This is a genomic window from Exiguobacterium sp. SH3S1, assembly GCF_004337105.1.
Lineage (GTDB): Bacteria > Bacillota > Bacilli > Exiguobacteriales > Exiguobacteriaceae > Exiguobacterium > Exiguobacterium aurantiacum_A.
Genome location: NZ_SJUW01000001.1, coordinates 171691 through 401558 on the forward strand (window position 1 = coordinate 171691; position 229868 = coordinate 401558).

The 229868-nt window shown below is 52.6% G+C and carries 231 protein-coding genes, 1 other RNA gene, 2 pseudogenes, 1 riboswitch and 3 other annotated features (2 of these 238 only partly in view); of the genes and pseudogenes, 40 read left to right on the forward strand and 194 right to left on the reverse strand.

Annotated elements, in window-relative coordinates; translation table 11 throughout:
* From fliG to smc, 27 genes are all read right to left on the reverse strand, one after another.
* A protein-coding gene (gene fliG, locus EVJ26_RS00890; RefSeq protein ID WP_083273965.1) for a flagellar motor switch protein FliG crosses the window boundary here: on the reverse strand, nucleotides 1-36 show its 5' portion. It extends 972 nt beyond the left edge of the window; the window shows 36 of its 1008 coding nt (coding positions 1-36); the start codon lies at nucleotides 34-36; its stop codon lies beyond the left edge, outside the window.
* Between the two features lie 5 nt (nucleotides 37-41).
* Entirely contained in the window at nucleotides 42-1610 is a 1569-nt protein-coding gene (gene fliF / locus EVJ26_RS00895; protein WP_131469608.1) for a flagellar basal-body MS-ring/collar protein FliF, read from the reverse strand.
* Between the two features lie 21 nt (nucleotides 1611-1631).
* Nucleotides 1632-1916 (reverse strand): flagellar hook-basal body complex protein FliE, encoded by a 285-nt coding sequence (gene fliE / locus EVJ26_RS00900; protein ID WP_070327497.1) that lies wholly within the window; start codon nucleotides 1914-1916, stop codon nucleotides 1632-1634.
* Between the two features lie 13 nt (nucleotides 1917-1929).
* A complete protein-coding gene (gene flgC / locus EVJ26_RS00905; RefSeq protein ID WP_131456202.1) occupies nucleotides 1930-2358 on the reverse strand; it encodes a flagellar basal body rod protein FlgC in 429 nt (142 codons plus the stop codon).
* 2 nt (nucleotides 2359-2360) lie between these two features.
* Nucleotides 2361-2732 carry a flagellar basal body rod protein FlgB gene (gene flgB, locus EVJ26_RS00910; protein ID WP_016508220.1) on the reverse strand — a complete coding sequence of 124 codons (372 nt, stop codon included), beginning with the start codon at nucleotides 2730-2732 and terminating at the stop codon, nucleotides 2361-2363.
* 275 nt (nucleotides 2733-3007) lie between these two features.
* The gene (gene codY, locus EVJ26_RS00915; RefSeq protein WP_016508279.1) at nucleotides 3008-3787 is read right to left on the reverse strand and encodes a GTP-sensing pleiotropic transcriptional regulator CodY; all 780 of its coding nucleotides are present in this window, start codon (nucleotides 3785-3787) and stop codon (nucleotides 3008-3010) included.
* A gap of 38 nt (nucleotides 3788-3825) precedes the next feature.
* Nucleotides 3826-5196 (reverse strand): ATP-dependent protease ATPase subunit HslU, encoded by a 1371-nt coding sequence (gene hslU, locus EVJ26_RS00920; RefSeq protein WP_131456206.1) that lies wholly within the window; start codon nucleotides 5194-5196, stop codon nucleotides 3826-3828.
* Nucleotides 5193-5741, reverse strand: coding sequence for an ATP-dependent protease subunit HslV (gene hslV / locus EVJ26_RS00925; RefSeq protein ID WP_131456208.1), 549 nt, complete (start codon nucleotides 5739-5741; stop codon nucleotides 5193-5195). Before hslV ends, hslU begins: the two co-directional genes overlap by 4 nt.
* Nucleotides 5742-5752: 11 nt before the next feature.
* Nucleotides 5753-6634, reverse strand: coding sequence for a tyrosine-type recombinase/integrase (locus EVJ26_RS00930; RefSeq protein ID WP_070327502.1), 882 nt, complete (start codon nucleotides 6632-6634; stop codon nucleotides 5753-5755).
* Between the two features lie 187 nt (nucleotides 6635-6821).
* Nucleotides 6822-8129 carry an FADH(2)-oxidizing methylenetetrahydrofolate--tRNA-(uracil(54)-C(5))-methyltransferase TrmFO gene (gene trmFO, locus EVJ26_RS00935; protein ID WP_370250772.1) on the reverse strand — a complete coding sequence of 436 codons (1308 nt, stop codon included), beginning with the start codon at nucleotides 8127-8129 and terminating at the stop codon, nucleotides 6822-6824.
* Nucleotides 8130-8131: 2 nt separating this feature from the next.
* The gene (gene topA, locus EVJ26_RS00940; protein WP_131469609.1) at nucleotides 8132-10228 is read right to left on the reverse strand and encodes a type I DNA topoisomerase; all 2097 of its coding nucleotides are present in this window, start codon (nucleotides 10226-10228) and stop codon (nucleotides 8132-8134) included.
* A 65-nt stretch (nucleotides 10229-10293) separates the two neighbouring features.
* A complete protein-coding gene (gene dprA / locus EVJ26_RS00945; RefSeq protein WP_236633997.1) occupies nucleotides 10294-11088 on the reverse strand; it encodes a DNA-processing protein DprA in 795 nt (264 codons plus the stop codon).
* A gap of 54 nt (nucleotides 11089-11142) precedes the next feature.
* Nucleotides 11143-12060, reverse strand: coding sequence for a succinate--CoA ligase subunit alpha (sucD, locus tag EVJ26_RS00950; RefSeq protein ID WP_070327506.1), 918 nt, complete (start codon nucleotides 12058-12060; stop codon nucleotides 11143-11145).
* A gap of 12 nt (nucleotides 12061-12072) precedes the next feature.
* On the reverse strand, nucleotides 12073-13233 hold the full coding sequence (gene sucC / locus EVJ26_RS00955; protein ID WP_131469610.1) for an ADP-forming succinate--CoA ligase subunit beta: 1161 nt from the start codon (nucleotides 13231-13233) through the stop codon (nucleotides 12073-12075).
* Nucleotides 13234-13344: 111 nt separating this feature from the next.
* A complete protein-coding gene (locus EVJ26_RS00960) occupies nucleotides 13345-13611 on the reverse strand; it encodes an EscU/YscU/HrcU family type III secretion system export apparatus switch protein (RefSeq protein ID WP_016508266.1) in 267 nt (88 codons plus the stop codon).
* Nucleotides 13611-14456, reverse strand: a complete 846-nt coding sequence (locus EVJ26_RS00965) for a hypothetical protein (RefSeq protein WP_131456215.1) — start codon at nucleotides 14454-14456, stop codon at nucleotides 13611-13613. The genes EVJ26_RS00960 and EVJ26_RS00965 overlap by 1 nt, the downstream gene beginning before the upstream one ends.
* Before the next feature lie 13 nt (nucleotides 14457-14469).
* Nucleotides 14470-15225: a ribonuclease HII gene (locus EVJ26_RS00970; protein WP_236633996.1), complete on the reverse strand. Its 756-nt coding sequence runs from the start codon at nucleotides 15223-15225 to the stop codon at nucleotides 14470-14472.
* A 41-nt stretch (nucleotides 15226-15266) separates the two neighbouring features.
* Complete coding sequence (gene ylqF / locus EVJ26_RS00975) at nucleotides 15267-16127, reverse strand: ribosome biogenesis GTPase YlqF (RefSeq protein ID WP_131456217.1); 861 nt, start codon at nucleotides 16125-16127, stop codon at nucleotides 15267-15269.
* Between the two features lie 12 nt (nucleotides 16128-16139).
* Nucleotides 16140-16682 (reverse strand): signal peptidase I, encoded by a 543-nt coding sequence (gene lepB, locus EVJ26_RS00980; RefSeq protein ID WP_016508241.1) that lies wholly within the window; start codon nucleotides 16680-16682, stop codon nucleotides 16140-16142.
* Nucleotides 16683-16762: 80 nt separating this feature from the next.
* Nucleotides 16763-17116, reverse strand: coding sequence for a 50S ribosomal protein L19 (rplS, locus tag EVJ26_RS00985; RefSeq protein ID WP_070327950.1), 354 nt, complete (start codon nucleotides 17114-17116; stop codon nucleotides 16763-16765).
* 110 nt (nucleotides 17117-17226) lie between these two features.
* Nucleotides 17227-17946 carry a tRNA (guanosine(37)-N1)-methyltransferase TrmD gene (trmD, locus tag EVJ26_RS00990; protein ID WP_131456219.1) on the reverse strand — a complete coding sequence of 240 codons (720 nt, stop codon included), beginning with the start codon at nucleotides 17944-17946 and terminating at the stop codon, nucleotides 17227-17229.
* Nucleotides 17936-18454: a ribosome maturation factor RimM gene (gene rimM / locus EVJ26_RS00995; RefSeq protein ID WP_070327511.1), complete on the reverse strand. Its 519-nt coding sequence runs from the start codon at nucleotides 18452-18454 to the stop codon at nucleotides 17936-17938. Before rimM ends, trmD begins: the two co-directional genes overlap by 11 nt.
* Before the next feature lie 53 nt (nucleotides 18455-18507).
* Nucleotides 18508-18783 carry a 30S ribosomal protein S16 gene (gene rpsP, locus EVJ26_RS01000; RefSeq protein WP_021067098.1) on the reverse strand — a complete coding sequence of 92 codons (276 nt, stop codon included), beginning with the start codon at nucleotides 18781-18783 and terminating at the stop codon, nucleotides 18508-18510.
* An 81-nt stretch (nucleotides 18784-18864) separates the two neighbouring features.
* On the reverse strand, nucleotides 18865-20205 hold the full coding sequence (gene ffh / locus EVJ26_RS01005; protein ID WP_070327512.1) for a signal recognition particle protein: 1341 nt from the start codon (nucleotides 20203-20205) through the stop codon (nucleotides 18865-18867).
* Nucleotides 20206-20216: 11 nt separating this feature from the next.
* On the reverse strand, nucleotides 20217-20540 hold the full coding sequence (locus EVJ26_RS01010) for a putative DNA-binding protein (protein WP_070327513.1): 324 nt from the start codon (nucleotides 20538-20540) through the stop codon (nucleotides 20217-20219).
* A 96-nt stretch (nucleotides 20541-20636) separates the two neighbouring features.
* Nucleotides 20637-21638: a signal recognition particle-docking protein FtsY gene (gene ftsY, locus EVJ26_RS01015; protein WP_070327514.1), complete on the reverse strand. Its 1002-nt coding sequence runs from the start codon at nucleotides 21636-21638 to the stop codon at nucleotides 20637-20639.
* On the reverse strand, nucleotides 21635-25192 hold the full coding sequence (gene smc, locus EVJ26_RS01020; protein WP_236635471.1) for a chromosome segregation protein SMC: 3558 nt from the start codon (nucleotides 25190-25192) through the stop codon (nucleotides 21635-21637). The genes ftsY and smc overlap by 4 nt, the downstream gene beginning before the upstream one ends.
* A gap of 115 nt (nucleotides 25193-25307) precedes the next feature.
* Here smc and EVJ26_RS01025 point away from each other — a divergent pair, with 115 nt between their 5' ends.
* Complete coding sequence (locus EVJ26_RS01025) at nucleotides 25308-25502, forward strand: DUF1128 family protein (protein WP_016509709.1); 195 nt, start codon at nucleotides 25308-25310, stop codon at nucleotides 25500-25502.
* A 37-nt stretch (nucleotides 25503-25539) separates the two neighbouring features.
* Here EVJ26_RS01025 and rnc read toward each other — a convergent pair whose 3' ends face one another.
* The 11 genes from rnc to EVJ26_RS01080 all read right to left on the reverse strand — a co-directional run bounded on the left by rnc (nucleotide 25540) and on the right by EVJ26_RS01080 (nucleotide 35691).
* Entirely contained in the window at nucleotides 25540-26256 is a 717-nt protein-coding gene (gene rnc, locus EVJ26_RS01030) for a ribonuclease III (RefSeq protein ID WP_370250773.1), read from the reverse strand.
* A 121-nt stretch (nucleotides 26257-26377) separates the two neighbouring features.
* Nucleotides 26378-26617: an acyl carrier protein gene (gene acpP, locus EVJ26_RS01035; protein ID WP_016509693.1), complete on the reverse strand. Its 240-nt coding sequence runs from the start codon at nucleotides 26615-26617 to the stop codon at nucleotides 26378-26380.
* A 59-nt stretch (nucleotides 26618-26676) separates the two neighbouring features.
* Entirely contained in the window at nucleotides 26677-27417 is a 741-nt protein-coding gene (fabG, locus tag EVJ26_RS01040) for a 3-oxoacyl-[acyl-carrier-protein] reductase (protein WP_070327516.1), read from the reverse strand.
* The gene (gene fabD / locus EVJ26_RS01045; RefSeq protein ID WP_070327517.1) at nucleotides 27410-28327 is read right to left on the reverse strand and encodes an ACP S-malonyltransferase; all 918 of its coding nucleotides are present in this window, start codon (nucleotides 28325-28327) and stop codon (nucleotides 27410-27412) included. The genes fabG and fabD overlap by 8 nt, the downstream gene beginning before the upstream one ends.
* Nucleotides 28328-28345: 18 nt before the next feature.
* A complete protein-coding gene (plsX, locus tag EVJ26_RS01050; RefSeq protein ID WP_131456228.1) occupies nucleotides 28346-29335 on the reverse strand; it encodes a phosphate acyltransferase PlsX in 990 nt (329 codons plus the stop codon).
* Entirely contained in the window at nucleotides 29332-29901 is a 570-nt protein-coding gene (gene fapR / locus EVJ26_RS01055) for a transcription factor FapR (protein ID WP_016509712.1), read from the reverse strand. The genes plsX and fapR overlap by 4 nt, the downstream gene beginning before the upstream one ends.
* An 85-nt stretch (nucleotides 29902-29986) precedes the next feature.
* On the reverse strand, nucleotides 29987-32017 hold the full coding sequence (gene recG / locus EVJ26_RS01060) for an ATP-dependent DNA helicase RecG (RefSeq protein ID WP_131456230.1): 2031 nt from the start codon (nucleotides 32015-32017) through the stop codon (nucleotides 29987-29989).
* Nucleotides 32004-32891, reverse strand: coding sequence for an L-serine ammonia-lyase, iron-sulfur-dependent, subunit alpha (sdaAA, locus tag EVJ26_RS01065; RefSeq protein WP_131456232.1), 888 nt, complete (start codon nucleotides 32889-32891; stop codon nucleotides 32004-32006). Before sdaAA ends, recG begins: the two co-directional genes overlap by 14 nt.
* 12 nt (nucleotides 32892-32903) lie before the next feature.
* The gene (sdaAB, locus tag EVJ26_RS01070) at nucleotides 32904-33566 is read right to left on the reverse strand and encodes an L-serine ammonia-lyase, iron-sulfur-dependent subunit beta (protein WP_035386362.1); all 663 of its coding nucleotides are present in this window, start codon (nucleotides 33564-33566) and stop codon (nucleotides 32904-32906) included.
* A 63-nt stretch (nucleotides 33567-33629) separates the two neighbouring features.
* Complete coding sequence (locus EVJ26_RS01075; protein ID WP_201738304.1) at nucleotides 33630-35306, reverse strand: DAK2 domain-containing protein; 1677 nt, start codon at nucleotides 35304-35306, stop codon at nucleotides 33630-33632.
* Nucleotides 35307-35328: 22 nt separating this feature from the next.
* Nucleotides 35329-35691 carry an Asp23/Gls24 family envelope stress response protein gene (locus tag EVJ26_RS01080; protein ID WP_016509701.1) on the reverse strand — a complete coding sequence of 121 codons (363 nt, stop codon included), beginning with the start codon at nucleotides 35689-35691 and terminating at the stop codon, nucleotides 35329-35331.
* A 252-nt stretch (nucleotides 35692-35943) separates the two neighbouring features.
* Here EVJ26_RS01080 and rpmB point away from each other — a divergent pair, with 252 nt between their 5' ends.
* Complete coding sequence (rpmB, locus tag EVJ26_RS01085) at nucleotides 35944-36132, forward strand: 50S ribosomal protein L28 (RefSeq protein WP_015881349.1); 189 nt, start codon at nucleotides 35944-35946, stop codon at nucleotides 36130-36132.
* A 57-nt stretch (nucleotides 36133-36189) separates the two neighbouring features.
* Here rpmB and EVJ26_RS01090 read toward each other — a convergent pair whose 3' ends face one another.
* The 14 genes and pseudogenes from EVJ26_RS01090 to gmk all read right to left on the reverse strand — a co-directional run bounded on the left by EVJ26_RS01090 (nucleotide 36190) and on the right by gmk (nucleotide 50057).
* The gene (locus tag EVJ26_RS01090; RefSeq protein ID WP_070327523.1) at nucleotides 36190-36777 is read right to left on the reverse strand and encodes a thiamine diphosphokinase; all 588 of its coding nucleotides are present in this window, start codon (nucleotides 36775-36777) and stop codon (nucleotides 36190-36192) included.
* Nucleotides 36777-37349, reverse strand: coding sequence for an energy-coupled thiamine transporter ThiT (thiT, locus tag EVJ26_RS01095; protein ID WP_236633994.1), 573 nt, complete (start codon nucleotides 37347-37349; stop codon nucleotides 36777-36779). Before thiT ends, EVJ26_RS01090 begins: the two co-directional genes overlap by 1 nt.
* A 74-nt stretch (nucleotides 37350-37423) precedes the next feature.
* Nucleotides 37424-37523, reverse strand: a riboswitch (TPP riboswitch).
* A 19-nt stretch (nucleotides 37524-37542) separates the two neighbouring features.
* Nucleotides 37543-38199, reverse strand: coding sequence for a ribulose-phosphate 3-epimerase (rpe, locus tag EVJ26_RS01100; RefSeq protein ID WP_070327525.1), 657 nt, complete (start codon nucleotides 38197-38199; stop codon nucleotides 37543-37545).
* 1 nt (nucleotide 38200) lies between these two features.
* Nucleotides 38201-39085 carry a ribosome small subunit-dependent GTPase A gene (gene rsgA / locus EVJ26_RS01105; RefSeq protein WP_070327526.1) on the reverse strand — a complete coding sequence of 295 codons (885 nt, stop codon included), beginning with the start codon at nucleotides 39083-39085 and terminating at the stop codon, nucleotides 38201-38203.
* Nucleotides 39086-39128: 43 nt separating this feature from the next.
* Nucleotides 39129-41066, reverse strand: a complete 1938-nt coding sequence (pknB, locus tag EVJ26_RS01110; RefSeq protein ID WP_131469612.1) for a Stk1 family PASTA domain-containing Ser/Thr kinase — start codon at nucleotides 41064-41066, stop codon at nucleotides 39129-39131.
* Between the two features lie 5 nt (nucleotides 41067-41071).
* Nucleotides 41072-41806: a Stp1/IreP family PP2C-type Ser/Thr phosphatase gene (locus EVJ26_RS01115; RefSeq protein ID WP_070327528.1), complete on the reverse strand. Its 735-nt coding sequence runs from the start codon at nucleotides 41804-41806 to the stop codon at nucleotides 41072-41074.
* An 8-nt stretch (nucleotides 41807-41814) separates the two neighbouring features.
* Nucleotides 41815-42900, reverse strand: a complete 1086-nt coding sequence (rlmN, locus tag EVJ26_RS01120; RefSeq protein ID WP_131469613.1) for a dual-specificity RNA methyltransferase RlmN — start codon at nucleotides 42898-42900, stop codon at nucleotides 41815-41817.
* A gap of 2 nt (nucleotides 42901-42902) precedes the next feature.
* On the reverse strand, nucleotides 42903-44231 hold the full coding sequence (rsmB, locus tag EVJ26_RS01125) for a 16S rRNA (cytosine(967)-C(5))-methyltransferase RsmB (protein WP_131456240.1): 1329 nt from the start codon (nucleotides 44229-44231) through the stop codon (nucleotides 42903-42905).
* A 1-nt stretch (nucleotide 44232) separates the two neighbouring features.
* Nucleotides 44233-45204, reverse strand: coding sequence for a methionyl-tRNA formyltransferase (fmt, locus tag EVJ26_RS01130; protein ID WP_255417542.1), 972 nt, complete (start codon nucleotides 45202-45204; stop codon nucleotides 44233-44235).
* Nucleotides 45190-45618 (reverse strand): annotated as a pseudogene (def, locus tag EVJ26_RS14505) (peptide deformylase); the annotation flags it as partial. The pseudogene def (EVJ26_RS14505) and the gene fmt, both read right to left, overlap by 15 nt.
* Before the next feature lie 11 nt (nucleotides 45619-45629).
* The gene (gene priA, locus EVJ26_RS01135) at nucleotides 45630-47954 is read right to left on the reverse strand and encodes a primosomal protein N' (RefSeq protein WP_070327531.1); all 2325 of its coding nucleotides are present in this window, start codon (nucleotides 47952-47954) and stop codon (nucleotides 45630-45632) included.
* Nucleotides 47951-49141 carry a bifunctional phosphopantothenoylcysteine decarboxylase/phosphopantothenate--cysteine ligase CoaBC gene (gene coaBC, locus EVJ26_RS01140; protein WP_131469614.1) on the reverse strand — a complete coding sequence of 397 codons (1191 nt, stop codon included), beginning with the start codon at nucleotides 49139-49141 and terminating at the stop codon, nucleotides 47951-47953. Before coaBC ends, priA begins: the two co-directional genes overlap by 4 nt.
* Nucleotides 49142-49200: 59 nt before the next feature.
* Entirely contained in the window at nucleotides 49201-49410 is a 210-nt protein-coding gene (rpoZ, locus tag EVJ26_RS01145; protein ID WP_070327533.1) for a DNA-directed RNA polymerase subunit omega, read from the reverse strand.
* Nucleotides 49410-50057, reverse strand: coding sequence for a guanylate kinase (gene gmk / locus EVJ26_RS01150; protein WP_070327534.1), 648 nt, complete (start codon nucleotides 50055-50057; stop codon nucleotides 49410-49412). Before gmk ends, rpoZ begins: the two co-directional genes overlap by 1 nt.
* 131 nt (nucleotides 50058-50188) lie before the next feature.
* On the opposite strand from gmk, the gene EVJ26_RS01155 reads away from it, so the two are divergent.
* On the forward strand, nucleotides 50189-51877 hold the full coding sequence (locus EVJ26_RS01155; protein WP_131456244.1) for an Rqc2 family fibronectin-binding protein: 1689 nt from the start codon (nucleotides 50189-50191) through the stop codon (nucleotides 51875-51877).
* Nucleotides 51878-52026: 149 nt separating this feature from the next.
* On the opposite strand, the gene EVJ26_RS01160 is transcribed toward EVJ26_RS01155, so the two are convergent.
* The 36 genes from EVJ26_RS01160 to EVJ26_RS01335 all read right to left on the reverse strand — a co-directional run bounded on the left by EVJ26_RS01160 (nucleotide 52027) and on the right by EVJ26_RS01335 (nucleotide 88989).
* Nucleotides 52027-52959, reverse strand: coding sequence for an FUSC family protein (locus EVJ26_RS01160; protein WP_131456246.1), 933 nt, complete (start codon nucleotides 52957-52959; stop codon nucleotides 52027-52029).
* On the reverse strand, nucleotides 52956-53786 hold the full coding sequence (locus EVJ26_RS01165; RefSeq protein ID WP_131456248.1) for a DUF4097 family beta strand repeat-containing protein: 831 nt from the start codon (nucleotides 53784-53786) through the stop codon (nucleotides 52956-52958). Before EVJ26_RS01165 ends, EVJ26_RS01160 begins: the two co-directional genes overlap by 4 nt.
* Nucleotides 53787-53889: 103 nt before the next feature.
* Nucleotides 53890-54516, reverse strand: coding sequence for an orotate phosphoribosyltransferase (pyrE, locus tag EVJ26_RS01170; RefSeq protein ID WP_131456251.1), 627 nt, complete (start codon nucleotides 54514-54516; stop codon nucleotides 53890-53892).
* A complete protein-coding gene (pyrF, locus tag EVJ26_RS01175; protein ID WP_131467784.1) occupies nucleotides 54500-55204 on the reverse strand; it encodes an orotidine-5'-phosphate decarboxylase in 705 nt (234 codons plus the stop codon). The genes pyrE and pyrF overlap by 17 nt, the downstream gene beginning before the upstream one ends.
* Nucleotides 55179-56105 carry a dihydroorotate dehydrogenase gene (locus EVJ26_RS01180; protein ID WP_131456256.1) on the reverse strand — a complete coding sequence of 309 codons (927 nt, stop codon included), beginning with the start codon at nucleotides 56103-56105 and terminating at the stop codon, nucleotides 55179-55181. Before EVJ26_RS01180 ends, pyrF begins: the two co-directional genes overlap by 26 nt.
* Nucleotides 56102-56821: a dihydroorotate dehydrogenase electron transfer subunit gene (locus EVJ26_RS01185; protein WP_131456258.1), complete on the reverse strand. Its 720-nt coding sequence runs from the start codon at nucleotides 56819-56821 to the stop codon at nucleotides 56102-56104. Before EVJ26_RS01185 ends, EVJ26_RS01180 begins: the two co-directional genes overlap by 4 nt.
* Nucleotides 56818-60021 carry a carbamoyl-phosphate synthase large subunit gene (gene carB / locus EVJ26_RS01190; protein ID WP_131469615.1) on the reverse strand — a complete coding sequence of 1068 codons (3204 nt, stop codon included), beginning with the start codon at nucleotides 60019-60021 and terminating at the stop codon, nucleotides 56818-56820. Before carB ends, EVJ26_RS01185 begins: the two co-directional genes overlap by 4 nt.
* Before the next feature lies 1 nt (nucleotide 60022).
* Nucleotides 60023-61105: a carbamoyl phosphate synthase small subunit gene (locus EVJ26_RS01195; protein WP_131469616.1), complete on the reverse strand. Its 1083-nt coding sequence runs from the start codon at nucleotides 61103-61105 to the stop codon at nucleotides 60023-60025.
* Nucleotides 61083-62363, reverse strand: a complete 1281-nt coding sequence (locus EVJ26_RS01200) for a dihydroorotase (protein ID WP_131456265.1) — start codon at nucleotides 62361-62363, stop codon at nucleotides 61083-61085. Before EVJ26_RS01200 ends, EVJ26_RS01195 begins: the two co-directional genes overlap by 23 nt.
* Nucleotides 62360-63265, reverse strand: coding sequence for an aspartate carbamoyltransferase catalytic subunit (locus EVJ26_RS01205; protein WP_131456267.1), 906 nt, complete (start codon nucleotides 63263-63265; stop codon nucleotides 62360-62362). The genes EVJ26_RS01200 and EVJ26_RS01205 overlap by 4 nt, the downstream gene beginning before the upstream one ends.
* Nucleotides 63266-63395: 130 nt before the next feature.
* Nucleotides 63396-64697, reverse strand: a complete 1302-nt coding sequence (locus EVJ26_RS01210; protein ID WP_070327546.1) for a uracil-xanthine permease family protein — start codon at nucleotides 64695-64697, stop codon at nucleotides 63396-63398.
* Nucleotides 64698-64746: 49 nt separating this feature from the next.
* Nucleotides 64747-65280: a bifunctional pyr operon transcriptional regulator/uracil phosphoribosyltransferase PyrR gene (pyrR, locus tag EVJ26_RS01215; RefSeq protein ID WP_070327547.1), complete on the reverse strand. Its 534-nt coding sequence runs from the start codon at nucleotides 65278-65280 to the stop codon at nucleotides 64747-64749.
* A 192-nt stretch (nucleotides 65281-65472) separates the two neighbouring features.
* On the reverse strand, nucleotides 65473-66384 hold the full coding sequence (locus tag EVJ26_RS01220; protein WP_131469617.1) for an RluA family pseudouridine synthase: 912 nt from the start codon (nucleotides 66382-66384) through the stop codon (nucleotides 65473-65475).
* On the reverse strand, nucleotides 66384-66857 hold the full coding sequence (lspA, locus tag EVJ26_RS01225; protein ID WP_070327549.1) for a signal peptidase II: 474 nt from the start codon (nucleotides 66855-66857) through the stop codon (nucleotides 66384-66386). Before lspA ends, EVJ26_RS01220 begins: the two co-directional genes overlap by 1 nt.
* A 59-nt stretch (nucleotides 66858-66916) precedes the next feature.
* A complete protein-coding gene (gene ileS / locus EVJ26_RS01230) occupies nucleotides 66917-69643 on the reverse strand; it encodes an isoleucine--tRNA ligase (RefSeq protein WP_131440331.1) in 2727 nt (908 codons plus the stop codon).
* Nucleotides 69644-69692: 49 nt separating this feature from the next.
* Nucleotides 69693-69913 (reverse strand) — a binding site (T-box leader).
* Nucleotides 69914-69915: 2 nt separating this feature from the next.
* Nucleotides 69916-70461, reverse strand: coding sequence for a DivIVA domain-containing protein (locus EVJ26_RS01235; protein WP_016509011.1), 546 nt, complete (start codon nucleotides 70459-70461; stop codon nucleotides 69916-69918).
* Nucleotides 70462-70479: 18 nt separating this feature from the next.
* Nucleotides 70480-71250: a YlmH family RNA-binding protein gene (locus EVJ26_RS01240; protein WP_070327551.1), complete on the reverse strand. Its 771-nt coding sequence runs from the start codon at nucleotides 71248-71250 to the stop codon at nucleotides 70480-70482.
* Complete coding sequence (locus EVJ26_RS01245; RefSeq protein WP_070327552.1) at nucleotides 71251-71523, reverse strand: YggT family protein; 273 nt, start codon at nucleotides 71521-71523, stop codon at nucleotides 71251-71253.
* A gap of 4 nt (nucleotides 71524-71527) precedes the next feature.
* Complete coding sequence (locus tag EVJ26_RS01250; protein ID WP_070327553.1) at nucleotides 71528-71995, reverse strand: cell division protein SepF; 468 nt, start codon at nucleotides 71993-71995, stop codon at nucleotides 71528-71530.
* Nucleotides 71996-72018: 23 nt separating this feature from the next.
* Nucleotides 72019-72672: a YggS family pyridoxal phosphate-dependent enzyme gene (locus tag EVJ26_RS01255; protein ID WP_070327554.1), complete on the reverse strand. Its 654-nt coding sequence runs from the start codon at nucleotides 72670-72672 to the stop codon at nucleotides 72019-72021.
* A complete protein-coding gene (pgeF, locus tag EVJ26_RS01260; protein WP_070327555.1) occupies nucleotides 72669-73430 on the reverse strand; it encodes a peptidoglycan editing factor PgeF in 762 nt (253 codons plus the stop codon). The genes EVJ26_RS01255 and pgeF overlap by 4 nt, the downstream gene beginning before the upstream one ends.
* Before the next feature lie 53 nt (nucleotides 73431-73483).
* On the reverse strand, nucleotides 73484-74629 hold the full coding sequence (gene ftsZ, locus EVJ26_RS01265; RefSeq protein WP_070327556.1) for a cell division protein FtsZ: 1146 nt from the start codon (nucleotides 74627-74629) through the stop codon (nucleotides 73484-73486).
* A gap of 47 nt (nucleotides 74630-74676) precedes the next feature.
* Nucleotides 74677-75966 carry a cell division protein FtsA gene (ftsA, locus tag EVJ26_RS01270; RefSeq protein ID WP_070327557.1) on the reverse strand — a complete coding sequence of 430 codons (1290 nt, stop codon included), beginning with the start codon at nucleotides 75964-75966 and terminating at the stop codon, nucleotides 74677-74679.
* A 228-nt stretch (nucleotides 75967-76194) separates the two neighbouring features.
* Nucleotides 76195-76965, reverse strand: a complete 771-nt coding sequence (locus tag EVJ26_RS01275; RefSeq protein ID WP_131456279.1) for a cell division protein FtsQ/DivIB — start codon at nucleotides 76963-76965, stop codon at nucleotides 76195-76197.
* Between the two features lie 13 nt (nucleotides 76966-76978).
* Nucleotides 76979-78055, reverse strand: coding sequence for an undecaprenyldiphospho-muramoylpentapeptide beta-N-acetylglucosaminyltransferase (murG, locus tag EVJ26_RS01280; protein WP_131469618.1), 1077 nt, complete (start codon nucleotides 78053-78055; stop codon nucleotides 76979-76981).
* Nucleotides 78052-79389: a UDP-N-acetylmuramoyl-L-alanine--D-glutamate ligase gene (murD, locus tag EVJ26_RS01285; protein ID WP_236635472.1), complete on the reverse strand. Its 1338-nt coding sequence runs from the start codon at nucleotides 79387-79389 to the stop codon at nucleotides 78052-78054. The genes murG and murD overlap by 4 nt, the downstream gene beginning before the upstream one ends.
* A 15-nt stretch (nucleotides 79390-79404) precedes the next feature.
* Entirely contained in the window at nucleotides 79405-80364 is a 960-nt protein-coding gene (gene mraY, locus EVJ26_RS01290) for a phospho-N-acetylmuramoyl-pentapeptide-transferase (protein ID WP_131456285.1), read from the reverse strand.
* Between the two features lie 21 nt (nucleotides 80365-80385).
* A complete protein-coding gene (locus EVJ26_RS01295; RefSeq protein ID WP_201738305.1) occupies nucleotides 80386-81690 on the reverse strand; it encodes a UDP-N-acetylmuramoyl-tripeptide--D-alanyl-D-alanine ligase in 1305 nt (434 codons plus the stop codon).
* A gap of 58 nt (nucleotides 81691-81748) precedes the next feature.
* The gene (locus tag EVJ26_RS01300; RefSeq protein ID WP_236633991.1) at nucleotides 81749-83857 is read right to left on the reverse strand and encodes a penicillin-binding transpeptidase domain-containing protein; all 2109 of its coding nucleotides are present in this window, start codon (nucleotides 83855-83857) and stop codon (nucleotides 81749-81751) included.
* A 38-nt stretch (nucleotides 83858-83895) separates the two neighbouring features.
* The gene (gene ftsL / locus EVJ26_RS01305; protein ID WP_083273972.1) at nucleotides 83896-84258 is read right to left on the reverse strand and encodes a cell division protein FtsL; all 363 of its coding nucleotides are present in this window, start codon (nucleotides 84256-84258) and stop codon (nucleotides 83896-83898) included.
* Between the two features lie 23 nt (nucleotides 84259-84281).
* Nucleotides 84282-85214 carry a 16S rRNA (cytosine(1402)-N(4))-methyltransferase RsmH gene (rsmH, locus tag EVJ26_RS01310; RefSeq protein WP_131469620.1) on the reverse strand — a complete coding sequence of 311 codons (933 nt, stop codon included), beginning with the start codon at nucleotides 85212-85214 and terminating at the stop codon, nucleotides 84282-84284.
* Nucleotides 85215-85382: 168 nt separating this feature from the next.
* Nucleotides 85383-86939, reverse strand: coding sequence for a bacillithiol biosynthesis cysteine-adding enzyme BshC (bshC, locus tag EVJ26_RS01315; RefSeq protein ID WP_236633990.1), 1557 nt, complete (start codon nucleotides 86937-86939; stop codon nucleotides 85383-85385).
* Nucleotides 86940-86963: 24 nt separating this feature from the next.
* On the reverse strand, nucleotides 86964-87323 hold the full coding sequence (locus tag EVJ26_RS01320) for a DUF3397 domain-containing protein (protein WP_131467788.1): 360 nt from the start codon (nucleotides 87321-87323) through the stop codon (nucleotides 86964-86966).
* Entirely contained in the window at nucleotides 87317-88156 is an 840-nt protein-coding gene (locus tag EVJ26_RS01325) for a ketopantoate reductase family protein (RefSeq protein ID WP_131469621.1), read from the reverse strand. Before EVJ26_RS01325 ends, EVJ26_RS01320 begins: the two co-directional genes overlap by 7 nt.
* Nucleotides 88157-88265: 109 nt before the next feature.
* A complete protein-coding gene (gene rpmF, locus EVJ26_RS01330) occupies nucleotides 88266-88439 on the reverse strand; it encodes a 50S ribosomal protein L32 (RefSeq protein WP_081338944.1) in 174 nt (57 codons plus the stop codon).
* Between the two features lie 22 nt (nucleotides 88440-88461).
* Nucleotides 88462-88989: a YceD family protein gene (locus tag EVJ26_RS01335; RefSeq protein WP_070327567.1), complete on the reverse strand. Its 528-nt coding sequence runs from the start codon at nucleotides 88987-88989 to the stop codon at nucleotides 88462-88464.
* Between the two features lie 157 nt (nucleotides 88990-89146).
* On the opposite strand from EVJ26_RS01335, the gene EVJ26_RS01340 reads away from it, so the two are divergent.
* Nucleotides 89147-90277: a tRNA(Met) cytidine acetate ligase gene (locus EVJ26_RS01340; protein ID WP_236633988.1), complete on the forward strand. Its 1131-nt coding sequence runs from the start codon at nucleotides 89147-89149 to the stop codon at nucleotides 90275-90277.
* Here the strand turns inward: EVJ26_RS01340 and EVJ26_RS01345 are convergent.
* Genes EVJ26_RS01345 through EVJ26_RS01365 form a run of 5 tightly spaced genes read right to left on the reverse strand, consistent with a single transcriptional unit; the run spans nucleotide 90256 to nucleotide 93063 of the window.
* Nucleotides 90256-91248 carry a SepM family pheromone-processing serine protease gene (locus tag EVJ26_RS01345; protein ID WP_131456297.1) on the reverse strand — a complete coding sequence of 331 codons (993 nt, stop codon included), beginning with the start codon at nucleotides 91246-91248 and terminating at the stop codon, nucleotides 90256-90258. The genes EVJ26_RS01340 and EVJ26_RS01345 overlap by 22 nt on opposite strands.
* Nucleotides 91245-91739, reverse strand: coding sequence for a pantetheine-phosphate adenylyltransferase (gene coaD, locus EVJ26_RS01350; RefSeq protein ID WP_016509015.1), 495 nt, complete (start codon nucleotides 91737-91739; stop codon nucleotides 91245-91247). Before coaD ends, EVJ26_RS01345 begins: the two co-directional genes overlap by 4 nt.
* A gap of 4 nt (nucleotides 91740-91743) precedes the next feature.
* Entirely contained in the window at nucleotides 91744-92310 is a 567-nt protein-coding gene (rsmD, locus tag EVJ26_RS01355) for a 16S rRNA (guanine(966)-N(2))-methyltransferase RsmD (RefSeq protein WP_131456299.1), read from the reverse strand.
* Between the two features lie 53 nt (nucleotides 92311-92363).
* A complete protein-coding gene (locus tag EVJ26_RS01360) occupies nucleotides 92364-92627 on the reverse strand; it encodes a YlbG family protein (protein ID WP_016508973.1) in 264 nt (87 codons plus the stop codon).
* Nucleotides 92611-93063, reverse strand: coding sequence for a YlbF/YmcA family competence regulator (locus tag EVJ26_RS01365; protein ID WP_131469622.1), 453 nt, complete (start codon nucleotides 93061-93063; stop codon nucleotides 92611-92613). Before EVJ26_RS01365 ends, EVJ26_RS01360 begins: the two co-directional genes overlap by 17 nt.
* Before the next feature lie 121 nt (nucleotides 93064-93184).
* Here EVJ26_RS01365 and EVJ26_RS01370 point away from each other — a divergent pair, with 121 nt between their 5' ends.
* Both EVJ26_RS01370 and EVJ26_RS01375 read left to right on the forward strand, forming a co-directional pair.
* Entirely contained in the window at nucleotides 93185-93940 is a 756-nt protein-coding gene (locus EVJ26_RS01370) for an ATP-grasp domain-containing protein (RefSeq protein ID WP_201738306.1), read from the forward strand.
* A 102-nt stretch (nucleotides 93941-94042) separates the two neighbouring features.
* Nucleotides 94043-94393 (forward strand): YugN family protein, encoded by a 351-nt coding sequence (locus EVJ26_RS01375; protein ID WP_131456303.1) that lies wholly within the window; start codon nucleotides 94043-94045, stop codon nucleotides 94391-94393.
* Between the two features lie 84 nt (nucleotides 94394-94477).
* Here EVJ26_RS01375 and EVJ26_RS01380 read toward each other — a convergent pair whose 3' ends face one another.
* From EVJ26_RS01380 to cyoE, 9 genes are all read right to left on the reverse strand, one after another.
* Nucleotides 94478-94753, reverse strand: a complete 276-nt coding sequence (locus tag EVJ26_RS01380) for a hypothetical protein (protein WP_131456305.1) — start codon at nucleotides 94751-94753, stop codon at nucleotides 94478-94480.
* A gap of 5 nt (nucleotides 94754-94758) precedes the next feature.
* Nucleotides 94759-95373: an SCO family protein gene (locus tag EVJ26_RS01385; protein WP_131456307.1), complete on the reverse strand. Its 615-nt coding sequence runs from the start codon at nucleotides 95371-95373 to the stop codon at nucleotides 94759-94761.
* Nucleotides 95374-95393: 20 nt separating this feature from the next.
* Nucleotides 95394-95855 (reverse strand): DUF420 domain-containing protein, encoded by a 462-nt coding sequence (locus EVJ26_RS01390; protein ID WP_016509532.1) that lies wholly within the window; start codon nucleotides 95853-95855, stop codon nucleotides 95394-95396.
* 23 nt (nucleotides 95856-95878) lie between these two features.
* Nucleotides 95879-96802 carry a cytochrome c oxidase assembly protein gene (locus EVJ26_RS01395; protein ID WP_131456309.1) on the reverse strand — a complete coding sequence of 308 codons (924 nt, stop codon included), beginning with the start codon at nucleotides 96800-96802 and terminating at the stop codon, nucleotides 95879-95881.
* Between the two features lie 136 nt (nucleotides 96803-96938).
* Nucleotides 96939-97253, reverse strand: coding sequence for a cytochrome C oxidase subunit IV family protein (locus EVJ26_RS01400; protein WP_070327955.1), 315 nt, complete (start codon nucleotides 97251-97253; stop codon nucleotides 96939-96941).
* A 16-nt stretch (nucleotides 97254-97269) separates the two neighbouring features.
* Entirely contained in the window at nucleotides 97270-97896 is a 627-nt protein-coding gene (locus EVJ26_RS01405; protein WP_131456311.1) for a cytochrome (ubi)quinol oxidase subunit III, read from the reverse strand.
* Nucleotides 97897-99765 (reverse strand): cytochrome c oxidase subunit I, encoded by a 1869-nt coding sequence (ctaD, locus tag EVJ26_RS01410; RefSeq protein ID WP_016509535.1) that lies wholly within the window; start codon nucleotides 99763-99765, stop codon nucleotides 97897-97899.
* Nucleotides 99766-99803: 38 nt separating this feature from the next.
* Nucleotides 99804-100781: a cytochrome c oxidase subunit II gene (coxB, locus tag EVJ26_RS01415; protein WP_131456349.1), complete on the reverse strand. Its 978-nt coding sequence runs from the start codon at nucleotides 100779-100781 to the stop codon at nucleotides 99804-99806.
* Between the two features lie 96 nt (nucleotides 100782-100877).
* Nucleotides 100878-101804, reverse strand: coding sequence for a heme o synthase (cyoE, locus tag EVJ26_RS01420; protein ID WP_071399537.1), 927 nt, complete (start codon nucleotides 101802-101804; stop codon nucleotides 100878-100880).
* Between the two features lie 333 nt (nucleotides 101805-102137).
* Here cyoE and EVJ26_RS01425 point away from each other — a divergent pair, with 333 nt between their 5' ends.
* The gene (locus tag EVJ26_RS01425; RefSeq protein ID WP_131456312.1) at nucleotides 102138-103040 is read left to right on the forward strand and encodes a COX15/CtaA family protein; all 903 of its coding nucleotides are present in this window, start codon (nucleotides 102138-102140) and stop codon (nucleotides 103038-103040) included.
* 66 nt (nucleotides 103041-103106) lie between these two features.
* On the opposite strand, the gene EVJ26_RS01430 is transcribed toward EVJ26_RS01425, so the two are convergent.
* The 4 genes from EVJ26_RS01430 to EVJ26_RS01445 form a co-directional block, all read right to left on the reverse strand.
* Nucleotides 103107-104462, reverse strand: a complete 1356-nt coding sequence (locus EVJ26_RS01430) for a cryptochrome/photolyase family protein (RefSeq protein WP_131469623.1) — start codon at nucleotides 104460-104462, stop codon at nucleotides 103107-103109.
* 53 nt (nucleotides 104463-104515) lie between these two features.
* Nucleotides 104516-107965, reverse strand: a complete 3450-nt coding sequence (locus tag EVJ26_RS01435) for a pyruvate carboxylase (RefSeq protein WP_070327582.1) — start codon at nucleotides 107963-107965, stop codon at nucleotides 104516-104518.
* Between the two features lie 26 nt (nucleotides 107966-107991).
* Entirely contained in the window at nucleotides 107992-109227 is a 1236-nt protein-coding gene (locus tag EVJ26_RS01440; protein ID WP_131456316.1) for an FtsW/RodA/SpoVE family cell cycle protein, read from the reverse strand.
* Nucleotides 109228-109313: 86 nt separating this feature from the next.
* Nucleotides 109314-109592, reverse strand: a complete 279-nt coding sequence (locus EVJ26_RS01445; protein WP_070327584.1) for an Fpa/YlaN family protein — start codon at nucleotides 109590-109592, stop codon at nucleotides 109314-109316.
* A gap of 172 nt (nucleotides 109593-109764) precedes the next feature.
* Here EVJ26_RS01445 and EVJ26_RS01450 point away from each other — a divergent pair, with 172 nt between their 5' ends.
* Nucleotides 109765-110232: a hypothetical protein gene (locus EVJ26_RS01450; RefSeq protein ID WP_070327585.1), complete on the forward strand. Its 468-nt coding sequence runs from the start codon at nucleotides 109765-109767 to the stop codon at nucleotides 110230-110232.
* Between the two features lie 147 nt (nucleotides 110233-110379).
* Complete coding sequence (locus EVJ26_RS01455) at nucleotides 110380-111579, forward strand: multidrug efflux MFS transporter (protein WP_131456351.1); 1200 nt, start codon at nucleotides 110380-110382, stop codon at nucleotides 111577-111579.
* A gap of 288 nt (nucleotides 111580-111867) precedes the next feature.
* Here EVJ26_RS01455 and EVJ26_RS01460 read toward each other — a convergent pair whose 3' ends face one another.
* On the reverse strand, nucleotides 111868-113184 hold the full coding sequence (locus tag EVJ26_RS01460; protein WP_016509526.1) for a PhoH family protein: 1317 nt from the start codon (nucleotides 113182-113184) through the stop codon (nucleotides 111868-111870).
* A gap of 32 nt (nucleotides 113185-113216) precedes the next feature.
* Nucleotides 113217-113666, reverse strand: a complete 450-nt coding sequence (locus tag EVJ26_RS01465) for a PNPOx family protein (protein ID WP_131469624.1) — start codon at nucleotides 113664-113666, stop codon at nucleotides 113217-113219.
* Between the two features lie 113 nt (nucleotides 113667-113779).
* On the opposite strand from EVJ26_RS01465, the gene EVJ26_RS01470 reads away from it, so the two are divergent.
* Entirely contained in the window at nucleotides 113780-113980 is a 201-nt protein-coding gene (locus EVJ26_RS01470; RefSeq protein ID WP_083273976.1) for a YlaI family protein, read from the forward strand.
* Nucleotides 113981-114016: 36 nt separating this feature from the next.
* Here the strand turns inward: EVJ26_RS01470 and EVJ26_RS01475 are convergent, their stop codons facing one another.
* Both EVJ26_RS01475 and typA read right to left on the reverse strand, forming a co-directional pair.
* Nucleotides 114017-114367, reverse strand: a complete 351-nt coding sequence (locus tag EVJ26_RS01475) for a YlaH-like family protein (protein WP_236633741.1) — start codon at nucleotides 114365-114367, stop codon at nucleotides 114017-114019.
* A gap of 84 nt (nucleotides 114368-114451) precedes the next feature.
* Nucleotides 114452-116296 (reverse strand): translational GTPase TypA, encoded by a 1845-nt coding sequence (typA, locus tag EVJ26_RS01480; RefSeq protein WP_070327588.1) that lies wholly within the window; start codon nucleotides 116294-116296, stop codon nucleotides 114452-114454.
* A 164-nt stretch (nucleotides 116297-116460) separates the two neighbouring features.
* Between typA and EVJ26_RS14425 the strand changes: the two genes are divergently transcribed.
* Nucleotides 116461-116637 carry a DUF5325 family protein gene (locus EVJ26_RS14425; RefSeq protein WP_167615659.1) on the forward strand — a complete coding sequence of 59 codons (177 nt, stop codon included), beginning with the start codon at nucleotides 116461-116463 and terminating at the stop codon, nucleotides 116635-116637.
* 35 nt (nucleotides 116638-116672) lie between these two features.
* Here EVJ26_RS14425 and EVJ26_RS01485 read toward each other — a convergent pair whose 3' ends face one another.
* The 3 genes from EVJ26_RS01485 to EVJ26_RS01495 all read right to left on the reverse strand — a co-directional run bounded on the left by EVJ26_RS01485 (nucleotide 116673) and on the right by EVJ26_RS01495 (nucleotide 118707).
* Nucleotides 116673-117926, reverse strand: a complete 1254-nt coding sequence (locus tag EVJ26_RS01485; protein ID WP_131467792.1) for an inositol monophosphatase family protein — start codon at nucleotides 117924-117926, stop codon at nucleotides 116673-116675.
* Between the two features lie 78 nt (nucleotides 117927-118004).
* The gene (locus EVJ26_RS01490) at nucleotides 118005-118193 is read right to left on the reverse strand and encodes a hypothetical protein (RefSeq protein ID WP_015881266.1); all 189 of its coding nucleotides are present in this window, start codon (nucleotides 118191-118193) and stop codon (nucleotides 118005-118007) included.
* Nucleotides 118194-118440: 247 nt separating this feature from the next.
* The gene (locus EVJ26_RS01495) at nucleotides 118441-118707 is read right to left on the reverse strand and encodes a UPF0223 family protein (RefSeq protein ID WP_070327590.1); all 267 of its coding nucleotides are present in this window, start codon (nucleotides 118705-118707) and stop codon (nucleotides 118441-118443) included.
* Between the two features lie 184 nt (nucleotides 118708-118891).
* Between EVJ26_RS01495 and EVJ26_RS01500 the strand changes: the two genes are divergently transcribed.
* Nucleotides 118892-120373 carry an aminotransferase class I/II-fold pyridoxal phosphate-dependent enzyme gene (locus EVJ26_RS01500; protein ID WP_131456320.1) on the forward strand — a complete coding sequence of 494 codons (1482 nt, stop codon included), beginning with the start codon at nucleotides 118892-118894 and terminating at the stop codon, nucleotides 120371-120373.
* 105 nt (nucleotides 120374-120478) lie between these two features.
* Here the strand turns inward: EVJ26_RS01500 and EVJ26_RS01505 are convergent, their stop codons facing one another.
* Nucleotides 120479-120799, reverse strand: coding sequence for a DUF3055 domain-containing protein (locus EVJ26_RS01505; RefSeq protein ID WP_070327592.1), 321 nt, complete (start codon nucleotides 120797-120799; stop codon nucleotides 120479-120481).
* Between the two features lie 75 nt (nucleotides 120800-120874).
* On the opposite strand from EVJ26_RS01505, the gene aac(6') reads away from it, so the two are divergent.
* Nucleotides 120875-121318 (forward strand): aminoglycoside 6'-N-acetyltransferase, encoded by a 444-nt coding sequence (aac(6'), locus tag EVJ26_RS01510; protein WP_070327593.1) that lies wholly within the window; start codon nucleotides 120875-120877, stop codon nucleotides 121316-121318.
* A 271-nt stretch (nucleotides 121319-121589) separates the two neighbouring features.
* Nucleotides 121590-122129 (forward strand): transposase, encoded by a 540-nt coding sequence (locus EVJ26_RS01515; RefSeq protein WP_131469625.1) that lies wholly within the window; start codon nucleotides 121590-121592, stop codon nucleotides 122127-122129.
* A 121-nt stretch (nucleotides 122130-122250) separates the two neighbouring features.
* Here the strand turns inward: EVJ26_RS01515 and lpdA are convergent, their stop codons facing one another.
* From lpdA to pdhA, 4 genes are all read right to left on the reverse strand, one after another.
* Entirely contained in the window at nucleotides 122251-123663 is a 1413-nt protein-coding gene (lpdA, locus tag EVJ26_RS01520; RefSeq protein WP_131469626.1) for a dihydrolipoyl dehydrogenase, read from the reverse strand.
* Between the two features lie 4 nt (nucleotides 123664-123667).
* Entirely contained in the window at nucleotides 123668-124972 is a 1305-nt protein-coding gene (locus EVJ26_RS01525; RefSeq protein ID WP_131457244.1) for a dihydrolipoamide acetyltransferase family protein, read from the reverse strand.
* A gap of 76 nt (nucleotides 124973-125048) precedes the next feature.
* Nucleotides 125049-126026, reverse strand: coding sequence for an alpha-ketoacid dehydrogenase subunit beta (locus tag EVJ26_RS01530; RefSeq protein ID WP_070327596.1), 978 nt, complete (start codon nucleotides 126024-126026; stop codon nucleotides 125049-125051).
* Between the two features lie 3 nt (nucleotides 126027-126029).
* Nucleotides 126030-127115 carry a pyruvate dehydrogenase (acetyl-transferring) E1 component subunit alpha gene (pdhA, locus tag EVJ26_RS01535; protein WP_131457246.1) on the reverse strand — a complete coding sequence of 362 codons (1086 nt, stop codon included), beginning with the start codon at nucleotides 127113-127115 and terminating at the stop codon, nucleotides 126030-126032.
* Nucleotides 127116-127447: 332 nt separating this feature from the next.
* Between pdhA and def (EVJ26_RS01540) the strand changes: the two genes are divergently transcribed.
* On the forward strand, nucleotides 127448-127987 hold the full coding sequence (def, locus tag EVJ26_RS01540; protein ID WP_131457248.1) for a peptide deformylase: 540 nt from the start codon (nucleotides 127448-127450) through the stop codon (nucleotides 127985-127987).
* Between the two features lies 1 nt (nucleotide 127988).
* Nucleotides 127989-129614 carry an alpha/beta hydrolase gene (locus tag EVJ26_RS01545; RefSeq protein WP_131469696.1) on the forward strand — a complete coding sequence of 542 codons (1626 nt, stop codon included), beginning with the start codon at nucleotides 127989-127991 and terminating at the stop codon, nucleotides 129612-129614.
* A gap of 402 nt (nucleotides 129615-130016) precedes the next feature.
* On the opposite strand, the gene EVJ26_RS01550 is transcribed toward EVJ26_RS01545, so the two are convergent.
* Complete coding sequence (locus tag EVJ26_RS01550; protein ID WP_131457250.1) at nucleotides 130017-131474, reverse strand: phospholipase D family protein; 1458 nt, start codon at nucleotides 131472-131474, stop codon at nucleotides 130017-130019.
* A 61-nt stretch (nucleotides 131475-131535) separates the two neighbouring features.
* Complete coding sequence (gene rnjA, locus EVJ26_RS01555; protein ID WP_070327600.1) at nucleotides 131536-133203, reverse strand: ribonuclease J1; 1668 nt, start codon at nucleotides 133201-133203, stop codon at nucleotides 131536-131538.
* 208 nt (nucleotides 133204-133411) lie between these two features.
* Here rnjA and EVJ26_RS01560 point away from each other — a divergent pair, with 208 nt between their 5' ends.
* Nucleotides 133412-134200 (forward strand): Cof-type HAD-IIB family hydrolase, encoded by a 789-nt coding sequence (locus tag EVJ26_RS01560; protein WP_201738307.1) that lies wholly within the window; start codon nucleotides 133412-133414, stop codon nucleotides 134198-134200.
* Nucleotides 134201-134229: 29 nt separating this feature from the next.
* On the opposite strand, the gene EVJ26_RS01565 is transcribed toward EVJ26_RS01560, so the two are convergent.
* The 5 genes from EVJ26_RS01565 to EVJ26_RS01585 all read right to left on the reverse strand — a co-directional run bounded on the left by EVJ26_RS01565 (nucleotide 134230) and on the right by EVJ26_RS01585 (nucleotide 139699).
* On the reverse strand, nucleotides 134230-134892 hold the full coding sequence (locus tag EVJ26_RS01565) for a potassium channel family protein (protein ID WP_131457251.1): 663 nt from the start codon (nucleotides 134890-134892) through the stop codon (nucleotides 134230-134232).
* Between the two features lie 108 nt (nucleotides 134893-135000).
* Nucleotides 135001-136032, reverse strand: coding sequence for a cytochrome d ubiquinol oxidase subunit II (locus tag EVJ26_RS01570; protein WP_131457253.1), 1032 nt, complete (start codon nucleotides 136030-136032; stop codon nucleotides 135001-135003).
* A gap of 14 nt (nucleotides 136033-136046) precedes the next feature.
* On the reverse strand, nucleotides 136047-137435 hold the full coding sequence (locus EVJ26_RS01575) for a cytochrome ubiquinol oxidase subunit I (RefSeq protein WP_131457255.1): 1389 nt from the start codon (nucleotides 137433-137435) through the stop codon (nucleotides 136047-136049).
* A gap of 267 nt (nucleotides 137436-137702) precedes the next feature.
* A complete protein-coding gene (locus tag EVJ26_RS01580) occupies nucleotides 137703-138824 on the reverse strand; it encodes an N-acetyldiaminopimelate deacetylase (RefSeq protein WP_070327605.1) in 1122 nt (373 codons plus the stop codon).
* Nucleotides 138821-139699: a transcriptional regulator CcpC gene (locus tag EVJ26_RS01585; RefSeq protein WP_070327606.1), complete on the reverse strand. Its 879-nt coding sequence runs from the start codon at nucleotides 139697-139699 to the stop codon at nucleotides 138821-138823. The genes EVJ26_RS01580 and EVJ26_RS01585 overlap by 4 nt, the downstream gene beginning before the upstream one ends.
* Nucleotides 139700-139809: 110 nt before the next feature.
* Between EVJ26_RS01585 and EVJ26_RS01590 the strand changes: the two genes are divergently transcribed.
* Nucleotides 139810-140199 (forward strand): disulfide bond formation protein B, encoded by a 390-nt coding sequence (locus tag EVJ26_RS01590; protein WP_131469627.1) that lies wholly within the window; start codon nucleotides 139810-139812, stop codon nucleotides 140197-140199.
* A gap of 460 nt (nucleotides 140200-140659) precedes the next feature.
* Here EVJ26_RS01590 and nadE read toward each other — a convergent pair whose 3' ends face one another.
* The 7 genes from nadE to EVJ26_RS01625 all read right to left on the reverse strand — a co-directional run bounded on the left by nadE (nucleotide 140660) and on the right by EVJ26_RS01625 (nucleotide 146235).
* Nucleotides 140660-141475 (reverse strand): ammonia-dependent NAD(+) synthetase, encoded by an 816-nt coding sequence (nadE, locus tag EVJ26_RS01595; protein ID WP_131457259.1) that lies wholly within the window; start codon nucleotides 141473-141475, stop codon nucleotides 140660-140662.
* Nucleotides 141476-141591: 116 nt separating this feature from the next.
* Nucleotides 141592-142389, reverse strand: a complete 798-nt coding sequence (locus tag EVJ26_RS01600) for a BsuPI-related putative proteinase inhibitor (protein WP_236635476.1) — start codon at nucleotides 142387-142389, stop codon at nucleotides 141592-141594.
* A 101-nt stretch (nucleotides 142390-142490) separates the two neighbouring features.
* Nucleotides 142491-142685, reverse strand: a complete 195-nt coding sequence (locus EVJ26_RS01605; protein ID WP_131457261.1) for a hypothetical protein — start codon at nucleotides 142683-142685, stop codon at nucleotides 142491-142493.
* Nucleotides 142686-142925: 240 nt separating this feature from the next.
* A complete protein-coding gene (locus tag EVJ26_RS01610) occupies nucleotides 142926-144017 on the reverse strand; it encodes a virulence factor (protein WP_201738308.1) in 1092 nt (363 codons plus the stop codon).
* A 70-nt stretch (nucleotides 144018-144087) separates the two neighbouring features.
* Nucleotides 144088-144327 (reverse strand): hypothetical protein, encoded by a 240-nt coding sequence (locus tag EVJ26_RS01615; protein ID WP_070327611.1) that lies wholly within the window; start codon nucleotides 144325-144327, stop codon nucleotides 144088-144090.
* A 67-nt stretch (nucleotides 144328-144394) separates the two neighbouring features.
* Nucleotides 144395-145666, reverse strand: coding sequence for an alpha/beta fold hydrolase (locus tag EVJ26_RS01620; RefSeq protein WP_161567597.1), 1272 nt, complete (start codon nucleotides 145664-145666; stop codon nucleotides 144395-144397).
* Between the two features lie 2 nt (nucleotides 145667-145668).
* Nucleotides 145669-146235 (reverse strand): GNAT family N-acetyltransferase, encoded by a 567-nt coding sequence (locus tag EVJ26_RS01625; RefSeq protein ID WP_131457267.1) that lies wholly within the window; start codon nucleotides 146233-146235, stop codon nucleotides 145669-145671.
* 151 nt (nucleotides 146236-146386) lie between these two features.
* Between EVJ26_RS01625 and EVJ26_RS01630 the strand changes: the two genes are divergently transcribed.
* Nucleotides 146387-147118, forward strand: a complete 732-nt coding sequence (locus EVJ26_RS01630; protein WP_070327614.1) for a hypothetical protein — start codon at nucleotides 146387-146389, stop codon at nucleotides 147116-147118.
* A gap of 272 nt (nucleotides 147119-147390) precedes the next feature.
* Entirely contained in the window at nucleotides 147391-147678 is a 288-nt protein-coding gene (locus tag EVJ26_RS01635; protein ID WP_070327615.1) for a hypothetical protein, read from the forward strand.
* A 13-nt stretch (nucleotides 147679-147691) separates the two neighbouring features.
* On the opposite strand, the gene EVJ26_RS01640 is transcribed toward EVJ26_RS01635, so the two are convergent.
* The 4 genes from EVJ26_RS01640 to EVJ26_RS01655 are packed head-to-tail and all read right to left on the reverse strand — an operon-like array spanning nucleotide 147692 to nucleotide 149542.
* Complete coding sequence (locus EVJ26_RS01640) at nucleotides 147692-147886, reverse strand: hypothetical protein (RefSeq protein ID WP_131457269.1); 195 nt, start codon at nucleotides 147884-147886, stop codon at nucleotides 147692-147694.
* On the reverse strand, nucleotides 147883-148416 hold the full coding sequence (locus EVJ26_RS01645) for a hypothetical protein (protein WP_131457271.1): 534 nt from the start codon (nucleotides 148414-148416) through the stop codon (nucleotides 147883-147885). The genes EVJ26_RS01640 and EVJ26_RS01645 overlap by 4 nt, the downstream gene beginning before the upstream one ends.
* Nucleotides 148413-148997 carry a phosphatase PAP2 family protein gene (locus EVJ26_RS01650; RefSeq protein ID WP_131457273.1) on the reverse strand — a complete coding sequence of 195 codons (585 nt, stop codon included), beginning with the start codon at nucleotides 148995-148997 and terminating at the stop codon, nucleotides 148413-148415. Before EVJ26_RS01650 ends, EVJ26_RS01645 begins: the two co-directional genes overlap by 4 nt.
* Nucleotides 148997-149542, reverse strand: a complete 546-nt coding sequence (locus tag EVJ26_RS01655) for a phosphatidylglycerophosphatase A family protein (protein ID WP_131457381.1) — start codon at nucleotides 149540-149542, stop codon at nucleotides 148997-148999. The genes EVJ26_RS01650 and EVJ26_RS01655 overlap by 1 nt, the downstream gene beginning before the upstream one ends.
* Nucleotides 149543-149716: 174 nt before the next feature.
* Here EVJ26_RS01655 and EVJ26_RS01660 point away from each other — a divergent pair, with 174 nt between their 5' ends.
* The gene (locus tag EVJ26_RS01660; protein WP_071399504.1) at nucleotides 149717-150226 is read left to right on the forward strand and encodes a YjcG family protein; all 510 of its coding nucleotides are present in this window, start codon (nucleotides 149717-149719) and stop codon (nucleotides 150224-150226) included.
* A gap of 2 nt (nucleotides 150227-150228) precedes the next feature.
* On the opposite strand, the gene EVJ26_RS01665 is transcribed toward EVJ26_RS01660, so the two are convergent.
* Both EVJ26_RS01665 and fabI read right to left on the reverse strand, forming a co-directional pair.
* Complete coding sequence (locus EVJ26_RS01665; RefSeq protein ID WP_016510315.1) at nucleotides 150229-150417, reverse strand: hypothetical protein; 189 nt, start codon at nucleotides 150415-150417, stop codon at nucleotides 150229-150231.
* 83 nt (nucleotides 150418-150500) lie between these two features.
* Nucleotides 150501-151274: an enoyl-ACP reductase FabI gene (gene fabI, locus EVJ26_RS01670; RefSeq protein WP_071399503.1), complete on the reverse strand. Its 774-nt coding sequence runs from the start codon at nucleotides 151272-151274 to the stop codon at nucleotides 150501-150503.
* A 149-nt stretch (nucleotides 151275-151423) separates the two neighbouring features.
* Here fabI and EVJ26_RS01675 point away from each other — a divergent pair, with 149 nt between their 5' ends.
* Nucleotides 151424-152590: an FtsW/RodA/SpoVE family cell cycle protein gene (locus EVJ26_RS01675; RefSeq protein WP_070327622.1), complete on the forward strand. Its 1167-nt coding sequence runs from the start codon at nucleotides 151424-151426 to the stop codon at nucleotides 152588-152590.
* Between the two features lie 41 nt (nucleotides 152591-152631).
* Here the strand turns inward: EVJ26_RS01675 and EVJ26_RS01680 are convergent, their stop codons facing one another.
* From EVJ26_RS01680 to yjbM, 3 genes are read right to left on the reverse strand one after another with little or no spacing between them, the layout of a single operon-like run.
* Nucleotides 152632-153501 (reverse strand): RluA family pseudouridine synthase, encoded by an 870-nt coding sequence (locus EVJ26_RS01680; RefSeq protein ID WP_131457275.1) that lies wholly within the window; start codon nucleotides 153499-153501, stop codon nucleotides 152632-152634.
* Between the two features lie 3 nt (nucleotides 153502-153504).
* The gene (locus EVJ26_RS01685; RefSeq protein ID WP_070327624.1) at nucleotides 153505-154302 is read right to left on the reverse strand and encodes an NAD kinase; all 798 of its coding nucleotides are present in this window, start codon (nucleotides 154300-154302) and stop codon (nucleotides 153505-153507) included.
* A 12-nt stretch (nucleotides 154303-154314) separates the two neighbouring features.
* Complete coding sequence (gene yjbM / locus EVJ26_RS01690; RefSeq protein WP_131457277.1) at nucleotides 154315-154959, reverse strand: GTP diphosphokinase; 645 nt, start codon at nucleotides 154957-154959, stop codon at nucleotides 154315-154317.
* 108 nt (nucleotides 154960-155067) lie between these two features.
* Here yjbM and EVJ26_RS01695 point away from each other — a divergent pair, with 108 nt between their 5' ends.
* A complete protein-coding gene (locus EVJ26_RS01695; protein ID WP_201738309.1) occupies nucleotides 155068-155649 on the forward strand; it encodes a CYTH domain-containing protein in 582 nt (193 codons plus the stop codon).
* A 333-nt stretch (nucleotides 155650-155982) separates the two neighbouring features.
* On the forward strand, nucleotides 155983-156507 hold the full coding sequence (locus EVJ26_RS01700) for a DsbA family protein (RefSeq protein WP_236633983.1): 525 nt from the start codon (nucleotides 155983-155985) through the stop codon (nucleotides 156505-156507).
* A gap of 226 nt (nucleotides 156508-156733) precedes the next feature.
* Here EVJ26_RS01700 and pepF read toward each other — a convergent pair whose 3' ends face one another.
* Genes pepF through cls form a run of 3 tightly spaced genes read right to left on the reverse strand, consistent with a single transcriptional unit; the run spans nucleotide 156734 to nucleotide 161139 of the window.
* Nucleotides 156734-158536, reverse strand: a complete 1803-nt coding sequence (pepF, locus tag EVJ26_RS01705; protein WP_131457279.1) for an oligoendopeptidase F — start codon at nucleotides 158534-158536, stop codon at nucleotides 156734-156736.
* Nucleotides 158537-158553: 17 nt separating this feature from the next.
* Nucleotides 158554-159615, reverse strand: coding sequence for a competence protein CoiA (locus EVJ26_RS01710; RefSeq protein ID WP_131457281.1), 1062 nt, complete (start codon nucleotides 159613-159615; stop codon nucleotides 158554-158556).
* Nucleotides 159616-159627: 12 nt separating this feature from the next.
* Nucleotides 159628-161139, reverse strand: coding sequence for a cardiolipin synthase (cls, locus tag EVJ26_RS01715; RefSeq protein ID WP_131457283.1), 1512 nt, complete (start codon nucleotides 161137-161139; stop codon nucleotides 159628-159630).
* 82 nt (nucleotides 161140-161221) lie between these two features.
* Here cls and EVJ26_RS01720 point away from each other — a divergent pair, with 82 nt between their 5' ends.
* Nucleotides 161222-161947 (forward strand): SDR family NAD(P)-dependent oxidoreductase, encoded by a 726-nt coding sequence (locus tag EVJ26_RS01720; RefSeq protein ID WP_131457286.1) that lies wholly within the window; start codon nucleotides 161222-161224, stop codon nucleotides 161945-161947.
* A gap of 63 nt (nucleotides 161948-162010) precedes the next feature.
* Here the strand turns inward: EVJ26_RS01720 and EVJ26_RS01725 are convergent, their stop codons facing one another.
* The 4 genes from EVJ26_RS01725 to EVJ26_RS14430 form a co-directional block, all read right to left on the reverse strand.
* A complete protein-coding gene (locus EVJ26_RS01725; protein ID WP_131457288.1) occupies nucleotides 162011-163246 on the reverse strand; it encodes a DUF2254 domain-containing protein in 1236 nt (411 codons plus the stop codon).
* 68 nt (nucleotides 163247-163314) lie between these two features.
* Nucleotides 163315-163971 (reverse strand): adaptor protein MecA, encoded by a 657-nt coding sequence (gene mecA / locus EVJ26_RS01730; RefSeq protein WP_131457290.1) that lies wholly within the window; start codon nucleotides 163969-163971, stop codon nucleotides 163315-163317.
* Nucleotides 163972-164146: 175 nt separating this feature from the next.
* Nucleotides 164147-164545 carry a transcriptional regulator SpxA gene (spxA, locus tag EVJ26_RS01735; RefSeq protein WP_015881217.1) on the reverse strand — a complete coding sequence of 133 codons (399 nt, stop codon included), beginning with the start codon at nucleotides 164543-164545 and terminating at the stop codon, nucleotides 164147-164149.
* Nucleotides 164546-164720: 175 nt separating this feature from the next.
* Nucleotides 164721-164858 carry a hypothetical protein gene (locus EVJ26_RS14430; protein WP_167331259.1) on the reverse strand — a complete coding sequence of 46 codons (138 nt, stop codon included), beginning with the start codon at nucleotides 164856-164858 and terminating at the stop codon, nucleotides 164721-164723.
* 223 nt (nucleotides 164859-165081) lie between these two features.
* Here EVJ26_RS14430 and EVJ26_RS01740 point away from each other — a divergent pair, with 223 nt between their 5' ends.
* Nucleotides 165082-165612 carry an HD domain-containing protein gene (locus EVJ26_RS01740; RefSeq protein ID WP_131457292.1) on the forward strand — a complete coding sequence of 177 codons (531 nt, stop codon included), beginning with the start codon at nucleotides 165082-165084 and terminating at the stop codon, nucleotides 165610-165612.
* A gap of 77 nt (nucleotides 165613-165689) precedes the next feature.
* Here the strand turns inward: EVJ26_RS01740 and EVJ26_RS01745 are convergent, their stop codons facing one another.
* From EVJ26_RS01745 to EVJ26_RS01765, 5 genes are all read right to left on the reverse strand, one after another.
* The gene (locus EVJ26_RS01745; protein WP_131457294.1) at nucleotides 165690-166640 is read right to left on the reverse strand and encodes an ABC transporter ATP-binding protein; all 951 of its coding nucleotides are present in this window, start codon (nucleotides 166638-166640) and stop codon (nucleotides 165690-165692) included.
* Nucleotides 166640-167713, reverse strand: coding sequence for an ABC transporter ATP-binding protein (locus EVJ26_RS01750; RefSeq protein WP_071399491.1), 1074 nt, complete (start codon nucleotides 167711-167713; stop codon nucleotides 166640-166642). Before EVJ26_RS01750 ends, EVJ26_RS01745 begins: the two co-directional genes overlap by 1 nt.
* Before the next feature lie 23 nt (nucleotides 167714-167736).
* Nucleotides 167737-168762, reverse strand: coding sequence for an oligopeptide ABC transporter permease (gene opp3C, locus EVJ26_RS01755; protein ID WP_131457296.1), 1026 nt, complete (start codon nucleotides 168760-168762; stop codon nucleotides 167737-167739).
* On the reverse strand, nucleotides 168762-169688 hold the full coding sequence (gene opp3b / locus EVJ26_RS01760) for an oligopeptide ABC transporter permease (protein ID WP_131469629.1): 927 nt from the start codon (nucleotides 169686-169688) through the stop codon (nucleotides 168762-168764). The genes opp3C and opp3b overlap by 1 nt, the downstream gene beginning before the upstream one ends.
* 303 nt (nucleotides 169689-169991) lie before the next feature.
* Entirely contained in the window at nucleotides 169992-171608 is a 1617-nt protein-coding gene (locus tag EVJ26_RS01765; protein ID WP_131457300.1) for a peptide ABC transporter substrate-binding protein, read from the reverse strand.
* Between the two features lie 272 nt (nucleotides 171609-171880).
* Between EVJ26_RS01765 and EVJ26_RS01770 the strand changes: the two genes are divergently transcribed.
* Nucleotides 171881-172258: a DUF3899 domain-containing protein gene (locus tag EVJ26_RS01770; RefSeq protein ID WP_131469630.1), complete on the forward strand. Its 378-nt coding sequence runs from the start codon at nucleotides 171881-171883 to the stop codon at nucleotides 172256-172258.
* 45 nt (nucleotides 172259-172303) lie between these two features.
* Nucleotides 172304-172511 (forward strand) — a binding site (T-box leader).
* 47 nt (nucleotides 172512-172558) lie between these two features.
* Nucleotides 172559-173560, forward strand: a complete 1002-nt coding sequence (gene trpS / locus EVJ26_RS01775) for a tryptophan--tRNA ligase (RefSeq protein ID WP_131469631.1) — start codon at nucleotides 172559-172561, stop codon at nucleotides 173558-173560.
* Between the two features lie 99 nt (nucleotides 173561-173659).
* Here trpS and EVJ26_RS01780 read toward each other — a convergent pair whose 3' ends face one another.
* From EVJ26_RS01780 to EVJ26_RS01850, 15 genes are all read right to left on the reverse strand, one after another.
* Nucleotides 173660-175324, reverse strand: a complete 1665-nt coding sequence (locus tag EVJ26_RS01780; protein ID WP_131469632.1) for a peptide ABC transporter substrate-binding protein — start codon at nucleotides 175322-175324, stop codon at nucleotides 173660-173662.
* Nucleotides 175325-175527: 203 nt separating this feature from the next.
* The gene (locus EVJ26_RS01785; protein ID WP_131457309.1) at nucleotides 175528-177060 is read right to left on the reverse strand and encodes a peptide ABC transporter substrate-binding protein; all 1533 of its coding nucleotides are present in this window, start codon (nucleotides 177058-177060) and stop codon (nucleotides 175528-175530) included.
* A gap of 66 nt (nucleotides 177061-177126) precedes the next feature.
* Nucleotides 177127-178359: a beta-ketoacyl-ACP synthase II gene (gene fabF / locus EVJ26_RS01790; RefSeq protein ID WP_131457312.1), complete on the reverse strand. Its 1233-nt coding sequence runs from the start codon at nucleotides 178357-178359 to the stop codon at nucleotides 177127-177129.
* The gene (locus EVJ26_RS01795) at nucleotides 178356-179315 is read right to left on the reverse strand and encodes a beta-ketoacyl-ACP synthase III (protein WP_131469633.1); all 960 of its coding nucleotides are present in this window, start codon (nucleotides 179313-179315) and stop codon (nucleotides 178356-178358) included. The genes fabF and EVJ26_RS01795 overlap by 4 nt, the downstream gene beginning before the upstream one ends.
* Nucleotides 179316-179391: 76 nt before the next feature.
* On the reverse strand, nucleotides 179392-180096 hold the full coding sequence (gene mtnN / locus EVJ26_RS01800; protein WP_070327645.1) for a 5'-methylthioadenosine/S-adenosylhomocysteine nucleosidase: 705 nt from the start codon (nucleotides 180094-180096) through the stop codon (nucleotides 179392-179394).
* A 56-nt stretch (nucleotides 180097-180152) separates the two neighbouring features.
* The gene (greA, locus tag EVJ26_RS01805; RefSeq protein ID WP_131457315.1) at nucleotides 180153-180626 is read right to left on the reverse strand and encodes a transcription elongation factor GreA; all 474 of its coding nucleotides are present in this window, start codon (nucleotides 180624-180626) and stop codon (nucleotides 180153-180155) included.
* A gap of 63 nt (nucleotides 180627-180689) precedes the next feature.
* Entirely contained in the window at nucleotides 180690-181328 is a 639-nt protein-coding gene (udk, locus tag EVJ26_RS01810) for a uridine kinase (protein WP_131457317.1), read from the reverse strand.
* A gap of 16 nt (nucleotides 181329-181344) precedes the next feature.
* The gene (locus EVJ26_RS01815; RefSeq protein WP_131457319.1) at nucleotides 181345-181986 is read right to left on the reverse strand and encodes an O-methyltransferase; all 642 of its coding nucleotides are present in this window, start codon (nucleotides 181984-181986) and stop codon (nucleotides 181345-181347) included.
* Between the two features lie 66 nt (nucleotides 181987-182052).
* Nucleotides 182053-183192, reverse strand: coding sequence for an endolytic transglycosylase MltG (gene mltG / locus EVJ26_RS01820; RefSeq protein WP_131457321.1), 1140 nt, complete (start codon nucleotides 183190-183192; stop codon nucleotides 182053-182055).
* 69 nt (nucleotides 183193-183261) lie between these two features.
* Nucleotides 183262-183558 (reverse strand): DUF1292 domain-containing protein, encoded by a 297-nt coding sequence (locus EVJ26_RS01825; protein ID WP_016508787.1) that lies wholly within the window; start codon nucleotides 183556-183558, stop codon nucleotides 183262-183264.
* Between the two features lie 13 nt (nucleotides 183559-183571).
* Nucleotides 183572-183994 (reverse strand): Holliday junction resolvase RuvX, encoded by a 423-nt coding sequence (ruvX, locus tag EVJ26_RS01830; RefSeq protein WP_070327649.1) that lies wholly within the window; start codon nucleotides 183992-183994, stop codon nucleotides 183572-183574.
* A 1-nt stretch (nucleotide 183995) separates the two neighbouring features.
* Nucleotides 183996-184262, reverse strand: coding sequence for an IreB family regulatory phosphoprotein (locus tag EVJ26_RS01835; RefSeq protein ID WP_035386073.1), 267 nt, complete (start codon nucleotides 184260-184262; stop codon nucleotides 183996-183998).
* A 37-nt stretch (nucleotides 184263-184299) separates the two neighbouring features.
* Nucleotides 184300-186942: an alanine--tRNA ligase gene (alaS, locus tag EVJ26_RS01840; protein WP_131457323.1), complete on the reverse strand. Its 2643-nt coding sequence runs from the start codon at nucleotides 186940-186942 to the stop codon at nucleotides 184300-184302.
* A gap of 310 nt (nucleotides 186943-187252) precedes the next feature.
* Nucleotides 187253-189463 (reverse strand): SF1B family DNA helicase RecD2, encoded by a 2211-nt coding sequence (recD2, locus tag EVJ26_RS01845; protein WP_201738310.1) that lies wholly within the window; start codon nucleotides 189461-189463, stop codon nucleotides 187253-187255.
* Between the two features lie 67 nt (nucleotides 189464-189530).
* Nucleotides 189531-190217: a magnesium and cobalt transport protein CorA gene (locus EVJ26_RS01850; RefSeq protein ID WP_131468661.1), complete on the reverse strand. Its 687-nt coding sequence runs from the start codon at nucleotides 190215-190217 to the stop codon at nucleotides 189531-189533.
* A 118-nt stretch (nucleotides 190218-190335) separates the two neighbouring features.
* Here EVJ26_RS01850 and EVJ26_RS01855 point away from each other — a divergent pair, with 118 nt between their 5' ends.
* Nucleotides 190336-190884, forward strand: coding sequence for a VOC family protein (locus EVJ26_RS01855; protein ID WP_236633982.1), 549 nt, complete (start codon nucleotides 190336-190338; stop codon nucleotides 190882-190884).
* Nucleotides 190885-190946: 62 nt separating this feature from the next.
* Nucleotides 190947-191222 carry a hypothetical protein gene (locus tag EVJ26_RS01860; RefSeq protein WP_131457329.1) on the forward strand — a complete coding sequence of 92 codons (276 nt, stop codon included), beginning with the start codon at nucleotides 190947-190949 and terminating at the stop codon, nucleotides 191220-191222.
* A 62-nt stretch (nucleotides 191223-191284) separates the two neighbouring features.
* Here EVJ26_RS01860 and EVJ26_RS01865 read toward each other — a convergent pair whose 3' ends face one another.
* From EVJ26_RS01865 to cymR, 4 genes are read right to left on the reverse strand one after another with little or no spacing between them, the layout of a single operon-like run.
* Nucleotides 191285-191950: a tetratricopeptide repeat protein gene (locus EVJ26_RS01865; protein ID WP_201738311.1), complete on the reverse strand. Its 666-nt coding sequence runs from the start codon at nucleotides 191948-191950 to the stop codon at nucleotides 191285-191287.
* Between the two features lie 4 nt (nucleotides 191951-191954).
* Nucleotides 191955-193076 (reverse strand): tRNA 2-thiouridine(34) synthase MnmA, encoded by a 1122-nt coding sequence (gene mnmA / locus EVJ26_RS01870; protein ID WP_131468654.1) that lies wholly within the window; start codon nucleotides 193074-193076, stop codon nucleotides 191955-191957.
* The gene (locus EVJ26_RS01875) at nucleotides 193077-194213 is read right to left on the reverse strand and encodes a cysteine desulfurase family protein (RefSeq protein ID WP_131457335.1); all 1137 of its coding nucleotides are present in this window, start codon (nucleotides 194211-194213) and stop codon (nucleotides 193077-193079) included.
* A 17-nt stretch (nucleotides 194214-194230) separates the two neighbouring features.
* Nucleotides 194231-194638 (reverse strand): cysteine metabolism transcriptional regulator CymR, encoded by a 408-nt coding sequence (gene cymR, locus EVJ26_RS01880; RefSeq protein WP_131468652.1) that lies wholly within the window; start codon nucleotides 194636-194638, stop codon nucleotides 194231-194233.
* A gap of 60 nt (nucleotides 194639-194698) precedes the next feature.
* Here cymR and EVJ26_RS01885 point away from each other — a divergent pair, with 60 nt between their 5' ends.
* Entirely contained in the window at nucleotides 194699-196006 is a 1308-nt protein-coding gene (locus EVJ26_RS01885; protein ID WP_131457337.1) for a replication-associated recombination protein A, read from the forward strand.
* Between the two features lie 25 nt (nucleotides 196007-196031).
* Here the strand turns inward: EVJ26_RS01885 and EVJ26_RS01890 are convergent, their stop codons facing one another.
* From EVJ26_RS01890 to EVJ26_RS01900, 3 genes are all read right to left on the reverse strand, one after another.
* Entirely contained in the window at nucleotides 196032-196799 is a 768-nt protein-coding gene (locus EVJ26_RS01890) for a tRNA threonylcarbamoyladenosine dehydratase (RefSeq protein WP_131468650.1), read from the reverse strand.
* Between the two features lie 95 nt (nucleotides 196800-196894).
* Nucleotides 196895-197081, reverse strand: a non-coding RNA gene (ssrS, locus tag EVJ26_RS01895) — 6S RNA.
* Between the two features lie 75 nt (nucleotides 197082-197156).
* Complete coding sequence (locus EVJ26_RS01900) at nucleotides 197157-198371, reverse strand: DASH family cryptochrome (RefSeq protein WP_131469635.1); 1215 nt, start codon at nucleotides 198369-198371, stop codon at nucleotides 197157-197159.
* Between the two features lie 344 nt (nucleotides 198372-198715).
* Here EVJ26_RS01900 and EVJ26_RS01905 point away from each other — a divergent pair, with 344 nt between their 5' ends.
* Nucleotides 198716-199363 carry a YczE/YyaS/YitT family protein gene (locus EVJ26_RS01905; protein WP_131469636.1) on the forward strand — a complete coding sequence of 216 codons (648 nt, stop codon included), beginning with the start codon at nucleotides 198716-198718 and terminating at the stop codon, nucleotides 199361-199363.
* A 51-nt stretch (nucleotides 199364-199414) separates the two neighbouring features.
* Here EVJ26_RS01905 and EVJ26_RS01910 read toward each other — a convergent pair whose 3' ends face one another.
* Together EVJ26_RS01910 and EVJ26_RS01915 are read right to left on the reverse strand one after the other, a co-directional pair.
* On the reverse strand, nucleotides 199415-200449 hold the full coding sequence (locus tag EVJ26_RS01910) for a zinc-binding dehydrogenase (RefSeq protein WP_131469637.1): 1035 nt from the start codon (nucleotides 200447-200449) through the stop codon (nucleotides 199415-199417).
* Nucleotides 200450-200547: 98 nt separating this feature from the next.
* Complete coding sequence (locus EVJ26_RS01915; RefSeq protein WP_131468644.1) at nucleotides 200548-202260, reverse strand: ABC transporter ATP-binding protein; 1713 nt, start codon at nucleotides 202258-202260, stop codon at nucleotides 200548-200550.
* 118 nt (nucleotides 202261-202378) lie between these two features.
* Here EVJ26_RS01915 and EVJ26_RS01920 point away from each other — a divergent pair, with 118 nt between their 5' ends.
* Nucleotides 202379-202729, forward strand: a complete 351-nt coding sequence (locus EVJ26_RS01920; RefSeq protein WP_131457351.1) for an iron-sulfur cluster biosynthesis family protein — start codon at nucleotides 202379-202381, stop codon at nucleotides 202727-202729.
* A complete protein-coding gene (locus EVJ26_RS01925) occupies nucleotides 202726-202917 on the forward strand; it encodes a hypothetical protein (protein WP_070327666.1) in 192 nt (63 codons plus the stop codon). The genes EVJ26_RS01920 and EVJ26_RS01925 overlap by 4 nt, the downstream gene beginning before the upstream one ends.
* Before the next feature lie 33 nt (nucleotides 202918-202950).
* Here EVJ26_RS01925 and aspS read toward each other — a convergent pair whose 3' ends face one another.
* The 7 genes and pseudogenes from aspS to secD form a co-directional block, all read right to left on the reverse strand.
* Nucleotides 202951-204729 carry an aspartate--tRNA ligase gene (gene aspS, locus EVJ26_RS01930; RefSeq protein ID WP_131469638.1) on the reverse strand — a complete coding sequence of 593 codons (1779 nt, stop codon included), beginning with the start codon at nucleotides 204727-204729 and terminating at the stop codon, nucleotides 202951-202953.
* A complete protein-coding gene (gene hisS, locus EVJ26_RS01935) occupies nucleotides 204726-206006 on the reverse strand; it encodes a histidine--tRNA ligase (RefSeq protein WP_131469639.1) in 1281 nt (426 codons plus the stop codon). Before hisS ends, aspS begins: the two co-directional genes overlap by 4 nt.
* 39 nt (nucleotides 206007-206045) lie before the next feature.
* Nucleotides 206046-206280: a binding site (T-box leader), on the reverse strand.
* 38 nt (nucleotides 206281-206318) lie between these two features.
* Nucleotides 206319-206762 (reverse strand): D-aminoacyl-tRNA deacylase, encoded by a 444-nt coding sequence (gene dtd, locus EVJ26_RS01940; RefSeq protein ID WP_131457355.1) that lies wholly within the window; start codon nucleotides 206760-206762, stop codon nucleotides 206319-206321.
* A gap of 17 nt (nucleotides 206763-206779) precedes the next feature.
* Nucleotides 206780-208969: a RelA/SpoT family protein gene (locus EVJ26_RS01945; RefSeq protein WP_131457357.1), complete on the reverse strand. Its 2190-nt coding sequence runs from the start codon at nucleotides 208967-208969 to the stop codon at nucleotides 206780-206782.
* Between the two features lie 187 nt (nucleotides 208970-209156).
* A complete protein-coding gene (locus EVJ26_RS01950; RefSeq protein WP_016508814.1) occupies nucleotides 209157-209675 on the reverse strand; it encodes an adenine phosphoribosyltransferase in 519 nt (172 codons plus the stop codon).
* A gap of 1 nt (nucleotide 209676) precedes the next feature.
* Nucleotides 209677-211974 (reverse strand): single-stranded-DNA-specific exonuclease RecJ, encoded by a 2298-nt coding sequence (gene recJ / locus EVJ26_RS01955; RefSeq protein WP_131469640.1) that lies wholly within the window; start codon nucleotides 211972-211974, stop codon nucleotides 209677-209679.
* A gap of 102 nt (nucleotides 211975-212076) precedes the next feature.
* Nucleotides 212077-214297, reverse strand: a pseudogene (gene secD, locus EVJ26_RS14510) (protein translocase subunit SecD).
* Between the two features lie 218 nt (nucleotides 214298-214515).
* Here secD and zupT point away from each other — a divergent pair.
* Nucleotides 214516-215376 (forward strand): zinc transporter ZupT, encoded by an 861-nt coding sequence (zupT, locus tag EVJ26_RS01965; RefSeq protein ID WP_131457361.1) that lies wholly within the window; start codon nucleotides 214516-214518, stop codon nucleotides 215374-215376.
* A 51-nt stretch (nucleotides 215377-215427) separates the two neighbouring features.
* Here the strand turns inward: zupT and EVJ26_RS01970 are convergent, their stop codons facing one another.
* Nucleotides 215428-217191 carry a methyl-accepting chemotaxis protein gene (locus EVJ26_RS01970; RefSeq protein ID WP_131469641.1) on the reverse strand — a complete coding sequence of 588 codons (1764 nt, stop codon included), beginning with the start codon at nucleotides 217189-217191 and terminating at the stop codon, nucleotides 215428-215430.
* A 176-nt stretch (nucleotides 217192-217367) separates the two neighbouring features.
* Between EVJ26_RS01970 and EVJ26_RS01975 the strand changes: the two genes are divergently transcribed.
* Nucleotides 217368-218522 carry an FAD-dependent oxidoreductase gene (locus EVJ26_RS01975; protein WP_131469642.1) on the forward strand — a complete coding sequence of 385 codons (1155 nt, stop codon included), beginning with the start codon at nucleotides 217368-217370 and terminating at the stop codon, nucleotides 218520-218522.
* A gap of 26 nt (nucleotides 218523-218548) precedes the next feature.
* On the opposite strand, the gene yajC is transcribed toward EVJ26_RS01975, so the two are convergent.
* From yajC to EVJ26_RS02015, 8 genes are all read right to left on the reverse strand, one after another.
* Complete coding sequence (yajC, locus tag EVJ26_RS01980; RefSeq protein WP_070327676.1) at nucleotides 218549-218827, reverse strand: preprotein translocase subunit YajC; 279 nt, start codon at nucleotides 218825-218827, stop codon at nucleotides 218549-218551.
* An 82-nt stretch (nucleotides 218828-218909) separates the two neighbouring features.
* Nucleotides 218910-220055 (reverse strand): tRNA guanosine(34) transglycosylase Tgt, encoded by a 1146-nt coding sequence (gene tgt, locus EVJ26_RS01985; protein ID WP_070327677.1) that lies wholly within the window; start codon nucleotides 220053-220055, stop codon nucleotides 218910-218912.
* Nucleotides 220052-221095: a tRNA preQ1(34) S-adenosylmethionine ribosyltransferase-isomerase QueA gene (gene queA / locus EVJ26_RS01990; protein ID WP_083274023.1), complete on the reverse strand. Its 1044-nt coding sequence runs from the start codon at nucleotides 221093-221095 to the stop codon at nucleotides 220052-220054. The genes tgt and queA overlap by 4 nt, the downstream gene beginning before the upstream one ends.
* A gap of 18 nt (nucleotides 221096-221113) precedes the next feature.
* Nucleotides 221114-222109, reverse strand: coding sequence for a Holliday junction branch migration DNA helicase RuvB (gene ruvB, locus EVJ26_RS01995; RefSeq protein WP_071399448.1), 996 nt, complete (start codon nucleotides 222107-222109; stop codon nucleotides 221114-221116).
* A 10-nt stretch (nucleotides 222110-222119) separates the two neighbouring features.
* Nucleotides 222120-222707, reverse strand: a complete 588-nt coding sequence (gene ruvA / locus EVJ26_RS02000; protein WP_070327680.1) for a Holliday junction branch migration protein RuvA — start codon at nucleotides 222705-222707, stop codon at nucleotides 222120-222122.
* Between the two features lie 84 nt (nucleotides 222708-222791).
* The gene (nadA, locus tag EVJ26_RS02005; protein WP_131465463.1) at nucleotides 222792-223871 is read right to left on the reverse strand and encodes a quinolinate synthase NadA; all 1080 of its coding nucleotides are present in this window, start codon (nucleotides 223869-223871) and stop codon (nucleotides 222792-222794) included.
* Nucleotides 223834-224703 carry a carboxylating nicotinate-nucleotide diphosphorylase gene (gene nadC, locus EVJ26_RS02010; RefSeq protein ID WP_131469643.1) on the reverse strand — a complete coding sequence of 290 codons (870 nt, stop codon included), beginning with the start codon at nucleotides 224701-224703 and terminating at the stop codon, nucleotides 223834-223836. Before nadC ends, nadA begins: the two co-directional genes overlap by 38 nt.
* Nucleotides 224657-226090 carry an L-aspartate oxidase gene (locus EVJ26_RS02015; protein WP_236635478.1) on the reverse strand — a complete coding sequence of 478 codons (1434 nt, stop codon included), beginning with the start codon at nucleotides 226088-226090 and terminating at the stop codon, nucleotides 224657-224659. Before EVJ26_RS02015 ends, nadC begins: the two co-directional genes overlap by 47 nt.
* Before the next feature lie 95 nt (nucleotides 226091-226185).
* On the opposite strand from EVJ26_RS02015, the gene EVJ26_RS02020 reads away from it, so the two are divergent.
* The 4 genes from EVJ26_RS02020 to EVJ26_RS02035 all read left to right on the forward strand — a co-directional run bounded on the left by EVJ26_RS02020 (nucleotide 226186) and on the right by EVJ26_RS02035 (nucleotide 229423).
* On the forward strand, nucleotides 226186-227316 hold the full coding sequence (locus EVJ26_RS02020; RefSeq protein ID WP_236633411.1) for a cysteine desulfurase family protein: 1131 nt from the start codon (nucleotides 226186-226188) through the stop codon (nucleotides 227314-227316).
* The gene (locus tag EVJ26_RS02025; RefSeq protein ID WP_070327684.1) at nucleotides 227294-227833 is read left to right on the forward strand and encodes a transcription repressor NadR; all 540 of its coding nucleotides are present in this window, start codon (nucleotides 227294-227296) and stop codon (nucleotides 227831-227833) included. The genes EVJ26_RS02020 and EVJ26_RS02025 overlap by 23 nt, the downstream gene beginning before the upstream one ends.
* Before the next feature lie 106 nt (nucleotides 227834-227939).
* Nucleotides 227940-228521, forward strand: coding sequence for a DedA family protein (locus EVJ26_RS02030; protein ID WP_071399444.1), 582 nt, complete (start codon nucleotides 227940-227942; stop codon nucleotides 228519-228521).
* Between the two features lie 125 nt (nucleotides 228522-228646).
* Entirely contained in the window at nucleotides 228647-229423 is a 777-nt protein-coding gene (locus EVJ26_RS02035) for an NUDIX domain-containing protein (protein WP_070327686.1), read from the forward strand.
* A gap of 36 nt (nucleotides 229424-229459) precedes the next feature.
* On the opposite strand, the gene EVJ26_RS02040 is transcribed toward EVJ26_RS02035, so the two are convergent.
* Nucleotides 229460-229868: the 3' end of a hemolysin family protein gene (locus EVJ26_RS02040; protein WP_328590997.1), read on the reverse strand. 878 nt of this gene lie beyond the right edge of the window; the window shows 409 of its 1287 coding nt (coding positions 879-1287); its start codon lies off the right edge, out of view — the gene reads right to left on this strand; the stop codon is at nucleotides 229460-229462.

Sequence of the window (229868 nt, forward strand, 5' to 3'; positions counted from 1 at the left end):
CGCTTTTTCTCGATTCGGTTGTTTTGCGTAGTTCACAGTACTCACTCCTCAGACATCCAAGTACGAAGAAGCTTGGCGAACTCTTCTGGATTACTCTCTGCCAATTTCTCCAACTGTTTCTTCTTGACGGCACCTTCGCCTCGCTCTTCCAAATCGAGATCGGGTACTTCGTCTTCATACGGTACTTCCCATTCATTCGTTCCCGAAACCGGTTGCTGATTCCGTCTTCGCATGGCGAAGAACAGAAGTGCGAGTAAGAGAACGGCACCAGCTGCGGCTGCATACATCCACCACGCTGTCGGCTGTTCTGCCACTACCATTTCTTCCGTTTCAGCGAACGGTCGTGACACGACGACGACTTTCTGTTCGAGTTCCGCTTCCGTCAACGCCTCGCCCGTTTTAGCGAGCGACGTCCGGATGATTGAATACATCATCGTCTCAAGGTCGCCCTCAAGTTGCGGGTCGATCGCTTGAGCGCCGTCTGGCGGCTCGACGATCAGTTGAACACCGAGGTCACGGATTGTGTAGGGGGCGTTCTGAATTTGTTTCGTGATGCGATTGACCTCATAGTTGATGATTTCATGGTTCTTTTCGCTTTCTTCTTCACCAGTTCCCATTGCGGCCGGGAAGTTGACGGTATCGTTTTCACCAGCTCCTGCTGCTGCCGCTGCTCCCGTACCACCTGTGTACGCTTCGGCGATCCGTTCAGCAGACGTCACAATCCCTTCCATCGTATCCTCGTTGACCGGGGTTACCAGGTTTTGCTCTTCTGCCGATTGGGTCGTGTCGATATCAGCCGTGACCGAGACGAGCACGCTGCGTTCTCCGAGTAAGACCGAGAGCATTTGTTGAATTTGTTGACGTACGTCTTTCTCGACTTGACGCTTCAGCGCTAACGGATCGGTCGAAGTCCCACCGGCCATCGTCGATTGATCCAAATCGTAATACGTGAAATATTGGTCCATGATCGAGATGTTCTCCGGTTTTAAGTTCGGGACACTCTTACTGATCAAATGATATAGTCCTTTGACCGTCGCCGGCTCAAGATTCGTACCTGCTCCTAAATTTAGGACGATCGAAGCTGTCGGCTCCCCTTGATCTTCGGCCAAGAACACCGATTTCTCCGGAAGCGAGATAATGACTTTTGCTTGGTTGATTCCTTCGATTTGTGTAATCAAACGTTCGAGTTCGGTTTGCATCGCGCTTCGTTCGATGACTGCCATTTCTCGGTCCGTCGTTCCAAATCCGGCGTTCTCACTGAAAAAGCTGTAATCGATCGCACCTGACTTTGGAATCCCGGCGGCTGCCAAGTTAACTTTCAATTGGTCGACTTGCTCACTCGGCACGTAGACGCTGACACCGTTCGATGTCGCTTTGATTTCTGACTTCACCCCATCAGCCGTCAGCTTTTCCGTCACTTCTCCAGCCTCTTGGGCCGAGAGGTTCGTGTAGAGAGGAGCCATGTTCGGGCGCGAGAGCCAAACCGTCAAGAGCACCGCGACGACAAGTACGCCGACGATGACGATGCCCCAAATGATTTTACGGTTTGTTTGCATCGCCTTCAGTGAGCCGGCCAGTGAGCTGAATTGTTCTTTTAACTTATCATTCATCGCAACTCGTCATCCTCTTCATTAAACTTGCATTCGCATCATTTCTTGATAGGCCTCAACCGCTTTATTTCGCACCTCAATGGCGAGTTGCATCGCAATCGACGACTCTTCGCTTTGGATCATGACTTGGTGAAGATCGGCTTTCCCGACGGCGAGGTCTTGACGCGCCGTACTCGTTGCCTGTTGAACTTTATTAAGCGACTGCATCGCTTCATTCAAATATGATCCAAACTGAGACGGTGTCTCTTTCACTGTCGGCAGAGCCGCGGTCTGGTTACCGATTAATTGAATTGGGTTAATTTGCATAGTCTGTCACTCCTTATCCTTTACCGATTTCGAGCGCTTTGACGAGCATTGCTTTTGACGCATTCATCGCGGCAATGTTCGCTTCATATGATCTTGTCGCACCTGTCAAATCAACCATTTCTTTTAACAGGTCGACGTTTGGCATCTGAACGTATCCCCGTTCATCCGCATCCGGGTGACTCGGATCATATGTGAGTTTGTAAGGACTTTCGTCTTCGACGATGCCTGAAACTTCGACGCCTCCGCTCACTGCCGACAGTTGTTGACGAAACGGCGCTTCTTGGAGCACCGTCAGTTTCCGTGTATACGGCTGCCATTCTCCATCGACAAGTTTGCCACGAGTCGTCTGGGCGTTCGCGATGTTCGCCGATACTGTATCCATCCGAAGGCGTTGAGACATGAGTGCCGAAGCGGATATATGAAAACTATCGAACATACCCATAATTAACGTCCTCCTCTAATAACGGTTTTAAGTCCACCGAGTCGACGGTTCAATTGTTCCATCATCGCCTCATACTGCAGTTGGTTACGGGCCAGTTCACTCATCTCATAATCGAGATCGACACTGTTCCCGTCACTTCGCATCGCCCCTCCGGCCCGGTCAACGATTTTCGTTGCACTACCGCGGTCACTCGGACGGCCACCAGCTAACTTTAGGCGCATTTCGTTGCTTAACGTCTGTTCGAACACAGCCTGTTTCGCTTTAAAGTTCGGCGTGTCGATGTTCGACAAGTTATGACTGATCACTTTTTGGTTCATGACCGAATGATTGATCGCTTGCTTCATTAATTGATAATCTGTGCCGATCCAATTCATGCGTCTCACTCACTTTCACTTAAAAGAATGCATGTATATACCTTATTTGGAAATTCCACTACTTCATTGAAACAAATCTGTAACAGTTCTGAAAGATATTTTTGTTAAAACAGGTAAATGGTATCGTCTGTTTTTGTCGAATTCACGACATATTCTGAAAATAATTACTTTTGTACTAAAAAAAGACGTTCCTTTTAACAAAGGAACGCCTTTTTGCAACTAAAGTCCTAATTGATAGGACTTTTAGCTATAATCTAACGGATATTCGCTCGATTTTAATTTGATTTCAGTTTCTGCAATTCAAACAAGAAGTTATCATTTAATATCTTGATATACGTTCCTTTCATTCCGAGCGAACGTGATTCGATGACGCCAGCGCTTTCAAGCTTGCGCAACGCGTTGACAATCACAGAGCGAGTAATTCCCACTCTATCGGCAATTTTGGAAGCAACTAACAGACCTTCGTTCCCCCCAAGTTCTTCAAATATATGCTCAATCGCTTCAAGCTCTGAATAAGACAACGAATTGATCGCCATTTGGACAACTGCTTTCTTGCGCGCCGACGCCTCTGCTTCCGCCGCCTTCTCACGGAGGATCTCCATCCCGACGACTGTCGCGCTATATTCTGCGAGAACGAGGTCGTCTTCAGTGAACTCGTTGTTCAGTCTGCCGAGAACGAGTGTGCCGAGTCGCTCCCCGCCACCGATGATCGGGACGATCGTCGTCATCGAATCAAGGAACAGCTCACGGTTCTCGACCGGGAACGCCGTATACTCGCTATCGATGCCGATATTTTCCGTCGTCTCTTTCACGTTGAACAAGTTCGATGCGTACGGTTCAGGGAACTGACGATCAACTAGGAACGCCTTCATCCGCTCGTTCTCAATCTGTTGTTTAATGGCGAAACCGAGCAAGCGACCGCGACGGCTCACGATGAACGTGTTCGCTTCGAGTACTTCACGCATCTTATCTGCCATCTCTTTAAAGTCGACGTGCGCGCTCGCCTCTTGTTGAAGCATCGTGTTCAATTGACGTGTTTTATCTAGTAAGTTCATAATTCTAATTTTCCTCCCTGTATGTGCATACAGAATTCTTATAATATAAATTGACTAAGGTCTCGATCTTCCGCGATCGATCCGACTTTTTCTTTCACATACGCTGGTGTGATCTCGACGTGTGTTTGTGGCATGTCGGCCGCCTCAAACGATAAGTCCTCGAGCACGCGCTCCATGATCGTATAGAGACGGCGCGCTCCGATATCATCAGTTTCTCGGTTGACGTGCGTTGCGATCTTCGCAATCTCTTCGATGGCCGAGTGGGTAAATTCGACGGTGATCTCCTCTGACTCGAGAAGGGCCTTATACTGCTTGATGAGCGCCTGTGACGGCTCCGTCAGAATTTTGACGAAATCTTCCTCGGTCAGGCTACTCAACTCGACACGGATCGGGAAACGACCTTGCAGTTCAGGAATCAGATCCGACGGCTTCGCCATATGGAAAGCACCTGCCGCGATGAATAACACGTGATCCGTTTTGACGGGTCCATATTTTGTGACGACGGTCGAACCCTCAACAATCGGTAAGATGTCTCGCTGCACACCTTCACGAGAGACGCCAGCATGGTCTTGTGACTTCGTCGCGATTTTATCGATTTCATCGACGAAGATGATGCCCATCTGTTCGCTGCGTCGTACCGCCTCGTCATGCACTTCATTCATGTCGAGCAAACTTTCCGCCTCTTCGGCAACGATGAGCGGGCGAGCCTCTCGAACCGGGAGCTTCCGCTTCTTCCGCTTTTTCGGGACGATTTGGCCGAGCATGTCCTGAAGATTCGATAAGCCTTCCATCCCTTGTCCTTGAAACAAATCAACTGTCTGTTTCTCTTCAAGGTTGACCTCGATCAATCGCTCTTCGAGTTCGCCAAGTTCAAGCAACTTCCGTAATTGAGACCGATCAGTCGATTGATCGTCCGTCGGTTCTTGCGTCTTCTGTCCTTGACCGCCAAACAGCGCTTCGAACGGGTTTGCGGCTGTCGGCTCAACTTTAGCCTTACCCTGAAGTGCATCGAGAATACGTTCGGTCGCAGCGGCTTCCGCTGGTTCCTTCACGTCTTCTTTCTTTTCTTCCTTCACGAGGCGAACCGAGTCTTCAACAAGGTCTCGGACCATCGATTCGACGTCCCGTCCGACGTATCCGACTTCGGTGAATTTTGTCGCTTCGACTTTCACGAACGGGGCACCGACGAGCTTGGCAAGACGTCTCGCGATTTCCGTCTTCCCGACACCGGTCGGACCGATCATCAAAATATTCTTCGGTGTGACCTCGTCGCGTAAGTCAGCGCTCAGCTTCTGACGACGGTAACGGTTGCGTAGTGCAATCGCGACCGCACGTTTGGCATCTTTTTGCCCGATGACGAACCGGTCTAACTCAGCTACGATTTGACGTGGTGTCAATTCACGTTTCATTCTGTATCGCCTCCGATCGTTTCTACGATAACTTGGTCGTTCGTATAGACGCATAATTCACCGGCAATCTCTAGGGCGGCGCGAGCAATCTCTTCTGCTGTTTTCTCCGGTGAGTGACGTACGAGAGCGCGTCCCGCTGCTAGCGCGTAATTCCCACCTGAACCGATCGCAAGGATGCCATCGTCCGGTTCGATCACTTCGCCGCTCCCGGACACGAGTAAGAGATGTTCCGCGTCCATGACGATAAGAAGCGCCTCGAGCTGACGAAGCATCTTGTCGCCGCGCCACTCTTTGGCGAGTTCGACTGCCGCTCGCGGTAAGTTCCCGTTATACATCTCGAGTTTTGATTCAAACTTTTCAAATAACGTGAACGCATCGGCCACGCTACCGGCAAAACCGGCCACGACTTTTCCGCCGTATAACCGCCTCACTTTTTTAGCCTTGTTTTTCATGATGACGGCGTTGCCAAACGTGACTTGCCCATCTCCGCTCATCGCACATTTTCCGTCGTGCCGGACTGCGAAAATAGTTGTTGCATGAAACATAGAATGACCCCCTACTTTCTCGGATGTGTGGCTTGATAGACCGCTCGCAAGCGTTCCGTCGATACGTGGGTGTAACGACCGGTCGTCGATAGTGACTCATGCCCGAGCAACTCTTGGACGGCACGTAAATCGGCCCCGCGTTCGAGCAGGTCGGTCGCAAAACTATGACGTAACGAATGCGGTGTTAACGGTTTTTGAAGTCCGCCGAGTTTCCGGAGCCGCTTCATCACGTAACGAATTTGGTCTGTTGTCACTCGATTCCCTTTTTGACTAACGAATAATGCCGTTTCGTGTGCCGCGGCGCAGTTTTGCCTTAACTCAAGGTAATGCTCCAACGCTTCGACGGCAAATTGCCCGAGCGGGATGTAACGTTCTTTCTTGCCTTTCCCGATGACATGAACGAATGAGAGCGCCGCATCATATGACGATATGTCCATGCCACAAAGTTCGGCGACACGCATCCCGGTCCCGTACAACACTTCGACAAGCGCGACATCACGTGCCCGCAGGAACGGGTCGTCTTGGCCGTTTGCCGTCATGAGCAAGTGTTCGACCTCGCTCGGTACGGCAAACGTCGGCAGTGTCTTGCGACGTTTCGGCGACGTCAAGTCATGAAACAGCGGTTCACTCCCGGTTTCTCGAGCCACAAATTTCCCGAACTGTTTGAGGCAGGAGATTTTTTGGGAAACGGTCGTCGTCGCCGCTTCATTCTCGTAAAGGACATATAAATAACGCCGCGCCGACTGCACATCAAATGGCTCTTGATGTGTCGATTGGCAATAAGCGGCGTACTGTTCGAGTGTTTGTTCGTAAGAGCGTTTCGTATGAGGCGACAGTCTTCGTTCGACTTGGCAATAGCGTAAAAATGATTGTTGATCCTCAGCGAATCCCATCCTCTCGCCCCCTTGCTTTCAGCTTAAAAACGCATGTTCCCGTCAAATCGAAATTAGCATAGCATACAGAATCAGAGGTGACAATAGAAACCCCTTCAATAATCTGAAAATTTTCAAAGTATTGTACAAATTACACAATTGAAATTTAAATTCACAAAAAAAGGAACCAAAAATTGGCTCCTTTCCCTTAAATCTCTTTATATTGCTGAATCGTCTCAAGGGCACGATTCGCATAGCGCTCATAGCGTTCTTGCTTTTTCATCTTCTTCGGCGCATCTTCGAGCGACGGCACGAGACCGAAGTTTGCATTCATCGGTTGGAAGTGCTTCCCGTCTGTCGTCGTGATGTAATGCGCCATCGAACCGAGCATCGTCTCGCGCGGGAGGACAAGCAGCTCTTCACCGGCAACCATCTTCGCCGCATTGATTCCGGCGAGTAGTCCTGACGCGGCTGACTCGACGTAGCCTTCGACACCGGTCATCTGACCGGCGAAAAATAGCGTATCGCGAGTACGGGCCTGATACGTCGGTTTCAACAGGCTCGGTGAATTGATGAACGTGTTCCGGTGCATGACACCGTAACGGACGATCTCCGCATTCTCGAGACCTGGGATCAATTGAATGATCCGTTTTTGCTCGCCCCACTTGAGGTGGGTTTGGAACCCGACCAAGTTATAGAGCGTTCCGGCCGAATTATCTTGGCGAAGTTGAACGACCGCAAACGGACGTTTACCCGTTTTCGGGTCTTCGAGTCCGACCGGTTTCATCGGTCCGAACAAGAGCGTCTTCTTCCCGCGTTGAGCGATCACTTCAAACGGCATGCAGCCTTCGAAGTAAATCTCTTTCTCAAACTCTTTGAGCGGTACGACTTCGGCTTTGACGAGTTCTTCGTAAAACAGATTAAATTCTTCTTCCGTCATCGGACAGTTGAGATAAGCCGCCTCGCCTTTGTCATAACGCGACTTCAAGTAGACCTTCTCTCGGTCGATCGTCTCTCCGTCTAATATCGGAGCGGCCGCATCGTAGAAGTATAAATAATCTTCACCGGTGAAAGCTTTCAATGAAGCAGACAAGTCAGGAGACGTGAGCGGTCCCGTCGCCATGATGACGACCCCGTCCGGAATCTGTTTAATCTCTTCGTTGTGTACCGTCACGAGCGGATGATTCTTGAGCGTGTCGGTGACGAAGCCGGCGAAGTCGTGACGGTCGACGGCGAGGGCGCCACCGGCCGGAACGCTTGCCGTATCCGCCGCTTTCAAGATGAGCGAGTCGAGTGTGCGCATCTCTTCTTTTAACACACCGACCGCATTTTGAAGTCCGTTCGCCCGAAGCGAGTTCGAGCAGACCAGTTCAGCAAACTGATCCGTATGGTGCGCCGGCGTCTGTCGGACTGGTCTCATTTCATACAAATCGACTTGAATCCCGCGTTTTGCGAGTTGCCAAGCCGCCTCGGAGCCGGCGAGGCCCGCTCCGATCACAGTTACACGTTGCTGCAAGGTTAATCCTCCTCTAACTGATGTACCTCGGTATGGGTACAGTTCGTGCATTGATATTTGACGCCATCTTTAATCTTTTTCTCAACCATCAACTTACCGCATTCAGGACACGGTTTCGCGACCGGTTTGTCCCATGAGACGAACTCACAGTCTGGATAGTTCGAGCAGCCATAGAACAGGCGACCTTTCTTACTGCGGCGCTCGACGACTTGTCCGTCTTTACAGTTCGGGCACGGGACGCCGATTTCGACTTGAACCGGCTTCGTGTTCGTACAGTTCGGGAATCCAGAACAAGCCATGAACTTGCCGTACCGTCCCATCTTGATGACCATCGGCGAACCGCAGATCTCACAATCGATACCGGCTGGCTCGTCTTTCACTTCAATCTTCTCAATTTCCGATTCGGCCCGTTTCAAACGTTTCTCGAATGACCGGTAAATCGGGGCAACGACTTCCGTCCACTCGACTTCTTCATTGGCAATCGAATCAAGAAGCGTCTCCATGTCGGCTGTGAACTGTACCGTGATGAAGTCGTTAAAGTACTCATCGATCATCTCGATGACAAGTTCTCCGAGCTCGGTCGGAATGAATTTTTTCTCTTCAAGCACGACGTAACCGCGCTTTTGGATCGTATCGAGTGTCGGCGCGTAAGTCGACGGACGACCGATGCCGAGCTCTTCCATCGCTCGGACGAGTCTCGCTTCACTGTAACGCGGTGGTGGCTGTGTGAAGTGTTGCTTCGGCTCGACCGTCTCGAATGCGACCTGGTCGTCGACTTCAAGCGGCGGAAGCAATCCTTCCCGCTCTAAGTTCGTGTCTTCGATATCATCGTCTTTTGACTCGATATACACTTTCATGAAACCTGGGAATTTGACGGTCGATCCGTTGGCACGGAAAATCATGCCGTTCGATTCGACGTCGATTTTCACCGTATCAAGAATCGCTGGCGCCATTTGACTCGCGACCAACCGTTCCCAGATGAGTTTATACAACCGGAGCTGATCCCGTGACAAGTACGCCTTCATCGAAGCCGGGTCACGTAACGCCGACGTCGGCCGGATCGCCTCGTGGGCATCCTGTGCGTTCGCCGCTTTTTTCTCTTTCTGCTTTTGAGAGGCGACGTACTCTGCACCAAACGTCGATTCGATATACGATTTCGCTTCGTCTTTCGCCAAGTCAGAAATTCGTGTCGAGTCGGTACGCATATACGTGATCAACCCGACAGTCCCTTCCTTCTTACCAAGGTCGATTCCTTCGTAAAGCTGTTGGGCGAGCATCATCGTCTTCTTGGCGCGGAAGTTCAGTTTCCGGGCCGCATCTTGTTGGAGTGAACTTGTCGTGAACGGTAGCGATGCGTTACGCTTCCGCTCTTTCTTCGTGACATCGATGACTTTGAACGACTCATCGATCGTCTTGAGGACGGCGTCGGCATCCGCTTCCGTCTTCAACTCCATCTTTTTCCCGTCTTTTCCGTAGAACGATGTCTCAAACGTCTCACCCTCATGGTTGAGCATCAGTTTAATCGTCCAGTACTCTTCCGGGTCAAAGGCGTTGATTTCACGTTCGCGGTCGATGATCATTTTGACAGCGACGGATTGAACACGACCGGCTGACAAACCTTTTTTGACTTTCTTCCATAACAACGGGCTCATCCCGTATCCGACAAGACGGTCGAGAATCCGTCGCGCCTGTTGGGCGTCGACGAGATCGTGATTGATCTTGCGCGGATGTTTAAATGATTCTTTAATCGCATCTTTTGTGATCTCGTTGAAGACGACACGACATTCTGTCGTTTCATCGACGCCGAGGGCACGGGCTAAGTGCCAGGCGATTGCTTCCCCTTCGCGATCCGGGTCAGCCGCGAGAAAAATTTTCGTCGCTTTTTTAGCGGCCGTCTTCAGTTCTTTTAACACTGGGCCTTTTCCACGGATCGTGATGTACTTCGGTTCAAAGTCATGTTCAACGTCGACACCGAGTTGACTTTTCGGTAAATCGATGACGTGACCCATGGACGCTTTGACCGTGTAGTTTGATCCTAAATAACGTTTAATTGTCTTTGCTTTCGCAGGTGATTCGACGATCACCAAATATTTTGCCATACATCTGCTCCCCTTTTGGAGGTCATTTAAATCCCTACCATAATATTCATGTTACCGACCGTTTGTCAACGTGCAATCATCGCACCATTCAAAATTTGGTCCGGATTCGTCAAAGGAATCGCTCCTTCTTCAATCAATTTATTCGGTCCTTCCGCTAACGGATCGAGCGGACTTCCCGGCACCGCAAACACCGTCTTGCCTTGCTCGAGCGCATGACTCACCGTATTCATCGTCCCGCTCTTTCGTCTCGCTTGGACGACGACGAGCCGGTCGCCTAATCCACTGACAATTCGATTCCGTTCTAAAAATTGAAATTTTTTGACAGGTGTTTCCGGAGTGTATTCACTGAGAAGCAATCCTTGTCTCGAGATCTGGTCGAACAGTTGATGATGAGCATGTGGATACATGTGCGAAAAGCCGGAACCGAGGACCGCAATCGTCGGTCGGTTCCGCCTGACTGCCAACTCATGAACGAGTCCGTCAATACCGAGCGCGCCGCCTGAAATCGATACAGTTTCTTCTATTAAAGGGTGTAAATATTCAACGAGCGGTCGACTGATCCGATTCAATTCACGACTCCCGACCAAAGCGGTCGTTTGTTCTTGTAGTACCTCTAAATCGCCCTGATAAAACAAACAGTACGGAGGGTTGGGGATATGTAAGAGCATTCGTGGGAACAATTCGTCCTCCCACGTCAAAAAACGGTCATACGTGACCGTTGAACGGAACGCCCGATTCGCTTTTTTCCATACGTTCGGATGGAACGAATTCCGTTCCGTCAGACCCGGATTTGATAAGTAATGATGGACGAACTCGACTGGCAAACGTTCTGCCGCAAAACGAGCTATTGTTTGATTCATCACAATCTCCTTTAAAAAAATGAGGGATGCGCGCACCCCTCATTCCGATTGGTCTTACGTCGTCGGTTGTCCCGTGACACAAGCATCATACAGACCTTCATTTTTAAGCACACGGATGAGTGTCTCACCGATGACAGCAGGTGTCTCGGCGACTTCGATCCCGTTTGCGTTTAACGTCTTGATTTTTTCAGCGGCCGTTCCTTTTCCACCCGAGATGATCGCTCCAGCGTGGCCCATCCGTTTGCCTTCAGGAGCCGTCTGACCACCGATGAAACCGATGACCGGTTTCGTCATGTTCGCCTTGACCCATTCAGCGGCTTCTTCTTCAGCCGTCCCACCGATCTCGCCGATCATGATGACCGCAAGCGTGTCTTCATCTTCGTTGAACGCTTGGAGCGTGTCGATGAAGTTCGTCCCGTTGACCGGGTCCCCACCGATCCCGACCGCAGTCGATTGGCCGATTCCGGCCGTCGTCAACTGATGGACCGCTTCATAAGTGAGCGTCCCTGAACGTGAGACGATGCCGACATGGCCTTTCGTGTGGATATAGCCTGGCATGATGCCAAGTTTCGCCTCACCCGGCGTGATGATCCCTGGGCAGTTCGGTCCGATCAAACGGGCCGGTTTGTCCTCGAGATAGCGGCTCACTTGGATCATGTCGATGACAGGAATCCCCTCCGTGATACAGATGATGAGTTCGATGCCGCTATCAGCCGCTTCCATGATCGAGTCGGCCGCGAAAGCTGGTGGCACGTAGATGATCGATGCGTTCGCACCTGTCGCCTCGACCGCGTCAGAGACAGTGTTAAACACAGGTACGTTGTCGAGTACGGTCGTACCACCTTTACCAGGTGTGACGCCGCCGACCAGTTTCGTATTATACGCTAACATCTGTTCGCCGTGGAACATACCTTGTTTCCCCGTGATCCCTTGAATGATCACTTTTGTATCTTGATTCACCCAAATACTCATGTCGTTTCCCCCTTATCGAACGAGTGCCGCGATTTTTTCTGCCCCATCATCCATCGAGGTCGCAGAAGTGATCGCAAGTCCAGATTCATCGAGAATGCGTCTTCCCGCATCCACGTTTGTTCCTTCTAAGCGGACGACGAGTGGTAAGTCGAGTCCGATTTCTTTTGTCGCCGCGACAATTCCTTCGGCGATGATGTCACACTTCATGATGCCACCGAAGATGTTGACGAAGATTCCTTTGACTTGGTCATCCGACAAAATCAATTTGAACGCTTCTGTGACTTTTTCTTTTGTCGCACCGCCGCCTACATCAAGGAAGTTAGCGGGTTCGGCGCCATAGTGCTTGATGATATCCATCGTCGCCATGGCGAGGCCGGCACCGTTTACGAGACAGCCGATATTGCCGTCAAGGGCGATATAGCTAAGGTCGTGTTTCGACGCCACGACTTCACGCGGATCTTCTTCCGTCGTGTCACGAAGATCGACGATGTCGGTATGACGATAAAGCGCGTTGCTGTCAAAGTTCAATTTCGCATCGAGCGCGACGACGTTACCGTCTTTCGTCGTGACGAGCGGGTTGATCTCCGCAATCGTGCAGTCCGTCTCGACGTACACTTTATAAAGCTTCATGACCATGTCGCTGAACTTGTTGACGAGTTTAGTCGGCACTTCCATCTTGAAAGCAAGACGGCGCGCCTGGAACGGACGGAGTCCGACGACCGGGTCGACGATTTCTTTATGAATCTTTTCAGGAGTATGTTCAGCGACTTCTTCGATGTCCATACCGCCTTCAGATGAACCCATGATGACAATTCGGCCGATCGAACGGTCAAGCACAAGTCCTAAGTAAAATTCTTGATCGATGGCAGAACCTTCTTCGATATAGAGGCGCTGCACGACTTTTCCTTCAGGTCCAGTCTGGTGCGTGACGAGCGTCTTACCAAGAATCTCTGTCGCATACTGTTTTACTTCCTCATCCGTTCTGGCAAGTTTGACGCCGCCGGCTTTCCCGCGACCACCTGCGTGGATCTGTGCTTTGACTACTTTCAATTCACCGTCTAGCTTGGCGGCTGCTGCAACTGCTTCTTCTACCGTGAAAGCCGGATAGCCCGTAGGTACGGCCACTCCAAACGTTCTAAGCAATTCTTTCGCCTGATACTCATGGATATTCATTTAGTTTCCCCCTTAGTCCCCTTTGATATCGGCATATCTATTGTAACGAAAAACTGAAAGCGCTGTCTATCGTTCTTGCTTTAAGTTTTCATCTTTTTTTCACATCTACCCCTAGACATTTTCGATTTTACCTTGTTCCATCTGATAGAGAAACACAAAAAGTTCAGCGATCACTTGATACAAGTCGTCCGGAATATGCTCTTCGATCTGTAACGCCGACAGGAGTGACAACAGCGCCGGGTCTTCATGGATCGGGATACCGTTCTCTTGTGCGAGGGCGAGCATCCGTTCGGCGACGAGGCCGCCGCCCTTCGCGACGACGCGCGGAGATTCCATCGATTGTTCGTAAGACAAGGCGATTGCTTTTTTACGGTCCATCATACATGAAAATCCACCTTTCCTAACGGGGCGAACGTCTCGGGGAGCGATTCTTGTCTCACTTCGAACGAGAATCGGGACAGTTCATAGCCGTTCGCTTTGAGCGCACTGCCGAGCAGCGGCTCGTACGCTTTGATGAACGGGGACAAGTCATGTTGTTCGTTGAATACTTTTACGGTGACGTGCCGCTTTTGAACGAGCAGGTCGATGCCCGTCTCGCCGAAGCGAGGCGTTTCTAGAAATAAGACGATACGGGCATGGTCTGCGTCGATCATCTCGCTTTTCGGGGCCTCAAGCCGAAACCTGACTTGTTCGAACGGTCCTAATTGCGGTATGTGAAATGCTTGGACGACGAACGGCGGCGTCTGGACCGCGTTGAACGTCTCTTGGGCCCGCACGAACTGTTCAAACTTCGGGTCGCCTTTCGCCTTGAAAAGTTCCCCGACGAGCTGTTTGACGTCAGTTCCCGCCCCGCTCTCGAGCAGTTGCCGTCCCATCGCTTTGACGGATTCCGGTGTCTGGATGGCCTCTTTTGAGAAGCGGCCGAGTTGTTCAAGGAGTAACGTCACCGGTGTCTTCCCGGTCTGGGCCGGTTCCGCCGTAGGCGGCATCACTTTCAGGACGAGTTTCGGCTCGAGCTCGGTGACGACCATCTTATACGTGACGTTCTCTTTAACGTCTGCGTTCACCCCGACCCGGAACAGTCCTTGCGGCAGTTGCATGACCGCTTCGTTCCCGGGCAAGAGCTGGAGCACCCTGCCGACGACCGTGTTGCCGACGAGCAGCTGACGCGACGTCTGTTCGGTGACTTTGAACGGCAGGACGCCTTGGTGATCGATCCGCATCGGGCTCCCCCTTTCATATCATATGTTTAATCGGTGCGAACGACTTGCGATGAATCGGTGTGATGCCGCGCTCGTTCAACGCGTTCAAATGAAGTTCCGTCCCGTAGCCGGCGTTGCGTTCGAAACCGTATCCCGGATACGTCGCGGCGAACTCTTCCATCATCTTGTCGCGGACGACTTTGGCGACGACGCTCGCCGCCGCGATCGAGACGCTCAACTCGTCCCCTTTGATGAGCGACGTCTGCGGCAAATCGAGCTCGAGTGTCATCGCGTCAATCAAGAGCGCGTCGGCCCCGTCAAGCTGTCGGACCGCCTCGGTCATCGCGAGCTTCGTCGCTTCATAAATATTGATTTGATCGATCACTTCCGCGTCGACGATTCCGACCCCGACGAATGCCTCGTCGAGGATCGTTGCGTACGCTCGTTCCCGCGCCGCTTTCGTCATCTTCTTTGAATCGTTCAGTCCCGGGCTGTAAAAATCGTCCGGCAAGACGACGGCCGCCGCGACGACAGGACCCGCGAGCGGTCCCCGCCCGACCTCGTCGATGCCAGCGACCAACTTGAAGCCTTGCTGTTTCAGCTCGGCCTCATACTGCAGGCGACGTGTATAGTCGTCCCGCTCGTCCCGTTCCGCGTCAAACCGTCTCTGACGTTGCTGCAGGAGCGCCTGGACGCCCGCGCGCGGGTCATCCTTCAGTTCGGCCCGGACATCGTCCCACTCTTCATATCGGACGGTTTTTAGCCGTTGTTTAATCTCTTGAATCGTCACGATCTGCCTCCTATCCAAAAAAGCCCTGTTTTCACAGGACTTCACGCCATATTATGATCTGCCGGCGTCTCAAGCGAGACACGTCCGATCTTCTCATGACGAAGCTCGTTCAATAATAGTTCGCTCGCTTTTTCGAAATCGACGTAGCCGCCGCTGAGAAGGCCACGTTTTTTTCCGATCAACTCGAGCAGTTCGACCGCGTCTTCCGGCAAGTCGTCGAGTTTAAACCGCTCTTTCAACTGTTCCGGGTAACGACTGCGTAGTTCACGCGCTGCATACATCGCGATGTCATCGAGGTTTAAAATGTCGTCTTTGATCGCACCCGTAGCAGCTAAGCGATATCCGACCATCTGATCCTCGAACTTCGGCCACAGAATACCAGGCGTGTCGAGCAGTTCCATCTCGCCGCCTTTCATCTTGATCCATTGCTGCCGTTTCGTCACACCAGGACGGTCCCCGGTGATGGCGATGTTGCGTCCGGCGAGCCGGTTGATCAGTGTCGACTTCCCGACGTTCGGGATGCCGATGATGAGGGCACGGATCGGGCCAGGATTACGGCCTTTCTCACGCATGCGGTCGTGCTTGTCTTTCATGAGCTTCTCTGCGCCCGTCATGAGCTGCTTTAAGCCTTTGCTATGCTTCGCATCGACGGCGACGACTTCGATGTCGTCACGCTTCAGGGCGCGCATCCAGGCGTCGGTGACGGCTTGATCGGCCATGTCAGCCTTGTTCAACACGATCAGCCGCGGTTTACCCGCCGTGATCTCATCGACCATCGGATTTCGGCTCGATTGCGGAACACGTGCATCGACGAGTTCGATGACGACGTCAATCAGTTTTAACTTTTCTGTTACTTGTCTTCGCGCCTTGGCCATGTGGCCAGGGAACCATTGAATTGCCAAAAAAACACCACCCTATTCTTCTACCGTCCCAAAGTCACCCATCGGCCAGAACACAAAGTTCGTTTTGCCGACGACGCTTTCTTTCGAGACAAAGCCAATTTCACGGCTGTCTTTCGAGTTTTGTCGGTTATCTCCCATAACGAAGTATGAGCCTTCCGGTACGACCGCTTCGCCTGTCACTTGTTCGAGCGTAAAGTTCTCGGTTAGAGGAAAGCCGTTCATTTGGGCTTGAAAATCCTCTAAATACGGTTCTTCGACTGCTTCTCCGTTCAAGTAGAGCGTATCGTCCCGATATTCGAGCGTATCGCCAGGAATGGCGATGACGCGTTTAATATAGTCCTTTGATTCAGTCGCATGAAAGACGATAATATCGCCCCGGTCGAGTTCACCGACGTAGTTAGAGATTTTGCTGACGATCATTCGATCGGCGTTTTGGAGCGTCGGCATCATCGACTCACCTTCGACGATGACAGGTACAAAGATGAACGTCCGGATCACGAACGCGATGACGAGCGCCACTACGATTGCTTTAAGCCAACTGAACACTTCTTTCAACTTGCCTCACTCCTCTGTCCGTTTGAACTTATTGTACTAGAAAAAAAGAAGCTTGTCGCAAGCGACAAGCTTTCCCCATCTTAACGACGGATTTCTTTAATACGTGCTGCTTTACCGCGAAGGTTGCGGAGGTAGTAAAGTTTCGCACGGCGAACTTTACCGTAACGAACGACTTCGATTTGCGCGACACGCGGTGAGTGAAGCGGGAATGCACGCTCAACACCTACGCCGTAAGAAATCTTACGGACTGTGAATGTTTCGCTGATGCCGCCACCTTTACGCTTGATGACTACGCCTTCGAAGATCTGGATACGCTCACGCGTTCCCTCTACGACTTTAACGTGGACACGTACTGTGTCACCAGGACGGAAAGCAGGGACGTCCGATTTGAATTGTTCTTCTGTGATTTCACGGAACAGTTTTTGTGCGTTCATGAATTGATCTCCTTTTTCTTCAATGTTCATATCTTCGTTTGCCTCGGCATCCAATAGCGGAACATCGGTAATCGGTGGGGCTAACCCACATGCTCAAACATAGCATATTTTTATGAATCGCGCAACGATTCGATGAAGTTTTTATCGGCCGGCGACAGAGCGATTTGGTCTAACAGTTCCGGTCGACGCCTGAACGTTCGTTCGAGCGAACGCTCGCGGCGCCACGACTCGATTTTGGCGTGATTGCCCGACAACAGGACGTCCGGGACTTTGAGGCCGCGGAAGTCAGCCGGTCTCGTATAATGCGGATACTCGAGGAGCCCGGTCGAAAACGAGTCATCCTCGTGGCTCGCTTGATCGCCGAGCACTTCCGGGATGAGGCGGACCGTCGCGTCGATCATGACCATCGCCGCGAGTTCCCCACCCGTCATCACGAAGTCTCCGATCGACACTTCGTCTGTCGCGAGTTCGTCGTGGATCCGTTGGTCGAATCCTTCGTAATGGCCGCATAAGAAAATCAAGTGCTCTTCGTTCGCCCACTCTTCGGCGACACGTTGAGTGAACGGTCGCCCCGTCGGCGTCGTCACGATGACGCGCGGCTTCGACTTCGCGAGCGAATCGAACGCATCAAACATCGGCTGCGGCGTGAGTAGCATCCCGGCGCCGCCTCCATACGGAGCATCATCGACTTTATGATGTTTGTTCGTCGAGAAGTCACGGAAGTTCGTGAACGTTACTTCGACTTGGCCGAGTGTCCGGGCACGCCCGACGATCGAATGATCGAGCGGGGCGAACATTTCCGGGAACAAGGTCAAGACATCAATTTTCATCGTCGATCATTCCAGGGATCGGCGTGATGATGACACGTTTCGCTTCGACGTCGATGTCTTTGACGACCGACTCGATGTACGGGATGAGCGCATCCGTCTTGCCGGGGCGCTTGATGACCCAGACGTCGTTCGCGCCATTGGTCTCAAAGATGTCCTCGACGACACCGATCACTTCTCCGTCGACGACGGCCTCGCATCCGATGATCTCGTGGTAGTAAAATTCATGCTCCGGAAGCTCGTGGACGTTTCCGGCATGGACGTAGAGCGACATCCCTTTGTACTTCTCGACGAGATTGATGTTGTCTAGCCCTTTGAACGTGACGAGATGGAACTGTTTGTGCGGACGATACGTCGTCACTTCGAGCGGCATCTTCTTCCCGTCGACGTCAAGGTAGAGCGTCTCACCAATTTTAAAGCGTTCTTCTGGAAAATCAGTCGCGGCGAGCAACTTCAATTCCCCTTTTAAACCGTGCGTGTTGGCGATTTTGCCTACGTTTAACCAATCCATCATAAAACCTCCTCAAAAAAATAGGCCGACCTCATAAAAGGTCGGCCACAGGGTTACTTCGCGTTTTTCGCGTTGTGGAATTTCTCCATGATCCCTGCTTTAGAGAACAAGTTGCGGACTGTGTCAGATGGCTTCGCGCCGTCTGCCAACCATTTGAGCGCGAGTTCTTCGTTGATGCGAACTTCTGCTTCTGGTTTTGCAACCGGGTTGTAGTGACCGAGTTGTTCGATGAAACGGCCATCACGTGGTGAACGTGAATCTGCTACAACGATCCGGTAAAAAGGTGATTTATTTGCGCCCATGCGCTTGAGACGAATTTTAACTGCCATGGTAATATACCTCCATTATGTGTTTAAGAATTGACAACTTTAATAGTATACTGCTTTTTTGCCTGACTGACAAAAGTTTTCTTAGAAGAACGGAAGGCCGAGACCTTTTTTCTTCCCTTTCATTTGTCCTGACATCTGCTTCATGAGCTTCTTCATGTCATCGAACTGTTTGATGAGACGGTTCACTTCCTGGATGGAACGACCGCTCCCTTTTGCGATCCGCTTGCGACGACTGGCGTTGAGCACTTCAGGATTCGTGCGCTCATGCTTCGTCATCGACCGGATGATTGCCTCGACATGATCGAGTTGCTTCTCGTCGATTTGGACGTTCTTCAACCCTTTCATCTTACCTGCACCAGGTAACATCGAGAGTAATTCATCAATCGGGCCCATGTTTTTCACTTGACCCAATTGCTCGATAAAATCATCGAACGTGAACGATGCATCACGAATTTTGCTTTCAAGCTCTTTCGCGGCATCTTGGTCCATTTGTGACTCCGCTTTTTCGATGAGCGTGAGCACGTCACCCATTCCAAGGATCCGTGACGCCATGCGCTCCGGATAGAAAGGTTCGAGGGCATCCAACTTTTCACCGAGACCGACGAACTTAATCGGCGCTCCCGTGACTGCCTTGATTGAAAGGGCTGCCCCACCACGTGTATCACCGTCGAGTTTTGTCAACACGACGCCGGTAATTCCGAGCAAATCATTAAAGCGATCGGCCACGTTGACCGCATCTTGACCCGTCATCGCATCGACGACGAGGAAGATTTCATTCGGTTTGGCGATCGTTTTCACATTTTCGAGTTCGCCCATGAGCGTCTCGTCGATATGAAGACGACCGGCCGTATCTATCAACACGAAATCGTGATGATTAACTTTGGCGTGCTCGAGCGCTTTTGTGACGATTTCTTCCGGCGTCACTTGATCGCCAAGTGAGAACACCGGTAAATCGAGTTGCTTGCCGAGAGTCTCGAGCTGTTTGATGGCCGCCGGCCGATAAATATCAGCAGCGACGAGAAGCGGACTCCGATTATGCTTTTTGCGAATCAAGTTCGCGAGCTTTCCGGTCGTCGTCGTCTTACCCGCACCTTGTAATCCGACCATCATGACGACTGTCGGTGGTTTTGAACTAAAGGTGATCGGGACGACATCACTCCCCATCAAGGTTGTTAATTCTTCATGAACGATCTTGACGACTTGTTGTCCAGGTGTCAACGATTTCATGACGTCTTGGCCGATTGACCGTTCTTTCACGTCGTTGACGAACTGTTTGACCACTTTGAAGTTAACGTCGGCCTCAAGGAGCGCGAGACGAACTTCTCTCATCATCTCTTTGACGTCTGCTTCGGAAATCTTACCTTTCCCCCGCATTTTCGCCAATGTCGATTGCAACCGTTCTGATAATCCTTCAAATGCCATGCTTCAGCCCCCTACTCTAAATTCTCAAGCGCCGAAACCGTCTCCGTCACGTCGGGCATTTGCTCGACTTGACGTCTGAGCGTTTGGAGAAGCAGTTGCCGTTGCTCGAATTTCTCGAACAGCTCCAGCTTTTCTTCATACTGCTCAAGCATTGCTTCGGTACGCTTTATGTTATCGTAGACCGCTTGACGGCTGACTTCAAACTCTTCCGCAATCTCTCCGAGCGAGTAGTCATCTAGGTAATAAAGAGACATGTAGTTGCGCTGTTTCGGCGTGAGAAGCGCTTGATAAAAATCGAATAAGTAGTTCATTCGATTCGTCTTTTCGAGCGACATACCTCTCACCTCCACATGTTAAGTGAAATCCCTTTACAACTAACAATAGTACAGCCGTCCTAACGTCTTGTCAAGTTTTTTTCTTAACAGTGAAAGTTAGGCGAGGTCATCGTTTGTCTGGTTTTTTTCTTCAAATACGTCACCGAATAGTCCGAGGACGAACTGCTCTGGGTCGAACGCCTGTAAATCATCAATTTTTTCACCGAGACCGACGTATTTGACCGGAATATCGAGCTCGTTTCTGATCGCGAGGACGATGCCGCCTTTGGCCGTCCCGTCTAACTTCGTGAGCACGATCCCGCTCACGTTCGTCGCTTCCTGAAACGCCTTCGCTTGAAGCATCGCGTTCTGTCCCGTCGTCGCGTCTAACGCGAGCAAGACTTCGTGCGGACCGTTTGGCACTTCGCGTTCGATGACCCGTTTCACTTTCTCGAGCTCTTTCATCAAGTTGACCTTGTTTTGGAGTCGTCCTGCCGTATCGCAAATCAAGACGTCGACCCCGCGTGACTTCGCGGCTTGGACAGCATCAAACACGACCGCGGCCGGATCTGACCCTTCCGCTTGGCGAATGACGGGGACACCGGCACGTTCACCCCATACTTGCAGCTGGTCGATCGCGCCGGCCCGGAACGTATCGCCCGCCGCAAGCATGACCGAACGACCTTCTGCTTTCAACTGATGGGCGAGTTTTCCGATTGTCGTCGTCTTGCCGACACCGTTCACACCGACGAACAAGATGACCGTCAACCCGTCCTGCATGTTCAACTCGCGGTCTGACTCGTCTTCTTGTAGACGTTTCGCCACGACTTCGACGAGGGCGTCGCGGACGGCGACCGGATCTTTCAAATTGCGACGCTTCACTTCTTCTTTTAAATCCTCGACGAGGTCCATCGTCGTCGTCACGCCGACGTCCGCCTGGATGAGCAAATCTTCAAGTTCATCGAAGAAGTCCTCATCGACTTCACGGAACCGATAGACGAGGTCGTTGACGGCGCTCGCGAACCCGTCACGTGTTTTCGTCAATCCGTCTGTAAATTTTTGCGACACCTCTTGGGTCGAGGTCGTCAATTTATCTTTTAATTTTTTGAAAAAACTCAAGTCAATTCCTCCATCTCTTCTTCTGTCTCGACGACACGTTTCGCTTCTGATAATTCGACCGAAAGTACCTCCGAGACACCGTTTTGTTGCATCGTCACGCCATAGAGCGTGTCGGCCGCCTCCATCGTCCCTTTACGGTGGGTGATGATGACGAACTGTGTATCGATTGACAACGTGCGGACGTATTCACCGAACCGGTGGACGTTCGCCTCGTCGAGCGCTGCTTCGACCTCGTCGAGCACGCAGAACGGGACAGGGCGCGTCTTTAAAATCGCAAATAAGAGCGCGATGGCGGTCAGTGCCCGTTCGCCACCAGACAACAGACTTAACGTCTGTAACTTTTTGCCGGGCGGTTTGGCGACGATGTCGATCCCTGTGTTTAATAAATCGGTCGCATCGACGAGTTTAAGGTCGGCCTCGCCGCCTCCGAACAGTTCTTTGAACGTCTGTTTGAAATGCGCACGGACGGTCGCATACGTCTCGTTGAACAACCGTGTCACTTCTCGGTCCATTTCGGAGATGACGTCGTACAGGTCCTGTTTCGCATTGACGAGATCGTCTCGCTGTTCAGACAAGAACGTGAACCGTTCATTGACGAGTTCAAACTCTTCGATCGCACTCAAGTTGACCGGTCCGATCTCCTCGATTTGACGGACGAGCAACTTGAACTCTTCTTTCGCCTCGTCGAGCGGGATCGATAATACCGGGAGCAGGTCGTAGACGAGTCCACGTTCTTCGAGGGCGTCTAGTTTCCACTGCTGTTTCAACTCGAGTTCATTCGCCTCAGTTTCAAGCTTACGGACGTCGGCCTCGAATTGGCGGCGAACGTCCGTCGCCTGCTGCTCACGCTGCCTGAGGATACGGTGTGACTCTTCCTCTGTTTTCAGCGTTTGCGACTGCGCTTCAATTCGCCCTTTCAACACTTTCATCCGCTCCGTCGCCTCGTCATGCTCGATTCGAAGTTCCGCGGATGAGACGATTCGTCCGCTTTCGAGCCGCTCGAGTTCGTGTTTGATTTGATCGAGTCGGGTCGTCTGTTTGTCGACTTCGGCAACGAGCCGTTCGACTTCCGTATTCACCCGATCCAGGTCAAGCGTATGACGTTGCAGGTCGAGCTCGTTTAGACGGATTGCCTCTTGCAATTGCCCCGTCGTCTCCGCGCCTTTCGCCTGCTCCGCACGCAACTGCTCGAGCTCTGTCCGCAGCGACGTCTGCAACACTTCCGTCGCCTCGAGTTCACTTGCGAGGCGCGTCAATTCTGCCGAAGATGTTTCAATCGTATGCGTATAGCGATTCATCTCGTGATCGAACAGTTCGAGTTGTGCTTTCGCGTCCTGGGTCGTCCGCTCTAATTCCCGGAACGAGGTCTCTAACGCCCGAAGCGTCTCTTCCTCTTGCCGTTTCCGTGTTCTGAGCGCGTGGAGCGACTGTTTGAGACGACTCGTCTCCGCTTCATACTCGGTCACACGAAGCTGCTGTTCGTGCAGCATGGCCAACCCTTGCGTCAATCCTTGTTTCAAATCATCGAGCTCTCTTGACTGGGTGAACAGGGCGACGCCTTGTTTCCGGCTCCCCCCTGTCATCGAACCACCGACATTGACGATATCGCCGTCGAGCGTGACGATCCGGTAGCGATAGCCCGTCGTCTGAGCGATCCGGTTCGCGACCTCGAGCGTCTTGGCCACGATGACGGCCCCGAGCAAGGACCGTTTCAATTTGTCAAACAAAGGTTCCGTCGTCACGAGATCGGATGCGATGCCGACGAAGCCATCCATCGCCTCGAGACGATGGGCGACCTCGCTCGGGATAAAGCGCTCTTTCACCGTCGTCATCGGGACGAACGTAGCCCGCCCGGCATTAGCCCGGCGCAACTTGTCGATCTCGCGGCGTCCGACCGCTTCATCTTCAACGACGACGTGTTGTTGCGTTTGACCGAGTGCCGTCTCGATGGCGGCCTCATATGATGGGAGCACTTGAATCAGCTCTGCAACCGCTCCGAGCACGCCGCTCGCACGGTCTTTCAATACGAATTTGACGGCATGGAAATACCCTTCATATGACTGCTTCATCCGCTCTAACATGTCGATCCGGTCTTCGGTCTTTTGACGGCGCCGGTCGAGGTCATGATACGATTGTTCGGCTCGCGACAACTTTTCTCGGAGCGCGACTTCCTTAGCGACCAATGCTTCTTCTTCGGCCAACAGTTCCTGCCAAGCCGTACGTACCGCTTCAAGACGATCTCGGTTTGCATCGAGCGAGGCGGTCTGTTCGGTTCGAACATCAAGCCGGTCCTTGTTCTCACGCAGGAGACGTGCTTTCGCTTCCTTTGCCTGCTCGATGTCACGTCGTTCCCGTTTCTGTTGGTTGCTGAGCGTGGCTCGTGTCGTTGCTAGTTCGAACGCTTCACTTTGAAGCTGTTCGATCTCCGCGTTGAAATCGCGAGTCGCCGCCGTAAGCTTCCGCGCGAGCTCGTCACGTGTCGCCTCAACGGTCTGCAACGCTTCTGACTTCAAAGCTTTGTCCGCTTGAGCGACCGACAATCGCGACTGCAACTGCTCTGTCTCTTCGACCAACTCCGCACGTTGGCGCTCGAGTCGTTCTTTCGTCTCTGCCCCATGCTCTTCTCGCGCTTTGGCGAGTTTAATATCTCCTGAGAGCCGTTCGAGCTCAGTCGCTTGAAGACGCTCATCCTGATGGAGCGTCTCGAGGACGGCACGATGCTCAGTCAATGTTCCCTCGAGCGCAGCCCGTTCGGTGACGAGCGCGTTCAGCGCCGCTTCTTGGTTGCGTAACTGTTCTTCTGCTGCCGTCTGTTGTGTTGTGGCGAAAGTGATCTTCGCCTTGAGCTCAGTGATCTCGGCACCGAGAATCCCGGTCTCGAGGTCGTCATGCCGTGCCTTGGCGACTTGGAACTCTCGAGCGAGTGCCGCTTGTTCACGAAGCGGTTCGACCCGGTCGGCAAGTTCGTATAAGATATCGTCGACGCGCGACAAGTTCAACTCGGTGTCTTGCAACTTTCGTTCCGCTTGTTTTTTGCGTTGGCGGTACTTCAGCACGCCGGCCGCTTCTTCAATGACGGCGCGACGATCTTCCGGTTTACCCGAGATGACTTGTTCGACCCGTCCTTGCCCGATGATCGCAAACGCGTCACGGGACAAACCCGTATCCATGAACAAGTCGATGACGTCTTTCAGGCGGCACGGCTTTTTATTCATGAAATAGTCGCTGTCGCCACTGCGCGTCACGCGTCTCGTCACGCTCACTTCTTCATATGGCAGGCGCAAGTGCGCATCGCTATTATCTAAAACGAGCGTCACTTCGGCGACGTTGCGGTGGTTCTCGCCTTCGCTACCGGCAAAGATGACATCTTCCATTTTCGCCCCACGGAGCGATTTGGCCGACTGTTCGCCGAGTACCCAGCGAACAGCGTCCGATATATTTGATTTCCCGCTCCCGTTCGGTCCAACCACGGCTGTCACGCCGGGACGGAAATCTAGTTCAATCCGCTTGGCAAACGATTTAAAGCCAGCGAGTTCGATTCGTTTTAAGTGCATCGTGACCATCCTATCCTAAGTAAGCATTCATTCGTTTATTTTACCACAGTTGCTAGTTCGTCAAAATGCTAGAATCATGCTATTCTAAAAAGAACTGTAGAAAGGGGTACTACACATGACGAATGAACAAATGATCGAGGAAATCCTCGATAAAATGAACATCATCAACCGCGGTGCGATCAAGGCGGAAGAATATAACAAAGCCGATGCATCGGCCGTGAAAGAGATTTACGACTACGTGATGAACCGGTCATCACTCTCGATCTCTGAAGTCGACGGTCTCGTCGAAGAACTTGGCCAATTGACGTAACCAAAAGGAGTGGACCCGCGCGGGTCCACTCCTTTTTTTATAGGCCGGCGTATCGCCGATTGAATTCGATCAACGCTTCTTTAGCCGCGATCTGCTCGGCTTCTTTCTTCGAACGACCGATCCCTTCGCCGACGATATCGTCACTGAGACGAGCGTGGGAGACGAATTCACGGCTATGGGCCGGACCGCGTTCTTCGATGATCGTATACGTGACCGGGCCGAGCCCTTCGCGCTGTACACTCTCTTGAAGTTGACTCTTATAATCGGTCTGCTCTTCAAACACACCGGCTAAGACTTTCGGAAAAACCGCTTCGGCGAGGAACTGTTCTACTGGTTCGATCCCTTGGTCAAGGTAGAGGGCGGCGATGTATGATTCGAACACATCGGCGAGTAACGCGGGACGTTTCCGTCCGCCCGTCAGCTCTTCCCCTTTTCCAAGCAAGATAAAATCAGAGAAAGCGTAGGCTTCGGCAAAGTTCACGAGCGACGGCTCACAAACGATGGCCGCCCGTAACTTCGTTAATTCCCCCTCGGAGCGCTCCGGATACGTCTCATATAAAAACCGGGACACTGTCAACTCGAGCACCGCGTCTCCTAAAAACTCTAACCGTTCATTGTCTTTTTTCAAGCCGCGTTGTTCATTGACATATGATGAATGGGTGAACGCCTGCATTAACAGTTCTTGGTTCGTAAACTTCACACCGAGCCGTTCCTCGAGTGCCGTGAACTTCTCCACGATGCGTGCTCGCTCCACTTCATTTCGTCGGCGTCTTTGCGCCGACCCTTGACGGTCGAACCGTCGCTTATCCTTTGTCATAAGTCCCTCCGTGTATAAGCACAAGCCCACCGCTCATTATGAGCGGTGGGAGGCTTGATTACAATTTTGTTTCGATGTAAGACACGACGTCGCCCACAGTTGCAAGCTTCTCGGCATCTTCGTCTTCGATAGTGATATCGAACTTGTCTTCAAGGTCCATGACCATTTCCATCACTTCGAGCGAGTCCGCACCGAGGTCGTCTTTAAATGATTTTTCGGCTGTGATTTCAGAAACGTCTTTCCCGAGTTTCTCTGCTACTGCTGCTTGTACGTCTACTAAGATTTGTTCTTTTGTCATGATAAAATCCCTCCAAAGTAAATTATATTAAATGTACTACAATTGGTAAAGTTCTGTTTTTACGCCATCGTCATGCCGCCGTCGACGGCGATCGTCTGCCCGGTCACATAAGCGGCCTCGCTTGACGCGAGAAACGAGACGATGCTCGCCACGTCTTCGACTTGGCCGAAGCGATTGAACGGAATTTGTCCGAGCGTCGCTTCGCGCTGCGCGTCTGTCAACGCACCCGTCATGTCGGTCTCGATAAAGCCCGGACAGACCGCGTTCACCGTCACGTGACGGGCCGCGAGCTCGCGCGCCACCGATTTCGTGAGTCCGATGAGTCCAGCTTTCGCTGCCGCATAGTTCGCTTGTCCGGCGTTCCCCGTGATTCCGACGACCGAGGCGATGTTGATGATGCGCCCTGATTTCGACTTGAGGAGCGGACGCGTCGCCGCTTGCGACGTCAAGAACGCGCCTTTCAAATTCGTTGCGAGCACATCGTCAAAGTCGGTCTCTTTCATGCGCATGAGCAGACCGTCTCGTGTGATCCCGGCGTTGTTGACGAGGCAATCCAAACGGCCGAACGTATCGACTGCCGTCTTGACGAGTGCTTTCACATCGTCAGCGTTCGAGACGTCCGCTTTGACGGCGATCGCCTCGCTGCCCGCTGCTTCAATGGCTGCAACGACTGCTTTTGCTTGCTCGACACTACCCGAGTAATTGACGACGACTCGAAAGCCGTCTTCCCCTAAACGCTTCGCGATGGCGGCCCCGATACCCCGGGACGCACCCGTCACGATTGCTACTTGGTCATGCACGCACTTCTCCCCCTAACGCTGCAACCTCTTCTAACGTCGTCACTTGTTTAAGTGTCACGTTTTTATCGATTCGTTTGATGAGCCCGGACAACGGTGACGTCGAACCGAACTCGATGAACGTATCGACCCCCTCAGCAATCGCTTTCCGGACACAGTCCTCAAACCGGACCGAGGCGTACAGTTGCTCGGTGAGAAGCGCCTTTAGTTTCTCGGCGTCAGTATGGACCGCCGCGTCGACGTTCGAAATGATCCCAATCGTCGCATCTTTGAACGGTGACGATGCGAGCACATCTTTAAACCGTGTCGCAGCAGGCATCATATACGAGCTATGAAACGCGCCTGACACGTCTAGCGGCAACACGCGTTTCGCCCCAGCCTGTTTTAAGTCTGTCTCTGCTTGTTTGACCGCGTCGACGTGACCCGAAATGACGAACTGGCCCGGACAGTTGTAATTGGCGATTTGTACAAGGTTTCCGCTGGCACTGATCTTCTCGGTCAAGTGGAACGCTTCTGCGACATCGGTCATGCCGATGACCGCTGCCATCGTTCCGTCCTTCACCTCGGACATGAGCTTACCGCGCTCACGTACGAGCACACACGCTTCTTCGAGATCGATGACGCCCGCGACGACGAGTGCCGCATACTCACCGACACTATGGCCAATCACGACGTCCGGTTTGGCACCGGTCTTCCCGTGTGCGAGCGCGAGCAGCGCCGCGTGCGCCACGATGGCAGGTTGTGCGACTTCCGTTTGTTGAAGCTCTTCTTTTGATCCGGCCGCCATGACGTCGAGCAAATCAAATCCGAGTCGACGATCGATCGCTTGCATCTGTTCAGGATCGTCTAAGAACGTTTGACCCATACCGACTGTTTGTGACCCTTGGCCGGGAAATATCCACGCTTCTCTCATGTACTCACCTTCTTTACGTTAGTCTGTTGCTTTCGCTTGTTTGATCTTCGCGACGACATCATGGTCAACCATGATTTTCGCCTGTTTGAGCGCACTCATGATGGCTAGTGCGTCACTCGACCCATGCGCTTTGATGACGGGGGCGTTGATTCCGAACAAGCCCGCACCACCTTGCTCACGATAATCTAATGTTTGTTTCAAGTTTTTCAGTTTCGGTTTTAAGACGAGAGCGGCAAGCTTCGAGACAATATCGCTCGTGAACTGTTCTTTCAACATTTTCATGAGCATTGACGAAGCACCCTCCACACCTTTCAACAAAATGTTTCCGGCAAATCCTTCTGTCACGATGACATCAACGTCACCTGACATCGCCTCGCGGGCCTCGACGTTTCCGACGAAGTGGACCGGAGCCTGTTCGAGGAGGGGGAACGCTTCTTTCGTCAGCGCGTTTCCTTTCCCAGCCTCCGTCCCAATGTTTAGGAGCGCGACACGTGGGCGCTTGATGCCGCGGACGTGCTCGGCGTAAAGCGAACCCATGATCGCGTAATCAACCAAATGTTCTGCCTTAGCGTCCGGATTGGCCCCGACGTCTAAGACGACGACACCGCTACCCGTATATGTAGGGAACGTTGGCGACAGTGCCGGACGTTCGATTCCAGGAATCCGACCGATGACAAAAAGCGAAACCGCCATGAGCGCCCCGGTGTTCCCGGCCGATACGAGTCCATCTGCTTTCCCGTCTTTGACGAGCTGAGCCGCTACGACGAGCGAGCTGTCTTTCTTCCGGCGAACCGCCCGGACCGGTTCATCTTCGCCTGTGATGACTTCGCTCGCAGGAACGATTGTAATCCGTGGGTCGGTCAACCCGTAGGACGCAAGCTTCACTCCATCACCGACTAGAAACAGTTCCATCTGCTCGTCCGGAAAACGTTCAGCAAATTGTTTTACGCCGTCCACGATTGCTTTTGGGGCATGATCCCCACCCATTGCATCAATTGCTAACTTCATACTTGTTCCTCCTCACCGCGACGATAAATCGTGAAGTCTCCGCTAAAGACACACTCTTCGCCGACATAACTATCCACTGAGACGTCCGTCCGTCCGTCTCGACGCAGTTTGACAACACGAGCCTTGGCAACGACTCGCTCTCCGAGATGAACTTGGCGACTAAACCGGATTTCCGCTTTAGTGGTCAACGCCAGTTCGTCGTCGATGAGCGCCACCGCTAACGAGTTGGCCTGAGCGAACAAAACGTGTCCACGGGCGATCTCGTTGCGGCTAAAGACGTGTTCTCTTTCCATGTCGAGAACCGAGATGGCCGATTCGTCGAGTTTCAAGTCAATCATATCACCGATGACCTCGCTCATTGCGAGCGACTTCACTTCATCGAGGTGCTCTGAAGCAACATGCTTGATCCGTTCCCGGACTTCAGGAATTTTAAGCTCCATCCGATCAAGACGGATCGTTTGAATGCTGACGGCGAACTGCTTCGACAGTTCGTCGTCTTTAATGAACGGGTTATGTTCAATCGTTTCTTGCAGTAAGCGTTGCCGCTCCTTCTTAGGTACCCGCATTCAGTTCCCTCCTAAACTCTTCCCTAAAGAACTTAATACCTGGTACTAATAGCAGTATATATTCTTTAGTTTTAATTTTCAAGTGTTATTCTAACCTTTCGCCGACAAGTAAGTCGAGTCGCTTCAAGTATTGACGCAGCGGTCTGTACGAGGACTCCTGCCAAAACGTCTCGCTGCCGAGCAAGCGGACGGCGTCTTGCATCGCCACTTCCATCACTTTGAGGTCGAGCACCGGGTCGGCGACACGGAAACTCGGCAACCCGCTTTGGGCTGTCCCAAAGAAGTCGCCGGCGCCGCGGAGTTCTAAATCTTTTTCCGCTAACACGAATCCGTCGTTCGTCTCCGTCATCGTCTTCAAGCGGAGCTTCCCGACATCAGACTTCGGGTCTCCTACTAATATACAATAAGATTGATGTGCGCCTCGACCGACGCGTCCCCGTAACTGATGGAGCTGGGCCAAACCGAACCGTTCCGCATCGTGGATCACGATGAGCGAGGCGTTCGGCACGTTCACCCCGACCTCGACGACCGTCGTCGACACGAGAATTTGCAGGGAGTTGTCAGCGAACGCCTTCATCACTTCATCTTTCTCGGCACTCGACAGTTTTCCGTGCATGAGTCCGACCGCATAGTTCGGGAATCGCTCATTGAGTAAATGATACAACTCGGTTGCGCTCTCGACTTCGAGCGTATCGGATTCCTCGATCAATGGCGCGATGACGTACGCTTGACGTCCGAGTGACAGTTCGCGCTCGACCATCACATGCACCCGGTCGATTTGATCCGTTTTCGCCCAATACGTCTCGATCGGCTTCCGGCCTGCCGGCATCTCATCGATTGTCGACACATCCATCTCCCCGAACGCGCTGATCGCGAGCGTCCGCGGAATCGGCGTCGCCGTCATATACAAGACGTCCGCAAGATCAGCCTTGTCTCGTAACATTTTCCGCTGCTCGACGCCGAACCGGTGTTGCTCATCCGTGATCGCCAAGTGCAGACGCGAAAACTCAACCGGCCCTTGAATCAAGGCGTGCGTGCCGACGATGATGTCGACGTCACCGGCTTTGATCGCTTCGAGCAACGTAGCGCGCGCCTTCCCTTTGACCGAACTCGTCAATAAGGCGACACGGATCCCGTACGGCTCGAACAGTTGTTCAAGCGAAGCGACATGCTGCTCGGCCAAAATTTCGGTCGGCACCATGAGCGCGCCTTGATAACCCGCGTTCACTGTCGCATACAAGGCGATCGCGGCAACGACTGTCTTCCCGCTCCCGACATCCCCTTGCAACAGGCGATTCATGCGTTCGGGCTTCTCGATATCACTCACGATCTCACGAATGACGCGCGTCTGTGCACCCGTCAACGGGAAAGCGAGCCGCTTGACGAACTCGTTGAGTTGCGTTTTTTCGAGCGTGAGCGCCCTCCCTTTCCCGGAACGTTCCATCTTTCGAAACGCCTGAAGCTTCAATTGATAAAGCAGGCATTCTTCGTACACATAACTGCGGCGCGCTTGTTTGTACATCTCGATCGAATCAGGGAAATGCATCCCTCTGAGCATCGACGCCCGGTTCTCCAAGCGGTAACGCAAGCGGATTGATTCCGGCAGCCGGTCCTCAAACGTCGTCGTCTGATCGAAGGCGAGTTTGACGATTCGACTGAAATTCTTTTGCGTCAATCCGGCACGAAGCGAATAGATCGGCTGTAATCCGTCCGCGAGCTCACCGAACTCGAGATCGGTCGCACTGATCGTCATCCGGTTCATATCCCATTTCCCTTTGACCGTCACCGTCGCACCAAGCGCCAGTTTGTCTTTATAGAAAGCGCGGTTGAACATCGTCACATGGACGACGTAGCGCTCTTCTAACAACAGCCGGAACTGAAGTCGATTTTTGCCTTTACTATAATAGCGGACGAGCGGTTCCGCTTGAACGGTCCCACTCCATTTGACCAGGTCCCCGTGGACTGCCGTCGTCACGGTGCCGCTGTTATAATTTTCATAACGAAACGGGACGTGCTCTAGCACGTCCTCGATTCGTTCGAGACCCATCGTCTCTAGTTTTTTGGCCATCTCTGGCCCGACCCCTCGGAGCGTCGTCAACGCGTCACTGTTTGGCATTTTCTTTCTCTCCAAAAATATTGCGTTCGATCCGACGTGCTGTCGGTGTATTGGCGAGTCCGCCCCGTGCCGTCTCTTTCAAGGCGGTCGGCATCATTTGACCGATCTCGTACATCGCTGAGATGACTTCATCGCACGGGATGCGGGACGTGATGCCCGCGAGCGCCATATCAGCCGCGACGACCGCGTTCGCCCCACCCATGGCGTTCCGTTTGACGCAAGGTACTTCGACAAGACCCGCTACCGGATCGCAGACGAGCCCGAGCATGTTTTTCAAGGCGATCGCAAACGCCGTCGCCGACTGTTCCGGCGTCCCGCCGGCCGCTTCGACGATGGCTGCTGCAGCCATACCGGTCGCGGAACCGACTTCGGCCTGACAGCCTCCGGCCGCACCCGAAATCGAGGCGTTGTTCGCGACGACGAATCCGAACGCGCCCGAGGTGAATAAATACCGAATCATCGCATCGCGGTCCATCTCGAGACGGTCCTTGACCGCAAATAGCGTCCCCGGTACGACCCCGGCGCTCCCCGCCGTCGGTGTCGCGCAAATCCGTCCCATCGCCGCATTCACTTCGTTCGTGCCAATCGCTTTGGCGACGGCATCTAAAATCAAGTCACCGGCAAGTGATTTGCCCGATCGGACATAGTCTTGCATGAGCACGGCGTCATTCCCAGTCAGCCCCGTCACAGACGTCACGCCTTGCATCGCCCGCTCGACCGCTTCTTCCATCACTTCAAGGTTACGTTCCATCATCGCCATGACCTCTTCTCGTGTCGAGCGTCTGACGTGGACTTCTTGCTCGATCATCACTTCAGAGATCGGGATGTCTCGTTCCGTTGCCGTCCGTACTAATTCTTCTACTGATTTAAACATAGTCGTTTCTCCTTATTCCCCAAAGATGGCTACCCGTTCGATTTGAGGTAACCGTTCCAGTTCCGCTAATACATCTTTTGGCATCGGTTCATCCATTTCAATCGCCATCAAGGCTTGCTTGCCTTTTTCATGACGGCTCACTTCCATATGCCCGATGTTCAGTTCGTGCTTGGCGAGTATGCCCGTCACGGCCGCGATCGCCCCGAAGCGATCGTGATGCAAGACGACAAGTGCCGGTCCACCGCCGGAAAGCTTGAGCGGGAATCCGTTCAATTCGGTGATTTCAATCGTGCCACCGCCAATCGAGATCCCAACGATCTCAAACGTCCCCTCCGCGTCCTCGAGATGAACCCGGGCCGTGTTCGGATGATCCGTGAGCGCGTCGCTCGTCTCAAAGACGACTTCGATCCCCCGCTCTTTCGCGATGTCGAGCGCTTGCGGGATGCGCAGATCGAACGTATCGAACCCCATGATGCCTCCGACGATGGCGACGTCCGTCCCATGACCTCGATACGTGTCGGCGAACGACCCGTAAAACGTGATCCGCGCGAGGTCCGGCGTTCGGCCGAACAGTTTGCCGGCCATAAGACCGATGCGTGCGGCTCCGGCCGTATGCGAACTCGATGGTCCGACCATGACCGGCCCGATAATATCAAACACACTGCGATATTTCATCGCATTTCCCCCTTTCAAAAAAACCCTACCTTCATTATACAGAAGGCAGGGCTGAGATACAGCTTATTCCACACTAAAAATGTAGGAGTAGAGCGGTTGTTTACCGTCGTGAACTTCGATTTCAATCTCATCGTTCTTCGATTCGATGTAAGCCGAGAGTGTTGCGACATCTTCCGCCGACGAACCTTCGCCCGTCAAGATCGTGACAATCTCATCATCCGCGTCCACAAGTGCATCTACGAGCGCTTTTGCCGCTTCTAGACTCGATTTTGATGATGCGACGATTTTCTTCTCAGCAATCGCCATATGATCATCTTTACGAATCTCGACACCGTCGATACTCGTGTCACGGACAGCGTATGTCACTTGTCCTGACTTGACCGTAGTTGCGGCCGTCTTCATGACCGACTCGTTCGTCTCGACATCCGCTTCAGGATTGAACGCGATGGCAGCCGCTAGTCCTTGTGGTACCGTCTTCGTCGGAATGACCGAGACGCCGCAAGGTGCGACCGATGCCGCTTGCTCAGCGGCCATGATGATGTTCGAGTTGTTCGGGAAGATGAAGACGTGCTCGGCGTTCGCCGCTTCAATCGCTTTGACGATGTCTTCCGTCGACGGGTTCATCGTCTGCCCGCCTTCGATGACATGTGCGGCACCGAGCGAACGGAACAGTTCACTGACACCTTCACCCATGGCGACGGTGACGATCGCGTAAGGCACTTTCGCTTTGACGGCAGTCGCTTGAACGCCGTGCTGGTTGGCACCGTGCTCTTCTTCAAGAATCGTCGAATGCTGTTGACGCATGTTCTCGATCTTGACTGCGACAAGCTCACCAAAACGTTGTCCTTTCGTGATGACGTCGCCCGGCGTCTCGACGTGAACGTGGACTTTGAGCAACTCTTCGTCGGCGACGACAAGGAGAGAGTCTCCGAGTTCAGACAGCTCGTTACGGAACACGTCCTCATCGAACGGAGTCTGTTTCAACTTTTCGTCTTGGAAACGGACCATGATCTCCGTGCAATATCCAAATTCGATATCTTCCGTCGACATGAAACCTTGCGCAGCATGGTGTTCTGCCTCAACGAGGGCATCCATGACCGGTGCGTGCGGCTTCTCGAGCTCTTTCCCTTCAAGGCTCGCGAGGAACCCTTCATAGATGACGAGGAGACCTTGACCGCCTGAGTCGACGACACCGACTTCTTTTAAGACCGGCAACAAATCAGGTGTCCGTTCGAGCGAAGCTTTCGCTTCCGTGATCACTTGCTCCATGAACTCATTGAAGTCGCTCGTCGACTCAGAGGCACGGAGCGCTTCGTCGGCCGCTTCACGAGCAACCGTCAAAATCGTTCCTTCAACCGGTTTCATAACCGCCTTGTATGCCGTGTCGACGCCACGTTTGAGTGCCTCGGCAAAGTCGAGTGTCGATAATTCTGTCTTTCCTTCGATTGATTTACCGAAACCACGGAATAATTGGCTTAAAATAACACCCGAATTCCCACGGGCCCCCATAAGTAGACCGCGGGCAAACTTTGATGACACGTCAGCGATATTCGCCGTGTTGAGTGCGGCCACTTCCTTCGCACCTGAAGTCATCGTCAAATTCATGTTCGTTCCCGTGTCGCCGTCTGGGACCGGGAAGACGTTAAGCGAATCCACGTAATCTGCATTTTGGCTCAAGTTGGCTGCACCGTTTGCGACCATCTGCGCAAACACCAATCCATCTAAACGTTTTAACCCCACACCAAATCCTCCTTCGTTCTCGTCAGTCATTCGTCAGACGAACGCCTTGTACGAATATATTTACCGACGAAACGTTTAATCCTAAAGTTTCACCGAGCGTGTATTTTACACGACTTTGCACGTTGTACGCGACTTCCGACACTTTCGTCCCGTAGCTCACGATGATGTGCATATCGATATGTACGTCTTCTCCATCTTGACGTACGACAACGCCACGCGCATAGTTCTCACGTTTGAGCAGTTCTGCGATCCCGTCTTTCAGTTGAGCTTGTGACGCCATTCCTACGACGCCGAAACATTCCATCGCCGCACCGCCCGCGAGTGTCGCGACCACGTCGTTCGTGATATCAATATTGCCATATGTTGTCTTCATTTCAATTGCCATATGGAGTAGCCTCCTTTATTCGGAATGATTCCTACAGTATATTCTACAATAAGTACCTAGTTATTAAAAGGACATGCCCCTAAACTCGGTCAATTGTAACCGCAACCCTCATTCATTATTAAAATCCTCATCCGTAATGTCAAGTTTTTTTCTTGTCATCCGGTTATTTTCTAGTTGCATCGTGAAAAAACCCATGCTAATATAAACGAGTGTCTATTAGGACGAACCCACATAAAAAAGGAGGGGAAACGCATGGCACGTAAATGCTACGTAACAGGTAAGTCACCTAAGTCAGGTAACAACCGTTCGCACGCACTCAACAAGACAAAACGTACTTGGGGTGTAAACGTACAAAAAGTTCGCATTCTCGTTGACGGTAAACCTAAACGAGTTTGGGTTTCAGCTCGCGCTCTTAAATCAGGTCTCGTTGAACGCGTATAATTACCATACACGAACGAAATAAATCCCAGCGGCATGCGCCGATGGGATTTTTTTTGTTTATTTCTTTATATACATAATCAAGACGTTGCCGCTATGAACGAGCAAGTCCGCCTCTTCCGCCGACCACTCGTTTGAGATCGTCAGCGCCTCATGGCTGACGACGTCATGGTTCTCGAGCGGGTACTTGACGCCACGAATCGAGACCGAGGCCCGTTTCCAAGGTACGAGCGACAAGTAATGGTCAGGACGACGCGGGAGACGATAGTCCCCTTTTCCGACGAGGCGGACTTCTTGCCCGTCTGCGAACAACCGCATCTCGGGGTACGCCTCGAGCAGACCGACGTTGCTGAGCGTCATATCGAGTCTGCCTCCGAGTGCACCGTACACGTCGATCACGTCCGCCCCTTTCCCTCGTGCCGCCTCGAGAGCGATCTCAAGGTCGGTCACGTCTTTTTCAGACGGATAACGGACAGCTTCCTCCGGCACGGTGCCTGTGAACGAATCAAAGTCACCGACGAGCAGGTCCGGCTTCATCCCACGGTCGAGCAGCGTATGATAGCCGCCGTCGACGCCGATGACGTAATCGGCGTTCCGAGGAAGCTCAGGGACCGCTTCCGGGCTCGCAGCCACAATCAAGACGCGCATTATCTGATGTCCCGTGTCGCGAGCGTCGCGAAGCGCGGCGCCGACGTGAACAAGATCACGATCACGACCGCCGAGACGAGGAACGACGGCAACATATACGTCAAGTTATAGCCGAGCGAGTACAAGACGACCGGTCCTTCCGCATACTCGGCGAAGAAGACGATGCCGGAGACGACGTGCGCAACATATCGGAGCGCCGAGCCGATCAACGCCCCGAGAATCAAATAGAACGTGAGCGTTTTCTTGGCGCCGTCTTTTGCCGACTGTTTGACTTGACCGGCGAAGATACCGGCGACTCCGACGAGGCCGTAGGCGACCGTGTAGTCGAGTAAAAACTGGACCGGTGTGAAGATATAGGCCCCAAATAACAGTTGTAGCGTCCCGACAAGCGCGCCTGTCGCGAGTCCGCCTCTCAATCCATGCCGATACGCCATCACGAGAATCGGCAGCATCGCCAGGCTGACTGCTCCGCCTTGCGGCAACCGATATGGGATGAGCATGTCAAAGATCAGTCCGAGCGAGGCGAACAGCGAGATTTCAATGAGCGCCTGTAGTTTTAAACGTTGTTTCATCTTATTCCCTCCTTGATATGAGTGAACGACAAAAAGCAGCATGACGTAAACGCCATGCTGCTATCGTGTAGCAACGTGCATTTTCGCCACATCCCTACGTCCGTGTGAACGGAACAGGTTCAAAGGGTTAGCTCATGCCTCTCAGCCACAGATGTGACACCCCTTGCGACAATATTTGTTGTTCTACAGACGATTATACACGAGACGCGTTGCGAATGCTATCGATTGCGTCTTTATAGCTCGGTTCGTTATAGATGGCCGAACCGGCAACGAGGACGTCAGCACCTGCGTCGATACAAAGTTTTGCCGTCGCAGGATTTACCCCGCCATCGATCTCGATTTCGAAGTCGAGACGACGCGCTTGGCGCATCTCGCTGAGCGCCGCGATCTTCGGGACGACCGCTTCGATGAACGCTTGGCCGCCAAAGCCAGGGTTCACGGTCATGAGCAACACCATATCGACATCACCGAGCACGTGCTCGATTGACGACAACGGTGTATGTGGGTTCAAGACGACACCACACTTAGCGCCGGCTCCTTTGATTTGTTGCAATACGCGATGCAAATGGTTTGTCGCCTCGACATGGACCGTGACGATATCGGCGCCTGCTTGAACGAAGTCCTCGACGAACCGTTCCGGCTGGTCGATCATCAAATGGACGTCTAATACCATGTCCGACTTGTCACGCAAACTTTTGAGTACCGGCAGTCCAATCGAGATGTTCGGCACGAACTGACCGTCCATGACGTCAAAATGAATGTAATCGGCCCCTGCTTCTTGGACCGCTTTGACCTCTGCCTCAAGGTTGGCAAAATCGGCCGACAGGATCGATGGTGCGATTTTAATCATGTTAGTACCTCCGTTGTCTATCTTTTAATTCCTCCATAAACGTAACATAGTTCGCATAGCGGGTGGAAGCGATTTCTCCGGCCTCGACCGCCGCTTTGACGGCACAACCTGGCTCGTTCAAATGGGCGCAACCACGGAATTTACAGTCATCGTGCCGCAAGACGAATTCAGGGAAACACCAACGCATCTCCTCGACTTCAAGTTCTTCCGGGAACTCAAGACTCGAGAATCCAGGTGTATCGGCGACGAACCCGTCCGCGAGTGTGATGAGCGTGACGTGACGCGTCGTATGCTTCCCGCGGCCAAGCGCTTTCGAAATCTTACCAGTCGCGAGTTCAAGCTCCGGTGCGACCGCGTTCAGCAACGAACTCTTCCCGACGCCGGTCTGTCCGGCGAATACGCTCGTCTTGTCTTTGAACGCACTGCGGATGAGCTCGATCCCAGCTCCGTCTTCGGTCGACGTCTCAATGACTTGATAGCCGATCGAACGGTATAGCGCTGCCGCCGCACTAATTTTTTCCTTTTCAGCTTCTAGCAACAAGTCCATCTTCGTCAACACGATGATCGGGTGAACTTGCTTCGATTCGATCAAAATGAGAAAGCGGTCAAGCAAATGAAACGAGAACGCCGGCTCTTTCACGGAAAAGAGCAGAAACGCCTGATCGATGTTGGCGATCGGCGGACGGACGAGATGGTTCGACCGCTCATCGACAGCCATGATGTAGCCGGTCCCGTCCCCTTGGTCTTGAATATCGACGTCGTCCCCGACGACGGGCGAAATGTTTCGGTTCCGGAAGTTTCCCCGGGCGCGACATCTGATTTCAACTTTCGTTTCGGTCATGACATCATAAAATCCACCTTGCAAGCGAATAATCGTTCCTTTCATCCTGTTTCCTCCTTAGAAAAGAGGTGACGCGCACGCCACCTCTTCATTGTGAATCTTTTGCTTGGGCGTATGTCACCGTATCGGTCCGAACGACTTCTCCCTCGACTTCAATCGTCGCGGTACCGACTTCGTCCGGAGCAATGACGAGCGTATAGGAATACGTCGTCGTTTCTGTGATCATATCACGCAACACTTCGATCTCACCACGGGCATCGACGGTACGGATGACGACTTCGACCGGCTCCGCCTCTTCACCTTCTGCCGGCGGTTCGATTTCGACGTCCACTTCTCGCTCGATCGAGATGTCGGTCGGCTCGACCCCTTGTGAGACGATGACCGTCAGTTCCGTTCCCGGATCGACCGCCGTCCCTGACGTCGGAAGTTGACGAATGATTTGATTCGCCGGGATGCTCGTCGAATACTCATCGCGTTTCACGATTTTCAAGTTGTTTTGCTCGGCGTAAGTTGACGCCTCTTCGAACGTATAGCCTGTCAAATTGGCGAGCTCGATTTTGTTGCTTCCGGTCGAGACGACGAGCGTGACCGTCTCTTCCGACGCGATAACTTCCTCACCTGGCGTGATCGACTGCGAAATCACATCTCCGCTGTCGACCGTTTCGGACGATTCGGATTGGATTTCAATATCTGTGAAATCAAGATCTTTCAACGTTCGTTCCGCTGCTGTTTGCGACAATCCCTCGACGTCAGGCATCTCGACCGTCTCTTTTCCAGCGGACACGACGATGGTGACGACCGTTCCGCGCTTCGGCTTCCGTCCAGGTTGCGGGTTTTGCGAAATCACGTCGCCTTCAGACACGTTGTCACTCACCCGGTCTGTCGTCTCAACGATGAATCCGGATGCTTCCAGTTCAGTCGTCGCATCACCGACGCTCATACCGACGACATCAGGCACGACGGCACGTGACATTTCATCTGCAACCACATACGCGGCAACCCCGCCACCAATTAATAAAAGAACGAGCACTAGCCAGAGCCACCACTTCTTTTTCTTTTGTTTCTTCGGTGTCGCCGATTCCGGTTCGACTGCAGCTGCCGGCTGCTTGACGACTTCTTTCGGTTCTTCCGGAACGACAGGTGCCATGACGAGCGTCTGATCAAATTCGTCTTGTTCTGTCGGCATCCGTTTCGGTTCGTCCGCGCGGTCTGAGCTGAGCGACGTCAAGCAGTCTTTTTTAAAAGCAGCAACCGAGGCATGTCGTGCCCCCGGCGATTTGGCGAGCGCCTGCATAATACAGTTCTCAAGCGCTTGTGGAATTTTAGGGTTCAAGTCGAGCGGTCGGATCGGATCATCTTGCAAATGTTGTAACGCGACCGCGACCGGCGTCTCACCGATGAACGGGACTCGTCCTGTCACAAGTTCGTATAGCACCGCACCGAGCGAATAAATGTCTGACTTCTCATCGGCAAACTTGCCACGCGCTTGTTCCGGAGAGAAGTAGTGGACCGACCCGAGGACTGACATCGTATGGGTCAGCGTCGCGTTCGACATGGCCACGGCAATCCCGAAATCGGTCACTTTGACGTTCCCGTTTTGGTCGATCATCATGTTTTGCGGTTTGATATCCCGATGAATGATGCGATGGGCATGGGCATGATCGATCGCATCACAGATCTGTCCCATGATCCGTAACGCTTCCTCGATTGATATGTACTCTTCCTGTAAATATTGTTTGAGCGTCATACCATCGACATGTTCCATGACGATGTAATAAATGTCTTGTTCATCTCCGACGTCATAAATGGCGACGATGTTTGGATGGTTCAGACTGGTTGCCGCATGGGCTTCTCGTTCGAACCGGCGTATAAATTGTTCGTTATGCGAGAATTCAGATCGTAACACCTTAATGGCGACGGTTCGGTTTAAAATCTCATCGTGAGCCCGGTAGACATTTGCCATGCCGCCGCTACCGATTTGTTGTTCGATCCGATAACGATCGTTGATTCGTTCTCCACTTCGCATCGGATTCATCCTCTCTTTCTATCTGTGAATTGGACGAGCGCCACAGTGATGTTGTCGCTCCCACCCAATCGGTTGGCTTGATCGATCAACATGTCCGCCTTAGCGTCCGCAGAGATGGGACGAGTTAAGGCGTGTTTGATGGCTTCATCTGTCAGGTGAGTCGTCAAGCCATCCGTACAGATTAAAATCGTGTCGAACTCGGGGTCGGCAAACACTTGCAGATCAGGTTCGACGTGCTCTTTTGAGCCGATCGCACGGGTGATAATATTTCGTTTCGGGTGGATCCGCATTTCTTCTTCCGTCAATTCCCCAAGTTGTTTTAGCACGTTGACGTAAGAATGGTCTTCCGTCAATTGTTGGAGTGTTCCGCCACGAAGGGCGTAGACGCGGCTATCGCCGATGTGCACGATGACAATCGTTTCGTCATGCCAACAGACGCCAGCGATGGTCGTCCCCATCATGACGAGATTAGACTGCTTCGCGAATTCAAGCACTTGCTCATTTGCCAGCTCCACGTTATCACGGAACCACGTCTCCATCGCTAACGGTGTGGCCGGAAGCGTCGGAAAGGCGCGACGAAACTGCTCGATGACGAGCCCGCTCGCGACCTCTCCTGCTTCATGCCCCCCCATGCCGTCGGCGACGAGGGCGATCCCGGCATGCTCGTCCCCTAAAATCAAGACGGCATCCTCGTTTTGAGCCCTCACCTGCCCACGGTCGGTTCGGTATGCTAATTCCATCTTCCTGATTACCTCGTTTCTTGTTCGCGCTCCTTCGCTCGAAGCTGCCCGCAAGCCGCATCGATGTCCGAACCTTGTTCGCGACGAATTGTCACGTTCACTTTTCGATCTTTGAGCACTTTTTCAAAGGCAAAAATTTGATTACGTGGCGTGCGCACATAGTCGCGCTCAAGCACATGGTTGACTGGAATCAAGTTGACGTGGCATTTGACGCCTTTCAACAAGTCGGCAAGCTTGTGGGCATCCTCTTCTGTATCGTTGACGCCACCGAACAAACCGTATTCAAACGTGATACGACGTCCACTCTTCTCCGTGTAATAGTTGACGGCTTCCATCAACTTGTCCAAGTTATAGGCACGGTTGATCGGCATGAGACGTGTCCGAACTTCCGTCGACGCCGCATGAAGCGAAATCGCAAAGTTAATGCGCATCCCTTCGTCGGCGAACTTGTAGATTTTCGGCACGATTCCGCTCGTTGAGACGGTGATGTGGCGTGAACCGATGTTCAAACCGTCATCGTGGTTGACCGTGCGCAAGAAACGCATCAATTCGTCATAGTTGTCAAACGGTTCGCCGATTCCCATGACGACGATCGAGTCGACACGTTCACCGCTCACGTCGAGCGCCCGTTGAACATCTAATACTTGAGCCGTGATTTCTCCGGCTTCAAGGTTACGTTTCAACCCGCCGAGCGTCGATGCACAGAACGTACAGCCGATGCGGCATCCGACTTGTGTCGTGACACAGACCGAGTTGCCGTATTCGTGGCGCATGAGTACCGTCTCGATCGAGTAACCGTCTTGGAGCTCGAACAAGAACTTGATCGTTCCGTCTTGTGATTCCTGGCGGACGAGTTCTTTTAACGTCGTCAACTGGAACGAAGCATCGAGTTTTTCACGAAGCGGTTTCGACAAGTTCGTCATATCATCGAATGACGTCACCCGTTTGACATACATCCAGTCATATAACTGTTTCGCGCGGAACGACTTTTCTCCTGCATCGATGAGCCATTGTTGGAGTTCAGGGTATGTGAGCGAATATAAAGACGGCTTGGCACCGACTAATGGGGTTTTTTCAACTGCTTTTGGATTCATGTTTATACCTCTTTCTTAAATGCGGCGATGTAGAAGCCGTCCGTTCCGAACGTCGTCGGAAGTAGTTTGAGTTCGGCGCGGTCCGATGACACCATCGGACGTAACACTTCAGGAAGACGATCTCGGAGTGTTTCATCCCACGTCAATCCGTTCGACAATATATAGTCGGCCTGCCGTTCATTTTCAGACGGGTCGATTGTACATGTCGAGTACACTAGCGTACCACCTTGCTTCAGTAGTGGCAAGACAGCGTCAATAATTTCACGTTGGATGATCGGCAGTCCAGAAAGGGATTCTTTGTCCTTCGTCCATTTAATATCTGGCTTGCGGCGAATGACACCTAGACCCGAGCACGGGACATCGAGCAAGATGCGGTCAAAGCTCTCGCGTTCGAACTCATCTCCGGCGTCTCGGGCATCGAGGGCTAGTGCGGTCACTCCATCGATTTGCAATCGCTTCACTTGTCGTTCGATCAGTTTTGCCTTATGAGGGTGAAGGTCGAGCGCCACGAGCGTCCCGCCGTCCATCCGTTCGGCGGTGTGCATCGCTTTTCCGCCTGGCGCGGCACACGCGTCGAGCACGCGTTCGGTCTTCTCGGCACTGAGCGCGTCGGCGACGATCATCGAGCTCTCATCTTGAATCGACAAAAGTCCTGCGTCGATAAACGGCGTCGTATGAACGTTTCCGGACTCGATAACGAGACCGTCTGACGATAGATCAGAACGTGACGCTTGTACGCCTGACTCGGCGAGGCGTTCGATCATCTCGTCGACCGTGATTTGTTTGCGGTTGACGCGAACTGTCACCGGGGCCGGCTCGTTGTTCAACTTGCACATCGCCTCTGTCGCCTCAATCCCGTACGTGTTGATCCAATCCGCGACGAGCCAGTCGGGATGACTGTGCTCGATCGCGATCCGTTCGGCGTCAGGAAGCCCGCTCAAATCTGGGAACCCGTCACGGGTGACGTTGCGCAACACGCCGTTGACGAACTTGCCGATGCCGGAGTGCCCACGTTTTTTGGCGATCTCGACCGCCTCGTGTAAGACGGCCCGGTCCGGCACTTTGTCCAAATAGAACAGTTGATACACGCTCATCCGAAGGAGCGGTAAGACGAAACTGTCCAGTTTTTTCGGGTTTTGGACACGCTTCTCCAATATATAATCAAGCGTCCGCTTCCGCCCGAGCGTTCCGTAGACGAGCTCTGTGTAAAGTCCCACGTCTTTTGAAGCTAGCTTTTTTTGGTTTAATAAATCGTTGACCGCGATCGTCGAATAGGCTCCGCCTTGTTCGATTTTGATCAGCGTATCAAGCGCTGCTTGTCTTACGTTCATGTCACCCTCCTAATTGGTCGCCCACTTGCAGCTTTTGTCCGGCACCGCGCATGAACGTGGCACCGTCCATCCGTTTTTTTCCGGCCGGCTGTAACTCTGTCACTTTGATGGCGACGTCATTTCCAGTCGCGACCACAAACCCATCCTCTTCAAGCCGGACGATTGTGCCCGCCTCACCGCTCCCGCTCGTCTTCTCGCTCGCGAACACTTTCACCCGCTCGCCCGCGATCAATGTATACGCCGTCGGGAACGGGTTCATGCCACGAATGTGGTTGAAGATCGATGCACCCGGCTGCGACCAGTCCAGCTGTTCGCGGTCCCGGCTAATGTTCGGTGCGAACGTGACGTCACGTTCGTCTTGCGGTACCGCTTCGATCCAGCCTTCTAAAAAGGCTGGCAACGTCTTGATCAACAGATCAGACCCTGCGACGGCAAGTTTGTCGAACAGCGTACCGACCGTGTCTGTCTCTTCGATCGGGACGATCGTGTTCGCGATCATGTCACCTGCATCCAATTTATCGACCATGTACATGATCGTGACGCCCGTTTCTGTCTCTCCGTCCAAAATCGCTTGATGGATCGGTGCGCCCCCCCGGTATTTTGGAAGGAGCGAGGCGTGCACGTTGATCGCGCCATATGTCGGAGCCTCTAACAGTTCACTCGGCACGATTTGCCCGTAAGCCGCCGTCACAATCAAATCGGGTTCAAGCGCCAAAATATCCTCGTAATCGGTGCGGACTTTGATCGGCTGCAATACCGGGATGTTATGACGGAGCGCACACTCTTTGACCGGTGTCGGTTTGAGCTCACGCTTGCGACCGACCGGTTTGTCCGGCTGCGAGACAACACCTACGACATTGTATCCTTCTTCGAGCAAGCGCTCAAGTACGGATACGGCGAACGCCGGTGTGCCCATGAAGACGATCCGCTTGTCGGTTCCGGGCTTAGGAACGGCGAGTTTATCGGTGAACAGGACGCCGTCTAAATGGTCGATCTCGTGTTGGATGGCGCGCGCGAAGAAGCCGCTTGCTTTCACTTCTTGAAAGCGCCCTTTCATGTCTTGCGTCTTGACGACGATCGACTCATGTCGTTCGACGAATCCGAACTCACCTGGGATGCTCAAGCAACCTTCTAATCCGACGGCTTTGCCTGCGGTCGAAATGATCTCTGGATTGATCAATACGAGCGGACCTGTTTCGTCGTCAGTATGGACGACGGCAAGGCGCTGGTTCAAATTGACTTGCGGCGCGGCCACACCGACGCCATCATACTCATACATCGTGTCAAACAGCCGGTCGACCGTCTGGCGCAACTTCTTGTCAAACTTTGTCACCGGGTCACAGTTGACCCGCAAAATCTCATTTGGAATTTCGACTACTTTATACATTTCGTTCCACCTCACATGAAGACGTATGGATTTACATCTATACTCAATTGATATTCTTTTTTGCTGATTGCTTTCGCCCGCGCTTGTTGCAGCATGGCGAGAACGGGATATAACGCTTCCGGTTGTTTCGTCTTGATGAACAGCTGGTAGCGATACAAGTTTTTTAGTTTCGATAACGGTGCCGGCATCGGTCCGTTCAGCCGGGACTGCTCGACGTGCGCTGCCGCAAAATCGGCGGCGAACAGGTCGGCCTCGGCTTGCGCGACGAGCGGATTCTCAGCCGCGAACGTGACGAGCGTCACGTACCAGTAAGGCGGATGGTTGCCGACTTGTCTGAGTTTCATCTCGCGCTCGAAAAACGACTCATAATCATGCCCACTCGCCGTCTCGATGACATAATGGTCCGGATTGTACGTCTGGACGTACGCCTCACCCGGTAAACTTCCACGTCCGGCTCGTCCGGCGACTTGGGTGACGAGTTGGAACGTGCGTTCGGTCGCCCGAAAGTCGGGCATACCGAGCGTCGCATCGGCCGCGAGCACGCCGACGAGCGTGACGTTCGGAAAATCGAGCCCTTTGGCAATCATCTGGGTACCGAGCAGGATGTCGGCCTCGCCGTCCTCAAACCGTTTCAACAGCTGTTCGTGCGACCCTTTACGCGACGTCGTATCCTGGTCCATGCGGATGATCCGTGCTTCCGGGATTCGGTTCAACAGCTCGGTCTCGATCTTTTGCGTGCCGGTGCCGAACTGTTTGATCTTTTTACTGTCGCACGTCGGGCATTTCGGCGGCATCCCGATCTCATAGCCACAATAGTGGCATTTGAGCCGGTCGCCGTGCTGATGATACGTCAAGTTGACGGCGCAATGTGGGCAGGTCAGCCCTTCCCCACAATCACGGCACATGACGAACGTCGTGAACCCGCGGCGATTGAGCAAGATGACACATTGTTCTTTCTTCGCAATCCGGTCATTGATGGCCAGAAATAAGTCTTCCGAGAACATCGTCGTGTTCCCTTTCGCGAGTTCGCGGCGCATATCGACAATATGGACGGGCGGCATCTTGCCGCCGTAGCGTTCACTCAAATGCAAATAGCGATAGACGCCTTTTTGGGCGCGGGCGTAAGACTCGAGCGACGGTGTCGCGCTTCCGAGCACGACCGGACAACCGTGATGACGGGCTCGCCAAATTGCGACGTCGCGCGCATGATAGCGTGGATTTTCTTCTTGTTTATACGTCGTCTCATGCTCTTCGTCTAGGATGAGCAGGCCGATGTGTTCGAGCGGAGCAAAAATGGCCGATCGGGCGCCGACGACGACGTCGACTTCCCGTCGCTTGATTTTCCGCCACTCATCATACTTCTCGCCTTGCGACAAGGCGCTATGGAGGACGGCGACGCGATCGCCAAAACGGCGTTTGAACCGTTTGACCATCATCGGTGTCAAGCTGATCTCCGGAACGAGCAGGACGGCTTGCTTCCCGTCATCGACGACTTGGCCGATCGACTCGAGATACACTTCGGTCTTTCCGCTTCCGGTCACGCCGTGGAGCAACAACGTCTCACCGGCTTCGGCCTCGCGAATCGCGCGCACCGCTTCCGTTTGACTGTCATTCAGTTGGACATCATCGATCACTTGTTCGATCGAAGCGTACGGGTCTCGATTCAATTCGACTTCGGTCACTTTGACGGCACCGAGCGTCTCGAGCTTTTGCAGCTGGGGGCGCGTCAATCCGATTTGACGGAGCGACGACCAGTACATACGAGGCACGTCTTCAAGCAGACGGACCGCCTCGAGCTGTTTTTTGGCACGCGCCGGGACGACGCTCGCATCCTTCAACTCGATCAACAAGTCGGTTTTGACCGTTCGTTTCTCTTTTAGCACCGGTGAAAGCGACAAGTCCCCTTTTTTGGCCATGGCCAAAATCAACGACTGGACTTCTTTTGGGTACTCCGACAAGTGTGTGCCGGCCCGAACACCCTCAGGAAGTGACTCCCCTTTGATCGCTTTATCGTAGCTGACTTTCAGCGCCGCCGGCAACATGGCGAGCAGTGCCGACGAGCGGAAGCAAAGCGTCGTCTGTTTCACGTGCGTCGACAGTTCGAGCAACTCTTCGGTCAAAGACGACTCTTCGTCAAGAAGCGCTTCGAGCGGTTTTAACCCTTCCCGTGTTCCGTCCGACACCCCTGTCACGATGCCGAGTAACCGTCTCGATCCGAACGGTACCGATACGCGCATACCTGGCTCGATCAACGACTCGAACTGGACCGGGACCTCATAGTCAAACGGTCGGTCGATCGTGATGACCGGAGCATCAACGTGGACGTGAGCAATCATCGTAAACCTTCCTTAAAGTAGGCGAGCAACTCGTGGGCGAGACGTTGTTTGCTCTGCCGCGGCAGACGGACAGATGAGCCATCCGCTCGGAATAAGACGACTTCGTTGTCGTCAGACCGGAAACCGATGTCTCGCTTCGACACGTCGTTCGCGACCAAGAAGTCGACGTTTTTACGCTCGAGTTTAGCCCGGGCATGGTCTTCAAGCTGCTCTGTCTCGGCAGCGAATCCGACGAGGAGCTGATGCGTCTTCTTCGTTCCGAGCTCTTTTAAAATATCGGTCGTCTCCTCGAGCTCGATCGTCAACGGGCCGTGGACTTTTTTATGTTTCTCGGTGTGGACCGTCTTCGGACGATAGTCAGCGACCGCCGCCGACTTGATGACGATGTCTTGCGTCGCAAATCGCTCGAGCACCGTCTCGAGCATCTGTTGTCCCGACTCGACCGCGATCGCGGTCACCCCGTCTGGGACCGGGACTTGGAGCGGGCCGTGGACGAGCGTCACGTTCGCGCCCATATCTCGCGCCGCCTCAGCAAGGGCGACTCCCATCTTCCCGGATGAATCGTTGGATAAAAACCGGACCGGGTCGATACGCTCGACCGTGGGACCAGCCGTGATCAAGACGTGCTTTTCAAGCAAGTGTTTCGGGACGAACTGGCTCGCGATGATGCGGACGAGATCTTCCGATTCAGGCAGACGTCCGCCGCCAATCCAGCCGCAGGCCAGATTGCCGACACCCGGCTCGATGATTTGATAGCCGTATGATTTGAGCGTCTCGATATTTCGGCGGGTCGCCGGATGTTCGAGCATGTTGACGTTCATCGCCGGAGACACGATGACGGGACATTTCGCTGCTAAGATCGAGGTCGTGATGAAGTCGTCGGCGATTCCGTTAGCAAGTTTAGCGATGATATTCGCCGTCGCCGGGGCGACGACGATCAAATCACTCGTATCAACGACATCGATGTGGGCGATCTTCGTCGGGTCGTGCTCTTCGAACACGTCCGAATAGATCGGATTGCGACTGAGTGCTTGAAACGTCGCCTTTCCGACGAACTGCTCAGCCGATGCTGTCATCGCCACGCGGACGTTCGCGCCTGCTTGAACGAGTTTTGACGTGAGTGCGCACGCCTTATATGCAGCGATACCGCCGCTCACACAAAGCAAGATGTTCCGGTCGTTCAACATTCACATTTCTCCCCTTTATAGACAATGAGACCCAAGTCGTATCCGACTTGGGTCACACTTCATCCGTTGTTCTTTTCGTTCACGATGATTGTCGTGTCACCCGAGAATATTTCTTCTAGCGCTTGACCGACCGGTTTATACGATTTTGGCGCAGCGATTTTTGGTGCTTTTCCGTCTTGGATCTGACGGGCACGCTTGGCGGCCACCGTCACGATTGTGTATTTCGACGGGATGATACGTTGTAAGGCATCAATCGAAGGGTATAACATTAAATGACCTCCATCATAGCTTTTTTATAGAGAGACGCGACACGTTCACGTTTACAATGCTCGGCCGTCACGATCGCTTTGATCCGGTCGATCGCTTTATCGACTTCGTCGTTTGTGACGACGTAATCGTAAGCATCCATCAACTCGATTTCTTCACGGGCGACGAGCAAGCGTTGCTTGATGACTTCTTCCGATTCAGTGCCTCGACCGACTAAACGGTTTCGAAGTTCTTGCAGGCTCGGCGGTGCGAGGAATAAAAAGACGGCTTCTGGGAAACGTTCCTTTACTTGGAAAGCTCCTTGGACTTCAATCTCTAAAATGACGTCCTTGCCACTTTCAAGCGTCTCGCGCACCCATTCGACCGGTGTCCCGTAATAGTTGCCGACGAATTCTGCATGTTCAAGCAGTTGATCGTGTTCAATCATGTCTTCAAATTGCTCTCTCGTCTTAAAGAAGTAATGCACTCCCTCAACTTCGCCTTCACGTGGTTTTCGAGTCGTTGCCGACACCGAATACTGAAGGTTGTTGTCCGCCTCTTCACGGAGCACTCGGCAAACAGTACCTTTGCCGACACCGCTTGGACCAGACAAGACGATTAATAATCCTCGTTCTTTAAAATTCAATGCAAGCCCTCCATCTTCTAACATCACATTACATTATAATAGCAGTCCTTTAATTGTTACGGCAAGAAGAAGTTCGGATTTCCTACTTCATCGTACCATATTTTCTGTGAATCTGATAACGTAGAGACAGAAAAAGGACAAAGGTGATGAGACTAATGGCATATGATGGATTAATGACATATCGTGTCGTAAAAGAACTACAACCGCTCGTTGGCGGTCGAATCAATAAAGTGCATCAACCGTATGCGCTCGACTTGATGATTCAAGTCAGATCGAACCGACAAAGCGTCTCGTTGCTCGTTTCAGCGAATGCGATGTATGCGCGACTTCAATTGACGGACACCCCGATCAAGAACCCGCAAGAGCCTCCGATGTTTTGTATGATGCTGCGGAAGCATATCGAGGGCGGCTTTATCACAGCGATCGAACAAGTCGGCCGCGACCGTGTCATCGTTTTCTCGGTCAGATCGCGTAACGAGCTCGGCGACGAAGAAAACAAACGCGTCTATATCGAACTGATGGGACGTCACTCGAACGTCGTCTTGACGAACGAGGACGGCAAGATTTTAGACGCAATCAAACACCTTCCCCCGTCTCAAAACACGTATCGGACGATCATGCCAGGCAGCGAGTACATCTTGCCGCCGGCGCAACAAAAATCCGATCCGTTGACGGAACGGGAAGCGGGATTGAAACGAATCGATTGGAACGCAGGTATGCTCGACAAGCAGCTCGTTGCCAGTTTCGCCGGGATGAGCCCGCAAATCGCTCAAGAGATCATGCATCGAGCCAAAACGCCGAACCGCTCGAACTTAGAGGCGGCGTTTGACAGCGTGATGGCAGACCTTGAAGGCGCTTATGTATTCCAACAGCTCGCCTCCGGGAAGGAACGGTTCAGTCCAATCGCGCTCACGTCGGGCGATATCGTCTCTGAAGAACGCTACGACTCGAGCCGGGAAGTGCTCGACCGCTTTTACTATGAGAAGGCGAACCGTGACCGGGTCAAGCAGCAAGCCCATGACGTCGAGCGTCTGCTCAAGTCAGAGCTCGAACGCAACCAATTAAAACGGAAACGCCTGCTCGAGGATATGAAAGCGACGGAACGATCGAACGAGCTCCAAAAATACGGTGAGCTGTTGACGACGTATTTGTTCCAACTCGAGAAAGGGATGAAAATCGCTCACGTCGTCGACTATTATGATGAGGACGGCGCTATGATCGATATCCCGCTCGATCCGCTTAAAACACCGAACGAGAACGCGCAACGTTACTATAAGAAATACAACAAACTAAAAGTTGCCAAAGTCGAGGTTCAAAAGCAAATTGAACTGAACGAGACCGAAATCAGCTATTTAGAGACGCTCGTCGCCCAACTCGACGTCGCCGCGCCGCGCGATATCGTCGAGATTCGCGAAGAGCTGGCCGAAGGCGGGTACATCCGACAAAAACGTCAGAAGAAGAAACAAACGGCCAAAGTCGCGCTCGAAGGCTACACATCTTCGACCGGTGTCGAGTTTTACGTCGGCAAAAACAATACGCAAAACGACCACTTGACGTTCAAGTTCGCGCGTCGCGACGAAGTTTGGCTTCACGTGAAAGATATCCCCGGTTCACACGTCATCATCCGGTCGACCGAACCGGACGAGACGACGCTCCTCGAAGCAGCGACCGTCGCCGCCTACTTCTCGAAGGCACGTGCCTCGAGCGGGGTGCCGGTCGACTATACGAAAGCCCGTTACGTGAAAAAACCGAGCGGCGCCAAGCCGGGATTCGTCATCTACACCGATCAGCAGACGGTATACGTGACTCCGGACGAGCAGCTCGTCAAATCATTACAACAATGAGACGTAACATGGGGTCAATAATGATGCCACTTTCTGATTTTCCCCTATGATGTAAAGGTGAGAGGTTGCTCGTCCGTGGCGCCGAAAGGACGGGCTACACCATTCCAACGAAATAAACGAAGGCCCCGTCGATCGACGGGGCCTCTTCGTTATGGATTATGTTTGAACGCCTCGAGCTGTTCATGATAGTCGAGCAGATGTCCGTGTAAAATTTCAGAAACAGATAAGTCTTCATGCGGCAATTGGAAGAGCGAGTACGGTTTGTCACACGTGTAGAGAATGTCGTGATGGTGGGCGAGCAGGAATAAAAACTCGGACTCGAACGCGTGGCGTTCGTCCTCGGTCATCATGAGTAACGCTTCCCGGTGCTCAGCGAGACTCTCGAGCAGCAAGACCAATTTATCCTCCAAATGAATCAATAACCGATATTGCTTGATCGTCAAATGCTTCAACTTAACCTTCGTCACTTGCATGTCTTCTTGCAGCATCATATGGAGCTCTTGGTGGCCGAGGATACGGGCGCGCGTCTCGAGCAATTCTGCCGGGGAGCCGATCAGCTCGCGCCAATGATGGAACATATACGCCGACGTCTTCCGAATCTCGCCGAGCAGACGCTCTTCATAACGCGGTGGCATGAACGCATAGTTGACGCCGAGCGAGACGAACACACCGACCGCCGTCAATAGCGAACGCGTCCACGCGTAGTGGAAAAAGTCGGTCGTCGGGTTTTCAAGCATGAGCACAATCGCGAACGCCGCATACGTCGACATGTGCGTCTTATCGAACGTCGTGTTGAGCGTGAGTGCGACGATGACGGCAAGACCGATCGAAATCGGGTTCACCCCGAACGCATAGACGATCAACAAGCCACACATGAGGCCGACGATCGTGCCGAATATACGGCTAAAGACGATTTTCGATGACCGTTTGACGGTCGGTTGCATCGCGACGACGGCGGCGATGGCACCCATCCCCGAATAAATGCCGAAGACATACCATGACAAGGCGATTGTGATGGCAACGGCGATCCCGGTCTTAAACGTTCGCAGTCCGACTTTAGGAATGTAGCGTTTGTTGATCATTTCAATTCGACCTTCCCTGTCTCAGAAATCAGTTCCACGTTCGGACGATTCGAGTTCGAAAGATGGTACACACCGTTGCTGATTTCTTTAAAGCGCTCAGCCGCCGCGATGTTTCCTGTTGTCGTGACGGTCACTTGTCCGGTCGCGTTTCGCGGCTCATACGTGAGCGTCCCGGCCTCTGTCTGGACGGTCAGCGCTTGGTTGACGACGACGTCACGGATTGTCGCGTCCCGATACGACCGGATGTCGCCCGTGACGACACGAACTGTCTCAAACGTGGCATCGCTTCTCGTCTCGACCCGAAGCCGGTCGCTTTCAAGTTTCTTCAGATTGACCGCGTTGGCATCGAGAACAATGGTTTTCGCGACCAACCCTTGTCCGGTCACTTGCTCAGCCGTCACTTCGATCGATGTCATCGAACTTGGCAACGCGACCCGGATTTTATAACGGGACGGCTCCGCGCTTGCCCGACTCCCGAACTGGCTCATCGGTCCATACCGTTCGACGACGGAAATCGTGTCCCCGACCGACTTCACTTTAATGCGACGTTCTTTCGAATTCGTCTGCAGTACTTCGATCTGAACTTTTTCGTTCGTGCTCCGGATAAATTCAACATTCCCATGCGCCGTCTCAAGCCGAAGCTTTTTCATCTGGTAACGGTCCTCATACTTGTCCCCTAGCGCCAACATGTGACTGAATACGAATAAATTCACGAAAAATAATAAAGGTAACACCGTGAGGACGAGACCGAATGCGATTTTGCGATGTTTAGGGATGTTTTGAAACCGTGCTTTCAATGACTGTCCTTTAATTCTAGAATACGCCATAGTTCTCTCCTTTTTCGACTGCTTTCCCTATTCTAACACGTTCAGTATCACATGTTGCCAAATGAAAAAGAATCCGCCCGGAGGTGGATTCTTCAAAAAATATTTATGAAGAAACTTGCTCACTCCAACCATGCGGATTAGTTCGCCATTCCTCCAACGAAGTAGCTTCTTGTTTAGTGATCATCCGTTTTTTGACAGCGACTTTAATCAACTCGTTGATCGTCGTCAACGCCGAATAGTGCAGCTCATATTCGAGTGAATTGATTGCCAGAACTGGGAGGTTATAAGAGAAAATTGCTTGAATCTTGACGACCTCTCCGCCCGCCGCTTGAATTGCTCGCGCCGCCTCCATGCTCGATTTCCCAGTCGAGAGCAGGTCTTCGATGACGACGACACGCGCTCCTTTGTCGAATCGACCTTCAATCTGGTTGCCTTTCCCATGTTTTTTCGCACCCGACCGGACGTAGATGAGTGGTAGACCGAGTCGGTCGGCTAAGAGCGTCGCATGGGGAATCCCGGCCGTCGCCGTTCCCGCGATGACGTCGGCGTCGAGCGGACGGACGGCGTCGACAAGTGCATCGATAATCTGTGAACGCACTTCTGGATAACTGAGCGTCAGTCGGTTATCACAATAAATCGGGCTTCTTAACCCGCTCGACCATGTGTACGGTTCATTCGGTGATAAGGTGACGGCTTCAATCGATAATAATGCCTCAGCGATTTGTCTCATACGTTTGGCTCCATTCCTTCATAAAGTATTCGTAAGCTGCGTTCGGATCGGCTGCCCGGGTGATCGGGCGCCCGACGACGATAGCTGATACACCGGCGTCAAAAGCGGCTTGCGGTGTCGCGACCCGGACTTGATCGTCTGTCGTTTCGTTGATTCGGATGCCGGGCGTCACCGTCAAAAACGGTGAACCGAGCGCTTGTCGAATCGCACGGGCTTCGTGAACGGACGCGACGACCCCATCGAGTCCTGCCCGTTTGGCAAGTCCCGCTTGTCGCAAGACGGCCTGCTCGAGACTTCCGCCAATTCCGAGTTGTTCTGACAGCATCCGCTCGTCGGTCGATGTCAGTTGGGTCACCCCGATCAATGTGGTCGTGTCGTTCACATCACGCAACCCATCCAATGCGTAGCGCATCATCGTCTCACCGCCGAGCGTATGAACGTTCGTCATTTCAACGCCGAGCCGGCCGATTTGGCGGAGCGTCCGCCTTGCCGTCTCCGGGATGTCATGAACTTTGACGTCTAGAAAGACCGGGTAACCGCTCGCGACGAGTTCTTCGACGAACCGTCCACCTTCACGGTAGAACAGTTCCATGCCGACTTTGACGGCCGGGCGTTGGTCAATTTTTTTTAAGAGTGAAAACGCTTCGTCACGTGTTTCGACATCAAGCGCGAGATACAACCTGTTCATACGCCTTCCCCCTAACGTCTAAAATATGATCGATGCCGAGTTCATCGAGCCGGCCTGGCAACGCCTCGATGATTTCCTGACATACGTATGGGTTTTCAAAATTGGCAGTCCCGACCGCGACCGCCGATGCACCCGCATAGATAAATTCGAGCACGTCGTCGACCGTCCGCACACCGCCCATGCCGATAATCGGGATATTGACCGCTTGGGCGACTTCGTACACCATCCGGATGGCGACCGGCTTGATGGCCGGACCGGATAATCCGCCAATTCGGTTCGCTAAGATCGGTTGACCGGTCGTAACGTCGATCCTCATGCCGACGAGCGTATTGATCATCGTGATGCCGTCGGCGCCGGCCGCTTCGACCGCACGTGCCATCTCCGTGATCGACGTGACGTTCGGGGATAGTTTGACGTATACCGGTTTTGTCGACGCCGCCTTGACGAGGCGCGTCAGTTCGGCCGCCATCAAAGGATCGGTCCCGAACTGCATGCCGCCACACTTCACGTTCGGGCACGAGATGTTCAGTTCGAGTGCTTTCACGCACGGGTCGGCGCTCATTTTCCGCGCGACATGGATGTATTCTTCTGGGGTCGAACCCGCCACGTTGGCAATAATTTCAGTGTCAAACTTGGCGAGGAATGCCAACTTGGCTTCAACAATCGCGTCGACACCCGGATTTTGTAATCCGATCGCATTCAACATCCCTTGCGCCGTCTCGGCGACACGCGGTGTCTCGTTCCCGAACCGCGCCTCCCCGGTCGCCGCTTTGATCATGATGCCCCCGAGGATCGACAAGTCATACAGCTTGGCGAACTCTTCGCCGAATCCAAAACAACCGGACGCCGGCATGATCGGATTTTTTAACGATAAGCCGGGTAGTTCGATGTGTAATCTCATAACGTCACCTCTTCTGCCCGAAATACCGGTCCGTCACTGCACACTTTCACGTAACCGTCCGGCGCTTTGCACACACAGGCGAAGCACGCCCCGATGCCGCAACCCATCCGGTTCTCGATCGAGATGTAGCGTTCATTAATATGCGACGCAGCGACCGCTTTTAACATCGGCTCCGGACCACAGCTGAACAAGACGTCGGCGTCGATTCTAGCGAGCGGTCCGGTCACGAACCCCGCCTCTCCATACGTTCCGTCGACCGTCGTGATGATCGTCTCGCCGAGTTCGCGGAACTCGTCTTCATAAAATACACTCGCTTCTGAATCAAACCCGAGAATCGCCACCGTTTCGATTCCGCGCGCGGCGAGCATCCGTCGCGTGTAATAGAGCGGCGGCACCCCGATCCCCCCGCCGACGAGAACGACGCGCTTGCCGTCTTTTGCGAGCGGGAACCCGTTACCGAGCGGACCGAGGACGTCAAGTTCGTCCCCGGCTCGTCTCGTCGCGAGTTCGGCCGTCCCGGTCCCGACCACTTTGTACAGAAACGTGACGACGTCTGCTTCGACGTTAGCAACCGACAGCGGCCGGCGCAACAGTTCGGACGTCTTCACATGGAAAAACGTGCCCGGTGCGATCGTTCCATCACCGATTCGCACTTTCATTTCCATCGTCGCTTTCGCGATCTCCCGGTTCGATAAGATGGTCGCCCGTTGTCTCATACAGTCACCCCGAATTCGGTGAACGCCGGCAGGCTCGTCGTCTGGAACGATAGGCTCTCGATGACTTGCAAGAGCGCCTTCACCGTGTCGAGCGACGTCAAGCAGAGCACACCTTGCTCGGCCGCGGCCCGGCGGATAATGAATCCGTCTTTTGTCGCTAAGGCGTCGCGTGTCGTCGTATTCAAAACGATGTCGACATCGCCCCGCTCGATGACGCTCAGCATCGTCTCACCCGCTTCATGGATCTTCCCGACTTGTCGGACCGGCAACTCGACTGCCGTAAGTGCCATCGCCGTGCCTGACGTCGCCATCAGGCGGAAGCCGAGGCGGTTGAAGCGACGGGCGATGTCGAGCGCTTCGTCTTTGTCTTGATCAGCGACCGTCAACAAGACGTTTCCTTTCAAGGCGATCGTCATCCCGGCAGCGACGAGTCCTTTATAGAGCGCTTTTTCAAGCGTTCGGTCCGTCGCCATGACTTCCCCCGTCGATTTCATCTCTGGCCCGAGTGACGGGTCGACTTCTTTTAATTTCGCGAAACTGAACACCGGCACTTTGACCGAGATAGCGTCAGATTCTGGGTGCAAGCCCGTTCCGAGTCCGAGCTGTTTCAACGTCGTCCCGAGAATCGTCTGCGTCGCGATGCGTGCGACCGGCAGTCCCGTCACTTTCGAGATGAACGGCACCGTCCGGCTCGCCCGTGGGTTGACTTCGATGACGTACAAGTCGTCCGCATAGACGAACTGAATGTTGAGCAACCCTTTGATGCGGAACGCTTTGGCGAGTTTGATCGTGTAATCGACGACTTTTTGTTTTAACGCCTCGCTCAGCCGTTGCGGCGGATAGACGGCGATCGAATCGCCAGAGTGGACCCCGGCCCGTTCGATATGTTCCATGATGCCCGGGATGTAGACGTCCGTCCCGTCGCAGATGGCGTCGACTTCGATCTCGATCCCTGTCAAGTAGCGGTCGATGAGGACGGGACGATCTTTCGAGGCGACGACGGCGTGGCGCATATACCGCTCGAGCTCCGAACGCTCATAGACGATCTCCATCGCCCGGCCGCCGAGGACGTACGATGGGCGGACGAGTACGGGATAGCCGAGCATGTCGGCACAAGCGACCGCTTCCTCGACCGTGACCGCGGTCTTGCCCGGTGGTTGGGCGAGCCGTTCTTTCGTGAGCGTCGCCTCGAACGCTTTCCGGTTTTCGGCCCGATCGATGTCTTCAAGTGACGTCCCGAGAATTTGGACGCCGTTCGCTTCGAGCGAGGCCGCCAAATTGATTGCCGTCTGCCCGCCGAACTGGACGATGACCCCGAGCGGTCGTTCATTGCGAACGACTTCTAATACGTCTTCTGTCGTGAGCGGTTCAAAGTAGAGACGGTCTGAGATCGAGAAGTCGGTCGATACCGTCTCCGGGTTGTTGTTGACGATGATCGCCTCATATCCGGCGTCACGGATCGTTTGGATCGAATGGACGGTCGCGTAGTCGAACTCGACGCCTTGACCGATTCGGATCGGGCCTGAACCGAGTACGAGGATGGACGGTTTATCCGTTTTCACCGCTTCGTTCTCGACTTCGTACGTCCCGTAAAAGTACGGCGTCTCCGAGGCGAATTCGGCGGCACACGTGTCGACCATCTTATACACCGGCCGAACGTTCCACTCATCGCGTAACGACGCGATCGTCTCGACGGCTTGGTCCGTGATCCGGGCGATCATGCGATCACTGAACCCACGTTGCTTCACTTCGCGCAACCGTTCCTCTGTCAACGGCTCGTCGCGCAACGCTTCTTCCTCACGCCAAATCCGATCGAGTTTTGATAAGAAGAACCGGTCGATTTTCGTCAAGCCGTGAAGCTGTTCTGTCGAGTAGCCGCGGCGAAGCGCCTCGTACAACATCCACAACCGTTCGTCGGTCGGTGTCGTCAGTTCTCGTTCCAGTTGTTCAGCCGTCAATTCGGAAAGGCGTGGTACGTACAAGTCTTCCGTACCGAGTTCGAGCGAACGGACGGCTTTCAATAGCGCTTCTTCTAAATTTCGACCGATGGCCATGACTTCGCCCGTCGCTTTCATTTGTGTGCCGAGACGACGGTCCGCGGTCTCGAACTTGTCGAACGGGAAGCGCGGGATTTTAGCGACGACGTAGTCGAGCGCCGGCTCGAACGAGGCGTAACTCGTCTCCGTCACCGGATTTTTTAGTTCCGACAACTTGTAGCCGACCGCGACTTTCGCGGCGAGCTTGGCGATCGGGTATCCCGTCGCTTTTGAGGCGAGAGCCGAACTCCGCGAGACGCGTGGGTTGACCTCGATCACGTAGTACGTGAAGCTGTCGGGGTCGAGCGCGAACTGGATGTTACATCCGCCTTCGATGCCGAGCGCCCGGATGATGTCGAGCGAGACGCTGCGGAGCATTTGGTAATCACGGTCAGACAACGTCTGGGTCGGGGCGAACACGATCGAGTCACCGGTATGGACACCGACCGGATCGAAGTTTTCCATGGCGCAGACGATGATGGCCTGGTCGCTCGAGTCGCGCATCACTTCATATTCGACTTCTTTCATGCCGGCAATCGACTCTTCAAGCAGCACTTGCGTCACCGGACTCGCCTTGAGTCCCGATTCGACGATCTGCTCGAACTGTTCCCAGTCGTGGGCGATTCCCCCACCGGTCCCGCCGAGCGTATAAGCCGGACGAATGATAATCGGATAGCCGATCCGGTCAGCGAAGCTCCAGGCGGCGTCGAGTGAATGGACGATATCGCTGTCTGGGACGCCATGACCGAGCTTGTACATGAGATCGCGGAACTGTTCCCGGTCTTCTGCCTGCTCGATCGCCGACAGTTTCGTTCCGAGCAGTTCGACGCCGCAGTCGCGGAGCACGCCGCGCTTATCGAGCTCGACCGCCAAGTTCAGTCCGGTCTGCCCCCCGAGTGTCGCGAGAAGCGCGTCCGGACGTTCTTGACGGATGATCCGCTCCACGAACTCCGGTTCGAGTGGTTCGATATAGACGCGGTCCGCCGTCGACGGGTCAGTCATAATCGTCGCCGGGTTCGAGTTGACGAGGATGACTTCGTAGCCCTCTTCTTTTAAGGCAAGACACGCCTGGGTACCAGCATAGTCAAATTCTGCCGCTTGTCCGATGACGATCGGGCCGGATCCGATCACAAGGATTTTCTGAATATCTGGTCGTTTTGGCATGTCACATTCCTACTTTCTGTCTGTTTTCGTTGACGAGTGTCATAAAGCGGTCGAATAAGTCGTTGGCGTCATATGGTCCTGGCGCCGCTTCCGGATGATATTGCACCGAGAACGTCGGATGATGTAAATGTTTGACGCCTTCGATCGTCCCGTCGTTGACGGCGCGATGCGTCACGATGAGCGGCGTCTCAAGGAGCGACGTCTCGTCGACGGCGTAGCCGTGGTTTTGTGACGTGATCGTCACAGCACCGGTCTCAAGCTCGAGGACAGGATGATTGGCACCACGATGCCCGAACGGAAGCTTGAACGTGTTGGCACCGCTCGCGAGCGCAATCAACTGATGGCCGAGACAGATCCCGAACATCGGGAGTTTTGGCATGAGTGCTTCGATCAGCGGGAGCGCCGTCGGTACGTCTTTCGGGTCGCCTGGTCCGTTCGAGAGCATGACCCCGTCCGGCTCATACCGCATCACTTCTTCAGCCGTCACGTCGTGCGGCAAGACGACGACTTCACAGTCGCGCTTCAACAATTCACGCATGATTCCGAGTTTGGTCCCGAAATCGATGAGGGCGATCCGGCGGCCGCTCCCGGTGCTGACGTAAGCCCGTTTCGTCGAGACACGTGCCACTTGATCGGTCGGGAAGCTCGCTTCAAAGCGCATCGAAACGTCTGCCCACGTCGACTCACCGTCGATCAACACGCCGCGCATGACGCCGCGTGAACGAAGGTGACGCGTCAACATGCGCGTATCGACAGCTTCTAGACCTGGTATCCCGAAGCGTTCGAGCGTCTCCGGCAACGTCGCCGTCGAGCGGAAGTTCGACGGCAAGTCACACGCCTCTTTGACGATGAGCGCTTTTGCCATCGGGACGGTCGTCTCAAAGTCTTCACGGTTGACGCCATAATTTCCGATGAGTGGATTCGTCAGCACGATGAGCTGGTCACAATAAGACGGGTCCGATAAAATCTCTTGGTAGCCGGTCATTCCCGTTTGAAAGACGACTTCCCCGATCGTCTCGGCGTTCGCACCGAACGCCTTGCCTACAAATGCTGTCCCGTCTTCAAGCCATAATGTTCGTTTCATCGAATCTCCCCTTATATACGATTTCTCCGGCCACGATCGTCACGACTGGCCAACCTGTGAGTCTTTTCCCAGCGAACGGTGTGTTCTTCCCTTTTGACGCGAACGTCGCCGGGTTGACCGGACGCAACGTCTCCGTATCGATCAGCGCGAGGTCCGCCGCCCGGCCGACCTCAATCAAGCCGTAAGGCAGACCGAACACCTCGCTCGGTCGTCTCGTCATCCAGTCGATGAGCGCCGCCTCTTCCATTTGTCCCGTTTTGACGAACGTCGTGTAAAGGAGCGGGAACGCCGTCTCGAATCCGGTGATTCCGAACGGGGCGCGCTCCATCCCTTGTGCTTTCTCTTCAGCCGTGTGCGGGGCGTGATCGGTCGCAATCAAATCGATCGTCCCGTCGAACAGCCCTTCGAGCAACGCCGCGCGGTCGTCTTGGCTCCGTAGCGGCGGATTCATCTTAAAGTTCGGATCTAACCCCGGGATGTCGTCTTCCGATAAGACGAGGTGGTGCGGTGTCACTTCCGCCGTGACGTGGATCCCGGCCCGTTTGGCGTCACGGATGACGCGGACCGATTGACGTGACGACACGTGACAGACGTGATAGTGGCAGCCTGTCTCTTCGGCGATCAACACGTCACGAGCGATATGGATGCTCTCGGCGAGACTCGGGATGCCTTGGATGCCGTGCGTCTCACTAAACTTCCCTTCATGGACCGAACCGGCCTTGAGCGTATTGTCTTCGCAATGGGCCACGACCGCTTTCCCAAGCCGTTTCGCTTCCCGCATCGCCTGACGCATCATCGCCGCCGACTGGACGCCGACCCCGTCGTCTGTGAACGCGAACGCGTCCGCAAGTGACGGCATATCGACTTGCTCGACCCCGAGCTGCCGTTTCGTGATCGCCGCGTACGGGAGCACGCGGACGCTGGCGTCACGCTCGATCCGTGCGAGCAAGTCATCGAGCGTCGCCCGGTCGTCTGGGACCGGGCGTGTGTTCGGCATCGCGCAAATCGTCGTGAACCCTCCGGCCGCAGCCGCAGCCGTCCCGGTCTTGATCGTCTCTTTCGCCTCGCCACCCGGCTCGCGCAAATGGACGTGGACGTCGACGAGACCTGGGATCAACAGCTTCCCGTTAGCGTCAATCACTTCGTGTCCTTCGGTCGTCCCGTCGTAATCGACCGAACGGATCGTACCGCCCTCGATCAACAGATTGCTCGTCCGTTTCGTCTTCCCGTCATACCACGTTGCGTGTTGAATAATCATTGTTGTCCCCCTAATGCTCGATTTAAGATGGCCATCCGTGCGTAAACACCGTTCGTCATCTGTGGAAAGATGCGCGATGACGGATGTTCGATCAAACTGCCGGCGATCTCGACGTCCCGGTTGACCGGGGCCGGATGCATGATGATGGCGCCTTGTTTCATCCGCTCGACCCGCTCGACCGTCAAGCCGTAGCGCGCATGATAGTCTTCTTTAGAAAAGATGTCGCCCATAATGTGGCGCTCGTGCTGAACGCGGAGCAACATGACGACGTCGCAGTCCGGTAAGATGTCATCAAGGTCGCGGTGCGAAAGCCCCATCGAACCATCCCACCACGATTCCGGGCTACAACCGACGACGTTCGCTCCGAGCCGTTTCAACACGCCTGCGTTCGAGCGGGCGACCCGGCTATGGACGAGATCGCCGCAGATAGCGATATTCAAGCCTTCGAACGTCTTGAACTCTTCATAAATCGTGACGAGGTCGAGCAGTGACTGTGACGGGTGTTCCCCGCTCCCGTCCCCGCCGTTTAAGACTGGGATCGTCAGCTTGCTGACGAGCTCATGGTAGTATCCCGCTTCAGGATGGCGGATGACGAGCGCGTCGACCCCGATCGCTTCAAGCGTCTTGCACGTGTCGTATAACGTCTCGCCTTTCGTCACCGACGACGTCGCCACGTCGAACGGGATCTCTTGGATGTTCAAGTGCCGCTCGGCCATTTGAAACGAGTTTTTCGTCCGCGTCGAGTTTTCGAAGAACAAGTTCGCGACCGTCTTCCCGTCAAACAGCGGCGGCATGTCCCCTTGTTTGTAGCGGAGCGACTCTTCGATCATCCCCATGATCTCTTCGAGGGTGAGCGTATCTAAGCTGACAAAATGGTTCGGTTGTTGTTTGATCAAATTCATGTTCGTCTCCTCCTTTTGTTTGAAGGCAAAGAGAAAAGGCGTCTCTTCACCTACGTGAAGGGACGCCTTCATTTGGGTAGACTGCACCCAAATAAACGAGCCTTCACTTTGCCGACCTCACGGGATCGAATTAAAAGTTACTTGCCTGTTTCGTTTCTTCAGTTGTATCGACCGAAGCCGGTTCGACTTCTTCTTTCGGCAACACCGCGTTCAAAAGAATACCGACGACCGTCGCGAGCGCCATCCCTTGGACCGGGAAGCTGCCGAGTTGGACCATCGCCCCGCCGAGGCCGACGACGAGAATGACCGAGGCGATGATGAGGTTGCGTTTCTCGGCGAGGTCGACGTTGCTGTCGACCATCGTCCGCAGTCCGTTCGAGGCGATGACACCGAACAAGAGGATCGAGATACCGCCTTTGACCGGATTCGGGATTGTCGAGATGAACGCCTCGACGTGACCGAGGAAGCCGAAGCTGATGGCCATGAGTGCTGCTCCCGCGATGACGTAGACGCTGTACACTCTCGTGATCGCCATGACCCCGTTGTTTTCACCGTACGTCGTACACGGCGGTCCACCGAGCGCTGAGGCGACGGCTTTGCCGACGCCGTCGCCGAGGAGCGTCCGGTGCAGGCCTGGATCTTTCATCGTCTCGCGTCCGATGATTTTCGACGTGACCATTTGGTCGCCGATGTGCTCCGTCATCGTGACGAGCGCGACCGGGACGATGGCAAGGAGTGCCCCGACTTGCCACATCGGCATGTAGTCGACGAACACCATCGTGAAGTCAGGCAGTTGGAACAGGCTCGCTTGACCGATGGCCGAGTAGTCGATGATGCCGAACATGGCGGCGATGGCGTATCCGCCGACGATGCCGAACAAGATCGGAACCGCGCCCCATACTCCTTTTAACTTTGTCATCGCGAGGATCGTGATGCCGAGCGTGAGCAGGGCGACCGTGATGAACGTGCCGTTATACGCTCCGTCGCGGTTCATCGACATGTCGATGGCGACCGGTGCGAGCGATAAGCCGATGACCATGATGACCGGGCCGACGACGACCGGCGGCAACAGTCGTAACAACCAACCGACGCCCGTCTTAAAGATGATGAGCGACACGACACCGTAGACCGAACCGGCGATAATACCGCCGAACAGTGCGGCTTCGACGCCCCATTGCTGGCTGACCGCGATGATCGGTGCGATGTAGGCAAAACTTGACCCGAGATACGTCGGGACTTTGAATTGGGTGATGACTAGGAATGAGAGCGTGGCCACACCGGAAGCGACGAGGGCGACGGACGTGTTCAGTCCGGTCAAAATCGGGACTAAGATCGTCGCTCCGAACATGGCGAAGACGTGTTGCAGGCTGAAGAGCAGCCATTGCGGCAAGTGAGCGGGACGCTCGTGGATGTTGAGGATGGGGTTTTTCATAAATAGTTCTCCTTCCTGGCCTCTCTGGACCACCTTAAAGGTTTTGGATTTATTGCTGTTGGATGTACACTTCGTCTGTCGTGTCGACTTCACTGAGTCGGACCACGACTTGTTCTGTTTTCGATGTCGGGACGTTTTTCCCGACAAAGTCTGGGCGAATCGGCAACTCGCGGTGTCCCCGGTCGATCAAGACGGCGAGTTGGATGTAGTCCGGCCGGCCGTGGTCGACGAGTGCGTCCATCGCGGCCCGGACCGTCCGTCCCGTGTACAGGACGTCATCGACGAGGACGACCGTCTTGCCATTGATGTCGTGCGGGAGTTCGGTCGCTTTCACTTCTGGGTCGAGCGACTTCTTCGATAGGTCGTCCCGGTAGAGCGTGATGTCTAAGTTACCGAGCGCGATCGGTTTTCCTTCGATTTCTTCGATGCGATGGGCGAGTCGGTCGCCGAGCGTCTCACCGCGCGTTTTGATCCCGACGAGGACGACGTTGTCCGTTCCTTTGTTGCGTTCAATGATTTCATGGGCGATTCGCGTCAAGGCGCGTCGGATCGCGGCTTCGTCTAGTATGGTCGAGCGTTTCATATGATTCCTCCTCTCGTAATCTATAAAAAAAGAAGACTTCCTCATCCGGCTGGAAAGGAAGTCTTCACGAAGGCAAACGAGTGCCGTATATGATAGACGGTTGTGGCCGCGGCCACGATCCTTTCACAGCCTCTCTGGACTGGGTTTAAAGGTGTTATGCTTTCTAGACTATAAATCTGAATCGGTTGAAAGTCAACGTGTTTTCTCGATTTTGTCCAATTTTGCGAGCTCTGCCTCAAAGTCGGTCGGGAGTGCCGCCTCGAACTCGAGCCATTCGTTCGTCCGCGGATGATGGAAGCCGAGCGTGGCTGCATGGAGCGCTTGCCCGTTCAAATCGATCGTCCGACGCGGTCCGTATTTCGGGTCTCCGGCAAGCGGGTGGCCGATATAGCGCATATGGACACGGATTTGATGCGTCCGTCCTGTCTCGAGCTTGCACTCGACGAGCGTGAAGTCTTTGTAGCGTTCGAGCAGACGGAAGTGTGTCACCGCTTCTTTCGCGTTCTTGTCTGTAACCGTCATGCGCTGACGATCGTTCGTGTCGCGCCCGATCGGCGCCTCGATCGATCCGAGCTCATGGACGAGCTCGCCGTGGACGAGTGCGACGTATTCACGTTTGATCGTTCTGTCTTTCAACTGTTGCGCGAGTGACTCGTGCGCCATATCGTTTTTCGCGACCATGAGCAGTCCCGTCGTATCTTTATCGATGCGATGGACGATACCCGGACGCTTCACCCCATTGATGCCTGAGAGGTCGTCACAGTGATACAACAGCGCGTTGACGAGCGTGCCAGACGTATGACCGGCCGCAGGGTGCACGACCATGCCACGTGCTTTGTTGACGACGATGACATCCTCGTCCTCGAACACGACGTCGAGCGGAATATTTTCGGCGAGGACTTGGAGTTCGACGGCTTCTGGCACCGTCACGACGACTTCGTCCCCTTCTTGCAGTTTATAGTTCGGCTTCACGACTTGACCGTTGACGAGCAGGTCCCCCGCCTTGATCCAGTCTTGGATTTGCGAACGTGACCAGTCACTTCGTTCGCTCATCCATTTATCGATCCGTGCCTTTTCTTCGGCGACAAATGTGTAAGTTTCCATTACGATTGTCCCCTTTCTTTGTTTAATTTTTCTTCGAACAAGACGCCGATGATCATAAAGATGACCCCGAACGTGAGTGCCATATCGGCGACGTTAAAGATTGGGAAGTTGTAGCCAAACGGGTACGTGTCGACGAAGTCGACGACCTCGCCCCGGAACAGACGATCGATAAAGTTGCCGATCGCTCCGGCGAGCAGTAAGCCGACACTGTAGCCGAGCAGTTTGAACCCGTTCACTTCTTTATGCAAGAAGTAGATCAGACCGACGACAACGACGGCGGTGACGACGAAGAAGAACACCATCTGTCCTTCGAGCATGCCCCAGGCCGCGCCTCTGTTGCGGTACGATGTCAAATAGAGCCATCCCGGGATCAATTCGATCGATTGACCGATCGTCATCGTCTGGACGACGATCCATTTCGTCACTTGGTCGAGCAAAATGAGAACGACTGCTAATCCGTAATAACGTTTCATCAAATTCTCCTTTCAAGTCATAAGAAACCGGAGTGGACTGTGCGCCACTCCGGTCCGGCTCATGCGATGACTTCTGTACAGCGCGGGCAAAGTTCTGGATGATCTGCGTTCTGACCAAGTTCGGTCGAGTACGTCCAGCAACGGGCACAAGCGGCACCGTCTGCTTTCGCGACGCTGATCTTCGCCGTCGCGTAGTCGACGTCGGCCGTATCGACGTAGTCGAGTTGTGACACTTGCAGGAGTTGACGAACGTTATCGATCGTGTCGAGCAGCGCTTTCGTCTCACCCTTCGGCGCGACCTGAAGTTTCGCTTCGAGCGGTTTCCCGATCAACTTCTCGCCGCGGGCGATCTCGATCGCTTTCAAGACGTCGTCGCGGAACGTGAGGAATTTCGACCATTTCGCGAGTAATTCCGTCTCTGCTTCCGTGAGCGGCGCCACTTCTTCAAGGTCCGACAAGAAGACGCTATCCGCCGTCTTGGCCGGGATTTCTTGCCAGACTTCGTCCGCCGTATGCGGGAGGACCGGGGCAAGCAGTTTCGTCAACGTGATGACTGCATCATACATGACCGTCTGAACGGCACGACGACGCGCATCGTTTTCACGTTCGATGTAGAGGATGTCTTTCGTGAAGTCGAGATAGAACGACGACAACTCGTTGACACAGAAGTTGTGGCTCATGTGGTAAACAGCCATAAAGTCGAACGTATCGTACGCTTTGACGACTTTCGTCTGAAGTTGTTTCAGCTTCGTCGCCATGAAGCGGTCGGCTTCCGGCATGTCTTCGAACGCGACGCGCATCGACGGATCGAACCCGTTCAAGTTACCGAGCAAGAAGCGTAACGTGTTACGGATCTTCCGGTATACTTCTGACACTTGTTTAAAGTTGTCATGCGAGGCGCGGACGTCTGACTGATAGTCGACAGACGCGACCCAAAGACGTACGATTTCAGCGCCGTACTGTTTAACGAGGTCGTTCGGTGCAATCGTGTTGCCGAGCGATTTCGACATCTTCCGGCCGTCGCCGTCAAGGACGAAGCCGTGACTGAGGACGTTGCGATACGGTGCTTTGCCGGTCGTCGCGACTGCAGTCGACAGTGACGAGTTGAACCAACCACGGTATTGGTCCGAACCTTCTAGGTACAGGTCGGCCGGACGGCGCAAGTTGTCGCGCTGTTCGAGCACGCCTGCGTGTGACGAACCTGAATCGAACCAGACGTCCATGATGTCGACTTCTTTACGGAACTCGCCGTTTGGACTGTTCGGATGTGTGAAGCCGGATGGCAACAAGTCTTTCGCTTCGCGCTCGTACCAGACGTTTGATCCGTGCTCATGGAACAAGTTGGCGATATGGTCGATCGTTTCGTTCGTGATGATTTCCGTTCCGTCTTCTGCGTAGAAGATTGGGATCGGCACACCCCATGCCCGCTGACGGCTGATGACCCAGTCGCCACGGTCACGGACCATGTTGAACAGGCGCGTCATGCCCCATTCCGGTACCCAGTTCACTTCTTCGATCTCACGCAACATGTCGCTGCGGAAGTCTTTGATCGAAGCGAACCATTGCGGTGTTGCCCGGAAGATGACCGGCTTTTTCGTACGCCAGTCGTGCGGGTACGAGTGCTTGATGAATTTGAGCTTCAACAAGTTGCCATTTGCTTCGAGCTTCATGCCGATCTCTTTGTTCGCATCTTCATAGAACAGTCCTTCAAAACCTGGTGCTTCGTCCGTCATATACCCACGGTCGTCGACCGGGCACAACACGTCAAGTCCGTACGCTTGGCCGACACGGTAGTCGTCTTCCCCGTGGCCAGGTGCGATATGGACGCAGCCTGTCGCTTCAGCCGTGACGTGGTCGCCAAGGATGAGGAGTGACGTCCGGTCGTAAAGCGGGTGCTGTACCGTCATGTGTTCGAACTCGCGTCCGTTCCAAGATCCGCTCACTGAGTACTCATCCCAGCCAAGTGCTGTCGTCACTTCTTCGACGAGCGTCTCGGCAACGATATACCCTTTGCCATCATGCTCGATCCGTGTGTATGTCAGCTCATCGCTGACAGCGATCCCGAGGTTGGCCGGAATCGTCCACGGTGTCGTCGTCCAGATGACGAAATGGTCGGTCGTCCCGAGGACGCCTTTGCCATCGACGACTTGGAACGCCACATAGATGGCTGGTGATTTTTTGTCATAGTACTCGATTTCCGCCTCAGCGAGTGCCGATTCAGAAGACGGTGACCAATAGACCGGTTTTTTCCCTTTATAGATGTATCCTTTTTCAGCCATCGTGCCGAACAGGCGGATTTGCGCCGCTTCATATTCAGGCTGGAGCGTGATGTATGGATTGTCAAAGTCAGCGAGCAGTCCGAGACGCTTGAACTGTTCACGTTGTGAGTTCACTTGCTCCATCGCGTAAGCGGCACATTTTTCGCGGAACTCGGCGACAGTCATCTCTTTACGGTTGACGCCTGCTTTTTGAAGCGCGTTCTCGATCGGAAGACCGTGTGTGTCCCAACCTGGGATCATCGGTGATTGATAGCCGTTCAACGACTTGAAACGGACGATGATGTCTTTTAACACTTTGTTGAGTGCATGGCCCATATGGATGTCACCGTTTGCGTACGGAGGTCCGTCATGTAGAATGTATTGCGGCTTTCCTGCATTCTTTTCTTGAACGCGGTTGTATAAGTCCATCTGCTCCCAAGCCTCGTGCATTGCTGGCTCGCGCTTCGGCAAATTTCCACGCATCGCGAATTCTGTATCAGGCATCAATAATGTGTCTTTGTAGTTCATTGAAACTCCTCCTGCATCTTTTTTGAAAAACAAAAAAAACCCGCCCCTAAATAGGGACGAGTTCATCGACTCGCGGTACCACCCTACTAATCTCAAGTAGACCTTGAGACCGCTCTCGGTAACCGATAACGAGGTCAAGCGGTCACGCTTACTCAATTCAGCATGACACTCATAGGGGATACCAAATAAAGTCTTTCTCTTAGGCTTGCACCTTCCCTAAGTCGCTTCGTAGGTGTGACTTTATTGACGTGTCCTAATCAACGTATTGTTTATTATCCGTGATGTTTGTTTGGTGTGACTTCGTCGTCATTATACGCAAGTTCACTCGTATCGTCAAGAACCGTCTGGACAGGCGGCTCTCCGACAATCGTGTCCCATTCGGTACTATTTAGAAGTTCCATCTGTGCGTCGACGAGAACACGGAACCGGGTCCGGTACAGTTCGACTTTTTTCAACATTTGAATGACTTCACGCTCTGCCATCTGCTCTTTACGCGACGCTTCCTCTTCTCGGGCGAGCGCTTCGCGTTCAGCCTGCTTCAAGATGAGGCTGGCTTCTTTGGCCGCATTGGTCTTGACTTCTTCTGCCGCCTCTTGTGCGACGATAATCGATTTATTCAATGTGTCTTCCATCGAGGAGAAGTAGTCAATACGGGCTTGCATATCGTTGACGAGTTCTTCGTACCTTCTATTTTCACGAATCAATAGCTCAAACTCTTTAATGATTTGATCTAAAAATTCATTGACCTCATCGATATCGTACCCGCGAAAACGAGTCGAGAACTCTTTGTTATGAATATCAATCGGTGTCAACGCCATTCGACTTTCCTCCTAAATTCAACGTATGATGCCATACTGGATTTTTATTTTCTCACGCTTTGTCGAGCCGAGGATTGCCGTCAATTTGACACGACCGTAACCCCGGATTGAAACCAAATCGTCTGGTTCGAGTAAAAAACTCGCGTCCGTGATCGCTTTATGATTGACTTTGCAGTCACCATGTTTGACGAGCGCCTGTGCTTTCTGGCGCGACAGACCGAGCACCTCGCTCACGACCGCATCAAAGCGGAGTGAGGAGACGATGCCAAACTCGTCGCTCCATTTGACTTCTGGGACGGTCAAAATCGATGCGGCCGGCACATCAGACAACCGCACCCGGGCTTTGCCGACGCGATCCACGTTCATTTCGATGAATCCAGCCGCATCAGCCGTCGTCGCGAACTGAGCGATCCCGTCAGCGAGGACAACGTCGCCAAACTTTTGCCGCTTCAGGCCCGCGTTAAGAAGCGTGCCTGTCACTTGGCGGTGGGTCAAGTCGACAAACTTCGTCGGATAATCGATTTGAAGAATCTTGACTTCAAAGTCGTTCACGTCGAGCTCATAGTAGTCGGGCGTCAATAAAAGCCGTTTCCGCTCAGCTCCAGGGAAACCGCCGTCCTCGTAGATGGCGAGCCGTTTGCCAACGAGTTGCCTGACGATTTGTTGCTCACGTGGGTCTAAAAAATCCGTCAATTTAAACAAGTAGTTGTCCTCGACTTGTCGCACCCAGTCGAGCACTTGCTCGACAAACGGGCGTTCATTCGGTCGATAATGATCGAAGACGCTCATTTACAGACCGAAAATCGCTCGCACTCCTGCTTGCGCCATACGAAGCACGAACAGGGCGACGATTGGAGAAATGTCGAGCATACCGCCGATTGGCGGGATGATCCGACGGAACGGGTTAAGAAACGGCTCACACAAGTATGTCAAAATTTGTCCGAATTTTGATTCTCTCGCATTCGGGAACCACGATAATAAAATATAGGCAATCAAGACCCAACTATAATATCCAAGAAGCGTAACAATCGTATTGCCTAATGCAGGGATCGCATTTTCCATTCATTTACCACCCTTTACTGTTTAGTTCGTCCTCCGAAATCAAATTCGAAATCGATCCAGTCAATTCGATATTGTTCGGAGCACATAGAATCGTGTTATGTCCAATCGACGTCATCGTTCCTTCTAGGGCGTAAACGACACCCGACAAGAAGTTTACAACTTGACGAGACTGCTCTTTCGACATGCGCTGAAGGTTGACGATGACGGCACGATTTTCTTTCAACTGGTCGCCAATATCTTGTGCCTCGGCAAAGACGCGCGGTTCAGCAAGAACGACTTTCGAACGTTCTTTCTTCTTCGTGTTTAGCGCGACGAGGTTGTTCGATGGTTTCGGACGCTCCTCGGTTTTGACGAGCGCATCAGTCGTCGGTTGAGTGTTCGTCTCTGCGACAGCATACTCTTCCCCTTCATACGCGTGATTCGGATCTTCCTCAAGTCCAAAGAAGTCTTTCATTTTGTTTTTGATTGACATAACGGATTCCTCCTTAGAATATATTATTGCACAAGTACGGTCCCAATACGAACAAACGATGCGCCTTCTTCGATTGCCAACTCGTAGTCGTTAGACATACCCATCGACAATTCGTTGCATGGTGCATGTTCGAAGCGATTTGCCGCGACGCGGTCGCGCAATTCGCGTAAAGCACGGAATGTTTCACGGATCACACCTTCATCTTCTGTGAACGGAGCCATCGTCATCAGTCCGATGACCCGAATATGGCGATACTGTCTACAGTTCTCGATGAACGGGATGACTTCCTCTTTTTCAAGCCCATGTTTTGACGTCTCGCCCGATACGTTCACTTGGACGAAACAATCGATGACACGGTCGGACCGTTTGTCAATCTCTTCGGCGAGCGATAATCGGTCGAGCGAATGGATTGCGGCAACATGATCGATGACTTGTCTCACTTTGCGCGTCTGTAGACTGCCGATAAAATGGAACTTGGCGTCCGACGGCATCGCATTGACTTTCTCGAGCAAGCCTTCCGGACGGTTCTCACCGAAATCACGGACACCTTCTGCGTAAAGCGCGTTCGCGACGTCGACACCGACCGACTTCGTGACCGCAATGAGCGTCACCGCTGTTTCCGATTGAAGGTTCTCAATATTCTGTCTCACTTGTTTGACGTTATCAGCTATGCTCACAATTTCTTCTCCTTGACGAGGACGGCGGCAAATCGACGCTTGGCGTCTCCGTTCCGATACGAGAAAAAGTCTCGATCGGAAGCGGTCGACAAGTTCGACTGCGTGACGTCCATGTTTCTTTCGACAGCGAGTGTCTCATTGACTCGTTGCAATGACAGATTCGCATGACGTTCTGATTCGTTATACACCGAGGCCGCATATGCTTCGGGCGAGACGGCATTGACGGCATCGAGGACACGGCGGTCGACTTCATAATGCTCGGCCGTGATGGCCGGTCCGACGTACATCTCGATGTCGTGTTCCGGAACCCCGAGCCGAGCGAATGCGTCCGCCATCGAAGACACGATGTTTCCGACCGTCCCTTTCCATCCGGCATGAGCCATGCCGATGATTCCGTGATCTTTCGCACAAAAGAACAACGGGACGCAATCGGCGAACACGAGAGCGAGTGGCAAATCGGTAGCGGTCGTGACGAGTCCGTCAGTCGCTTGAATCGCCTCATCGTATCGATAGGCGCCTTTGCCCTTGTCCGCTTCGTCGACGGTCGCGACACGCGTCCCGTGCACTTGATCGGCCCAAACCGAATCGATAAGCGACAAGTTTGCTTCGGTGAAGAAACGTTCCCGGTTGGCAATGACTTGTTCCGCGTCATCGCCGACGTGCAGACCGACATTGCCTTCATTGTGTCCATCCGTCCGCGTCGTCACATAAGCCAGATAGCGATACGCCTCGGTTTCCCATGTATGTATGAGTTGCATACCAGTCTCCTTTTTTAGAAAAAGGGGGTGCCGAGAACGGCCCCCCCTGTTGTTTAGTTACGGCGTTGTCTTACGAACGCTGGGATGTTGATCGTCTCGTCTGGGACGTCCCCACCATAGACTGGTCTATGGAAGTTCCCTTCTTCTTGTTGAGCAGGTTCAGTCGGTTTCGGTTGAACTTCTTTGTTCGCCTCAGGCTCCGCTTGTTTCTTCGGTTGCTGAAGGAACGGGTTCGTGCCTTGTGACTCTTCCGCAAACTCAGTCGCGATGACAGTGACGATGATCTCCTCGTTCAAGTTTTCGTTGATGACCGAACCAAAGATCAAGTTCACTTCTTCATCAGCGGCGCTTTGAACGATTTGAGCAGCCTCTGTTACTTCATACAAGCTGAGGCTGAGTCCACCTGTAATGTTCATCAAGACACCTTTCGCGCCTTCGATCGAAGACTCGAGCAGTGGAGATGAGATCGCCTTTTTCGCTGCTTCGATGGCACGGTTTTCACCAGTCGCCACACCGACACCCATGAGCGCCGATCCTTTTTCCGTCATGATCGTTTTCACGTCGGCGAAGTCAAGGTTGATCAAACCAGGGATGGCGATCAAGTCTGTGATCCCTTGGACACCTTGGCGAAGCACGTTATCCGCTTCGCGGAACGCTTCGATCATCGGCGTGTTCCGCTCGACGATTTCAAGCAACTTGTCGTTCGGGATGACGATGAGTGTATCGACTTTTTCTTTGAACGCTTGGATTCCGTGTTGCGCATGCTGCATCCGTTTGCGTCCTTCGAACATGAACGGTTTCGTGACGACACCGACTGTGAGCGCTCCGATTTCTTTTGAAATCTCAGCGATGACTGGTGCAGCGCCCGTACCTGTTCCCCCACCCATACCGGCAGTGACGAAGACCATATCGGCACCGTCAAGTGCTTCGATCAATTGCTCACGGCTTTCTTCAGCCGCTTTCTTACCGATGTCCGGGTTCGCACCGGCACCAAGGCCGCGTGTCAATTTAGCGCCAAGCTGAAGCTTGACGTCCGCTTTCGACATATTGAGTGCTTGTGCGTCTGTATTGACCGCGATGAACTCGACACCTTGCACTCCGTGCTCGATCATTCGGTTGACGGCGTTTGAACCACCACCACCGACTCCAATTACTTTAATTTTTGCTACGGCGTCAATCGCCTCATCAAAGTACATCATTTCAGGTATCCCCCTACGTAATTTCCAATTGTTAACACATCATCAGCTTACACGCCAAATAATTTTTCCATTAAACGCCCGAATCCATTTTTAGATTCGCGCTCTGTTGTTTCAGGCTCGTCATCACGATCGATGTCGCGTTCTGTCCCGCCAGTTGGTGTCGGAACAGTCACGCGCTCATCTGGCTTCTCAAGTTGCGACTTCGAGACATGATGGTCGCTCATGAGCACATACTTGAGAACGCCGACAGCCGTCGCGTATTTCGGATGTCTGACACCAATCGACGAAGGTTGGTAGAGTCTTGTCTTTTGACCCATGACGCGCGTCGCCAATTCCTGGATGCCAGGCAAGGCAGCCGCTCCGCCACAGAGGAGATAACCTCCGCTGAGCGGTGGAACACCTACCTTTTGCACTCTATTCAACACGAGTGTGAACATTTCCTCTATTCGCGCCTCTAAAACGTAACTAATTTCTGTTTGTGGCTCGAATGCCACTTCCCCATTAATATTCGTGAATGAGAATCCTTCAGAAGCGTCCGCCATTTCTTCGAGCGCGAGTCCGTATTCTTCTTTCGCCACTTTTGCGTCTTGGTACTTACAGTTGAGTTTATATACCAAGTCTCGCGTCATGTGGTCCCCGCCGACTGGGAGGATATACGAGTAGACGAGATCACCGCGATAAAATACAGAGACGGTCGTCTTTTCGTGTCCGATGTCGACGAGGCCGATCCCAAGGTCGATTTCATCGACGGAAGCAGCACTCATTCCGAGCGCCAAGTTACCGAGTACAAATCCTTCTAGCGTAAGGCCTGCCCGTTCAATCGAACGACGGATGCTATGTAGGACCGTTTTTGAACCCGTTACCATTTTTCCGTGCATCTCTAACCGGTAGCCGAGCATACCACGGGGATCGACGACCCCTGTCTGTTGGTCGACTGTGAACGACGTCGGGATGACATCGATGACGCTCATCTCATCCGGCAAACGCATCACTTGCGCCGAATTGATGACTTCGATGACGTCGACGTCCGTGATCTCTTGGTCTTCTCGTTTCACCGATGCGATCCCATGACACGGGGCAATTTGGATATGTTCCCCTTCGATGGCAACATATACCGAACGAACTTGATCACCGAGCGCCGCTTCGGCATGTTCGACGGCTTGCTTAATGGCTTGAACCGTTTTATCGATGTCGACGACGGCGCCACGTTTTACTCCTGCAGACGGGGCGCACCCCTCCGCCAAAATGTTAAGCGTTCCTCCGAGCAATTCGCCCACGACGAGCTTAATTTCTGACGTTCCTATATCCAATGCGGCAACATAACCGTTCGCTTCCAAAAGGGAAACACCTCCGCGCTTAAATTTCTGTTTCTGAATTTCCGTTACATTGTTACAGATATCCAAAAATATTGATAGGTCCGGCAAGATATCTCACGTCTAAGTTTACAACAAATAACATAGTGAGAAAAGGTAGAATCCTACAAATTAAGCGGTTTTGGGGTGTCAATTCGATTACAAACCATAAAAAAACAGTCCTTACGTGTCTAAGGACTGTAAAAAATCAGATTATTCTTTCGTTTTTTCGTAAGGGACGAAATAAAAGCCTCCGTCCATGACGACGGTTCCGCGTTGACCTTTTGGGATGTTTTCAAAGATATCCCCGTATTTTGAGACGGTTTGGCTCAGTTTGAACGTCGGTGTGAGCAACGTGTTTCCATCGTTCATATAAATCTCATACCGGACTGGTTCATCCTTTTTTTTCGAAAAGACGATTTCAGACATCCGGGCCCGCATCGCGTCATCGACTTGCTCGAGTTCACTTGCCACTTTCTCGAGCTCGGCGACGTCCGTGAACTCACGTAAGAGCGGACCATCCTGCAACTTCTCCGGATCATCGATTTGTCCGGTCGGGTGAAGTGATCCGTCTGCGAGCACGACGACTTCTTCTGAGTCGTTTCGCGAGTAGGCGATCATCTTCTCTTCCTCGATGTCCACGGTGACGATGTTATACCAAGACCGATCGACTTTGACGTCCCGCACTCCCGGGAGTGCGCGAATCGTCTGCTCGATGTCGTTCGGAGAGATGCGAACAATCTTTGAAGACGTGTCGAGATCCGTTCCCTCAAGGACGTAAGCTTCAGTCAACCAGTCGAGTCCGGACACATTCACTGCCTTCACGTCAGAAACCGACGTCTGCATATAGACGACGAGTGCGATGAGCACGGCAAACAAGAGTAGAATCGTCGCCAAGCGTCGATTCGCTTTTTTGCGCCGTTGGTCCTTCATATACGGAATACGATCTTCCAAACTGCGAACGGTATTCTGACGCGTCTCCATTAACTTCTCTCCTTTATCGGCTTACTTCTTCAACAAGATCGGCGAGTGATTCCGCGGCGTGCGGGAATCCTAATCGTTTCGACGCTGCGGCCATCTCGTCATGGTGATTCAAGACGTGACGGATCGACGCGACGAGCGTGGCGCCTGTCAATGCTTGCTCTTTAATCAGTTCAGCGGCACCGCTCTCGACGAGCGCCGACGCATTTTTCGTCTGATGATCCGCTGTCACGTAAGGGCTCGGGATTAAAATGCTCGGCAAACCGAGCGCAGTCAATTCCGAGATTGTCGAAGCACCGGCCCGTGAGACGACGAGACTCGCACAGGCGAGGAGTTCTGGCATATCGTAGACGTAGGGCAAGATTTGGACGTTATCTGAGCTCGGCGCTTTGGCGACGACATCGTCAAAATGCACTTTTCCGGTCACATATAAGACGTTCACAGGTTCAGTCGCGAGTTCCGGGATCGCCTCGATGACCGCTCGATTGATCGCTTCCGCCCCACGGCTGCCGCCATAGATGAGAACAATCGGTCGTTCGTCAATCCCGTACTCGGTGCGCAGTTTCATCTCGTCTGCCGTTGTCTTCAAGACCTCACTACCCCGTGGATTCCCGATGACTTGCACGTTCGCCCCTGGGAAATGTTGTTCAGAACCGGCGAACGACAGCGCGACACGATCCGCTTTTTTAGACAAAAACTTATTCGTCAGTCCCGGGATGCTGTTTTGTTCATGCAAAATCGTCGGAATACCGAGCAGTTGTGCGGTGAAGACGACAGGCCCGGACACGAAACCGCCCGTTCCGATGACGACGTCAGGTCGGAACGTTTTCATGTCTTTTCGTAATGCGAGAACCGATTGGACGAACCGATAACCCGTCTTGACGTTCTCAATCGAAAGCGACCGTTTCAAGCCACTGATTCGAATCGATTTGAACGGGATACTCGCTCGCGGTACGAGATCGGCTTCAAGCCCGTTCTCGGTCCCGATATAGAGCACCTCTAAATCGGTATGCCGCTCTTTCAACGTATCGAGCAGGGCGAGCGCCGGATAGATGTGACCACCCGTCCCTCCACCAGAAATGATAACTCTCATCGGTTTGCCTCCTCATATGCGTTCACGAGCTTGACGAAATGTTCGCCTCGTTCTTCAAACGTCTTATATTGATCCCAGCTCGCACAGGCCGGCGACAGCAAGATCACGTCGCCTGCAACGGACTGTTCAAACGCGAGCGGCACCGCCTCGTCGAGCGTGGCGACGGCTTGCGCCGGAATATTTTCTGATTCACTTAACGTTTTGAACCGTTCAGCCGTCTCGCCGTAAGCGATGACAGCTTTCACCCGTTTCATCGCCGGAACGAGTGATGTCAGGTCGGCTCCACGTTCGAGCCCGCCGCATAACCAAACGATTGGTGATTCGAAACCAGTGAGCGCCGCTTCGGCAGCGACGTTGTTCGTCGCTTTTGAATCGTTGTAGACACTTCGGCCAAGCACACGGCCGAGGCTCTCCGTCCGATGGGCGACGCCGCCGAACGTGCGCAAGACGTGCTCGATATGATCAGTCGGGATGTCAAACGGCTCGATCAACAAGAGCGCGGCCAATACGTTCTCGACGTTATGGGCGCCTCCAAGCGCAAGTTCTGACACCGGCATGATCCGTGCGCCATGCAAAGTGATCCATCCTGAATCGACATGCGCGTCACCGGCTTCATAGCCAAACGTTTGAGCTGAAAGTCCAGTCGGCACTCGCTTCATGACTTCTCGATCCTCACCTTTGACGACGACCCGGTCTGAAGGTGTCATGTTTTGGAACAGATTCGCTTTCGCGTCAGCGTATGATTCAAAGTCCCCGTGATAGTCAAGATGGGCTTCTGACAAGTTGAGCAGTGCTGCCGAGCGGGGATGGAACGCTTCCACTCCCATCAGCTGAAAGCTCGATAGTTCGATCACGATCAGGTCGCCCGGCGCGGCTTGCGTCGCGACTTCGATGGCCGGAAACCCGATGTTCCCCGCTACGTGGACGGGACGTTTGCCACCTTTTAACAGCTCATGGACGAGCGTCGTCGTCGTCGTTTTACCGTTCGACCCGGTGATGGCGACAAAATCTGCCTCTGTTGCCAAATAAGCGAGCTCGACTTCCGTATAAATCGGGATGTGACGCGCAATCGCTTCTTCTAGTAACGGGATCTGATAAGGGATACCCGGATTCTTGACGATCAGTTCAGCTTCGTCTAACAGTTCAAGCGGATGCGAGCCGAAGACAGTTTTTACGTTTAGCGCTTCAATCTTTTCCCGCTCTGCTTCTGTTGGCTCACTGCCCGTATTGATCACTACGTCTGCGCCGACCGCCTTTAAATAGGCGGCAGCTGCGATACCGCTCCGAGCCGCCCCGAGTACGAGGACTCGCTTACCATTCCACTGTTGATTCATGTCTTCCACCATCCATTACATGAGAAGTAACGACAATACTGCCGTGATCAAGCTAATTCCACTGAACGTCAATACGATGCGCCATTCTGACCAGCCGACCATCTCGAAATGGTGGTGGATCGGACTCATCTTAAAGATTCGTTTCCCCGTCGTTTTAAACGAGATGACCTGCAAGATGACACTGAGCGTCTCGATGACAAAAATAATACCGACGAAGACGAGTAATAATTCAAGTTTCAACATGAGGGCGAGACCAGCGACCGCTCCGCCTAAAGCGAGCGAACCCGTGTCACCCATGAAAATTTTCGCCGGGTATTTGTTAAAGACGAGGAACCCAAAGAGTGCTCCGACCGTACTAAACGCAAACCAGGCGATGCCGACTTCGTCTTGCCCTAACGCATAAATTCCAAAGAACGCAAACGTCGGGATGGCCGAGAACGAAACGAGACCGTCCAAACCGTCCGTCAAGTTGACGGCGTTCGAGAAGCCGACGAGCCAGAAGATGACGATGGCGATGTAGAACCAGCCCGTGTCAAACGCGATCGATGTGAACGGAATGCTGATTGTTGTGTCGAGCCCGCCGCCAAGCGATAAGAACCAAACGAACAACACCGAGACAATGATTTGGCCAATCAACTTTTGGAGCGATGTCAATCCAAGGTTACGTTTGTTGACGACTTTAATGTAGTCGTCGAGGAATCCAATGATCCCGAACGCGAGCGTGACGAACAAGAGCGTCCCGAATCCGGCGACCGCTTCTCCAAACACGATCGAAACGAGAAAGCCGACAAGAAGTGCGAGCAGGATGACGATCCCGCCCATCGTCGGTGTCCCTGATTTCTTTTGATGCCAATCCGGACCCTCGTCCCGGATCTCCTGACCAAACTTTAAGTTACGAAGTGCCGGGATGGCCCGCGGCATGACGACCAATACGGTCAATAATGAGCTGATTAAGACGATTAAACTGATTAACATATTCGTACCTCACTACTCTATTTATTGGACTAAGCGCTCAAGCGCAAGTCCTCGCGATGCTTTTAACAATATCACAGTCTGTGGCCGTTGATAACTGCTGAGGAGTGCTTTCGCTTCCTCTACCGTTGGGACCATCGTCACATTCACGCGCGGGTCACTGATCCCTTGTGCGATCCATTTCGCTTTGTCGCCGATCAGCACGCAATCGGTCACAGGCGCCGTGATGACGTGGCCGACACTCTCGTGCTGGGCCTGTTCATCTGTCCCGAGTTCGTACATATCCCCGAGGACGAGGACACGACGGCTAAAGCCTTCTAACGTTTTCACCGTCTCGATGGCGGCAATCATCGATGTCGGGCTCGCATTGTAGGCGTCATTGATCAAATGCGCGTCACCGAACATTTGCTTCTCCATCCGCATCGATGTCAATTGAACCCGATTCAGACCGCGTTGGATCGTCTCGTGATCAAGACCTAATTTGAGTCCGCACGCAATCGCATATGCCGCATTCCGGATTTGGTGGGCTCCGAGCACTTTTAACTCATAAAACTCGTGATTATAGCGGAAAATCGAGGCGTCAAACGTCGCTTCGACGACTTCAAGTTTCCCATCTGCCGTCGCGTCGTAACCGACTCGGTAACCTTCGTTGGCCAAAAGCGGCTCGTCGGCATCGACGATGAGCACCCCGTCCGGTTTGAGCCCGGCTTTAATCTCAAGTTTCGCTTTAGCGATCCCTGAGCGACCGCCGACTTGTTCGCCGTGCGACTCGCCGATGTTCGTCACGAACGCGACGTCAGGCTTGGCAAGCTTCGATAACAACTCGATTTGCCCAAATCCGTTCATCCCCATCTCGAGCACCGCGACTTCCGTATCACGAGGCATTCGCAGTACGGTCAGCGGCAGACCGACGTCCGAGTTGAAGTTTCCAGCCGTCTTGTGCGTTTTGAACTTTTCCCCGAGAACGACGGCAACCATGTCTTTCGTCGACGTCTTGCCGTTTGAACCGGTGATCGCGACCACGAACGGATCGATTTCAGCCAAGTATCGTGCCGCCGCTTCTTGCAGCGCCTTTAGCGGTGACTCGACCGGAATCGCCACAACCCCTTCCGGCAGCGGACGCCCCTGCTCCCAAAACGTCACGATTGCGCCTTTTTGGACGGCCGCATCGATGAAGTCGTGGCCATCGACGCGAGCCCCGATGATCGGCACGAACAATCCGTCCTCATTACCGTCCCTCGAGTCGGTCGCGACATGACGGACCTCACGTGTGTCGTCCGTCTCCATCCCAAACCAAGAAGCAAGTGTTTGTATCGTTAACTGTTCCATCCTTATTTCCTCCTGTGACAAAGGAAAAGAGAGCCGAGGCCCTCTTCATCCCTATGCGTTAGTTCGACGGTGATTGGAGCCTCACTTTGAGTGTCGCCCCGTTCTTGACCGGCTTGCCTTTCCCGATTGACTGGGAAGTGACAAAACCCGTTCCGTCTATTTCTAAATTCAATTGATAGAGCGTCGCCAATCGTTTCGCATCACGAAGCGACCAGCCTGATAGGTTCGGCATCGTGAACGAGTCCTCCGTCTTCAACAGGAGGCGCTCCCCGACGACGTACGATTGCCCTTCGACCGGGCTTTGAGCGACGACATCGTCCCCGCTACCGAGTAAGATCGGTTCGAACGAAGCGGCTTTCGCCTGCTTGACCGCCTCATCACGACCAAGCTCGACGTATGTTTCCGTCGTCTTCGTCGACGCATCGATTGTTTTTGTTTGTTTTTCCGGTTCGACGCTTCGATAGCGCAACGCCACGTCCATGACATCCTTGAACAGCGGCGCCATGATGCGCGGACCCGTCGTCGACGAGTCGCCGTTCGGTCGGTCGACCGCAATATACATGACGAGTTCCGGATCATCTTTCGGTGCCATTCCGACGAACGAGTGGATGTACTGACCGCTCAAGTACTTCCCATTTTCGGCAATTTGAGCCGTCCCGGTTTTTCCGATGACGCGATAATTATCGAGCGCATACAGTTGACCGGTTCCGAGATCACTATTGACGACACCGTCGAGTGCTTCGCGTGTCAGCTTGGCCGTTTCTTCCGTGACCGGTTGACCGACAGTTTTCGGATTGGTCGTCCGAATCGTCTCGCCCGTTTCACGGTTGACGACTTTTTTAATCACGTACGGTTGTTTCATCGTCCCATCGGTCGCAATCGCGGAAGTCGCTTGTAGGATTTGCATCGGTGTCATCGCCGTCGATTGTCCCCATGCTGTGATCAACACGTTCATCGGGCTATCGAAGTCGTATTGACTGTTCACTTCTCCCGGCAAATCGACGCCTGTTCGTTGGTCGAACTTGAACGCCTTGAAGTAATCTTCGTATCGGCCGAGTCCGAGTCGTTCATTCGCTAAAATCGAGAAGGCGACGTTCGAAGAGTGCCAGACGCCTTCCACCATAGGAATCGTACCCCATCCAGTGACGTTATAATCATTGAACACCGTCTTGCCATACTTGTAAGACCCGGATTTATACAGCTCGTTCGGGTTGTAAACACCTTCATTGATCGCTGCGGCGAGTGTGAAGATTTTCATCGTCGAACCCGGCTCAAAGCGAGATGAGACAGAGAAGTTGCTGTAAGACGTGATCTCACGGGTATTCGGATCAAAAGACGGACGATCGGACAAGGCGATGATCTCACCAGTCTTTGGATCCATGATGATCGCCGTCGCATTTTTCGGTTTATATTCTTTATACAGTTCATCCATTTTCGTATCAAGCAGTTGTTGGATGCGATGATCGAGCGTCAACTGGACGTCCGCCCCGTCTTCCGGGTCGATTTTTAGTTGTTCATCGCTCGACACGAGCTGTCGGCCTGCTAAATCTTTCTCGAAACGATATAAACCGTACGATTCACTCAGCACGTCATTGAGCGATTTTTCGATTCCAAGTTCTCCGACGAGTTCGATGCGCCCATTTTGATCAATCTTTTGGGCGTAGCCGACGACGGATGAAGCAAAGACTTTATTCGGGTAATAGCGTTTCGGTTCTTCCACGAACGTGATGCCCGGAATCTCAAACGCATCGATCGCTTCTTTTTGTTCGACCGTCAAATCCCGGCCCGGTACCCCGAACTCAATTTGACCGCGATCGACATTTTGTTCGAGCCGTTTCAAAATATCGGCTTCGGTCATCGGGATGACCGTCGCAAGCTCTTTAGACGCGTCCTTGAACTCGTCAGGCAAGAGCGTCTTGTTTTCGACCCGCTCTCCCCCTAACTTCAAGACCGCGACAATCCGGTAGGACGGGATATTGATCGCAATCGGTTGCCCGAACCGATCAAAAATCTCTCCACGCTCCGCCTTAAGTGTACTGACAGCCTTCCAGCGCTCTTCTTCAGCGAAAGCGAGCATGTTCTCCCCTTTGTACGTCTGAAAGACGGACAAGTAGAGGAACCAGCCAACAAAAAATAAAAAGAGTGGTGTGAAGCAAACGATCGCCACCCACGCCACTCTTTTTTTACTCTGTTGTAGAGAATTCATCAGTCGATCACCAAAACATTCTTTTCATTGAACTGCATGCCGAGCTTGTCAGCAATCGCATAAATTCTCTCAGGTGAGCTTAGTTGGGCAATCTCATACTTCAGTTCTTCATTCTCTTTCGAGATCGTGTTCATCTCTTGGTTGATGACAGCCGTATCTCGCATAATATTGTACGCTTCGTTATGTTTCGACACCGTGATGCCACCGAACAAGACGACCGAGAAAATCATCGTCGGGTACAGGATGGATTCGAACAAGGTCAACGTACGTCGTTTCGGAGCTGGTATTGGTCGTTCTTGCGGAATCGGATTTCGATTCGGTGAAATTTGAGGCTGCAGAGCCTTGCGGGCAGCTTCTGGCATCAGGTATCCCTCCTACGTACAATCTATTTTTGTTTTTCAGCGATCCGAAGTTTGGCCGACCGGGCCCGGCGGTTGTCTTCAAGTTCGTTATCTCCGGCAGTGATCGGCTTGCGTGTGATCAGCTTCAATTCCGGTTCGAACTCTTCTGGGATAATCGGCAATCCTTTTGGCAACTGTGGATACTGGCTCTTCTCTTTGAAAACCTGCTTACAGATGCGGTCTTCAAGTGAATGGAACGTGATCACACAAATCCGTCCACCGATGGCGAGCATGTCAATCGCGTCTTGGACGGCACGATCGAACACGTTCAATTCGTCGTTCACAGCGATGCGGATCGCTTGGAACGTCCGTTTCGCCGGATGGCCGCCTTTGCGTCGCGCCGGCGCCGGAATTGCGTCTTTAATCAATTCGACGAGTTCGAACGTCGTCTCAATCGGCTTGACGGCACGGGCTTGTTCGATTTTACGCGCAATCTGTTTCGAGAACTTCTCTTCCCCGTATGTAAAGAAAATGCGGGCGAGGTCCCCGAACGGCCATTCGTTGACGACGTGATACGCCGAAAAATCTCGTGACCGGTCCATTCGCATATCGAGCGGAGCATCAAAATTATAGCTAAAGCCGCGTTCTGCCTCATCTAACTGTGGTGAAGAGACACCGAGGTCAAATAATACTCCATCGACTTGTGTCACACCTCGTGCCGCTAACTCATCTTTCAGATGGACGAAGTTGCTCTTTATAAACGTAACCCGGTCCTCATATGGAGCCAAACGCTCAGCGGCGTGCGTGAGTGCGACATCGTCCTGGTCGAAGGCGTAAAGATGGCCCGTCGTCAGGCGTTTCACAATCTCTTCGCTATGACCGGCTCCCCCTAACGTACAATCGACGTAATTTCCGTCCGGTTTGATGTTCAGTCCATCAACAGACTCCATTTTTAAAACCGTTTCATGCTCAAACATACAAAAACCCTCTCAACCTACATTTTTCAACTAGTTTATTACATTTACTTTATCATAAAAATGTCAAGCTACGCATTGGTTTTTAGCGAAAATAGGAAACAAAAAGGTAACAAACAAAAAATGGTTCTCCAAACAAGTGGAGAACCTCGATCATTTACGATTTCACAATCAGATTTTGACTAAACAGCGCTCCCATTCCGCCTGTTCATAGGCGGCGCGTAACCGAACGAATAAATCGTCTCCGTGACGATTCATCAGTGGGACCATCGACCAGATCCGCTCTTGCGGTGCGTCCATCGGCAGCAAGCGTGTCGACAGATGGATCCGGCGTCGATTCAAACGATACTGCTCGCGCTTCGCCTCGGCCCGCATCTCGTCAGCGAGACGGTCAAGGATATGCCGCGCGTTCGTCTCAAAGCGATGCCCGCGCTTTCCTGCCTCATGCCCGATTGCTTCAGACAGCGTGCGGTAGGCATACAGACTTTGGTCAAACGACTCGTCATCGAACGAATGGTCCGGGAGCGGATTCGTCAAGTAATCGACGAGCGTGGTCCCTTCTTGAGCGAGTTTTTTCTCGTCGTTCGTCGACATGACAACAGCGCCAAGTCTCGGGATCAACAACGGCATCTTCCAACCGAATACATGAAACAACGGACGAAGTTGGAGCCAATAGGCGATTTCACCCGGACCGGCGACGTATGCGAGCGTCGGGAACAAGTAATCTTGCATGAGCGGCCGGGAGACGACGTTATTCGAGAACCGTTCGGGATGCTCGTCAATTTCGTGTAACAGTTCCGCCTCCGTGAAGCGGTGACCGCGTTTCGTCGTGAAGACATCTCGTTCTTTCGTCAACAATTCACGCGTCCCGTCATGATAAAACACGTGGGCCGCATCGCGGTTCAGTTCTACGGACGGCATGCCGTCCTCGAATGAGTCGCGGAGCACTTCGTGCATGCGGTCGTGTTGCACGATCAACTGTTTGAACGCCTCACGTTCGAGCCGACGTACGTCAGGCTGATGCGGGTCGAACAGGAGAAAATCGTTCCCGACGAAACGTCGCATCATCTTCCCAAAAAATTGTGCGAACGAATGACTCGCTTGGAGTAAGGCGACAAGCTCACGATAAAGCGTCGCCGTATGGACAGTCTCTGTCTCCGACACGAACAGACGTTGCAACATTTGGACGAGTTCGATTTTGAGACGGTCGAATTCGAGTTCTCCGACCGATGCTTTCCCTGCGAGCGGAACGGTCGATAACGCTTCTTTCCGCAGTTGCCGTGACAACGGCTGGGGGGCGTACACATGGTTGATCTCGGCGAAGTCATGATCCTCGGTCGCCATCCAAAAAATCGGGATGACCGGCTTACCGAGCACGGCCTCCGCCTGTTTCGCTCGTTTGAGCACGGTTAACAGCTTATACACCGCAAACAACGGGCCCCCGAAGACGCCGACTTGCTGTCCGGTCACAATCGTGAACGCCTCGCCTTTCGCGAGCGCGTCGAGTTTTGAGTCAAGCACGTCCGAGAGCGGACCGTGAACCGTCTGTTGCGCCCGAAGAATCTCTGCTAACGATTCCAGATGCGGGTATGAGCGTCCTTCAAGCTCGCTCGCTCGAGCTTCGAGCTCGTCCATTCCTTTATAGTCCAGCCACTTCGTATATCCCGCTTCGATTTGGATCATCGGGGAAGATGGACTGTACATGGCGTCTAGCGACTCTATCCTCACGTATAACGACTTCCTTTCAAACGGTCAATGAATCATTTCTTTTGCGACACCGAGCGTGAACAACACGGCGTGTAACGGGACGAGTAGTAAAAATAACAATCGCCAGCCGTGTACGAACATTTTTGTATATAAGACTTCTTCGTGTCGGACTCGCTGCCAAATCGCATTTGCCGGAAAAATAGCGCAGCAGACGGCTAAGAGCAACCAAAAGACGTCGTCCCCGACGAGTGTCTCTAATAGGACCGCACACGCATAAAACCAGAGGAACACTCCGGCATCGCAGACAAGTTTAAACGTATTGACCGATTTCGGCATGATTTTTCTAAGTATCATATACACCATAAACCATATGACAAGCGGAAATGAAACGATATACACTAACACGATGCGCTCGCTCCTATTATCAATTTTTGCATGAGTGGGATGACCGTCAGTTTTCGGCCTCTGTCCTCGGCCCGTTTCAAGAGCGGGGTCAAGATGGCATCGACCTCGGTCATACGTCCGGCCTCGATATCTCGAAGCATCGAAGAGCGGTTTTGAGCTGTCTTCTCGATGATCGTCTCAATATATGTATAAGGCACGAACTGATCGAACAGCGGTGTCAGCTCCTCATAGATCGCTTGCGCGACTTCGCGGCAAGGCGGCTCGGCGACGGCTCCGTTCGGGACGCGACAAAGTGCGGTGATCGGATTGATGATCGCGTTCGCAAACAACTTTTCAACGACGACTTGTTCGATATCCGCTTCCCACACGACTTGGAGCGGCGAGGCGATGAACGTGAGCGGCTGTAGAGCATGCAAGCTCCCGATCCGAACTCGGCCGAGACCGCTATGGTTAATTCGATTTTCGTCTCGCGTCACCCCGTGCTCGATGACGCCTAAGTGGAACCCTCGTTCCCGAGCGTACTCGAGATGAGCAATCCCGTTCGAGCAGATGAACACAGGGACGTCCCCGGTAAGCCGTTCTGTCGCCGCGCGCACTTGGTGCGCTTTCGTCGTCACGAAAAAAACGTCCGCTTCCGTCTCGCTGAGTGTATGTACCGGTTTGAGCGGGACAGCGACGGTCCCCTGCGTCATACCGGCTCGTTCGATTATGACGTCTCTCGTTTCTTCGCCTCGACCGTACAAGGTGACGCTATAGTCTTTCGCGAGTAACGACGCCATCAACATCCCGACAGCCCCGTTCCCGATAATCCCAATTCGTTTGATCGGCTTCATTCGCTATCCCTCCACAAACAGTGTGCACAAAGAATTTTACCACAATCTGTTTCCAGGACCACACAATTAAAAAAAGAAGCGATCTCCAAGGAGACCGCTTCTTTTCGCATTATTTGCTTGTTACTTCTTTACCGTTGTAATGTCCGCAAGATTTGCAAACACGGTGTGAAAGTTTCATGTCGCCACAGTTCGGGCACTCGTTCATACCAGGTACGTTAAGTTTGAAGTGAGTACGACGAAGACGTTTGCGAGTTTTCGACGTTCTACGGAATGGTACTGCCATCGTTGTCCACCTCCTTGAAAAGTTAGCCGTTCTCGTCCTCTTTTTTAGAGAACAAGTCAGCAAGGCCCGCGAGGCGCGGGTCAATTTTTGGTTGGTCGTCCGGCTGTTCGTCAATGAGAGACCAGCCTTCCCCTTCAACCTGAGTTTTGTCTGTTTCGTTCCCGAAAATTTGAATCGGGACTTCTAACATGATGAGCTCTTTTACGATCGGTCGCAGATCAATCGTATTTCCTTCTGGCAAATTGACATCATCGAATTGCTCCGTATAACGCCCATTCTCCAAAAAGAAAGGCTCGAGCGATTCAATATCAAATTCAAAGACGACATCCTCTAACGTACGCGCATCTGGCAACGTCAGGTCCCCTTGAACCTTCAAATTGAATGTAACTTGATTAGATGTGAACGACGCATCCCCGTGCACATGCACCGGGCGAATCGAACGGATATCCGGATGGAGCTGAGTAAGCTCTTCGAGTTCAACCATCTCATCGATGGAAAAACTGTCATCCTGGTTTCGTAGCTTAAGTAGCTGTGCAATAGACCACTTCATCCGAATCACCTCAATTGCAACAATATGAATTATAGATAGGCCAACTTGTTTTGTCAATGTTTTTTCTTTACACTAAAATCAGTTGGCGACGGCGCTTTGCCAAAGCGTACTTACCTATCTTACACCAATCCAATCGACAATGCAAAGGAGTAAATTTATGAAAAAGACGGCCATCATCGCGGAGTACAATCCGTTCCATAACGGACATCTCTATCAGGCAAAAACAGCTCGAATCGAAACGGGTGCCGACGCCATGATCGCCATCATGAGTGCCCAGTTCACACAGCGCGGTGAACCGGCTGCTTTTGACAAGTGGAGCCGGGCAGCGGCAGCAGTCAAAACAGGGGCGATCGACCTTGTGATCGAACTGCCGACTTGTTACGGCGTCCAACGCGCCGACCGGTTCGCGAGTGCGGCTGTCGCCATCGCGGAACAAATCGGATGCCAAACGCTGTCGTTCGGCAGTGAGAGCGGCGACGCCGATGCGATCCTGCGCGCGGCACACGCTGGCATCGAAGCGTCACCCGCCTATCACGACGCGCTCCAACACGCCTTAAAAGCAGGCAAGTCATCCGCCAAAGCATCGAGCGAGGCGTTTGCGGCCCTTTATCCAACTTTTGATTTGACGCTCCCAAACAACATTCTCGCCTATCATTACGCGAAAGCCGCTCGCACCATCTCACTCCATACCGTAAAGCGTCTTGGGGCCGGTTATCACGATACAGGCGTCTCGGACGTCATGTCGGCAACGGGCGTCCGGGCCCACTATCTCGAGACCGGGAGTGTCCGGGCTGTCCCAGAAGCGACACGGGCGTTATTCCAGCAGACGTCGATGGCCCACTGGTCGCTCTATTGGCCTGTCTTGCAATTCAAGTTACGGACGATCCCGAAGTCAGAGCTCGAACAACTCGTCGGCATTGACGCTTCGTTGTCCCCTCGCTTGATCGAAGCCGGTCTCGCACCGACGTTCGAACAAGCTATGGGCGGTCTGTTGACGCGACGCTATACACGTACCGCCATCCAGCGCGCTCTCGTCTCGGTCCTCATCCATTGGAAACGTGACGAACTTCCGGAACGATTTGACGAAGTCCCATACGTCCGTCCGCTCGCATTCAATGCGATTGGCCGTAGCGTCTTGAAAGACATAAAAAAAACGGTCCCGCTCGTCAGCAAGTACCAGTCTGATTTAGCGTTCGAAGCTCGTGTGACCGAGGCGTACCGGTTACCTCTCGGCAACCGGTCACTGCTCGAGCATATGCAAACCCCTCAATTCATCGACTCCAAATAATCGATGGCGTCCTCGACCGTTTCGACCGGAACGACTGCAATATCGCTCTCGATCCGGTCGAGTGATTCCAGCGCTTCATCATAATTCGAACCGGCCGGCACGAAGAACACCGAGGCACCGGCTCGGTCAGCCGCGACGATTTTTTGCCACGCTCCACCGATCGGACCGACGTTTCCTTCTTCATCGACCGTACCAGTACCGGCAATCGTCTCACCGCCCGCCAAGTCACCCGGCGTCAACTGATCATAAATCTCTAGCGTGAACATGAGCCCGGCCGATGGCCCCCCAACGTTCGTCAGTTCAAACGTGACGTCCGGTTCTGTGCGCACATCTTGCACCGGCAGCGGCTCATAAATCCCGAGACCGACACGGCTCCCGCTCCGGTCGAGCGGTTGAACGAGTGTCTTCACGACACGTTCCCGTCCATCCCGTTCGAGCGTGATCGTCACTTCATCGCCCGTCTCGAACGCCGAGACGCGATCGATGAAATCAAGACGTGACGCGAACGATTGGCCGTCAAGCGCTGTAATGACGTCACCTGGTTTAAGGACGTTCGCCGCGAGCGACCCGGTGATTGGAGCCGAGACGTACATGCCGTCAAACGTGACGGTCACGTCCTCTTCGGCTAGACCGTACGCGTATTGGATGGCTGCTTGCTGCGACGATGACATGAGCAGCTGCTGTCTTCGCTCGTAATCGTCTTCCCCTTCGCCGTCATACAAATAGCGACTAGACGGACTCGCTTCCGTGAACGGCGTGAACCAGCTCCCGACGAGCCAAAGCGGTGTCGCCCGTCGTTGCGAGATCGTGACCATCATCAGTTCACCCGCATCTTTCGTCCCGTCTTCAACCGTCATAAAGTTTTCGATGGTCGTCGCTTCGCCCGGATACGTGATGTAATAAGGTAACGGGGCAAATAGAAAGATGAGCACGGCGACGAGGATACCGAAGCCGATCTTCAGCGGCTTCATTGCTGTTGACTCACTTCATATTTTTTCCGAAGCGCCTGTTCGACTTGTTCGGGAACGAGTTCAGCGACCGAGGCGCCGTATTTGGCGACTTCTTTCACGATCGACGAACTAAGGAACGAGTATTTGCTATTCGTCATCATAAACAGCGTCTCGACGTCCTCGTTTAACTTCTTGTTGATCGAAGCGATCTGAAGTTCGTATTCGAAGTCAGAGACGGCCCGAAGACCGCGGACGATCGTCGCTGCTTCTCGTTTAGCGGCATACTCGACGAGCAGCCCGCCAAACGCGTCCGCTGACACGTTCGGTAAATGCGATGTCACTTCCCGAATGAGCGTGAGCCGCTCTTCGACGTTGAATAACGGTGCCTTGCTCGAGTTTTCGAGCACCGCGACGATCACTTCATCAAAGATGGCTGCCGCCCGCTCAATAATATCTAAATGTCCGTTCGTAATCGGGTCAAAGCTCCCCGGGCAAATCGCGATCCGTTTCATATGTTCACTCCTCGGTCGTTGCGTACTCGTAAAGGCTGATCGTAATAACAGACGAGTAGCGTTGAACCTTAATTTTTTCGAGCAGACCGACCCGATCCGGCAACGTCGTCTCGCTGCCATGTTCGCAGACGACGACGCCGTTGTCTGTCAACAGTCGGTTCGATTCAATGAGTTGTAAAAACGATTCATGTTCTTCCTCATGGTACGGCGGGTCCATGAAGATGAGTTTAAACGACCGCCCCGCCTCGGCGAGTTGGTCGAGGACGGCCCGCGCGTCTTGCCTTTGAACCGTCGCCTGTGCCTCGTAACGCGTTGCCCGTAGATTGTCCTGTATCGTTTGAATCGCCTTCCCATGACGATCGACGAAGACGGCACGGTCGCACCCCCGTGATAACGCCTCGATCCCGAGACCGCCACTCCCCGCGTAAAGGTCGAGGGCATCCCCCCCGGCGAAGTAAGGGCCGATGATATTAAACAATGATTCTTTTACTTTATCTGCCGTCGGTCGTGTCGTCGACCCTGGGACCGCCTTTAGGCGCGTCCCTTTTCGTTCTCCTGAAATGACTCGCATCGTTGATCCTCCATTAGAAAAGATGAAGGCGTCACCACCTTCATCTCGCCCGTTTATTTCTGCTTTGGCTCGTACGTCTCGGCAATGAAAGGCCGTTCGCTCCGAACGACCGCGTCGACGAATGGCAAGGCACTGATTTTCTCGATGATCGTCTCATGGTCTTCTAAGTCCGTATATAAAAAGGCGTACTTCTCACGCTTCGAGACGTAATATAAGTTTGCGTAGCGACGCAGTGCTTTCACTTGTTTGAGCGACTGCACGTAAACGACGAGTCCGATTCGACCTTTTAACTCGAATGATTCAGCCAGCACATCCACAACTTCCGCCTCCTCCGCCACAGCTTCCGCCACCGGAACAGCCACCCTCATCGAAGAACGGGTTGCCGGTAGGGACTTTGATTTTTGGAGATACCGAGAACGCCAACAGCGCACTCACTTCTCCGAGTAACTTATCCAAGTTACGTTCCGCCTTTTTGAAGGCGGCCACTTCCGGTTGCACGTCGAGACGACGCTTCACGAGATGCATCTCTTTTTTGATACGATCGTGATCCGGGTGATGTTTCCCGAACCGTTGCACGTACTCATAATCTTCTTTCATTCGTAAAAATTCCCGTTCGACTTCCTGGGCTTCTTTCGAGCGAGCGCGAGCTTGTTTTGTCGCGATATATGTTTGGAACGATTCGCTCGTCTCGATCAAGGCAGTCAATGCTTCTGTTTGATCGAGCAAATCAATCGTCTGTTCAGTAATAATCATGGCTTTCACCCTTTCTGACATGATTTTACCACAATTGATTCCCTCTGTGAGCAATCGGACTTATAATTGAACGTGACGTAAATGCAGAAAGGAAGTGAACCACCGCTTCGTGCGGTGTACAATGAAAAAAGTCTCGTTTAACATGATTCGCTCGGCCGGTATGAAAACCGACTATGCGAAACCAGAATATTATTATGATCAGCTCGATAAAGTCCGGGCGGCCGATCTCGTCCTCTTCCCGGAGTACTGGATGGTCAACTCGATCATTTACGGGTTGAACAAACCGATCTTCCCGTCTCCGGCGACGTACCACCTCGGGCACGATAAAATCGAGATGACACGCGCTTTCACAGCGACGTTCCCGCATCGCATCCCGAAGACGTTAATTTACGGGAAGAACCCGTACACGATCGAACGCGTCATTGAAGAGTTCGAATACCCGTTCGTCGCCAAGACCGCCAAGTCCTCGATGGGTCAAGGCGTCTGGCTCATTAAAAATGAACAAGAATGGCTCGAATACGTCGACAAACACGAGACGTTTTACGTCCAACAGTTCATCCCGAACGACCGCGACCTGCGCATCATCGTCATCGGCGAAGAAGTCGTCGGTTCTTATTGGCGCGTCAGTGAGGCCTTTTTAAACAACGTCGCCCAAGGTGCCCACTTCTCGTATGACGATATCCCAGGTCACGTCGTGGAAGAAGTGCTCTCGATCGCAAAGACACTTCACATCAATCACGCCGCGTTCGACGTCATCGTCTCAGGGGATAATTTTTACATTTTGGAATTCAACGTCTTCTTCGGTTCAGAAGGATTGATGCCGCTCGGCGTGAGACTTCCCGACAAGATTGCGGCGTATCTCGAAACGATGTCTTGACCGTTCATCTTTTTTTCACAATTTGAACACACGTTATTCCAAGAACGTTTTCGAATATGATATGATGACATATGAGGTTTATTAGGGAAAAGGGGGATTATGATGAAATTTGAGCAGTTCCACATCGAGGGAAAAGAGATCCGCTTCGGTTTGCTCGAGACGATCATGGATCATCATCATTTCATCCGTGAAGGCGCTTGGGACTATGAGCGTGCGACGTATGATATGAAGTACGAGAAGCAATCGACGGGCGAGACGTTTTACCTGCGCTTGCCGGTTTATGCGATTGAAGGCCAAATCGAGGACCGTCATGCGGTCGTTAAAATGGTGACACCGATTCTCGGGAAACATTACTACCCGCACGGCGTCGAGTACGACGAAGAGTTCCCAGAAGAAATCGTTCGCGACTGTGAGCGCCGATTGGCGGCACTCGCCGAGACGTTAGAAGTCTAACCCCTTTCATAACTGAAAGGGTTTTCTTATGGCCACTCAACAAAAATGGAGAACCCGCTGTGGGTTCTCCATTTTTACATACACTTAACGACTTGCAATGACGTTTAGCGTCACGTCGACTTGTCCGAGCAATAGATCGAACTGGTCGCGGACGTAGAGGTACAATCGCTCTGCCTCGCTGAGCGAGACGGGTGCGCTCAGTAGATAATCGTACCGCTCTTTCGAGAGCGACACGATTTTCACTTCACGCAATCCGAATTCGATCGCGCTGCACGCAATCAAATCCTCGATCGCCCGCTCTGCAATCGTCACATCTCCGTATGAATAATCGTTTCCGATGACAGCCATCGTATCGTTCATCTTCTTCACTCCTTTTCTGCAACGAGCACCAACACGTCCTCCATAATGGTTTCGATGTCGACTGGTTTTTCTCCTGTCGTCGCCATTTGCGCGACTGCACGAACATCGTGGTGACGGTCGATGATATACATCGTCGTCGCGTGGGTGACAAGTCCACTATTCGCTTTCGAATAATAGAACTGAAGCTGACGAGTGATCCGGTCGATGTCGGCTTTGTCACCGGTCAACATCTTCCATCCAGTTGGCTCAGCTTGGAACGCCGCTCCGTAGTTCTCAAGTACCGGGATCGTATCGACTTCCGGGTCGACCGTGATGGCGACGAGTTCGACGTCAGTACCGTACAAGTCGTTCGCCTTCAAGTCTTGCTCGAGTTTCATGAAGTCGCGTAGCGTGAGCGGACAAATGTCGGGACAGTTCGTATAAAAGAACGTGACGATTTTGACTTTGCCGTTATCTGAGTTATACGGTTGGCCATCGAGCGCGTTCGTCAACGTGAACGGGGTCGGCTCTTGGATGACCGGCAAATCATCTTCTTTGAAGAAGAGGAAATACGAAGCCGCTCCGATAGCGATCAAAATGACGACCGTCAACCCGACCGTCAAGTAACTATTCCGTTTCATGCTCATCCCCCTCTCTTCGGTCATCCTCCGATGATGGCCCGGAAGACGTTCGTCGTCTCACCCGGTTCAAACGCCACATAGAGAAGAACATAGACCATCACACCTGTAATGGCTGTGAAAAACCAGACGACTGATGCTTTCGGTCCGATTTTACGATGTTTCTCGATCTTGTTTTTATAGCCAAGATAGAGTGTGATCAATCCGAGGATACCACCTGTCGTCGCCAGGATGATGTGGAAAATCATGAAAGCGAGATAGTACGGCTTCACTGAGTCCGGACCTCCGAATGCGGTATTCCCAACAAAGATCGTCCGCGAGACGTAAAGGATAAAGAACGTCGTCGCCGCGACGGCAGCTGCTGTCATGACTTTCTTATGCTTTTCAATATTGCGGCGGTCGCGCGCGATAATCGTCCAGCCGATCGCGACCAAAATCGCACTGATTACAATGAATGTCACACTAATTAAGGCAAGATAGTTCATCGATGTTTCCCCTTTGACTTAGTTCATTTTTTCTCTTTCGGTTCGTTCGGTGTGAATGACATGCCTTCGTCAAGCGCGAGCGATTTCGTTCGGCGTACCCAACCGAAGAACGTCCAGCCGAAGAAGAAACCGTACACGACTTCCTGCCCAAGCTTCATCAATACCCCGCCGAAGCGCTGGTCTTCGAGAGCGCTGTTCGTCGCACCCATCAAGGCGTTTAAGTCAAGACCGGACACGTCACCGTTCGGCATACAGTATCCGAGCACCGTCGCGAACGTCTCAACGTCCGTATAGGCGTCATAGAGAATTCCTTGACTGAAGATGATGAACGCACAAGCAGGCGTCAATAGCACGCCGTTTGCGATGATGTACACCATCCGTTTCAAATCGGACATCCCCTCTTCTTCATCCGAGAGGAACGGGGCGATGACCGGATACCACATCGTCAAACTGAAGACGACGAGAGCCCCGTGAAAGATGCGATGCACCCCGTAGTTCGTTAACACGTAATCAAAGATGAATGGCATGTGGTAAAACGTAAATAACGCGTTGAACAACACGAGCGCGATCAGCGGTTTTGTCATAAACTTGAGCGCCGCCCCGATCACTTTATAACTAAATAATTTTTCAAATACCCAATACGGCAATCCGTAAATGACGAGCGCCGGAGCTAACACGTAGACGAGCACCATCTGCAACATATGCACCGAGAAGATGATGTGCGCGAGCACGTCGACTGGACTACCAAATCCGATGTAATAGAGCACGATCGCAAACAACATGCTGAACTTTTGTAGCAACGTGGTCGACTCGTACCCTCGTTTCGCCATTCTCTCTGTGACGAACGCATAGAGGACGTACAACCCTACCATCAACAATCCGAACAACGGACTCCAAAGCGTTGTCCATTCGAACTGTTTGAGTAGCTCTGATGTATTCCAGAGCATCCCTTCACCCCTTTTCTTTCTCTCCCAAACCGATGAAACCGTTCACTTCAAGATTACTATTCCTTTATTTTTGAAGTAAAGCAAAAAGGACTGAATCATCTATGTTTCCACAGATGTTCAATCCTTTGTCACATTTTTACCAAATGAGCAAACGGAGTGCCGCGACAGTGATGATGGCGACGAAAATACCAAGCCACATCATTCCGACAATCCACGTGTTGCCACGGTTGTTCATATGCATGAAGATATACAGCTGCAAGAACACTTGGATGATGGCGAGGATAATCAAGAAGCCACCCGCCGCCCATACCGGCATGAGCTCCGCGTAGACCGCGCCGAACGCGACAAACGTGAGCAAAATCATCATCGCGAAACTGATCAACTGAAGTTGATACTCGCGTCTCGACTCTGCCTTCACTTCAAGCTCTAACTGTTTGTGTGTTTCGTTCATTGGATTTTTTTCCATGTCAGCTCACCATCCCTAAGAGATAGACGATCGAGAAAATGAAGACCCAAACAACGTCGATGAAGTGCCAATATAAACTCGACACGTAGAACTTCGGTGCGTTGTAGACATCGATCGGACGGTTCCAGTTGCGGATCAACAGCGTCGTGATCCAAAGGAGACCGAACGTGACGTGAGCGCCGTGGAATCCGACGAGCGTATAGAACGCAGAACCGAACGCACTCGACGTGAACGTGTGACCGATATGGTAGTAGTGGATGAACTCGTAAATCTCGGCTCCTAAGAACCCTGCTCCGAGAAGAAGCGTCACGATCAACCAAAACTTCATGCGACCTGGATTGTTCGCTTTCATGTTCATCATCGCGAGCACGCTCGTGAGCGAGCTCGTGAGGAGGAGCATCGTCATCATGAAGACGAGCCCCATCTCAAAGATGTTGTACGAGCGAAGTTCCTCTGGCGCACCAGAATTTAGAAGCCCGACGTACGTTCCAAACAACGAGGCGAAGAGAACCGTCTCTCCTCCAAGGAAGAACCAGAAGGCCACATATTTATTTTTCCCTTCCAGCGTGGCTTTCTCTGGATTGGCCGGAATACCGGTCACTGGGTGTTTTTCGACTGCATGTGCCATTTATTGTTCTCCTTTCTCACGAATCGCTTTCAAATCCGCTTCGATTTGTGATTTTGGAATGTAGAATCCGTGGTCGTCGATCCATGAACGGAGGAACATCGACACGAACGTGATGAGTAAACCGATGACGATAAGTGACCAACCGACAACCGGGTTGTCCATTTGGAAAATCGCGCCAAGTCCAGCGATGAATAACCCGAGTGACATGAAGAACGGGATCAATGAGTTATTCGGCATGTGGATGTCTGACACTGGTTCAGCGACAGAAACCCGTTTGTTACCCGCCATCTTCTCGAGCCAGAACGTGTCCAACCCTTTGACGAGCGGTGTTTGTGCGAAGTTGTACTCTGGAGTCGGCACAGGAAGTGTCCACTCGAGCGTACGTCCGTCTTCCCAATGGTCCGGTTTGACGACGTCTTTCGACAAGAACGCCTTGACGACGGCGATGAGCAAGATGATCGTCGACACACCCATGAAGAAGGCACCGATCGTCGACAGCAAGTTCATCGTCTCAAACCCTTGATTCGGCAAGTATGTGAAGACGCGGCGTGGCATCCCGAACAATCCGAGGAAATGTTGCGGGAAGAACGTCAAGTGGAACCCGATGAAGAACAACCAGAACTGCCAGTAGCCAAGCTTCTCAGAGAGCGCTTTGCCGAACATGAGCGGGAACCAGTAGAACAGTCCTGCGAAAAGACCGAAGACGACCCCACCGACGATAACGTAGTGGAAGTGGGCGACAACGAAGTAACTATCGTGGTACTGATAGTCAGCCGGTGCGACCGAGAGCATAACCCCTGTCATCCCTCCGACGAGGAACGATGGGATGAACGCCACCGAGTAAAGCATCGCAACGTTGAACTTGATCTGCCCACCCCAAAGTGTGAACAGCCAGTTGAAGATTTTGACCCCTGTCGGAACGGCGATGGCCATCGTCGCGACGGCGAAGATCGAGTTCGCGACCGGTCCGAGACCGACGGTGAACATGTGGTGAACCCAAACCATGAAGCCAAGGAACCCGATGAGCATCGTAGCGAATACCATCGTCGTGTAACCGAACAAGCGTTTACGGGCAAACGTCGGAATGATTTCCGAGAAAATACCGAACGCCGGTAAGATCAAGATGTAAACTTCCGGGTGACCGAAGATCCAGAAGAGGTGTTCCCAAATGACGACGTTACCGCCCATTGCCGGATTGAAGTAAACGGCACCGAACAGACGCTCGAACATCAACATGAACAAGCCGACTGTAAGCGGTGGGAATGCGAAGACGATCAACGCCGAAGCGACGAACGTCGTCCACGTGAAGAGCGGCATCCGCATGAGTTTCATGCCTGGTGCCCGCATGTTCAAAATCGTGACGAGGAAGTTAATCCCGGCCATGAGTGAACCGAACCCTGAGATTTGAAGACCGAGGGCGTAGAAGTCGACCCCTGTCGCTTCCGGTTGCGTCGAGAGCGGCGCGTAAGCCGTCCAACCCGCGTTCGGTGCAGCGCCGAAGAACCAGCTAAGGTTCAACATGAGGCCACCGAAGAAGAACAACCAAAAACCGAGCGAGTTAATGAACGGGAACGCGACGTCGCGCGCCCCGATTTGAAGCGGCACGACGGCGTTCATAAAACCGAATAGCATCGGCATCGCCGCAAGGAAGATCATCGTCGTCCCGTGCATCGTGATCAACTGGTTGAACACTTCGCCACTGACGAAATCGTTCATCGGACGGACGAGTTGCCAACGAATAAGTAACGCTTCAATTCCACCGAGAAGGAGGAAGAAGATTCCTGAGAACAAATACAAAATACCGATTTTTTTGTGGTCAACCGTCGTAACCCAATCCATGATGCCATTGTATTTACGCGGTTGCTGCATAGCAGTGGTCTGTGCCACGTGAAATCCCCCTTTTCCCGTTAGTCAATCTTCTGATCGTACAAGAAGTCAACGAGTGCATCTAACTCTTCATCACTGATTTGGCCTTCGCTGAAGCCAGGCATGAGCGCGCCTTGTTTTAATTCTTGTGGATCACGAATCCATTCTTTCAACTTTTCTTCGTTGTTTTCGAGGTAACCCGCCAACCACTCGCGGTCACCGAAGTTCGTCAAGCTCGGCGCGACTTTACCGCCACCGTGGCAGCTCAAGCAACTTTCGACGTACACTTGCTCACCTGTCGTCAAGTTTTGATTGTCGGCGACAAGTTTTTCTGTGTTTTCGTCTTGCTTCGCTTTCATGTCTTCGAGCCACTGATCGTAATCAGCTTGCTCGAGGGCGATGACTTTGAAGTCCATGAGCGCGTGCGATGGTCCACAAAGCTCGGCACACTTACCGTAGAACGTACCAGCTTCGTTTGCATGCAACCACATCTCGTTATCTAACCCTGGGTTCGTATCCGTCTTACCAGACAAAGCCGGTACCCAGAACGAGTGAATGACGTCTTTTGATGTCAAGTTGATACCGACCCGTTTACCGACCGGGATGACAAGTTCTTGTCCTGTGACAACACCAGCGTTCGGATATTCGAACTCCCACCAGTACAGGTTGGCTGTAACGTTAATTTCTTCTTCTTTTTTCGCTTCTTTCGCTTTCGCGAGTTCGACAGTCGTTGTGATTGTCGGAACAGCGAGAATGATGAGCAAGATGATTGGAACGACTGTCCAAATCATTTCGAGCGTGCTGCTACCTTCCACTTGCTTCGGAATCGATTCATCTTTCCGACGGAATTTCATGAGCACGTACACGTAAATGACCGTTACGATGACAAGTACAAAGAGCATGATTGCCAAACTGATGAGAATGATCCGGAGCTGAATTTCAGCGCCTTCTCCCATCGGCTTCAATGCAGACAATCCCTCTACGCCGCACCCTGACAACAGCAGCGCGAACATCATCATCGGGACGATGCCAAACAGAAGCTTCTTAAATGATTTCACAACAATCCCCACTTTCTCCCAAAATGATGTGCAATGGTTTCTATATAGTGAGTGCGATTACCAAAGTGCCGTCAATACCAGCGCGACAATCCACACGACTAAATAAATTAATGAATAAAAGAACATTTTGTTAGCCCACTTGATCTCATCTTCGGCTTTAAACCCTTTCAAACCGAGATATAACCAGTAGCCCCCAAGACCGGCCGCAATGATCACGTAGACCGTACCGTAATGCATAAACAAGAGCGATGCTGGAATGAGCGTCGCAATCCACCAAATGATTTGCCGCTTGGTGATCGCGAAGCCGTTTACAACGGGCAGCATCGGAATGCCTGCCGCCCGGTATTCCTCGACGCGTCGCATCGCGAGCGCGAGGAAGTGTGGCGGTTGCCACAAGAACATGACGAGGAACATGAGCCAGGCGTCGATATGAAGCGCCGGGTCAATCGCGGCCCATCCGATCAGCGGTGGAACCGCTCCGGAGATACTGCCGACGACCGTGTTCAACGTATGTGTCCGTTTTAGCCACATCGTATAAATAACGACATAAAAAAATGCCCCGATTAAACCGAAGACTGCTGCTACGTACGACACGATCAATAAAAGTAATGTCCCGACCGCAAGTTGCGTAAGTCCGAGAAGTAAAATGCGCTCCCCTGAAATTTTACCGGTGACACTCGGTCGATTGTCTGTACGTCCCATCAAGTAGTCGATATCACGGTCCACGAAGTTGTTTAGGTAACAACTCCCGGAAATGACGAGTGCGCTTCCTAACATCGTTAATAAGAGCTGTGGCCAAACTTCAAACAAATAAAGCACTGGCGTGTCACTCTGGTATGTTGTTGCCACAAAGAAACCGGCGAACACTAACAAAAGGTTAGCGCGTACGATTCCCATTTTTGCCAAAGCAACATAGTCACGGAACGAGGCGGCGGATTCTGTATAGTCTACTTCTGCCACTGTTCCCGGGTTGACTTTTGTCATGCTGACCCCCCCACATAATCACGAAATACTCGTATTCTTTTCACAGAAAAAACACAATATGAACAAAGTACACCTAACTCATTACAAAGATACCATATTTCCAAAAAGAATACGTCGTTTATGCTTGTAAAATAGCGAGTTTTTTATGGCGGACGTGTGATAATTGTCACAGTAAAATTCCTGTACCAATACTAGGATAACGATTTTGATAGCGATTGCAAGCTTTTCCATTTCGTTTTTCCGGACTAAAGCCGTATAATAAGTATGGCGAAAAAAATAAAAACATACAAGGCACAATTCTAGTGATTTTTCTCAAAAAGCAGGTGGAAACGAATGCATAAAAAACTCGCACTATTCTCAAGCCTTGTCACCCTCGGTATGATGCTCGTCTTGATCATGGGCGGTACTGTTACGAAAACCGACTCAGGTGACGGCTGCGGGGCAGACTGGCCGCTCTGTCACGGGAAACTGATCCCGACGAACCCGAGCGTCGAGACGATGATCGAATACAGTCACCGTGTCGTTTCAGGGATTGAGGGACTCCTCATCATCGCCTTGACGATTTGGACGTTCACGGTCGTCAAAAATCGATTCGATGTCAAAGTGTTCGCGTTCCTCGCGTTTATTTTCATGTTGATCCAATCGATCATCGGCGCCGGAGCCGTCATCTGGCAACAGTCGGACGCGATTCTTGCGCTCCATTTCGGGATCTCGCTCGTCTCGTTCGCCTCGCTGCTCATCTTGACGATTCTTTTATTCGAAGGTGAACGGGTACACAAAGCCGTGTCCGAAAAATTAAAGATTCACTTGTACGGGTTGACGATTTACACGATGGTCGTCGTCTACACAGGAGCTTACGTCAGACACCTCGGTGCGACATACGCTTGTGTCGGTTGGCCGATCTGTGAGCAAAACGTGTGGACGTTCGAATCATACGTTCAAATGGGCCATCGCATCATGGCGGCACTTCTCGTCTTCTACACGCTCTACGTCCTCTATTTGGCCCGACGCGAAACGAACCGTCTCGTCGAACGGGGCATGTGGGCCTCACTATTCTTCATCATGCTTCAAGTCGGCACGGGTGCATGGATCGTCCTTGGCGGCCACGCCACATACGTACCGCTCTTGCACGCTTTCTTGATCACGTGCTACTTCGGAATCATCTCGTACTTGGCGTACCATGCGTATCGAAGCACCAATCGAGCGGTAGACGCAGCTCGAAAAGAAACGGTCTGACGAATCAAACCAAATCACGAATCACAAAAAGGAGCGGGCGACCGCTCCTTTTTGTATGCCTATCTGTCACTGCGCGTCCTTGAACCGCTCGAGCGCCCGTGCACGCGCCGCCTTATGATCGACGATCGGTTCGATATAACCGTCCCGATCTGACGGGTCAGGAAAGTGGATCGCTTTCCTGTCAACGTCAGCCAACTCGGTTACATATTTGCGGATAAACGTCCCGTCCGCGTCGAACTTCTCCGACTGGATCGTCGGATTAAAGATCCGGAAATACGGCACGGCGTCCGTTCCGACCGAAGCTGCCCATTGCCATCCGCCGATGTTCGAGGCCGCCTCGTAGTCGATCAACTTCCGTTCGAAGTAGCGCTCGCCTTTGCGCCAGTCGATCAACAGATGTTTCGTCAAAAACGAAGCGACGATCATCCGGAGCCGGTTGTGCATCCAGCCGGTCTCGTTCAATTGACGCATCGCCGCGTCGACGATCGGATACCCGGTCTCGCCACGGCACCATTTCTCAAACTGGTCGTCATTGTCTTCCCAGTCAAGGTGTTTATATTTGTCGTTGAACGGCCGGTCTTTCAGTCCCGGGAACTGGACCATGATCATATAGTAGAACTCGCGCCACAATAGCTCATCGTAATACGTGTCACGTCCTGTTGACTGCCGCGCCTCGAGGACGGCTGCTGCGACCGTACGAATCGACAACACACCGGTCCGTAAATACGGTGACAGCCGGCTCGTCCCGGCGATCGCCGGGATGTCACGGTCTTCGGCGTAACTCGTCACCCGGTGTTCCACAAAATCGCGTAACCGTTTCATGGCCGCTTCCTCTCCGAGCGCTTTCCACGAACGTTCACACCGGTCAAACTGCTGTTTCAATTCATCAGGTAGTTCATGTTTCTTCGTCGCGAGTTGTTTCAATCGAGCGACGTCGACGTCGTACGGTTGCGGCGGCGTCTCGGCGTACACCGCTTTTTTGAATGGCGTGTACACTTTATACGGAGTACCGTCTTTTTTCGTGAACGCGTTCGGGGCGAATAAATGACGGTCGAGCAAACGGATGACTAACACGTCTCCCCCCAGCGCTTCGATGACCGCATCGTCACGTTGTTTGAACGGCTCGACATACTCAGCGTTAAAATAAAGCGCGTCGAGTCGTCCGAGCTGCTCGACAAACGCTTCCGTTGAGTCGGCAACAATGGTGCGCAGCCCTATCTCTTGATCGGTGAGCTCCTGCATGAACTGCTTCATCGTCGCGAAAAAATAATCGTGTCTCGTCTCGAACGGCTCGCAGTATTTCGGATTGAGCCAAAAGACGAACTCGATGTCATCGTCATCGGCGGCGTCTTTCAAGACCCGGTGTAACATATGGTTGTCACTTAATCGAAAATCTGACCGGAACCAACATACTCGTCTCATCTTCCCCACTCCCTATCTAAAAAAGAAGCATAGCGTGGCTATGCTTCTTTTGATTATACAAATTCAATCAGTAAGTCGTCACTTTGGATTGTGTCGCCTTCTTTAATATGGATCGCTTTAATCTCACCGTCTTGCGCGGCTTGGATCGTCGTCTCCATCTTCATCGCCTCAGTGACGAGAAGTTGTTCCCCACGATGGACCCGGCTTCCTGGTTCGACGAGTACTTTCAAGACCGAACCTGGCATCGAGGCACCGACTTGTTTCGAATTCGAGCGTTCCACTTTCGGTCGGCTCGTCGTCGCCGACTTCACGTTGACGTCTTTAATCTCGATTTCACGCGGTACGCCGTTCATCTCATACGAGACGAGGCGGATCCCGTCTTCGTTCGCAGCGCTCACTTGAACGAGCTTGATGATGAGCGTCTTCCCTGTCTCGATTTCGACTTGGATCGTCTCGCCGACGTTCAATCCATAGAAGAACGTCAACGTGTCAAGCACCGAGACGTCACCGTACGTGTTCGTATGGGTCACGTAGTCCTCGAACACTTTCGGATAAAGCGCGTTCGCGAGCAGTTCAAAGTCCGTCACCGGACGTTCGAGCTTCTCAAACAACTTCGTTTGAGCCGCTTCAAAGTCGTACGGCTTGATCAGTTTACCTGGACGGACCTCGAGCGGCGTCTCACCTTTGAGAATCGCTTGTTGGACGTCTTTCGGGAACCCTCCTGGAGGCGACCCGAGCTCACCGCGCATCATCTCGACGACCGAGTCTGGGAAATCAAGTTGATTTCCTCGTTCGATAACGTCCTGTTCGCTCAAGTTATGTTGAACCATGAAGAGTGCCATGTCCCCTACGACTTTAGACGACGGGGTCACTTTGACGATATCGCCGAACAACATGTTGACGCGGGCGTACATCGACTTCACTTCACTCCAGCGGTCACCAAGACCGACCGCTTTCGCTTGTTGCTGCAAGTTCGAATACTGTCCGCCCGGCATCTCATGCTCATACACCGATGGATTCGATGCACGCATGTCACTTTCGAACGGTTCATAGTTATGACGCACGTCTTGCCAGTAGTCACTGATGACTTCGTAGTGCTTCGCATCGATCTTCGGCTGGCGTTCGTGATGGTCGAGTGCGTAAATCAAACTTCCACCTGAAGGCTGCGACGTCATACCCGACATCGAGCTCGCTGCGACGTCGACGATATCGACGCCCGCATCAGTCGCCCGTGCGTAAGTGAAGATCCCATTCCCCGAAGCGTCGTGCGTGTGCAAATGAATCGGCAAGTCGACGGCGTCTTTCAGTGCCGACACGAGCGCATACGCCGATTCAGGTTTTAAGAGGCCAGCCATATCTTTGATTGCAAGAATATGAGCTCCGCTCGCTTCGAGCTGCTTGGCGAGATCGACGTAGTACGGCAAGTGATACTTCGGACGGTTTCCGTCATACAAGTCACCGGTGTAACAGATTGCCGCTTCTGCGACTTTCCCTGTCGGCAGCGTCGCGTCGATCGCGAGTTTAATCGATTCGATGTTGTTCAAGCTGTCGAAGATACGGAAGATGTCGACACCGGCATAAGCCGCCTCGTGGACGAACTTCTCGATGACGTTGTCGGCATAGTTTTTATACCCGACGGCGTTGGCACCGCGAAGGAGCATTTGAATCAAGACGTTCGGCATTTTCTCACGAAGGCGCATGAGACGTACCCACGGGTCTTCCGAGAGGAAACGGTAGGCGACGTCAAACGTTGCCCCGCCCCACGCCTCGACCGAGAACAGTTCTGGCATGAGTTTACTCGTCGGCTCGGCGATATTCAAGATGTCTTGCGTCCGCATCCGTGTCGCGAGGAGCGACTGGTGGGCGTCTCGCATCGTCGTATCCGTCAAGAGTAGCTCTGGTTGACGTTTGATCCAGTCAGCCAAACCGTCTGGACCGAGTTCTGTCAGGATTTGTTTCGTCCCCGGCTTCGCTTCGGCCGGAAGGTTTTGCGGAATCCGGACCGAGCGGCTGATCGGCTTATCTTTCAAGCCGACACCCGGGAATCCGTTGACGGTGACGTCCCCGATATAGTTGAGGAGTTTCGTCCCCCGGTCTTTCCGTTTCGGGAAGACGAACAGTTCGGGTGTATCATCGATGAACGACGTACTATAGTCCCCGCTAATAAAGTTTTGGTGCTTCATGACGTTGATCAAAAACGGAATGTTCGTCTTGATGCCGCGAATCCGGAACTCGTTCAAGTTACGGACCATCTTCGCTGCCGCTTGTTCGAACGTCATCCCATGCGTCGACAGCTTGACGAGGAGCGAGTCGTAGTACGGCGAGATTTCAGACCCGACGTAGGCGTTCCCGCCGTCGAGACGAACCCCAAAACCGCCTGGCGAACGATAGGCCATGATTTTCCCTGTGTCCGGCATGAAGTTGTTAGCCGGGTCTTCCGACGTGACACGGGATTGGATCGCATAGCCGAGCAGTTTGATATCTTCTTGCTTCGGCATGTGAATCACGTCACCGTGAAGCGACTCGCCTTGGGCGATCATGAGCTGTGTTTGGACGATATCGAACCCGGTAACCATCTCAGTGATCGTATGTTCGACTTGGATCCGTGGGTTGACCTCGATGAAGTAGAACGACTCATCCTCAGTGACGAGGAACTCGACCGTCCCTGCGTTCACATAGCCGACGTGACGCATCACTTGAACCGCCGCGTCACAGATTGCTTGACGAGACGCCTCCGACAACGTCACACACGGTGCGACTTCGACGACTTTCTGGTGACGACGTTGAACCGAGCAGTCACGCTCAAACAAATGGATGATGTTCCCGTGATCATCCCCGAGAATTTGCACCTCGATATGCTTCGGACGTTCAACTAATTTTTCTATGTACACTTCGTCCGAGCCGAACGCTTGCTTCGCCTCTGACTTGGCACGTTCAATCAAATCTTTCATCTCGGCCTCGGTCCGGATGACGCGCATACCGCGTCCGCCGCCGCCCATTGAGGCTTTGACCATGAGCGGGAAACCATGCACGTTCGCAAAGTCGAGCGCGTCTTCGTACGAAGTCAATGGACCGTTCGAGCCTGGAATGACCGGTAGCCCGGCTGCGATCGCGTTTTGACGAGCCCGAACTTTATCTCCGAACGCGTGCAGGTGCGATTCGTCCGGTCCGACGAAGATGATGCCTTCTTCGCGGCAACGACGAGCTAGTTCAATGTTTTCCGATAAGAAACCGTAACCCGGGTGAATCGCGTCACTCCCCGATTGCTTCGCGATTCGAATGACGTCTTCGATGTCGAGATAGGCGTCGATCGGTTTCTTGTTGAGACCGATCAAATACGCTTCATCGGCTTTAAAACGATGTAACGACCCACTATCCTCTTGCGAATAGATGGCGACAGTACGCATTCCTAATTCTGAGGCTGCCCTAAATACACGAATGGCAATCTCTCCACGGTTGGCTACAAGCAATTTGCTAATTGATTTCAACCTAAATCCCCCCATTTTGGAAATCGTTTACATATACATCTTTACCTTACTACATGTAGTGATGCATTTTGAACGTTTTCTTCTGATTTTTCGCGAATTCCCGCGCGGCGTGTCGCCTCTCGGTGACGGTTACGCATCGAGATACTGCTGAGCACACCGAGAATTCCCATCGTCATGATCAGCGACGTGCCGCCGTAACTGACGAGTGGAAGCGTCACACCCGTACCCGGGAACCAGCCCGACATCGCCCCGATATTGATTCCGGTTTGGACCATGATTTGCGCGGCAATCCCGAACGAGACGAACATCGCAAAATGGCTGTCGGTATGGTTGGCGATATTTACTGCCCGGAACGCGATGAAAAAGAGCAACACCAAGACGACGAGGACGCCGATAAAGCCAAGTTCTTCGGCGATGATCGACATGATATAGTCCGTCTCCGGCTCCGGCAAATAGCCATACTTTTGATAACTATTCCCAAGTCCGACGCCGGTCAATCCCCCATGCACGATCGAGATGATCGACATGAGAAGTTGATGCCCGTAGCCTTCTGGGTCCATGAATGGATTGAAGACGACGTTAATCCGACTAACTTGGTTTTCTGTGAAAACAAACGTATACATAGCATAAACAAAACCAATTCCAGCAATAATCACCGGGATGATGATGCGAAGCGGGGCCCCGGCAGCTAACCACATCATGAACATAATTACCCCTAAGACGAACAATCCGCCATGGTCAGGCTGTCCATTTATGACGAAGGCATACGGGAAAAAGTAGAACAAACCCGGGATGATGAAGAAAGCCCCGATTTGGGCGCGTAGCTTTTTCCGTTCGATCGCCGCACGGCCGATTCGGCCCGGCCATCCTGTCAGTTCACGATTCCATAACTGATGGTAGTAGTTGGCGAGCAATAAAATTAACACAAACTTAGCGATCTCGATTGGTTGGATCGTGAAACCGCCGATGATGAGCCAAGCCCGGGCACCGTTCAGCGGAGGCATCGCCCAAGTGACAAACAGTAGAATGACCGAGAGCGCATACAGGCTTCGCAACACGTTCTTTTTGCGGAAGTTTTCATACCGGAACATCGTCGCGATCAAATAGACGACAATCCCGAACCCTGCATAGAACAGTTGACGATAAAACAAGCCGCTGTTCGCGTAATCCCCACGATTCCAAACACTGGCGCTGTAAATCATGATCGAGCTGATCCCAACGAGCAAGAGCACCGCAATGAACAGTGAGAAATCAAAGTACCGAAACCGAGTTTTCATGTTTTCACTTCCTTATGTACAGCAATCCGCAACCCGTTATAAAAAAATACTCAAACAGCGCCGCCTGCACAGTTTGAGTATAAGGTTCATAATTCTGAAGCTTCCGCGAGCGCGGATAACTTTTGTTCCAATGAATCGATCAGTTGCTTGCCTTCGACATCTGAAATAAGTCCAAGCCGGACCGCAAAATCGATTTGGCGCGACAGACCGAACATATGTGTATCAAGTACCTCTTCATAAAGCGGGCACTTCGGCATTTTCAAGTTTTCTAATTGTACCTCAATCAAGCAACGGATTTTTTCAGCATCTGCTTCAAGCAAGTGAAGCGCCTGTTCCCGTTGGACTGCAGCCAAATTTGTCGCCACTACGACCCCTCCTCCGTACAATGACAGACTGTTTGTCATAACTCAACTGTACATTATATTTCATCATAATTCAATGAACAGTCTAGATTCAAAGCGTGTTTCTCGCAGTTTTCCTTTTTGCACGGAAGAGCTGTATAATATACATTGTATCGCTAGTTAAGGGGGAGTATCAATGATTTTTCCGTTAGATGGAGCGGTCCGTCACGCGCTGACGATTGACCCGACCGTATGGATTTTTGACGAACGTAAACGCAAAGTCGACGAACTCGACCAAGCCGTCGAGAATGACTCAGACGCCTACTATGCCAAAATGGGGAAGGCATGGGACGACGGATTGACACTAGGGACGCGCGTCGACCACAATAAACCGATGTCGCGGGCCGACAAAGACGCTGCGCTTCGTGACTCGTTCGCGATGCCGTTCGCACCATTTCTCCAAAACGCCGAGCCGCTCAATACGGCGACGCACGTCAGCTTTTATGGGGAGACGGTATTGACGATCCCACTCGCCGAAGTCGGTTCGATTTATCTTCAGTTTTCACAAGATGGAAAAGTGTTGGCTGACGGACCGGTCTATGCACTCTACAACAACCAAATCATCCGTCAGGTCGACCATATCGTCGTCCGAACGGATGGCTGATGAGAAGGCACTCGCCGTCTCAGGCTGTTGACGAACGCGGTCGCTATAAGCGATCTCGTTCGTCTTTTTTTTGGACTTTTTACTTCACAAAGTGTAACATGTGTGATATCGAAATCTACTCTATGCAGAAAGGTCGTGACGCTTACGATACCTTTATGGAAAAAGAACTTGATCATCGTTTGGATCGGCAGCTTCTTGACGGCTGCCTCGATGAGCCTCGTCTTACCGTTCCTGCCCTTATTTATCGAAGAGCTCGGTGTGACCAACCCTGACCACGTCGTCACCTGGTCCGCCGTCGCTTTCGGCGCCACTTTCCTCGTGGCCGCCATTGTCTCCCCGCTTTGGGGCCGACTCGCTGACCAGAAAGGGCGCAAGCTCATGTTGATTCGGGCGAGCCTCGGAATGGCCGTCGTCATGTTCTTGATCGGCTTCGTGCAAGACGTTTATCAACTCGTCGGTTTACGACTCATCATGGGTGCCGTCTCCGGATTCATCTCGGCCGGCATCACTCTCGTCATCTCACAGACACCAAAAGAGAAAAGCGGCTGGGCGCTCGGCACGTTGTCGACCGGTGGTATCACCGGCGGACTCCTCGGTCCATTGATCGGTGGACTGCTCGCAGACTGGATTGGGCTTCGACCCGTCTTTCTCTTTACCGGTAGCGCACTCTTCGTCACGTTTTTAATCACACTCCTGTTCGTGAAAGAAGATTTCGTCCCGGTGGCGCGCGAGCGACTTGATTCGACAAAGTCGATCATCGCCTCGCTCCGTCATCCCCAACTCATCTTCAGCTTGTTTTTGACGACGTTTTTAATTCAGTTTTCAACGCAGTCAATCGGCCCACTGTTGACACTGTACGTCCGTGAACTGAACCCGTACACGACTTCCCTCGCGTTCATCGCGGGAATCGTCGCTTCAGCGCCGGGGGTGGCCGCCCTCCTGTCCGCACAACATCTCGGACGGCTGTCAGACCGCCACGGGCCGGAACGGATTTTGTTTTGGGCGCTCATCATTTATACCGCGTTCTTGATTCCTCAGGCGTTCGTGACGTCGACGACACAGCTCGTCATGTTGCGTTTCGGCCTTGGTTTCGCGACCGCGGCACTCATGCCGTCTGTGCAGTCACTGCTAAGGAAACATACACCGAGTCACGCGACCGGACGCATTTTTTCTTACAACCAGTCGGCCCAGTTCATGGGCAACCTGCTCGGACCGTTGTTCGGATCCCAAATCGTCGCCCACTTCGGATTCTCCGCTCTCTTCATCATAACCGGTTTGATCATGTTGACGAACGCGTTGCTTGAGAAGGCGAACGTCCAAGTTTTGCTCCACCCAAACACAAAATAGACGTCGAGCGCACGCTCCACGTCTCAGGCTGTTGACGAACCAGGTCGCTAATAGCGATCTGGTTCGTCTTTTTTATGTCTGAAGACCTCGAGGCGCTCTGCCCCACATAAACCGGGCTTTTTCTCTCGACTGTCGAGGCCTCAGAAAAAGACAAATGGCCGCCAGATGGCGACCGTTTGCGTTGCGGCTCCGGGATTGCCTGCAGAAAGCGTGGGCGCCGGAAGACGAGCAATATTATTCATGTTGGTCAACAAGCTGAGACGTCACGCTCACGCTCGACGTCTATTTCTATAGCAAGTCGGCCGCCAACCGGGCGAGCGACGAGCGTTCGCCTTTGATGAGTTGGACGTGACCGAATACGTTTTGCCCTTTGAACCGCTCGACGGCATACGAGAGCCCGTTCGAATATTCATCTAAATACGGATGATCGATCTGATACGGATCGCCGACGAGAACAATCTTCGAATTCTCCCCGACCCGGGTCAAAATCGTCTTGATCTCGTGCTTCGTCAAGTTCTGCGCTTCATCGATGATGATGAACTGGTCCGGCATACTTCGCCCCCGAATATATGTGAGCGCCTCGAGCTGAATCGATTTGATGCCGGCGAGGATATTTCCGAGCTCGTCTTTCGAGTTGGCATTAAACAAGAATTCAAGATTGTCATAGATCGGCTGCATCCATGGACGAAGCTTATCTTCCATCTCACCCGGCAAGTATCCGATGTCGTTGCCCATCGGCACGACCGGACGCGCCACGACGAGCTTGTTGAAGCGACGTTCGTCCTCGACGAGGGCAAGTCCCGCCGCGAGAGCGAGGAGCGTCTTCCCGGTCCCGGCCTTCCCGAGGAGCGTCACGAACGGAATATCGTCGCGAAGCAGTAAATCGAGCGCCATTCGTTGTTGGACGTTCCGCGGATGAATGCCCCAGACGTGCTCGGCGTCGAGCGATAACGGTCGAACGATCGGTTGTAACGGATCGACGACCGCGAGTGCGCTCGCTTTCGAAACGTTACTCTTTAAGATGACAAATGAGTTCGGGTACAGTTGGTTTTTTGAAAAAGCCGACGTCGGTAGCTGGCGAACTTGATAGAATTCATCAATTATCGCCTGATCGACCTCAATCTCGCGATAGCCGGCGTACAGATTCGTCGTGTCGACGATATGGTCTGTCAAATAATCTTCGGCTTCGATGCCGATTGCATCCGCTTTGACACGGACCAGTATATCTTTTGAGACGACCACGACTTTCCGGTTGTGATCATGCTCATACTGTTTCATCAAACCGAGTGCGACCGTCAAAATCCGGTTGTCATTCGTCATGACGTCGAACGGGAAGTCGACTGTATGTTCATGACCGATCTCAACGAAGAGATGGCCGCCATTCTCGAGCGGCACCCCGTCATGAAGTTTGCCGGTCGATCGGAGCTGGTCAAGCACACGCGCCGTTTCTCGGGCGTTACGGCCAAGCTCGTCCATGTTTCGTTTTTTTCCATCGAGTTCTTCTAGGACGATGGCCGGGATGACGACGTCATGCTCATCGAATTGAAAGAGTGAGAGTGGGTCGTGTAGAAGTACGTTCGTATCGAGCACATACGTTTTTTTCATAAGCTTTGCCGCCCCTCGAAAATTGTTGGTGATCAAGAGTTCAAGCTTTCCTTCACTTCTCGGTCCAATTTTTCCGCTGCTTCGATATCGTACGTCTTGACGATGTCCGGTTGCCCGAACGTCGCCCCGTAAAAGGAGATGTTGCGGACTTCTTCGACCGAACCTTTAAAAAAGCGAAGGTGCAGTCCCGGTTTCACAGCCGGTTCAAATTCATGGACGTGCGAGAGCGTCACACTGTAAGCGAGACCGTCCTCTAAAAAGATGAGCCCCGCCGTCTTTTCGCTTGTCAACAGCGTGATGAGATGCGAGTTTTTTGTCAGGGCAAATCGGACTGTCTGTTGATCGGTCGCCTGCACCCAACTGATGGCGTGGGTGATCGGCCACCGCTTCGCTTCATCGAACGCGACGAGAAACGTCAACGGCATCTCGTTTAACGTTTCTTGTTGCGCCCGGGAAAGTTCGAACATTGCTTTACTCGCCATGCACTCCCCTCCTTCTTAAACGGGTATACGAAATGGATTCGCCCTTAATGACTTCTTTCCCTGCTTTTCTATCTGGAAATCATGCTATAATCAACGAAGAGGAAGGTGAGACCATGCGCGTAAAGTGCTCTCTTTGTGATAAAGTCGATACGATTGATTCGTGGTCGTTCGAAGCGAAACGACTTCGCAATAAACCTGCTAAAACGTACATGTGCCAAGAGTGTCATGCACGCATTACGGAACGAACGGCTGAGCGTGCGGCAACAGGCCAATTCCACCTATATCCATCGTTTCGCCAAAAGCGAAGATGGTAACAAAAATGGACGTCCCTTTAACGGGACGTCCATTTTTTAGGTTGGTTCATTGACTTGGTCTTGACGGCGGTTCCACCAGAGCCGGCCCCGATAAATGGCTAGGACGACCGCCATGACGAGCAATACTTCCGGGATTGGCCACGTGAAGAAGACGAGCGCCATCGTCCCCGCTCCGAGCGCGAGAATGATGTAGACGATGAGCGCCTTCCACCACGCGAGTTGTTTGGCAAAACCTAATTTAAAGACGAGCAACGTCAATAAGATGACCGTGATGATCAAGGCGTTAAAGCCGACCGAAAAGTCGTTCGCGTCACTGCCGACACCTAATAGCGAGGCGATCCACGGAACGTCGATTTGGGTAATGTCCATCGTTTGAGAAGCTTTCAAGGCAAATAATCCCCCTTTGTTTCCTACACGTCTATTCTACACGAATCAAAATAAAAGGGAACGCCTCGGCGCTCCCTTTTCTACTTATTCTTTACCAAGTTTACGACGCTTGTCAGCTTTTTCACGTTCGTTCTTGTTCAAGACCTTTTTACGGAGTCGAATCGAGAGCGGTGTGATTTCGCAGTACTCGTCATCGTTCAAGAACGTAAGCGACTCTTCAAGCGAGAAGACGCGCGGACGTTTCAAGACTTGTGTCGAGTCTTTCGATGATGCACGCATGTTCGTCAACTGTTTCCCTTTGACGGCGTTGATCGCGAGATCGACGTCACGGTTACATTCACCGATGATCATGCCTTCGTATACATCTGTACCTGGTTCGATGAAGATCGTCCCACGGTCTTCGAGTGCACCGATTGAGTAAGCCGTTGACTTACCAGCTTCGATACAAACCATGACACCGCTACGGCGACCGCCGATATCAGCAGGAATGAACGGACGATACTCTTCGAACGTATGGTTCAAGATTCCGTATCCGCGTGTCGCCGACAAGAACTCGTTACGATATCCGATGAGACCACGTGAAGGAACGATAAATTCCATACGAGTTTGACCGTTATCGTTCGTGTTCATGTTCGCGAGTTCACCTTTACGGAGACCGATCGATTCCATGACTGAACCTGTGTACTCTTCCGGTACGTCGATGATGACGCGCTCGAAAGGCTCAATTTTCGTACCGTCTTCAGCTGTACGGATGATAACTTGTGGTTTCGAAACTTGGATCTCGTACCCTTCGCGACGCATGTTCTCGATCAAGATACCGAGGTGAAGTTCACCGCGTCCTGATACGACCCATTGGTCAGGCGAGTCTGTGTTTTCGACACGGAGCGAAACGTCCGTCTCAAGTTGTTTCATCAAACGCTCTTCGATTTTACGTGCTGTCACGAAATCGCCTTCGCGTCCTGCAAATGGAGAGTTGTTCGTCATGAAACGCATTTGAAGCGTTGGCTCATCGATGCGAAGAAGCGTAAGCGGCTCTTCTTTACCGACCGGTGTGACCGTTTCACCGACGTTGATGTCTTCCATCCCGGCGATGGCGATCAAGTCACCAGCTTTAGCTTCTTCGATTTCAACACGTTTGAGTCCGAAGTAACCGAATAGCTTCGTGACGCGAAGTTGTTTGATCGATCCGTCCGTTTTGCAAAGTGAGACTTGGTCTCCGACTTTGATTTTCCCACGGAAGACGCGACCGACGCCGATACGACCGAGGTAGTTATCGTAGTCGAGCATCGTGACTTGGAACTGAAGCGGCTCATCCGAGTTGTCGATTGGTGCCGGTGTGTTCTCAAGAATCGTATCGAGTACGTGCGTGATTGTATCTTCTTGCTTCTCAGGATCAGGATCGAACGAACTTGAACCGCTGACTGCAGACGTATAGACGACAGGGAATTCAAGTTGATCTTCATCTGCTCCGAGATCGATCAATAAGTCTACGACTTCATCGACGACGTCGAGCGGACGGACCATCGCTTTGTCGATTTTGTTGACGACAACGATTGGGCGAAGTCCTTGGTCAAGTGCTTTCTTCAATACGAAGCGTGTTTGTGGCATACAGCCTTCACGTGCATCGACAACAAGAATAACGCCATCAACCATACGCATGATCCGCTCAACTTCACCACCGAAGTCGGCGTGTCCTGGCGTATCTACGATGTTGATGCGAGTATCTTTATAATCGATTGCCGTGTTTTTAGCGAGGATCGTAATCCCGCGCTCACGTTCGATATCGTTCGAGTCCATGGCGCGCTCTGCTACCATTTCGTTTGTCCGGAAAGTACCAGACTGTTTCAATAGTTCATCGACTAACGTTGTTTTACCATGGTCAACGTGGGCGATGATGGCTACGTTACGGAGGTTAGTTCTTAAATTCATGTAGTTATTCCTCTCTTATTTGAAAAGTTTCAACTTTGTATTCAACTTAAAGAGTATAGCACAGGTTCTACCACCTTTGTCACGTTATATAGTCTGTTACCGTTTCCAATTACGCTGATTTTGCTTACAATGAGATAGAGCCAAGAAAAAAAGGGGGAATTTCGATGCAACTCATGTTCGTCTTGATCGCAATCGCCGTCGTCGCCGGTTTTGTCGGTATCGGCATCGGTGTCGCCGAAGCGAGTACCGCCATCATCGTTGGCAGTCTCGCGTTGAGCGCGGTCGCTACATTCTTCGGTATCAACTTGCGCCGCCGTGTCCTAGCAGACCGACGTCCATAACGAACAGGCCCGAGGCGAGCGCCTTGGGCCTTGTTTTATAGTTCTCGCGTCAAGCAGATGCGGTCTCGCAACACGAGGCCGTCTTCTTCGATTGCCTCGTAGCCATGGTTCGGAAAATAATCGCGTTCGACCGAAGCAAAACGGAATCCGGCTTGTTGATAGAAGCGCAACTGGACGATGCTTGAGTTGCCCGTGCAGACGAGCAGTTCGCTCGCACTTCCGCTCGCTGCCCGACGGATGGCGTCTTGGAGCATCCGTTGCCCGATTGTCTGGTTTTGACGGTCCGGTTTGACAGCGATGTTGACGAGTTCGACCGATTCCGCACTGCGACGGACGAGCATATACGCCCCGACGAGTTCTCCGCCGAGTAAAGCCTCAAACGTCGATCCCGTCTCGTATTGCGCTTGCACCATCGCCTCGTTCGGATTCGCCAAGACGAGCAAATCACGCACACGGTCGTACGTTTTGTTCGGTTCGATCGCAAGGTCTGGCCTCACTTCAGGCGCCACGTTTTTCGCGATGACGTAATGCTTGATGACGTCCTTGACGAACGTCTCACTCCCCGCGAGGACCGATGTCTTCCCTTTATAGCTGACGGGTTCACCGTATAAGGAGACGACGCGTCCCCCGACTTCTTCGACGAGAAGTTTTCCGGCCGCGTAATCCCAGGGCATATTGCGCATCGTGATATAGCCGTCGACCCGTCCGGCCGCAACCCAAGCCAGTTCGAGTGAGGCGGCCCCGTGCGCTCGTGTCCCGACAGAGTCGCGGACGATCGGTGCCAACACTTCTGGCGCAATCTGTTGGTTCGGGGTCACCCACGTCGCATTCATACTCAAAAATGCGTCACGGACGTGATGTTCATGAAGCTGCGGCAACTTCCGTCCGTTGAGCGTCGCCCCATAACCACGTCGTGCCACGAACAGCTCGTCAGCCATCACATCATAGACGAATCCATACTCGACGACCTCATCGACCATAATCGCGATCGAGATGGCGAACATCCGCTTTTGATGAATAAAATTGAGCGTCCCGTCAATCGGATCGACAAACCAAACCGTCCCTGTCAACTTGTCAGGCTGTGTCGAGATGCCTTCTTCTCCGACGATCTGATGCTCCGGATATGCCGCTCGGATGCGGTCGACGATCAGTTGTTCGACCGCTCGATCGATTTCAGTGACCAAGTCCCCTTTGCCCGTCTTCCGCTCGATCCGATAACTTTCATCGATTTGTTGGCGGATATATTCCCCTGCTTGTTTGATTAGATCAATCGCAAACCATTCCAACATATTTATCACCTCTCTATGTATTATAGCAAACAAAAACCAGTATTCGCGTGGAATACTGGTTGAATGAGCGGTTGTGGGTCAGGCTTCGAGACGCAAAAGTTCTTGGCGGTATTTCTCTAACCGATGCTTGCTAGCCTGGACAGTGGCATCGTCTTGTGACGCCATTGCATCGAAGAGTGTTGCCAATTCATAATCAATCTCTAGGCGCAGCACCGGAATCCGTTTTTCTGCGTCTTTTCTTTTGAATGCCTCAATCACTTGTTTCATGAGATGCCACACTCCTTTTGTTGGGCTACAAGTTACGGTTTAGTAAGTTGAATTGAGTATATCAGATGAGATTCAAAAAAGAAAGAGAATTGTCTGACTATTTTGAATTTTTTATCTTAGTGGATATATTCCCACTTCAACCGGTCCTAAACCTTAAATAACCGTTAGTGATATGTACCCTATTTCTTAAGGGATTAACTAAAAAAAGCAGGAACCGACAGATTCGTCGGTTCCTGCAATTCATTTGTTACAACCTGATAATCTTAGTATTTGATTTCAAGGCCGCTTGGACCGTACGATAGGTAGAGTATCCGGTCTGCTCATCGTGGACAGCGCTCAGTTGCTTCTCTTCTGATTTTGATGTCACGATTTGTTTGAACGACCGATACGTTGCTAAAAATTCTTCCCGATCGACGCCGCCTTCGTTGGCGAGTGCGACTTGATTATAGAACTCGACGACTTCGATCAGTTCTTCCGTCGTCCAGTCCGGATTGATTGGATAGTTGATTTGCATATTCTTCACCTCGACAACCATTGTATCAACAAAAAAAACTATTGCAAGTTGACTTGGAAATCTCTATAGTTTTTTTGTTGCATCGTTTTTCTGCATAGCAGACCAATCATTCACCGGGTAAAGAAACTTAGTATACGTAAACGACCGATCCCATACAAACGCTGATTTCAAGGAGGGCTTACTATTGAAAATTAAAGGGTCTACACAGCTCGACACGCCGCTATTTGAGACGTTGCTCAAACACGTCAATACAAATCCGATTGCGTTCCATATTCCCGGTCACAAAGGCGGAAAAGGAATGGATCCCGAATTTCGTGACTTCATCGGCGAAAATGCTTTAAAAATCGATTTGATCAACATCGCTCCACTTGATGACTTGCATCATCCGAAAGCGTCGATTGCTGAAGCCGAGCGTCTCGCTGCTGAAGCGTTCCGTGCTGACGAGACATTTTTCTCGGTCCAAGGTACATCGAGCGCCATCATGGCGATGATCATGGGCGTCGTCGGGCCGAACGAAAAAATTATCGTCCCGCGTAACGTGCATAAATCCGTCATGTCAGCGCTCGTCTTGACCGGAGCCCATCCTGTATTCATTCATCCTGAATACGATGAGACGTACGGGATCGCCCACGGCATCACGGCAAGCGCTGTCGAGCGCGCGCTCGAGCTGCATCCTGACACGAAAGCCGTCCTCGTCATCAACCCGACGTACTTCGGTGTCGCTGGTGACCTCGAACGCATCGTCGCCGTTGCTCACGCTCAGGACGTCCCTGTACTCGTTGACGAAGCGCACGGTGTCCACTTGCCATTCCACGACGAGCTCCCTCTGTCGGCGATGCAAGCGGGCGCAGACGTCGCTGCGACGAGCGTGCATAAGCTCGGTGGCTCGATGACAGGTAGCTCGATTTTGAACGTACGCCGCGGTCTCGTCTCGCCAGAGCGGATCCACGCGATGCTCTCGATGATTACGACGACGTCGACGTCCTACCTACTTCTCGCCTCGCTCGACGCAGCCCGGCGCCAATTGGCGACAAAAGGTGAGGCGATGAACGAACGCGCCCTCACGCTTGCCCGGTCGGCACGCGTCGCCATCAACAACATGCCGCATTTATCAGTCTACGGCCACTCTGAGCTCCATTCTGAGTCGACGTACGCCTTAGATGAGACGAAAGTACTCGTATCGGTTCGTGAGCTTGGAATTACCGGATTCGAAATCGAGAAATATTTGCGCGAACATCACCGCATCGAAGTCGAGATGTCCGATTTGTTGAACGTCCTCTTCATCGTGACGAGTGCCGACGATGAGTCGACGATTCAAGCACTTATCGATGCGATGCACGATGTCGTATCGGTGTATAAGCAGTCTGGGAACGATTCTTTATCGATCATGCTCCCGGAGATCCCACCACTCGCGCTCAGCCCACGAGACGCGTTCTACGAAGAGACGGAAACGATTCCGCTCGAGAACGCTGTCGGACGAATTTCGGCTGAGTTCATCATGGTGTATCCACCAGGGATTCCTATCATCATTCCTGGAGAATTGATCACGGCATCGACACTCGAGTACATCACGGCCAATATCGAAGCTGGTTTACCGGTTCAAGGACTTGAAGACGAGTCGCTTCAAATGATTAAAGTCATCCAACAAACGAAAGCAATCCGCTAAACGAAAGCGAGCCGGTCAAATTGACCGGCTCGCTTTGTGTCATCAGAAGAAAAGATGCTTATGATGATCGAATTGCTTCCCCTACTACCCATTATAAGAAAACGCTTACATTTTTTCAAGAGGTGATTCTGAAGTTTTTTCATCTTTCGTCCCTTCCTCGAGACAAAGACGCAAAAATTCAGCAACATGATCGGTGTCATACAGATTGATTCCGAGCATCGGATAAAGCTGTCTCGGTTCTTCGAGCGCATGCATATCGAGAAGGGCTGACTGTCCGGTCTGCATGCAGACGACGAGTACTTTCCCCATGAACTGGTGCGTATAGACAAATCCGAAATCATAACGAGACGTCTCGGTTTCGATGCCGGTAAACCGAACGCGGCTCGTCTCGGAAACGGTATATAATAGCTCCTCATCAAACGCCATGATCATTCCCTCCTTTCTGACTTCATATGTTATTTTCCTTTATACTGAACTTGTGAAACCTAGGGAGGATGACTCATGAACATTCGAAAAGCAAGCGCGCGCGACGAAGCCGCACTATTGACGCTCATGCAAGCGCTCTGGCCCGACGCCCCGTTGATCGAGTTGACGGCCGAGCTTCGTCTCGGATTGCGTTCCGGCAAGATGCATTATTTTTTGGCGACCGACAACACGGCAGTCGGATTTTGCCAGCTCAGTTTCAGACATGACTATGTTCCCGGCGCCGTCTCTTCTCCGACTGCGTTCTTAGAAGGGATATACGTTGACGAATCCGTACGCGGGCAGGATGTGGCGACCCGGCTCGTCGAAGCTGCCGCATCATACGCTCGGTCGAAAGGCTGTGACGAACTCGCTTCAGATACGGAGCTTGACAATGAGGGGAGCCAACGTTTTCATGCTCGAATCGGTTTCGATGAAGTCGAACGGACCGTCCACTACATCAAAAAACTCTCCCGCGAGTAGGAGGGCACTGAAAAACTTCAAATAATTTTGAGCAGAGGAGCGTCATCCCGGATGGGATGGCGCTCCTCTGCTTTCATTGCCCTTCAAGCCGCCCTGTCCGGCACGCCGCTTTCCTGGGGGCGGTCAGCGAGCCGCATCGCGACGATGTCGCTGCTGGGTCTCGCCTTGCCCGCTGTTCCCCCGGGAGTCGGCGTGCCCTCGGGGCGACGCTGTACGTCCTTGCCGTTTCGGACTAAACTGGCTATAACTACACATCCTGGAGGCGATCCCGATGATGCCAGACCTGCCGAACATGCCGCCGAGCCCGTATGCGGCGCTTTACGATCTGTTGATCCCTGCCGATGACGAGCTACGGCTCATCCACGATCTCGTATCGTTCGATTTCGTCACCGACCTGCTCGCGGACACGTATTGTCACGACAACGGGCGGATGGCCGTCCATCCTGTCCGGATGTTCAAATATCTGTTCCTCAAGGCGCACTCGAACCTATCGGATGTCGATCTCGTCAGACGGGCGAGGACCGACCTCACCTATAAGTATTTCCTGGATCTCGCGCCGGAGGACGGCGTCATCAACCCGTCCTCGCTCACGAAATTCCGCCGCCAACGCATGGACGACGACAAACTGCTCGACAAACTGCTCGCACACACGGTCGAGGTCGCGAAAGAGATGGGGCTGCTGAAGGGACGGACGCTGATCGTCGATTCGACCCATTCCCGGGCCCGGTACGGGCAGAAGCCGATTGGGCAGGCGATCATCGCGGTAAACCTGAAGCGGATCATCACCCTCTCAAAAGAAAAAACAGGATAAGGGCAAGGAAAAAGAGCGATTGTCCCGACTTGAGTCGGTCCAATCGCCCTTTTTTCTGTTCACGCTCGGATAGAGCGGAGGTTTTTCAGTGCCCTCCGCGAGTAGCGAGAGAGTTTTTGTATTACTTAACGACGTGGATTGGCATACCCATTGCGATTTCTGCCGCTTCCATTGCCATCTCACCGAGTGATGGGTGAGCGTGGATTGTGAGCGCGATATCTTCAGCTGTCATGCCTGCTTCGATGGCGAGACCAAGCTCGGCAATCATATCAGAAGCGCCTGTACCCGCGATTTGAGCACCGATCAAAAGACCGTCCTCTTTACGCGTGATGAGCTTCATGAAGCCGTCTGGCTCGTCGAGGGCGAGGGCACGACCGTTCGCTGCGAATGGGAATTTCGATACTGTGAAATCGAGTCCTTCTTCTTTAGCGAGCGGTTCTGTGTAACCGACTGTCGCAAGTTCAGGGTCAGTGAAGACGACCGCTGGGATTGCTGAGTAGTCGAGGTAAGCCGGCTTACCTGCAGCTGCCTCCGCTGCAACTTTTGCTTCGTAAGAAGCTTTGTGTGCGAGCGGTGGTCCTGGTACGATGTCGCCGATTGCATAAATGTTTTCGTTCGACGTCTTGCACTGGTCGTCGATCTCGATGATGCCGCGGTCGCTGATTTTAACTTCAGCATTCTCGAGGCCGATGTCGCCAGTGTTCGGACGGCGTCCGACTGTGACGAGGACGTAGTCCGCTTCAACAGTCTGTTCTTCGCCGTTCACTTCAAACTTCACGATAACGCCGTCTTCCGTTTCCTCGACGCCTTTTGCAAGAGCGTTCGTGTGGATCGTGACGTTGCCTTTTTGTTTGAGTTTCTTTTTGACGATTTGCGTCATTTGTGGCTCGAAGCCAGACAAGATGTCGCTTGCGCCTTCAACGACTACGACTTCAGTATCGAAGTTCGCATACGCTGTTCCAAGTTCCATTCCGATGTAGCCGCCACCGATGACGACGAGCTTTTTCGGAACTTCTGTAAGAGCCAATGCGCCAGTTGAAGAAAGAACGCGTTTTGACCATTTGAACGATGGGATCTCGATTGGTGTCGAACCAGTCGCGATGATCGCTTTCTTGAACTTGTAAGGAGTTGAGCTATCTTCTGTGATGACACGAACTGTGTCTTCAGCTGCGAAGAACGCTTCACCTTGAACGATCTCGATCTTGTTGCCTTTCAAAAGACCTTTGACGCCGCCAGTCAATTTGTTGACAACCGACTGTTTCCAGTCTTGGACTTTCGTGAAGTCAACTGACACGTTTTCAGATGTGATTCCCATTGTCGAGTGACCTTTAGCGTGCTGGAAGTTATGTCCAGCCGTAATCAACGCTTTAGATGGGATACAACCGACGTTCAAGCAGACACCGCCAAAGTTGCCTCTTTCAACGATTGTAACTTTGAGTCCGAGTTGTGCGCCGCGGATTGCTGCGACGTATCCACCAGGACCGGCGCCGATGACAAGTAAATCAGTTTCTTGTGCGAATTCTCCTACTACCATGTTCTTATCCCTCCATCATTAGAAGTGCTGGATCTTGAAGCAAGCGTTTGACCATGTTGAGCGCGTTTTGAGCAGTCGCACCGTCGATGAGACGGTGGTCAAAGCTGAACGAAAGTGCGAGCACTGGTGCTGCTACGATCTCGCCGTCTTTGACGACAGCTTTTTCAGCAATGCGGCCAATACCGAGAATTGCAACTTCCGGGTGGTTGATGACAGGTGTGAACCATTGTCCACCAGCTGAACCGATGTTCGTGATTGTGATCGATCCGCCTTTCATGTCGTCCCCAGCAAGTTTGCCTTCACGGGCTTTGCCGGCAAGCTCATTGATGTTGTTTGCAAGTGCGTAGACTGATTTACGGTCCGCATCTTTGACGACAGGAACGACGAGGCCGTTATCCGTGTCAGCTGCGATACCGATGTTGTAGTAGTTTTTGTAGACGATTTCTTCGTTTACATCGTCGATTGACGCGTTGATCGTTGGGTAAGCTTTCGCTGCCGCTGTCAATGCTTTGACAACGAATGGCAAGTACGTGAGTTTCACGCCTTGGTCAGCCGCGACTTGTTTGAACTCTTTACGGAGTGCGACAAGTTTCGTGACATCGACTTCGTCCATGAGTGTTACGTGCGGAGCCGTATGTTTCGAGTTGACCATCGCTTTCGAGATCGCTTTACGGATACCACGGATTTTCTCGCGCGTTTCGAGTTCAGGTGTAGCTGACTCGTAAGGCTTGATTTCCGTCTTCGCAGCCGAGGCCGTCGCTACAGATTCTGTTTTCTCTGTTGTAGCTTCCGCTGTCGGTGCTTCACCGTTTGCGAACGCGTCGATGTCTTCTTTAAGAATACGCCCGTTGTCGCCCGTTCCTTTGACTTCACGGATGTCGACGCCTTTTTCGCGAGCGTACTTGCGAATCGAAGGCATAGCGATGACACGCTCAGACTTGTGAAGTTGAACTTCACGTGGACCGTCTTCTTTCACGTCTTCTTTTACGTCTTCTTGAATCTCTTCTGTCTTCTCTTCAGCTTTTGGCTGTTCAGGAGCTGCTGCTTCTTCACCGGCTGGTGCATCACCTTCAATATCGAACGTGATGAGCACGTCGCCGACGATGGCAACTGTTCCTTCAGAGACTTTAACTTCCTTGACTGTTCCGTCAACCGGAGCAGGAATCTCAACGACGGCTTTGTCGTTTTGAACTTCGAGGAGGATGTCATCCTCTTTCACTGTATCCCCTGCTTTGACGAACCACTTGACGATCTCACCTTCGTGAATTCCTTCACCGATGTCTGGTAATTTAAATTCAAATACTGCCACTGGTTTTTCCTCCCATCAAATAATCATGTAAATACGACAAGGGAGACAATTCTCCCTCATCGTTAAATGAACACGATCAGAAGTTGATAACTTCTTTAACTTTTGCAACGACATCTTTATGGTCAGGTAACCATGCATCTTCACCTTGTGCGAAAGCGAAGACCGTGTCTGGTGCAGTTACACGAAGCACTGGTGCTTCGAGGTGAAGAATCGCGCGTTCTTGAATTTCAGTTACGACGTTCGCCGCAATCCCTGCTTGACGCTGTGCCTCTTGAACGACGATCGCGCGGCCAGTCTTTTTAACTGACTCGACGATTGTGTCGATATCAAGCGGGCTGATTGTCATGAGGTCGATTACTTCGACGTTGATGTTTTCTTTTTCAAGCTCTTCAGCTGCTTTGAGTGAAGTATGAACCATCGCACCGTATGTGATGATCGAAACGTCAGTACCTTCGCGTTTCACGTCTGCTTTTCCAAGCTCGATCGTGTAGTCGCCTTCTGGTACTTCGCCACGGAACGAACGGTAAAGTTTCATGTGCTCGAGGAATACGACTGGGTCGTTGTCACGGATTGACGCGATCAAAAGACCTTTTGCATCGTATGGTGTTGACGGGATGACGACTTTAAGACCAGGTGTCTGAGCCATCAATCCTTCAAGGCTGTCCGCATGCAGTTCTGGTGTTTTAACGCCGCCACCGAACGGTGAACGGATTGTAACCGGCTGGCTGTAAGCGCCGCCTGAACGGTAACGCATACGTGCCATTTGGGCAGCAACTGAGTCAAACACTTCGAATACGAATCCGAAGAATTGAACTTCCATGATTGGACGGAAGCCTGTGAGTGCAAGACCGATCGCGAGACCGCCGATACCAGACTCAGCGAGCGGTGTATCGAAGACGCGGTCTTCGCCTAACTCGTCTTGGAGACCTTCCGTTGCACGGAAGACCCCACCGTTTTTACCAACGTCTTCTCCGAAAAGAAGTACTTTCTCGTCGCGCTTCATTTCAACGCGCATCGCATCAGTAATCGCTTGGATCATTGTCATTTGAGCCATAACTTACTTCGACTCCTTTGCTGTATATTCTTCAAGCTGCTCTTTCAAGTTTGAAGGGAGTGTTTCGAACATGTTGTTGATGAAGTCCGAAACTTTTTGTTTTGGTTCTTTGTCCGCGAGGCTGATCGCTTCTTTCACGTCTGCTTTCGCTTGTTCGATCACTTCGTTCTCCATGTCTTCGCTCCAAAGCTTTTTGCCTTCGAGGAAAAGACGGAAACGTACGAGTGGATCTTTTTCTTGGTACTCTGAATCGAGTTCTTTCGTACGGTAACGTGTTGGGTCATCCCCAGCGAGCGTATGTGGTCCGTAACGGTATGTGAGTGCTTCGATGAGCGTCGGTGTCCCATCAAGTGCGTCTTTACGCGCTTGTTGTGTTGCGGCGAAGACAGCAAGTACGTCCATACCGTCAACTTGGATTCCGTTGATGCCCGCTGCTACAGCTTTTTGCGCGATCGTTTTAGCTGCCGTCTGCTTCTCAACAGGTGTCGAGATTGCGAAGCGGTTGTTTTGAACGACGAAGATAGCTGGTGATTTGAATGCACCTGCGAAGTTCATGCCTTCGTAGAAGTCACCTTGTGACGATCCACCGTCACCCGTGTAAGTAATGGCGACGTTCGTGTTGCCGTTGCGTTTGAGGCCCATAGCCACACCCGCTGCTTGAATGATTTGTGCGCCGATGATGATTTGCGGCATTAAGACGTTAACGTCTTCTGGGATGCGGTTTCCTGCCACGTGACCACGTGAGAACAAGAACGCTTGATAAAGCGGAAGTCCGTGGAATACGAGTTGTGGGATATCGCGGTAACCCGGAAGAATCCAGTCTTGCTTGTCGAGCGCGTATTGCGTCCCGATCATCGTTGCTTCTTGACCTGCCACTGGCGCATAGAAACCTAGGCGTCCTTGACGGTTAAGCGAGATGGCACGCTGATCCCAAATTCGAGTATAGACCATGCGGCGCATAAGCTCCTGAAGTTGCTCGTCCGTTACATCTGGCATTGCGTCTTGGTTGACGACCTCGCCCTTCTCGTCGAGAATACGGAACGTTTGGAAGTTTTCTTCCACGTTTTGAAGTACCTGAACGTTGTTCATTCGTTTCACCTCATCCTTTCAACTATGAGACAATTGTCTTTTTTTGTGATCAAACACTACCTCAAATCTTAAGTGTATCTGTCCAAAAAAGCAATCTGTATTAACGTGATTCAGGAAAGTATGACTTCTCCTGCCGTTTCCTAGTCAGTATAAAACGGGTTGTTACAATAACGCAAAAAATATGCTCACTCCATAAAAACGCTTACATGAACACATTTTTCGAATGTTTTACGCTCTGTATCATTTTCATTTCACCTTCTGTACCATCTGAGCGATTCGCTCATTAAATATGATATAATTGGACATATCGCAATTGGAAAGGAAGTTTACCCATGTTAACAATGAAAGACGTGATTCGTGAAGGAGATGAGCGGCTCCGTAACCGTTCAAGTGAAGTCTCGATTCCACCTACGGCAGAAGACCTCGCCCTGCTCGACGAGATGGAAACGTTCCTCGTCAACAGCCAAGACCCTGAGATCAGTGAAAAATATGAGCTTCGCGGCGGTGTCGGGATTGCCGCACCACAACTCGGTGTCAATCGCCGGTTCTTCACCGTCCTGCTAAAAGAGGAAGAAGAGACGTTCAAGCTGTCGATCTTCAATCCGAAAATCACGAGTCATTCGCTCGAACAGACGTATTTGAACGGCGGTGAAGGCTGCTTATCTGTCGACCGCATCGTCAAAGGCAACGTACCGCGTCACCGTCGCATCACCCTCGAAGGATTTGACCGTGACGGCAATCCGATCAAGTTACGTCTTCGCGGGATGCGAGCCATCGTCTGCCAACACGAACTCGACCACTTGGACGGCGTCCTGTTTTATGACCGCATTAATACGACCAATCCGCTAGAAACATACGGTGAACCGATCTGAGGTGACGAGCGTGAAAAAAAAGACACTGTTGTTCCTATTCCCATTCTTGTTTCTTTTAATCGGTGGATGCGTCCGGATCGAATATGACGCCACCGTCCACTATGATCAGTCTGTCACGCTCGAGACGACGTATGCATTCCGCGATCACCCGGTCATGAAGCTATTAAACTTACGGCTCGACTGGGAAACGTGGAAACAACAAGCGAACGATAACGGCTATGCGACTCGAGACTATTCGAGCGAAGACGATTACGAAGGTATGGTGTTAAAGAAGACGTTCAAAAACGCCGATGAACTGCGAAACATTAAACAGGAATGGAAGACCGGACCGGCCGGTGTCCTCGTTCCCCCCGACGTGAAATTTGACGTTCAAAAGGAAGACGGCATTTGGTTCGATTCATACGTATTGAAGACGAACTTGGATTTACGTCTCGATCGCGTTGACTTGCCTGGTGTCAACTTGAGCGGTTCCCCGAAAGAACTCGCCGAGCGTTACATCCGCCAAGCCGACATCCGTTTCAATTTGACGGTACCGACCGGTGTGTTCGTCGAGGATGGGACCGGTCTTGACCCTCGTTCAATGAAACAAGTCGAGTGGCAAGTGTACGGCGGACGCCAAAATAATCTGATGCTTGTTGCGCACGTACCGAACGTCAAAGCGTGGACCATCACGATCGTCGTTGCCATCATTGCTAGTGTGACTGCTTTCTTCTTTTGGCGGAGATCTCGGAAAAATGTCGGAAACCCCGACCGGACATCGATTCGTTCGCGCGTGCTCGGTATGTTGATCATCCTGTTAGCGTTAGCCATCATTATCGTGACCGTACGTGAAGAGCTGACGAACGATCGAAAAGTCGAAGCCATCCGTCAAGCCGCCCAAACCGATGAATTCATCCCGACGTTCGCCGTCCACGGCCTGCTTGGGACCGACCGGACGTTCCTCCGCTTCTCCCAATACATGGAGCAGCGCGGACTCGCCAAAGACGGTGCGCTTTGTACGGTGACAGCGAAAGGAGCGGTCGACTGCGTCATCAATGATTACAGTTCGAACCGCCCGATCGTCCGGATTGAATATGAGGATGCTGAAGCGTCCTTGAACAACCAGACGAAGTGGTTGAACCTCGCCATCGAAGAGTACAAATCGGAACGAAACCGTTCGTTCGACCGCATGTATGTGATCGGGCACAGTATGGGCGGTGTCGCCGCAGCCAACTATATTTTGAACCAAGACGAGTATATCGTCGATAAGCTCGTTACGTTCGATAGCCCGTTCGCCGGGACGCGCCTCGCCAACTTCGGTTTATCCGCCAGCAACTTCGGTGTGAACACGGGCAGTCCGGCCATCCGCGACTTGTCGCCGAGTTCTGATGGGCTCAAGTCGTTCCAGGCGAAGCTTGAGACGTGGCCCCGCTCCGTCCAAGTGTATTCGTTCTCAGGACGAGGCGGCGAGTTCAACTTGATCGAACCGTCGAGCTCGCTCTTGCTTGAGGAATACACGAACAATATCGGTACCGAGACCGTCCCATACGATCACTTCTCACTTCATCGGAAGACGGACGTGCTCCGTGAGACGGGCGAGTTCTTATACGAGTATTCAAATGAGTTCAATCCAGTCGAAACGCAATAAAACAAGCCCGTCCTCTGATGAGGACGGGCTTGGGCTGTTGACGAACCAATTCGCTTTTCGCGAATTGGTTCGTCTTTTTTATGTTCGATGACCTCGAGTCACTCTGCCCGACATAAAATTGAAAAACTGTTATGTATACGGTCTTTCTAGGCCAACAAATTGGCCAGTTCTTTCATAATTTATGCGGTGACCGCCGCCAGATGGCGACCGTGTGCGTTGCCCGTCCGATGGCGCCCCGTCCCCTGCAGGATAGCAATCCAACGGAGACCCAGCAGCGACGCGAGTCGCGATGCGGCTCCGGGATTGCCTGCGGAAAGCGTGGGCGCCGAAAGGACGAGCGATAGCAATCATGTTAGTCAACAAGTTGAAGCCCGCCCTCTGTTGAGGACGGGCTTGTTTAGGTCAGTAGGTCATCGTCCACGTCAACTTCTGTAACCAGTAGAGCAAGTACTTGCCAATCGGCAAGTCGGTCTGAATCTCATCATAAGCGACGGTGTACGTCCCGTCCTCGTTGTTCCAAAGCCGTTTGAAATAGCTATCGACTTCGCGCATGAACTCGGTCTCGGTCGCAGTCGTCACTTCGACGTCCGCCTCGAGGTTATAGTCGTTCATATTCCGGGTCGTATAGTTGCCAGACCCCATCACGACAACACGCTGCTCGCCTTCGACGTAGAGCATCTTCGGATGATATTGTTCTTTCCCGACTTCGTACCAGCGGACCTCTATCTGTTCCGGATTGACTTCGACGAGCTCAGCCGTGACCGGCAAGTTCGGGAGACCCGACTTATTACGCCCGAACGCGTTCGTGTTCGGGTCAAGGATGAGCTTGACGAACGCGCCGCGCTCGGCGGCGTCGTGGATCGACTGGATGATGTTCCGGTCGGCCAAATAGAACATGCCGATCCAAATCGTCTCGCCCGCTTTCGCCTCTTCCATCGCTTTCAGGACGGCTTCTTGAATTTTCGACTCGGTGACGTAACGAACCTGCATCGGTCCGTCCGAGTCCTCGTCACGTAAGGCGGCAAGTTTTTCTTCACTCGGGAAACGACTCGCATCCCCTTTCGAGAACCGGGCGATCGCCTCTTCCCCTTCAAGAATGTCAGCTAGGATCGGACCGTCGAGTCGGACACCGACATTTGAATGGTAACCGGACGCGTCATGCGGATTCGCCGAGAGGACGAACCCGTCGTTCTCCGTCACCATGACTTTGCGATGGTTCGCTTTCACGTTCAGTAACCGTAAATAAGAACGAATCGTGATGTCCGGTGCCGATTTCGCCATCGGGTTCGAAAGCCAACCGTTCTGGCTGTCCCCGAACCATTGGAAGCCGATGCGATACAACGTCGAGTACAAGATATTCGGGTCACGTAACGCGTCGAGGTTCGTGTAGACGACTTCAGCGCCCGCTTCCTTGAGCACGTCTAAATGGTCAGACGCGTGGCCGTTATACGTCGTGTTGATCTCGTCTGTGATCAACACGACGTTCAAGTCCGGATACAGCTCCATCTGTTCTAAGAGTGCTGACGACAGGCGGGCCGTGATGTCCGGGTACTGTCGATCTTCATTTGAATATGGATTGAATAAGAAAAAGTCCATGACGATATATTCGCTTGCTTCCCGAATCGATCGCTCGACATCTTGGAAGATTTCTTGCTCGGTCACTTCCGTATCTTCCCCTTGGTATGTCAAATCAGACAAAAAATCGATTTGGTCATCCGAGATGTTTACCGATTCGGATGCTCGAGACACCCCTTCTGGTAGCGGCTTTACTTGATGATAAATCATCGTGACTAAAAACAAGAGCGCAAATGCGGCAAGTCCCCATTTGAGCCATCCTGTCTTATGCTTCTGCCGTTCCATACGCACCGTCCCCTTTTTTATGCTCTAAAAAACGGGCTGTAGTCACCTACAGCCCGTTCGTTCATACTTCCATAATGATCGGAAGAACCATTGGGTGTCTTCGTGTTTTTTGAGCCAAGTATGGTGTGAGTGTATCCGAGACGAGTTGTTTCATCTCTGACCACTTCATCTGCTTATTCGACAATCCTTGTTCGACCGTCTTCTTGAGCAAGCGCTCACCGTCACGAATCAAGCTACCCGATTCGCGCATGTACACGAATCCGCGCGAGATGATGTCGGGTCCGGAGACGAGTTTTCGCGTCTTGCCGTCGATGCTGATGACGACGACGACAAGTCCATCTTCTGACAAGATGCGGCGGTCACGTAAGACGATATTGCCGATGTCACCGATGCCGTTTCCGTCAACATAGACGGCGTTCGCCGAAATTTTGCCTGTGATGGCAGCCGAATCGGCGTCGACGGCGAGCACTTCGCCGTTGTCCATTACGAACGTGTTCTCTTTCGGGATCCCGACCGACTGCGCGAGCTCGGCATGTTTCACTAACATGCGGTACTCTCCGTGAATCGGCATGAAGAATTTCGGGTTGAGCAACCGGATCATGAGCAGTTGCTCTTGTTGCGATCCGTGACCTGACGTATGGATGTTCGTGAGTTTACCGTAGACAACGTCAGCGCCCGCTTTGTATAGTTGGTTGATCGTTTTACCGACCGACACGGCGTTACCTGGAATCGGTGACGATGAGAAGATGACCGTGTCGCCAGGGATGATCGAAACTTGACGGTGTGTCCCGTTCGCAATCCGGCTGAGCGCAGCCATCGGTTCACCTTGTGATCCTGTACAGAGAATCGCCACTTCATGTGGTTGGAAGTTGCGCATCTGGTTCGTCTCGATAATCATTCCTTTTGGTACGTTGATGAAGCCGAGATCTTGTCCGATCGTCATGACTTTTTCCATCGAGCGACCGAAGATGAGCAAGTGGCGGCCCGTCTCAGCACAAGAGTCGATGACTTGTTGCAGACGATAGATGTTCGAGGCGAACGTCGCGAAGATGATGCGCCCTTCCGCTTTACGGAACGTCTCACTGATCGTCCCGCCGACGACTTTTTCACTCATCGTGAACCCTTCGATTTCTGCGTTCGTCGAGTCTGACAAGAGACAAAGGACGCCTTCTTTCCCGATCTCAGCCATTTTGGCGATATCAGCCGGCTCACCGACCGGTGTGAAGTCGAACTTAAAATCGCCGGTATGGACGATGTTGCCTTGTGGCGTCTTGACGACGACACCGAGCGAGTTCGGAATCGAGTGAGTCGTCCGGAAGAACGAGATACTCGTCTTTCTGAACTTAACGATCGTATCCTCATCGATTTCATGCAATTCGGCCTCGCGAAGCAAGCCATGCTCCTCAAGTTTCACTTTGATCAACCCGAGGGCGAGCTTTGTCGCATAGATCGGCAGTTTGACTTGTTTCAACAAGAACGGGATTCCACCGATATGGTCTTCGTGACCGTGGGTGATGAACACCCCTTTTACTTTTTCTTTGTTTTTGATCAAGTATGAGTAATCTGGAATGACGTAGTCGATCCCAAGCAAGTCATCCTCTGGGAACATAATCCCGGCGTCGATGACAATGATCTCATCTTGAAATTGAGCGACGTACGTATTCTTCCCGATTTCTCCGAGTCCGCCTAATGCGAACACAGCGGTTTGATGGTTCTTTACAAACTTCATTTAATCTCTCCTTACTTCTAGTTAGTTGATTTTCATCTATGTGATACATAAGTGATTCTCGTGATAAAGTTATGTCTCCGTAAGATTCTTTCTTCATTATAGCTCATATTGTGACAAAATTTCACTAATGACGTCAGATTGAGGGCTGTTTCTTGATTTCGTGGTATGCTTTTTTGTATAGACATACCCTAAACAAGACAGAGAAAGCATGGTGATTCGAATGGAAGATAAAAAAGTAGTCTTTTTTGACATTGACGGCACACTTCTCCACGAAGGGACGTATATTCCGCCTTCGACGATTGCGGCGATCGAACAACTTCGTGCGAACGGAGTCGAGACGTTCATCGCGACGGGACGAGGCCCGGCGATGCTCTCAGACATCCCGCAGCAACTTGGAATCGAGAGCATGGTGTGCTACAACGGCCAAATCGTCGTCCACCGTGGGGAAATCGTCTATCGGAACACGCTACCGACTCATGCGCTCAGCCGTTTGACGGACCATGCGGGTACGAACGACCACACACTCGTCTATCTCGGACAAGACCGTGGCGGCGCGACGAAACCGAACGACCACGTCGTCGAACAGTCGCTCGGTGAACTCGATATACCGATCCCGACGTACGCGCCAAACTTCCACATTGAACAGGACGTCTATCAGACGTTGCTCTACTGCACGCCTGAAGAAGAGCATCGTTATCTCGACGCTTACAGCGAATTCGATTTTATCCGCTGGCACCCGCATGCGATGGACGTCATCAATCGCGGGGCGAGCAAGGCGGACGGCATTCGCCACTTCATCGAGACGAACGGCTATCGCCTCGAGAACACATACGCCTTCGGTGACGCGTTGAACGACTTGGCGATGCTCCGATACGTCGGTACAGGCATCGCGATGGGCAACGGACGAGCCGAGGCAAAAGAAGCGGCCGACTTTGTGACGAAATCGATTCTTGAAGACGGTATCGAGTATGGACTAAGAAAAATGAAATTAATCTAAAAACAACGAGAGGCGCGCGCCTCTCGTTTTTATCTTGACCGAAGCGAGCGTTCGAGCCGGTCGAGGTCGGTATCTTTTCCGATGATGATCAAAATATCTTCCGGCAGGATCATCTCGTCGGCTTGAGGGGAAATCAAGACGTCGTCACCACGACGGATGGCGACGATGTTGACTCCGTATTTGGCACGAAGGTCCAAATCAATCAGTGATTTATTCGATAGTTTTTCAGAAGCCTTGATCTCGACAATCGAATGTTCATTTGAAAGTTCAAGGTAATCCAAAATACTTTGGCTCATCAATCCGTTGGCGATCCGGACGCCCATATCGCGTTCCGGGTGGACGATGTTATCCGCACCGATTCGACGTAGGACTTTTTCGTGGTAGTCGTTCGTCGCTTTCACCGTGATGATTTGGACACCGAGCTCTTTCAAAATCAACGTCGTCAAAATCGAGGCTTGAATGTTTTCTCCGATTGCCACGATCACATGTTCGAAGTTACGAATCCCAAGACTCTTTAAGACGTTCTCATCGGTCGTGTCGGCGATGACCGCGTGCGTGGCTAGACCCATGAACTCATTGACGCGTTCTTCATCCACGTCGATGGCGAGCACGTCATATCCGTTCGACGACAGCTCCCGCACGATCGACCCACCAAACCGACCTAAGCCGATGACTGCAAATTCACCTGTCATATTCAAAACATCCCTTTCCCTACAGCTGGTTCTGTTCCCGATTCTTCGTACAGTGTAACCGATTCGCCCTAAAAAAACTATACAAAAAAAGACCGGGAAATCCCGGTCTTATGCTTTACCGCTTGAACGTTTTCCACGCACATAGTCATTGTCGAACAAGAACAGACGAAGCAATAAATACAACGCCGGTACGAGTAAGAGCAATCCTAGAATGAACACGATGACGAGCGCGATCGCCATCGACTCGTTGACGACACTTCCGTTAATGTCGATATACGGATAGAGGATATACGGCAAATGCGTATAGCCATATCCGAACCACGCCATGAAGAACTGACCCATGACCATTAAGAAAGCGAGTCCGTAGTTGCGTTTCAAGTAGACGAACGATACGGCAATGATGAAGAAGACGAAACTCGCGGCGAACCACCACCAGTTACCCGCCAAAATGTTTTCATAATGCCATGCCGCCTGCGACTTTAAGCCGAAGAAGACGAGTCCCGAAGCGAGGATCGTCGGAACACTCCAGAAGAGCGCCCACTTACGCACGAGGCCGACTGCTTCGACATCACGTGCCTTGTCCGCATAGAACAAGAGGAACATCGCACTAATATAGAGCACCGACACGATCGCGAGGATCACGACTGTCCACGAGTAAAAGTTTGTGAACAACTTCAATCCGTTAAAGAACACACCCGACTCTGTCTCGTTAATGAATCCGCCTTGACTGACCGTGAGCACGGTCGACATCGCTGCCGGAATCAATAGACCTGTCGCACCATACAAGAACACGTAAAACGTACTCTCTTTCGAACCGTAGTTCGCGAACGCATAAAAACTTCCGCGAATCGCGAGCAAAATCAACACGACAGAGGCCGGTACTAACAAGGCCGTTCCATAATAGTAAGCCGTATCCGGGAAGAACCCGACGATTCCGACGAAGAAGAAGACGAAGAAGACGTTCGTCACTTCCCATGTCGGCGACAAATACCGTTGAATCAGGCGATTGATTTTTTGGTCTCGCTTCGTGTACTTACTATAGAAAGCGAAGAAGCCGGCACCGAAATCAATCGATGCAACGATGAGATAGCCGTATAAAAACGTCCATAATACGGCAATCCCTAATTCTTGAATTTGCATGTCATATCCTCCGATCACACTTCATCCGCAAACATCGCTTCGCCGCGATGTTCCGATTGTTTTAGTTCTTTCCCGACTGGGTTGTCCTTGAACAGACGTGTCAAGACGAGCACTGTGACCACGCCAAGAACCGCATATAGGATCGCGAAGGCGATGAGCATCCAACCTACGTTAGCCGACGTTGTCGCTGCCTCACTCGTGCGCATCAAATCATAGAGCGCCCATGGCTGACGGCCAAACTCGGCGAAGAACCACCCGAACTCGATTGCCATCATGGCGAGAGGGCCTCCCGCCGCAATCGCGATCAGCATCGGTTTGCTGAATTGAGGCAATCGCTTAATATAGCGTCCGAGGACGAACAGGAATGAGATAAGCGCAAGAAGCATCCCGATTCCGACCATTGCATCAAACAGATAGTGGATGAACAGTGGCGGTTGGTCCTCTTTCGCAAATTCATTAAGACCCGTCACTTCATAGTTTGGGACACCGCCCGCTAAGATTGACAACGCATAAGGGATTTTAATGGCCCCGCGTACTTCGTAACCACCTTCACCATCGTCTTCGAGCCATCCGCCCAAGATGAGTTCGGCTTCGGAGGAGGTGTCAAAATGCCACTCTGCCGCCGCCAACTTATCCGGCTGATACTTCGCCAAGTACTTACCTGAGAAGTCCCCGACGAGCGCAGTCGCAATCGCAAAGATGAGCGCGACGGTCATCGTTAAACGAAGACCTTTTTTGTGATACTCGACTGACAATTTGTCGAGCTGGTTACGACGTTGGCGCAATAACTGCACGGCCGCAATCGCCGCTAAGATGAACGCCGATGTCAAAATGGCAGACGTTAATACGTGCGCCATCTTCGTCGGCATCGCCGGGCTGAACATCGCATCGAGCGGACTCACGTTCGCAAGTTTTCCATCGACGATGTCAAATCCGACAGGTTGGTTCATAAAGCTGTTGACTGTCGTAATGAAGAAACCTGAGAACAGTGCACCAACGGCGACTGGAATCCCGATCAGCATATGGTGCCATGGGTTTTTAAAACGATCCCACGTGTACAAATAAATGCCGAGGAAGATCGCTTCAAAGAAGAACGCGAACGTTTCCATGAACAACGGCAGCGCGATCGTCTGACCGGCGACGCGCATCAAGTTTGGCCAAAGCAGTGATAACTGCAGCCCGATGGCTGTACCGGTGACGACACCGACCGCGACGGTCACGACATAGCCCCGCGACCACCGACGAGCCATCAAGATGTATTTCGGATCTTTCTTTTTAATACCTAAAAACTCTGCCAATAAAATTAAAAGTGGAACCCCGACGCCGATTGTGGCAAAAATCACATGAAAGCCTAACGTGAGTGCCGTTAACGCCCGACTCATCAGGACCGGATCTTGAAACATCTATTGATTACCTCCTATCTCTCTCTAGCGCTTCACACCGATGCGTGAAACGAAACATCACAGATGATTTCCTTTGGATAACCCTATCATAATGATTTTATATAGCGCTGTAATGTCTCAATGCTTGAGTTCGCAAAATGTTCACATTTGAACAAGCTTAACAATATCGACGCTTTACAATCATAATAATTTCCCTTTTTCCTCACATCGGAAGCACAATTCAACACATTCCAATAAAAAAAGCGAACCGCAACGCGTCCGCTTCGTTCACTTCACAATGACCGTTCTAAAGAAATGGTCGAACAGTTCGACCGCGACATCGATCGCCCGCTCATCCGGATTGAGCGTCGCTTGATGAAGACCTGAACCCATGTCGTTCACCCCAAGCCACACCATGAACCCCGGCACTTGTTTCAACATATAGCCGAAATCCTCACCGGTCATGGCCGGGACGCACGTCTTATACGAATAGCCGACGTCTTCGACCGCTTCCTCGAACTGGAACAAATACCGTTCGTCGTTCACTACTTCATGGTACCGGTTGCCGAACTCGAGGTCGATATGGACGTTATACGTCATCTCGACACCGGCGATGACTTGACGGATCCGGCGCTCAAGGACGACCATTTCTTTATCCGACAGGGCCCGGATCGTCCCATCGAGCTTGGCCGTCTCGGCGATGATGTTCTCTTTCGTGCCGGCAGCGACTTTACCGATACTGATCACGGCGCTCCCCATCGGGTCGATGTTGCGAGAGATGATCGTCTGCAGCTGCATGATCAGTGCCGCCTGAACGATGACAGCGTCAATCCCGGCATGCGGGAAAGCGCCGTGACCACCCTTGCCGTGAATCGTGAGGTGGAGCTCACGTGCACTCGCGAACAAGACGCCCGGCCGTGAGGCAATCGTGCCGACCGGATATTCCGGCGCCACGTGGAGACCGAACATCGCGTCAGGACGGAAATGATAGAACAACTCCGACATCGCCATCGGTTCCGCACCGCCCGGCCCTTCTTCGGCCGGTTGGAAGAAGACGACGAGATGATGATCGAGCGGCTCTTCGATCGCGCGTTTGATCAAGCCGAGCGCGATTGCCATATGGACATCATGGCCACAGGCATGCATCATGCCTTCATGGACCGAGGCGAACTCAAGTCCCGTCTCTTCCGTGATCGGCAATCCGTCCATATCGGCCCGATACCCGATCGTCTTGTCGCCGACAAGACCGTCGACACGCACGAACAGTCCGGTGCGCCAATGCGAGATATGGACCCGTGACGAGTTAAACGAACGAATCAACTCCTCAAGCGTCGCTTGTGTTTTAAACTCTTTGTAACCCGGTTCTGGAATCAAATGTAACTGTCTTCTAGCTTCTATGGCCCAACTCATTCCACACTCTCCTTTGTCACTTCTTCAACGATTTCCCAAAACGCTTTCACTTGCGCGAGCTCGAGCATCGAGTCGGTCGACAACATCCACGTGTCACGCACGAGCGGTGTCCCGTTCGACGACGTGAGCGGGATCTTATTGATCGCCTCGACATCGCGAATCGTCGACTCCGGCAAGATGGCAAAACCAATCCCATGCAGCGCCATCTGTTTGCACGTCTCGATTTGATCGACGACGAGCGTTGTGAGCGGAGGACTCGAGAACCGCTCTTGCCACCATTCAAGGATTTCTTGATAATAGGTCGAGTCACTTTTAAACTGAATGAACGAGCGCTCGTTATTTTTCAACTGCTTTAAATCGGTCATCCGCATATCAACGAGGTGAAGTGAATCTGAGAACAGTTTCATCTTTTCTCCGCGCCAGTCCGGATTACCGCGAATGATCCCGATATGGAAACTCTCTTCGAGCATATAGCGCATCATCTCGCTCGACCATCCTGTCACGAGCTTGACCCGGACGGACGGATACCGTTCCATGAATCGTTTCAAGACGCGGGGCAACCAATACTGTCCCATGATCGAGGCGACCGCGATTTTGAGCGTCCCATACACTTCGCCTTGCTTGGCCGTCAACTCTCCCCGAAGTTCTTGCTCTTCGCTATACATCTTTTTCGCGAAGTCGATGATTTTCTCACCGTCCGGGGTGAGGGCGAGGCCTCGCGTCGAGCGGACGAAAATCTTCTTGCCCCACTGATGCTCGATCGTGACGAGGCGTTGGCTTAAAGCCGGTTGGGAGACGAACAACCGCTCGGCGGCTTTTCTCATATTCAACTCTTCGGCGAGGACGATCAACACTTCCACTTCTGATACTTGCATGACGTCACCTGTTTCTATATCGTTTCTAAGACTGTATACTAAATTCATTGTTGCTAACCTGTATCATATCATGTTCATTCGCAATTTTTGAGTCGTCAGGAGGAAATCGTATGCAACGTCATCATTTTGCCTTTATTGTCGCGACCGTCGCGACGCTCGGAAGTTTGTACTTCTCCGAAGTCATGCTTTATCTGCCCTGCAAGCTGTGCTGGTTTCAGCGCATATTCATGTACCCGCTCGCGATTTATTACTTGACCATCATGTTGACGAACCGTGAGGTCAACCGTCTCTTCATCGGACTGATGGCCGGTGCCGGCTGGCTGATCAGCCTATACCACGTCGTGCTCGAACGGATTCCGAACGGGGACGCGTTTTGCAGCAACGACTGTCTCATCCGTTGGGTGAACTACTTCGGGTTCGTCACGATCCCGCTCTTGAGCTTCATCGCGTTCACGCTGATTTTAGTCATTCAATTCGTTCCAAAACGTACTGCTCGTTGAATGGAAAGAGGAGACATGGTCGAAATACGACCGCGTCTCCTCTTTATCAAAATTAGGCGAGAATACTCCCACTTCTAAACGACGCGGGCGAAGCCCTAGTGAAAGTGGGAGATGAATCGCCTTCGAACCAGGCGTGTCTTTCGATACATCAATGGTTCGACATCGTGTTTGAACTTCCTGAAATCAGGTAAAAAAATAAGTGTCACGTTCCTTGAAAACTGAAGATATAGGGTTGTGGCAGGAAGTTCGTCTGTCACGTAAAATCTTCAACGTTCACCTAGCGGATGACCGAATTAGCGAAAACCAAGCAAAGTAGGCATCCGCACTAAAGAAACGGACAAGATCAACTTTCAACCGTCGGGACGACGGGGTTAGCCTGATTAGGTTCCGGCTGATAGGTCGGATAACTCAGGAATCCTTCACCTCTAAGCAAAGCGTAGGTGGGGGTAGTTCAATTAGCTCATTGCCACCACTCGTCATAGAGCGACGCCGGCATATGGTGCTTATGGCGCGACCGTTTAAAGATCGTCTCGATCCGCTCGGCGATAGCCGGGTCGACGGCTTTCCCTTCTAAATAATCGTCGAGTTGGTCATACGTCATCCCCAGTGCGACTTCATCGGGAAGACCCGGTTTGTCGTCCTCGAGGTCAGCCGTCGGCACTTTATAAATCAGACTCTCGTGCGCTTCGAGCTCATGGAGCAACGCTTTCCCTTGTCGCTTGCTCAGTCCCGTAAGCGGCGTCAAATCGGCTGCCCCGTCCCCGTGCTTCGTATAAAATCCAGTTACATACTCTGCCGCATGATCAGTCCCGACGACAAGCGCCCCGAACGTCGCTGCGATGTCATATTGGACTTTCATCCGTTCACGCGCTTTCGTGTTTCCTTTATGGAAATCGCCGAGTTCGAGCGTCGTCGCTTGTTTGAACGCCTCGACCGAAGCATCGACGGCCGGCTTGATGTTGACGGTGAACGTCTTGTCAGGCCGGATGAAATCGAGTGACCGCTTGGCGTCGTCTTCATCATGTTGTTCGCCGTATGGGAGGCGGACCGCATAAAACGTATAGTCGCCGCCGGTCTCAGCCCGCAACTCTTCCATCGCATGTTGGCATAACTTGCCCGCGAGTGTCGAGTCTTGTCCACCTGAAATGCCGAGGACGAGTCCTTTCGCCCCCACACGTTTGACGTACGTTTTTAAAAAGTCGATTCGTCGGCGGACTTCTTGAACTGGATCGATGTGCGATTTCACATGAGTCGATTCGATGATGTGTTGTTGCATCTTTCGTTTCCTCCTTGTTTGTAAGTCGGTTTGCCTTATTGTCTGACAATCTGGTTTTGTCGTCAATACGTTTGATTACCAAAAAAAAGACGGAAACGTGAGTTTCCGTCTAACGCTTATTGAATGCGGAACGATGCGACGTCTCCGCCGATCGGTGTCATCTCTAGGAAGAGCGACTGCCCTGATGTCGGTTCCTCGTCTAATAACACGCCGAACGTGAAGCCGCCGGCCGTCGGTTGCGACGCCCCTTGCGCAAACACGTTGTGCCCGTCCGAGACACTCCATTCGAACTCCTCGACGTTCGTGTACCCAGCCACTTCAATCAAATTCCCGTTTCTCTTAATCGAGACATCGCTGAACGCACCGTCCGTCTGGGCCGGTTGCTCGCTCGACTCATCCGTTGGTTCTTCAGAAGACTCTTCCGCAGGCGGCGCCTCTACCGCTTCAACTGATAACGTCTTTTGATCGGTGGCCGCCATCTCTGGTGCACCTTCGACTTGAGCGAGGCTGACGAAATCAACCGTATACTCTCCGCTCTCGAGTGTGAGCGGGAACACTTCGTCAAACACTTTCGTCTCACCCGGTTCCCACGTCTCTTCGATAATTGATTCAGTGAACATATATTCGCTGCCATAATCAAAAACGGTCGTTTCTCCGTTCATGACCGTCAACTGAAAACGTTGCGATGAATTGAAGGTCACCTTGACCGGTCCTTCATTCGGGTTCGTCATCGAAACCGTCGCCGATAATTGTTTTAAATCGGCATTGTAGCTCGCGTCCGTCTCAAGCGTCAATAAAGCTGGAGCTGCCGACGAGTTCCCGTCCACATCGCTCGGAGTTGCTTCTTCTTTACCACACGCCGCCACCACGAGCATCATCGTAGCGACCACGACTAGCAACCAAGTTTTTTTCACGTATTCCACTCTCCTCAACAAAATAAAAAAAACGTCTATAGCACTAGTGTATACGTTCGTGCAGACGTTTGTAATGGATTTCCCTATATTATTTACCTTTTTTAAGAAACTTGTAGGTTTTCCACGTATTGCTGCCAACCGGTCACGAACAACGAGTCAGCGACGTCGATGTCAGAACGAACTTGTGCAGAGATTGAGAACGTCTCACTATGAATCGTCTCAAAAGTGACGGTGATCGTGCCATCGACCACTTCTTTGTAAGCTACGAGTTCAGTTGTTTCTGCAAAAAGAATCATGAGTGTGGCTCCTTTGTCCATATAAGATATATTCAGTGTACCAACGTTATTCAAATAAAAACGTCTTATCGTTCGACAGTCCCGCCCCGAGCTCGACATGTCTGTCGAATAACTGGCACCGATTGTTAACCGATTGGTTGAATTATGTAAGGACAAACGAAAAAGAGAGGCAATTCGCCAAGCGAACTCCTCTCACTTCCTATAACTGTAAATTTGAACAAACTTGGCTTGTCGAATGGTTTATTTCGAACGGTTCGAGATTTGTTGCCATACCGTTCCGAGTGCCGTTTCTCCGCTCGTAATTCGCTCTTTGGCGAGCCTTGCCTGAAGGGCGACTTCGAATTCACGGTCTTGTTCGGCGATTGTAAGTGCCGGCACCGATTGCTCGTCCCCACAGTCAAATAGGAAACGGGCGGCCCGCCAGCGGACAAGCTTACTTTTATCTTTGAGCGCCTCGATCATCGATGGCTGAGATTTTGACAACGCCCAATCAGAGACGGTGTCCCCCGCGGTCCGTCTCACAATCGGTGACGGATCGACGAGTGCCTGCTCGATATAGGTGACGTAATCCTCCCGATTTTCTTCAAACATACCAATCATGACGACTGCTTGACGACGGATCGCCATCACCTTGTCCTCGAGTGCCCGGCGGAAGTAATTCATGTTCTCCGGTTCGATTTGCAGTTCATCCAAGAATGCCATCCGCGCTTTCCAGTCTTCCGACTGGAGTTGCGACACGTTGGCCTCGTAATCCGCTTCGCGCCCGAAAGCACGGGCGACAATCCGAGCAACGCGATCTTCTGGATAGGCCGCTTCAAGTTCTTCTTGGGCGACGCCGCTCACGTCTTCAAGCTCTCCGTAGCGAGGCGCTTGTTCGACCCAGCGGCGATCTTGAATGACATTTTTCACTTGCTGCTGCACTTGCATCGCTGCGTCGACAAAACGTTTAGACAAACCGACCCGTTTCTCCTCGTCACCTTTGACGAGTTTCAACTGCATCGGGACGTCTAATACGAACTGGACTGATACGTGGACCGGCTCATAGTCTGCCGTCAACTGGCTCGCTTCTCCTTCAGCGACGTCTTCGCCGAACGCACGACGGATGTCGTTCATGACGTCGTGCCAATCGTGTTTCGGATGCCGTTCGACCGCTAAAAAATCAGAGACGGCGTATACCGATTTGACGCCTCGTAGTGCGATGATGTCTCGGATCGTCTCCGGGACGTCTTGACTCGCCTTGTCATATGTGATCCCGCGGCCAGAAAAAGCCGGTTCGACAATGATCTTTAAATTGTTCGGACTTGGCGTTGGTTCAATTGCCACAAGTTTCATCTTCATCACCTCACACCAATCGTGACGAAAACAACAAAAAAACGCAAGCGAGTCGCTTGCGTCGTGAACATCAAAATAGGGCGATGAACTGTTGGAGGGAATAGCGCTCTCCTTCGACGTCGAACGTGTCATCTCCAGCAATCGGTTCTAGGAAGAAGCGTTTCTCCCCGTCAGCTTTCACGTAACCGAAGATGTGGTTCGTCTGATAAAATAATTCCACAATCGTGACCCGGCCGAACGTCATCCCGTCATTGATGACTGCCTGGTCCCCTAACTCGCCGCCGTTGTACAGTTCGATATACGTTTCCATGTGTTGTCGCTCCCTTTGTGTTTGTTTTCACAATTCATTTCTATCAGACAAAGGTCGTGACTTCAAGTTATTTTTTTGCGTTACGCTTCCAAAAATCAATCCAATTATAATACTCAGATAACACTCTATCAATTTGTTGGATTGACGGTTCATGTTCAAGTCCTTTAGCACCAATCTTCTCTTTGCAATGCGTGATAAAGATTTCGTTTCCTGGTAAAACGTTTGCCCGATTTGTGGCAAATACTTGTCGGAGGTGGACTTGGCATCTTACCGTCCCGAGCATGCCTGGCGAGGCACCGGCAATCAAGACCGGTTTATCACGAAGCGGCGTTCCCGGTTCGAGTGATAGCCAGTCGATCGCATTCTTTAAGACGCCGGGTATGCTGTGATTGTATTCGGGGGTAACAACGAGCAGACCGTCCGCTTCTCTAACCACTTGCTTGAACGCGACAACGACGTCCGGTTCATCCGGGTCGATCAAGTCGTCATTATAGAGCGGCAATTCGATGGATGCGACCTCCACGTCAAACCGATCACGACCGAGTTCGATGATCGAATGAAGTAGCGCCGTATTGAACGATGCTTTACGCAAACTTCCTGATACGGCGATCAGCTTGAACTTATGCACCGAGCGCACTTCCGCGTCGAGCCAAGCGTTAATGAGTTGCGCTTCGGTTTCAGGCGCCTCCATCATCCCCATATGACTGGCTTGCACCGTCTGTTTTGTATGACGCTCCGCCCCTATGAAAGCTCGTTCCGCGTCCATGTTCGGGTCTTTCGAGCCGTAAATAAACAATCCGGGCAGGTTCGTCTCGCGCACCGTTCCTGTCTCGTCATTCCGGTCCCGAATCGCTTCTTGAGCTGAAATGATTCCTTCTTTCGACATCTTGAAGCCGATTCGTTTCGCACGTTCGATGAGTGTCTGATCAGAATCCGGGGCGAACACGCCTGGGATCATCTCGTCGATGAACGGATGGACACCTTCTTCGATCACTTTCTCAATCGCGGCGTTTCGTTTCGCCTTCGCTTGATCCGAATCCGCGCCGGCCGTCGAATGAATCAACCCGAAGCCCGATAATTCATCCGGATAGCGTCGAACAAGGTTCGTCGTGATGTATCCGCCGAACGAATGTCCCAGTACGACCGGACGATCGAGCTCGCGCAAACGAATCTCTTTGATCACCCAATCCGCGAATTGATCGATCGTCTCGGGACCCGATTCGGTGCCATCATGTCCCGGAAGCGTCAACGCGTACACATCCGCTTCAAGCATCGGGACGAGCTCGTCAAAATAATCCGGTGACCCACATAGGCCGTGAAGCAATACAACTTGTCTCATCGTCATCTCCCTCTCTGTGACCATTCGTCTTTTAGTAGACGGTACATCGTCAAGTCCATAAAACGGCCGTGACTGTAAGCGTAGTCGTGTAGCAAGCCTTCCTCGGTGAAGCCGAGCTTTCGCACCAACCGATTTGACCCATCGTTCTCTGGCGCGACGAGCGCCGAGATCCGGTGAAACTTGAACTCGTCGAACCCATACCCGATGACGGCTGTCGCCGCTTCAAAGGCGACACCTCTGCGCCAATAACTAGGCGCGACTTCAAATCCGATTTCAGCCCTGAAGTATTGAGGCGTCCAGTTATGAAAGCCGATCGTCCCGACGAGTTCATCGGTCACACGGTCACAAATCGCCCATCGAATCGCTTTCCCTTGTTGGAATTGATCTTTAAAATAGGCGATGACGTTCTTCGCCTCATATACGGCAAGCAACGGATCCGATCCGTAATAGCGCATGACTTCCTCGGTCGAGAGAATCACGTAGAGTGCCCGTGCGTCCCTAGGCTCGAGTTCTCTCAGGATAAAGCGATCTGTAGCGAGCTCTGGAAAACTCTTCTTCAACCCCCACATGCTGAACCCGCCTTTCTTCTACCTTTTCTCTAATTATACCTAGTTTTCCTCAAAAACCATCATCTCAATCATCTCGACCGCTCCAACATGGCACACTCGGGACGGATTTGCTAAAATCAAATTGTAGTGACTTCGAACTGAGGGGATTAATATGTCAAAACAGTTGTTCTACATTAAACAAGACCGGGAACTACAACGTTTTACCCTTCATGGGGTGACACTGACGGATGTCGTCGAAGCGTTATCACTCGCCCGACCGATGATCATCTGTCGAACAGACATTAAAGGGATGAGACAATCATCCCGGACGAGGTTTCGCTATATCGAGGCACACGAACTCTCAACGTTCTCGACGAAATATTTGAATAACCAGACGAGTTTCACCGCCATCGATTTTCCCGACTATAATTTACTCGAGTCATTATCAGACCATGAGATTGCGGAAATATTGTTTTTGAGCCACATGGAACGAGGGCTGAAAGCGCCGTTCCTCAACTCGATTCAAAATGAGATCGCTTATTTCAACGAGTCGAACGATCGTCACAGTAGCCTCTACATAAAAGACTGGTCGACGATCAATCAGTTCTTGCAAAGCGTGCTTCAAAGTAAACTCGATCGTGATATCCGTAATATCAGCTTCGTCCCGATCCCGCTGCCTGTCATCGATGAAATCGTGGCTTTATCCCCACAAGGGCTGATTATCGATTTCGACCACACGAAACGCAGTCTGTTCAATCGACAAGTCGCCATCTCGTTTTACGTCGCCGGACGATACGAGGACATGTCTGTGCTTGAAGAAGACTTTGACGCCAAAAAAGAATCGATCGCCTTAAAAGGGCAATTGACCTATCGCCGCCGAACATGGGAAATCGAACGATTTTAAGTTCATACGTGTATGAAAGTCAAAAGAGCCTGTACAATTCAGGCTCTTTTTTGCTATTGCGCTCGTCTTTATTTCGTTCCAAATCGCTTTGTCCAACGACTTTATCGTTATTTTTAAAAATTGATAACAAATTGTCTTAATTTTTCGTTAAATTAAGTCTTTTCTTTTAACGACAGGACGGTATACTAGGAATAACCTTCTGGAGGGACGGAAGGCAATATAGAGAAAGCGAGGTGAAAATCTATTCATCTGTCGATGGATAGATCTACGAAATGGAACAACTGAAAGTACAGGGAATCTCTTCGTTCACCAAGTTTGCGACGAATGGAAACATGCTGAAATTAAAAGACGCAATTGCCGGCGAGCAGCGGATTTCGCTTCAAGAAGCGACCGATATTCAAGTCTCGATGCTCGACGAGGACCATTCGCGCTTCACTATATTCGGTCAGTCGCGCCCACTCGTGGAACTGACCCTTCCTCACCATTCTTGTGAAGTGCTATATGCATGGCTACTCCACAAATTAAAACGACAAAAAATCAAATTGGCTTCAAACGCTTAATAAAAGCGCGTCCTCATGAGGAGGGCGCGCTTTGTTCATTTCTCCGATAGATGGTGACGCCCCCATGTTTGGCGGCGCCCACGACTTGGAACAACCACTCTTTCTCGATCAACAGTGACCGTACTGTCAAAAAGTCGTCTTTCGGTACGAGCAACTCATCGATTGAGCCGTCGAGTAACGCTTTGACCTTTTGTTCCCACTCGTTCATTTTGCTTCATTCCTTTCCTTCTGTGCTTCGTTCGCCCAGGCAAATAAGTACTCACCCGTTTGAATCGCGTCGCCCGGTACGAACAGTTCCATCGGCACGTGTGCATGCGACGGAATCTCTCGATTGATTGCGAGCACGACCGGTTCACCGAGTGCTGCTTCGATGTAGTCGGAAGCAAACGTGATCACTTCATCCGCAGACATTGTTCCCTCGTTCGCAAGAGCCGCTGCATAGGCCGCGTCCATCTCATTATCTTTCAACAGAACACGTCCGTGCTCGAGCAGCGCGAACGGTGGCTTCGCGTCGACATGAAACACCTCATAGGCGCGATAGCCCGTTTCATCACATGATAGGAGCGGAACGAAACGGCGTTGTCCCGTCCATTTCTTCAATTGAAACAACGTCCGCATCGACGCAAATGACTTCGCGCCAGTCGCATCTTTTTCGACCAATATCGTCGGCGAACTCGCCGCGTCCGCTTGATCCCTTCCCATAAACAACCAACTTTCAACTTCAGACACGAGTATCAACGATTCTTCCTCCCTATAATCCATTCTGATCCGGCAATCACCGTGAACGCGACGAGCCATCCGCCCATGACGTCACTGAAATAGTGAACGTTTAAAATGACCCGACTGAACGAGACGGCTACGAGTAGCACGACGAGCACCGCGACCCAAACGGGCGAGTACTTTCGCCGGTATAAACTAAAAGCGAGCAAACCGTACAAGGCGAGCGAACCCGAGGCGTGCCCGCTCGGAAAACTATACGTCGTCGCATCGAGAGCGGCATCGATGAGCGGCCGGTCGATCCCGTACACTCGCTTCAATAGTTGAGTCACAACTAACGTCCCGATGACGACGAGCGGTAACCGGAACGCTTCAAGTTTGTCCCCGCGCCATAACCAATAAAGCATGCCGACAAAGGCAAGGGCGATCAACACCTTCACGCTGCCGAGTTCCGTCACATAGACAAACAGCGGGCCAGACAACGGCGCGACAGTCCGATAGACGAACCCGTCGAGCGAAACCGCCCCACCTAAAATGACAATCACCGAGACGATGGCGAAGCCAAGCGTCCCGGCGATTGTCATTGCTTTTGCGCGATGCATCAATATAATCCTTTGCGTCCACGCATCTCGTCTTCACCGAAATCGTTCATGTCGCGCAACCGGTGCGCGAGACGGCCCGATGCGTTAGCCGCGATCGCACCGACAAGGTCGTCCATGAACGTATGAACTTGACCGTCGTCCATCTTCGTATCGAGCTGCTTGATGATCCCGATCTTCGCTTTATCTAAGTAACCGAACGTCGTGACGGCAATCGATCCGTACGTGTTGACGGCCCCGATCGCGATCGTCTCATCGACGCCGAATAAACCTTCATCTGAAGCGACGATTGAAAGGAGCGGTTCTGACAACTGCCCTTTTTCGGCTAACATATCGAGCTCTGAACCGACGAGAATCGCGTGTTGGAGTTCGCGTTTCTCAAGGACGGCCTCAACCGACTCGATGCAGTCTTTTAATGATAAGTGTGGTGAATAGGGCGCCTGCATTTGGTAAACGATCTCTGCGATCGATTCGATCGATACGCCCCGTTCAATCAAACGGGCCCGTGCAGCCTCTGTTACGTCTCGTGAGTGTGGTACTTGTTTCATAATTGTTGCGGGCAATTACCCGCGTCACATCCCTTCATCTCGAGAAAAGCATGTCTCGAAGTACTCATTCTCTATTATACTGAAAACTTGAAAAAAAACACTAAGCCCACTTTGACTTCATTCGATAAATCGGTCATCATAAACTAGTAGACCATTCATAAAGGGGGAACTGGAATGAAGATTGGGGTAGTCTTATTTCCATCAAAACAAGTTCAAGACTTCGCCAACTCGTATCGAAAACGTTACGATACGAAGTACGCTTTGATTTCGCCACACGTGACGATCAAAGAACGTACCGAAGTCGACGAAGCCGAGTTACCAAAAGTGCTCGAGTATTTACAACAAATCGCTGAAACGACGAAGCCGATTCAGTTGAAGATCGACGGTGCCCGCTCGTTCGCGCCGACGAACAACGTCCTTTACTTAAAAGTGTTACCGACGCGCGAACTCGAAGCGCTACAAACTCGCTTACACGAAGGTGCACTCGATCAGCCTCCGAAGTACGAGTTCCTCCCGCATATCACGATCGGACAAGATTTGACCGACGCCGAGCTGTTCGATGTGCTCGAACGGATGCGGATGGAACAAGTCCATTTTGAAGAGACAATCAACCGTATGGCCGTCATGTATGAGCTCGAAAACGAAACATGGAACGTCTATGAGACGTTCCGGTTCCGAGGTTAATATTATACGCTCCGGTCGACGAAACGACCGGGGCTTTTTTCTTGTTCAGCTTCTAACCATTCTTCTTGACGCGGAATAATCCGTTGGACCCGCTGGATGCGAGTGACCGGTTCGATGTTCGCCCGTTCTGTCGGTTGGACCTGGCGATTCCCATATTGGACGACCGTAAAATCAATCTGATAAGGACCCATGATCTTCCCTCCCTCACAAGTCCTTACCCCAAACGGTTACGCTATAATACAAAAAGAGCGCATTTACGCGCCCTTTCCCAAACTTATAAAATATGGTAGCCGCTGTCGACGTGGATGACTTCTCCCGTGATGCCACTCCCCATACCCGATAACAAGAACAGACCGGTCGAGGCCACTTCTTCGGCCGAGACGTTCCGGCGCAGTGGTGCCTTTTGCTCGAGTTCAGACAAGATGCTGTTAAAGTCGCCGACACCTTTCGCCGACAACGTCCGAATCGGTCCAGCCGAAATCGCGTTGACTTGCACGCCTTGCGGGCCGTATTCGTTCGCCAAATATTTGACGCTCGAATCGAGCGCGGCCTTAGCGACACCCATCAAGTTATAGTTCGGTACGACCCGTTCCCCTCCGAGATACGTGAGCGTGATGACCGAAGCGTTCTCTGCGAAGTAAGGTTTTGCCGCCTTGACGACCGCCGTCAAACTGTACGCCGAAATATCGAGCGCTTGTGCGAACTGACCGCGCGTCATCTCCGAGAATTCACCGCGCAACGCTTCTTTATCCGCGAAAGCGATTGAATGCGCAATCCCCTGAATCAGACCGACTTGCTCATGGATCGAACGGAACGTCGTGTCGATCGCTTCATCGTTCGTCACATCACACTCAAGCAACAGTGCTTCTTGGCTCAATTCAGCAGCGAGTGATTCGAGACCTGACTTGAAACGTTCAGACGCATAAGTGAGCACGAGCTTCGCTCCTGCCGCGTCGAGCGTTTTCGCGATCGCCCAAGCGATCGAGCGTTTATTGGCAATCCCCATGACGACGTACGTCTTGTTCGTTAACGTTGGATAAATTGACATTGTGAACTCCCCTTTTTAGTACCTGGTTATAACATCTGTTATCAGATTACAGAATGGTGTCTGTTTTGTCAACCGCCTCGTAACGTATTGCGATTTTTTATAGTTACGGTAAGATAAACTACGTATAGAAAGGGTGAGACGACTTCATCATGAACCACATTCAATCTTATTTAAAAAGTTTAGACACGACACTTCTGACAATCGTCTTTTTCTTGATGGTCATCAGCCTTGGTGCCATCTACACGGCACAACCGATGTTGCCAACTCGTTTACAACATATTAACTTCGCCTTCGATCAAGGAATCCGTTACATCATCGGATTCGTTGCCATGTTTGCCATCATGACAATCGAATACGAGCAGTTGCGAAAAATTCATTGGTATCTCTATTCCTTTGGTTTATTGCTTTTAGTTGGCTTAATTCCGCTCCGGGATACCACACTCGTTCCAAATATTAATGGGGCGTATGGATGGTACAATGTGCCTGGTTTCAGTTTTCAACCAGCTGAATTTATGAAGTTGTTTTTACTTATTTCCATGGCCACAATCGTCTACGACCACAATAAACGTTACGGTTCGTCTCAACAGGATGCGTGGCTGTTAATGAAACTAGTATTACTCGCCATCCCACCTCTTGGGCTGATTGTCACGCAACCAGACTTAGGGACCGGGCTTGTTTTAATCACGATGCTCGGTGCCATCATCATCGTGTCAGGGATCGGTTGGAAATGGTTGCTCGGCCTATTTAGCGCTGCCGCCGTGACAATCGGTGGGTTCATGTACTTGTTTTTCTCGCATTTCGAGGTGCTTCAAAGCTTCGTTCCGGGCCACGCCTTGAATCGTTTCCAAGCATGGATTTACCCATATGAGTACTCTGACGATTTAGCGTTCCAGTTGATCAAATCGCTTCAAGCCATCGGTTCTGGTCAAATGTTCGGAACTGGCTATGGTCAAGGTTTAGTCTATCTACCAGAGTCGCAGACCGATTTTATTTTCGCCGTCATCGCTGAGCATTATGGTTTTATCGGTGCAGCAATCGTGATTATCGTCTTCTTCTTGTTCTTGTACCGGATGATTCATATCGCGCTCGAAGCGAGCAGTCCGTTCGGAAGTTACATCGTGACCGCCGTCATCGCCATGTTCACGTTCCAGATCTTCCAAAATATCGGAATGACAATCGGTGTCCTCCCGATCACCGGCCTAACCTTGCCATTCATCAGTTACGGGGGTACCGGGATCATCATGAACATGATTGCCATCGGGCTCGTCATGAACGTCGCCTCAAAATCAAAAACGTATATGTTTGACGACGATTGAAAACAGCCCCGCACTCATTTGAGCGCGGGGCTATGTTTTGTTCACTCGTGTTCAAGTTGAAAGTCGTCGGGGTAAGCCGCTTCGATTACAATACTCTTCCCTGTCAACGGATGATCGAACGCGGCAGACGAGCTGTGAAGCGCGTGACGGGCGAGCACGGGACGTCCGCCATACATGGTATCCCCGAGTAACGGATGACCGATGTGGCGCATGTGGACGCGTATCTGATGGGTCCGTCCGGTCTCGAGTTGAATCGTCAACGCCGCATAGTCACCTTGCGACTCGACGTGACGGACGTGTGTGACGGCTCGTTGCCCGTCGTCTGTGACGACGCGTTCCATGATCGAGTGTTCGGCCCGACCAATCGGCGCATCAATCGTCTGTCGTTCGACCAATCCTTCGACGAGGGCGATATACGTCCGGGACAAACCACCTCGCTTTTGAAGTTCGCTGAAGCGATGGTGCACGTACGCATATTTAGCGAACAAGACGACACCAGACGTATCCCGGTCGAGCCGATTGATCACATGAATCGCCGAGTGCAATCCAATTCGTTCATAGTAACCGAGCACAGCGTTCGCAAGCGTGTCGTCAGGATGAAGCCGAGACGGGATCGTCGCGATGCCTGCCGGCTTATCGACGGCGAGCAAATAGTCGTCCTCGTAGATGACCGTGAGCGGACGCCGCGAACGGACCATCGTTTCCGCTGGCTGCTCAAGCGGAAAATGAACCGTCACTTCATCGCCGCTCGACACATCAAAGCGAACAGTCCGCGGCTCCCCGTTCACTAAGATGAGGCCACCGTGTTTGACTTGCGTCAACATCTTGCGTGAGATGCCACAATCCCCCATCAAAAAATCGCGCAGCGGGACGTTCGTCTCCGCGACACGACGTAATGTAAAACCGTACATATGTTACTTCCCTTCCTCGATGAACGATTCGCGCACCCGACGCCAAAATGGGAACGGGCGGAACCGGGCGAACGTCACTTTTTCTCTCGCGACCGCGCAACGGATCGACTGGACGTTCGACCACGACAGTGCTTCCTGATGGTCGAACGCGAGCTCAAACTCCGTTTTCGTGTGCGGTTTGATTTTGACTTGGTGGTGCTTCGGCAACAACAGTGGTGAGCCGATCGTCCGGTAGACGAGATTATTGATCGACGCCATCTCGGTCACTTGGATCGCCTCGATCGATGGATGGACGATCGCACCGCCGAGCGCTTTATTATAGGCGGTCGAGCCGGACGGTGTCGAGATGCAAAGCCCGTCTCCGCGGAACGTTTCAAAGTAATCGTCACGGATCGACAAGTCACACACGAGCGTGCGCTTGTAATTTTTAATCGTACACTCGTTCATCGCCAACTGCCGCTCCGTCGTCCCGTCCTCATAGTCGATCAACACTTCGACGAGCGGATAAGATACCGGTTCGAACGATTCGCTCGTGATCATCTCTGTCAATTCATCGAGCTCGTCCGGCTGCCAGTCCGCGTAAAAACCGAGATGGCCCGTATGGATGCCGACGAGAAGCGTGTCGTCTAGCCGGTCGACATATTCATGGAACGCCTGTAGCATCGTCCCGTCCCCACCGACCGAAACGACGATCCGAGGTTGTTCCGAGACGGAATGTCCCGCCTCGGTCAACTTGTCTGTCAACTCACGCGCGATTTCCGCGGAACGCGCATCTCCCCTTGACACAATCGCAAACTGCATACACTCACCCCCCTAGTCTTGGTCCGTTTGGACGTTCATTTCTTTATCACGAAACACTTGCTGCGCATCTTGAATCTCGACGCGGAGCTGACTCATCTCAGCATCGAGCAAAAACGCCGCCTCCGCGGCCCGGCGCAGCCGTTCTTGGACTTCTTGCGGCATGTCGCCATCGTATTTATAGTTCAACGAGTGCTCGATTGTCGCCCAAAAGTTCATCGCGAGCGTCCGGACTTGGACTTCGACGAGCGTCGGGAATTCCCCGTGGATCGTCTGGACCGGGTATTCGATGATGATGTGATACGATCGATAACCCGATTTTTTTTGATTCGTGATGTAGTTCCGTTCCTCTACGATTTTAAAGTCGGTCCGGTGGTGCAACAGCTCGAGGACCTGCACGATATCATCCACAAATTGACACATGATTCGAAGCCCGGCGATGTCTTGCATCTCGGTCGACAAGTGATCATAGGCGATCTGTTTTCGTTTCGCTTTCTCGAGGATGCTTCCGACCGGCTTGACCCTGCCGGTAACAAACTCGATTGGAGAATGATCATTTTGCGAGTTGTATTGCTTACGGATCGCTTTAAACTTCACTTTCAGTTCATCGACCGCAATTTGATACGGCACTAAAAATTGATCCCAGTCCACTGATTGCATATGCTGTCACCACTTTCGTTCGTTTCGGAAAACCTTGCATTTTTCCGTATGTATCCGATTGTATGGTATCATAAACGAACAATTGTTCATAGAATGGAGCGATGACGAATGACCCAAGAAGTGGAAATTGAGTTTAAATCGATGCTGACGAAAGATGAGTATGAGACGTTGCTCGAATCGTATCAGTTATCCGACCAAGTCAAATGGCAAGCCAACGATTATTTCGATACACCCACGTTTGAACTGCGCAACCAAGGCGCGGCCTTGCGCATCCGTGAGAAGAAGACCGGTCAAGTTTTGACGCTCAAACAACCGCACGATGTCGGACTGCTCGAGACGCATGCACCGATCAATGAAGAAGCGGCGGAAAATTTGTTCAAGTACGGCATCGTCCACGACGAACAGATGAAACAAGCCCTCGCCACGTTCAATTTGACCGGACCGCTCGAGCATTTGGGCCGGCTCGAGACGAAGCGTGCTGAAATCGAGACGGCAGACGGTCTGCTCGTGCTCGATGAAAGTCATTATTTGGAGATTTGTGATTACGAAATAGAATTCGAAGTGACGGACGAAACGGCAGGCCGAATCGCGTTTGAACAGCTGCTCTCGAGCCACAATATCCCGTTACGTCCGGCCAAAAATAAAATCGTCCGATTCATGGAAGAAAAGATGAGACGGAGTGAAGGTTGAGCAGATACGTTGCCAACCTTTTTTTTTCGTTGCTACAATGAGCATACGATATAGTTGATTTTGTTTACGAGAGGAGGCGACACAATGGAACTTGAACAATGTAATGAGTCATCCTGTTCACTGGAAGAATCTTCTATCCAAGTAACATATAAGCCATTAGAGTTATTCTATTTCATGGACATCTCTGATCCCGACGGTTTCCACGTGATGACACTCATTAAAAAACTCGAGCTCGAATACGGACACTTGATTCGTTTTCGGATGGTCTCGACAGTTCCTAGTTGTGTTGGCGGATGTCAGGAAGAGGTTCGCCTTCTCACGATGATCAAGGCTATGGAATTACAAGGAAAACGCCATGCGATGCGTTTTTTGCGTCACCTTCATATTAACGACGCCTTTACGAAGGACGCTTCTAACGATGCCGACCTGTGGGAGATTGCGCGCTCTTACGCCGGATACGGGCTCGATATCGATGAGTTGGCGGCAGATATGCAGTCGGATCAACTCTTGAGCGCCCTCGCTGTCGACCATCAAATATTAAAAGACTGGGAAATCGAATCACTTCCTGCCATGACGTTCGTCACCCGTGACGAGGCGCTCAAAATCGAAGGCGTCTATCCTTACGACGTGTACCAAGCCGTTATGAGTGAACTGCTCGGATACGTACCGAATCGGCAAACCGGTTGGAACGTTGAAAAAGTGTTACGTCACTACGACGCCTCGACAATCACTGAGCTCGCGTTCATCTTAGAGCTCGACAAGCCGATCATCGAACGGGAACTGAAAAAACTGTCGCTCCAGCAACGTTGCCGCCCTGTCCCCGGCTGCAGCGGTCAAGCATGGGCCACACAAAAATAAACGGATACAAAAAGAAACCCACGGCCGGGGAGCCGTGGGTTTTTGACGTCTCAAGCGGGGACAAGAGACGCCGATCTTAACACCCGGGGAAGGTGTCAAGACGGGAGAAAGTTTACGGTCAATAAAGGGGTTTGTGATTGATTTCACACTTATAATATAACCATAGGCTCGCCTGTTGACAAGCACTTTGTTCATATTGTCACATAATGTTCACGCACGTGCACGCTTACGAAAACAGGAGTGATTCCATTTCATCGAGGACGGATTCAAACTGATCGAGCGCTGCTAACACAGGTGCTTTCGTCGTCATGTCGACACCGGCTGCCTTCAACACCTCGATCGGGTAATCACTCGATCCGGCTTTTAAGAACTTATCGATATAACGTTTAACGGCAGGCTCGCCTTCGTCCATGATTTGTTGCGACAACGCCGCTGACGCCGAAATTCCTGTCGCATACTGATATACATAGTAGTTGTAGTAGAAGTGCGGGATACGGGCCCACTCGAACGCGATCTCTTCGTCGATGACGATGTCGTCGCCGAAGTAACGCTTGTTCAACTCAAGATACGTCTCGTTCAAGTATTCTGGTGTGAGCGAGATGCCATCTTGGGCCGCTTGATGGATCTTATGTTCGAACTCAGCGAACATCGTCTGACGGAACAGCGTCCCCCGGAACGTCTCGAGTTGATTGTTGAGCAAGTAAAGGCGCTCGGCTTTGTCCGTCCGTGTCTTCAACAAATAGTCGTTCAAGAGCGCCTCATTCGTCGTCGAGGCGACTTCTGCCACGAAAATCGAATAGTCCCCATACGGGTACGGTTGCGTGGCACGCGTGTAGTGACTGTGTACCGAATGACCGAACTCGTGGGCAAGCGTGAACAAGTTGTTCACGTTGTCTTGCCAGTTCATCAAGATGAACGGTTGCGTGTCGTACGCGCCAGACGAATAGGCACCGCTACGTTTGCCGCGTGTCTCCCGGACGTCGACCCAACGTGAATCGAGACCGTCTTTGACGATTTGGACGTACTCGTCCCCGAGTGGAGCCAGACCTTGGACCATGAGCTCTTTCGCTTCTTCATAAGGCACTTTCATCTCGACGTCTTTGACGAGTGGCGTGTATAGGTCATACATATGCACTTCGTCTACACCGAGCGCTCGTTTACGAAGCGCGACATAACGGTGCAACAGATCGAGCCGTTCATTCACCGCTTCAACGAGTCCATCGTATACCGATTCAGGAATCGAGTTGTTGTGGAGTGCCGATTGACGCGCGCTCTCAAACTTGCGAACCGTCGCATAAAAGTTGTCCTTCTTCACGCTTCCAGACAGAGTTGACGCGAACGTGTTCAAGTATTGTTTGTACGTCCCATACATCGCTTTGAAAGCCGTCTCACGCACGCTGCGGTCTGCCGACTCTAAAAACGTAATGTAACGTCCGTGTGTCAGTTCGACTTCTTCTCCTTGCTCATTCTTCACTTTAGGAAATTTCAAATCGGCGTTGTTGAGCATGCCGAACGTCGAGCTCGATTGTCCGAGCACGTCGCCGGCTTGGGCGAGGATCGCTTCTTCCGCTTCCGTCAAGACGTGGGGCCGCTCTTGCGCCAACTCATCGAACGCATGACGGTAGACGGTCAACCCTTCGTGGCCGTCCATGAACGCCGTGATCTCACTTTCATCGATGGCGAGCAGTTCTGGTGTCATGAAGGCGAGTTGAGCCGAAATTTGAGCGGCGAGTGACCCGGCACGGTCGTTCAGCGCCTGATAATGGCTGTTGGCCGTATCTTCGTCATAGCGCATATGGGCGTATGTATACAGCTTATGCAGTTGACGCGAGATCTCGTCACGGAGCTGCAGCGCCGCGTAAAGTGTCTCGGCCGATTCCCCGAGTTTCCCTTTGAATTCAACGAGTTCAGGGATTCGGGCTTTGAGTGTCTCAAAGTCTTGCTCCCACGCTTTGTCGTCTGCATAGATGGTTTCTAAGTTCCACGTCTCCTCGACGGGTACTTGTTGTCGTGTTAGTACTTCTGACATATGTCCACTTCCTTTTCTCAGTTTATATACGATTTCGCCATGAATCGCTGAAACCCTTGAAACAAACGAATATCGTCACGAAGTGCTGCTTCGAGCGTGACCGGGACTTGCCAGTCGATGACATACTCTGACAAGCCGAATACGTTCAAGAGTTGTCTCCATTGTAACTGAAACGAAGAAACAAAGTCGCTTGTCGGGGTCGCGTTGAACTGGCGGCATGTCTTCTCGATGCTCCAAGCGAGCGAATCCTCAGGAGCTTCCCGTCGATTTAAATACAAGACCGTTTGAAATTCGAACGGATGAACATGAACACCCCACAGCGCCGGGAGCGGCAAATAACAGACCGTCGGCAATAGCGACGGTAACATGCCGAGCGGATAGAGACGATTCAAGATCAGCCGTCTGAAGAGCGGCGTCGGATAAGGCGGCGTCATACGCTTACGCCGCACAAGTTGAATCCATCGGTGCGCATCAAATCGATAAAACGGCTCAAACGGCGAGACGTCAAAAGATGTCGCCGGCACCCACGTGCCTTGTGCCCGTCTGAGCGAGATCGGACACCCGACGAACCGGTACAACGCGTTCTTGACCGGAACGATCAGCGTACACCGCCGCGCGATCTCACACCTCATCCACGGTGAGAAGGACGGCACCGGTTCAAGACGTAATCCGCTCGCGATCCAGATGACGGCAAGACCGTTTCGCTCATAGTGTCTCGTCCGTTCTACGTAAGAATCGACTGCTAGCGGTGAGGACTGTATTTCGACGACGAACGACGCCCCGGCTTTTGTCGCGATTAAGTCAGCCCGTCTCCCGTTAAGGTCCACTTCTTGCTCGACATCATATCCGCCCGCCTGCAGCCATTGTCTGACGCCCCATTTATCGGTTCGGTGACCAGCCGACTCTCCGCTCCCACACGTTTGAACGTGAGAAAAATGGAGCCTCCGTTTCGCTCCTCGTTTTACAATGACCCGTTCTCCGCACTGCGGACATGAAAAAGGGGCAGCCGGTTCGATTTGCCTCCGACTCAACGTATGGGCATCCACGTACTCCCCTGTCTGATCGATTGCGAACCGCATCCCGCTTCCCCCTCATAATAATGGTGAAAACATTCGTGCCAAAGATTCAACGAGTTTGATGAAATAAGATCGTTCTGCGAACGCGCCCAACTCCAACTCGTGAGACCCTTCAAAATCTTTGTAGATGTCTTGCTTGAGCTGATGAACCGAGTTCGTGTTGTACAGCAGTGCGTTCACTTCAAAATTGAGATGAAAACTACGGAAGTCCATGTTCGCCGTCCCGATCGTCGCTAGACCGTCATCGATGACGATGACTTTCGAGTGCATGAATCCTTCCTCGTACAAATAAATCTTAACGCCAGCGCTGAGCAAATCCTCATAATAAGATCGGCTCGCATAGAAGACGATTTTATGGTCCGGGAAGCTCGGTAAGACGATGCGGACATCGATCCCCGACAAAGAAGCCGTCTTCAACGCACTCATAATATCCTCGTCAGGAATTAAGTACGGTGACGAGATGTATACCGATTTTTTTGCGGCGTTGATGAGCGCGAAATAAATCGACTTCATCGTCTCGTACGGCTCGTCCGGTCCGCTGGCGACGATTTGAACACCGCCGCTCGCGCTCCGCACCGTCTCGAGCGGCTCTAGGTAGAACGGTGTGAACAAGCGCTCACCCGTCATATAGTACCAGTCTTGCAGGAAAATCAGCTGCAGTTCCGATACCCCTTCCCCTCTGACGTATAGATGCGTGTCACGCCAAAATCCGAACTTCGTATGCTCTCCTAAATACTCGTCCCCGACGTTCAAACCGCCCGTGAACGCTTCTGTCCCGTCGATGACGACAATCTTCCGGTGGTTCCGATAATTCGTTTTACTCGAGACGAGCGGTAAGACGACGGGAAAGAACGCCTGCACGTGGACACCAGCTTGTCGCATCTCTTCGAAAAAAGAACTGCTCGTATGAATCGACCCGACCGCATCATACAAAAACCGGACCTCGACCCCAGACCGCGCTTTTTCGATCAAAATCCGTTGAATTTCCCGAGAAATACGATCTTCCCGGAAAATGTAGTACTCGAGGTGAATGTGACGCGTCGCCCCGTTCAAGGCTGGCAATAGTTTCGAAAACTTTTCTTTTCCGTTTGTGAGGATTTGTGTATACGTATTCGACGAGACGGGTAATTGATTCAATGAAGACGTTAAGTGGAGCAACTTCTCGTAATCATCGTGCGGAAACACGAGCGATGGCGAGAGTGTCATCGCTTTTTGCCGATAAGCGAGATACGTTTCTTCATCCAACATCGCCTTCTCATTGAACATGCGTCTCCGCCGATAGTTTTGACCGAAGACGAAGTATGCGAATAAACCGACGACCGGAAATCCGAGCATGACGATTGCCCAGATGAGCGTTCGTTGCGGATTACGGTTCTCGAGCAAGATGACGAGCAGGATGCTAAACGTCGTCAGAAAGACGAGGATCGAGAACAGCCCAATCACTTGCGAGCTCCAGTAATAAGATAATACGGCAATGAGCCCTGCGAGCAAAAGAAGGGATAATAGTACTTGTATGCGTCGCAACATATTATAAACTGACCCCGTTTCTGTCATGTATTATTATTAATTATACATCGGAACGATATCTTTTTGAGGGAGTGGAGAAAATATGGGAACTTTTCTAGTAACGGGGGCGACGAGCGGCATCGGTCGTGCGGTCTCCTTACGGTTGGCAGAAGAAGGACACGACGTCTTAGGCGTCGGACGTGATGAGACGAGAGGTGCGGCACTAGAACTCGAATCGGATAACACCATCACGTTCCTGAAATGTGATTTATCTCAAGCTGACGAGGTCGAGGCACTCATGGACCGCCTCGCAGCCGATCAAGTCGTCCTGCACGGATTATTCAATAACGCCGCGACGTTCGGTCGCCCCGGTACGCCTGAACGGTTGCCAGCCTCTGCTTTTGACGAAGTGTTCGAACTGAACGTGTTGGCGACAAACCGCCTCATTCAACGCGCAATCCCGCTCCTCGCGACCGGTTCTAGCGTGGTCAACAACGCAGCGATCGTCGGACACGTCAAATTCCCGCCGATGCTTGGTCCATACGCCGCTTCGAAAGCGGCCGTCATCGCCTTGACGAAGACGTTCGCCCACCGGATGAAAGGAAAGATTCGTTTCAACGCCGTCTGCTTCGGACCAGTCGATACGCCGCTCAGCCATAAGCTGTACGGCGGCGAGGCAAAATTCAAAGACGCGATGAGCCACCATTTCCGCGGGAACGCCGCTTCACCGGAAGAAGTCGCACCGGTCGTCACGTTCTTGCTAAGTGATGCGTCGAGCTATATTAACGGCCAAGCCATCACCATCGATGGTGGTTACAGCCTGTCTTGAACGCGAAAAGGGGTCGTCTACGAATTAGACGGCCCCTTTCGCTTTTGTGCGAACAGCTATATATTATGCCTTGATTTTCCTCGCTTGCATCATCTGGGTCGTCAAGAACGCCTTTTCGCGCGGATGCAAATCATCCCATGCGAGCACGTCTTCAATGTAATCGACGAATTCTTCAAACGTGTCGTGATGCGTTGGATGAGCGCGCAGGCGTCCGATCCGGATCGCCTCGAAAATCGACGCCATCACGAAAATGTCATGGCTCGCGTACGTTTTGATCGGCGCGAGCGCCTCGAATAACGTCGCTTCCATCGCTTTCCGTTTGATGTGCCAATCACTCTTACCGTTTGAGAAGACGAAATCCCCTTCCGGAAGTTCGCTCAATTCCCGTAAGATATCCCCGATATAGTGAATCGCATGAATCGCCGTGTTCGGGTCGTTAATCCCCGGTGATACTCCTTTAAGGGCGATCTCACTCAATTTTTCAATGACGAACGCCGGGTCTTGGATCGATGAACGGACCTCGCCGATTTGAAACACATCTTTGTCGAGAGCGTCATCCCCTAGCCAATATCCGAGAATATCTCCTTCCGCCACAAAGTCGCCGACCGCGACGACCGATTCGAAACTGATGTCGTGATCTTCTTGTTTCTCGCTCGAGAACAATTGAACATAGCCGGTCCGCGAGGCGTACACCGCTTGCCCTGTTTCGAACGTATGGACCGATCGTTTCAGCACGATGCTCACCTTTCCGTCTTCGACCGCTTGCTTCTGTTTTACGATGACGGATAATGCTTCTCGATGTAAGGACGATAACAGGCGTTCAGCTTGAATCGAGACGCTAATCGTCTGAATGAACTTGACGAACGCCCAGATCGAACTGACGACTAATACGACGCTGACACCTGAGGCGAGGACGGCGTCCTCTTCCGATGTCCGAATGAGAAATAAATTCGTGATCCCGTATACAGTCGTCATGATGAAAATACCGAGCGTATGTTTCGAAGCCGAGTTCGTTAAAAAGTTATTGATTGTACGGGGCGAGAATTGAGATGAATACGTCGTCAGCACGACTAAAATCGTCGAGAAACTGAACGTCATCATCGTCATGAGACTCGTGAACGACGACGAAAGGACGGAAGCGGCTGAATCCTGATCCAAATAAATGATTTTTGGCAACAGTTCGCGGAAAAAGCTACCGAAGTATTGCGTCAGAAACGTTAATACGATACCGCCTGTCCCATACAAAAACGGGACGAACCACGTACTGTCTGACAACATCAATTGTAAACGCTTGAACATCAAGTCACCTCTTCATATGTATCAATTAGTAAAAAAGTCGCCTGTCCGTTTGAACAGGCGATTCGAGTTTAAAAATAGTGGCGTACTTTCGAGAACACGTCGCCGTCGAGAATTGGTTTACCGTACTCCTCGAGCATAGCGAGGGTTTGCGTACTGAACGACAAATATTCGGCTAAAAGACTGAGGACGTTCTCTTCTTCTTCCGGCTCCATCTCGTCCGGGAAGTCAATCCACAAGTAGTAACGGTTTTCATAATGGAATAACTTGAGGGTGACGTTATCCAACGTATCACCGGCCCGTTTGCTCAGAGCGATAATGGCCTCAAAGTCATCCGTATCCATGGCTAACGGAGCCCACGCCTCCGGTTCAGTTTCGACTTCATCGAGTTCACTCAACTGGTCAAGGACAGACTGTTGATCACGCGCTTCGTCGATTGCGTTGCGCAAGAGCGAGCCGAGTTCTGCGTCGTCTTCTGTGTCGATCACATTTTTGGCGATCGTGACAGTCACTTCAAGCCCTTTTTCAAACGCTTGTACTTGTATCCATAGTGGACCATCGAACGAGATATCTTCCCGTTCGTGCGCTTCGTCCATCATCTGCCAGAACAGCTGCTCACCACGTTCTCGGTTGTACCAAATTTCATCCCGGGCGAATCCGCGTTTCTCGATATCGACATAAGTGATGAAAAACTTGACGGTATTGTCATTGATGCGCTCAATTTTCACGATTGTCCACTCCCTTCTGACCTCACTCCTACTTCTTAAGGAGGAGAGGGGAAATTGTCTTGTTATCATAGTACCCTTTTTTTCACCTGTCAATCTATTGATGATGGGGTGTGTATCACTATTTTATCGGAAAAACGAGATAATAAAAAGCACACTGCTTGGACAGTATGCTTCCTCACTCGTTGACGAGTCGTTGCGCTTCTTGAAGTTGGAACGTACGAACTTTACGAGGCAAGAACCGACGAATCTCATCTTCGTTATATCCGACTTGAAGGCGTTTTTCATCAATCAAAATCGGACGGCGAAGGAGGCCCGGATATTCTTGAATCAAATCGTACAACTGCTGAAGCGAAAGTGCGTCGACCGATACATCAATTTTCGAGAAAACTTTTGAGCGGGTTGAGATGATCTCATCTGTGCCGTCTTCTGTCATGCGTAAAATCTGTTTAATCTCATTGAGTGAGAGTGGTTCTGAGAATATGTTTCGTTCTGTAAATGGGATATCATGCTCTTCGAGCCAAGCCCGTGCTTTTCGGCACGATGTACAGCTCGGAGACGTATAAAGTGTGACCATGTTCGTTCCTCCCTGATCAAATGTTCGTCCATTTTTTCGTGACTCTTCTTGTATACCCAAAATCTCGTTCACGTAATTATAATAATTCTTATTTACTGAAACTTCAATGATATTCTTTCTCATCCGGGGAAGAAAAGAGGACGCATTCAGAAGAATGCGACCTTGATCGACCGTTCTACGAAGCTGGAATCCGAGAAACCGGTTGTGACACCGTTTCTTTCCCTGGCTTCACTTGCAAGTCTTTCAATTTCTTCTTGAGCACTTCTTTTAACAGTTTCTTTTTCTGTTGCAGTACTTTGTCACGCTCTTTCATGGTCTCTCACCCCCCATGGACGAAAGGAAAAACCAACCATTACTGTATCTGAAAATCTTAAAGTTGCACTAATCTATAGTTAAATTATAGCACATCCTATTGAAAAATGTTGAACAATCTCGTAAAAAATCATGATTTCACACGTTCCAAATTTGCATTTACTTATCCATTCCCGTATAGTTAATAGAAATAATCTTTGAAATCACCAAGGAGGAGAGCACGAATGAGAATCACGTTAGAAACGATCATGCAGCATCACGTCACCCAGAAATACTTGACACGATCTGGATTAAAACATGCCGTCGACGTCTGTGAACGCGCTCTCGAATTGGCGACACGACGAGGACTCGACACCGATCTAGCAACGAAGGCTGCACTGCTCCACGACATCGGTCATTACGAATGGTACACCGAAGGCAAGTGGAACTATGACTTGTATCGTCAAAACGATATCCACGCCATCAAAGGCGCGGAACGCGCGCATAAACTGTTGATCCGGCTCGGAGAAGACCCGGCTCGGGCCAAGGAAATTTCCGTCATGATCCTGCTTCATACGGATTCTTACCTTCCGCCTAGCCGCATCCAACGGACCCCGCTCCAACAACTCGTCCATGATGCCGACACGTTCGTCGAACAACCGGGCGGCCTTCACCATTATGAAACAATGGAGATTGAAGATGCGCTTGCTCGCGTCCGCTCCATCGATGCCGTCGTCGAGCGTCTCTCGAACTTGCCGCGCATCTCAAACGCTTAACACCGTCCGGGTCTCCCACGGTGTTAAGCGTTTGAGCAAAAAAGCCCCGAATCCAATTGGATTCGGGGCTTTTCGTATTAGACGAGCTGGGCTTTATACGCCTCATATTCTGCGTCTGTGAGCGAAACATAGTGACCTGGTTCGACTTCACGAAGCGCAGGGATACTCGAATCTTCATCCGATCGTCCGACAGCACCAAGTGAGCCAGACTCGTAGACGATCCGCTTACGTGTCCGTTCGTGTTCTGGGTCCGGAAGCGGGATCGCAGACAAGAGCGATTTCGTATAGGCGTGAATCGGGTTCTCGTACAGGCGCTCTGCCGATGCAAGCTCGACGAGATGACCTTGGTACATAACGCCGATCCGGTCTGAGATATACTTGACCATCGACAAATCATGGGCGATGAACAAGTACGTGAGATCGCGGTCCCGTTGCAACTCTTTCATCAAGTTGACGACTTGAGCTTGGATCGACACGTCGAGTGCCGAGATCGGCTCGTCGGCGATGATGAACTCCGGTTCAACAGCGAGTGCCCGGGCAATCCCGATCCGCTGACGCTGTCCGCCTGAGAATTCGTGTGGATAACGGCTCGCGTGCTCTTTCGTGAGGCCGACCGTCTCGAGGAGGTCGTATACACGGTTCATCCGTTCTTCATTCGTCTTGGCAAGGCTGTGGATATCGATGCCTTCGGCGATGATGTCAGCGACCGTCATCCTCGGGTTGAGCGACGCATACGGATCTTGGAAGATCATCTGCATAGCCCGGTTGAATTTCAACTTCTCAGCCTTATTCTTTTTCCCGTGGACGTTCTCACCTTTGAAAAGAACATCCCCGTCTGTTGCATCGTAAAGGCCGATGATCGTACGGCCTGTCGTCGATTTACCGCAACCCGACTCTCCAACGAGGCCGAGCACTTCACCTTTGTAAATATCGAACGAGATGCCGTCGACCGCTTTAACGACGCGGCCTCGACCAATGTTAAAGTGCTGCTTCAGGTCTCGTACTTCTAGTAATTTCTCACGTTCCATTATTCAGCACCACCTTTCAAAATCGATTTTGCGAACGCGCTGTCAGGACGATACTTGAGCGCGAGCTCACGAATCGCTCGCGGCGGCGTCACTTGCGGTGCTTGTGGATGTAAGAGCCAGCTCGCTGCATAGTGTGTATCGCTAATTTGGAACATCGGTGGTTCTTTCTCGAAATCAATCTTCATCGCATACGGATTACGCGGTGCGAACGCGTCGCCTTTCGGCGGGTCAAGCAAGTTAGGCGGAGTGCCTGGGATGGCCGGGAGCGCTTCGTTCGGATCGTCGGTCGGACGCGGCATCGATCCGAGCAGTCCCCAAGCGTACGGGTGACGCGGCTCATAGAAGATTTCATCAACCGTTCCTCTTTCGACGATTTTACCGGCGTACATGACGGCGACACGGTCAGCCATGTTCGCGACGACACCGAGGTCGTGCGTGATGAAGATGATAGCCGTACCCGTTTTTTGCTGAATGTCTTTCAACAATTCTAAAATCTGAGCTTGGATCGTCACGTCGAGTGCTGTCGTCGGCTCATCGGCAATCAACACTTTCGGGTTACATGCGAGCGCGATCGCGATGACGATCCGTTGGCGCATCCCGCCTGAAAGTTGGTGCGGATATTGTTTAAGACGTGCCTCTGGGTTCGGGATCCCAACGAGCGTGAGCAATTCGAGCGTACGCTTCTTCGCATCTTCACCTGTCAATCCCTGGTGTTGCTTCAATCCTTCGGCAATCTGTTTGAAGATTGTCATCGTCGGGTTGAGTGACGTCATCGGATCTTGGAAGATCATCGCGATGTCGCGGCCGCGGATTTTCAACATTTCTTTTTCTGACAACTTCGCCAAGTCTTTTCCTTCGAACAAAATTTCTCCGTTCGTGATCTCACCTGGCGGGTTCGGAATGAGACGCATGATCGCTTTCGATGTGACGGATTTACCAGAACCCGATTCACCAACGATTGCGAGTGTCTCGCCTTTTTTCAAATCAAACGATACGTTGCGGACGGCTTGTACCGTTCCGGCATACGTATGGAACGAGACTGCTAAGTCTCGGACAGATAAAATCGTTTCCATGCACGAGTCCCCCTCTGTTTAAATTATTTACGCATTTTCGGGTCGAACGCATCACGCAAGCCATCGGCGAGCAAGTTGAAGCTGACCATGAGCAAGACGATGATGATTGACGGGATGACGAGCAAGTACGGGAACGTCCGTAGCTCTTTGTATCCGTCGTTGATCAACGTACCAAGTGACGCTTGTGGCGGTTGAAGTCCGATCCCGATGAAGCTGAGGAACGCCTCGAAGAAGATGGCAGATGGAATCGTGAACATGAGTGTGATGATGATCGCACCGAGCGTGTTCGGGATCAAGTGTTTGAAAATCAAACGGTTACTTGACGCACCGAGCGTACGGGCAGCCAATACAAACTCTTGGTTTTTCAGTTTCAAAATTTGACCGCGGACGAGTCGACTCATCCCGATCCAGCCGGTGATGGCCATCGCCAAGATAATGGTGAAGACACCTGGGTCAAAGATCAAGATGAACAAGATGATCAAGATCAAGTTAGGAACACCAGTCAAAATCTCGACGATCCGTTGCATGATGTTGTCAATGCGGCCACCGAAGTAAGCCGAGACGCCGCCGTAAGCGACACCGATGACCGTATCGATGATTGCGGCCATCAAACCGATGAAGAGCGAGATACGAGTCCCTTCCCAAACACGCGACCAAAGATCACGCCCGAGGTAATCAGTACCAAACCAGAAATTCTCTTCGACGTTTTTTTGTTCATAGAAGTTGATGTCACGCCCACCGAGGTTGGCCATGCCGTCAAATCCGGCCCACTCAAGTCCTGTGACTTTAGGCGGTAGTTTCGCTTGTGAGATATTTTGTTCATAGGCGTCACGAGCTGAAAGCATCGGACCGAACAACGCGAGCAACACTAAAATCAAAATGATCGACAGCGAGACGATGGCCGCTTTGTTTTTCTTGAGACGAAGCCATGCATCTTGCCAGAAGTTCAAACTTTTCCCAGCAATTCGTTCACCGAGCTGTTCGTTCATCTCGACACGTTGGAACATGTCTTGGTCGAACTGCTCGAAATCTTTTTTATTTTCAATCATCAGTTATCCCCCCCAAGACGAATACGTGGGTCAACGACTCCGTAGAGCAAGTCAACAAGTAAAATAATTAGAATGAACAGAGCCGAGAAGAAGAGCGTCGTGCCCATGATGACCGAATAGTCATTCAACGTAATCGACGTTACGAACAATTCACCAAGTCCCGGAACGGCAAAGATTTTCTCGATAACGAACGTACCTGTGAGTAGCGCAGCCGTCATCGGTCCAAGGATTGTGATCGCTGGAATCATGGCGTTACGCACCATATGTTTCCACACGATTGCATTCCCGGTTAATCCTTTCGCTTTCGCGAGCGTGACATAGTCTTGTCCGGTCACTTCTAGCATCTCGGTCCGTACGAAACGGGCGATCGACGCGGTGACCCCGAGCGACAACGAGATGGTCGGAAGGATCGTATGTGCCGGCGAGTCCCAGAACGCGACAGGCAATACGCCCCATTTTACCCCAACGTAGTATTGAAGCAGGGCCGCAAAGACGAACGACGGGACAGAGATCCCGATTACCGACACGAACATTGAACCATAATCGATGTACGTGTTATGGCGAATCGCTGCAACGATCCCGAGCAATAGTCCTGTCAGCGTACCAAGCACTAATGCCTGAATACCTAACTGGGCCGATGGTCCGATTCGTTCCATGATCAACTCCGTCACTGGCCGGTTGGCCGTACGGAACGATACGCCGAGGTCGCCTTGGACAAGGTTCCCTAAGTAAGTCGCGTAACGAACTGGAAGCGGATCATTGAGTCCGTAACGATCGTTCAAGATCTGAATTTGCGTGTCCGTCAATTTTTCCTGGTTCTGATACGGCGAACCTGGAAGCAGGTCCATCAGGAAAAATGTGAACGTCGCAATCAAGAAGAACGTGATGAGGCCGTAAACCAGCCGCTGAAGAATATAACGTCCCATAATAAAAACCCCCTGTTTTTCTAATTGTGTCTATGCTTGCACCAACAGCGTCACTATGACATATTTCCCTTTTCTTGAATTCACAAAATGAAAGGAATTTTCTGAAAGAATAGGTCAAACGTCATCTCAAGGCTCTTAGCACAGCATATGAAAATCAAAAAACTCTCAGTTTCTGAAGTATTCTGAATTTTCACTGTTACTCCATTATACTTTACCAACAAAACATTTGAATAGTATTTTCTCTCAATTCGCTTTTTTTTTTTAGAAAAGTGGGGACATGCTTGCGCATGTCCCCTCGCCTATTTAGTTGATATCAACGTATTTGTACTGGTAATCAGCACCGAAAAGTTGACGGTTGAAGTTCTCGATGTTCGGACGGATCAAGTAAGCGACACCGGCCTGATAGATCGGCATGATCGCTTGGTCTTGTTCGATCAAGAGCGTTTCCGCTTCTTTGAATTTGTCGTAACGGGCATCGATCTCTGTTTCAGCCGAAGCTTCATCAATCAACTTGTCATATGCTGCCGACTTGTACTTGATGTCATTTTGACCGTTGTCTGACGTGAAGATGCCAAGGTTTGTGAGCGGGTCTTGATAGTCAGGTCCCCAAAGGGCGAATGACATCTGGTAGTCCCCGTTCGCTTCGCGTTCGAGCTTGTTGTTGAACGGTTGTTGCGAGATGTTAACCGTCACGTTCGGCAAGTTCGATTCGATTTGGCCTTTCATATACTCTGAGATTTGTTTTGAAACTTCACTGTCGAATGAAAGCAATTCGATTGTGATCGCTTCGCCGCCAGTTGCTTCTTCCCAAAGCGTTGCTGCTTCATCAGTGTTCGTCTCGAAGTGTTGTACGCCTTCTGTGTAATCCGTTCCGTCTTCATACTTGATGAATTCTTTCGGGATGAACGAAGTCGTTGCAATCGAACCGTTGTTCAACAGTTGGTCGACAATACCGGCTGGGTCAACGGCACGAGCGATTGCTTTACGTGCGTTCACATCAGCGAATACTTCATCTTCATGATTGAACTTGAAGTAACCGACCGCTGAACGAAGTCCTGTGTTGTAGTCTTCGTCTTCTTGGAAAGCAGCGACTTGCTCAGACGCGAGGCCTGCGTAATCAACATCGCCTGCTTCATACAAGTTGACGACCGTTGACGTATCTTTGACGACGCGAACGTCGACTTTGTTGAGGGCGACGTTGTCAGCATCCCAGTACGCATCGTTTTTCGTCAAGACATAACCTTGTTCACGGTCCCACTCTGACCATACGAACGGACCGTTGTAGAGAAGGTTCTCTGTGTTTGTTGCGAAGTCCGCTCCTTGCTCAGTTGCGAATGCTTCATTGATCGGTGTGAACGTACCGAACGATGTGAGTGAGACGAACGATGGGTCCGGACGCTCGAGTGTAACTTCTAGCGTTTTCTCATCGATTGCTTTCACGCCGAGTTCTTCTTTAGGAAGGTCACCCGTGTTGATGGCTTCGGCATTTTTTACCGTGTTCATGATATACGCATACTGTGAACCAGTTTCTGGGTCCACGGCACGTTGCCAAGCGTAAACGAAGTCGTTCGCTGTAACCGGCTCACCATTCGACCATTCGGCGTCACGAAGCGTGAACGTGTAGACGGTCTCGTCTTCGTTCAATTCCGGTTCTCCTTCGGCGATGGCTGGAACGGCTTGCCCTTCTTGATCAAGACGGTAAAGGCCTTCCATTGTGTTGGCGATCAAGTTGAACGCGACTGCGTCCGTTGCGAGCGCCGGGTCGGCTGTAGTAATGTCAGACGTGTCCGTCAAACGAAGTACTTTCTCTCCGTTCGAAGACGAACCGCCGTCAGAGTCTCCGCCAGTCGAGCAAGCGGCGAGCACTGAACCGAGCGCTAAGATGAGTGTCATCATTAGCAAAATCGATTTTTTCTTCATTGCGATGTCCCCTTTCTAATCTCGTGAAGCTTAGCATTCCGTCGGACTAACATCTTACTCTTTTTCTTTAATTTTCTGAATATTACATAAAGTATCCGACGAAAGAACGTTAGGGCTATTGTAAAAAATTTTTAATCAAACTGTCAACTGTGGAATAAACCGCTATCATCTTAAAAACTTCCTTCTCGCCATAATAGCGGGACTACGCGTATCATAGAACCATAAGCAAACGTGACAATTTGACGTCGTCACGTTGAAAGGAGTTTGTCACATTGAAAAATTTTAGAAGTATATTAATCGTTTGGGGAATTGTCACAATTGCCTATACGGTTTGGTCGTACGTATCGTATTACCGCGCGGAATCGTTCGCGTTTCATTTGAGCGGTGGCTTGTTCGTCGCCGGCATGATCGCCTTCGCGTTCGGGATGTTCTCACAGATGAGCGCTTCAGGATTGTTCGACGGGATTATGTATGGGTTTAGGCGGAACCGCCGCGCCAAACTAAAGGAAATTGATTCCGATTATGAGGAAGACGAAAAAGACGACGACGAGATGAAAGAAGAACGTTCCGTCCGTAAACAGTCGGCTTGGCGTTGGGTATACGTCGGGATTGGCAGTGTGATCCTGTCATACGTCATCACCCTCGTTTGACCTTTTTGTTTTTCCGCCAATATGCTAAACTAAATGCAGAATATAAGAAACACGAGGAAGAAGACAAGTACCTCGAACCCCCTCTCCCCCAGAGAGTCTACGTTGCTGCGAGTAGACGGAGAGCGTTCAAGCGAATGGACTTCAGAGTGGCTCACCTGAATGGTAGTACGGTGAGACGGTTACGCCCGTTAACGCGATCAAGTGGCATGACTTCATGCAAATTTGGGTGGCACCGCGGTTATTCGTCCCGATTTTTCGGGCGGAGAACTGCGGTTTTTTATATTTTATGGAGGTGTAGGCATGGCAACGATATTTTCAGGCATTAAACCGACCGGCGTCGTGACGCTCGGTAACTACTTAGGGGCGATGAAACAATTCGTCGATCTTCAAGAAGAACATGACGCGTACTATTGTATCGTCGATCTTCACTCGATCACGGTCCAACTCGACCGCGTCGAACTGATGGACAACACCCGCAAGCTGGCGGCGCTCTATCTCGCTTGTGGACTTGATCCTGAGAAGGCAACGATCTTCGTCCAGTCAGAAGTAAAAGCGCACGCTCAACTCGGATGGATGTTGACGTGTATCGCCGGGATGGGCGAACTCGGTCGGATGACGCAGTACAAAGACAAATCGCAAGGCAGCGATAACGTCGGTGCCGGGCTGTTCATCTATCCGACACTCATGGCGGCGGACATTCTACTTTACGGGACAGAGCTCGTGCCGGTCGGTGACGATCAAAAACAACATATCGAACTGACGCGCGACTTGGCCGAACGGTTCAACAAACGCTATTATGAGACGTTCAAGATTCCTGAGCCGCTCATTCAAAAAGAAGGGGCTCGGATCATGAGTTTGACGAACCCCGAGAAGAAGATGTCGAAGTCGGACGCGAACGTCAAAGGCTTCATCTCGATGCTTGACGAACCGAACGTCATCCGTAAAAAAATCAAGAGCGCCGTCACGGACTCGAGCGGCGTCATCAGCTTCGACCGGGAGAATAAGCCGGGCATCTCGAACTTGCTCGAGATTTACTCGTTATCGACGGGTACTTCGATAACAGATCTCGTGACTCAATACGAAGACTCGAACTACGGAACGTTCAAGCAAGACGTCGCCGAAGCGGTCGTCGCCATGCTCGAACCGATTCAAGCGCGCTATCACGAACTCGTCGACTCGTCAGAGCTCGATGCGATCCTTGACTCGGGACGCGAGAAAGCCGAAGCGGTCGCGAACAAAAACCTCGCCAAGATCGAGAAAGCGATGGGCTTAAGCCGGAAACGTGCCAAAGTGAAAAAATAAGACAGAGCCGCCCAACGCATGCGTTGGGCGGCTTCTTTATGGAAGAACACAAAAAAAAGAAAGAAACAGGCGTCCCTGTCTCTTTCTGGTGAATGTTGCTTATTGCTCTTTGCCTTCGATGAATGCCCACTTGTACGAGTAGTCAGCGCCGAATCCGTGTTCAACGATTCCTTTAACGTATGGCTTCGTGAGACGAGCTGATCCGCGTTGGTAAACTGGCGAGATCGCGTTCTCTTCAAGAACGATTTTCTCTGCATCTTGAAGTTCTTTCCAACGTGCTTCAGCATCTGTGTTCGATTTCGCAGATTCGATGAGTGCGTCGAATTCATCGTTCGACCACTTACCACGGTTGTATGGTCCGTCAGTAACGAAGAGGTCAACGAACGTCATTGGATCCTGGTAGTCAGGTCCCCAGCCTGCGAATGTAAGCTCAAAGTCACCTTTGTTCTCGAGGTCAAGTTTGTTGTTGAACGGTTGTTGCTTGATCGTAAGCGTCATGCCTGGAAGGTTCTTCTCAAGTTCACCTTTGATGAACTCACCGATTTGCTTCGCAGACTCTGAGTCGTAGTTGAGGAGTTCGATTTCGACAGAATCTGTCCCGAGCTCTTCAAGCCCTTTTTCCCAAAGTTCTTTCGCTTTATCAACGTCGTAGCCGCCGATGTCGCCGTTCGCTTCACGGAAGTCTGCACCGTCTGGACCTGTTACGAAGTCTTTCGGTACGAGATAGTTCGCAGGTACTGAACCGTTCGCGAGGAGCGTTTCAGAGATTGCTGCTTTATCGTAGGCCGCATCGATCGCGTTACGGATGTTTTGGTTGTCGAACGCTTCAACTTCAGTGTTGAACTGGAGGTAGAAGAGTGTCGGCTCAACGACAGTCGAGAAATCTTCGCTGTCTTGGTATTGAGCAACGAGTTCAGAAGTCAAACCAGTACGGTCAACGTCGCCGTTTTCGTACAAGTTGACGCCTGTTGAAACTTCTTTAACGACTTTAACGTCGATTTCGTCAAGTTTGACGGCTTCAGCATCCCAATAGTCGTCGTTTTTGACCATTTTCCAGCCTTGCTCGCGCTCCCAGCTTTCGAGTTTGAACGGTCCGTTGTAGAGCGTCGTCTCTGCAGACGTACCGAAGTTCTCGCCTTGTTCCGCGTCGAACGCTTCAAGTTTAGGCATAAATACGCCGAAGCTTGTGAGACCAAGGAAGTAATCAGCTGGTGCTGTCAATTTAACTTCAAGTGTCTGATCGTCAGTTGCTGTAACGCCGACCGCGTCACGCTCGCCTTCGCCAGTGTTGTAAGCTTCAGCGCCTTCGATGACAGACATGACGTAAGCATATTGTGATCCGTTGTCCGGATTAAGTACTTCTTTCCAAGCGTATTCGAAGTCGTTTGCCGTTACAGGCTCACCGTTAGACCAAGTTGCGCCTTCACGGATTTTGAACGTGTACGTTTTACCGTCTTCAGAAACTTCGTGTGATTCAGCCATCCCTGGTGTTGGGTTGTCTTCTTCGTCCATACGGTAGAGACCTTCGTTAACGTTGTTCAAGACGTTGAACGATACTGCGTCAGTCGCGAGAGTTGGGTTAAGTGAAGGAATGTCTGCACTGTCGAGCAAGTTGAGGACTTGCGCTTCATCTGCACTACCTTCTGAACCTCCATCTCCGTTTGTTGTCGTTGTTTCTTCTTCCCCACCCGAGCAAGCTGCTAGGAACGCGCTAGATAGAAGCGTTACCGACGTTGCTAATGCAAAACCTTTTTTCTTATTCAATACGATGACCCCCTGATTTTTTTCGTTTTAACGAAATGAACGATGGTAGAAAATTCTGAAAGTTAACTTTACAAAATTTGCTACCACAATCCCGTTGATGCAATAATACAATATTCTGATAATTTTGCAAAGTATTTATTTTGATTTTTCTAAAAAATTTTTATCATAGGCTAAAAGCCCGCCTAGGGAGACGGGCTTTTAGCTCATTTTTTATAAACTTTTGAAAAAGTTAGGACGTACGAAGGACCGATGACCGGAAATCCAATTTCCGCATAGGTGGAATCGACCGCGTAAGTTCTTCCAGCTTGGTAGATTGGAATAACGACTGCCTCTTCCAACAAGCGTTTTTCGGCTTGACGATACGCTTCGTTCCGCGCCTCGAGTACCTCAGTCGAGCGTGCCTCCTCCATCAACCGATCGAACGTCTCGTCTTTATAACCACTCGAATTCAAATAATTTCCTGTTTCAAATTGAGTCAAATAAGCACTGTACGCCGGATAATCCGGTTGCCAACCAGACAGCGACAGCGCATAGTCACCTGCGACTTCTTTCCTAACTTTGTCACCGAGCGGCAGTTCCGTGATGGAAACAGACAGCCCCGGAAGTTTTTCAAGTTCGGTTTCAATCGTCTCGGCGATTTGTCTCGCTTCTTCATCGACAAAGCTGAGTAATTCGATGTCAATCGTTTCTTCTTCGTAGCGCTCTTTGACCGACTCGAACAAACTAGACGCATCTTCTTCAAACGAGACGTCTTGCGCACTCTCGTCTGTGACGAGCAAGCGGTCCGTCGTTTGTTCGGCGCGGGCGAGTGCATCGGTGAACGCCTCTCGATCGAGCGCAATCGCGAGCGACCGGCGGAAGTCAGGGTCATCGAACGGATACTCATCGACGTTCGATTTCAAATAGAAGACACCGCTCCGAGGCACGTCAATCACTTCACTTTCAAGTGAATCGAACACACTTTCATCCGTCCCATAAGGAACCGGGTGAATGCCCGTCGCTTCCGTCCCGAGCGCGGCGTCCGCCCAAATGATGATGCGCTCGAGCGTAACGTTACCCGAGTCATGGTAAGATTCGTTTTTCGTCAGTGTCACTTGGGCTGCGTCAATCGATTCGATTTGAAACGGTCCGTTCGCATCGAGTTCTGGCCAAGCCCCGATGGCTGTTTGTGGAAGAAACGCCGGCATTGCCAAAATCTCCTCGAACCCTTCCATCGGTCGTTCGAGCGTCAATTCGAGTGTCTGCGCATCGACCGCCTTGACACCGAGCGTCTCCGGCTCGGCTGTTCCGAGACTGATTGCTTTTCCATTTTTAACATCTTCAAGTAAAAAACTAAACGGTGAGTTCGTATCGTCGTCCGCGAGTTTTCTAAAATGGTCGACGAACGTCTCGGCGGTTACCGCCTTGCCGCCCACCGTCTGACTCGGCTTTAGCGAGAATGTGTACGTCGCACCGTCCTCTGACCGGGTCAAGCTCTCGACGAGACCTGGCTCGATTTCTCCGTCCGCCCCGAAGCGATACAATCCCTCATAGACATGAGACAATATCGTCTGGGAACTCGGGTCGATGGCGAGTAACGTGTTCGGCTGCTCCGGTAACGTCTCCCCGTGGATCGTCACGACTTGTTCTTCTTGCGGTACTAGTTCACGTGCCTGCTCGCGTTGTCCGTTCCAAATGATCAAAAAAAGAATAAGGACTGAACCCAACAAGGCGGCACCGATGATAAAACGTTTCATTCGGCATTCTCCTTTCTGTTAGACCAACCCTTATACCCTACCCGTTTTTGACCTATTTTTCTACAATCAGTCTGTCACTTTTGCGAATGCGAGTGTCGCATTATGGCCCCCGAAGCCGAGTGAATTGCTCAGTGCGTACTGAATATCAAGTTCCCGCTTTCCTTCTCTAACATAATCAAGGTCACAGTTTTCTGCCGGTTCGTTACAGTTGATCGTCGGATGAATCTGGCCCTCATGAATCGACAACGCCGTGATGACCGCTTCGACGCCGCCCGCAGCCCCGAGCAAATGCCCGATCATCGATTTCGACGAATTGACGGCGAGCTGATCAGCATATTCCCCGAACACGTTGCGGATCGCTTTCGTTTCTAACATATCGTTGAGTGGTGTGCTCGTCCCGTGGGCGTTAATGTACTGGACGTCTTCCGGTGCGATTCCGGCGTCACGCATCGCTTCACTCATCGCTTTCGACCCACCTTCAGCTTCAGGTGACGGTGCCGTGATATGGTAGGCGTCCGAACTCATCCCGTATCCGACGACTTCGGCATACATTTTGGCACCGCGCGCTTTAGCGTGCTCATATTCTTCGAGAACGAGGACACCTGCGCCTTCGCCCATGATGAACCCGTCACGATTTGCATCGAACGGACGGCAGGCCGTCGCCGGATCCGGGTTCGTCGATAGCGCCTTATTGGCACAGAACCCTGAAAACGATAACGGTGTGATTGGTGCCTCGGCCCCGCCTGCGAACATCGCGAGCGCATCACCGCGTTGAATGACACGGAACGCTTCGCCGATCGAGTTCGTGCCCGACGCACAAGCCGTCACCGAGCAGTTGCTCGGTCCTTTCGCCCCAAGGTAGATCGAGACTTGGCCGCTCGCCATGTTCGGGATCATCATCGGAATGAAGAACGGGCTGACCCGGCGCGGTCCGCGTTCATGCAAGATGCTCGCTTGTTTATCGATCGTCTCGACGCCACCGATGCCGCTCCCAATCCACGTCCCGACTTTGTCCGCCATCGCTGTCACATCTAGACCGCTATCCCGATGTGCGGCGTCCGCTGCTAAAATTGAGTATTGGATGAACGAGTCCATCTTCCGAGCTTCTTTTGGCTCAACCAAATGCTCGATATTCCATTCTTTGACTTCAGCGCCGACTTTTGCCGGGTACTGGCTAATATCAATCTTCGTCAACGTATCGACCGCATTGTCCCCGTTCAATAGCCGACCCCACATTTCTGTGACATCATTGCCTAACGGTGATACGACACCTAACCCTGTAATGACTACTCGTTTCATGAACAAATCTCCTCCGTGATTTTAGCGTTATTCCATGTGAGACAGCTCGCTCCCCAAGTGAGCCCGGCACCAAAGCCGGCAATGACGACCGTTTGCCCGGCCGTGACCTTCCCAATTTTAACCGCTTCAGCAAGCGCGAGCGGAATCGAGGCGGCCGATGTGTTCGCATGGTCTTGAATCGTGACGACTACTTTGTCTTCAGCGAGCCCTAACCGCTCTATCGCCGCGTCAATGATGCGGCGGTTCGCTTGGTGCGGGACTAAGACGTCCATGTCGGCAATGTCTTTACCGGCTTGATGAAGCGCCTCTAACACGATGTCCGGCATTTTCCGGACCGCAAACTTGAACACTTCACGCCCGTTCATGACGATTTTACCATCTGCATTCTCATATAAGAACTTCCCACCCGTACCATCGCTCCCAAGAACGATCGAATCGATTGCCGCGACGTCATCTTCCCCCAATACGACTGCACCTGCGCCATCACCGAACAAGACGGCAGTCGAGCGGTCGTCCCAATCGATCAAATTACCCATCTTTTCGGCTCCGATGACGAGTGTACGTTTAAAGCCTTTCGACTGCATCAAGCTCTTCGCCGTATCCATCGCGAAGATGAAGCCGCTACAGGCGGCGCTGACGTCAAATGCGACGGCACGTTTCGCGCCTAAGTTCGCTTGGACGAGACAAGCTGTCGCCGGGAATGATGGTGCCGTCGCCGTCGCGCAGACGATCGCGTCGATGTCCTCGATCACAACCCCTGCGCTCGCAAGCGCCCGTTTAACGGCCCGAGTCGCCATGTCTGCTACCGACATGTCCGCATCGGCCAAATGACGCGCCTCGATCCCGGTCCGGGTCCGAATCCATTCGTCGCTCGTATCCATACGTTTTTCCAAATCGACGTTCGTGACCCGGTTATCCGGAAGGAATGAACCGATGCCGATGATTCCAATGTTCATAGCTATAACCCCTATTCTTAGTATCTGGTACTAATATAAGGGAATGAAAAAGGGATGTCAACGCATCCCTCTCGAATTATTCACTTTGTCCGAGCCGTTTCGTGACCGCCATGACCATTTTCGCCGAGTTGATCGATGCCGTCTCTAAAAATTCATCGAACGACAAGTTCGCCTCTTCGTCGGCGCTGTCTGAGATTGAACGTGTGACGACGAACGGTACTCCGAACTGGTGGCACGTCTGGGCGATCGGGGCCGCTTCCATTTCAACGGCTGCGACACCATCAAAATGTCCTAAAATTTCCGCGACTCGTTTTGAATCGTTGATGAATGAGTCACCTGTGACGATCAGCCCGGTGTGGACGTTCACATCGTGCAAGCTCTCAATGACTTCCTTACAGACGTCCATCAAGTGCGCGTCCGCTTTATAGGCAGCAGGCATGCCCGGAACTTGGCCGTACTCATAGCCGAACGCTGTCACGTCGACATCGTGGTGGCGGACTTCCGTCGAGACGACGACGTCGCCGACTTTCATCCCTTTCTTGAAGCCACCGGCAGAACCGGTGTTGATAACGACATCTGGTTTGAACTTGTCGAGCAAGAGCGTCGTCCCGATGGCCGCGTTCACTTTTCCAATCCCTGACTTTAAGATGACGACCTGGACGTTGCCAAGGTATCCTTCATAGAAGTGATAGTTCGCAATCTCTGTATCCGTCCGTTCTGTCAATTCGTTACGAAGCAAGTTCACTTCTTCTTCCATCGCCCCGATGATTCCGATTTTCATGTGATAGCCTCCTCAGAAAGAGAGCGACCTCCAATTGGATGCCGCTCTTTTAGTCATTATTTGATTTCTTTAATTTCGACGACCATGTCGCCACCAGGTGTTTGCACGTTCACGATGTCTCCGACGGTACGACCGAGAAGCGCTTTCGCGATCGGTGATTCGTTCGAGATTTTCCCTGTGAACGGGTCAGCCTCGGCACTACCGACGATTGTATATGTTTCGTCTTCATTGTCTGCTTGAATGAAGAACGTCACCGTCTTCCCGATTGCGACCATTGAATTGTCCGCGACATCACCTTTGATGATGACGGCGTTACGAAGCATCTCTTCAAGTTGTGCGATACGTCCTTCGACCATAGCCTGCTCTTCTTTCGCTGCATCGTACTCAGCGTTCTCAGACAAGTCTCCGAAGTCACGGGCAATCTTAATGCTTTCAACGACTTCTTTACGGCGTACCGTCTTCAGTTCATTCAATTCATGTTCAATCTTTTCTTGTCCTTCTAACGTCATGTAATGTTGCTTTTCAGCCATATCCGTCACTCCTTCATTGTCTCCTAGTATATTACAGCAAATCAGAATTGAAAACGATTTATTTTAGTAGGCCCGATTGCGTTCCGTAAGCACCCAGCGGATCTTCGTCACGAGCAGATCGATGGCGACAAAATTCTCGCCGCCTTCAGGGACGATGATGTCTGCGTAACGCTTCGTCGGCTCGCAAAATTGCAAGTGCATCGGACGGACAACGTTCGTATATTGGGCGACGACCGAATCAATCGAGCGTCCCCGCTCGTTAAGATCGCGTTGCATCCGGCGTAAAATCCGGACGTCGGCGTCTGTGTCGACGAACACTTTAATATCCATCAACTCACGAAGACGGTCGTCCTCGAGTGCTAAAATCCCTTCGACGATGACGACGTCGACCGGTTGGATCGAAATCGTCTCGTCCGAACGTGTATGGGCGGCATAATCGTAAACCGGCTTCTCGATCGCTTGATGATTTTGCAACTGCTTGATCTGTTCAATCAACAAATCGTTGTCGAATGCGAACGGGTGGTCATAGTTCGTCTTATACCGCTCTTCCATCGTCATTTCTGACTGATCTTTATAGTAGGCGTCTTGCTCGATCATGACGACCGATTGTCCTTTGAACGCATCCACGAGTGCACGGGCGACGGTCGTCTTTCCAGATCCAGTCCCACCGGCCACGCCGATAATGACGGGTTTATGTTGCATCAAAGTTAAATCCTCCTCATCGTAATTTACGACTGATTGCTAGGCCATCACCGAGAGGCAAAATCGCGGTGTGATAATCGGTCCGTGCCATCAATTGCTCAGTAAACTGTTTTACGAGACGGACGAGCCGGCGTCTCCGACGGTCAAGAACTGACACGTCTTCGAGCAGGACGTCTCCTCTCAAAAACAAATTATCGCTGTAAATAGTACCACCAATTGGTACTAAAGCGCCATACCCATCAAAGAATTTTTGATATTGGCCTTTGGCTGCATCGATGAAAACCGCATCAAACGATCCTTCAATCGATCCAATCAGTTCGACCGCATCGCCGTGAATGACGGTGATCCGGTCCGAGACGCCCGACCGTCCGATAAAGCCGAGCGCTTCCTCGTAACGACGTGCGTTGCGTTCGATTGTAACGATCTCGGCCTCTGGCAACAGCTCAGCCATGCGGATCGCACTGTATCCGATCGCCGTCCCGACTTCAAGTATACGCTGCGGCCGTTGCATCGCGAGCAACGATAATAACACCTCTGAGCCGGTCAAGTCCATGATCGGCACGTGATGAACGCGCGCGAACTCTTCCATCTCCGCTAAGAGCGGTGACCGGTTTAAAATCAAGTCCTCCACGTATCCTTCATAGGATGAATGTTCCACGTCTTACACCTCTTACTCTCTATTCATTCAAACGACCGGAAGCCAAGGCCTCCGGTCGCATATCTATCAGTTGTTTGCTTCTTCGAACGCTTCCCATTCGGGGCGATATTTGTTGACGTTCTGTTGATGTGCCTCATATGTCACTTCAAACAGAACTTCTCCGCTCGGGAAACCTTCGCGAGGCGGCCGTGCGTAGAAATAAACGTTGTCTGTATCGTTCGGGTTGAGCGTCGCTACGAACGCGTCACGACTGACCGAGGCAATCGGACCAATCGGGATCCCAGGGTAACGGTACGTGTTATACAGTGAATCGTTTTGCAAATCATTGAACGACGTGAAAATTGACGTCTCGCCCGTTCCGTACCAAACGGTCGGGTCGGATTGCAACTTCATCCCGTCTGCAAGCCGGTTCTCAAACACGCCGGCAATCTCTTGACGGTCTTCTGTCGATACTGCTTCTTTTTCGATGACGGAAGCGAGGGCGAGCGTCTCGTGGAACGTACGTCCTGACGCCTCGACAGTATCAGCATACTCGAGATAAAGCTGTTCGGTCGGCTTGAGCATCTCATCGATGATTTGTGTGAGCGTGACACCTTTGTCGAACTCATACGTGGCCGGGAACAAGTAGCCTTCGAGCGGGTGATAAATCCCTTCTGCTAACACTTCTTCGGTCAACATCTCGTGTTCGGCGACGAGTGAACGGATATATTCCTGATCGCTCAGCTGTGCCGAAATCTCTTCTTTCGGAATTTCAGCCACGTTGGCGAGCCGCGCGATGACTTGATCGATTGTGAATCCTTCTGGAATGACGAGTTTGATGTCAGGTACGACGATCACTTTACCCGTCTTCAGCGTGGCGATCAACTCGTCAAGTGACTGTGACGGAGACAGCGTATACGTCCCCGCTTGGAACGATGACTCATTTTTAAACCGTGTGTATAAACGGAAAATCGTGCTACTCCTCACAAGTCCATTCTCTTCGAGCAGTTCGCCAATATAACCTGAGCCTGCACCGAGCGGAACCTCGACTTCGACTGTTTCGGACGAAGCGGGATCGATCGGCTCAAGTGACCGCTTTACGAATGCATACGAGACAGCGGCGCCCGTGGCGATGACAAGAAGAAAGACAGCAAGAATAATAACCGTGATGCGGCGAACGATCCGGCTACGTGCACGCTTCTCATCAGGCATCGATGGATGGTTCATGCGTGTTCTCCCCTGTTCTTCTGTATGAAGATGGGCGACGAGGGTTCACCCTAGCCGCCCGTCCACTTATTAGTCTAATCCGACTTCGTCGTTGACGATGTCGAACGCTTCCATCACTTCTTCAAAGTCGTCATCATCTTCGACGAGTTTCAAGATGAACTCACCATCTTCAAGTTCTTCGATTTCAAACGCGTAAACTTCGATTGTATCTTCATCTTCCGATTCTGGGTTACCGACTGGTTCGAGGACGACAAACGTCTTTTTCGAACGGTCGCTCGTCATACGGAAAATTTCTGCAAATAAATGCTCGTCTCCATTTTCATCTGGAATACGGTACATTTCTTCTTCACGACGGATTTCTGCCATGCGTAGTTCCTCCTTATTTCCCTGGACGATCCAGGTAATTTTGTAAAATCATGACGGCTGCCATCTTATCGATGACGGCCTTTCTCTTTTTACGGCTGACGTCTGCTGAAATGAGCATCCGCTCCGCTTGCATCGTCGTTAAACGTTCGTCGACGAGAACTGTCGGCAAACCAGTCGCCTCGGTGAGGGCGGCGGCAAACGCCTGTGACGCCTCACCCCGAGGACCGATCGTTGCGTTCATATTCTTCGGAAGACCAACGACGACTTCTTTCACATCGTACTGCTCGATAATCGGTCGAAGCAAACGAACAGCCTGTTCAAAGTCGGGTTCCGTCCAATAGACCGTCTCCACACCTTGCGCCGTCCAACCCATGAGATCGCTCACTGCGACCCCAATCGTCTTCGAACCGACATCAAGCCCCATAACTCGCTTCATATTAGTCCTCTTTCCGATCGTTCAAATACGATTTGACCAACTCTTCGAGCAGTTCATCTCGCTCAATTTTGCGAATCAAGTTTCGCGCATCGTTATGACGCGGAATGTAGGCAGGGTCACCTGACAACAAGTATCCGACGATTTGATTGATCGGTTGGTAGCCTTTTTCCTCGAGTGCTTGATACACCGTGATCAGTGTCTCCCGAGTATTGGCTCGATTATCATCTTCTGGAAAATTGAATTGCATCGTGCGATCCATTTGGCTCACAAGAATCCACCTCTTTCCGTTTGCACTTCACATTCTATTATGCCAGTGATTGAACGTAATGTGAAGCAAACTTCAATGCTTCGTCCAGTTTTGTCGCATCACGACCTCCGGCTTGCGCCATATCAGGACGGCCGCCGCCGCCTCCACCGCAACGAGTCGCGACTTCTTTAATCAATTTCCCGGCGTGGAAACCGCGGTCGTTCAAGTCTTTTGTCACACCTGCGACGAGGTTGACCTTGTCGCCGTTCGCTGATCCGAGAATAATGACGGCTGATCCAAGTTTTCCTTTCAACTCGTCGACCATGCCCCGGAGCGCATCCATATCTTGCCCGTCGACACGTTTAGCGATCAATTGGACGTCGCCGTACGTCTCGATCGAATCTGTGAGCGTTGACGCCTCGATGTTCGCAAGTTTGGCTTTCAACGACTCGGTCGCCCGTTCCGTCTCTTTCATTTCAACTTGAAGCGCTTGGACGCGAGTAGGCACTTCGAACGGTTTCGTCTTCAACAGTTTCGCAGCCGCTTCAAGCGTCTCGATATGTTGGTTCATGACTTCATACGCGCCAGCGCCTGTGACTGCCTCGATCCGGCGAGTCCCGGCCCCGATACCTGACTCAGACAAAATTTTGAACAATCCGATTTCAGCCGTGTTGGCGACGTGGCAACCTCCGCATAGCTCGACCGAGTAATCACCGGCCGCGACGACGCGGACGACGTCCCCGTACTTCTCTCCGAACAGCGCCATCGCTCCCTTCGCTTTTGCGTCGGCGATGTTCATCTCTTCGATATCGACACTGATCGATGCCCAAATCTTCTCGTTCACTTGACGTTCGATCGACTGGAGTTCTTCCGCTGTCACTTGACCGAAGTGCGAGAAGTCGAAGCGGAGACGGTCCGGTGTCACGAGGGATCCGGCTTGATTGACGTGCTCACCGAGCGTGTCTTTCAAAGCGCGGTGCAACAAGTGCGTCGCCGTATGGTTCTTGATGATCGCTTGGCGCTCGTCTTTATCGACCGTAGCTGTCACCGCGACCTCAGCCTTGGCGATTCCTGAATCGACGACGACCGCATGCAAGTTTTGACCGTTCGGTGCTTTTGATACACCCGTGACGCGCAAGACGAAGTCCGTCCCGACGATTCGGCCTTTGTCACCGACTTGACCGCCGCTCTCGGCGTAGAACGGGGTGTGGTCAAGGATGACTTGCGCCTCTTCTCCTGCCGCGACGACGTCCGCAAGCTCGCCGTTATGAATCAAGCTGACGATTTTCGCTTCAGACTCAAGGTCCGTGTACCCGACGAATGATGACGGGAGCTTGATGTCAGCGAGGACACCGGATTGAATTTGCATCGACTCGACGTCAGCACGCGCCGTACGGGCCCGTTCACGTTGTGCGTTCATCGCTTGCTTAAATCCATCCTCATCGACCGTCAACTTGTGATCTTCTGCGTATTCGATCGTCAACTCGAGCGGGAAGCCGTACGTGTCGTATAGACGGAACGCGTCTTCTCCACTGATCACGTTCGATCCAGTTGCTTTTTGTGCTTTCGCGACTTCGTTCAAGATCGCAAGGCCGTCGTGAAGCGTCTCGTGGAAGCGCTCCTCTTCGTTCTTGATGACTTTTTTGATGAAGTCCTTTTTCTCACTCACTTCTGGATAGAAGTCGACCATGATGTCGCCGACGACGTCGACGAGTTCAAACATGAACGGACGTTCGATCCCAAGCATCTTCGCATAACGGACGGCACGACGGAGCAGACGGCGCAACACGTAGCCGCGGCCTTCGTTTGACGGGAGTGCCCCGTCCCCGATCGCGAACGATACGGTCCGGATATGGTCGGCGATGACTTTGAACGCCACGTCTTTACTGTTGTTAGCCCGGTACGTCTCACCGCTGATTTTTTCTGTCTCGCGAATGATCGGCATGAACAAGTCGGTGTCGAAGTTCGTCGGCACGTCTTGAAGCACACTCGCCATTCGCTCGAGTCCCATCCCTGTATCAATGTTTTTACGCGGCAGCTCGGTATAGTTACCGTGACCGTCATGGTTGAACTGGCTGAAGACGATGTTCCAAATTTCAAGGTAACGCTCGTTTTCGCCGCCTGGATAAAGTTCTGGGTCGGTCGGGTCGTCACCGAACGCCGGGCCGCGGTCGAAGAAGATCTCCGTATTCGGGCCAGACGGGCCTTCGCCGATCTCCCAGAAGTTTTCTTTGAGCGGGATGATCCGGTCAGCAGGAACACCTAACTCGAGCCAAATTTGTTTCGCTTCCTCGTCGTCCGGGTGAATCGTTACCGACAAAAAGTCCGGGTCAAGCCCGTACCAGTCGTCGCTCGTGAGTAGTTCCCAACCCCATTTGATGGCGTCTTCGCGGAAATATTCACCGACCGAGAAGTTCCCGAGCATCTCGAAGAACGTATGGTGACGCGCCGTCTTCCCGACGTTCTCGATATCGTTCGTCCGAATCGACTTCTGGGCGTTGACGATACGCGGGTTTGCCGGAATGACGCGGCCGTCAAAATATTTTTTAAGCGTCGCGACGCCTGAGTTGATCCAAAGAAGTGTCGGGTCCTCGACCGGTACGAGTGAGGCACTCGGCTCGACCGCGTGTCCTTTTGACTTAAAGAAATCTAAATACATTTGGCGAATCTCGGCGCCAGTTAATGGTTTGAGCGGTTTCATCAACAATTCCTCCTTATTCTGAACGAAACGAAAAAAAAGCGATGCCCATCCCTGTGGAAAGGGACGAAAGCATCGCTTCGTGGTACCACCCTCGTTCGCACGGATTTACCGTGCCTCGAAACATCCGATAACGCGGATGAGACGCCCAGGGTGAGTGGGGACTCCAGACTAGCTTCGGTCGACCGACCCCCATCTTCTCACAGCCTAGGAAGATGTCTCTGGTGAGGCGGTTACGACGTACTCATTTCCTTCATCGTCTTTAATCGTTTCAGTTTTCTATTGGTCATTATCACATGTCAGAAACCAGACGTCAAGACTTGCCGCCAAGCCGTTCGACGAGTTTTGTCCGCCGCACCGGCTCTTCTTCCCGCGTCGCCGCCTCGAGCGCCCGGACGTCGCCGAACAAGAGCAAACTCTTCTTCGCCCGCGTGACGGCCGTATAGATCAAGTTGCGCGACGAGCGGAAGCCGCCGTTGAAGAAGACGGGCATGAGTACGATCGGAAACTCGGAGCCTTGCGACTTATGGATCGTGATCGCATAGGCGTGGGTGAACTGGTCCCATTCGCTGCGGTTGTATTCGACCTCGGTCTGGTCGAAGCGGATGTAAATCTTATCGACTTTGTCGACGTTCTCTTTGGCGAAGAAGATGTTCGTGATCTCGCCGATGTCACCGTTATAGACGTTCTCTTCGGCGTTGTTGACGAGTTGGAGCACTTTGTCGCCGCTCCGGTACGTCCGATTGCCGTGTTTTACTTCCCTTGCCGCCGACTTCGGATTGAACACGTTTTGGAGCGCCTCGTTCAACCCATCGATGCCGCACACCCCCCGATACGTCGGGGCGAGCACTTGGATATCGAACGGCGAATAGCCTTTTCGCAGTGCGGCGCCGGCCATCTGACAGATCGCCTGCAGCGCCGTCTCTTGGTTCGCTGTATAGAAGCGGCGGTCCGGCAACGCCGCGAGCAAGTCGTCCGGCATTTGTTTCGCGTTGAGCGCGTGCGCCAGACGCAGGATGCTCGATTCGGACGCCTGGCGATGGACGACGTCGAGCCGGACGACAGGGATGCCGCCGGTCGCCATCAAGTCGGCGAGCACTTGGCCCGGTCCGACCGACGGGAGTTGATCACGGTCACCGACGAACAAGATTTTCATCCCGTTCGGCACGGCCCGCAATAGGCTGCGGAACAAGAAGATATCGATCATCGACGCCTCGTCGACGATCAACACTTTGCCGACGAGCGGGTTCGTGTCATCGACTTGGAACGAGCTACCGTCAAACTTGAGCAACCGATGAATCGTCGAGGCCGGCAGCCCGGTCGATTCACTGAGCCGCTTGGCAGCGCGTCCGGTCGGTGCGGCGAGGACGAACGGGAACGGTTGGTTCGGTACCGGCTCGAGTTTCCAATCGAACACGTCGCTGAGCGCGTGGATGATGCCGCGGACGACGGTCGTCTTCCCTGTTCCCGGTCCGCCGGTGAGCACCATGAGCGGGGACTTCAAGGCGAGCTCGATCGCTTCGCGCTGTTGTTTGGCGTACTCGATCGAGAACATCTCCTCGACCCGGCCGACCGCATCAAAGATCGTCGTCATATCGACGTCTTCCGTCGTCGATGTCGACATGATCCGGGCCAGTTCTTCGGCTGCTTTGCGTTCAGCCCGGTAGATGCGCGGATGATAGACGACGCCGTCCTCGACGATGATCCGTTCGTCCTTGACGAGCGTCTCGAGCGCGCCGTTGAGCGCCTCGCCCGGGTCGCCGCCGATGATGCGCGGCATCTCGTTCGCGAGTTGATCGGCCGTGACGAACAAGTGTCCGTTCCCTTGCTCGAGTTCGAGCACATACAATACCGCCGCCGCGATCCGCTCCGGATGGATGCCTTGAATCCCGAAGTGGGCGGCGATGGCGTCGGCCGTCTTGAAGCCGATGCCTTGCACGTCATACATGAGCGCGTATGGATTCTTTTCAATCGTCTCCATGGCCCGACCTTCATACTCTTTATGAATCTTCGAGGCGAGTCGCGGTGTCACGTCGAACGGGGCTAAAAACAGCAACAGCTGGTCGACCCCGTATAAGACGTTCAACCGCTCGGTGATGACGCGGGCTTGTTTTTCTTTCAACCCTTCGACTTTCGATAAGACATCGGGATGCTTGACGATCTGGTCGATACAATCGTCACCGAGCGTGTCCGCGATTTTTTGTGCCGTCTTTTGGCCAATCCCCGGAAACGATCCGTTCGTCAAAAAACGGACAGCGGCTCGCTTCGTCATCGGGACGACGCGGCGGATCCAATCCGCTTTCATCTGTTTGCCAAACCGTGGATGGTCGACGAGACGGCCGTGCGCTTTGTACGTCTCGCCTTTCTCAATGCCGACACCGACGCCGGCGATGACCATTTCGGTCTCGTCTGTCTCAAAATTTTTCTCTTTTATACGTACGAGCGCAATGGTATGCGCTTCTTCTTCCGATTGAAACAGGACGCGGATGACTTTTCCTGTCAACTCGTAAGGTGCTGCTATCATTCGAGCCACCTCCAGCTAGTTTTCCATTCCCCATTATAGCCCGAGTTCGAACGGTAGAACAAATCGACTAACTGAATAGATTCAAGATTTGCTCGAGTTGATCGAGATTGAGCCGCTCGAGCAGCCGAATCAATTGGTCGATATCGACCCGATTTAAGATGCGTTCGAGTTGCTCCAAGTCGACGGTCTCTAGCAACCGCTCGAACCGTTCGAGTTCACCTGAGTTGACGTATCCTTCAAGCCGGTCGAATAGCTCGGTCCGCTCGATGCGGAACAGCTGCTCGAGTGACGGCCGTTGAATGAAGAAGACGAGCCCGGCGGCCGCTACGTGGACACCCCAGTTGAGAACGACGTGACCGAGCCGTACCGTCTGTCCGACGAACGGGATGAGCGGGATGAACGAGAGTTGCAAGACGATGATGACGAGTTGAACATACGGGTTCGGGATGAACCAGGCGGTGAGCGCGAGCAGTGCTGGGACGACCCACGCCACACCGACCGTCCCGAGCGTCTTGGTCCACGACCGGTTTGATGACAACAGCCAATGCATGAGGATCCCGATGACGAGGAACGTCACAAATAATAACAAGAGCGTCGACGTCGCCCGCTCTGACTCGACGACGACCCGGTACAACAGATTGTTCGTCCATTCTCCCGTGGCAAGCCGTTCATCGACCGCTGTAAATAAACGTCCGAGCATGAACCATTCGACAATGAAAAATACGACGACACTAAATAAACTAAGTATGCGCATGATGTCTCCCCTTTCTAGCGTTCCCCTTCTTTTCCCCGAACCTGAAACAAGCTATGCACGTTTTTCGGTGAATCAAAGCGGGAACTGTCGAAGTGAAACCATGAAGGAGGAAACAATGATGACGAAACGGCTACCAATCAGTGGACTATGTGAACTCGTCTTAGAAGTGACCGACATGACGGAGGCCGTCGATTTTTGGCACGGAAAGCTCGGTCTGCCGGTCGTCGAGCAATGGGTCGGCGATGACGCCGAACCGAGTGCGTCGCAAGAAGGGGCGAACGAACCATGGGCGACATGGCTGTACGTCGGCGGCAATACGCGGCTCGGTCTATGGCTGAAGCGTGACTTTACGACAGACGAGGAAGAAAATCGCCAGCAGCAAGTGACCGAATGGGACACACTGTATGACGAAGGCGGCACCCACGTCCATTGCGCCTTTTTCGTGCCGATGAACTCGTTCGATCAAGCGCTCGAGGTGCTCGAGGCGTCAGCGATCCCGACGAAGCTGCGGACGTGGGACGAGGACGAGACGGTCAACGGCAAAGAGCGCTCGGCCTACTTTAAAGACCCGAGCAAGAACGTCATCGAATTGTATACGAAAAATATGGACGAGGCGTACGGCGAGTTTGCCGGCGAGCCGGTGAAGATCACGACGAAACAGCTATGATTCAAATTAAGTTGAAGTAAACCACGTGATAAGATGAGAGAAACTGGAAAAGGACGTGACTTATGAAAGCTGTCTCGCTTCTTACTGCGGCTTGCCTCGGCTTGTTGACGTATTTGCTTTACTTTGTGATTGATGCGTTTCCCACGCTCGATCGACCGACCTCTTTTTTCACACTTACCTTGTTATCATTCGTGGCGATATTCGTGATCTTGATCGACGGTGTGCGTAAGTCTAAATCGGGTGGCCCGGTCATGTGGAGCTATATCGCTCTCGCCTGCACACTCCTGCTCGCGGCTGGGAATCTTTTCATCTGGTTCATCGGACGATTGGCCATCTAGACAATTCGTACGTCAAAAAAGTGCCTTCGCATGTCGCGAAGGCACTTTTGTTTAGTGTCGATTCAATTCCCGAGCAACGCATCCATCTTCGCTTTCGCGTCACGCGCGAGCTCATGGTCCGGTTGCAGTTCGAGTACGCGTTCAAGTTCGGCGTACGTCTTGTCCTGCTCTCCGAGGAACGCATAGGCGATCGCCAAATTGTAGCGGGCGTCGGTATGCGACGCATCCAAGTCGAGCGTGTCTTCGAGTGCTTCGACCGCCATGTCGAGCTGCTCGTTTTGCGCGAGCGCGAGACCGTATTGGAACGTGATCTCGACGTCTTCCGGCGCTTGCGCTTTCGCTTCACGAAGTCGCGGCAACGCGCGGACGAAGTCGCCCATCGCCTTGTACGTCAAGCCGAGCATAAAGTGCAAGTCTGCATCATTCATGCCGGAAAGGAGCGCTTGTCGAAGCGACGCTTCGGCCAAGTCGACTTGTTCGAGCTCATAGGCGAGCGCGCCTTTCGCGTAATGGGCCGCACCGAACGCATTGTCGAGTTCGAGCGCCTTGTCGTAAAAGACGACCGCCCGTTCATGGTCACCGATCGCTTGAAGCAGTGTGCCCATGTTGACGTAACCGGTCGGGTCCGTCGGGTTCGCCTCGATGGCGTCGTTGAAATGTTTGGCCGCTTGTTCAAATTCACCTTGCTGCATCGCTTGGATGCCTTGTTCGTTTGCGTTCACTGTCATCACCTCATCCGATATAGTCGAGTTGTTTCCCGTTAATATACGCTTTGTCGATCGTCGCCCCGCCTAGACAGATATCGCCGTCATAAAAGACGACGGCTTGTCCTGGCGTGATGGCACGTTGTGGCTCATCAAATTTGACGAGTACTTCGCCACCTTCGAGCGGCGCGATCGTTACCGGCACGTCTTGTTGACGATAGCGGAACTTCGCCGTCGCCCGGAATTCCGCCTCAGGAGCCGAGCCGGTCCACGATAATTGTGACGCGAAGAGCGCGTCTGAATAGAGCGCGTCGTGATGGAAGCCTTGGCCGACGTAGAGGATGTTCTTCTCGACGTCTTTCCCGACGACGAACCACGGCTCTCCGTCTCCACCGATGCCGAGACCATGCCGCTGACCGAGCGTGTAATACATGAGCCCGTCGTGGCGTCCTTTCACAACCCCGTCGAGCGTCTGCATCTCACCTGGTTGTGACGGCAAATATTGACCGAGGAACTCTTTGAAGTTCCGTTCACCGATGAAGCAGATGCCGGTCGAATCTTTCTTCTTCGCCGTCGCGAGTCCAGCAGTCTCGGCGATGACACGGACGTCTTTTTTGTCCATGTGCCCGATCGGGAACATCGTCCGCGCGAGTTGGTCTTGCGACAATTGGTTCAAGAAGTACGTTTGATCCTTGTTGTCATCTTTCCCACGCAACAGGCGGTGCTCGCCGTCGACGAACTCGACGCGGGCGTAATGCCCTGTCGCGACGAAGTCGGCCCCGAGTCGGAGCGCATGATCAAGGAACGCCTTAAACTTGATCTCTTTGTTACACATGACGTCCGGGTTTGGCGTCCGCCCGAGGCGATACTCGGCTAAGAAATATTCAAAGACGCGGTCCCAATATTCTTTCTCGAAGTTGACCGCGTAGTACGGGATCCCGATTTGGTTGGCGACCGCGATGACGTCCTCATAGTCTTCTGTCGCCGTGCAGAATCCAGACTCATCCGTATCATCCCAGTTTTTCATAAAGATCCCGATGACGTTATACCCTTGCTCTTTTAACAGATGGGCCGTCACCGAAGAATCGACGCCGCCTGACATCCCGACGACGACCGTCGTGTCTCCAGGGGCTTTTGTTCGTAAGTTCATCTATCTCACTCCGTTCATAAATGTCGAGACGACCTCATGTAGTCGTTCGGCGAGCCGTGTCACGTCATCGACCGTGTTGCCCAGTCCAAAACTGATGCGGACCGATTGTTTCGTCCGGTCAGATTGACCGTACATGGCCGTCAGCACGTGCGACGGCTCAATCGTTCCAGCCGTGCAGGCACTGCCGCTCGAAATGGCATAACCACGCATATCCATCATGATCAGGAACGGCTCAAGCTCGATGCCCGGCAGGTACAAGTTGACGATGTGCGGCAAGCGGTTCGCCCCGTTCACTTCGTACTCGACGCCAAGTTCATCAAGCGTGTGTAGCAACGTGTCAGCCATCTCTCGGTAAGCTGTCACCCGCTCGTTCCGTTCGGCCATGACCAGTTCGGCCGCTCGGCTAAATCCGACGGCACCCGGAACGTTTTCCGTGCCGGCTCGACGTTTCCGTTCTTGTTGTCCTCCAAAAGAACGCGTCGCTAATTTTACACCTGTTTTTATAAAAAGAAAACCGATACCTTTCGGACCGTTCACTTTATGTGCCGACGCCGACAACAAGTCGACGCCGAGCGCGTGCACGTCGATCGTTTCTGTGCCGAGCGCCTGGACCGCGTCCGTATGGAACAACGTATCCCGGTCGGCTAGCAAGCCCCCGATGTCAGCAATCGGTTGGATTGTCCCGACCTCGTTATTGCCGTACATGACCGAGACGAGGATCGTATCGTCACGGAGCGCGTCTTTGAGCGCAGCGACCGATACGGCACCGGACTCGTCGACGTCTAAGTACGTCACGTCGAACCCTTCACGCTCGAGTTGCTCCATCGCATGCAAGACGGCGTGGTGCTCGACTTTCGTCGTGATCACATGCTTCCCTTTGTGTTGGTTCGCATAAGCCGCGCCGAACAAGGCGTAATTGTCTGACTCGGTCCCGCCCGACGTGAAGACGATCTCGTTTGGCGTCGCACCGATCCATGTCGCGAGCGTCCGGCGTGACGCGTCGAGTGCCGCCCGAGCTTTCCGGCCGACACCATGTATGCTCGACGGATTGCCGTACTGCTCTAAAAAATAGGGAGTCATCGTCTCGAGCACCTCAGGACGCATCGGCGTCGTGGCCGCGTGGTCAAAATAGTTCATATCCGTTCACCTCATCATTAAATATAGAACATGTAGCCTTCTGAATCTTCTTCCGCGAGATCGGCGAGTGTCGTTTCTTCTAACACCGTCTCGATCGCCGCTTTGATCTTGTCCCAAAGTTTTCGCTTCACGGCGTCGTCCGTCTCCGAGTCTTCGACGATCGTCAGCGGGCCTTCGAGCAATCGAATGATCTCACCGGCCGTGATATCGCGCGGTGATTTGACGAGCTGATAACCGCCGTAGGCACCGCGGACACTTTTGACGAGACCGCCGTTACGGAGCGGGCCGATCAATTGTTCCAAGTAATGTTCTGGCAGTTCATGGCGCGCCGCGATTTTCTTCAAACTGAGCGGTTTGCTGTCCGTCTCACGGGCAAGCGCGATCATGATCGTTAAACCATAACGGCCTTTAGTAGATATTTTCATATTGGTTTCTCCTTCTGTTATACTGTTCGAACAAACGTTTGTCGAAAGGAACGTGTCCGTATGAGTGATTTATTTCAACAATCGAATAGCGGGCCGCTCGCCAACCGGATGCGCCCGGAGACATTAGACGAAGTCATCGGTCAACGCCACATCATCGGTGAAGGCAAGCTGTTGCGCCGCGCCATCGAGGCCGACCGGCTCGGCACCATTATTCTTTATGGTCCGCCCGGCACTGGCAAGACGACGCTCGCTCGCGTCATTTCAAACTATACGAAAGCGACGTTTGTTCAATTGAACGCCGTCACGGCAAAACTAGATGAGCTGCGGAGCGTCATCCGTGCAGCCGAATCTCGTTTTGATTTCGAGCAAGAGCGGACGATTTTATTTTTAGACGAGATCCATCGTTTCAATAAACTGCAACAAGATGCGTTGCTCCCGGCGCTAGAGGCCGGCAAGCTCGTCTTGATCGGGGCGACGACCGAAAATCCAAGTTTCGAGGTCAATGCGGCGCTATTGTCGCGCGCGACCGTGTTTCGGCTCGAGCCGCCTGGACAAGACGAGCTCCGGGTCGTGCTTGAGCGTGCGCTCGCCGACAAGAAAGGGCTCGGCAACTACCCGGTTGAAATCGAAGACGCGGCCGTTGACCATTATATCAAAATGGCGGACGGTGACTACCGTGTCTTGTTGAACGCGCTCGAACTGGCCGTCTTGACGACGCCGGAAGTCGACGGCAAGATCCAAATCACGCTCGACGTCGCCGAAGAGTCGATCCAACAAAAAGCCATCAAATACGATAAGACGGGCGACCGACACTATGACGTCATCTCGGCGTTCATCAAGTCGATCCGCGGCTCGGACCCGGACGCCGCCCTGTACTGGCTCGCCGTCATGATCGAGGCGGGCGAATCGCCGCGCTTTATCATGCGTCGCCTGTACGTTCACGCGGCCGAAGATATCGGTCTCAGCGACCCGAACGCGCTCGTCATCGTCGACGCGGCCGCACGGGCGAGCGAACATATCGGGTTCCCGGAGGCACGCATCCCGATGGCCGAGGCCGTCCTCTATCTGGCGACGGCACCGAAGTCGAACGCCGTCATCACCGCGATCGACAAGGCGATCCATCACGTCCGGACGGTCGAAGGTGGTCCCGTCCCGGTCCATCTCCGTGACGCGCATAGCCCTGGGGCACGCGAGCTCGGTAATGGCGCCGGCTACAAATATCCACATGACGAGAAAGACGGGTACGTCCCGCAAAACTACTGGCCGGAAAACTTGGCCCGGAAACGTCCTAAATATTATACACCGACGAGCCGTGGCTTCGAGCAACAACTCCAAAAACGGCTCGACTATTGGGAAAAACGACGCTGACTCTTCGAGAGTCGGCGTCGTTTTCTTAGTTCTGGATGCGATTGATCTCGACACCAGCCGTCTCGAGCATTTGATTGATGACGTACCCGGCGGCGACGAGTCCTGCGACCGACGGCACGAACGCGTTCGAGCTCGGTGGCATCTTCGCTTTACGGATCGGGGCGTCTTTCTTACCGACGACCTCGTTCACGTCCTCGCGCGTCACGATCGGTGACTCGTCCGAGAACACGACCGGCACGCCTTTATAGATGTTATGTTTACGCAAACGCGTCCGCACCATCTTCGCGATCGGATCGTATGACGTGTCTTTAATGTCGATGACTTGAATCCGGGTCGGGTCCATCTTGTTGGCCATCCCCATGCTCGAGATGACCGGGATACCGCGACGTTTACACTCGACGATCAAATGGATCTTATAGATGATCGTATCTGACGCGTCGATGACGAAATCGACGTTTTGAGCGAAGAACTCTTCGAACGTCTCTTCGGTATAAAACATCTTCAACTGGACGAGTTCGACGTCCGGATTGATGTCGAGCAGACGCGCCCCCATCGCCTCGACTTTCGGTTGTCCGACTGTCGACAAGAGCGCGTGGATTTGACGATTGACGTTCGTGATGTCAATATCGTCCTTATCGACGAGCACGATCCGACCGACCCCGCTCCGGGCAAGCGCTTCGGCCGCGAACGAGCCGACACCGCCGACGCCAAGAATGGCGACCGTCTTCCCTTTCAACGTTTCAATACCTTCTTGACCGATAGCCAACTCATTACGTGAAAACTGGTGTAACATAAGCTTCCTCCAAATTAATACTATTTTTTCACACTATTTTACTCGGAATTATAATCAAAAAAAAGACGTCTAGCGACGTTTTTACAATAAAATCGATGGGGCCCGGAGTGCCGTGACGATGCCCTGCTTTTGAACCTGCTTAAGCAGGTGGGTGATCTAGCGTCCCCTTCACAAGTCCTCCTGCACGTGATGAGGCAGTTGATCCGGCTGGCAGTTCGATCTCCCGTATTCAAAGTGTTGGCTCAAAATAACGAAGGCGGCTCTCGTACACCTCAGGTATCCCATCTGTTGTCCTTACTATAGCACTACCTGTAAAAAGAAGTCAATCAGAAACCACGATTTCTAGTGACGGTTTCGTCACATCCACGTGTCACGAAACGCACGCGTCGGGTCATACGTATCTTGTTGGCGTGAGACGTTGAAACGCCGGTCGCGTGAATCGTTGCCGACACCGGCCTGATACGCCCAATTGCCATAATTGCTGGCGACGTCATAGTCGATGAGCATCGCTTCGAAGTAGGCCGCACCATAGCGCCAATCTTGTCCGAGCTCTTTGGCGAAATAGCTCGCGACGATTTGCCGGCCCCGGTTCGACATCCATCCCGTCGTGTTCAATTCGCGCATGAACGCGTCGACGAACGCGACGCCCGTCTCGCCTTGCTGCCACCGATGAATCACGTCCTCGTCCATTTTCCACGCCTTGTCCTTCGAACGTATCCCTTGGCGACGGAACAACCGCTTCCCTTGCTCGAGCGCGACCCATTGGAAAAACTCGCGCCACAACAGTTCAAAATAGAGCCAATATGTCGACTCGTTCGCCCCGTGCTGTCGTTCATGAAGCTCTAGTTCATGGAGCACACGCCGCGGCGAGAGCGAACCATTGGCAAGAAAAGCCGACAACTTGGATGAGTCGTCGACCCCAAAGCCGTTCCGTGTCTCTTTATACGTGCGGACGGGACCTGCCAAATAGTCGCTCAGACGTTTCCGCCCCGACGTCTCGCCGCCTTGAAACGGGAATGCGGACCGGGCGTCAAGCATCGGACGCTCGAACGGGACAGGAAACGGGAGCGGACGCGACTGACCTGAGCTCGTCCGCTCGATCAGCTGTTCAGGACGGGCATCGTCCTCGACCGCTTTTCGGAACTCGGTGAACAAAAACGGCATCTTTTTAAACGGGATTTCGGTGCGTGGGTACAGTGTGAACCCGTCGAACGATTGCCACTCCCCTTGCCAACGCGCGATGACGTCTTTTTCAAGCAATCGTTCGTTCAATCCGATCGACCGTTGAAACAACAGCCGGTCTGTCGGGTCGAGGATGTCGAGCGGATGACCGACATGGACATGGAGCGGGATCCCGAGCGCGTCGAGCGATCCGGCCAAGTCTTCTAGCGACTCTTTTAAAAATTGAAGCCGTCTGTCCCCGAGCGGGATGACGCCGAAACGATTTTCGTTCAGCTCGTCCTCCCTTATAAAGTAATGCCCCTCGATCGCTTCATCATGTTTTTGCGCCTCTTCGAGTGGCCGATGGTCATCGATCCGTAAATCGTTCTGATACCAAATAATCGTCTTCATATTCTTCGCCTCCTGGCTCTATTATGCGTGATGCATCTGCCATCAATCGTGTCGAACCTGTTCGAAATATGTTTTCATTTCCGCAACGTGTGGAATATAACTCTTTAGAGAAGAGAAAGGGGTGCAACAACATGGCTAGAAAAGGAAAATTCGGTACACTCATCAAAGTCGCGACGGCGGTCGCTCCGTTCGTCTACAATTATTATAAAAAGAACAAAGCAAAAAAAGCAGAAACACCTAAAAAATAATCAATGGCGTCTCAGCCAAGCTGAGGCGTTTTTTTCTTGCCTTGAAACCAATTATGATATGATGATGGAACATTTTAGGGGATCGAGGCGACCAATATGCAGGCGGTATGGATACAATCTTTACGAATCAGTTTGAAGTGGGCGTTGTTCATGGGCGGTTTGTTCCTGCTCGCCCTCGGATCGTCGATGATGATCACGGCCGACCTCGGCGTCTCGACGTGGGACGTGCTCCATCTCGGGCTCGCCCGACACACGCCGCTCTCGGTCGGGACGATCATCCTCCTCGTCGGCCTGTTGCTCGTCTTATGCAAATACATATTGGACCGCATCCGACCCCAGTTCGGGACGCTCGTCAACGCCGTCTTCGTCGGCGTGTTCATGAACTTGATCCTTGACCACCACTTGTTGCCGACGCTCGACGGCACCGCACTCAATATCGCCTGGCTCGTCCTCGGAATCTTCGTCATCGGCATGGGCGCCGGGCTGTATGTCGCCATCGGTTACGGCGCCGGCCCGCGTGACGGACTGACGCTCGCCTTGGCCGACCGTTTCAATACGTCGGTCCGCATGATGCGGACGTGGATGGAGCTTTCCGCTTGCTTGATCGGCTGGGCGCTCGGCGGTCCCGTCTTTTTCGGGACGGTGCTGTCGATTTTCTTGATCGGTCCGTTCTTCCAGTTTTGGCTCGAACAGTTCCGCCGGCTCGTCTCGGTCATCGACCGGGCGAAAGCCGATATCGCCTGAAATTAAGAGAGGAAATCGGACTCCAAGGGGTCCGATTTCCTCTCTTTGCTGTTACGGGACGAGGACGATCTTACCGACCTTGCCTTGCTGTTTGAAATACGTTTGCGCCGCCCGGGCCTCTTCTAACGGGAATGTGCGGTCGACGACAGGCTTGATTTGACCGCTCGAAATCGCTTGGAGCATCGCTTTGAATTCCGCTCGCGTCCCGAGCACCGATCCATACATCGTAATGTGCTTCAAGTAGAGCGTACGGAAATCGAGATCGGTCCGTTGTCCCCCGGCCGATCCGGATATGCAAAACTTACCGCCATTCTTCAATACATCGAGCGACGTTGCGAACAACGCATCCCCGACGACGTCGAGCACGGCATCGACCGGTCCACCGTTCGCTGCTAAAATCTCGTCCGCGAGCGTCTCCGACCGATAGGAAACGACGTGGCTCGCCCCGAGCGCTTTCAGTTTCGGCGCGTCTTTCAAATCGCCGATGATGGCGATGACGTTCGCTCCGAACACGTGCGCTGCAATCTGCACGTTCAACGAGCCGACACCGCCGCTCGCACCGGTGACGACGACCGTCTCACCAGGACGGATTTGAATTTGCTCGTTCATGTGCCACGCCGTCAACCCGCTCACCGAGAAGACGGCGCTATCGACGAAACTGTCGAGCGGCATGTCATAACAAAGCTCGGCCGGCCAGACGACATATTCCGCATAACCACCGTCATATTCCGAGCCGATGAACGACATGTCGGGAGCGATATGCTCCGCACCGTCCGCCCCACTCGACGTGAACGGGAACAAGACGACACGCCGGCCGATCATCCCTTCATCCACTTGATTCCCGACCCCGACAATTTCTCCGGTAATATCTGATCCTGGAATCCGGGGAAACTGGACTCCCTCCGGACGCCAGCCCGACTCCTGATCCGTCCCGTACGCCCCTTCTCGCATCCATATCTCCGTATTGTTGATGCCGCACGCCTGTACGCGAACGAGCACCTCATCGTCTTTCGGTGTCGGGACCGGAACGTCGACGACCTGTAATTGATCGACGTCACCGTATCCGATAACTTGAACTGCTTTCATCAATTCATTTCCTCCTCACACATACACTGATGCTTGTTTATACCCATTTTACGCAAAACAGCCACCAAGACTTGAATCACTGGTGGCTGCCCGACTAGTTAGAGCTGCTGCCGTCTGAGCAGCCCGGCGAAGACGCCGCCTTTGGCACTCAACTCGTCGTGCGTGCCGTCCTCGACGATGCCGTCGGCGGTGACGACGAGGATGCGGTCGGCATTCTTCACGGTCGCAAGACGGTGCGCGATGATGAGCGTCGTCCGGTCGGCCGCGAGTTCCGTAAGCGACTCTTGGATGATCGCTTCCGTCTCGGTGTCGAGGGCGGACGTCGCTTCATCTAAGATCAAGACCGGCGGGTTTTTCAAGAACATGCGGGCGATGGCGATCCGTTGTTTCTGTCCGCCCGACAGTTTCAGTCCCCGCTCTCCGATCTGCGTGTCGAGCCCGTGCTCGAGTTCGTCGACGAGCGAATTCAAATGTGCCTTCTCGACCGCGTGCATGACTTCCGCGTCGCTCGCCTCGAGCTTGCCGTAGGCGATGTTCTCGCGAAGTGTCCCGGCGAACAAGAACACGTCCTGCTGCACGATCCCGATCTGGCGACGCAGACTCTCTTTCGTCATGTCACGGATGTCGATCCCGTCGATCGTGATGGCCCCAGCCGTCACGTCATAAAAGCGTGGGATGAGCGAGCAGATCGTCGTCTTGCCGGCACCGCTCGTCCCGACGAGGGCGACCGTCGACCCGGTCGTGATGTCGAGGTCGATATGCGTCAACACTTCTCGGTAGTCCGAGTAGCCGAACGAGACATCGTGGAAAGCGATGTTCCCTTTCAGTGAACTGACCTCGACCGCATCCGGACGGTTCTCGATGTCCGGTGCCTCATCGATCAGTTCTGTGAACCGTTTGAAGCCGGCCATCCCTTTCGGATACATCTCGAGGAGCGCCGTGATCTTCTCGACCGGTTTGATGAGCAAGTTCATATACAAGATGAAACCGACGAGCTCACCGTATGTCAATTCGTTTTCATACGTCAAGTACGCCCCGTAGACGAGGACGAGCAACGTCATGAGCCGTGTCGTGATATAGATCCCGGCGAGCGACTTACTCATGACCCGATACGCTTCGATCTTCGAACCGCGATAGAAGTTGTTGTCTTGTTGGAACCGGTTGATCTCGAACGTCTCGTTCGTGAACGACTGGACGACACGCGCGCCAGAGACGCTGTCTTCGACGCGGGCGTTCACTTCACTGATGTTGCCGTACATCTTTTGCCACGCCTTGTTCATGTTTTTATTGGCGTACGTGATCATGATGACGAGGAACGGAACGGCGATGACCGTCACGAGCGCAAGTTGCGGATTGATCGAGAACATGATCCCGAACGCGCCGAGCAACGTCATGATGGCGATGAAGAAGTCTTCCGGGCCGTGGTGTGCCACTTCGCCGATGTCGAACAAGTCGTTCGTGACCCGGCTCATCAAGTGACCGGTCTTATGGTTGTCGAAGAAGCGGAACGATTGCTTATGGATGTGCGTGAACAGTTCTTCGCGCATATCAGTCTCGATATTGATCCCGAGCTTATGTCCCCAATAGTTGACGACGTACTGCATCATCATGGCGAGTATGTACAGAATAAGCAAACCGATACTGATGATAATGATCCAGTTCCATTCCCCGCCTGGTAACAGAACGTCGATGAACCATTTCACTGCGAGCGGGAACCCGAGCTCGAGCAGGCCGACGAGGATGGCGAACGTGAAATCAAGGATGAATAACTTCTTATGTGGACGGTAATAACTAAAAAAACGTGAGATCATTTCCTTTCCCCCTTCTAAACAAATAGTTTACGCTTTTTTGCAGGAAGTGGAAAATGGGAAGCACGTCTTTTTCAATCTTTTTTCAGACGATGTATAATGGACGTAAGGAGTGATAACAATGAACGTACAGATTACAGACCGCGCGAACGAGCGCATTAACGCCTTAAAAGGCGACCGTGACGGACAGATGCATTTGTTTTATGAGACGGAAGGCTGCGGTTGCGGCAATAGCGGCATCTTCGAGATCCGTTACGTGACCGAGACGACACCGGAAGACGTCGAAATCGACTCGAACGTCGGGCCAATCCTCATCAAGAACTGGACGAAAGTGTTTCTCGATGAGGACATGATCATCGACTTTCGCGACGACAAACGGTCGCTCGTCTTGAAGAGCAACGGCCAAGTGTTCAACTCGAACCTGCTCGTGACCGACGGGACCGGTTGCCAGCTGAACGTGCCGAGCGCATGAAACAAGCGCTCCAGGAGCACCCGAAGTTGATGCTTTGGTTCCTCCTCAGCTTCGGCCTCGGTTTGTTCGGCATCTATCTCGCTTTCACGGACTCCGTCTATACGATGACGGCCGTGATCGCATCGCTGTTCGCGTTCGGGTTCGCGCTTCAACGGACCGCAAAGAAGATGGAACAGCAGAATGACTAAAAAGGAGGTTCGCCGCGGCGAACCTCCTTTTGTTTATCCTTGTTTCTTCTCTTTCACCGCTGTCCGGATTGACAACTCTTCGAGTTGCGCGTCCGCGACCGGGCTTGGTGCTTGCGTCAATAGACAGCTCGCCGACGCCGTTTTCGGGAAGGCGATCGTGTCACGGAGGTTCGAACGACCCGCGAGGATCATGACGAGGCGGTCGAGACCGAGCGCGATACCCGCGTGCGGCGGTGTGCCGTATTCGAACGCTTCGAGCAAGAAACCGAACTGGGCGACCGACTCTTCGACCGTGAAGCCGAGCAGTTTGAACATGCGCTCTTGAATGTCACGTTCATAAATCCGCTGCGATCCGCCACCGAGCTCATAACCGTTCAAGACGAGGTCATACGCGAGCGCGCGCACGCTTGCTGGGTCAGTCTCGAGCAAGTGGAGGTCGTCACGGTTTGGCATCGTGAACGGGTGGTGGTTGGCGTAGAAGCGGCCGTCTTCTTCTTCGAACGTGACGAGCGGGAAGTCCGTCACCCAAAGGAAGTTGAACTTCGACTCGTCGATGAGTCCGAGCTCATGACCGAGCTTGACACGAAGGGCGCCGAGGCTGTCGGCGACGACAGTTGGTTTTGCCGCCACGAACAAGAGCAGATCGCCCGCTTCCGCGTTCGTCGCTTCAATCAACTTCTGTGCGTACGTCTCGTCGAAGAACTTCGCGATCGGTCCATTCAAGCCTTCAGCCGTCACTTTAAGCCAAGCGAGGCCTTTCGCGCCGTAGACGGCCGTGAACTCTTGAAGTTTGTCGATGTCTTTACGCGAGAACTTGTCGGCCTCGCCTTTCACGTTGATCGCTTTGACGTGTCCGTTTGACTCGAGCGCCATATCGAACACTTTGAAGCCTGCGCCTGTGACGGCGTCGGCGACGTCGATGAGTTCGAGACCGAAACGTGTGTCCGGCTTATCCGAACCGAAGCGACGCATCGCTTCCTCGTGCGTCATGCGCTCGAATTTGGCCGGTGTGTCGGTGCGACCGAGCGTCGCTTCCATCACTTGCCCCATCATCGCTTCCATCATCGCCATCAAGTCTTCGACGTCCATAAAGCTCGTCTCGATGTCGACTTGTGTGAATTCCGGTTGACGGTCGGCCCGGAGGTCTTCGTCACGGAAACAACGGGCGATTTGGAAGTAACGGTCGAACCCAGCAACCATGAGCAACTGTTTGAACAGCTGCGGTGATTGTGGGAGCGCGTAGAACTCGCCACCGTGGACACGGCTCGGGACGAGGTAGTCACGGGCGCCTTCCGGTGTCGACTTCGTCAAGATCGGCGTCTCGACTTCGAGGAACTCTTCTTCTGTCAAGAAGTTACGGATCGTGTTCGACGCCTTCGAGCGGAGACGGAACGTCTCTTGGAGTGCCGGACGACGCAGGTCGAGGTAACGGTATTTGAGGCGAAGGTCTTCTGAGACGTTTTCCGCTTCGTCGCCGATCGGGATCGGTGTCATCTTCGCCGCGTTCAAGATGTTGATCTCTGAAGCGATGACTTCGATGTTCCCTGTCGGCATGTTCGGGTTTTTGTTCTCACGCTCGAGTACCGTGCCCGTCACGTCGAGGACGTATTCGCTACGGATCGATTCCGCGAGTTTGTGCACCGCTTCGTTCTCAGGGCGCACGACGACTTGGACGATGCCCGTGCGGTCACGAAGGTCGATGAAGATGAGTCCTCCGAGGTCGCGTCGTTTTTGAACCCAACCTTTCAATTGTACTTCTTGGCCGATCAGTGACTCTGTCACGCGGCCGTTCATATGTGTGCGTCCGATCATTGTCCTGCTCCTTCCGATAGTTCACGAATTTTGTCTGCGACGGCCGAGAGCGGCACGTCGACTTGTTCTCCAGTTGCCATGACTTTGAGCGAGGCCGAGCCGCGTTCGACTTCATCGTCTCCGAGGATGACGGTGAATGCCGCATTTAAGCGGTCGGCTTGTTTGAATTGACCTTTGAACTTACGTCCGAGGTAATCGCGGTCGGCTTTGAACCCTTCCATGCGGAGGAGTTGCAACAGGCGCGTCGCCGTCGTCTCGACGTCTTTTCCGCCTTGGGCGACGACAAAGACATCAAGTCCGGTCGCAAGCTCAGGGAGCACGTTCTCGTTCTCGAGCGCGAGGATGAGCCGTTCAAGCCCGATCCCGAAGCCGATACCTGGCATATCCGGTCCACCGATATCTTGGACGAGGCCGTTATAGCGTCCACCGCCGCAAAGCGTCGTGATAGCGCCGAAACCTTCTGCTTCCGACATGATCTCAAACGCCGTGTGCGTATAGTAATCGAGGCCACGGACGAGTGTCGGGTCGACAACGTATGCGACACCGAGCGCGTCCAAGTGCTCGAGCACTTTGTCGAAATACGCTTTCGACTCTTCGTTCAAAAAGTCGAGGATCGACGGTGCCGACTTCATCGCCGGGTGATCGCGATCGACTTTACAGTCGAGGACGCGGAGCGGGTTTTGGTGCAAGCGCGTCTGACAGTCCTGGCACAATTCGTGTGCGACCGGCTCGAAGTGACGGATGAGCGCTTCGCGGTGAGCGTTGCGGCTCTCGGCGTCACCGAGCGAGTTGACGACGACTTTGATTTTCTGTAGACCGAACGACTTGTAGATCGTGTAGGCGAGGCTGATTACTTCGGCGTCGACGGCCGGGTCACTGCTGCCGATCGCCTCGACACCGTACTGGTGCAACTGGCGGAAACGGCCTTTTTGCGGACGCTCGTAACGGAACATCGGTCCCATGTAGTACAGCTTTGTCGGTTGATCGGGACTGCCGAACAGTTTGTTCGTGACGAAAGCGCGAACGACCGAGGCCGTCCCTTCCGGACGGAGCGTGTACTCGTCCTTGCCTTTTTTGACGAGCGTGAACATCTCTTTTTGGACGATGTCCGTCGTCTCGCCGACGCTGCGTGTGAACAGGTCCGTCGTTTCAAAAATCGGTGTGCGAATCTCTTTATAGTTGTAGCGGGCACTAATGTCGCGTAACTTGTCTTCGACATACTGCCACGTCTCGACCGTGCCTGGGAGCAGGTCTTGTGTACCGCGTGGTGCTTTCATCAAAATTCCCTCCTTAGAATACAAAAAGGCCCTCGTCCGCAAAGGGACGAGAGCCTGTTAAAGTTTCCCGTGGTACCACCCTCGTTGCAGAGCCAAAATCGATACTCTGCCACTCGAAATCGGTTAACGCCCGATGAAACGGCTTCCCCTACTAAACGTTCAAGGAAGCACCTCCAAAGTGTCGTTCGGGTCATCATCCAGTCGATGCTTTCAGCCTCGGCATCGCTCTCTTTGCTGGTGGGGTGACCGTACTTCTCTTTATCATAGGTGTTAGGTTATATGGTTCATGATGCCGAATTTTGGCGCCTTCTGTCAAGCGTTTTTTTCGAGCATGAGCGTGACCGGACCGTCGTTGACGAGCCCGACGTCCATCATCGCCCCGAACTTTCCGGTCTCGACGACGAGTCCGTGCGTCCGCAAACGGTCGTTGAACTGTTCGTAAAGACGTTCGGCGATGTCGGGTTTTGCCGCCTGCGTGAACGCAGGACGGCGGCCTTTCGACGTATCGCCGTACAGCGTGAACTGCGACACTGACAACACTTTGCCGGCGACGTCTTGAATCGACAAGTTCATCTTCTCGTCCGCGTCTTCGAACACACGGAGCCCCGCCACTTTATCGGCGAGCCAGTTCACTTCCTGCTCGGTATCCTCATGGGTCACCCCGACGAGAAGCAGATAGCCGGCGTCGATTTGTCCGACCGTCTGTTCATCGACTTTGACAGATGCTTCCTTCACTCGTTGCAACAATACACGCACTTAAAATCTTCCTTTCGTCACGTCATCATGACTCGGCTGACCGAGTATACGTCCGAGATCTGTTTGATCCGGTCGACGACTTTTTGCAAATGGTTCACGTTCGGAATCGAGATCGTCATCGAGATGCGGGCTTGTTTGTTTTGGTCCCCACGCCCGCTGACGGCGATGATGTTCGTGTTCGTCGCTGAGACGGCTTGGAGCACGTCGTTCAACAGTCCCGACCGGTCATAACCGGTGATCTCGATATCGACGTTGTAGTTCTTCTCTTTCGCCTGGCCCGCTTCCCACTCGACGGTCAAGAGGCGTTCCGGGTGTTGCTCGTTGATGATGTTCAAGCAGTCTTTCCGGTGGATCGAGACGCCGCGACCGCGGGTGATATATCCGACGATTTCGTCGCCCGGCACCGGGTTACAGCACCGGCTCATCCGGATGAGCATATTGTCGATCCCTTTGACCGAGACGCCGGCCTCGGCCGTCTTCTTCTTCGGTGACTGGCTGACTTTTAGTTCGTTGATCGCGTCAGACAGTTCGAGTTTCGGCTCTTTCCGTTGCTTCTCCGTCAACTTGTGCGCGACTTGGGCCGCGGTGATGCCGTGATAGCCGACGGCGGCGTACATCTCTTCTTCGTTCCCGAAGTTGAACTTCTCGACGACGATGCTGATCGACTGGTCATCGATGACTTCTTTCGGTTCGAAGCCGAGCTTCTTGATCTCGACATCGACGAGTTCTTTGCCTTTCTCGACGTTCTCTTCACGTTGTTGGCGTTTGAACCATTGGCGGATCTTATTCTTCGCCTGACTCGAGACGGCGAGTTTGAGCCAGTCCTTGCTCGGTCCATAACTATGTTTCGACGTGATGATCTCGATGATGTCACCCGTCTCGAGTTTATGGTCGAGCGGCACCATGCGTCCGTTCACTTTCGCACCGGTCATCCGATGGCCGATCTCGGTATGGATGCGGTACGCATAGTCGATCGGGACCGAGCCTTTCGGCAACTCAAACACGTCACCTTTCGGCGTAAAGACGTACAACATGTCGCTGAAGAAGTCGACTTTGAGCGACTCCATGAACTCTTCGGCGTCGGTCGTATCTTTTTGCAGCTCTAAAATTTCACGAAGATGGGCGATCTTTTCATCGAACCCGTTCGTCGCGACGTTTTTACCTTCTTTATAAGCCCAGTGCGCGGCAATCCCGAACTCGGCGATGAAGTGCATGTCCTTCGTCCGGATCTGCACCTCGAGCGGCTCACCCTTCGGTCCGATCACCGTCGTGTGAAGCGATTGATACATGTTCGGTTTCGGCATGGCGATATAGTCCTTGAAACGACCCGGCATCGGCTTGTACTGCGTATGAATGATCCCGAGGACAGCGTAGCAATCACGGATCGAATCGACGATGATCCGGACCGCCATCAAGTCGTAAATTTCATTGAACTCTTTATTATGTTTCACGATCTTATTGTAAATCGAGTAAATATGTTTCGGTCGACCGTTGACATCGGCTTCAATACTCACTTCATCGAGCACGGCGTTCACTTCAGTGATGACCGACGTGACGAGCGCTTCACGCTCTGTCCGTTTCTGTTTCATCATCGAGACGATCTTATAGTATTGCTGCGGGTTGATATAGCGTAACGAAATATCTTCGAGCTCCCACTTGATCGTCGAGATCCCCATTCGGTGCGCGAGCGGCGCAAAGATTTCAAGCGTCTCCTCGGCTTTTTGGACTTGCTTCTCTTTCGGCATATGCTGCAACGTCCGCATGTTGTGCAAGCGGTCGGCGAGTTTGATCAAGATGACGCGCACGTCTTCAGCCATCGCGATAATCATCTTACGGTGATTCTCCGCGAGTTCTTCTTTCTTCGACTTATACTTGATCTTCCCAAGCTTCGTCACACCATCGACAAGCATGGCGACTTCAACCCCAAATTCGTCAGTCAGTTCTTTGAGCGTGACATCCGTGTCCTCGACAACGTCGTGCAACAAGGCACCGACAATCGTCGTCGCATCTAAGCCGATGTCGACGAGAATACCGGCCACTTGCACCGGGTGCAGGATGTAGGGTTCACCTGAACGTCGGAACTGACCGGTATGATGAAGTTTTGCGTATTCGTAAGCGCGTTTCACTTCGGCAACATCATGCTCATCCATATACTTCCCGAGCGCGTCGAGAAGATCCTCAATACTTACGATTTGTTTTTTGGTCATAACATTCGACACCCTTTTTCTTACCGCTCCCAACGTCTCGGATTCGTCGCAGCATGGTAGTAGTTTGCGTTCAAGTTGTTCTATTTTTTATTACCATTATCAAAAAAATCTGACGACCTGTCAAAGGTTGTAGGTTGTTTTCCTCAAAAACTATTCAAAAAACGGGAAGCATGAGCTTCCCGTTTCCTCAGTCTTCGTAGCGGATGAGTGAGAACACGTCGTATCCTTCGAGACGTTCGCGTCCACCGAGGCCGTCGAGTTCGATTAAGAACCCGATTCCAGCAACGACACCACCGAGTTGTTCGATCATTTTGATCGTCGCTTCGATCGTGCCACCCGTCGCCAGTAAATCGTCGAGGATGACGACTTGCTGACCTGGCTTGATTGAATCTTTGTGCATCGTCAAAATGTCCGTGCCGTATTCAAGACCGTACGATACGCGAACCGTCTCGCGCGGTAACTTGCCTTCTTTACGTACCGGGACGAAGCCGAGTTCGAGGGCGTAAGCCGCCGGGCATCCGACGACGAATCCGCGTGCTTCTGGTCCGGCGATGAGTTCAGCGCCACGTTCCTGCGCGTAGACGATCAATTCGTCGACCGCTTTCTTATAGGCAGGTCCGTCTTGCATAAGCGACGTGATGTCTTTAAAGCTGATCCCTTCTTTCGGGTAATCCGCTACTTCTTTAATATGCTGTTTGAAATCCATTTTATGTGTAAGCCTCCTGCATCTTGTTCGATCGCAATGATTGTAACCGCTCTTTCAGCTCTGCCAACGACGCATAGACGAAACGTTCTTCGAGTTGTTCTCGTCCGACGCGACGTTTGTAACAAGGCGCTTCGGTCAAATCACGTTTCGGTGCTTCTGGATTCACTCCAGGCAGTCCGTCTTCCATTGTAACAAGAAATTCGAGTTCAGAGAATACTTGATGCATAAATTGAATCGTATTTTTTGTCCATTTTCGTTCGATTGACAAACGAATCAAGTTTTCACGCAGGTGTTTCCGTTCGCACGTGGCCATATGGACGTAATACGTTCGGAAATCTTCCCGGCTCGGCAATTTCTCGAAAAACGAATTACCCGCTTGGCCGAACGCGCAATAGACGCGCTCGACGTCTTCGTTGAGCAGGTCGGACAGCGCCGTCTCGTCGTCCGGTAAATCGAGCAAGACGACGAACCGTTTGACCGGCGTTTTGAAATCGTGGAGGGAAAACTCGTTCGACTCGCCTCTGAACGACACGTACGATGTCGCGTCACTCGGAAGCTGTCTCAATTCATCAATCGAGTTTTTCTTGCCTCGATAATCGAACACTTGGAACCCATCGACACGGATGTCTTGAATCATGAGTTGCGGCTTGCGCATCCCGTTCCATTCGTTCACTTGGAGACTCCCCATGACCGAGATGTGTGCCATCTTCGAGATTTCCGAGACGACGTGACCGAACCCGAAGCCGATGCCGTCGAGTTCGCGCTTGTCTCCAGCAAGCTGGACTTTAAGGTGCGTGTTGTCGCGCCCGATTTGACGGATATCGCGCAGTTTCGCGTCCGCGACGACGACCCGCGGTGACGGGTTGCCCATCCCAAACGGGGCGAGCTTGCCGATTTCTGCGATCAAGTCGAGCGATACGTCACTGACGTCGAGCTTCAAATCGACGTTCACGCGGGCGACGAACGTCTCGTCCGGAATCGATTCCGCTTGCTCGTTCAAGCGTCGTCTCAGCTCAGCCACATTCTCTGACATGAGCGTCATCCCGGCCGCTGCCGGGTGTCCTCCGAAGTGCGGGAGAATATCTTCGTTTTTAGAAAGCTCTTTAAATAAGTCAAAACCATCGATCGAGCGGCCCGAACCCTTAGCTTTCCCCGTCTTCGGATCGTGGCAGAGCAGGATGACCGGTCGATAGTACGCCTCGACGAGACGTGAGGCGACGATTCCGACGACGCCCGGATTCCAACGTTCGCTCGCGACGACGAGGACACGGTCGTCCGTCATCGATGCTTCGACGAGTTCGGTCGCTTCTTTCGCGATCGTCTTGACGATGTCTTGACGCTCTTTGTTTTGTTTATCGAGTTGATTCGCTAAGACGAGTGCTTCTTCGACACTTTCGGCGAGCAGCATCTGGAGGGCTGGCATCGCCGAGTCAAGTCGTCCGGCCGCATTGATGCGGGGACCGAACGCGAACCCGACCGACTCTTCGTTGAGCGTGCTGTCCGTCAAGGCACACACTTCGCGCAGCGCTAAAATCCCGGGCCGCTTCGACTCATCGAGCGCCTTGAGACCCAGCTTCGCGAGCAGACGGTTTTCTCCGTCGAGCGGGACGAGATCGGCGATCGTCCCGAGGACAGCCAAGTCGAGCAGCTCGTCAGGCATCCGACCGAGCACGGCGTGTGCCACTTTAAGGGCGACCCCGGCTCCGGCGAGCTTGTCGTATGGATACGACGGATCGATGTGTGGATGAATGATCGCAAACGCGTCAGGTAGCGTCGCTTTTGGCTCGTGGTGGTCGGTGATGATCAAGTCGACGTTCAGTTCTTTCAACAACGTCGCTTCTTCGATCCCCGAGATCCCGCAGTCGACCGTGATGACGAGCGTGAACCCTTCACTTGCCGCCCAACTGAACGCTTCTTTGTTCGGCCCGTATCCTTCCGTGAACCGGTTCGGGATATAGCACTCGGCCATGACCCCGATCTCAGTCAACGCATGCCACATGACGGCCGAGGCACTGACCCCATCGACGTCGTAATCCCCGTAGATGAGCACCATCTCGCCTTCGTCAGCCGCTCGCTTCAGGCGTTCGACGACTTTCGGCATCTGCTCGAACAAGTTCGGGTCGTGGAACTCGAGTTCGTCCTCGATCTGGAGGAACGCCTTCGCTGCGTCAGGCTCTCGATGGCCCCGTTGCGTGAGCAACGTCGCGAGTTGTTCCGATATATTTAGTTCTGTCTGTAGTTGTTCGATCGCGGTCGCATCCGTCTCCGGATACACCCACCGTTTCTTTGCATGATACATATCCTTCACTCCAATCAACTGTTGATTATATCAGAACAGAGACGTGTTTTGCCGTCTTGACATATGAAAAAGGTCCTCCGAACGAATCGGAAGACCTTGTCATCACGCCTCAGGGGCGGGTGTGGCTTGTTTCTTTTTATTGATCGTTAATTTTTTGAGCATGAGCCAGAGGTATGACGCGATGAAGAGCGACGAGTACATCCCCATGACAAGTCCGATGAGAAGTGCGACCGCGAAGCCGCGAATCGATTCGGCTCCGAAGATGTACAAAGCGAGCGCCGTCACGAGCACGGTGATGACGGTGTTGACCGAACGGACGATCGTCTCTTGAATCGACGTGTTGACGATGTCGCGGTATACGTCCATCGACTTGATCTTCCGCTCTTTTTCGTACGCTTGAATATTCTCGCGCAATCGGTCGAACGTGACGATCGTATCGTTGACCGAGTACCCGATGATCGTCAAGATCGCAGCGACGAAGTACAAGTTGACTTCGATCCCAAAAATCGAGAACGCGACGATCATGAAGAACGCATCATGCAACATCGCGACGACGGTCGCGACCGCATACGAGAATTGGAACCGGAACGTGATGTAGAGAATGATCCCGAGCGACGCGAGAGCGACCGCATAGATGGCGTTACGGGCGATGTCGCGGCCGACTTCGGCTGAAACGGTACTAATATTCGGATCACTTCCAAACGTTTCCGTGAATACAGTCTTGACTGAAGCGACTTCATCCTGGCCGAGCTGACCGACGAACGTCACGTTCGCGAGCGCCCCTCCATCGGCGTACTGAATCGAAGAAATCGACTCGTCGACGCCCGCTTCGGTAAAGGCGGCTTCAAGTTCTTGTTGTGACACTTGTGTCTCCGTCTGCACTTCGACACGCGTCCCTGACGCGAAGTCGATTCCAAGGTTTAACCCTCGGAAGAACAAAATACCGAGACCGATGATAACGACGGCACACGAGATGATGAACAGCGTGCGCATATGTTTCACATAGTTTAATTCAGTGAGCTTAAAGTTCACGGATTTCACTCTCCTTCACACCAAACCAGCCTTTACGTTTGTCGAACAAGCGACTAGCGACGAGGAGGTGCATCAAATAACGTGAGATGAAGACGTTCGAGATGAACGTCATCGCAATTGAGATCATGAGCATGATGGCGAACCCTCGGACCGAGCTTGTCCCGAAGTAGAACAACACAGCGGCTGAGATGAGCGTCGTCAAGTTGGCATCGATGATCGTACTGAGCGAACGGCGGTTACCGGCGCGGAACGCCGACAGTACCGACTTGCCTGAACGAAGCTCGTCTTTAATCCGCTCGGCCGTGATGATGTTCGCGTCAACTGCCATACCAACCCCGAGGACGAGAGCGGCAATCCCTGGCAACGTCAAGACGGCGTTGATTCCATTAAAGAATAACATGATCAAATTGATATACAAGACGAGCGTAATGATCGAGACAAGTCCAGGTAAACGATAGAAGAACAGCATGAACAATAAGACAGCTGCAATCCCGATGAGCGAAGCAAAGACGGTCTTATCAAGCGCGTCTTGTCCGAACTGGGCCGATACCGACGTCGAGTAAATCTCTTCAAGCTTGACTGGAAGCGCCCCGGCGTTCAAAATGTCGGCTAAGCGTTGTCCGCTCTCGGCATCGATGTCACCGCCCGAGATGATCGCTTTGTCAGATAGAATTGGTCCAGTGACCGAAGCATCTGAGACGATTTTCGAGTTCTCTTTTTGAATCTCTTCTTCATATGAATCGCCTTCTTCAAAGTCTAACCAGATGACGAGACGGTTCTCTGGCGCCGGACGCTCTGCGATTTGCGACGTCACTTCGCCGAACTTATCGGCTGACTGAAGCGTCAACTCGACGACCGGGTTTCCTTGTGGGTCATAACTGATGGCAGCGCCTCGCGGTGCGAGGTCTTTCCCATCGAGCAAGACGTTGTCATCGATATCACGGAACGTGAGTTGTGCTGTCGATGACAGCACTTCCCGCGCATCGTTCTGGTTCGAGACGCCAGCTAACTGGACGCGGATGCGATTCTCGTCTTCAATCCGGATATCCGGTTCAGAGACACCTAAGACGTTGACACGGTTGTTGATAGCGCGAACCGTTGCATTCATCGCTGATTGGTCGATGACATCGCCGTCCTCGAGCGGCTGGACTTCGTACAGCACTTCAAACCCGCCTTTTAAGTCGAGTCCAAGGTTCGTGTTCTTGACGACCCATGGCGTCGTGAAGACGGCGAGCAAGATCGTCGCGATCATGATGACCGCAAAAATCGCGATATTCCCTTTTTTGTACATACGGCTATTTCCTTTCTAGATACGTGTTCTATATAAAACTTCTCCCGTTAACATTACAAATATTCTAAACATTTATCAATCATTTTCCTAAAATTGTAACACCACCCTCGATATTTTCTGGTTTTTTTGCCCGAACGACTAAAAGTTGCGTTAGGGCAAAACTTACGTTATGCTATGATTATCGAAAATATATTACGTTTGCAAAGGAGTCCTCTACAATGGATAGTACAATTATTTTCGCCTTTTTGTTGACACTATTCGCTGGGCTCGCGACCGGGATTGGAAGCATGATCGCCTTCTTCGCGAAGCGGACCAACACAGCCTTTCTGTCAATCTCGCTCGGCTTCTCGGCTGGGGTCATGATTTACGTCTCGTTCATTGAGATCTTCCCGAAAGCGCTTGTCGAACTCGTCGGTGCCCACGGGGAAAAGGCCGGCACAATTTATACCGTGCTCGCATTTTTTGGGGGGATGCTCCTGATCGCGTTAATCGATAAGTTGATCCCTTCCCCTGAAAACCCGCATGAAGTCAAGTTCGTCGAGACGATGCAAAACGACCCATCGTCTCAAGAACTAGCCACGACCGCAACTAAGGATGAGCCCGCTCCGCTAAATCAGGAGACGAAGCAACGGCTTCACAAAATGGGTCTGTTCATGGCGCTCGCCATCACGATTCATAACTTCCCTGAAGGACTGGCCACGTTCATCTCCGCGCTCGATGATCCGGCCGTCGGTATCGCCATCGCGATTGCCATCGCCTTGCACAATATTCCGGAAGGGATTGCCGTGTCGGTGCCGATTTACTACGCGACCGGCTCGCGGAAGAAAGCGTTAAAACTCTCGTTCCTGTCAGGTCTAGCGGAACCGGTCGGTGCCATCGTCGGCTTCTTGATTTTGATGCCATTCTTGAACGATACGATCTTCGGTTTGTTGTTCGCAGCCGTCGGCGGAATCATGGTATTCATCTCGCTCGACGAACTGTTACCGGCCGCCCGTGAATACGGCCGGGCCCATCACTCGATTTACGGCATGGTCGCCGGAATGATGGTCATGGCAGCGAGCCTCGTCCTTTTAATGTGACTGCACTTAAAAATGTCCCTCCGACTCGAGTCGGAGGGACATTTTTGTCGTTCATGTTGTTTTGAACAAATGGACGAGATCTTTCAACTCAACCGACATATGGCTCATCGTCTCGGCGATGCCATTGATTTCTTGAATCGCGGCGAGCTGTTCTTCCACGTTCGCCCCCGCTTCTTCGACACTGCGTTGCGTCGAAACCGCGTTCGTCGACATGTCCTCGACCGAGACCGCGACTTCGGTCGTATTCGCACTGACTTCCTCTGTCGCTGCGGCAATTTCACTCATCTGACGCGATGTCTCTTGAATGACCGACACGATTTCACGGAACGCCCCGGCGACTTCACCCATTTGGGCGACGCCGTTCGTCACATGCCCGCTCGTCACGTCAAACGCCGCCTCAACTTGTTTCGTGTCCCGTTGGATATCGACGACGACCGCTTGAATCTTCTTAGCCGATTGTTTCGACTCTTCGGCGAGTTTTCGGACTTCGGCGGCGACGACCGCGAATCCTTTTCCATGCTCGCCGGCCCGCGCTGCCTCGATGGCGGCGTTCAAAGCGAGCAAGTTCGTCTGTTCGGTGATGGCCGTGATCGACCGGGTGATCTTTTCAATCTCAAGCGATTGGTTCGAAAGACGTTCGACCATCTGTTGGGTCAGATCGTTGGCCCGTTGAATTTCTTGCATCTGACTCTCGGCCAACTGAATCGTCTCAAGTCCGCCGCTCGCCGCTTCAAGTGTATGAATCGTCTGTTCATTCACACCTTGGGAGGCGGCAGCGATTTGATTCAAGCCGGTGACGGCCTGATTGACGCCAGACGTCCCTTCCTCGGCGCGCTTGGCCGACACTTGGGCCGCGATATTCATGTCTTCGAACAGTCCAGCCACGCCTTGGGTCGTCGTCGCGACGTGGTCCGTGCTCGCGTAGAGCTCTTCCGAATACGCCGTCACTTTATCCGAGGCCGCGCCGACCTGGCGGATCAACCCGACGAGGTTGCGTTTCATCTCGTTAAAGGCCGTCACGAGATCACCGAGCTCATCATTCGATTCGACGACGATATCTTCCCCGGTCAAATCCCCTTCCGCGACGACTCGTGCTTCACGGACGAGACGGTTGATCGGTGTTAAGAACAATTTTTGGAGCGCATAGAGCGACAACAGCCCGATGGCGACACCGATGATACTGATGATGATCATCCAGACGATCGAGGTGCCGGCGTTTGCTTGTACCGCTGCCGTCTCTTCGTCCAACATTTCCGCTTGATGGGCGACGAGATCGGTGACCGTCATCCGGACCCGATCGGTCGTCGGGGTCACGCTCGTGTTGAGTACCGTCTTGTACCCGACCTCATCTTGTTGTTGGCGCAGTTCGATGGCACGTGCCATCTCGGTGTCGAGCAGTTGATTAAACTTCTCTAGATCCCCAAGCCAGCTGAGCACTTTGTCGTCAGATGAAGACTTTTTAAGTGCATCCATCAATTCGTCGCGCTTTTGTTGCGACGCTTCTAAACTGATCAGCGTCTTCGGGTTCGAGACGAGTAAATAATAATTCAAGTAGCGCTCGGCATCAGTGACGGTCAACGCCAAATCTTCGGCGATCAACATGTCACGGAGACCTTCGTTCAACACCCGATCGTACTCAGCAGTGGCCTTTTGCAATTGATAAGAACCGAGCGCACCGACGAGGAGCAAGGCAATGATTGTCGGCACGAGCGCGATCGCCATCTTCCGTCGCATCGATGAACGGCCTTTCGTTTGTTTGACGCGAGCCCAACCTTGCCAATTTTTGATTGGTTGTAATAATCGTTTAACGTCCATGTCCGTTTCCTCATTTCCAATTTCTTCTCAACTTGACATTAATGCAAACGTTTTCACTAATCAATTTGATTTTTGGAAATGAGGTCGATGATTCGACGGATTGATGAAGTTTGACAAAAAGCAGACATTTACTCTATGATACAAATCGTAACTATTACTATTTAAGAGGTGGAAGCATGACTGATCTGTCAACACGGGTATTAATCATCGGCGCCGGCGTTCACGGTATGACCCTCGCTGTATCTTATTTAGAACAAGGCGGTGCGTTAGAAGAGCTTCTGCTAATTGACGCTCACGATCAACTACTCAAGAACTGGAAGTCCCAAACCGCTCATATTGAAATGTCACATTTGCGCTCGACGCGCGTCCATCATATATCGTCTAATCCATACGCGTTGAAACAGTTCGCGGCGGCGAACGACTATGGCTCTTATCATTTCAAGGATACGTTCGGCCGACCGTCTTTAGCGTTGTTCAACGATCACTGTGATCAAGTGATTGCGGACTTTAATCTTCATTCTCGTTTTTTAGGCAATCAACCCGTCTCCTCGATTAAACGGTCCGGCAACGTCTACGAAGTGACGACATCGACTCGACGGATTACCGCCGAGACGGTCATCGTTTCGACCGGTCAATCGAGCTCGATGCATCTACCGGGCTTTGCGGACATCCCGACATGCCGACACGTCTTTTCAGCTAACGATCAGCCGGAACAATCGAACGTTACCGTCGTCGGCGGCGGGATCACGGCGTTACATTATACGGTATCGCGTCATAGTAAAGGCCATGACGTCACGCTCGTCACGAAGCGCCCGCTCGAGGTGAGCCAGTTCGACGCCGACCGTAGTTTCATGGGTCCAAAGGGGTTACGCGCTTTTCATCAGTTGGAAGAAAATTGGATTGAGAAACGTGACTTCGTCAAGCAAGAACGAAAGCCTGGGACGTCCCCGAACGACCTCGTCTTGAAAGTGAAGCGGCTCGTGCAACTTGGTAAAATTCGACACATCATTGGAGAAGCGGTCCGTGACGGTGACCAGTTATTCGTCGACGGGATTGCATTGCCGTCTGACGAGATCGTCTGCTGCACGGGGATCCGCCCGCTCCATCCGAAAGAGACGTTTTTACGGCCGCTCATGGAGCAGCTCGACTTACCGCTCACCCCATGCGGCACACCGGTACTCGATGCCTCACTCGCTTGGACAGACAACTTCTACATGACTGGCGCTTACGCCGACTTGATCGTCGGCCCGTTCGCTCGTGCCATTTACGGCGGGCAAGAAGGAGCTCGTCGTATCATTCCTCGCCTATTACCCGCACGAAAAAACGCCTGACCATATACTGGTCAGGCGTCATTTGCTTACTCAGCGAATGAAGAGTTTCCTTTTTTCGTCACTTCAGCAATCGCACTGCGATTGAACTTGAGAAGTGCTTGGTCGCATTTCAATGTGACTTCTGTGTCTTCGATCTGATGGACGACACCGTGAAGGCCGCCAATCGTCACGACATGATCGCCACGCTCAAGCGCATTTTGCATCGTTTGTACTTGCTTTTGTCGCTTCGTCTGTGGACGGATCAACAAGAAGTAGAACACGACGAAAATAAGGATCATCGGTAATAGTGCTACGAGAGTTTCCATTTGTAGAATTCACCCTTTCCTTCAATATCAGGTTCATTATACCGTGAAACCGATTCGTTGTCACATAATCGCTGTCAGAGAATTAGAAATTCTTGGCGTTCGGTTTGTTATATCCATATTCTTCGAAGTACTCTTCTTTGAAATCGAGCAGACGGTCTTCGCGGATCGCTTGACGGACTTGTTCCATCAAATTTACGAGGAAATGAAGGTTATGCGTCGAGCAAAGGTGGAGACCGAACATCTCATCGGCACGGATCAAATGGTGCACGTATGCCCGTGAATAGTTCTTACACGTATAGCAATCGCACTTCTCATCGATTGGGCCAAAGTCCGTCTTATGTTTGGCGTGTTTGATCGTCACGCGACCTTTAGACGTCATGAGCGTGCCGTTACGGGCGATCCGTGTCGGCAAGACGCAGTCGAACATGTCGATCCCGCGAATCGAACCTTCGATCAACGCATCCGGTGATCCGACGCCCATCAAGTAGCGCGGCTTATCTTCCGGCATGAACGGTGTCGTGAACTCGAGCGCCCGATACATGACGTCTTTCGGTTCGCCGACCGACAAACCGCCGACCGCATAACCCGGGAAATCGAGTGAGACGAGGTCTTCGGCGCTCTGACGGCGAAGGTCTTCGTACTCGCCACCTTGGATGATGCCGAACAGCGCCTGGTCCTCCGGACGTTCGTGCGCTGCGAGGCAACGTTCGGCCCAACGGCTCGTCCGCTCGACCGACTTCTTCATGTATTCATGCGTCGCCGGGAACGGCGGGCACTCATCGAACGCCATCATGATGTCCGCACCGAGCGCGTTTTGGATTTCCATCGCCTTCTCTGGTGACAAGAACAACTTGTCCCCGTTCAAATGGTTACGGAAATGGACGCCTTCTTCTTGAATGTTACGCAGGTCAGCGAGTGAGAACACTTGGAAGCCGCCTGAGTCCGTCAAGATCGCGCCGTCCCAGTTCATGAACTTGTGAAGTCCGCCCGCTTGCTTGACGACCTCGTGTCCGGGACGAATCCATAGGTGGTACGTGTTCGACAAGATGATGTTCGCACCCATCGCTTTCACTTGTTCAGGTGCCATCGTCTTGACGCTCGCCTGCGTGCCGACCGGCATGAAGACAGGCGTCTCGAACGAGCCGTGCGGCGTATGGACGATCCCGTGCCGCGCTCCTGATTGTTTACACGTATGGATGTGTTCGTATGTGACTGCATGTTTGGTCATTTGTTTTCTTCCTTCCTCGTAATGAGCATCGCGTCTCCAAAGCTGAAGAAGCGGTATTCGTTTTCCACCGCGGTCCGGTAGGCGTGTAAGATGATGTCGCGTGACGCGAACGCCGAGACGAGCATGACGAGCGTTGACTTCGGCAGATGGAAGTTCGTGATCAGTCCATCGATCGCCTTCAACTCGACGCCCGGGTAAATAAAGATGTCCGTCCAGCCCGATGACTCGACGAAATCCCCGTGATCGCGCATGATCGTCTCGAGCGTCCGTGTCGACGTTGTCCCGACCGCGAAGACGCGGCCGCCGCTCGCGCGGACGTCTCGGAGCGCCCGTGCCGATTGCTCGGACAGTTCAAAGTACTCGCTATGCATCGTATGCTCTTCGATCGTATCGGCCGTGACCGGGCGGAACGTCCCGAGCCCGACGTGAAGCGTGAGCGGGATCAAGTTGACCCCTTTCGCCTGCGCAGCCTCGAGCAATTCTTCTGTGAAATGAAGACCTGCCGTCGGTGCGGCCGCACTGCCGCGTTCGCGGGCGTAGACGGTCTGGTAGCGGTCTTGATCGTCAAGCTGTTCGCGGATGTAAGGCGGGAGCGGCATCGTGCCGAGCTCGTCTAAAATCTCATAGAAGATCCCGTCATACTCGAACTTGAAGCGGCGTCCGCCTTCCGGGAGCTCTTCGACGCATTCGGCCCGGAGCAATCCGTTCCCGAATTCGACGATGGCGCCGACGCGGACTTTCTTCGCCGGTTTGACGAGCGCTTCCCAGACGTCATCTTCGGTCTGCTTCAAGAGCAGCAGCTCGACTTTGCCGCCCGTCTCTTGCTTCGCCCCGAACAGACGGGCCGGCAAGACACGCGAATCGTTGACGACGAGCGCGTCGCCTGCTTGTAAATAGTCGAGCACGTCACGGAAGTGGCGGTGCTCGATGTCACCTGTGTCCCGGTCGAGGACGAGCAAACGTGAGCTCGTCCGATCAAGGAGCGGGACTTGGGCGATCAGTTCTTCTGGCAAGTCAAAATCATAGTCGTTTACGTTCAATTGAATATCTTGCATCATTTACTCCTCTTCGTATCCAAAATGCGTCTTAGCGTATTGTGTGATCATGCGTCCTCGCGGTGTCCGCTGGAGGAAGCCTTGTTGTAACAAGTATGGTTCGTAAACGTCCTCGATCGTCTGGGCGTCTTCACCGATTGTCGCGGCGAGCGTCTCGAGCCCGACCGGACCACCGCCGAACCGTTCGACCATGGCCCGCAAGAGCCGATGGTCGACCTCGTCGAGCCCGAGGGCGTCGACGTGCAGGCGATCGAGCGCACTCGATGCCATGGCTGGATCGATTTCTTTCGTCCCTTCCACTTGCGCGAAGTCGCGGACCCGACGCAACAGCCGGTTGGCGATCCGTGGCGTCCCGCGCGCGCGTTTGGCGATCGCGCCGCTCGCTTCCGGTGAGATCGACAGTCGGAACAGTTGGGCCGTCCGGCTGACGATGGCCGCGAGTTCGTGCGCTTCGTAATACTCGAGCTTGAGCGTCACCCCGAAACGGTCACGGAGCGGGGCCGACAACATGCCGGCCCGTGTCGTCGCGCCGACGAGCGTGAACGGTGGCAAGTCGATGCGGACGCTGCGCGCCATCTCGCCTTGTCCGTAGACGATATCAAGGCAATAGTCTTCCATCGCCGGATACAGGATCTCTTCAATCGTCCGGCTGAGCCGATGGATCTCGTCAATAAACAGGACGTCCCCCGGCTCGAGCGTCGACAGGATCGCTGCTAAGTCACCTGGGCGTTCGATGGCGGGACCGGCTGTCGTCTTGATGCCGACACCCATCTCGTTGGCGATAATTTGTGCGAGCGTCGTCTTCCCTAGACCAGGTGGCCCGTAAAGGAGGACGTGGTCGAGCGTCTCGCTTCGCATTTTTGCCGCTTGGATAAAGACGGATAAGTTCCCTTTCGCCTTCTCTTGTCCGATATACTGCTCGAACCGTTGCGGACGCAGGCTCCACTCTTCAGAGTCTTCATACTGTTGGTGGGATTGTGACAACAATCGTTCGTCCATAGGTTCCTCCTTATTTCAACAACAATTGCAGGGCGCGCTTTATGTAAGCGTCTGTCGTCAATATTTCTGAATTCAGTTCTTTGCGGACACGTGTGATCTCACGTTCCGAATAACCGAGGGCGGCGAGCGCTTCACACGCTTCGTCAAGTTCTGACGAGCCTTGTGCGAACAGGCCTGTGTTCGGCACATAGTCCGGTGCGAGCTCTGACAACTTCCCTTTTAAATCGAGCGCCATTTGTTTGGCCGTCTTCTTGCCGACGCCCGGGAACTTCATCAAGTACTTCTCGTTCTCGGTCTCGATCGCGTCAATCAACGCGTCCATGTCGCCCGAGGCGACGATGGCGAGCGCGCCTTTCGGTCCGATGCCGTTGACGCCGAGCAGTTTATTGAACAGTTCGCGCTCCCGGCGTGACCGGAAACCGTACAGCGTCTGTTGATCTTCTCTGACGTAATGGTGCGTAAACACGATTACATGTTCGTCTTGTTCACGATAAAAAAACGGGTTAGGCACATGTACTTTGTAGCCGACGCCCGAAACATCCAACGTTATATATTCCGCACACACGTAGGCGACGGATCCTTTTACGAATTCAATCACTTTGTTATCTCCTCTTCATAGGAAAACTGCATTCATTGTACCATAGAAAACGCCGTGAAAAAAGGACAGGCGATCGCCTGTCCGTTATCTCGCTAACATCCGCTCGAGGGCGAGCGTTGCCCATTTCGTCGTTTCCTCATCGACACGAATGATGTTGACCGGATCCGTCTCGAGCGACTCGAGCGCCCACAACAGATGCGGCAAATCGATGCGGTTCATCGTCAGACACGGACACATGTACGGGTTGAGGGAGACGATGTCTTGCTCGGGATGCGTCATTGCTAGTCGATTGACCAAGTTCATCTCCGTCCCGACGGCCCACTTCGTCCCCGGAGCACTCGCCTCGATCTGGTCGATGATGTAGGATGTCGATCCGGCCTCGTCCGCCGCCTGCACGACGTCAAACGTACACTCGGGATGGACGATGATGCGTCGTTCCGGGTCATGCTTCCGCAACGCCTCGATTTGGGCGACATTGAACTTCTCGTGGACCGAACAATGCCCTTTCCAGAGGATGACCCGTACGTCTTCGATGTCGCCCTTGTAGTCGAGACGCTCACGAAGCGGGTCCCAGACAGCCATCGCCGCCAGCGGTACACCGAGATCAAACGCCGTGTTGCGCCCTAAGTGTTGATCTGGTAAGAACATAATCCGTTCGCCAGTCTCGAGCGCCCAACGGACGATGTCGTGTGCGTTTGACGACGTGACGGTCGCACCGCCGTTCTTTCCGACGAACGCCTTGATGGCTGCCGTCGAATTGACATACGTGATCGGGATGATGTCGTCACCGAACAAGTCGGTCAATTCCTCCCAAGCAATTTCGGTCTGGTCGATATCGGCCATATCCGCCATCGAACAACCGGCCCGCATGTCCGGCAAGATGACGAGTTGGTCGTCGCGTGTCAGCATGTCGGCCGTCTCGGCCATGAAATGGACGCCGCAAAAGACGATAAACTCGGCCCCATTCATTTGTTCGGCGAGTCGTGCGAGCTGGAGCGAATCTCCGGTCGCGTCCGCGAACTGGACGACCTCATCCTTTTGATAGTGATGTGCCGGTAGAAACAGCCGGCTGCCGAGCCGTGCTTTAATGGCTTCGATCCGTGCTTCCATCTGTTCGATCGTCATATTAGCGTATTGTGCTGGCATCGTTCCGAGTAACTGCATATTTGACCCCTCCTTTAAGATTTAAGCTGCAATCGAGAGCCGTCACCGAATTCGTCAACTGTCCGACCGAGATGACGTCGACGCCCGTACCGCGGTAGGCGGCGATTGTGTCGACAGTGATCCCACCCGACGCTTCCGTCGTGATGTGGGACGGCACGAGCGCAACCCACGCCTTCAACTCTTCCGGTGACCGGTTATCGAGCATGATGATGTCAGGACTTGCCGCGATCGCCTCACGCAACTGCTCGATCGTCTCGACCTCGACTTCGATCGGTGTCGTATGCCCGTTTTGAGTTCTCGCCGTTTCGATGGCCTGCGTGATGCCCCCGAGTGCCGCAATATGGTTGTCTTTGATCATGACGGCGTCGTCGAGACGCAGCCGATGGTTGTATCCCCCACCACATCGGACGGCGTATTTTTCAAGCATCCGCAGTCCCGGCGTCGTCTTCCGTGTGTCGGTGACCCGGATCGATGGGTCGGCGAGCGCCTCGACACAGCGCCTTGTCAGCGTGGCGATGCCGCACATATGTTGCACAAGGTTGAGCAGTATCCGTTCCGTCTCGAGGATCGTCCGCGTCTTGCCGCGCAAAGCGAACATGACGTCCCCTTTTTTCAAATCCGTCCCATCGTCACGGCACTGTTCGACGACGAGCCGTTGCATCGCCGCGAGTTCCATCACGACGTCAACACCGGAGAAAACCCCGTCCGCCTTGGCGGTGACGACGGCTGTCGCCACGTCGATCGGGTCGATGAGCGCGCTCGAGGCGTCTCCAAATCCGATATCCTCATTTAGAAATTGTGTGAGCTGTTCGCGCAGTAACGTTCTGTTCATGGAACTCCTCCGTTCTCATAAAGGCGCGTGCTAAAATCCGGCCCGCCTCAAGTTGTAATGTTCGTTCTGCCAATTGTCTTGTCACGTGTTTCGTCCGTGCCAGTTGTTGGGTATTTTCTAAGAAACTTCTCATTTCTCCAAACTCAGGCGAGATTGTCAGCCAGTTGCCTAATCGCCGACGATACGCTTGAAACGTCTCCTTCGATAACTCATAAGCGGTCACTTCAGTCACCGTGAACGGCCCTTCTTCAAGTCGCACCGATGCGGCGACCCGTTTTCCGAACACCCAGCATTCAAGTAGTGAATTCGACGCCAACCGGTTCATCCCGTGAACACCCGTGTCGGCGACTTCACCGACCGCGTAAAGCCCAGCCACACCCGTCGACCCGGTTTCATCGACCCGCACCCCACCCATATGAAAATGCAGACCTGGCCGGACCGGGATGCGAGCGACGTCGATCCGTTCGGCCCGACACGTCGCCCACAATTTCGGGAACCGGGCCGCAATGTCTTCGACGCGACTCGTATCGAGATACACCGGCCCGCAGTGACGCGTGAGCACGGCCGCCACTTCATCACGGGGCGCCAGACTGCCTAGCGGATGGTGCCGCATCACGTGACACCCGTCCTCATCGACGAGTTCCGCGCCCGCACCTCGTAGCGCCTCGGTCACGAGGTGCGGCGTCTCGACCGCTAGCAGTGTCGGATGAAACTGGATCTCGGTCAAGTTGGAAAGTTCAGCACCGGCAGCGCTCGCCAAGACGAGTCCATCCCCCGTCACGGCCCGACAGTTCGACGTCCAATCGACGAGCCCGCCGATGCCACCTGTCGCCAAGACGACCGCGCCCGCTTGAATATGGATTCGTTCGTCACCTTGGAAACCGGTCGCACCGACGACTCGGCCGCCCGTTTTTGTCAGTCCGTCGATCAAGACGTGTTCCATCACTTCAACGTTTTGCGGGAGCCGTTCCCGTAACGCGGTCATCACATGACGTCCGGTCTCGTCACCTCCGACGTGGTAGATCCGATGTTTCCCGTGGGCGCCTTCTCGGCCGATCTTATACCCGGACTCGTCCCGGTCGAACGCGACACCGAACCGCTCCATCTCTGAAACGACACCACGGCCGTCCTCGACGAGCGTGACGACCCGGTCCGCTTGCGCCGTCATCTTGGAAGCGACGAGCGTATCGTGTGCGTGATCGAGACTCGACGGCTCCAAATATGAACTCGCGATCCCGCCTTGGGCGAGGTCAGAGTTCGAGGAGGTCACGTCACGTTTTGAGACGAGGAGGACACGGTACGTCTCCGGCAAATGGAGTGCCACCGTGACCCCGGCCAACCCCGCCCCGATAATCAAAACATCGACTTGTTTTAACTGTAAAGACATTTGTATATCACCTGTATTTCATATGTAATGTTGACTTGTAAACTAGTTTCGCATAATTTTGTGAAGAAGACAACATGAGAAAAGGGGATACCTCGATGAACGGTTACTTTGACTACGCGGCGACACACCCGATGACCCAAGCCGCCCTTGACCATTACGTCGCCATGGCCAAAGGCGTCCCCGGCAATCCCTCGTCGCTTCATACACATGGGTTCATAGCCGAGGACTATTTGACAGAGGCGCGCCGGCTCGTCAAGCAGGCGCTCGGTCTCGATATGCTGAGAGGGAAGCTGTTGTTTACCGGGAGCGGCTCGGAAAGCAATTACATCGCGCTGACGAGTCTGCGCAAACGCATGAAAGGCAGCGAGGTCATCACGTCCTGGCAAGAGCACGACTCGGTCTCGCTCCTCCTCGACGAGTGGGAAGCTGAAGGTGTGATCGTCCATCGCCTCAAGCTGAAAGACGGCCAGTTCGACCACGACAAGTTCCTCCACTTGCTCGATCGTGATATCGGACTCGTCACGTTTCAGCACGTCAACTCGGACACCGGCTGGATTTTGCCGCTCCATAACATCCTCTGTAAACTTAAATATAAGAAAGTACTGCTCCATATCGACGGAGTACAAGCGCTCGGAAAAATACCGGTCTCGGTCGACGGGATCGACGCTTACTCGTTCAGCGCCCATAAAGTCGGCGGGCCGAAAGGAGTCGGCGGTCTCTATATGGAACGTCTATTGCCTCCACCCTATTACCCGGGTCACCATCAGTACGGCATCCGTCCCGGGACGATTGACGTGCCCGGCATCTCTGCGTTCGTCAAGGCGTTCACCAATCGGCACGAGAATCGGACACGTCACGAAAGAAATTTCTTAGCGTTTCGTGCTATCTTGAAAGAGAAGACATCGTCACATGTTGACTGGCTCGAGTTCGACGACCAAAGTCCGGCCATCCTCTCATTCGTCTCGGACAAACGAGACGGCCAATGGTGGATGACCGAACTCGACGCACTCGGCTTCCAAGTGTCGGCCGGCTCGGCTTGCCGGGCCGGTCAAAACGGACCGAACCGCATGCTCGAATCACTCGGCTATGAGACGAGCGCCTGCCACGGGCTCGTCCGAATTTCCTTCGGCGAACAGACAACCGCCGAAGCCACGGCGGCACTCGCCGATGCCATCGTCACTTTAGCAAGGAGAGTTGAACACCATGAACAAACGTTTAGCCGGTGAAGAACGCCGGCGCACTTTATTGGAATTGATTGAAGCGAGTACGGAACCGATCACCGGTTCCGAGCTCGCCCGCCGCGTCGCGGTCAGCCGCCAAGTCATCGTCCAAGACTTGTCGCTCTTGAAGGCGAAAGGCCACCAAATCGTCGCGACCGCCCGCGGCTACGTCTATCTACCCGGCGAGGCGTCACCGTCCGCCTACACACGAAAAGTCGTCTGTCGGCACGAAGCCGAGGACATGGAAGCCGAGATGAACGCCATCGTCGACGAAGGTGTCACGATTCGTGACGTCATCATCGACCACCCCGTCTACGGGTCGCTGACTGGTCAGTTGATGGTGAAGAGCCGGCGCGACGTCCGGGCCTTCCTCGAACGCGTCGAGGCCAACCAGGCTGCCCCACTGTCCCATTTGACGGGTGGGCTGCACATTCACACGCTCGAAGCCGACAGTGCGGACGCGATTGATGCCGCCGTCTCTGAACTTGAGCGCCTCGGCGTGCTCGTTTCCGAACTCGACTAAAAGATGTCACGCCTTTGTGACATCTTTTCTTTTGCTTTCCTAGTTTGTCCGTTATACTGATGGATGGAACAAATTCCCTACTACGTATTGAAAGGAGTGATCTGTCATGTGGCACTTCCTCGAGCAACTCTTGGCCGGATGCGGCGTCTTCAGTATCCCGCTCGGCATCTTCATCCAAGTCATCCCAAACGAGCTCGTCCTCGCATACGGCGGTTATCTCGTCGGTTCCCTTGACGCGTCATTCCTGTTCATCTTTTTGCTCGCTTGGTCGGCTTTCGTCGTGACCCAGGTCGCATTGTATGGGATTGGCCGCTACGGCGGACGACCGGTCGCCCTGCGATTGTATCGCTCGTTTCGGATCAAGCAGGAGAAACAGCTTCAAGCCGAGTCGTGGTTTGAGAAGTACGGGGCGTGGATCGTCTGCCTCAGCGTGATTTGGCGTCAATTGTTCGCCATCAGCGCCGGCGTGATGCGGTTGTCGTTCCGTAAATTCCTGACGATGACAACGATCGTCTTCGCGGTCTGGTCGTTCGTCTTCGTCAAAGTCGGCATGATGCTCGGCAGTAATTGGCGATATATCGGCGAATACACACACGGCCTGTTTCCTTATATCGGGCTCGGCATCGGCATCTTCTTTGTCGCCCGCTATATCCGCTCACATCCGAACTTCATGAAAAAGTCAGCCTGAACAAAAGTTCGGGCTGACTTTTTTTAAATAGAGGGTAAACTGATACGTATGGCGAATACGTCATAGTGAGGAAATCAATCTATTTCTAAAGCACAGAGACAGCAACCGTCAAAGGAGGAATTTTCATGTTCCATCGTCGAAAAACGTATACGATCCGTCCCGAACGCTTGCAAGAATTCACTGAGTTTTTCCATACATACCTGTATCCGATTCAGGTATCGCACGGCGCACGGCTCGTCGGCCGTTGGGTGACCGAGGACCAAACCGAGGTCATGGCACTTTGGGAATACCGCGACCGTGAGCACTATGAACAAGTCGAACGCGATTACCGCTCGAGCGCACTCCGTCGCGAGGCGATGAAGAAGCGGGCCCGTCTCGGGAAAGACTTGTACATCAAGTCGAGCGAAGAGTTCATGATGCCGACCGGGCACTACACCCCGCCGCGCACGATCGTCTCCGTGACCGCCTACATCACGAACGATGACGGCGAGGTGCTGCTCGTCAAAAACACGCACCGGAGCGACACGTACGAGATGCCGGGCGGACAGGTCGAAGAACACGAATCGATCATCGATGCGATCCATCGTGAAGTGAAAGAAGAGACCGGGGCCGACATCGAGATTGACGGCATCATCGGGATCTATCAAAACGTGTCGTCACGCGTCCTCTGCGTCTCGTTCCATGGGCGTTACGTCTCGGGCGACCTTCGTCCGCAAGCAGGCGAGACACACGAGGTCGGCTTCTTCCCGATCGATGCGTCGAACGTGTCGGACTACATCAAACGTGACCACTTCCAGATGCGTCTCATTGATGCGATCGACCCGACGTACATCCCGCACGCAATCTATAAGGTTCGTCCTTACGAGTTGCTCGAGCGCGTCGAGCGCCACCATACTGTCTAAACAAAAAGGAGATCGCCACGTGGCGATCTCCTTTTCTTATGCCTGTTCAGCCGATTCGGATTGACTCGTTTCGACTAACAGTTTGCGAATGCGTCGTTTTTCGACGTGGAGAACGGTGAACGTCATGTCGTCATACGTGACACGCGCACCTTTCTCTGGGATGTCGCCGAGCAGCTCGACGATCCAACCACCCATCGTGTTGGCATCTACTTCAGGTTCTTTAATCCCCATCTCGTCAGCGAACTGATCGACGTCCATGTCGGCCATACACTCGTATACGCCGTCTCGAAGCCGTCTCAAGTAGACGATCGATTCGTCGTGCTCGTCCCAAATATCGCCGACGAGCTCTTCAAGCATATCCTCGAGCGTGATGAGACCAGCCGTCCCACCAAACTCATCGAGGACGACAGCCATGTGTGATTGTTTTTGCTGCAGAATTGGAAGC

Bases quoted from the DNA above. Each gene is read 5' to 3' on its own strand.
- fliF (WP_131469608.1), bottom strand. From the start codon at position 1,610: ATGAATGATAAGTTAAAAGAACAATTCAGCTCACTGGCCGGCTCACTG.
- fliE (WP_070327497.1), bottom strand. From the start codon at position 1,916: ATGCAAATTAACCCAATTCAATTAATCGGTAACCAGACCGCGGCTCTG.
- flgC (WP_131456202.1), bottom strand. From the start codon at position 2,358: ATGGGTATGTTCGATAGTTTTCATATATCCGCTTCGGCACTCATGTCT.
- flgB (WP_016508220.1), bottom strand. From the start codon at position 2,732: ATGAATTGGATCGGCACAGATTATCAATTAATGAAGCAAGCGATCAAT.
- codY (WP_016508279.1), bottom strand. From the start codon at position 3,787: ATGAACTTACTAGATAAAACACGTCAATTGAACACGATGCTTCAACAA.
- hslU (WP_131456206.1), bottom strand. From the start codon at position 5,196: ATGAAACGTGAATTGACACCACGTCAAATCGTAGCTGAGTTAGACCGG.
- hslV (WP_131456208.1), bottom strand. From the start codon at position 5,741: ATGTTTCATGCAACAACTATTTTCGCAGTCCGGCACGACGGAAAATGT.
- EVJ26_RS00930 (WP_070327502.1), bottom strand. From the start codon at position 6,634: ATGGGATTCGCTGAGGATCAACAATCATTTTTACGCTATTGCCAAGTC.
- topA (WP_131469609.1), bottom strand. From the start codon at position 10,228: ATGGCAAAATATTTGGTGATCGTCGAATCACCTGCGAAAGCAAAGACA.
- dprA (WP_236633997.1), bottom strand. From the start codon at position 11,088: ATGAATCAAACAATAGCTCGTTTTGCGGCAGAACGTTTGCCAGTCGAG.
- sucD (WP_070327506.1), bottom strand. From the start codon at position 12,060: ATGAGTATTTGGGTGAATCAAGATACAAAAGTGATCATTCAAGGGATC.
- sucC (WP_131469610.1), bottom strand. From the start codon at position 13,233: ATGAATATCCATGAGTATCAGGCGAAAGAATTGCTTAGAACGTTTGGA.
- EVJ26_RS00960 (WP_016508266.1), bottom strand. From the start codon at position 13,611: ATGGACCGTAAAAAAGCAATCGCCTTGTCTTACGAACAATCGATGGAA.
- EVJ26_RS00965 (WP_131456215.1), bottom strand. From the start codon at position 14,456: ATGCGGATCGATCACCAAGGCGTCCTGCCGTTCAAAGTCACCGAACAG.
- rplS (WP_070327950.1), bottom strand. From the start codon at position 17,116: ATGAACGCACAAAAACTGTTCCGTGAAATCACAGAAGAACAATTCAAA.
- trmD (WP_131456219.1), bottom strand. From the start codon at position 17,946: ATGAAAATTGATGTCTTGACCTTGTTCCCGGAAATGTTCGCCCCGCTC.
- rimM (WP_070327511.1), bottom strand. From the start codon at position 18,454: ATGGATTGGTTAAACGTAGGCAAAATCGCCAACACGCACGGTTTAAAA.
- rpsP (WP_021067098.1), bottom strand. From the start codon at position 18,783: ATGGCAGTTAAAATTCGTCTCAAGCGCATGGGCGCAAATAAATCACCT.
- ffh (WP_070327512.1), bottom strand. From the start codon at position 20,205: ATGGCATTTGAAGGATTATCAGAACGGTTGCAATCGACATTGGCGAAA.
- EVJ26_RS01010 (WP_070327513.1), bottom strand. From the start codon at position 20,540: ATGTCGCTCGAAAAGACGAATCGAATGAACTACTTATTCGATTTTTAT.
- smc (WP_236635471.1), bottom strand. From the start codon at position 25,192: ATGCACTTAAAACGAATCGAACTCGCTGGCTTTAAATCGTTTGCCAAG.
- EVJ26_RS01025 (WP_016509709.1), top strand. From the start codon at position 25,308: ATGACGAATGAACAAATGATCGAGGAAATCCTCGATAAAATGAACATC.
- acpP (WP_016509693.1), bottom strand. From the start codon at position 26,617: ATGACAAAAGAACAAATCTTAGTAGACGTACAAGCAGCAGTAGCAGAG.
- fabD (WP_070327517.1), bottom strand. From the start codon at position 28,327: ATGAGAGAAGCGTGGATATTTCCCGGCCAAGGGTCACAAACAGTCGGT.
- plsX (WP_131456228.1), bottom strand. From the start codon at position 29,335: ATGAAGTTAGCAATTGATGCAATGGGTGGGGATCATGCCCCAAAAGCA.
- fapR (WP_016509712.1), bottom strand. From the start codon at position 29,901: ATGCGGGTACCTAAGAAGGAGCGGCAACGCTTACTGCAAGAAACGATT.
- recG (WP_131456230.1), bottom strand. From the start codon at position 32,017: ATGCCAAACAGTGACGCGTTGACGACGCTCCGAGGGGTCGGGCCAGAG.
- sdaAA (WP_131456232.1), bottom strand. From the start codon at position 32,891: ATGTTTAAATCAGTAGAAGAATTAGTACGGACGGCAACGGAACGAGAC.
- sdaAB (WP_035386362.1), bottom strand. From the start codon at position 33,566: ATGAAATATCGCAGTGTGTTTGATATTATCGGGCCGGTCATGGTCGGA.
- EVJ26_RS01080 (WP_016509701.1), bottom strand. From the start codon at position 35,691: ATGGCAATTGAAATGAAGACAACATATGGCAATATTGATATCACGAAC.
- rpmB (WP_015881349.1), top strand. From the start codon at position 35,944: ATGGCACGTAAATGCTACGTAACAGGTAAGTCACCTAAGTCAGGTAAC.
- EVJ26_RS01090 (WP_070327523.1), bottom strand. From the start codon at position 36,777: ATGCGCGTCTTGATTGTGGCTGCGAGCCCGGAAGCGGTCCCTGAGCTT.
- thiT (WP_236633994.1), bottom strand. From the start codon at position 37,349: ATGAAACAACGTTTAAAACTACAGGCGCTCATTGAAATCTCGCTGTTC.
- rpe (WP_070327525.1), bottom strand. From the start codon at position 38,199: ATGATTAAAATCGCACCATCGATCCTGTCGGCCGATTTTGCCAACCTT.
- rsgA (WP_070327526.1), bottom strand. From the start codon at position 39,085: ATGAAAGGAACGATTATTCGCTTGCAAGGTGGATTTTATGATGTCATG.
- pknB (WP_131469612.1), bottom strand. From the start codon at position 41,066: ATGCGAAGTGGAGAACGAATCAACGATCGTTATCGGATCGAACAACAA.
- EVJ26_RS01115 (WP_070327528.1), bottom strand. From the start codon at position 41,806: ATGGAATTAGCATACCGAACCGACCGTGGGCAGGTGAGGGCTCAAAAC.
- rlmN (WP_131469613.1), bottom strand. From the start codon at position 42,900: ATGAATCCAAAAGCAGTTGAAAAAACCCCATTAGTCGGTGCCAAGCCG.
- rsmB (WP_131456240.1), bottom strand. From the start codon at position 44,231: ATGAACGTAAGACAAGCAGCGCTTGATACGCTGATCAAAATCGAACAA.
- priA (WP_070327531.1), bottom strand. From the start codon at position 47,954: ATGATTGCTCACGTCCACGTTGATGCTCCGGTCATCACGATCGACCGA.
- coaBC (WP_131469614.1), bottom strand. From the start codon at position 49,141: ATGTTGAACGACCGGAACATCTTGCTTTGTGTGAGCGGCGGTATCGCT.
- rpoZ (WP_070327533.1), bottom strand. From the start codon at position 49,410: ATGTTATACCCTTCGATTGATGCCTTACAACGTATCATCCCGTCGAAA.
- gmk (WP_070327534.1), bottom strand. From the start codon at position 50,057: ATGTTAGAAGATGGAGGGCTTGCATTGAATTTTAAAGAACGAGGATTA.
- EVJ26_RS01155 (WP_131456244.1), top strand. From the start codon at position 50,189: ATGGCATATGATGGATTAATGACATATCGTGTCGTAAAAGAACTACAA.
- EVJ26_RS01160 (WP_131456246.1), bottom strand. From the start codon at position 52,959: ATGATCAACAAACGCTACATTCCTAAAGTCGGACTGCGAACGTTTAAG.
- EVJ26_RS01165 (WP_131456248.1), bottom strand. From the start codon at position 53,786: ATGGCGTATTCTAGAATTAAAGGACAGTCATTGAAAGCACGGTTTCAA.
- pyrE (WP_131456251.1), bottom strand. From the start codon at position 54,516: ATGAGACAAATCGCTGAGGCATTATTATCGATTGAAGCCGTCACCTTA.
- pyrF (WP_131467784.1), bottom strand. From the start codon at position 55,204: ATGAACAGGTTGTATCTCGCGCTTGATGTCGAAACACGTGACGAAGCG.
- EVJ26_RS01180 (WP_131456256.1), bottom strand. From the start codon at position 56,105: ATGAGATTACACATCGAACTACCCGGCTTATCGTTAAAAAATCCGATC.
- EVJ26_RS01185 (WP_131456258.1), bottom strand. From the start codon at position 56,821: ATGAGACAACGGGCGACCATCTTATCGAACCGGGAGATCGCGAAAGCG.
- carB (WP_131469615.1), bottom strand. From the start codon at position 60,021: ATGCCAAAACGACCAGATATTCAGAAAATCCTTGTGATCGGATCCGGC.
- EVJ26_RS01195 (WP_131469616.1), bottom strand. From the start codon at position 61,105: ATGAAACGAACATTATGGCTTGAAGACGGGACAGCATTTGTAGGCAAG.
- EVJ26_RS01200 (WP_131456265.1), bottom strand. From the start codon at position 62,363: ATGATTATTCAACACGCAACGTGGTATGACGGGAAGACGAAACGGACG.
- EVJ26_RS01205 (WP_131456267.1), bottom strand. From the start codon at position 63,265: ATGAATTTGATCAAACAACAACCGAACCATTTTGTCAGCTTAGATACG.
- EVJ26_RS01210 (WP_070327546.1), bottom strand. From the start codon at position 64,697: ATGAAAAACCCCATCCTCAACATCCACGAGCGTCCCGCTCACTTGCCG.
- pyrR (WP_070327547.1), bottom strand. From the start codon at position 65,280: ATGAAACGCTCGACCATACTAGACGAAGCCGCGATCCGACGCGCCTTG.
- EVJ26_RS01220 (WP_131469617.1), bottom strand. From the start codon at position 66,384: ATGGAAACTTACACATTTGTCGCCGAAGAAAAGGCACGGATCGATAAA.
- lspA (WP_070327549.1), bottom strand. From the start codon at position 66,857: ATGAAACGTTATTACGGATTAGCAGTCGTTCTCATTTTGCTCGACCAA.
- ileS (WP_131440331.1), bottom strand. From the start codon at position 69,643: ATGAACTACAAAGACACATTATTGATGCCTGATACAGAATTCGCGATG.
- EVJ26_RS01235 (WP_016509011.1), bottom strand. From the start codon at position 70,461: ATGGCGTTGACACCGATTGATATTCATAACAAAGAGTTCTCGACTCGT.
- EVJ26_RS01240 (WP_070327551.1), bottom strand. From the start codon at position 71,250: ATGAGCGTCTTCGATCATTATCGACCGAATGAACGCCCGTTTGTCGAG.
- EVJ26_RS01245 (WP_070327552.1), bottom strand. From the start codon at position 71,523: ATGGAAAATGCGATCCCTGCATTAGGCAATACGATTGTTACGCTTCTT.
- EVJ26_RS01250 (WP_070327553.1), bottom strand. From the start codon at position 71,995: ATGTCAATCAAAAACAAAATGAAAGACTTCTTTGGACTTGAGGAAGAT.
- pgeF (WP_070327555.1), bottom strand. From the start codon at position 73,430: ATGCAACTCATACATACATGGGAAACCGAGGCGTATCGCTATCTGGCT.
- ftsZ (WP_070327556.1), bottom strand. From the start codon at position 74,629: ATGATGTACTTTGATGAGGCGATTGACGCCGTAGCAAAAATTAAAGTA.
- EVJ26_RS01275 (WP_131456279.1), bottom strand. From the start codon at position 76,965: ATGGAGACGCGTCAGAATACCGTTCGCAGTTTGGAAGATCGTATTCCG.
- murG (WP_131469618.1), bottom strand. From the start codon at position 78,055: ATGAGAGTTATCATTTCTGGTGGAGGGACGGGTGGTCACATCTATCCG.
- murD (WP_236635472.1), bottom strand. From the start codon at position 79,389: ATGAATCAACAGTGGAATGGTAAGCGAGTCCTCGTACTCGGGGCGGCT.
- mraY (WP_131456285.1), bottom strand. From the start codon at position 80,364: ATGTTAATCAGTTTAATCGTCTTAATCAGCTCATTATTGACCGTATTG.
- EVJ26_RS01295 (WP_201738305.1), bottom strand. From the start codon at position 81,690: ATGGAACAGTTAACGATACAAACACTTGCTTCTTGGTTTGGGATGGAG.
- ftsL (WP_083273972.1), bottom strand. From the start codon at position 84,258: ATGCCAGAAGCTGCCCGCAAGGCTCTGCAGCCTCAAATTTCACCGAAT.
- rsmH (WP_131469620.1), bottom strand. From the start codon at position 85,214: ATGTTTGAGCATGAAACGGTTTTAAAAATGGAGTCTGTTGATGGACTG.
- EVJ26_RS01325 (WP_131469621.1), bottom strand. From the start codon at position 88,156: ATGAAGCCGATCAAACGAATTGGGATTATCGGGAACGGGGCTGTCGGG.
- rpmF (WP_081338944.1), bottom strand. From the start codon at position 88,439: ATGGCAGTACCATTCCGTAGAACGTCGAAAACTCGCAAACGTCTTCGT.
- EVJ26_RS01335 (WP_070327567.1), bottom strand. From the start codon at position 88,989: ATGAAGTGGTCTATTGCACAGCTACTTAAGCTACGAAACCAGGATGAC.
- EVJ26_RS01340 (WP_236633988.1), top strand. From the start codon at position 89,147: ATGAAAAAGACGGCCATCATCGCGGAGTACAATCCGTTCCATAACGGA.
- EVJ26_RS01345 (WP_131456297.1), bottom strand. From the start codon at position 91,248: ATGAAGCCGCTGAAGATCGGCTTCGGTATCCTCGTCGCCGTGCTCATC.
- coaD (WP_016509015.1), bottom strand. From the start codon at position 91,739: ATGAAACGGATCGCGATTTGCCCGGGGAGCTTTGACCCGATTACGAAC.
- rsmD (WP_131456299.1), bottom strand. From the start codon at position 92,310: ATGCGAGTCATTTCAGGAGAACGAAAAGGGACGCGCCTAAAGGCGGTC.
- EVJ26_RS01365 (WP_131469622.1), bottom strand. From the start codon at position 93,063: ATGATTATTACTGAACAGACGATTGATTTGCTCGATCAAACAGAAGCA.
- EVJ26_RS01370 (WP_201738306.1), top strand. From the start codon at position 93,185: ATGAAAAAAGTCTCGTTTAACATGATTCGCTCGGCCGGTATGAAAACC.
- EVJ26_RS01375 (WP_131456303.1), top strand. From the start codon at position 94,043: ATGAAATTTGAGCAGTTCCACATCGAGGGAAAAGAGATCCGCTTCGGT.
- EVJ26_RS01380 (WP_131456305.1), bottom strand. From the start codon at position 94,753: ATGAACGATACGATGGCTGTCATCGGAAACGATTATTCATACGGAGAT.
- EVJ26_RS01385 (WP_131456307.1), bottom strand. From the start codon at position 95,373: ATGAAACGGAATAGTTACTTGACGGTCGGGTTGACGGTCGTCATTTTG.
- EVJ26_RS01390 (WP_016509532.1), bottom strand. From the start codon at position 95,855: ATGAACTATCTTGCCTTAATTAGTGTGACATTCATTGTAATCAGTGCG.
- EVJ26_RS01395 (WP_131456309.1), bottom strand. From the start codon at position 96,802: ATGCTCTGGAATACATCAGAGCTACTCAAACAGTTCGAATGGACAACG.
- EVJ26_RS01400 (WP_070327955.1), bottom strand. From the start codon at position 97,253: ATGAACGAAACACACAAACAGTTAGAGCTTGAAGTGAAGGCAGAGTCG.
- EVJ26_RS01405 (WP_131456311.1), bottom strand. From the start codon at position 97,896: ATGGCACATGCAGTCGAAAAACACCCAGTGACCGGTATTCCGGCCAAT.
- ctaD (WP_016509535.1), bottom strand. From the start codon at position 99,765: ATGCAGCAACCGCGTAAATACAATGGCATCATGGATTGGGTTACGACG.
- coxB (WP_131456349.1), bottom strand. From the start codon at position 100,781: ATGATGATGTTCGCGCTGCTGTTGTCAGGGTGCGGCGTAGAGGGATTG.
- cyoE (WP_071399537.1), bottom strand. From the start codon at position 101,804: ATGACAAAAGTCAACCCGGGAACAGTGGCAGAAGTAGACTATACAGAA.
- EVJ26_RS01425 (WP_131456312.1), top strand. From the start codon at position 102,138: ATGCATAAAAAACTCGCACTATTCTCAAGCCTTGTCACCCTCGGTATG.
- EVJ26_RS01430 (WP_131469623.1), bottom strand. From the start codon at position 104,462: ATGAGACGAGTATGTTGGTTCCGGTCAGATTTTCGATTAAGTGACAAC.
- EVJ26_RS01435 (WP_070327582.1), bottom strand. From the start codon at position 107,965: ATGGGGGGATTTAGGTTGAAATCAATTAGCAAATTGCTTGTAGCCAAC.
- EVJ26_RS01440 (WP_131456316.1), bottom strand. From the start codon at position 109,227: ATGAAAACTCGGTTTCGGTACTTTGATTTCTCACTGTTCATTGCGGTG.
- EVJ26_RS01450 (WP_070327585.1), top strand. From the start codon at position 109,765: ATGATTTTTCCGTTAGATGGAGCGGTCCGTCACGCGCTGACGATTGAC.
- EVJ26_RS01460 (WP_016509526.1), bottom strand. From the start codon at position 113,184: ATGAAAAAAACGTATGTGCTCGATACGAACGTACTTCTACACGACCCA.
- EVJ26_RS01465 (WP_131469624.1), bottom strand. From the start codon at position 113,666: ATGGCGAGTAAAGCAATGTTCGAACTTTCCCGGGCGCAACAAGAAACG.
- EVJ26_RS01470 (WP_083273976.1), top strand. From the start codon at position 113,780: ATGCGCGTAAAGTGCTCTCTTTGTGATAAAGTCGATACGATTGATTCG.
- typA (WP_070327588.1), bottom strand. From the start codon at position 116,296: ATGAATTTAAGAACTAACCTCCGTAACGTAGCCATCATCGCCCACGTT.
- EVJ26_RS14425 (WP_167615659.1), top strand. From the start codon at position 116,461: ATGCAACTCATGTTCGTCTTGATCGCAATCGCCGTCGTCGCCGGTTTT.
- EVJ26_RS01485 (WP_131467792.1), bottom strand. From the start codon at position 117,926: ATGTTGGAATGGTTTGCGATTGATCTAATCAAACAAGCAGGGGAATAT.
- EVJ26_RS01490 (WP_015881266.1), bottom strand. From the start codon at position 118,193: ATGAAACAAGTGATTGAGGCATTCAAAAGAAAAGACGCAGAAAAACGG.
- EVJ26_RS01495 (WP_070327590.1), bottom strand. From the start codon at position 118,707: ATGCAAATCAACTATCCAATCAATCCGGACTGGACGACGGAAGAACTG.
- EVJ26_RS01505 (WP_070327592.1), bottom strand. From the start codon at position 120,799: ATGGCGTTTGATGAGGAGCTATTATATACCGTTTCCGAGACGAGCCGC.
- EVJ26_RS01515 (WP_131469625.1), top strand. From the start codon at position 121,590: ATGATGCCAGACCTGCCGAACATGCCGCCGAGCCCGTATGCGGCGCTT.
- lpdA (WP_131469626.1), bottom strand. From the start codon at position 123,663: ATGGTAGTAGGAGAATTCGCACAAGAAACTGATTTACTTGTCATCGGC.
- EVJ26_RS01530 (WP_070327596.1), bottom strand. From the start codon at position 126,026: ATGGCTCAAATGACAATGATCCAAGCGATTACTGATGCGATGCGCGTT.
- pdhA (WP_131457246.1), bottom strand. From the start codon at position 127,115: ATGAACAACGTTCAGGTACTTCAAAACGTGGAAGAAAACTTCCAAACG.
- def (WP_131457248.1), top strand. From the start codon at position 127,448: ATGTTAACAATGAAAGACGTGATTCGTGAAGGAGATGAGCGGCTCCGT.
- EVJ26_RS01550 (WP_131457250.1), bottom strand. From the start codon at position 131,474: ATGGAACGGCAGAAGCATAAGACAGGATGGCTCAAATGGGGACTTGCC.
- rnjA (WP_070327600.1), bottom strand. From the start codon at position 133,203: ATGAAGTTTGTAAAGAACCATCAAACCGCTGTGTTCGCATTAGGCGGA.
- EVJ26_RS01560 (WP_201738307.1), top strand. From the start codon at position 133,412: ATGGTGATTCGAATGGAAGATAAAAAAGTAGTCTTTTTTGACATTGAC.
- EVJ26_RS01565 (WP_131457251.1), bottom strand. From the start codon at position 134,892: ATGACAGGTGAATTTGCAGTCATCGGCTTAGGTCGGTTTGGTGGGTCG.
- EVJ26_RS01570 (WP_131457253.1), bottom strand. From the start codon at position 136,032: ATGCAAATTCAAGAATTAGGGATTGCCGTATTATGGACGTTTTTATAC.
- EVJ26_RS01575 (WP_131457255.1), bottom strand. From the start codon at position 137,435: ATGTTTCAAGATCCGGTCCTGATGAGTCGGGCGTTAACGGCACTCACG.
- EVJ26_RS01580 (WP_070327605.1), bottom strand. From the start codon at position 138,824: ATGAGTTGGGCCATAGAAGCTAGAAGACAGTTACATTTGATTCCAGAA.
- EVJ26_RS01585 (WP_070327606.1), bottom strand. From the start codon at position 139,699: ATGCAAGTATCAGAAGTGGAAGTGTTGATCGTCCTCGCCGAAGAGTTG.
- EVJ26_RS01590 (WP_131469627.1), top strand. From the start codon at position 139,810: ATGCAACGTCATCATTTTGCCTTTATTGTCGCGACCGTCGCGACGCTC.
- nadE (WP_131457259.1), bottom strand. From the start codon at position 141,475: ATGCAACAACACATCATCGAATCGACTCATGTGAAATCGCACATCGAT.
- EVJ26_RS01605 (WP_131457261.1), bottom strand. From the start codon at position 142,685: ATGATTCTTTTTGCAGAAACAACTGAACTCGTAGCTTACAAAGAAGTG.
- EVJ26_RS01610 (WP_201738308.1), bottom strand. From the start codon at position 144,017: ATGAAACTTGTGGCAATTGAACCAACGCCAAGTCCGAACAATTTAAAG.
- EVJ26_RS01615 (WP_070327611.1), bottom strand. From the start codon at position 144,327: ATGGAAACGTATATCGAACTGTACAACGGCGGCGAGTTAGGGGACCAG.
- EVJ26_RS01620 (WP_161567597.1), bottom strand. From the start codon at position 145,666: ATGAGACAAGTTGTATTGCTTCACGGCCTATGTGGGTCACCGGATTAT.
- EVJ26_RS01625 (WP_131457267.1), bottom strand. From the start codon at position 146,235: ATGTGGGGGTTGAAGAAGAGTTTTCCAGAGCTCGCTACAGATCGCTTT.
- EVJ26_RS01630 (WP_070327614.1), top strand. From the start codon at position 146,387: ATGTCAAAACAGTTGTTCTACATTAAACAAGACCGGGAACTACAACGT.
- EVJ26_RS01635 (WP_070327615.1), top strand. From the start codon at position 147,391: ATGGAACAACTGAAAGTACAGGGAATCTCTTCGTTCACCAAGTTTGCG.
- EVJ26_RS01640 (WP_131457269.1), bottom strand. From the start codon at position 147,886: ATGAACGAGTGGGAACAAAAGGTCAAAGCGTTACTCGACGGCTCAATC.
- EVJ26_RS01650 (WP_131457273.1), bottom strand. From the start codon at position 148,997: ATGCATCGCGCAAAAGCAATGACAATCGCCGGGACGCTTGGCTTCGCC.
- EVJ26_RS01655 (WP_131457381.1), bottom strand. From the start codon at position 149,542: ATGAAACAAGTACCACACTCACGAGACGTAACAGAGGCTGCACGGGCC.
- EVJ26_RS01660 (WP_071399504.1), top strand. From the start codon at position 149,717: ATGAAGATTGGGGTAGTCTTATTTCCATCAAAACAAGTTCAAGACTTC.
- EVJ26_RS01665 (WP_016510315.1), bottom strand. From the start codon at position 150,417: ATGGGTCCTTATCAGATTGATTTTACGGTCGTCCAATATGGGAATCGC.
- fabI (WP_071399503.1), bottom strand. From the start codon at position 151,274: ATGTCAATTTATCCAACGTTAACGAACAAGACGTACGTCGTCATGGGG.
- EVJ26_RS01675 (WP_070327622.1), top strand. From the start codon at position 151,424: ATGAACCACATTCAATCTTATTTAAAAAGTTTAGACACGACACTTCTG.
- EVJ26_RS01680 (WP_131457275.1), bottom strand. From the start codon at position 153,501: ATGTACGGTTTTACATTACGTCGTGTCGCGGAGACGAACGTCCCGCTG.
- EVJ26_RS01685 (WP_070327624.1), bottom strand. From the start codon at position 154,302: ATGCAGTTTGCGATTGTGTCAAGGGGAGATGCGCGTTCCGCGGAAATC.
- yjbM (WP_131457277.1), bottom strand. From the start codon at position 154,959: ATGCAATCAGTGGACTGGGATCAATTTTTAGTGCCGTATCAAATTGCG.
- EVJ26_RS01695 (WP_201738309.1), top strand. From the start codon at position 155,068: ATGACCCAAGAAGTGGAAATTGAGTTTAAATCGATGCTGACGAAAGAT.
- EVJ26_RS01700 (WP_236633983.1), top strand. From the start codon at position 155,983: ATGGAATTACAAGGAAAACGCCATGCGATGCGTTTTTTGCGTCACCTT.
- pepF (WP_131457279.1), bottom strand. From the start codon at position 158,536: ATGTCAGAAGTACTAACACGACAACAAGTACCCGTCGAGGAGACGTGG.
- EVJ26_RS01710 (WP_131457281.1), bottom strand. From the start codon at position 159,615: ATGCGGTTCGCAATCGATCAGACAGGGGAGTACGTGGATGCCCATACG.
- cls (WP_131457283.1), bottom strand. From the start codon at position 161,139: ATGTTGCGACGCATACAAGTACTATTATCCCTTCTTTTGCTCGCAGGG.
- EVJ26_RS01720 (WP_131457286.1), top strand. From the start codon at position 161,222: ATGGGAACTTTTCTAGTAACGGGGGCGACGAGCGGCATCGGTCGTGCG.
- EVJ26_RS01725 (WP_131457288.1), bottom strand. From the start codon at position 163,246: ATGTTCAAGCGTTTACAATTGATGTTGTCAGACAGTACGTGGTTCGTC.
- spxA (WP_015881217.1), bottom strand. From the start codon at position 164,545: ATGGTCACACTTTATACGTCTCCGAGCTGTACATCGTGCCGAAAAGCA.
- EVJ26_RS14430 (WP_167331259.1), bottom strand. From the start codon at position 164,858: ATGAAAGAGCGTGACAAAGTACTGCAACAGAAAAAGAAACTGTTAAAA.
- EVJ26_RS01740 (WP_131457292.1), top strand. From the start codon at position 165,082: ATGAGAATCACGTTAGAAACGATCATGCAGCATCACGTCACCCAGAAA.
- EVJ26_RS01745 (WP_131457294.1), bottom strand. From the start codon at position 166,640: ATGGAACGTGAGAAATTACTAGAAGTACGAGACCTGAAGCAGCACTTT.
- EVJ26_RS01750 (WP_071399491.1), bottom strand. From the start codon at position 167,713: ATGGAAACGATTTTATCTGTCCGAGACTTAGCAGTCTCGTTCCATACG.
- opp3C (WP_131457296.1), bottom strand. From the start codon at position 168,762: ATGATTGAAAATAAAAAAGATTTCGAGCAGTTCGACCAAGACATGTTC.
- opp3b (WP_131469629.1), bottom strand. From the start codon at position 169,688: ATGGGACGTTATATTCTTCAGCGGCTGGTTTACGGCCTCATCACGTTC.
- EVJ26_RS01765 (WP_131457300.1), bottom strand. From the start codon at position 171,608: ATGAAGAAAAAATCGATTTTGCTAATGATGACACTCATCTTAGCGCTC.
- trpS (WP_131469631.1), top strand. From the start codon at position 172,559: ATGGCAACGATATTTTCAGGCATTAAACCGACCGGCGTCGTGACGCTC.
- EVJ26_RS01785 (WP_131457309.1), bottom strand. From the start codon at position 177,060: ATGAAACGTTTTATCATCGGTGCCGCCTTGTTGGGTTCAGTCCTTATT.
- fabF (WP_131457312.1), bottom strand. From the start codon at position 178,359: ATGAAACGAGTAGTCATTACAGGGTTAGGTGTCGTATCACCGTTAGGC.
- EVJ26_RS01795 (WP_131469633.1), bottom strand. From the start codon at position 179,315: ATGAACATTGGAATCATCGGCATCGGTTCATTCCTTCCGGATAACCGG.
- mtnN (WP_070327645.1), bottom strand. From the start codon at position 180,096: ATGAAAATCGGAATCATCGGGGCGATGGAAGAAGAAGTGAACTTGCTT.
- greA (WP_131457315.1), bottom strand. From the start codon at position 180,626: ATGGCTGAAAAGCAACATTACATGACGTTAGAAGGACAAGAAAAGATT.
- udk (WP_131457317.1), bottom strand. From the start codon at position 181,328: ATGCAACATAAACCCGTCATTATCGGCGTGGCCGGTGGGACTGGATCT.
- mltG (WP_131457321.1), bottom strand. From the start codon at position 183,192: ATGAACCATCCATCGATGCCTGATGAGAAGCGTGCACGTAGCCGGATC.
- EVJ26_RS01825 (WP_016508787.1), bottom strand. From the start codon at position 183,558: ATGGCAGAAATCCGTCGTGAAGAAGAAATGTACCGTATTCCAGATGAA.
- ruvX (WP_070327649.1), bottom strand. From the start codon at position 183,994: ATGAAGCGAGTTATGGGGCTTGATGTCGGTTCGAAGACGATTGGGGTC.
- alaS (WP_131457323.1), bottom strand. From the start codon at position 186,942: ATGAAACCGCTCAAACCATTAACTGGCGCCGAGATTCGCCAAATGTAT.
- recD2 (WP_201738310.1), bottom strand. From the start codon at position 189,463: ATGATAGCAGCACCTTACGAGTTGACAGGAAAAGTCATCCGCGTCCTG.
- EVJ26_RS01850 (WP_131468661.1), bottom strand. From the start codon at position 190,217: ATGCGCATACTTAGTTTATTTAGTGTCGTCGTATTTTTCATTGTCGAA.
- EVJ26_RS01855 (WP_236633982.1), top strand. From the start codon at position 190,336: ATGACGAAACGGCTACCAATCAGTGGACTATGTGAACTCGTCTTAGAA.
- EVJ26_RS01860 (WP_131457329.1), top strand. From the start codon at position 190,947: ATGAAAGCTGTCTCGCTTCTTACTGCGGCTTGCCTCGGCTTGTTGACG.
- EVJ26_RS01865 (WP_201738311.1), bottom strand. From the start codon at position 191,950: ATGACAGTGAACGCAAACGAACAAGGCATCCAAGCGATGCAGCAAGGT.
- mnmA (WP_131468654.1), bottom strand. From the start codon at position 193,076: ATGAACTTACGAACAAAAGCCCCTGGAGACACGACGGTCGTCGTCGGG.
- EVJ26_RS01875 (WP_131457335.1), bottom strand. From the start codon at position 194,213: ATGAACTATTTTGACCACGCGGCCACGACGCCGATGCGTCCTGAGGTG.
- cymR (WP_131468652.1), bottom strand. From the start codon at position 194,638: ATGAAAATATCTACTAAAGGCCGTTATGGTTTAACGATCATGATCGCG.
- EVJ26_RS01885 (WP_131457337.1), top strand. From the start codon at position 194,699: ATGAGTGATTTATTTCAACAATCGAATAGCGGGCCGCTCGCCAACCGG.
- EVJ26_RS01890 (WP_131468650.1), bottom strand. From the start codon at position 196,799: ATGTTACACCAGTTTTCACGTAATGAGTTGGCTATCGGTCAAGAAGGT.
- EVJ26_RS01900 (WP_131469635.1), bottom strand. From the start codon at position 198,371: ATGAAGACGATTATTTGGTATCAGAACGATTTACGGATCGATGACCAT.
- EVJ26_RS01905 (WP_131469636.1), top strand. From the start codon at position 198,716: ATGCAGGCGGTATGGATACAATCTTTACGAATCAGTTTGAAGTGGGCG.
- EVJ26_RS01910 (WP_131469637.1), bottom strand. From the start codon at position 200,449: ATGAAAGCAGTTCAAGTTATCGGATACGGTGACGTCGATCAATTACAG.
- EVJ26_RS01915 (WP_131468644.1), bottom strand. From the start codon at position 202,260: ATGATCTCACGTTTTTTTAGTTATTACCGTCCACATAAGAAGTTATTC.
- EVJ26_RS01920 (WP_131457351.1), top strand. From the start codon at position 202,379: ATGAACGTACAGATTACAGACCGCGCGAACGAGCGCATTAACGCCTTA.
- EVJ26_RS01925 (WP_070327666.1), top strand. From the start codon at position 202,726: ATGAAACAAGCGCTCCAGGAGCACCCGAAGTTGATGCTTTGGTTCCTC.
- aspS (WP_131469638.1), bottom strand. From the start codon at position 204,729: ATGATCGGACGCACACATATGAACGGCCGCGTGACAGAGTCACTGATC.
- hisS (WP_131469639.1), bottom strand. From the start codon at position 206,006: ATGAAAGCACCACGCGGTACACAAGACCTGCTCCCAGGCACGGTCGAG.
- EVJ26_RS01945 (WP_131457357.1), bottom strand. From the start codon at position 208,969: ATGACCAAAAAACAAATCGTAAGTATTGAGGATCTTCTCGACGCGCTC.
- EVJ26_RS01950 (WP_016508814.1), bottom strand. From the start codon at position 209,675: ATGGATTTCAAACAGCATATTAAAGAAGTAGCGGATTACCCGAAAGAA.
- recJ (WP_131469640.1), bottom strand. From the start codon at position 211,974: ATGTATCATGCAAAGAAACGGTGGGTGTATCCGGAGACGGATGCGACC.
- zupT (WP_131457361.1), top strand. From the start codon at position 214,516: ATGGATAGTACAATTATTTTCGCCTTTTTGTTGACACTATTCGCTGGG.
- EVJ26_RS01970 (WP_131469641.1), bottom strand. From the start codon at position 217,191: ATGGACGTTAAACGATTATTACAACCAATCAAAAATTGGCAAGGTTGG.
- EVJ26_RS01975 (WP_131469642.1), top strand. From the start codon at position 217,368: ATGACTGATCTGTCAACACGGGTATTAATCATCGGCGCCGGCGTTCAC.
- yajC (WP_070327676.1), bottom strand. From the start codon at position 218,827: ATGGAAACTCTCGTAGCACTATTACCGATGATCCTTATTTTCGTCGTG.
- tgt (WP_070327677.1), bottom strand. From the start codon at position 220,055: ATGACCAAACATGCAGTCACATACGAACACATCCATACGTGTAAACAA.
- ruvB (WP_071399448.1), bottom strand. From the start codon at position 222,109: ATGGACGAACGATTGTTGTCACAATCCCACCAACAGTATGAAGACTCT.
- nadA (WP_131465463.1), bottom strand. From the start codon at position 223,871: ATGCAGTTACTCGGAACGATGCCAGCACAATACGCTAATATGACGATC.
- nadC (WP_131469643.1), bottom strand. From the start codon at position 224,703: ATGAACAGAACGTTACTGCGCGAACAGCTCACACAATTTCTAAATGAG.
- EVJ26_RS02015 (WP_236635478.1), bottom strand. From the start codon at position 226,090: ATGTCTTTACAGTTAAAACAAGTCGATGTTTTGATTATCGGGGCGGGG.
- EVJ26_RS02020 (WP_236633411.1), top strand. From the start codon at position 226,186: ATGAACGGTTACTTTGACTACGCGGCGACACACCCGATGACCCAAGCC.
- EVJ26_RS02025 (WP_070327684.1), top strand. From the start codon at position 227,294: ATGAACAAACGTTTAGCCGGTGAAGAACGCCGGCGCACTTTATTGGAA.
- EVJ26_RS02030 (WP_071399444.1), top strand. From the start codon at position 227,940: ATGTGGCACTTCCTCGAGCAACTCTTGGCCGGATGCGGCGTCTTCAGT.
- EVJ26_RS02035 (WP_070327686.1), top strand. From the start codon at position 228,647: ATGTTCCATCGTCGAAAAACGTATACGATCCGTCCCGAACGCTTGCAA.